At 53.2% G+C, this 230,686-nt stretch carries 179 protein-coding genes, 3 tRNA genes, 8 pseudogenes, 1 CRISPR repeat array and 2 riboswitches (1 of these 193 cut by a window edge); of the genes and pseudogenes, 110 read left to right on the top strand and 80 right to left on the bottom strand.

What is annotated here, in order from left to right:
• The 12 genes from E9531_RS05275 to E9531_RS05220 all read left to right on the top strand — a co-directional run.
• A protein-coding gene (locus E9531_RS05275) for an efflux transporter outer membrane subunit (RefSeq protein WP_244609991.1) crosses the window boundary here: on the top strand, window positions 1–1,103 show its 3' portion. The gene continues 388 nt to the left of window position 1, outside the view; the window shows 1,103 of its 1,491 coding nt (coding positions 389–1,491); the start codon falls outside the window, past its left edge; its stop codon occupies window positions 1,101–1,103.
• Window positions 1,104–1,308: 205 nt separating this feature from the next.
• Window positions 1,309–2,538, top strand: coding sequence for an HlyD/EmrA/EmrK family protein (locus tag E9531_RS05270; protein WP_136572697.1), 1,230 nt, complete (start codon window positions 1,309–1,311; stop codon window positions 2,536–2,538).
• Window positions 2,539–2,585: 47 nt separating this feature from the next.
• Window positions 2,586–4,208 (top strand): DHA2 family efflux MFS transporter permease subunit, encoded by a 1,623-nt coding sequence (locus E9531_RS05265; RefSeq protein ID WP_136572696.1) that lies wholly within the window; start codon window positions 2,586–2,588, stop codon window positions 4,206–4,208.
• A gap of 316 nt (window positions 4,209–4,524) precedes the next feature.
• The gene (locus E9531_RS05260; RefSeq protein ID WP_136572695.1) at window positions 4,525–6,756 is read left to right on the top strand and encodes an NADP-dependent isocitrate dehydrogenase; all 2,232 of its coding nucleotides are present in this window, start codon (window positions 4,525–4,527) and stop codon (window positions 6,754–6,756) included.
• Window positions 6,757–7,007: 251 nt separating this feature from the next.
• Window positions 7,008–9,548, top strand: a complete 2,541-nt coding sequence (locus tag E9531_RS05255; RefSeq protein ID WP_425293558.1) for an ABC transporter permease — start codon at window positions 7,008–7,010, stop codon at window positions 9,546–9,548.
• Between the two features lie 204 nt (window positions 9,549–9,752).
• Window positions 9,753–10,793, top strand: a complete 1,041-nt coding sequence (pstS, locus tag E9531_RS05250; RefSeq protein ID WP_136572693.1) for a phosphate ABC transporter substrate-binding protein PstS — start codon at window positions 9,753–9,755, stop codon at window positions 10,791–10,793.
• A gap of 300 nt (window positions 10,794–11,093) precedes the next feature.
• Complete coding sequence (gene pstC, locus E9531_RS05245) at window positions 11,094–12,068, top strand: phosphate ABC transporter permease subunit PstC (protein WP_244609996.1); 975 nt, start codon at window positions 11,094–11,096, stop codon at window positions 12,066–12,068.
• Complete coding sequence (gene pstA / locus E9531_RS05240; protein WP_136572692.1) at window positions 12,065–12,952, top strand: phosphate ABC transporter permease PstA; 888 nt, start codon at window positions 12,065–12,067, stop codon at window positions 12,950–12,952. The genes pstC and pstA overlap by 4 nt, the downstream gene beginning before the upstream one ends.
• Window positions 12,953–13,023: 71 nt before the next feature.
• On the top strand, window positions 13,024–13,794 hold the full coding sequence (gene pstB, locus E9531_RS05235) for a phosphate ABC transporter ATP-binding protein PstB (protein WP_425293561.1): 771 nt from the start codon (window positions 13,024–13,026) through the stop codon (window positions 13,792–13,794).
• A gap of 17 nt (window positions 13,795–13,811) precedes the next feature.
• Window positions 13,812–14,513: a phosphate signaling complex protein PhoU gene (gene phoU, locus E9531_RS05230; protein ID WP_136572690.1), complete on the top strand. Its 702-nt coding sequence runs from the start codon at window positions 13,812–13,814 to the stop codon at window positions 14,511–14,513.
• Between the two features lie 19 nt (window positions 14,514–14,532).
• Entirely contained in the window at window positions 14,533–15,246 is a 714-nt protein-coding gene (gene phoB, locus E9531_RS05225) for a phosphate regulon transcriptional regulator PhoB (protein WP_136572689.1), read from the top strand.
• Window positions 15,247–15,531: 285 nt separating this feature from the next.
• The gene (locus tag E9531_RS05220) at window positions 15,532–16,257 is read left to right on the top strand and encodes a uracil-DNA glycosylase (protein ID WP_136572688.1); all 726 of its coding nucleotides are present in this window, start codon (window positions 15,532–15,534) and stop codon (window positions 16,255–16,257) included.
• A gap of 91 nt (window positions 16,258–16,348) precedes the next feature.
• On the opposite strand, the gene trpA is transcribed toward E9531_RS05220, so the two are convergent.
• The 7 genes from trpA to E9531_RS05185 form a co-directional block, all read right to left on the bottom strand.
• A complete protein-coding gene (gene trpA, locus E9531_RS05215; protein ID WP_136572687.1) occupies window positions 16,349–17,185 on the bottom strand; it encodes a tryptophan synthase subunit alpha in 837 nt (278 codons plus the stop codon).
• Between the two features lie 11 nt (window positions 17,186–17,196).
• Complete coding sequence (gene trpB, locus E9531_RS05210; protein WP_136572686.1) at window positions 17,197–18,441, bottom strand: tryptophan synthase subunit beta; 1,245 nt, start codon at window positions 18,439–18,441, stop codon at window positions 17,197–17,199.
• Window positions 18,438–19,190, bottom strand: a complete 753-nt coding sequence (locus tag E9531_RS05205; protein WP_136572685.1) for a phosphoribosylanthranilate isomerase — start codon at window positions 19,188–19,190, stop codon at window positions 18,438–18,440. The genes trpB and E9531_RS05205 overlap by 4 nt, the downstream gene beginning before the upstream one ends.
• A gap of 17 nt (window positions 19,191–19,207) precedes the next feature.
• Window positions 19,208–20,065 (bottom strand): tRNA pseudouridine(38-40) synthase TruA, encoded by an 858-nt coding sequence (gene truA, locus E9531_RS05200; protein ID WP_136572684.1) that lies wholly within the window; start codon window positions 20,063–20,065, stop codon window positions 19,208–19,210.
• A gap of 171 nt (window positions 20,066–20,236) precedes the next feature.
• On the bottom strand, window positions 20,237–23,242 hold the full coding sequence (locus tag E9531_RS05195) for a FimV/HubP family polar landmark protein (protein ID WP_136572683.1): 3,006 nt from the start codon (window positions 23,240–23,242) through the stop codon (window positions 20,237–20,239).
• 325 nt (window positions 23,243–23,567) lie between these two features.
• On the bottom strand, window positions 23,568–24,545 hold the full coding sequence (locus tag E9531_RS05190; RefSeq protein ID WP_136572682.1) for a Bug family tripartite tricarboxylate transporter substrate binding protein: 978 nt from the start codon (window positions 24,543–24,545) through the stop codon (window positions 23,568–23,570).
• Window positions 24,546–24,644: 99 nt separating this feature from the next.
• On the bottom strand, window positions 24,645–25,694 hold the full coding sequence (locus tag E9531_RS05185) for a CDP-6-deoxy-delta-3,4-glucoseen reductase (RefSeq protein ID WP_136572681.1): 1,050 nt from the start codon (window positions 25,692–25,694) through the stop codon (window positions 24,645–24,647).
• A 200-nt stretch (window positions 25,695–25,894) separates the two neighbouring features.
• Here E9531_RS05185 and E9531_RS05180 point away from each other — a divergent pair, with 200 nt between their 5' ends.
• Window positions 25,895–26,923, top strand: a complete 1,029-nt coding sequence (locus E9531_RS05180; RefSeq protein ID WP_342210844.1) for an SDR family oxidoreductase — start codon at window positions 25,895–25,897, stop codon at window positions 26,921–26,923.
• Here E9531_RS05180 and E9531_RS05175 read toward each other — a convergent pair.
• Together E9531_RS05175 and E9531_RS05170 are read right to left on the bottom strand one after the other, a co-directional pair.
• The gene (locus E9531_RS05175; protein ID WP_136572680.1) at window positions 26,889–28,139 is read right to left on the bottom strand and encodes a patatin-like phospholipase family protein; all 1,251 of its coding nucleotides are present in this window, start codon (window positions 28,137–28,139) and stop codon (window positions 26,889–26,891) included. The genes E9531_RS05180 and E9531_RS05175 overlap by 35 nt on opposite strands.
• A 79-nt stretch (window positions 28,140–28,218) precedes the next feature.
• Window positions 28,219–28,848, bottom strand: a complete 630-nt coding sequence (locus E9531_RS05170) for a restriction endonuclease (protein WP_136572679.1) — start codon at window positions 28,846–28,848, stop codon at window positions 28,219–28,221.
• 231 nt (window positions 28,849–29,079) lie between these two features.
• On the opposite strand from E9531_RS05170, the gene apbC reads away from it, so the two are divergent.
• The gene (gene apbC, locus E9531_RS05165) at window positions 29,080–30,168 is read left to right on the top strand and encodes an iron-sulfur cluster carrier protein ApbC (protein WP_136572678.1); all 1,089 of its coding nucleotides are present in this window, start codon (window positions 29,080–29,082) and stop codon (window positions 30,166–30,168) included.
• Between the two features lie 117 nt (window positions 30,169–30,285).
• Window positions 30,286–30,930, top strand: a complete 645-nt coding sequence (locus E9531_RS05160) for a DUF2621 family protein (protein ID WP_136572677.1) — start codon at window positions 30,286–30,288, stop codon at window positions 30,928–30,930.
• A gap of 22 nt (window positions 30,931–30,952) precedes the next feature.
• Here E9531_RS05160 and E9531_RS05155 read toward each other — a convergent pair whose 3' ends face one another.
• Entirely contained in the window at window positions 30,953–32,065 is a 1,113-nt protein-coding gene (locus E9531_RS05155; RefSeq protein WP_136572676.1) for a substrate-binding domain-containing protein, read from the bottom strand.
• Window positions 32,066–32,313: 248 nt separating this feature from the next.
• Between E9531_RS05155 and E9531_RS05150 the strand changes: the two genes are divergently transcribed.
• The 3 genes from E9531_RS05150 (at window position 32,314) to E9531_RS05140 (ending at window position 36,853) form a co-directional block, all read left to right on the top strand.
• Entirely contained in the window at window positions 32,314–33,978 is a 1,665-nt protein-coding gene (locus E9531_RS05150; protein WP_136572675.1) for an OFA family MFS transporter, read from the top strand.
• A 113-nt stretch (window positions 33,979–34,091) separates the two neighbouring features.
• Window positions 34,092–36,494 (top strand): FdhF/YdeP family oxidoreductase, encoded by a 2,403-nt coding sequence (locus E9531_RS05145; RefSeq protein ID WP_136572674.1) that lies wholly within the window; start codon window positions 34,092–34,094, stop codon window positions 36,492–36,494.
• Window positions 36,495–36,511: 17 nt separating this feature from the next.
• The gene (locus E9531_RS05140; protein ID WP_244609990.1) at window positions 36,512–36,853 is read left to right on the top strand and encodes a hypothetical protein; all 342 of its coding nucleotides are present in this window, start codon (window positions 36,512–36,514) and stop codon (window positions 36,851–36,853) included.
• Between the two features lie 140 nt (window positions 36,854–36,993).
• Here E9531_RS05140 and E9531_RS05135 read toward each other — a convergent pair whose 3' ends face one another.
• The 5 genes from E9531_RS05135 to hemA form a co-directional block, all read right to left on the bottom strand.
• The gene (locus E9531_RS05135; RefSeq protein ID WP_136572673.1) at window positions 36,994–37,386 is read right to left on the bottom strand and encodes a VOC family protein; all 393 of its coding nucleotides are present in this window, start codon (window positions 37,384–37,386) and stop codon (window positions 36,994–36,996) included.
• A gap of 366 nt (window positions 37,387–37,752) precedes the next feature.
• On the bottom strand, window positions 37,753–40,752 hold the full coding sequence (locus E9531_RS05130; protein ID WP_136572672.1) for a putative bifunctional diguanylate cyclase/phosphodiesterase: 3,000 nt from the start codon (window positions 40,750–40,752) through the stop codon (window positions 37,753–37,755).
• A gap of 200 nt (window positions 40,753–40,952) precedes the next feature.
• On the bottom strand, window positions 40,953–41,810 hold the full coding sequence (gene prmC, locus E9531_RS05125; RefSeq protein WP_136572671.1) for a peptide chain release factor N(5)-glutamine methyltransferase: 858 nt from the start codon (window positions 41,808–41,810) through the stop codon (window positions 40,953–40,955).
• Window positions 41,811–41,872: 62 nt separating this feature from the next.
• Window positions 41,873–42,967 (bottom strand): peptide chain release factor 1, encoded by a 1,095-nt coding sequence (gene prfA, locus E9531_RS05120; RefSeq protein WP_136572670.1) that lies wholly within the window; start codon window positions 42,965–42,967, stop codon window positions 41,873–41,875.
• A 140-nt stretch (window positions 42,968–43,107) separates the two neighbouring features.
• The gene (gene hemA / locus E9531_RS05115) at window positions 43,108–44,415 is read right to left on the bottom strand and encodes a glutamyl-tRNA reductase (RefSeq protein ID WP_136572669.1); all 1,308 of its coding nucleotides are present in this window, start codon (window positions 44,413–44,415) and stop codon (window positions 43,108–43,110) included.
• A gap of 150 nt (window positions 44,416–44,565) precedes the next feature.
• On the opposite strand from hemA, the gene acpS reads away from it, so the two are divergent.
• Both acpS and nagZ read left to right on the top strand, forming a co-directional pair.
• On the top strand, window positions 44,566–44,997 hold the full coding sequence (gene acpS, locus E9531_RS05110) for a holo-ACP synthase (RefSeq protein WP_136572668.1): 432 nt from the start codon (window positions 44,566–44,568) through the stop codon (window positions 44,995–44,997).
• A 58-nt stretch (window positions 44,998–45,055) separates the two neighbouring features.
• Complete coding sequence (gene nagZ, locus E9531_RS05105) at window positions 45,056–46,201, top strand: beta-N-acetylhexosaminidase (RefSeq protein ID WP_244609989.1); 1,146 nt, start codon at window positions 45,056–45,058, stop codon at window positions 46,199–46,201.
• Between the two features lie 198 nt (window positions 46,202–46,399).
• On the opposite strand, the gene kdsB is transcribed toward nagZ, so the two are convergent.
• From kdsB to E9531_RS05060, 9 genes are all read right to left on the bottom strand, one after another.
• A complete protein-coding gene (kdsB, locus tag E9531_RS05100) occupies window positions 46,400–47,191 on the bottom strand; it encodes a 3-deoxy-manno-octulosonate cytidylyltransferase (RefSeq protein WP_136572667.1) in 792 nt (263 codons plus the stop codon).
• Entirely contained in the window at window positions 47,188–47,370 is a 183-nt protein-coding gene (locus E9531_RS05095) for a Trm112 family protein (RefSeq protein WP_136572666.1), read from the bottom strand. The genes kdsB and E9531_RS05095 overlap by 4 nt, the downstream gene beginning before the upstream one ends.
• 97 nt (window positions 47,371–47,467) lie before the next feature.
• Entirely contained in the window at window positions 47,468–47,839 is a 372-nt protein-coding gene (locus tag E9531_RS05090) for a hypothetical protein (RefSeq protein ID WP_136572665.1), read from the bottom strand.
• A 201-nt stretch (window positions 47,840–48,040) separates the two neighbouring features.
• Window positions 48,041–48,511, bottom strand: a complete 471-nt coding sequence (ybaK, locus tag E9531_RS05085; RefSeq protein ID WP_136572664.1) for a Cys-tRNA(Pro) deacylase — start codon at window positions 48,509–48,511, stop codon at window positions 48,041–48,043.
• A 42-nt stretch (window positions 48,512–48,553) separates the two neighbouring features.
• Window positions 48,554–49,621, bottom strand: coding sequence for a 6-phosphofructokinase (locus E9531_RS05080; RefSeq protein WP_136572739.1), 1,068 nt, complete (start codon window positions 49,619–49,621; stop codon window positions 48,554–48,556).
• A 112-nt stretch (window positions 49,622–49,733) separates the two neighbouring features.
• On the bottom strand, window positions 49,734–50,117 hold the full coding sequence (locus E9531_RS05075; protein WP_136572663.1) for an AzlD domain-containing protein: 384 nt from the start codon (window positions 50,115–50,117) through the stop codon (window positions 49,734–49,736).
• Window positions 50,114–50,845, bottom strand: a complete 732-nt coding sequence (locus tag E9531_RS05070) for an AzlC family ABC transporter permease (RefSeq protein ID WP_136572662.1) — start codon at window positions 50,843–50,845, stop codon at window positions 50,114–50,116. Before E9531_RS05070 ends, E9531_RS05075 begins: the two co-directional genes overlap by 4 nt.
• Window positions 50,846–50,953: 108 nt before the next feature.
• Window positions 50,954–51,029, bottom strand: a tRNA-His gene (locus E9531_RS05065).
• Between the two features lie 37 nt (window positions 51,030–51,066).
• The gene (locus E9531_RS05060; RefSeq protein WP_158291721.1) at window positions 51,067–52,983 is read right to left on the bottom strand and encodes a SurA N-terminal domain-containing protein; all 1,917 of its coding nucleotides are present in this window, start codon (window positions 52,981–52,983) and stop codon (window positions 51,067–51,069) included.
• A gap of 227 nt (window positions 52,984–53,210) precedes the next feature.
• Here E9531_RS05060 and dapF point away from each other — a divergent pair, with 227 nt between their 5' ends.
• From dapF to E9531_RS05045, 3 genes are read left to right on the top strand one after another with little or no spacing between them, the layout of a single operon-like run.
• A complete protein-coding gene (gene dapF / locus E9531_RS05055) occupies window positions 53,211–54,095 on the top strand; it encodes a diaminopimelate epimerase (protein ID WP_136572660.1) in 885 nt (294 codons plus the stop codon).
• Window positions 54,092–54,880 (top strand): DUF484 family protein, encoded by a 789-nt coding sequence (locus E9531_RS05050; protein WP_136572659.1) that lies wholly within the window; start codon window positions 54,092–54,094, stop codon window positions 54,878–54,880. The genes dapF and E9531_RS05050 overlap by 4 nt, the downstream gene beginning before the upstream one ends.
• A gap of 17 nt (window positions 54,881–54,897) precedes the next feature.
• Entirely contained in the window at window positions 54,898–55,941 is a 1,044-nt protein-coding gene (locus E9531_RS05045) for a tyrosine recombinase XerC (protein WP_136572658.1), read from the top strand.
• 48 nt (window positions 55,942–55,989) lie between these two features.
• Here the strand turns inward: E9531_RS05045 and E9531_RS05040 are convergent, their stop codons facing one another.
• Complete coding sequence (locus E9531_RS05040; protein WP_136572657.1) at window positions 55,990–56,961, bottom strand: LysR family transcriptional regulator; 972 nt, start codon at window positions 56,959–56,961, stop codon at window positions 55,990–55,992.
• A gap of 145 nt (window positions 56,962–57,106) precedes the next feature.
• Between E9531_RS05040 and E9531_RS05035 the strand changes: the two genes are divergently transcribed.
• Entirely contained in the window at window positions 57,107–58,618 is a 1,512-nt protein-coding gene (locus tag E9531_RS05035; protein ID WP_136572656.1) for a CoA-acylating methylmalonate-semialdehyde dehydrogenase, read from the top strand.
• Window positions 58,619–58,795: 177 nt separating this feature from the next.
• The gene (locus tag E9531_RS05030) at window positions 58,796–60,535 is read left to right on the top strand and encodes a GMC family oxidoreductase (RefSeq protein WP_244609988.1); all 1,740 of its coding nucleotides are present in this window, start codon (window positions 58,796–58,798) and stop codon (window positions 60,533–60,535) included.
• Here E9531_RS05030 and E9531_RS05025 read toward each other — a convergent pair.
• Window positions 60,532–62,052 (bottom strand): AMP nucleosidase, encoded by a 1,521-nt coding sequence (locus E9531_RS05025; protein ID WP_136572654.1) that lies wholly within the window; start codon window positions 62,050–62,052, stop codon window positions 60,532–60,534. The genes E9531_RS05030 and E9531_RS05025 overlap by 4 nt on opposite strands.
• A 420-nt stretch (window positions 62,053–62,472) precedes the next feature.
• Between E9531_RS05025 and lolA the strand changes: the two genes are divergently transcribed.
• Complete coding sequence (gene lolA / locus E9531_RS05020; protein WP_136572653.1) at window positions 62,473–63,111, top strand: outer membrane lipoprotein periplasmic chaperone LolA; 639 nt, start codon at window positions 62,473–62,475, stop codon at window positions 63,109–63,111.
• Window positions 63,112–63,195: 84 nt separating this feature from the next.
• Here the strand turns inward: lolA and smc are convergent, their stop codons facing one another.
• Entirely contained in the window at window positions 63,196–66,738 is a 3,543-nt protein-coding gene (smc, locus tag E9531_RS05015; RefSeq protein ID WP_136572652.1) for a chromosome segregation protein SMC, read from the bottom strand.
• 433 nt (window positions 66,739–67,171) lie between these two features.
• On the opposite strand from smc, the gene E9531_RS05010 reads away from it, so the two are divergent.
• Window positions 67,172–67,840, top strand: coding sequence for a DUF2501 domain-containing protein (locus tag E9531_RS05010; protein ID WP_136572651.1), 669 nt, complete (start codon window positions 67,172–67,174; stop codon window positions 67,838–67,840).
• A 199-nt stretch (window positions 67,841–68,039) separates the two neighbouring features.
• Entirely contained in the window at window positions 68,040–68,648 is a 609-nt protein-coding gene (locus E9531_RS05005; RefSeq protein ID WP_136572650.1) for an isochorismatase family protein, read from the top strand.
• A 90-nt stretch (window positions 68,649–68,738) separates the two neighbouring features.
• Here the strand turns inward: E9531_RS05005 and rdgB are convergent, their stop codons facing one another.
• The 4 genes from rdgB to E9531_RS04985 form a co-directional block, all read right to left on the bottom strand.
• Window positions 68,739–69,335 carry an RdgB/HAM1 family non-canonical purine NTP pyrophosphatase gene (rdgB, locus tag E9531_RS05000; RefSeq protein ID WP_136572649.1) on the bottom strand — a complete coding sequence of 199 codons (597 nt, stop codon included), beginning with the start codon at window positions 69,333–69,335 and terminating at the stop codon, window positions 68,739–68,741.
• 26 nt (window positions 69,336–69,361) lie between these two features.
• A complete protein-coding gene (gene rph, locus E9531_RS04995) occupies window positions 69,362–70,105 on the bottom strand; it encodes a ribonuclease PH (RefSeq protein WP_136572648.1) in 744 nt (247 codons plus the stop codon).
• A gap of 104 nt (window positions 70,106–70,209) precedes the next feature.
• Window positions 70,210–71,076: a PP2C family protein-serine/threonine phosphatase gene (locus E9531_RS04990; protein ID WP_136572647.1), complete on the bottom strand. Its 867-nt coding sequence runs from the start codon at window positions 71,074–71,076 to the stop codon at window positions 70,210–70,212.
• 42 nt (window positions 71,077–71,118) lie between these two features.
• Window positions 71,119–72,132 carry a serine/threonine protein kinase gene (locus E9531_RS04985; protein WP_136572646.1) on the bottom strand — a complete coding sequence of 338 codons (1,014 nt, stop codon included), beginning with the start codon at window positions 72,130–72,132 and terminating at the stop codon, window positions 71,119–71,121.
• 109 nt (window positions 72,133–72,241) lie between these two features.
• Between E9531_RS04985 and E9531_RS04980 the strand changes: the two genes are divergently transcribed.
• The 10 genes from E9531_RS04980 (at window position 72,242) to recO (ending at window position 82,576) form a co-directional block, all read left to right on the top strand.
• The gene (locus E9531_RS04980) at window positions 72,242–73,156 is read left to right on the top strand and encodes a YicC/YloC family endoribonuclease (RefSeq protein WP_136572645.1); all 915 of its coding nucleotides are present in this window, start codon (window positions 72,242–72,244) and stop codon (window positions 73,154–73,156) included.
• 39 nt (window positions 73,157–73,195) lie between these two features.
• Window positions 73,196–73,867 carry a guanylate kinase gene (gene gmk / locus E9531_RS04975; protein ID WP_136572738.1) on the top strand — a complete coding sequence of 224 codons (672 nt, stop codon included), beginning with the start codon at window positions 73,196–73,198 and terminating at the stop codon, window positions 73,865–73,867.
• Window positions 73,868–73,903: 36 nt separating this feature from the next.
• Window positions 73,904–74,107 (top strand): DNA-directed RNA polymerase subunit omega, encoded by a 204-nt coding sequence (gene rpoZ / locus E9531_RS04970; protein WP_136572644.1) that lies wholly within the window; start codon window positions 73,904–73,906, stop codon window positions 74,105–74,107.
• A 150-nt stretch (window positions 74,108–74,257) separates the two neighbouring features.
• A complete protein-coding gene (locus tag E9531_RS04965) occupies window positions 74,258–76,534 on the top strand; it encodes a RelA/SpoT family protein (protein WP_136572643.1) in 2,277 nt (758 codons plus the stop codon).
• Window positions 76,535–76,764: 230 nt separating this feature from the next.
• The gene (gene lepA / locus E9531_RS04960; RefSeq protein WP_136572642.1) at window positions 76,765–78,573 is read left to right on the top strand and encodes a translation elongation factor 4; all 1,809 of its coding nucleotides are present in this window, start codon (window positions 76,765–76,767) and stop codon (window positions 78,571–78,573) included.
• A 5-nt stretch (window positions 78,574–78,578) separates the two neighbouring features.
• Window positions 78,579–79,553 carry a signal peptidase I gene (lepB, locus tag E9531_RS04955; RefSeq protein WP_136572641.1) on the top strand — a complete coding sequence of 325 codons (975 nt, stop codon included), beginning with the start codon at window positions 78,579–78,581 and terminating at the stop codon, window positions 79,551–79,553.
• A 38-nt stretch (window positions 79,554–79,591) separates the two neighbouring features.
• On the top strand, window positions 79,592–79,981 hold the full coding sequence (locus E9531_RS04950) for a DUF4845 domain-containing protein (RefSeq protein WP_136572640.1): 390 nt from the start codon (window positions 79,592–79,594) through the stop codon (window positions 79,979–79,981).
• 101 nt (window positions 79,982–80,082) lie between these two features.
• Window positions 80,083–80,775 carry a ribonuclease III gene (gene rnc, locus E9531_RS04945; protein ID WP_425293560.1) on the top strand — a complete coding sequence of 231 codons (693 nt, stop codon included), beginning with the start codon at window positions 80,083–80,085 and terminating at the stop codon, window positions 80,773–80,775.
• A complete protein-coding gene (era, locus tag E9531_RS04940) occupies window positions 80,775–81,716 on the top strand; it encodes a GTPase Era (protein ID WP_136572639.1) in 942 nt (313 codons plus the stop codon). Before rnc ends, era begins: the two co-directional genes overlap by 1 nt.
• A gap of 35 nt (window positions 81,717–81,751) precedes the next feature.
• A complete protein-coding gene (recO, locus tag E9531_RS04935; RefSeq protein ID WP_342210843.1) occupies window positions 81,752–82,576 on the top strand; it encodes a DNA repair protein RecO in 825 nt (274 codons plus the stop codon).
• A 336-nt stretch (window positions 82,577–82,912) separates the two neighbouring features.
• Here the strand turns inward: recO and hemH are convergent, their stop codons facing one another.
• Together hemH and ychF are read right to left on the bottom strand one after the other, a co-directional pair.
• Complete coding sequence (hemH, locus tag E9531_RS04930; protein ID WP_136572736.1) at window positions 82,913–83,947, bottom strand: ferrochelatase; 1,035 nt, start codon at window positions 83,945–83,947, stop codon at window positions 82,913–82,915.
• Between the two features lie 112 nt (window positions 83,948–84,059).
• A complete protein-coding gene (gene ychF / locus E9531_RS04925) occupies window positions 84,060–85,154 on the bottom strand; it encodes a redox-regulated ATPase YchF (RefSeq protein ID WP_136572637.1) in 1,095 nt (364 codons plus the stop codon).
• Window positions 85,155–85,541: 387 nt separating this feature from the next.
• On the opposite strand from ychF, the gene E9531_RS04920 reads away from it, so the two are divergent.
• From E9531_RS04920 to E9531_RS04910, 3 genes are all read left to right on the top strand, one after another.
• A complete protein-coding gene (locus E9531_RS04920; RefSeq protein WP_136572636.1) occupies window positions 85,542–86,183 on the top strand; it encodes a TRAP transporter small permease subunit in 642 nt (213 codons plus the stop codon).
• A 23-nt stretch (window positions 86,184–86,206) separates the two neighbouring features.
• Complete coding sequence (locus E9531_RS04915; RefSeq protein WP_136572635.1) at window positions 86,207–88,009, top strand: TRAP transporter large permease; 1,803 nt, start codon at window positions 86,207–86,209, stop codon at window positions 88,007–88,009.
• Window positions 88,010–88,132: 123 nt separating this feature from the next.
• Window positions 88,133–88,633 (top strand): Fur family transcriptional regulator, encoded by a 501-nt coding sequence (locus E9531_RS04910; protein WP_136572634.1) that lies wholly within the window; start codon window positions 88,133–88,135, stop codon window positions 88,631–88,633.
• Window positions 88,634–88,692: 59 nt separating this feature from the next.
• On the opposite strand, the gene thiD is transcribed toward E9531_RS04910, so the two are convergent.
• From thiD to thiM, 3 genes are all read right to left on the bottom strand, one after another.
• Entirely contained in the window at window positions 88,693–89,559 is an 867-nt protein-coding gene (gene thiD / locus E9531_RS04905) for a bifunctional hydroxymethylpyrimidine kinase/phosphomethylpyrimidine kinase (protein ID WP_136572633.1), read from the bottom strand.
• A 79-nt stretch (window positions 89,560–89,638) separates the two neighbouring features.
• Complete coding sequence (gene thiE / locus E9531_RS04900) at window positions 89,639–90,301, bottom strand: thiamine phosphate synthase (protein WP_136572632.1); 663 nt, start codon at window positions 90,299–90,301, stop codon at window positions 89,639–89,641.
• A 67-nt stretch (window positions 90,302–90,368) separates the two neighbouring features.
• Window positions 90,369–91,247: a hydroxyethylthiazole kinase gene (thiM, locus tag E9531_RS04895; protein ID WP_136572631.1), complete on the bottom strand. Its 879-nt coding sequence runs from the start codon at window positions 91,245–91,247 to the stop codon at window positions 90,369–90,371.
• A riboswitch (TPP riboswitch) is annotated at window positions 91,239–91,369 on the bottom strand. (Overlaps the previous gene by 9 nt.)
• A 208-nt stretch (window positions 91,370–91,577) precedes the next feature.
• Here thiM and trxA point away from each other — a divergent pair.
• From trxA to E9531_RS04870, 5 genes are all read left to right on the top strand, one after another.
• Window positions 91,578–91,907 (top strand): thioredoxin TrxA, encoded by a 330-nt coding sequence (gene trxA, locus E9531_RS04890; protein WP_136572630.1) that lies wholly within the window; start codon window positions 91,578–91,580, stop codon window positions 91,905–91,907.
• A gap of 379 nt (window positions 91,908–92,286) precedes the next feature.
• Window positions 92,287–93,549, top strand: coding sequence for a transcription termination factor Rho (rho, locus tag E9531_RS04885; RefSeq protein WP_136572629.1), 1,263 nt, complete (start codon window positions 92,287–92,289; stop codon window positions 93,547–93,549).
• A gap of 224 nt (window positions 93,550–93,773) precedes the next feature.
• A complete protein-coding gene (locus E9531_RS04880) occupies window positions 93,774–94,928 on the top strand; it encodes an ATP phosphoribosyltransferase regulatory subunit (RefSeq protein ID WP_136572628.1) in 1,155 nt (384 codons plus the stop codon).
• 125 nt (window positions 94,929–95,053) lie between these two features.
• Window positions 95,054–96,478, top strand: coding sequence for an adenylosuccinate synthase (locus E9531_RS04875; RefSeq protein ID WP_136572627.1), 1,425 nt, complete (start codon window positions 95,054–95,056; stop codon window positions 96,476–96,478).
• A gap of 109 nt (window positions 96,479–96,587) precedes the next feature.
• A complete protein-coding gene (locus E9531_RS04870) occupies window positions 96,588–97,112 on the top strand; it encodes a phosphoribosyltransferase (RefSeq protein ID WP_136572626.1) in 525 nt (174 codons plus the stop codon).
• Window positions 97,113–97,185: 73 nt separating this feature from the next.
• Here E9531_RS04870 and E9531_RS04865 read toward each other — a convergent pair whose 3' ends face one another.
• Window positions 97,186–98,202, bottom strand: a complete 1,017-nt coding sequence (locus E9531_RS04865) for a YcjF family protein (RefSeq protein ID WP_136572625.1) — start codon at window positions 98,200–98,202, stop codon at window positions 97,186–97,188.
• Between the two features lie 232 nt (window positions 98,203–98,434).
• Between E9531_RS04865 and E9531_RS04860 the strand changes: the two genes are divergently transcribed.
• The 13 genes from E9531_RS04860 to E9531_RS04800 all read left to right on the top strand — a co-directional run bounded on the left by E9531_RS04860 (window position 98,435) and on the right by E9531_RS04800 (window position 113,257).
• Window positions 98,435–99,358 carry an ABC transporter substrate-binding protein gene (locus E9531_RS04860; RefSeq protein ID WP_136572624.1) on the top strand — a complete coding sequence of 308 codons (924 nt, stop codon included), beginning with the start codon at window positions 98,435–98,437 and terminating at the stop codon, window positions 99,356–99,358.
• Window positions 99,359–99,740: 382 nt separating this feature from the next.
• Window positions 99,741–100,421, top strand: coding sequence for a FadR/GntR family transcriptional regulator (locus E9531_RS04855; RefSeq protein WP_136572623.1), 681 nt, complete (start codon window positions 99,741–99,743; stop codon window positions 100,419–100,421).
• Between the two features lie 62 nt (window positions 100,422–100,483).
• Window positions 100,484–101,497, top strand: coding sequence for a zinc-binding alcohol dehydrogenase family protein (locus E9531_RS04850; RefSeq protein WP_211343371.1), 1,014 nt, complete (start codon window positions 100,484–100,486; stop codon window positions 101,495–101,497).
• 141 nt (window positions 101,498–101,638) lie between these two features.
• Entirely contained in the window at window positions 101,639–102,625 is a 987-nt protein-coding gene (locus tag E9531_RS04845; RefSeq protein WP_136572621.1) for a C4-dicarboxylate TRAP transporter substrate-binding protein, read from the top strand.
• A 98-nt stretch (window positions 102,626–102,723) separates the two neighbouring features.
• Window positions 102,724–103,200 (top strand): TRAP transporter small permease, encoded by a 477-nt coding sequence (locus tag E9531_RS04840; protein WP_136572620.1) that lies wholly within the window; start codon window positions 102,724–102,726, stop codon window positions 103,198–103,200.
• Window positions 103,197–104,468, top strand: coding sequence for a TRAP transporter large permease (locus E9531_RS04835; protein WP_136572619.1), 1,272 nt, complete (start codon window positions 103,197–103,199; stop codon window positions 104,466–104,468). Before E9531_RS04840 ends, E9531_RS04835 begins: the two co-directional genes overlap by 4 nt.
• 88 nt (window positions 104,469–104,556) lie before the next feature.
• Window positions 104,557–105,705 (top strand): mannitol dehydrogenase family protein, encoded by a 1,149-nt coding sequence (locus E9531_RS04830; RefSeq protein ID WP_136572618.1) that lies wholly within the window; start codon window positions 104,557–104,559, stop codon window positions 105,703–105,705.
• Window positions 105,706–105,733: 28 nt separating this feature from the next.
• Window positions 105,734–107,281, top strand: coding sequence for a UxaA family hydrolase (locus E9531_RS04825; protein WP_136572617.1), 1,548 nt, complete (start codon window positions 105,734–105,736; stop codon window positions 107,279–107,281).
• Between the two features lie 56 nt (window positions 107,282–107,337).
• Window positions 107,338–108,285, top strand: coding sequence for a sugar kinase (locus tag E9531_RS04820; protein ID WP_136572616.1), 948 nt, complete (start codon window positions 107,338–107,340; stop codon window positions 108,283–108,285).
• A gap of 70 nt (window positions 108,286–108,355) precedes the next feature.
• The gene (eda, locus tag E9531_RS04815; RefSeq protein WP_136572615.1) at window positions 108,356–109,000 is read left to right on the top strand and encodes a bifunctional 4-hydroxy-2-oxoglutarate aldolase/2-dehydro-3-deoxy-phosphogluconate aldolase; all 645 of its coding nucleotides are present in this window, start codon (window positions 108,356–108,358) and stop codon (window positions 108,998–109,000) included.
• Between the two features lie 146 nt (window positions 109,001–109,146).
• Window positions 109,147–110,346, top strand: coding sequence for an ABC transporter ATP-binding protein (locus E9531_RS04810; RefSeq protein WP_136572614.1), 1,200 nt, complete (start codon window positions 109,147–109,149; stop codon window positions 110,344–110,346).
• A gap of 134 nt (window positions 110,347–110,480) precedes the next feature.
• Entirely contained in the window at window positions 110,481–111,458 is a 978-nt protein-coding gene (locus tag E9531_RS04805) for an ABC transporter substrate-binding protein (RefSeq protein WP_136572613.1), read from the top strand.
• Between the two features lie 128 nt (window positions 111,459–111,586).
• The gene (locus E9531_RS04800; RefSeq protein ID WP_136572612.1) at window positions 111,587–113,257 is read left to right on the top strand and encodes an ABC transporter permease; all 1,671 of its coding nucleotides are present in this window, start codon (window positions 111,587–111,589) and stop codon (window positions 113,255–113,257) included.
• 219 nt (window positions 113,258–113,476) lie between these two features.
• Here E9531_RS04800 and E9531_RS04795 read toward each other — a convergent pair whose 3' ends face one another.
• The 3 genes from E9531_RS04795 to E9531_RS04785 are packed head-to-tail and all read right to left on the bottom strand — an operon-like array spanning window position 113,477 to window position 116,666.
• A complete protein-coding gene (locus E9531_RS04795) occupies window positions 113,477–114,454 on the bottom strand; it encodes a Bug family tripartite tricarboxylate transporter substrate binding protein (protein WP_136572611.1) in 978 nt (325 codons plus the stop codon).
• A gap of 35 nt (window positions 114,455–114,489) precedes the next feature.
• Window positions 114,490–115,461 carry a hydroxymethylglutaryl-CoA lyase gene (locus tag E9531_RS04790; protein ID WP_136572610.1) on the bottom strand — a complete coding sequence of 324 codons (972 nt, stop codon included), beginning with the start codon at window positions 115,459–115,461 and terminating at the stop codon, window positions 114,490–114,492.
• Window positions 115,458–116,666: a CaiB/BaiF CoA transferase family protein gene (locus tag E9531_RS04785; protein WP_136572609.1), complete on the bottom strand. Its 1,209-nt coding sequence runs from the start codon at window positions 116,664–116,666 to the stop codon at window positions 115,458–115,460. The genes E9531_RS04790 and E9531_RS04785 overlap by 4 nt, the downstream gene beginning before the upstream one ends.
• A 216-nt stretch (window positions 116,667–116,882) precedes the next feature.
• Here E9531_RS04785 and E9531_RS04780 point away from each other — a divergent pair, with 216 nt between their 5' ends.
• Window positions 116,883–117,767, top strand: a complete 885-nt coding sequence (locus E9531_RS04780; RefSeq protein WP_136572608.1) for a LysR family transcriptional regulator — start codon at window positions 116,883–116,885, stop codon at window positions 117,765–117,767.
• An 85-nt stretch (window positions 117,768–117,852) separates the two neighbouring features.
• Here the strand turns inward: E9531_RS04780 and E9531_RS04775 are convergent, their stop codons facing one another.
• Window positions 117,853–118,311, bottom strand: a complete 459-nt coding sequence (locus E9531_RS04775; RefSeq protein ID WP_136572607.1) for a CYTH domain-containing protein — start codon at window positions 118,309–118,311, stop codon at window positions 117,853–117,855.
• Window positions 118,312–118,826: 515 nt separating this feature from the next.
• Between E9531_RS04775 and E9531_RS04770 the strand changes: the two genes are divergently transcribed.
• The 4 genes from E9531_RS04770 to E9531_RS04755 all read left to right on the top strand — a co-directional run bounded on the left by E9531_RS04770 (window position 118,827) and on the right by E9531_RS04755 (window position 125,054).
• Window positions 118,827–119,663 (top strand): MetQ/NlpA family ABC transporter substrate-binding protein, encoded by an 837-nt coding sequence (locus E9531_RS04770; protein WP_136572606.1) that lies wholly within the window; start codon window positions 118,827–118,829, stop codon window positions 119,661–119,663.
• 272 nt (window positions 119,664–119,935) lie between these two features.
• Complete coding sequence (locus E9531_RS04765; protein ID WP_136572605.1) at window positions 119,936–120,925, top strand: ThuA domain-containing protein; 990 nt, start codon at window positions 119,936–119,938, stop codon at window positions 120,923–120,925.
• 257 nt (window positions 120,926–121,182) lie between these two features.
• On the top strand, window positions 121,183–123,345 hold the full coding sequence (locus E9531_RS04760; RefSeq protein ID WP_244609986.1) for an outer membrane protein assembly factor BamB family protein: 2,163 nt from the start codon (window positions 121,183–121,185) through the stop codon (window positions 123,343–123,345).
• A gap of 29 nt (window positions 123,346–123,374) precedes the next feature.
• A riboswitch (TPP riboswitch) is annotated at window positions 123,375–123,511 on the top strand.
• Between the two features lie 82 nt (window positions 123,512–123,593).
• Complete coding sequence (locus tag E9531_RS04755) at window positions 123,594–125,054, top strand: sodium:solute symporter family transporter (protein ID WP_136572603.1); 1,461 nt, start codon at window positions 123,594–123,596, stop codon at window positions 125,052–125,054.
• 104 nt (window positions 125,055–125,158) lie between these two features.
• On the opposite strand, the gene E9531_RS04750 is transcribed toward E9531_RS04755, so the two are convergent.
• A complete protein-coding gene (locus E9531_RS04750; protein ID WP_136572602.1) occupies window positions 125,159–125,563 on the bottom strand; it encodes a nuclear transport factor 2 family protein in 405 nt (134 codons plus the stop codon).
• A gap of 17 nt (window positions 125,564–125,580) precedes the next feature.
• Window positions 125,581–126,483 carry an MBL fold metallo-hydrolase gene (locus E9531_RS04745; RefSeq protein WP_136572601.1) on the bottom strand — a complete coding sequence of 301 codons (903 nt, stop codon included), beginning with the start codon at window positions 126,481–126,483 and terminating at the stop codon, window positions 125,581–125,583.
• A 407-nt stretch (window positions 126,484–126,890) separates the two neighbouring features.
• Between E9531_RS04745 and E9531_RS04740 the strand changes: the two genes are divergently transcribed.
• From E9531_RS04740 to purF, 6 genes are all read left to right on the top strand, one after another.
• Window positions 126,891–127,199, top strand: a complete 309-nt coding sequence (locus tag E9531_RS04740; protein WP_136572600.1) for a hypothetical protein — start codon at window positions 126,891–126,893, stop codon at window positions 127,197–127,199.
• A 200-nt stretch (window positions 127,200–127,399) separates the two neighbouring features.
• Window positions 127,400–130,381 (top strand): aconitate hydratase, encoded by a 2,982-nt coding sequence (locus E9531_RS04735; RefSeq protein ID WP_136572599.1) that lies wholly within the window; start codon window positions 127,400–127,402, stop codon window positions 130,379–130,381.
• 330 nt (window positions 130,382–130,711) lie between these two features.
• Window positions 130,712–132,037, top strand: coding sequence for a bifunctional tetrahydrofolate synthase/dihydrofolate synthase (folC, locus tag E9531_RS04730; protein WP_244609985.1), 1,326 nt, complete (start codon window positions 130,712–130,714; stop codon window positions 132,035–132,037).
• A 78-nt stretch (window positions 132,038–132,115) separates the two neighbouring features.
• Window positions 132,116–133,150 carry an SPOR domain-containing protein gene (locus E9531_RS04725; protein ID WP_136572597.1) on the top strand — a complete coding sequence of 345 codons (1,035 nt, stop codon included), beginning with the start codon at window positions 132,116–132,118 and terminating at the stop codon, window positions 133,148–133,150.
• Window positions 133,151–133,225: 75 nt separating this feature from the next.
• Window positions 133,226–133,774, top strand: coding sequence for a CvpA family protein (locus tag E9531_RS04720; protein ID WP_136572596.1), 549 nt, complete (start codon window positions 133,226–133,228; stop codon window positions 133,772–133,774).
• 167 nt (window positions 133,775–133,941) lie between these two features.
• Window positions 133,942–135,438 carry an amidophosphoribosyltransferase gene (purF, locus tag E9531_RS04715; RefSeq protein WP_136572595.1) on the top strand — a complete coding sequence of 499 codons (1,497 nt, stop codon included), beginning with the start codon at window positions 133,942–133,944 and terminating at the stop codon, window positions 135,436–135,438.
• Between the two features lie 264 nt (window positions 135,439–135,702).
• On the opposite strand, the pseudogene accD reads toward purF, so the two are convergent.
• The 4 genes and pseudogenes from accD to E9531_RS04695 form a co-directional block, all read right to left on the bottom strand.
• Window positions 135,703–136,563 (bottom strand): annotated as a pseudogene (gene accD, locus E9531_RS04710) (acetyl-CoA carboxylase, carboxyltransferase subunit beta); the annotation flags it as partial.
• A 145-nt stretch (window positions 136,564–136,708) separates the two neighbouring features.
• Window positions 136,709–136,903, bottom strand: coding sequence for a DNA gyrase inhibitor YacG (locus E9531_RS04705; RefSeq protein WP_136572593.1), 195 nt, complete (start codon window positions 136,901–136,903; stop codon window positions 136,709–136,711).
• 49 nt (window positions 136,904–136,952) lie between these two features.
• Entirely contained in the window at window positions 136,953–137,711 is a 759-nt protein-coding gene (gene zapD / locus E9531_RS04700) for a cell division protein ZapD (RefSeq protein ID WP_136572592.1), read from the bottom strand.
• Between the two features lie 282 nt (window positions 137,712–137,993).
• On the bottom strand, window positions 137,994–138,806 hold the full coding sequence (locus E9531_RS04695) for a PP2C family protein-serine/threonine phosphatase (RefSeq protein ID WP_136572591.1): 813 nt from the start codon (window positions 138,804–138,806) through the stop codon (window positions 137,994–137,996).
• 284 nt (window positions 138,807–139,090) lie between these two features.
• Between E9531_RS04695 and yoaA the strand changes: the two genes are divergently transcribed.
• Window positions 139,091–141,217, top strand: a complete 2,127-nt coding sequence (yoaA, locus tag E9531_RS04690) for a DNA repair helicase YoaA (RefSeq protein ID WP_244609984.1) — start codon at window positions 139,091–139,093, stop codon at window positions 141,215–141,217.
• 102 nt (window positions 141,218–141,319) lie between these two features.
• Here yoaA and E9531_RS04685 read toward each other — a convergent pair whose 3' ends face one another.
• Window positions 141,320–142,702 carry an anti-phage deoxyguanosine triphosphatase gene (locus E9531_RS04685; protein WP_136572590.1) on the bottom strand — a complete coding sequence of 461 codons (1,383 nt, stop codon included), beginning with the start codon at window positions 142,700–142,702 and terminating at the stop codon, window positions 141,320–141,322.
• A gap of 136 nt (window positions 142,703–142,838) precedes the next feature.
• Between E9531_RS04685 and E9531_RS04680 the strand changes: the two genes are divergently transcribed.
• From E9531_RS04680 to E9531_RS04670, 3 genes are read left to right on the top strand one after another with little or no spacing between them, the layout of a single operon-like run.
• Window positions 142,839–143,408, top strand: coding sequence for a DUF2946 family protein (locus E9531_RS04680; RefSeq protein ID WP_136572589.1), 570 nt, complete (start codon window positions 142,839–142,841; stop codon window positions 143,406–143,408).
• A gap of 28 nt (window positions 143,409–143,436) precedes the next feature.
• Complete coding sequence (locus tag E9531_RS04675; RefSeq protein ID WP_136572588.1) at window positions 143,437–143,727, top strand: YfhL family 4Fe-4S dicluster ferredoxin; 291 nt, start codon at window positions 143,437–143,439, stop codon at window positions 143,725–143,727.
• Entirely contained in the window at window positions 143,724–144,224 is a 501-nt protein-coding gene (locus E9531_RS04670; protein WP_136572587.1) for a glutathione peroxidase, read from the top strand. Before E9531_RS04675 ends, E9531_RS04670 begins: the two co-directional genes overlap by 4 nt.
• Window positions 144,225–144,285: 61 nt before the next feature.
• Here the strand turns inward: E9531_RS04670 and E9531_RS04665 are convergent, their stop codons facing one another.
• Complete coding sequence (locus E9531_RS04665) at window positions 144,286–145,305, bottom strand: PTS sugar transporter subunit IIC (protein WP_136572586.1); 1,020 nt, start codon at window positions 145,303–145,305, stop codon at window positions 144,286–144,288.
• A gap of 585 nt (window positions 145,306–145,890) precedes the next feature.
• Here E9531_RS04665 and E9531_RS04660 point away from each other — a divergent pair.
• From E9531_RS04660 to E9531_RS04640, 5 genes are all read left to right on the top strand, one after another.
• Window positions 145,891–147,045, top strand: a complete 1,155-nt coding sequence (locus tag E9531_RS04660) for an RNA ligase RtcB family protein (protein ID WP_136572585.1) — start codon at window positions 145,891–145,893, stop codon at window positions 147,043–147,045.
• Window positions 147,036–147,629: a peptide chain release factor H gene (prfH, locus tag E9531_RS04655; RefSeq protein WP_136572584.1), complete on the top strand. Its 594-nt coding sequence runs from the start codon at window positions 147,036–147,038 to the stop codon at window positions 147,627–147,629. Before E9531_RS04660 ends, prfH begins: the two co-directional genes overlap by 10 nt.
• Before the next feature lie 347 nt (window positions 147,630–147,976).
• Entirely contained in the window at window positions 147,977–149,008 is a 1,032-nt protein-coding gene (locus tag E9531_RS04650) for an ABC transporter substrate-binding protein (RefSeq protein WP_136572734.1), read from the top strand.
• Between the two features lie 2 nt (window positions 149,009–149,010).
• The gene (locus E9531_RS04645) at window positions 149,011–149,913 is read left to right on the top strand and encodes an ABC transporter ATP-binding protein (RefSeq protein ID WP_136572583.1); all 903 of its coding nucleotides are present in this window, start codon (window positions 149,011–149,013) and stop codon (window positions 149,911–149,913) included.
• Window positions 149,914–149,981: 68 nt separating this feature from the next.
• The gene (locus E9531_RS04640; protein ID WP_136572582.1) at window positions 149,982–150,857 is read left to right on the top strand and encodes an ABC transporter permease; all 876 of its coding nucleotides are present in this window, start codon (window positions 149,982–149,984) and stop codon (window positions 150,855–150,857) included.
• Between the two features lie 18 nt (window positions 150,858–150,875).
• On the opposite strand, the gene E9531_RS04635 is transcribed toward E9531_RS04640, so the two are convergent.
• Both E9531_RS04635 and trxB read right to left on the bottom strand, forming a co-directional pair.
• The gene (locus E9531_RS04635; protein ID WP_136572581.1) at window positions 150,876–151,994 is read right to left on the bottom strand and encodes an NAD(P)/FAD-dependent oxidoreductase; all 1,119 of its coding nucleotides are present in this window, start codon (window positions 151,992–151,994) and stop codon (window positions 150,876–150,878) included.
• 74 nt (window positions 151,995–152,068) lie between these two features.
• On the bottom strand, window positions 152,069–153,031 hold the full coding sequence (gene trxB, locus E9531_RS04630; RefSeq protein WP_136572580.1) for a thioredoxin-disulfide reductase: 963 nt from the start codon (window positions 153,029–153,031) through the stop codon (window positions 152,069–152,071).
• 286 nt (window positions 153,032–153,317) lie between these two features.
• Here trxB and E9531_RS17905 point away from each other — a divergent pair, with 286 nt between their 5' ends.
• The 4 genes from E9531_RS17905 to E9531_RS04610 all read left to right on the top strand — a co-directional run bounded on the left by E9531_RS17905 (window position 153,318) and on the right by E9531_RS04610 (window position 158,193).
• The gene (locus E9531_RS17905) at window positions 153,318–155,891 is read left to right on the top strand and encodes a DNA translocase FtsK (protein ID WP_158291720.1); all 2,574 of its coding nucleotides are present in this window, start codon (window positions 153,318–153,320) and stop codon (window positions 155,889–155,891) included.
• 58 nt (window positions 155,892–155,949) lie between these two features.
• Window positions 155,950–156,321, top strand: a complete 372-nt coding sequence (locus E9531_RS04620) for a thioredoxin domain-containing protein (RefSeq protein ID WP_136572578.1) — start codon at window positions 155,950–155,952, stop codon at window positions 156,319–156,321.
• A 149-nt stretch (window positions 156,322–156,470) separates the two neighbouring features.
• A complete protein-coding gene (gene ppnP / locus E9531_RS04615) occupies window positions 156,471–156,788 on the top strand; it encodes a pyrimidine/purine nucleoside phosphorylase (RefSeq protein ID WP_136572577.1) in 318 nt (105 codons plus the stop codon).
• A gap of 91 nt (window positions 156,789–156,879) precedes the next feature.
• A complete protein-coding gene (locus E9531_RS04610; protein ID WP_136572576.1) occupies window positions 156,880–158,193 on the top strand; it encodes a cryptochrome/photolyase family protein in 1,314 nt (437 codons plus the stop codon).
• A 98-nt stretch (window positions 158,194–158,291) separates the two neighbouring features.
• Here the strand turns inward: E9531_RS04610 and E9531_RS04605 are convergent, their stop codons facing one another.
• A complete protein-coding gene (locus tag E9531_RS04605; protein ID WP_136572575.1) occupies window positions 158,292–159,254 on the bottom strand; it encodes a helix-turn-helix transcriptional regulator in 963 nt (320 codons plus the stop codon).
• Between the two features lie 182 nt (window positions 159,255–159,436).
• Here E9531_RS04605 and E9531_RS04600 point away from each other — a divergent pair, with 182 nt between their 5' ends.
• The 5 genes from E9531_RS04600 (at window position 159,437) to trmL (ending at window position 165,590) form a co-directional block, all read left to right on the top strand.
• Window positions 159,437–159,814, top strand: coding sequence for a hypothetical protein (locus E9531_RS04600; protein ID WP_211343370.1), 378 nt, complete (start codon window positions 159,437–159,439; stop codon window positions 159,812–159,814).
• On the top strand, window positions 159,801–161,051 hold the full coding sequence (locus tag E9531_RS04595) for an MFS transporter (RefSeq protein WP_136572573.1): 1,251 nt from the start codon (window positions 159,801–159,803) through the stop codon (window positions 161,049–161,051). Before E9531_RS04600 ends, E9531_RS04595 begins: the two co-directional genes overlap by 14 nt.
• A 35-nt stretch (window positions 161,052–161,086) precedes the next feature.
• The gene (locus tag E9531_RS04590; protein ID WP_136572572.1) at window positions 161,087–163,354 is read left to right on the top strand and encodes a TonB-dependent receptor; all 2,268 of its coding nucleotides are present in this window, start codon (window positions 161,087–161,089) and stop codon (window positions 163,352–163,354) included.
• Between the two features lie 281 nt (window positions 163,355–163,635).
• Window positions 163,636–164,976, top strand: a complete 1,341-nt coding sequence (argG, locus tag E9531_RS04585) for an argininosuccinate synthase (RefSeq protein ID WP_136572571.1) — start codon at window positions 163,636–163,638, stop codon at window positions 164,974–164,976.
• 143 nt (window positions 164,977–165,119) lie between these two features.
• A complete protein-coding gene (gene trmL / locus E9531_RS04580; RefSeq protein ID WP_136572570.1) occupies window positions 165,120–165,590 on the top strand; it encodes a tRNA (uridine(34)/cytosine(34)/5-carboxymethylaminomethyluridine(34)-2'-O)-methyltransferase TrmL in 471 nt (156 codons plus the stop codon).
• Here trmL and E9531_RS04575 read toward each other — a convergent pair.
• From E9531_RS04575 to E9531_RS04560, 4 genes are all read right to left on the bottom strand, one after another.
• Window positions 165,563–166,210 (bottom strand): glutathione S-transferase, encoded by a 648-nt coding sequence (locus E9531_RS04575; protein WP_244609983.1) that lies wholly within the window; start codon window positions 166,208–166,210, stop codon window positions 165,563–165,565. The genes trmL and E9531_RS04575 overlap by 28 nt on opposite strands.
• Window positions 166,207–166,845 (bottom strand): endonuclease III, encoded by a 639-nt coding sequence (nth, locus tag E9531_RS04570; protein ID WP_136572569.1) that lies wholly within the window; start codon window positions 166,843–166,845, stop codon window positions 166,207–166,209. The genes E9531_RS04575 and nth overlap by 4 nt, the downstream gene beginning before the upstream one ends.
• 66 nt (window positions 166,846–166,911) lie before the next feature.
• Window positions 166,912–168,123, bottom strand: a complete 1,212-nt coding sequence (locus E9531_RS04565) for a CaiB/BaiF CoA transferase family protein (RefSeq protein WP_136572568.1) — start codon at window positions 168,121–168,123, stop codon at window positions 166,912–166,914.
• A 218-nt stretch (window positions 168,124–168,341) separates the two neighbouring features.
• The gene (locus E9531_RS04560) at window positions 168,342–168,785 is read right to left on the bottom strand and encodes a universal stress protein (protein ID WP_136572567.1); all 444 of its coding nucleotides are present in this window, start codon (window positions 168,783–168,785) and stop codon (window positions 168,342–168,344) included.
• 296 nt (window positions 168,786–169,081) lie between these two features.
• On the opposite strand from E9531_RS04560, the gene E9531_RS04555 reads away from it, so the two are divergent.
• A tRNA-Pro gene (locus E9531_RS04555) sits at window positions 169,082–169,158 on the top strand.
• A gap of 175 nt (window positions 169,159–169,333) precedes the next feature.
• Window positions 169,334–169,410 (top strand) — tRNA-Pro (locus E9531_RS04550).
• A 124-nt stretch (window positions 169,411–169,534) separates the two neighbouring features.
• On the opposite strand, the gene E9531_RS04545 is transcribed toward E9531_RS04550, so the two are convergent.
• From E9531_RS04545 to E9531_RS04510, 8 genes are all read right to left on the bottom strand, one after another.
• Entirely contained in the window at window positions 169,535–170,326 is a 792-nt protein-coding gene (locus tag E9531_RS04545; RefSeq protein ID WP_136572566.1) for a DsbC family protein, read from the bottom strand.
• Between the two features lie 135 nt (window positions 170,327–170,461).
• Window positions 170,462–171,715 carry an FAD-dependent monooxygenase gene (locus E9531_RS04540; protein WP_136572565.1) on the bottom strand — a complete coding sequence of 418 codons (1,254 nt, stop codon included), beginning with the start codon at window positions 171,713–171,715 and terminating at the stop codon, window positions 170,462–170,464.
• 107 nt (window positions 171,716–171,822) lie between these two features.
• Window positions 171,823–172,330: a CRISPR direct-repeat array (repeat unit 28 nt; unit sequence TTTCTGAGCTGCCTGTGCGGCAGGTCAC).
• A 130-nt stretch (window positions 172,331–172,460) separates the two neighbouring features.
• The gene (cas6f, locus tag E9531_RS04535; protein WP_136572564.1) at window positions 172,461–173,027 is read right to left on the bottom strand and encodes a type I-F CRISPR-associated endoribonuclease Cas6/Csy4; all 567 of its coding nucleotides are present in this window, start codon (window positions 173,025–173,027) and stop codon (window positions 172,461–172,463) included.
• An 18-nt stretch (window positions 173,028–173,045) separates the two neighbouring features.
• Window positions 173,046–173,543 carry a type I-F CRISPR-associated protein Csy3 gene (gene csy3, locus E9531_RS04530; RefSeq protein WP_136572563.1) on the bottom strand — a complete coding sequence of 166 codons (498 nt, stop codon included), beginning with the start codon at window positions 173,541–173,543 and terminating at the stop codon, window positions 173,046–173,048.
• Entirely contained in the window at window positions 173,515–174,099 is a 585-nt protein-coding gene (gene cas6f, locus E9531_RS04525; protein WP_158291719.1) for a type I-F CRISPR-associated endoribonuclease Cas6/Csy4, read from the bottom strand. Before cas6f (E9531_RS04525) ends, csy3 (E9531_RS04530) begins: the two co-directional genes overlap by 29 nt.
• Window positions 174,092–175,195, bottom strand: coding sequence for a type I-F CRISPR-associated protein Csy3 (csy3, locus tag E9531_RS04520; RefSeq protein WP_136572561.1), 1,104 nt, complete (start codon window positions 175,193–175,195; stop codon window positions 174,092–174,094). The genes cas6f (E9531_RS04525) and csy3 (E9531_RS04520) overlap by 8 nt, the downstream gene beginning before the upstream one ends.
• Window positions 175,196–175,206: 11 nt before the next feature.
• Window positions 175,207–176,244 (bottom strand): hypothetical protein, encoded by a 1,038-nt coding sequence (locus E9531_RS04515; RefSeq protein ID WP_136572560.1) that lies wholly within the window; start codon window positions 176,242–176,244, stop codon window positions 175,207–175,209.
• Window positions 176,245–176,246: 2 nt separating this feature from the next.
• Window positions 176,247–177,944, bottom strand: coding sequence for a hypothetical protein (locus tag E9531_RS04510; RefSeq protein ID WP_136572559.1), 1,698 nt, complete (start codon window positions 177,942–177,944; stop codon window positions 176,247–176,249).
• Window positions 177,945–178,081: 137 nt separating this feature from the next.
• Between E9531_RS04510 and E9531_RS04505 the strand changes: the two genes are divergently transcribed.
• Window positions 178,082–178,966: a WYL domain-containing protein gene (locus E9531_RS04505; protein ID WP_136572558.1), complete on the top strand. Its 885-nt coding sequence runs from the start codon at window positions 178,082–178,084 to the stop codon at window positions 178,964–178,966.
• The gene (locus E9531_RS04500; protein ID WP_136572557.1) at window positions 178,953–181,922 is read left to right on the top strand and encodes a P-loop NTPase family protein; all 2,970 of its coding nucleotides are present in this window, start codon (window positions 178,953–178,955) and stop codon (window positions 181,920–181,922) included. Before E9531_RS04505 ends, E9531_RS04500 begins: the two co-directional genes overlap by 14 nt.
• Window positions 181,923–181,985: 63 nt before the next feature.
• Here E9531_RS04500 and E9531_RS04495 read toward each other — a convergent pair.
• The 5 genes and pseudogenes from E9531_RS04495 to E9531_RS04475 form a co-directional block, all read right to left on the bottom strand.
• Window positions 181,986–182,156 (bottom strand): annotated as a pseudogene (locus E9531_RS04495) (type I-F CRISPR-associated endonuclease Cas1f); the annotation flags it as partial.
• A gap of 189 nt (window positions 182,157–182,345) precedes the next feature.
• Window positions 182,346–183,029 (bottom strand): DUF6348 family protein, encoded by a 684-nt coding sequence (locus E9531_RS04490; RefSeq protein ID WP_136572556.1) that lies wholly within the window; start codon window positions 183,027–183,029, stop codon window positions 182,346–182,348.
• Between the two features lie 88 nt (window positions 183,030–183,117).
• Window positions 183,118–183,822, bottom strand: coding sequence for an ABC transporter ATP-binding protein (locus E9531_RS04485; RefSeq protein WP_136572555.1), 705 nt, complete (start codon window positions 183,820–183,822; stop codon window positions 183,118–183,120).
• 110 nt (window positions 183,823–183,932) lie between these two features.
• Window positions 183,933–185,600, bottom strand: a pseudogene (locus E9531_RS04480) (ABC transporter permease); the annotation flags it as partial.
• Between the two features lie 334 nt (window positions 185,601–185,934).
• Complete coding sequence (locus E9531_RS04475) at window positions 185,935–186,975, bottom strand: Fe(3+) ABC transporter substrate-binding protein (RefSeq protein WP_136572553.1); 1,041 nt, start codon at window positions 186,973–186,975, stop codon at window positions 185,935–185,937.
• A gap of 205 nt (window positions 186,976–187,180) precedes the next feature.
• On the opposite strand from E9531_RS04475, the pseudogene E9531_RS04470 reads away from it, so the two are divergent.
• The 5 genes and pseudogenes from E9531_RS04470 to E9531_RS04450 all read left to right on the top strand — a co-directional run.
• A pseudogene (locus E9531_RS04470) lies at window positions 187,181–188,467 on the top strand (hypothetical protein); the annotation flags it as partial.
• Between the two features lie 254 nt (window positions 188,468–188,721).
• Window positions 188,722–189,504, top strand: coding sequence for a hypothetical protein (locus tag E9531_RS04465; protein ID WP_244609981.1), 783 nt, complete (start codon window positions 188,722–188,724; stop codon window positions 189,502–189,504).
• 3 nt (window positions 189,505–189,507) lie between these two features.
• A complete protein-coding gene (locus tag E9531_RS04460) occupies window positions 189,508–192,327 on the top strand; it encodes an ATP-binding protein (RefSeq protein WP_136572552.1) in 2,820 nt (939 codons plus the stop codon).
• A 538-nt stretch (window positions 192,328–192,865) separates the two neighbouring features.
• On the top strand, window positions 192,866–193,384 hold the full coding sequence (locus tag E9531_RS17450; RefSeq protein ID WP_158291718.1) for a Card1-like endonuclease domain-containing protein: 519 nt from the start codon (window positions 192,866–192,868) through the stop codon (window positions 193,382–193,384).
• Between the two features lie 54 nt (window positions 193,385–193,438).
• Window positions 193,439–194,306, top strand: a pseudogene (locus E9531_RS04450) (DMT family transporter).
• A gap of 56 nt (window positions 194,307–194,362) precedes the next feature.
• On the opposite strand, the gene E9531_RS04445 reads toward E9531_RS04450, so the two are convergent.
• The 3 genes from E9531_RS04445 to E9531_RS04435 all read right to left on the bottom strand — a co-directional run bounded on the left by E9531_RS04445 (window position 194,363) and on the right by E9531_RS04435 (window position 196,866).
• On the bottom strand, window positions 194,363–194,755 hold the full coding sequence (locus E9531_RS04445) for a diacylglycerol kinase (RefSeq protein ID WP_136572550.1): 393 nt from the start codon (window positions 194,753–194,755) through the stop codon (window positions 194,363–194,365).
• A gap of 124 nt (window positions 194,756–194,879) precedes the next feature.
• A complete protein-coding gene (locus E9531_RS04440; protein ID WP_244609980.1) occupies window positions 194,880–196,130 on the bottom strand; it encodes a sensor histidine kinase in 1,251 nt (416 codons plus the stop codon).
• 10 nt (window positions 196,131–196,140) lie between these two features.
• Window positions 196,141–196,866: a response regulator transcription factor gene (locus tag E9531_RS04435; RefSeq protein ID WP_136572549.1), complete on the bottom strand. Its 726-nt coding sequence runs from the start codon at window positions 196,864–196,866 to the stop codon at window positions 196,141–196,143.
• A 211-nt stretch (window positions 196,867–197,077) separates the two neighbouring features.
• Between E9531_RS04435 and E9531_RS04430 the strand changes: the two genes are divergently transcribed.
• The 4 genes from E9531_RS04430 (at window position 197,078) to E9531_RS04415 (ending at window position 203,209) form a co-directional block, all read left to right on the top strand.
• Window positions 197,078–199,624 carry a penicillin acylase family protein gene (locus E9531_RS04430; protein WP_244609979.1) on the top strand — a complete coding sequence of 849 codons (2,547 nt, stop codon included), beginning with the start codon at window positions 197,078–197,080 and terminating at the stop codon, window positions 199,622–199,624.
• 131 nt (window positions 199,625–199,755) lie between these two features.
• On the top strand, window positions 199,756–201,402 hold the full coding sequence (locus E9531_RS04425) for a phosphoethanolamine transferase (protein WP_136572547.1): 1,647 nt from the start codon (window positions 199,756–199,758) through the stop codon (window positions 201,400–201,402).
• A gap of 160 nt (window positions 201,403–201,562) precedes the next feature.
• A complete protein-coding gene (locus E9531_RS04420; RefSeq protein ID WP_136572546.1) occupies window positions 201,563–201,820 on the top strand; it encodes a hypothetical protein in 258 nt (85 codons plus the stop codon).
• Window positions 201,821–201,922: 102 nt separating this feature from the next.
• Window positions 201,923–203,209, top strand: a complete 1,287-nt coding sequence (locus E9531_RS04415; protein WP_136572545.1) for a hypothetical protein — start codon at window positions 201,923–201,925, stop codon at window positions 203,207–203,209.
• Window positions 203,210–203,324: 115 nt separating this feature from the next.
• Here E9531_RS04415 and E9531_RS04410 read toward each other — a convergent pair whose 3' ends face one another.
• The 5 genes from E9531_RS04410 to E9531_RS04390 form a co-directional block, all read right to left on the bottom strand.
• Window positions 203,325–204,800 (bottom strand): amino acid permease, encoded by a 1,476-nt coding sequence (locus E9531_RS04410; protein WP_136572544.1) that lies wholly within the window; start codon window positions 204,798–204,800, stop codon window positions 203,325–203,327.
• Window positions 204,801–205,194: 394 nt separating this feature from the next.
• On the bottom strand, window positions 205,195–212,931 hold the full coding sequence (locus E9531_RS04405) for an isopeptide-forming domain-containing fimbrial protein (RefSeq protein ID WP_136572543.1): 7,737 nt from the start codon (window positions 212,929–212,931) through the stop codon (window positions 205,195–205,197).
• Between the two features lie 483 nt (window positions 212,932–213,414).
• Window positions 213,415–214,944 carry a Ppx/GppA phosphatase family protein gene (locus E9531_RS04400; RefSeq protein WP_136572542.1) on the bottom strand — a complete coding sequence of 510 codons (1,530 nt, stop codon included), beginning with the start codon at window positions 214,942–214,944 and terminating at the stop codon, window positions 213,415–213,417.
• 101 nt (window positions 214,945–215,045) lie between these two features.
• Complete coding sequence (locus E9531_RS04395) at window positions 215,046–216,209, bottom strand: iron-containing alcohol dehydrogenase (protein ID WP_136572541.1); 1,164 nt, start codon at window positions 216,207–216,209, stop codon at window positions 215,046–215,048.
• A gap of 64 nt (window positions 216,210–216,273) precedes the next feature.
• Window positions 216,274–217,389 carry a PLP-dependent cysteine synthase family protein gene (locus E9531_RS04390; protein ID WP_136572731.1) on the bottom strand — a complete coding sequence of 372 codons (1,116 nt, stop codon included), beginning with the start codon at window positions 217,387–217,389 and terminating at the stop codon, window positions 216,274–216,276.
• Window positions 217,390–217,653: 264 nt separating this feature from the next.
• On the opposite strand from E9531_RS04390, the gene E9531_RS04385 reads away from it, so the two are divergent.
• Window positions 217,654–218,628, top strand: coding sequence for an alpha/beta hydrolase (locus tag E9531_RS04385; protein ID WP_244609978.1), 975 nt, complete (start codon window positions 217,654–217,656; stop codon window positions 218,626–218,628).
• Window positions 218,629–218,693: 65 nt separating this feature from the next.
• Here the strand turns inward: E9531_RS04385 and E9531_RS04380 are convergent, their stop codons facing one another.
• On the bottom strand, window positions 218,694–220,667 hold the full coding sequence (locus E9531_RS04380; protein WP_136572540.1) for a hypothetical protein: 1,974 nt from the start codon (window positions 220,665–220,667) through the stop codon (window positions 218,694–218,696).
• Window positions 220,668–220,986: 319 nt separating this feature from the next.
• Here E9531_RS04380 and E9531_RS04375 point away from each other — a divergent pair, with 319 nt between their 5' ends.
• The 3 genes from E9531_RS04375 to dtd all read left to right on the top strand — a co-directional run bounded on the left by E9531_RS04375 (window position 220,987) and on the right by dtd (window position 224,439).
• Complete coding sequence (locus E9531_RS04375; RefSeq protein WP_244609977.1) at window positions 220,987–222,714, top strand: M14 family metallopeptidase; 1,728 nt, start codon at window positions 220,987–220,989, stop codon at window positions 222,712–222,714.
• A gap of 180 nt (window positions 222,715–222,894) precedes the next feature.
• Window positions 222,895–223,905 (top strand): P1 family peptidase, encoded by a 1,011-nt coding sequence (locus tag E9531_RS04370; protein WP_136572729.1) that lies wholly within the window; start codon window positions 222,895–222,897, stop codon window positions 223,903–223,905.
• Between the two features lie 60 nt (window positions 223,906–223,965).
• Entirely contained in the window at window positions 223,966–224,439 is a 474-nt protein-coding gene (dtd, locus tag E9531_RS04365) for a D-aminoacyl-tRNA deacylase (protein WP_136572538.1), read from the top strand.
• A 277-nt stretch (window positions 224,440–224,716) separates the two neighbouring features.
• Here dtd and E9531_RS04360 read toward each other — a convergent pair whose 3' ends face one another.
• Window positions 224,717–225,133, bottom strand: a complete 417-nt coding sequence (locus E9531_RS04360) for a hypothetical protein (protein ID WP_425293559.1) — start codon at window positions 225,131–225,133, stop codon at window positions 224,717–224,719.
• A 540-nt stretch (window positions 225,134–225,673) separates the two neighbouring features.
• Between E9531_RS04360 and E9531_RS04355 the strand changes: the two genes are divergently transcribed.
• The 3 genes and pseudogenes from E9531_RS04355 to E9531_RS04345 form a co-directional block, all read left to right on the top strand.
• Window positions 225,674–226,894, top strand: a complete 1,221-nt coding sequence (locus tag E9531_RS04355) for a S1 family peptidase (protein ID WP_136572537.1) — start codon at window positions 225,674–225,676, stop codon at window positions 226,892–226,894.
• A 160-nt stretch (window positions 226,895–227,054) separates the two neighbouring features.
• On the top strand, window positions 227,055–228,026 hold the full coding sequence (locus E9531_RS04350; RefSeq protein WP_136572536.1) for an IS5 family transposase: 972 nt from the start codon (window positions 227,055–227,057) through the stop codon (window positions 228,024–228,026).
• 301 nt (window positions 228,027–228,327) lie between these two features.
• Window positions 228,328–228,540: pseudogene (locus E9531_RS04345) on the top strand (IS5/IS1182 family transposase); the annotation flags it as partial.
• Window positions 228,541–228,603: 63 nt separating this feature from the next.
• Here the strand turns inward: E9531_RS04345 and rraA are convergent.
• Window positions 228,604–229,131, bottom strand: a complete 528-nt coding sequence (rraA, locus tag E9531_RS04340; RefSeq protein WP_136572535.1) for a ribonuclease E activity regulator RraA — start codon at window positions 229,129–229,131, stop codon at window positions 228,604–228,606.
• A 208-nt stretch (window positions 229,132–229,339) separates the two neighbouring features.
• Between rraA and E9531_RS17970 the strand changes: the two are divergent.
• Window positions 229,340–230,082 (top strand): annotated as a pseudogene (locus tag E9531_RS17970) (IS5 family transposase).
• A gap of 476 nt (window positions 230,083–230,558) precedes the next feature.
• Window positions 230,559–230,686 (top strand): annotated as a pseudogene (locus E9531_RS04330) (IS5/IS1182 family transposase); the annotation flags it as partial.

Below are 230,686 nucleotides of genomic sequence, written 5' to 3'. Positions count from 1 at the left end.
AGCATTTCAATGAGCATGGGTTGTACCCCGCGCCTGTGGCTGGTGCGCAATACACCAATGCATCAGCACAGCTCAATGGCCGGTGGGAGTTGGATGTGTTTGGCCGCAATCGTGCAGCATTAGAAAGTGCTATTGGCGCGGCGCGTGCAGCGCAGGCCGATGCACAGGCCGCCAAGTTGCTATTAGCCACGCAGGTAGTGCAGGCATACATTGATATGGCCCGCGTGCAAGACCAATTGCTGGTTGCGCAGCGCACCTTGACACAACGGCAAGAGACGCTGCAATTGGTTAAACAGCGTTTTGATGCAGGGCTTGATACCACACTTGAGGTACGTCAAAGCGAAGGAGGCTTGCCAGAAGCGCGGCTACAGATCGAGCAATTGCATGAGCAGTTGAATTTGGCACGCAATGCGTTGGCGGCATTGACCGGCCAGCCGCAATTGGCTCAAAAGTTGGCTGAGCACCGGGCTCCAACATTGTCGCAATTGCAGTTGTTGGAGGTGCCGCAGACTTTGCCCGCAGAATTGCTGGGGCGGCGTGCGGATGTGGTTGCTGCGCGTTGGCGTGTGGAGTCGGCCTCAGGCGCGGTGGATGTCGCTAAAGCGGCGTTTTACCCCAATGTGAGCCTTACGGCCTTTTTGGGGTTGGCATCGTTAGATTTGGGGCAATGGATTAACACCGGCAGTCGTACCTGGGGTGTTGGGCCGGCGATCAGCTTGCCTATTTTTGAGGGGGGAAGCTTGCGCGCGAATCTGAAGAGCCAAACGGCCGACTATGACGAGGCCGTAGAGCGTTACAACCAGCAAGTGATTGCGGCAGTTAAAGAGGTGACGGACCAGTTGACATCGTTGACAGCCATCGCTCGCCAGCAGCGTGAGCAAAGTCAGGCTTTGGAGGCGACGGAAAGCGCCTACCAGATTGCGCGTGACCGATATGCCGCAGGCTTGGGCAATTACCTCAATGTGTTGACTGCAGAAAGTGCTGTATTGACGCAGCAGCGTTTGCGTGTGGAGTTGCAGTCACGGGCTTTGCAAACACGCGTTGCTTTGGCGCACGCTCTGGGCGGAGGGTTCCAGGCGGCAGAGATGGTGGATGGTGTCTGAATCAATCGCAGAGCCAGTGCGGGCACATGGGCCTGCGCGAACCACTTCTGCGGTTTCAGCCTCATAGGCTATGAACTCCTGCAATGGGACGGATTGCGTTCTTTTCGATATGGACATTGTTCTTGTGCGTTGATGATCTGCCAGTCCGTTCGCTGTTTTTCTTTTCTTCTCTGAATATGAGCCCGTTCAATACGGATGATCTTTTATGAATCAAGCAGCTACTTCTTCTGCAACTGCGGCGTCAGAAATCACGTCAAGAGCGGGCGCGCGTCGACGCCGTTTGCTGAGTTTTACGGCATTGGTGGTCATTGGCGCTTTGGTTTGGGGCGGCTATGAATGGGCGGTTGCTCGGCACTATGAAAGTACCGATAACGCCTATGTGCAGGGCAATATGGTGCAAATATCACCGCAAACAGCAGGTACTGTTCAAAGTATTTTTGCGGATGAAACGGATTTTGTGAAAGCAGGGCAGGTGCTAGTGGCGCTGGACCCTGCCGATGCGAATGTGGCACTGGAACAAGCCAAGGCCAGCTTGGCTCAAGCAGTGCGGAAAGTGCGCACCACGTATGTCAACAACGACTCATTGGCTGCGCAGGTGCGCTTGCGAGAAGCGCAAGTGGTGCAAGCGCGCAATGAATTGAGCCGAGCGCAAAGCGATTTGCAACGCCGCCAGTCACTCTCTGGAAACGGCGCTGTTTCTGGGGAAGAAATCAGCCACGCGAAGAGCCAAGTTGACGCTGCGCAAGCGGCGCTAACCGCCTCGCAAGCGGCTGTGGCCTCCGCACGGGAGCAACTCGCAGGCAACCGGTCGTTGACAGAAGGGGTGGATGTACAGCAGCACCCAGAAGTGCAAATGGCTGCTGCCAAATTGCGTGAGGCGTGGCTTGCGCGTCAGCGCACGGCCTTGCTGGCGCCTGTTGATGGGTATGTCGCTAAGCGTGTCGTGCAAGTGGGGCAACGTGTTGCGCCGGGTTTGCCATTGCTCACCGTGGTTCCTTTGCATGACTTGTGGGTGGATGCTAATTTCAAAGAAAACCAGTTGCGCAGTTTACGCATGGGCCAACCCGTGGAGTTGGTTGCTGACTTGTATGGCGATGCGGTCAAATTTGAAGGAACGATTGCAGGCTTAGGGGTTGGCACTGGCGCTGCTTTTTCATTGCTGCCGGCTCAGAACGCAACTGGTAATTGGATCAAGGTGGTGCAACGCGTGCCCGTGCGCATCGCATTGGATGAGGCGCAACTCAAAGAGCACCCTTTGCGCGTAGGGCTGTCAATGGATGCGCGTGTCAACGTCTCGCAGCAAGACGGAAAGCTGTTGGCCGATGTGCCGCGTACCAGCCCTGCAGCACAAACTGCTGTGTACCTGCAGCAAGAAGCAGGTGCTGATGCGGTCATCACTGAAGTGATTGCCAGTAACTTGGGCAAGGCTGGTTGAGTGCCGCCATCGTTTGACGCTGAGTAAAAACGCCGAAAAGGATTGCGATGGCTACGTTGACATCAGAGGAGCGCCAGGGGGGTGATTCTCTTAAAAATGAGCGCAGCGATGCTGCTGCGCCAGTGGCGTTACCGCCTTTAGAAGGGGCGGCCAGAATTTGGGGGACATTGGCCTTGTCCGCAGCGGTTTTCATGAATGTGCTTGATACCTCGATTGCCAATGTGTCGCTACCGGCGATTGCCGGGGACTTGGGGGTGAGCGCGAACCAGGGCACTTGGGTGATTACCAGTTTCGCGGTTGCCAATGCAATTGCGGTGCCATTGACTGGCTGGTTGTCGCAGCGTTTTGGGCAGGTGCGTTTGTTCATCATCAGCGTAGCCTTGTTTGTACTTTCCTCATGGTTGTGCGGCATGGCCCCGAACATGACGATGCTGATCGCGTTTCGGGTGCTGCAAGGCCTGGTCGCTGGGCCCATGATTCCGTTGTCGCAAGCCTTGTTGCTGTCCAGTTACCCACGGGCACTGGCGGGGTTGGCCATGGCCATGTGGTCCATGACGACGTTGATCGCGCCGGTCACGGGCCCCTTATTAGGGGGCTGGATCACCGATAACATGACTTGGCCTTGGATTTTTTATATCAATGTGCCTGTTGGTATTGCATCGGTCTTGGTCACATGGGCGATTTTCAGAGAGCGAGAAACGAAAACACGCAAACTTCCTATAGACAGTATTGGTTTGGCGCTGCTAGTGGTGTGGGTGGCGGCCATGCAGATCATGCTTGATATTGGCAAAGAGCATGATTGGTTCCAGTCGCCAACGGTGGTGGTTTGTGCCGTGGTGGCAGTCGTGGGCCTGATCTATTTTGTGATGTGGGAGCAGGGCGAGGAACATCCCATTGTGGACTTATCGCTCTTTAAAGTGCGCAATTTTTGGGCAGGCACCTTGGCCATTTCTGTTGGTTATGGGTTGTTTTTTGGCAATGTGGTGTTGCTGCCGTTGTGGTTGCAGCAATTCATGGGCTATACAGCCACCAACGCGGGCATGGTGATGGCTCCTGTCGGATTGTTGGCGTTGGTTCTCTCGCCGTTTGTGGGGAAAACTATTGGCCGGGTTGATCCGCGTTGGTATGCCACGTTTGCTTTTTTGATTTTCGCATTGGTTTTGTGGATGCGTTCGCGTTTTAATACTCAAGTGGATGTGGCAACCTTGATGATTCCAACAGTCATCCAAGGCGTGTCGATGGCATTCTTCTTCATCCCGCTGATTACCCTGACCATGTCTGGTTTGAGTCCTGAACGTATTCCGGCGGCATCAGGTTTGTCGAATTTTGTTCGAATCACGGCTGGGGCAGTGGGGACGTCTGTCTCTACCACCGTGTGGGAGCGCCGTGCCAGTTTGCACCATGCGCAATTGGTTGAGAACATTACGGACGGTAGCTTGCCGACGGAACTGTTCTTGAAAGGCGTTGGGGCATCAGGTCTTGACCCAACGCAAGCGCTGGCGCAGTTGGATCGGCTCGTGAACCAGCAAGCCTATATGCTGGCTGCCAACGATGTGTTTTATGCTTCGGCAGCCCTGTTTTTACTCTTGATTCCACTCGTATGGTTGGCTGATGGTCCGCAAAATGGTGCAGGGCAATCTGGGGCTGCGGCAGCTTCTGGCGCACATTGATGTGGCCCATTTTATGGTTGCTGGGGCCTTTTGTTTGATCTGGGGTATTCGAGAGTCATTACGCATGCATAACAGGGCCTTTTGGCCCTGTTATGCATTTAAAGGTGGCGTCAAATGCTGCACTGCACGATCATTTTCTTTGCGTTTCCCTTCGATCGGGGTAGGCCAAGTCTTGTATAAGACTTCAAAAACAGCGACAATCGCTGCTGCCGGTTTCCGCAATATGACATTGCGTTGCATATCGATGTAAAGCCTCCCATTAAAAGGGCTGAAGCCTGAGACAGCTCCATCCGAATACTTGCTAAAGAAAGCTCAGATGACCACTCAACCTACCATCATCTATACCCTGACTGACGAAGCGCCTCGCCTGGCGACAGCCTCGTTTCTGCCAATCGTGCGTGGCTTTGCCAGTGCAGCGGGCATCCATGTCGAAGAGAGCGATATTTCGCTGGCAGCGCGTATCTTGGGCGAGTTCCCTGACCACTTGACTGCTCAACAGCAAGTGCCAAACAACTTGGCGGAATTGGGCGCTTTGACGCTTCAGCCAGAAGCCAACATCATCAAGTTGCCGAACATCAGTGCTTCTGTTGGTCAGCTCAAGGCTGCTATTAAAGAACTGCAAGACAAAGGGTATGCGATCCCTGATTTTCCAGAAAATCCTGCCAGTGATGCGGAAAAAGAAATCAAGGCCCGTTACTCGAAGTGCTTGGGCTCTGCTGTGAACCCTGTATTGCGCGAAGGCAATTCAGACCGCCGCGCGCCTGCTGCAGTGAAAAACTATGCCAAGAAGCACCCCCATTCAATGGGCGAGTGGAAGCAATGGTCACAAACCCATGTTTCGCACATGCATGAAGGCGACTTCTACCATGGCGAAAAATCGTTGACGCTGGACAAAGCGCGTGATGTGAAGATGGAGTTGGTGACCAAGAGCGGTAAAACAGTGGTACTCAAGCCCAAGGTTGCTTTGCTCGATGGTGAAGTGATTGATTCCATGTTCATGAGCAAGAAAGCCCTGTGCGATTTTTATGAGCGTGAGATTGAAGATTGCAAGGAGGCAGGCATTCTGTTTTCCCTGCACGTGAAGGCCACGATGATGAAGGTTTCGCACCCCATCGTGTTTGGTCACTGTGTGAAAATTTTCTACAAAGAAGCTTTTGAAAAACACGCCAAACTGTTCGATGAATTGGGTGTGAACGTCAACAACGGCATGGCTGATTTGTACGCCAAGATTGCGACATTGCCCAACTCGTTGCGTGAAGAAATTGAACGTGATTTGCACAAATGCCAAGAAGATCGCCCTGCGCTGGCGATGGTCGATTCGGCCAAAGGCATCACCAACTTCCATTCACCAAACGATGTGATTGTGGATGCGTCCATGCCTGCGATGATTCGTGGTGGCGGCAAAATGTGGGGTGCAGACGGCAAGCCTTATGACTGCAAGGCTGTGATGCCTGAGTCGACTTTTGCCCGTATCTACCAGGAAATGATCAATTTCTGCAAGTGGCACGGCAATTTTGATCCCCGCACCATGGGGACCGTTCCGAACGTAGGTTTGATGGCTCAGAAGGCTGAAGAGTACGGCTCGCACGATAAGACATACGAAATCGCAGAAGCAGGCACGGCCAATATTGTTGACTTGGCCACTGGCGAAGTGCTGTTGACCCAGGAAGTGGAAGAGGGCGATATCTGGCGTATGTGCCAAGTCAAGGATGCACCAATTCGTGATTGGGTAAAACTGGCTGTGACACGTGCACGCAACTCCAATACGCCAGCAGTCTTTTGGTTGGATCCTTACCGCCCACACGAGGCAGAACTGATCAAGAAAGTTCAGAAATACCTCAAAGACTACGACACAACGGGCTTGGAGATTTACATCATGTCTCAAGTGCGTGCGATGCGTTATACGCTTGAGCGCGTAGCGCGTGGTCTGGACACCATCTCTGTGACCGGCAATATTTTGCGCGATTACCTGACAGATTTGTTCCCCATCATGGAGTTGGGCACGTCAGCCAAAATGTTGTCTGTGGTGCCGTTGATGAATGGCGGCGGTTTGTATGAAACCGGTGCAGGCGGCTCAGCCCCTAAACACGTGCAACAGTTGGTAGAAGAAAACCATTTGCGTTGGGACTCGCTGGGTGAGTTCCTGGCTTTGGCGGTGTCGTTTGAGGAACTGGGTATCAAAAACAGCAACGAGCGTGCGAAGCTGCTGGCGAAAACTTTGGACGAAGCTACAGGCAAGCTGCTCGATGAGAACAAATCGCCATCGCGCCGCACGGGTGAGTTAGACAACCGTGGCAGTCAGTTCTATATCGCGCTGTACTGGGCCCAAGCCTTGGCCGCTCAGTCTGAAGACAAAGAACTGGCCGCTAAGTTTGCTCCAGTTGCCAAGCAGCTTTCAGAAAATGAAGCCACTATTGTGAGCGAGCTCAAAGCTGTGCAAGGTAAAGCCGTGGATATTGGCGGCTATTTCCAGCCTGAAATCGCTAAGCTGGATCAAGTGATGCGCCCAAGCAGCACATTCAATGCTGCGATTGACGCCATTGCCTGAGTCGACAGCCAGGCATCTGCCTGGTTTTGCGCAGGCCTGAAATAAAGAGCCTGATAACGGTGCCGCATGTTTTAAACATGCGGCATTTTTTTGTTCTTTATTGGAAGGGAATGCAGCCATAGGTGCAAACGACTTTATTGACGTGACTCGGGCCTGAAAATCCCTTCATCCAGGGCGCCATAGTGGCAATGCCACAATGCATGCCATGTTCAACCTTGGCGCACTAAGCCATCATTATTTTTAAGATGCACATGTTTTTGTTGGGATGGAAAACACTGCGCCGTGATTTGAGGGCTGGTGAGCTGACGGTGTTGTTGCTGGCTGTGACATTGGCTGTTGCAGCTTTGACGGCTGTTGCATTTTTTGCTGACCGCCTGCAGTCTGGCTTGCAGCGCGATGCCAGGCAGTTGCTTGGTGGCGATGTGGTTGTTGCCAGTGACCATGGCATTTCTTCCTCCCTGCGAGAGCAAGCGACAACATTGGGGCTGAATACAGCGGTGACGGTGGTATTCCCTACGATGGCACGTGCAGATGATGCACAGGGAGGCAATAGCCGTTTGGTTTCGCTCAAAGCGGTTGAATCTGCTTACCCTTTGCGGGGTAGAGTTCAAACCAGTGGTGTTTGGGACAACCACTGGACGGTGGCACAACTGTCGCAGCACGGCGAAGCAACGTTTGGTGGGCCGGTTGCTGGCGAGGCATGGGTTGACCCTGCTTTACTGGCCGGTTTGGAAATACAGCTTGGTGATACGCTGCACCTTGGTGAAAAAGCATTCAAGGTCAGCCGCGTTATCACTAGTGAGGCGGATCGTGGCGCAGGTTTTTTGAGTTTTTCTCCCAGAGTGATGATTGCGTATGGTGCGCTGGCAGATACTCAATTGGTACAACCAGCGAGCCGTCTGAATTGGCGTTTACTGGTGGCAGGCGAAGATGCTGCTGTATTGAACACATTCGCCCAGCAGGTGCAATCGTTGATTGACCAAGGCGCTGAACGTGGCCTGCGTTTGATGACGCTAGAAAGTGGAAGCCCTCAGATGCAGAGGACTTTGGAGCGCGCGGAGTCGTTTTTGCGCTTGGTGGCATTGTTGGCCGCATTGCTCTGTGCTGTTGGCGTTGCCTTGGCTGCACGTTCTTTTGCTGCGCGCCATTTGGATGGTGCAGCCCTGTGGCGAGTGCTCGGCTTGAGCCAGCGCGCCATCATCGGTGCTTATTTGGTTGAGTTTTTAACCGCAGGCGTTGTGGCCAGTTTGTTTGGGGTACTGATTGGCTACGGTGTGCACGCCGTCTTTGTATCAATGCTGGCGGGTTTATTGCAAGTGCAGATGCCCGCGGCAGGGCTATGGCCCGTGGCTTTGGGCTTGGGAATGGGCTTGACCTTATTGTTGGCTTTTGGCCTTGCGCCAGTGCTGCAATTAGCGCAGGTGCCACCGCTGCGGGTGATGCGACGCGATGTTGGGCAACTGCGACCGGCATCACGCACTGTCGTTCTGGCCGGCTTGGCCGGTTTTGCTGTGTTGCTTTTTGCGGTGAGCGGTAATGCCCAACTGGGAGCTATTGCCGTTGGGGGATTTGCGGTTGCTGTACTGCTGTTTGCGGGACTGGCGGCGATTGCCATCCGTGTGTTGCGCAGGGCGGTGAACGAAGCGACAGCGCCACGCTGGTTGTTGCTGGCCACTAGACAAGTAGCTGCACGGCCAGTTTTTGCTGTCATTCAAATCAGCAGTTTGGCTGTTGGGCTACTGGCTTTGGTATTGCTGGTGTTGCTGCGCACTGATTTGATCGACAGTTGGCAGCAGGCGACCCCAGCAGATGCCAATAACCGCTTCGTCATCAATATTCAGCCAGACCAGGCTGATGCATTCCAAGATGCGTTGCGGCAATCGGGGGTGCATGAATACCAGTGGTATCCCATGATTCGTGGGCGATTAATCCGAATCAATGACCATGTGGTAAGTGTGACCGATTACGAGGACGAAGATGCCAAACGGCAAGTGGATCGGGAGTTCAATCTCAGCTTTGATGAAACCTTGCCCCAAGGCAATGCGATTGTGAAAGGGCAATGGGTAGCTGGCCAGTCTGATGGTTTGAGCATCGAGGAGGGCATTGCCCAGCGTTTGGGTATTGCATTGGATGACCGTTTGGAGTTTGATATTGGTGGTCTTCAACATACTGCCACGGTCACCTCAATTCGCAAGCTAGATTGGAGCAGCATGAACGCCAACTTTTTTGTGCTTTTCCCAGTCGCGGCGATGCCAGATTTACCTGTGACCTACCTTAGCGCGTATCGAGCTCCTGAAACACCAGGGTTTGACAATGCGCTGGTGCGTCAATTTCCCAATATCACCAATGTGGATCTGTCGGCCACGCTGCAGCAAATTCAACAGGTATTGGGACAGGTCAGTCGGGCGGTTGAGTTGCTGTTTGTTTTTGCTTTGGCTGCAGGTTTGGTGGTGTTGTTTGCTGCAGTGACGGCAACCCGTGAGGAGCGTGCGCGGGAGTACACCTTGATGCGTGCCATGGGCGCAGCAAGTGGTTTGTTGGCGCGTGTGCAACGTGCTGAGTTGGCTGGCGTAGGTGCCTTGGCAGGCTTACTGGCCGCATTTGCTGCCATAGCGATTGGATGGGCATTGGCGCGTTTTGTGTTTGATTTTGCTTGGGATTTTCCATGGTTAGCGCCATTGCTCAGTGCCATTGCAGGTGCTTTGCTGGCGTTACTGGCTGGCTGGTGGGGCTTGCGCGAAGTGTTAAGGCGCCCTGTATCTGAGAGCTTGCGCAGTCTGTCAGCTTCTTGACGGTAGATAGGTTGTAAGAGCCTATGTGAAGTTTTTTCGCAACTGCGAAAGGGCTTTGAAGCGGCGCTAAAGGTGCTCGCTGTGTTGCTCGCGAAATGCCATCCAGGTGTGATTTAAAAATGTCATATAGCCTGTCATATTGATGTCACAAAACATTCTTACATTCACGACTGTCTTACTTGACCAACCTGAAAGAGGATCTCGATGAACAAGTTTGTTTTCCGCGCAGTGGCAGCATCTGTTTTGGCTCTGACTGCAGCGTCATCCGTGATGGCGCAAGACGTCAACGGTGCCGGTGCCAGCTTCCCAGCTCCTTTGTATTCCAAGTGGGCTGCTGATTACCAAAAAGCCGCCAATGTCCGTATCAACTACCAATCCGTGGGCTCTGGCGCGGGTTTGCGTCAAATTGAAGCGAAAACCGTTGATTTCGGTGCTTCTGATGCCCCGCTGAAAGATGAAGCGCTGAAAGAAAAGGGCTTGATCCAGTTCCCAACCGTGGTAGGCGGTATTGTTCCAGTGGTGAACATCAAAGGCATTGAGCCTGGTCAATTGCGTTTGAGTGGTGAAGTGTTGGCCAAAATCTACTTGGGCAAAATCACCAACTGGGATGACGCGGCGATTAAAGCCATCAACCCAGGCGTGCAATTGCCAAGCGACTTGATCGCAGTGGTTCGCCGCGCTGATGGCTCTGGCACCACATTTGGCTTCACCAATTATTTGAGCCAAGTGAGCGAAGAGTGGAAAAAAGAAGTCGGTGAAGGTACTGCTGTGAAATGGCCTACAGGTGCCGGTGGCAAAGGCAACGAAGGCGTGGCCGCATTTGTTAGCCGTTTGCCTAGCTCCATCGGTTATGTGGAGTACGCTTATGCCAAGCAAAACAAAATTTCCTATGCGCAAATGCAGAACAAGGAAGGCCAGTTCGTGCACCCTAGCGAAGCTGCGTTTAAGTCCGCCGCTGCTGGTGCTGATTGGCAGAACACTTTCTACCAAATCTTGAACAACAAGCCTGGTGCTGAGTCTTGGCCTATCACCACCACCACCTACATCTTGGTGCACGCCAAACAAGACAATGCAGACAAAGCCGCTGCTACGCTGAAATTCTTTGACTGGGCATACAAAAACGGTGACAAGACAGCCGCAGATCTGGACTATGTGTCGTTGCCCGATAGCGTGAAAGAAATGATCCGCAAAGAGTGGAACGAAGACATCAAAGATGCTTCGGGTAACGCCATTAAGTGGAATTGAGATCACGCGAGGTGATGTTTGCCCAGGCGCGCCAATACCAGCACTGATTCAGTGTTTGGCCTGTTGAATTCTTAGGGCGCGTCTTGGCAAGGTAGAAATAAGCAAATTTTCAGAGTGAGGAGCTGGCCGCATTCATCACAATAGAGGTGTGCGGCCACCCGTTGGCTTCATGGCGCTTTACAGTGTCAACGTGAATACTCGGCAGCGTATGCCGGTGTTTTGTGATTATTCAAAGGAATTGTTGTGTCTGATGCCATGACTGTGCAATCCAGTATGAAAACGCCCAAACAGGCGACCCCCATGGTTGGAACAAATGGAGGGCGACAAGAGCCCCCAGAACGAAAAATCAATAAGCTGCCTGATCTTGTTTTTGGCTTTTTGGCCCAAGGTGCGGCAGTTTTGACGTTGGTGGTGCTGGTTGGCATCATGATTTCCTTGCTGCTTTCAGCTTGGCCAGCGATCAAAGAGTTTGGAATTGGATTTGTCTTCAATCCGGAGTGGGATCCGGTAATGGAAGATTTTGGCGGGTTGTCGATGATTTATGGCACCTTGGCCACTTCGGTGATTGCGCTGCTAATTGCAGTACCCGTGAGTTTTGGTATTGCCCTCTTTTTGACTGAGCTGGCTCCTCCTTGGCTCAAGCGCCCTTTGGGCACGGCGATTGAACTCTTGGCCGCAGTGCCTTCGATTGTGTACGGCATGTGGGGCTTGATGGTCTTTGGCCCTATCTTGGTGACGTACTTTCAGCAGCCTTTGCAGGCGATTTTTGGCAAGGTGCCAGTGATTGGCGCTTTGGTTAGCGGTGTCCCGATGGGGATTGGTGTGCTTCCTGCAGGCATCATTCTGGCCATTATGATCATCCCGTACATCGCTTCTGTGATGCGTGATGTGTTCGAGGTGACGCCACCTATGCTCAAAGAGTCTGCTTATGGCCTGGGCTCGACAACATGGGAAGTGATGTGGAAAGTGGTGCTGCCGTACACCAAAGCCGGTGTGGTTGGTGGCGTCATGCTTGGGCTTGGGCGCGCTTTAGGCGAAACGATGGCCGTGACTTTCGTGATTGGGAACGTGGCACAGTTGTCTACTTCGCTGTTTGACCCTGCCACCAGTATTACCGCAACGCTAGCCAACGAGTTTGCTGAAGCTGGCGAAGGTTTGCACCAGTCGTCGCTGTTTTACCTGGGGATGTTGCTGTTCTTCATTACTTTCGTTGTGTTGACGCTCTCGAAATTGATGTTGCTGCGTTTGCAGAAGAATGAAGGGAAAAAATCATGAGTCAGCAGGCTTATATCAAACCCTTCGTTCCCAAAGGGACTGAGGCAGATCGGCTCAAACTGTTTCAAAGTCGCAAACGTATCAATGCTGTGGCAATTACCTTGTCGCTGCTGGCAATGGCTTTTGGTGTGTTTTGGCTGCTGTGGATTCTGTGGGAAACCATTCGGTTGGGGATTGGTGGCTTGAGCGCCACGATCTTCACACAGTCGACGCCTGCGCCCAACGATGCAGGAGGTTTGGCCAACGCCTTGTACGGCTCTTTCATCATGGTGCTGTTGGCAACTTTTGTTGCAACGCCAATTGGCATTCTTGCAGGGATCAGCCTGGCAGAGTTCAACCCTAAAGGATGGTTGGCCTCGGTCACACGCTTTGTGAACGACATATTGTTGTCCGCACCCAGTATTGTGATTGGTCTGTTCGTCTACGCGATTGTGGTGACGCAGTTTAAGAGCTTTTCAGGCTATGCCGGTGTGGTCGCCTTGGCCTTGATCGTGGTGCCTGTGGTGCTGCGTACAACGGAAAACATGCTGATGTTGGTGCCCAACGGTTTGCGTGAAGCCGCCTACGCATTGGGTACACCTAAGTGGAAAGTGATCTCGATGGTGACATTGCGTGCTGCCAAGTCTGGTGTGATTACTGGCATCTTGCTGGCTGTGGCGCGTATTTCGGGTGAGACGGCGCCATTACTGTTCACGTCGCTGAATAACCAGTTCTGGAGTACAGACTTGTCGCAGCCGATGGCCAGCTTGCCGGTTGTGATTTTCCAATATGCCATGAGCCCATATGAAAACTGGCAAGAGCTGGCATGGGCAGGGGTGTTCATTATCACCATGGCTGTATTGGCTTTGAATATCTTGGCTCGTTTCTTTACACGTCAAAAATAACCAGTGTTTGGTCGGCTTGCATGGACGCGCAGCCGACCCACTCAAAAGGAATTGCATTTATGACTACGGCAATGATCAAACCGCAAGAGGCTGCCAAGATTGCAGTCAAGGATTTGAATTTCTATTACGGCAAGTTCCATGCGCTGAAAAACATTTCCATGGAAATTCCCGAGAAGAAAGTCACCGCATTTATTGGTCCATCTGGTTGCGGTAAGTCCACGCTGCTGCGTACCTTCAATCGCATGTTTGAGCTGTATCCCGAGCAGCGTGCGGAAGGGCAAATCATGCTTGATGGTAACAACTTGCTGTCGAAAAATCTTGATGTGGCTTTGGTGCGTGCCCGCGTTGGTATGGTCTTTCAAAAGCCGACACCATTTCCAATGTCGGTGTACGACAACGTTGCTTTTGGTGTGCGTTTGTTTGAAACACTGTCCAAATCTGAAATGGACGACCGTGTGGAAAGCGCGTTGCGCAAGGCAGCACTGTGGAATGAAGTCAAAGACAAGCTGCAGCAAAGCGGATCAGGCCTCTCTGGCGGTCAGCAGCAGCGCTTGTGTATTGCGCGTGGCATTGCGTTGATGCCTGAAGTTTTGCTCTTGGATGAGCCATGCTCCGCGCTGGATCCGCTGTCGACCAGCAAAATCGAAGAGCTGATTGAAGAGCTCAAGGACGAGTACACCGTTGTGATCGTGACGCACAACATGCAGCAGGCCGCGCGTTGCAGTGATTACACCGCTTATATGTACCTAGGTGATTTGATGGAGTTTGGACCAACGAAAGAGTTGTTCGTTAAACCCCAGCGCAAAGAAACTGAAGACTACATCACAGGCCGTTTTGGTTGATTTTTAAGAGGAATCTCATGACTGATCAACATTCATCGTCTCAGTTTGAAGCTGAACTCAATGCCATATCCTCCCATATCATGGAAATGGGGGGATTGGTAGAGTCTCAAATCAAATACGCTATTGATGCGCTGAGCCATCTGGATTTGCATGCTGTTGGCTTGATCTCTCGACTGGAAGAACGCGTTAATGCATTGGATGTGGAGTTGGATGCGGAAATCTCCACCATCATTGCTACGCGGCAACCCACAGCCAAAGACCTGCGTATGCTGTTGGCGATCTCCAAAGCAACCGCCAATTTGGAACGTATTGGAGATGAAGCCAACAAAATGGGGCGCATCATCAAAACGATTATTGAAAGCAGTGCACCGCGCAATTTGCCTATTCTGGATTTGAAGTATTCAGGTGAGTTGGCTGCGAACCAACTGCGCCGTGCCTTGGATGCCTTTGCGCGCCGAGATGTGAGTAATGTGGTGGACATCCTCAAGCAAGATGACTTGATCGACAGCGAGTTTGATGGGTACACCCGCAAACTGGTGACTTACATGATGGAAGACCCTCGTAAGATTTCCATCAGCATGGACTTGCTGTTTTTGGCCAAGTCGATTGAGCGCATTGGCGATCATTCCAAAAACTTGGCAGAACTGATTGTGTTTATGGTCAAAGGCAAAGACGTGCGCCACACTTCTGTGGAAAACGTTGAGTCTGCGTTGAAGTAAGTAAGGAGAGCAGGTAGCCATGAGTGGACCGCGCGTATTGGTGGTGGAAGACGAAGAGGGGATCAGTGAATTGATCTCTATCAACTTGCGCCACTACGGCTACGACCCTGTGTGCGTAGAAGATGGTGAGGCTGCCCAGCGCGAGCTCGATCACATCCTTCCTGATGTGATTTTGCTGGACTGGATGCTGCCTGGCCAAAGTGGCTTGGCCTTAGCGCGTAAATGGCGTAGCCAGTCGCGCACTAAAACCATTCCTATCCTGATGTTGACGGCGCGTGGTGATGAGCCCGATAAAGTGGCAGGCTTGGATGCTGGCGCGGACGACTATTTGACCAAGCCGTTTTCTATTCAAGAGTTACTAGCGCGTATACGTGCCGTTTTGCGCCGCCGTGCCCCAGAACAAGCTGGTGAAGCTGTGCAAATCGGTAGCCTGCATTTGGACACGTCTGCGCACCGTGTTTTACTTGGGGGCAATCCTTTGAAAATGGGCCCTACGGAATTTAAGTTGCTGAATTTCCTGATGCAGCATCCTGAGCGCGTGCACAGTCGTTCCTCATTGCTGGACAAGGTATGGGGCGACCATGTGTTCATCGAAGAGCGCACTGTCGATGTTCATATCAAGCGATTACGTGAGGCCTTAACTGATGCAGGCAGCATGGTCGAGACCGTGCGAGGGGTAGGCTACCGGTTTACGGCTAATCCCAGTGCGACAGCTACTGCTGCTGCTAAATAGCCGCTTGAATCGTTTTGTCAAAACCGCAGCAAAAAAAGCTGCGGTTTTTTTATATTTGCAGTCGCCTTAGCACGCTAAACTCATTCGGTTGACCCCTGCTGATCGGCGCTGTTTGAGTTCTCGCCCCCTAATTTGAGATTAAGAACCTGTTTACGATCTCAACACAGTCCGCAAGACTCAAAAAAAGAGGCACTGCAAGGCCCCTATTGCCGCGCATCGCATTCTTCTGGACTCTAACGCGGTCTGCGTGGAGATCCTAAACAACATTCTAAGAATACAAGGCCTATGTCTTTTGAATGCCAGTCATCCGTATTAGTGCAGCAACTGCAAAGTGCAGACCCTGTCGATTGGGGTGTTGCATCTGGTTGGATGCCCACAATTGATGCCTTTTTTGGTTCTGCTGTAGGCCGTGATTTACTTCACTTTCTTCAGCAACGTTTGGATGCGGGAGCCGTTATTTTTCCTCCCGAGCCTTTACGCGCCTTGGAGTTAACGCCACCAGAATCTGTGCGCGTTGTGATTTTGGGGCAAGACCCTTACCATGGCAGAGGGCAGGCTGAAGGCTTGGCTTTTTCGGTTGCACCAGGAGTGGCTTTGCCGCCATCGCTAAGGAATATCTTCAAAGAGATGCAGCGGGATTTAGGTACTGCACCCCCACCTTTTCCACAACCGGGCGGCAGTTTGGTGCATTGGGCGAAAAATGGTGTTTTGCTACTCAACACCTGCCTGACGGTTGAGGAGGGACAAGCAGCAAGCCATGCTGGCAAAGGTTGGGAAGTCCTGACTGATGCGCTGATCAGCCAAGTGGCACAAAGCGAGAAGCCCATTGTTTTCATGCTGTGGGGTGCCCATGCCCAGTCGAAACAAAAGCTTATTCCTACAGATCGTGGCCATGTGATCTTGCAGGCTAACCATCCGTCGCCATTGTCTGCGTTGCGACCTCCGCGCCCATTTATTGGTTGTGGTCATTTCAGCGCGGCTAAGGCTTTTCGAGAGCAACACGGTTATTAGGCGCGACTCCTGATCTTAATTGCGAGATGCGTCAACCACAAAAAGCGCCCTGATAGGCGCTTTAAATGATGGTGTAAGAGGTTGATGGCGTTTACTGCTTTTCGTCCATGGCTTGCCGCATTTGCTGAAGTAGCTGAGCAACGGCCTCTATTCCACTTTGACCAGGGTTGTCGCGCAGCAATTCAATCAAGCGGGAACCAATCACGACGGCATCTGCGTTGGCATCATGGGCAATGGCTTTTGCCGTTGTGGCATCGCGAATCCCAAAACCAACTCCTACAGGCAACTTGACGTGCGAGCGTATACGGGGAAGAGCCTGTGCTACTTGCTGCGTATCGAGTGCTTTGGAGCCTGTGACGCCTTTGAGTGATACGTAGTACACGTAGCCACTGGCAATAGCATTGATTTGTTCCATTCGCGCCTCAGTCGAGGTTGGAGCGAGCAGAAAAATCAGATCCATCTGGTGGGCACGTAGTTGCTGGTGAAGGGCTTGCGCTTCTTCTGGGGGATAGTCGACCACCAGCAAACCATCTACCCCGGCTATTGCCGCATCTCGCACAAAGGCTTCTTCGCCGCGCAATTGGTCGTAACGCTCGATAGGGTTGGCGTAGCCCATCAATACAACGGGAGTGGTTTGGTTGCTTTCACGAAACAAGCGAACATGTTCCAGCACCTGCACGAGGCCAATACCATTCGAGAGAGCGATGTCACTGGCTTTCTGTATGGTCGTGCCATCGGCTGATGGATCAGAGAAAGGTACACCCAGCTCAATGATGTCTGCGCCAGCAGCATGCATGGCATGCATCAATGCGGGCGTAGTGTCTTTAGTGGGATAGCCTGCTGTGACAAATGGAATCAGGGCTTTGCGGCCTTGGGCTTGTAATTGAGTAAAACAGTTGGCAATGCGATTGGTAGTGGTGTGTGTCATGGCCAAAGTCCTTATGCGTTGTTGCCCATTTTGGCAAACAGGCTGCCATCATCGAGACCAGCTACCGTACCAATATCCTTGTCGCCACGGCCTGAAAGATTGACCAATATGGATTGGTCCGCACGCATGGTTTTGGCCAGTTTCATGGCGTATGCGACTGCGTGGCTAGATTCCAGTGCCGGGATAATGCCTTCTGTGCGGCAGAGGTGGTGGAAAGCTTCCAGGGCCTCTGTATCTGTAATGCCTACGTACTGAGCTCGACCAATGTCTTTGAGCCATGCGTGCTCAGGACCTACACCTGGGTAATCGAGTCCGGCGCTGACGCTGTGCGTTTCAATGATTTGGCCATTGTCGTCTTGCATGATGTAGGTGCGGTTGCCATGCAAAACACCAGCGCTGCCACGTTGTAGCGATGCGGCGTGCTTGCCGGTGTCCAAGCCCAAACCTGCGGCTTCAACGCCAATCAGGCGTGTGCTCGCATGGTCAATGTAAGGGTGGAAGATGCCAATGGCATTACTGCCACCGCCAACACAGGCAACAACCGCATCAGGCTGTGTTTCAGCCAGTTTGAGTTGTTGACTCATTGCTGGAAATTGATCCAGGCACTCTTTGCCGATGACGCTTTGGAAGTCTCGCACCATCATAGGATAGGGGTGTGGACCTGCTACGGTGCCAATGATGTAGAACGTGTTGTCTACGTTGGCCACCCAATCGCGCATGGCTTCGTTGAGTGCATCTTTGAGCGTCTTGCTGCCTGACTCTACAGGAATCACTGTGGCGCCCAGCAGTTTCATGCGGTAGACATTGGGACTTTGGCGTTTGACATCCTCTGCGCCCATGTAGACCACACACTCCAAGCCGTAGCGAGCGCAAATGGTTGCCGTAGCAACACCGTGCTGACCCGCGCCAGTCTCTGCAATGATGCGCGGTTTTCCCATGCGCTTGGCCAGCATCGCCTGGCCGATCACATTGTTGATTTTGTGCGCGCCCGTATGGTTGAGGTCTTCTCGCTTGAGAAAAATTTGTGCTCCACCTATTTCGCGGCTCATGCGTGCAGCATGGTAAATGGGGGAGGGGCGACCCACATAGTGTTTGAGCTCATAAGCAAACTCGGCCAAGAAGGCTGGGTCGTTTTGGTATTGGGCGTAAGCCGTGCGCAATTGTTCTATAGCATGGGTGAGCGTTTCACTCACGAAGCTTCCGCCATAAGGGCCAAAATGGCCGTGTTGGTCTGGTTGTTGGTACTGTTGTGTCATTTCTCTTCCTTATTGGCTGGCGCGGAGGCTGGCACACGTGCTTGTGCATCAGCTTGCGCAACGGCAGCCATGAAACGGTGCATTTTTTCGGCATCTTTAATGCCTCTGAGTGGCTTGCCATCAGGGCCAGAGGTTTCGATGCCAGAGCTCACATCCACGGCCAGCGAGAGGCCGCGACTACGCAGCGCACGAATGCCATCGATCACATTTGATGGTGTGAGCCCACCACTTAAGACGAGGTGAGATGTGACGTTTGTTGGAAGAAGTGACCAATTGAATGCCTGTCCGCCGCCGCCATACCCTGATACATGGGCATCAAGCAAAATGGCTTGCGCTTGCGAGAATTGATGGGCGTATTCTACGAGATCAAAGGGTGCTTGCCCAGCTTGCGGCTCAAGTGGAATACGTGCTGCACGGACATACGGTTGTTGACCTTGATGGCTCAGTGCCCAGCATTGCTCTGGTGTTTCGTCCCCGTGAAACTGTAAAAGCGCCTGAGGCAGCAGGGTGAGGGCACTGTCGACTTGTGTTGCACTTGGGTTGACAAAGAGTAAAACCGGCGTGATATAGGGGGGGATGGATTGTGCTAAACGTTTTGCTTGTTCTGCACTGACATAGCGGGGGCTTGCCTCGTACAGCACAAAGCCAATTGCATCGGCACCTGCATTGACCGCAGCATTGACATCTTCTTGGCGTGTCAAACCGCAAAATTTAACGCGAGTTCTTGTGGTGTTAGGGCGATCAGTCATAGCTTTTATTGGTAATGTCAGCAGGCCGTAAAACTACTGGCCCCAGGGATGTAGTCAAACAGCGCTGAGCTTTGAGGTAGCTGCCAGTGTGCGTCGTAACGCGGACCAAGAAAATACAAGCCGTCTGGCGAAAAAGTTGGCGCAGCTGCATCTCGAGAACGCGCTTGTAATACATGGCGCATCCATTCAGGCGGCTGAGCGCCTTGCCCGACCATAATTAAACAGCCCATGATGTTGCGGATCATGTGGTGTAGAAAAGCATTGGCTTCAAATTCGAATCGCCAATAGCACGTGGGTATTGAACGTTCGCTTGAAGATGCCGGTGCGTGTCCCATGCGCATGGGGGTAGCGTTGATGTGAATGGCTGAAATGGTTTTGACCGGTGTGAGCGCTTGGCAGGCTGCTGCGCGAAACGACGTGAAATCATGTTCGCCAAGAAGTGTGTTTGCCGCTTCTTGCATGGCGTGAAGGTTCAATTCCGAAAACACCCAGCCAACCCGTGTCGCATCAATACTGGGCCGAACGGCAGACTGCAAAAGAACATAGGCATAGCGACGGCTACGGGCCTGATTGCGTGCATGGAAATCATCTGTCACTTGGCGTGCCCACTGCACAGCAATGTCGGTGGGGAGGTAGCGGTTGGTTCCTCTAACCCAGGAAATTTCTTCTCGCTCAACTGGGGCATCAAAATGTACCACTTGCCCCAATCCATGTACGCCAGTGTCTGTACGTCCTGCGCACAAAGTGGAGACTGGGTGGCCCGCAAATTGCGTAAGTGCCGCTTCCAGTCGGTCTTGGACTGTATGGCCATCAGGTTGACTTTGCCAACCGTGATAGCGTTGCCCGTTGTAGCTAATGCCAAGTGCAATACGCATAAAAAGGCCTGTGCAAGCGAGAAAAGGTGCAAGTGCTGCACCCTGAAAAACCAACGCCGAAGCAGAGGGCTTCGGCGTTAATAAGAAAAGCAATCCAGCATGGCCGCGGTCAAAAAGATGCCTACCCATGCCTACCAACTAACGTGGATGGGCTTTGATGAGTTGAAAATTCTAGCTTAAGTCCGCCAGTAATTTCTTTGCTTGACCCTGAAGTTCTGTGTCGCCTGCGAGTTTCACGACTTCCTCAGCCAAGGCTTTTGCGCCTTCACTGTCGCCTAATGCCAAGAACTCCTTGGCTAAAGCGAGTTTGGTGGCCAGTGGGTTGTCTGATGAGTAGTCCTGCAAATCCAAGCTAGCGAGTGTGCTGTCTCCAGATAACTGTGTCGTGCTGCTTGTTGTTGGCTTGTCATCAAAGGACTCGAAATCCAGACTGGAAAGATCAAGCTCAAGCGTTTTCGTCAAGTCATCGCTGCTGCTTGGTAAAGCGGTAGAGATATCGGTTGGCAAGGCAGATGGAATATCCAGCGAATTGGCAATGTCCGAAAAGTCGTCGAGTGCTTCAAGCGGCGCTGCTGCATGGGTGTCCTCGTCTGTTAACGTAGCCTGCGCTGCTGTGCGGGATTTGTCGTCCGCCGATGTGTCGTGCAACGTACCGCTTTGTGTAGGTTCAGCCAAGAAGTTTTCGAACTCTAATGAGTTGTCGCTGTTCGCAGGCAGCCCTGCCGGGCTGGTATGCAACTCTTCAACTTCACTTTTAGGAGCGGGGGTGTCCAGCTGTAAATCCAAGTCCAAATCTGCCAAGCTGGCCGCAGCGGATACGGTTCCAAGGCGGCTATCTAGTTTGCTATCTGAGTGCTTGCTAGAAGGGGAAATAGATGATTGCTGGAAGTCGAAATCCAGGCCAGATAATGGACCAAAACCAGAGAGGATACTGGAATCACCCCCTACCTTTGCCTCATTCAATGGGATATTTTCTGCAGACTCTTTGTACAGAGCATTGCTTGGGTCGAGGTTGCGTCCGAGTTCTGCAATCTTGCTCCATTCAATTCCACTTTGCTGAGTCAGACGCGCAATTTCTTGCGCTTTCGACTCGAATGAAAGGCGGTCTTGTCGGGATGCATATATTTCAGCCAAACGCACTTTGATTGCGGTGCGGGTGGGGTTTGTGACTTCGGCTTCTTTCAGAACCTCTTCTGCTTGCTGGTCGCGACCATAAGCCAGCAGTACGTCAGCTTCCAGTACCGGATCGCCTTCACCTGTAGCATCGATTTGGCTTGGCGAGTAGGACATCGACGATACACCGGTGGACATACCTGTCGTGTTGGATTTTGTTGAAACGTCTTCTTCGGATTGTTCTTTGCCTTGATCTACCTTGGCATTGTTGCTGTTGAAAAATGAATCAGGGATATTGCCGCTGTTTTCATAGACAACATCGCCCCCTTTACGACCTTTGCGGTAGCGGTAATAGCCCCAGCCAAGGAGCAGTGCCAACAGGCCACCACCTGCAGCAGGGAGCATGGGGTATTCGTCCAGGAAACTGTTTTCGACGGGAGCAGGAGCAGGAGCAGGAGCAGGAGCAGGAGCAGGAGCAGGAGCAGGAGCAGGAGCAGGAGCAGGAGCAGGAGCAGGAGCAGGAGCAGGAGCAGGAGCAGGAGCAGGAGCAGGAGCAGGAGCAGGAGGCTCAGACGCTACTGTTGCAGTGCTTTCCGTGGTGAGTTGAGGAGACGGCAGCGTGACAGGCGCTGCGGTTTCAACAGTTATTCCAGGGGAGGGCGGTTCCGTGTCTGCAGTGCTGTTAGGTGGCGTTGCAACAGGTGCTTGAGGTGAAGTATCGACGGTGCCTGTGGAAGGTGGCTGCTCAGCAGCTATGCTGCTGTCGGGTTTTGTCTGAGCTGTTTGTGCCGTTTTGTTTGCTTCCTTGAGCAGCTCTTCCATGCGGCGGGTATTGTCCTCAGCTTCCTTTTTACGTGCAGCATCTTCTTGGGCTTGCAGTTGTGCAGCGATGCGCGCTTCTTCCGCTTTTCTTGCTTCGTTGGCTTTTTGCGAAGTCAGCTCCAACTTGTCACTTTCATTGGCAGCTGTTGGTGCTGTAGGGGGTGTTGTCACCTTACCAGCGGAAGTGTCTGCCGCTTGCACAGCTACCGGTGCCGTTGGAACATTGCGTGCAACTTGGCCGCGGTACTGGTTGAAATCGCGCGTTTGCGCTGCAATTAGGCGGCGTGCTTCCTGTGCTGAGACGGATTGAACCTGATCAACTTCTGGAATATTCAATACGACCCCAGAACGCAGCAGGTTCACATTGCCATTAATGAATGCTTGAGGATTTGATCGCTGCAAGGCTAGCAACATTTGGTCAAGCGAGACGTTGGATGGTAGATGGCGTCTGGCAATTGAACCGGCTGTGTCACCTCTGCGTGTTGTGATGCTACCGACACTCGCTGACGCTGTTGCGCGAGAGACTTCTGTGCTTGCTGGACGAGATGCTGCGGGGGATGATGCTTTAGTCGCTGTCGCAGGTGTAGTTTTGTCTGTATTTTTTGTCGCTGGCCTTACCGTGCCGGAGACGGACTGGCCTTGGCTGCGCATCCATGCTGTTGCGCGTTGGTACACATCGGAGTCCATGCTGCTTTGGCCTGCGGCGGGCGAAACTACTGCGGGCACAGATGGAGGTGCAATTGGAGCCGCTGCGGCGCTTGTAATTGGCGCTTCAGGCGCTGTGGCTGATGCTTGGGATGGGCTGACTTGGGCTTGCGTAATTTTCGATGAGGGCGGATCAAGCAATAAGGCATAACTGCGGACAGTGTTGCCTCCATTCCATGATGTGTTGAGCACCAAATCAACAAATGGCTCGTTGACTGGCGCATGCGTGCTTAACTGCAGTATTGCACTCCCATCGGAGCGACGCTGCAGAGTCACTTGCAACTGCGTCATGATGGACGAGTAGTTGGCACCATGGGCATTAAAAACATCTGGTGATGCTGGATTAGCGCGCAGCGATTGTGCTTCATCTGCACTGAGGTTTGTCACTGGGATGACTGCGCGCAATGGCTCTCCCAGATTGGATTGCACGCGGATTTGTCCTAGTGTCAAAGCCGATGCATCAGACCATTGCAGACCTGCCGCTACAAGAATGGCTGCGGTGAGGGCAGAGTGTTTCCAGCGGTACGTATTTGCCATTTGCTTCTTTTATTAAATGTAAGAAATGTTGGTGTTATCGACTGAGTGAGCTAGTGTAACCGTCGTGAGGTTACCGATTTTCCTAGTCTTGAACATGCCCAGATATATCGGGCGACGATATCAGCAATGAAATAGCCTGACAAGGCTATTGAAGTTGATTTGCTGTTACGAATACAAACACCTTGCGGCCTGTTGCCTGATGGCAACGAATATCAGGATTAAGAGACAAATCATGGAGTTGGCATGGTCTATTAATAATATTTCTAATCAATCAATAACAATGCCAAATACGGTCACTAAGGACGGCATGTGAACGCCATTCTATTCAATCGACTTTGGCGCCTGTGGCTTTGACTATGGGTTCATAGCGTGCACGTTCTTGCGCCATGAATTGATCAAAGGCAGGGGCTTTGCTGATGACAGGCTCTGCGAGTAATGCTTTAAAGCTTTTTCTGATCGTTTCTGATTCTAGCGCAGCAGAGAAGGCCGCATTGAGTTGCTCAATGGTGCTTTTGGGGGTGCTGGCGGGAGCAACTAGGCCCCACCATGTATCAATAGTGAAGCCGGGCAATGTTTGTGCCATGCTAGGGACTCCGGGCAGGAAGTCGCTGGGTTGCTCTGTGGTGACGGCTAAGGCGATCAATTTACCTGCTCGAATGTTCGCCGCAGCTGCCGCTAAGTTGTCGAAGTTGAAGTCAACTTCTTTGGATAGCAATGCAAGCTGCGCAGGGTTGGCGCCGTTGTAGGGGATATGTACGGCTTGCACGTTGGCCATTTGCTTGAAAAGTTCACCAGCAAGGTGGCCAGCGCTGCCATTTCCGCCACTTCCATAGTTCAACTGGCCTTCGTGTTCGCGCCCGTATGCGATCAGGTCTTGCAGCGTGTGGATGTTCAGCTCTTTTGCGCGCTCGCTGTTCATAACCAGCACATTCGGGACCCGTGCAACAGGCGTTACGGCAGCGAAATCGGTATTGGGGTTATAAGGGGTGCTCGAATAGAGCCAAGGGTTGATGGCCATGGTGGCTACTGCGGCAATACCCAGTGTCTTGCCATCGGGTTTGGCACGGGCCACTTGTCCTATCCCAATATTTCCGCCTGCGCCAGGTCGGTTTTCCACAATCACGGTGCCTAATGTATCTTTCACTGACTCAGCCAGAATTCTGGCCGTGGTATCGAGTGGGCCACCTGGGCCATAGGGCACGACGATGGTGGTGACTGTGTCTGCATAAGCTGTGGTTGTGATGGTGCAGAGGCTGGCTATGCACAAGGCGGCTGTTGCAAGGGTTTGAATGGTTTTTTTCATACTGGGCATCCCTTCATCTTGATATGTATGATTTCGCGGTTATTTCGCTATTGGGTGTTTGCGTGTGTAAGGTCTGCATCTGCTTCGGTGGGGCGCCTGTTATGCCGCCAAGTCTGCCGCAGTGGTGAATGCGTCGGCGAAAAATTGCTCGGGAGGTAATCCGCGCAAGCTCGTGTATGCACGATGGGCACGATCGATCACGATAGGGGCGCCGCAGGCATACACTTGGTAGCCAGCAAGTGAGTCAAAATCTTCAAGAACAGCTTGGTGAACAAAGCCTGTTCGCCCTTGCCAAGCATCCTCTGGTTGTGCATCGGAGATGACTGGAATGTAGCGCAGCTGGGGCAAATCGTGCGCTTTTTCTTGTAGCCACGTGTCAAGGTACAAGTCATTTGGTCTGCGGCCTCCCCAGTAAAAATGGATAGGACGTGTGATTTGCCGGTGTGCTGCATGCTCAAGAATGGCTTTGATAGGCGCAAAACCTGTTCCTGAGGCCAATAAGATGATGGGTTTGTCGGTGTCTTCTCTCAGGTAGAAGCTACCAAAGGGCCCCTCAATACGCAAAATCTCCTTTTCTTTCATGCTGCCAAAGACATGATCGGTGAACAGTCCTCCGGGAAAGTGGCGAATGTGCAGCTCCAGCCTTGGGCTGATGGCCTGTTCGTGGGGCGCGATTGCCACAGAGTAAGCCCTGCGTGAGCCATCCTTGAGTAGGAACTCAACGTATTGACCTGCGTGGTATTGGAATGCTTCCATTGCAGGCAATTGCAATTGCACCTGCATCACGTCATGACTTACGCGGGTCAGACTGGTCACGCGGGTGGGCATTTTTCGTATGGGAAACGCATCAGCTAATGTGACTTGACGCGATTCAATCGTGACGGGCGTTAACGCTTTGGCTCGACAGGTCAGGATATAACCCTCTTGCAGCTCCTCTGCCGATAATGCTTTGCTGGCGTAAGACAACATGTGGGTTTCACCCTGCAGTTTCTTGCATTTGCAAGAACCGCATGCGCCATCTTTACACCCATAGGGCAGGCCCACGCCTTGTCTGATGGCAGCAGAGAGAATCAGTTCGTCAGGGGCAATGTCAAAAGAGCGCGAACTAGGGAGGACTGTGACGTTAAGGCGAGAGGTGGGGCTGGTCATTGTGAATGGGGGTGAAAGGTGCTTGCCAAGCAAGCAGTCTTGATCACTCGCAAAAAAACAAAGGCATTCCAATCATGTTGCAATAGCGCGTTCAGGGATGCAGCGTGCTGTGCACGCTAGGATTGCGCCTTTGGGATGCGTGGAGCAATAGGAGGTGTGTCACCGCTGTCGCTCATGCATGCCTCATACATACATGCTCCATGAATAGGAAACCCATTATTGTGCCGTCGATTACTTCGTTCGCCCAGCAACACCCTGTGCGGCGCTCCAGTGTCATGCCTTATGCAAGGGGCGTATACAAACTAGTACGCGGTACTGTTGGGGCGTTGCCTATGCGTTTTAGACGTGCGCGGATTTTAGTGGTGGGGTGTGGCGATGTGGCTTTGCGCGTGGTGCAGTTGGGGCAAAAGGCACCAAGAAGGATTTGGCGTGCATTGACCTCCAGCCCTGATCGTTTAGCGGATTTGCGCAGCAGTGGAATGACTCCATTGCGAGGGAATCTGGATCAACCCGACACATTACGGCGTTTGGCAGGCTTGGGCACACACATTGTGTATTGTGCACCACCTAGCCAACAAGGTGTTAGCGATGAGCGTATGCGGGCTTTGTTGCGAGCCGTGCAGCAGACTCAACAACGCATTCAAAGTGTGGCCTATGTGTCGACCTCTGGCGTGTATGGGGATTGCCAAGGGGAGTGGGTGACAGAGACCCGGCCTGTGGCGCCAGCGAATGCACGAGCAGTGCGGCGTGTAGACGCCGAGCGTCAAATACGCTATCTGGCATCTGATGGCGTGCGTGCAACGGTGCTGCGCGCACCGGGGATTTACGCACTCAACCGTCCTAATGGTTCACCTGCCACGCGGTTGATGAAGCAAGTGCCTGTGCTACGGCCAGAAGACGATGTATTTACCAACCATATCCATGCGGATGACTTGGCGCGGGCGTGCTGGCTGGCATTGTGGAGAGGCAAGACTGGGCGGGTATTTAACGCCAATGACGATACCGCGATGTTGATGGGCGATTATTTTGACTATTCAGCCCAGGTTTTAGGTTTACCTGCGCCGCCACGCATTAGTCGCAATGAGGCAGAGCACTGCTTTAGTGCATTGCAGATGAGTTTCTTGTCCGAGTCCCGGCGCTTGTCCAATCTCCGCATCAAACGTGAATTACGCATGCAGTGGCGCTATCCCACTATCAAGCAGGGGTTGAGTCCTGGGCGGCCGGTATAGCTTCAGGCCATTGCCATCCCAGAAACGCGCATATTTCTTGGGAGCGTTGCAAAGTGTCTTGCATGCCTAGTGCCATCAATGCTTGGGTAAAGGGGGCTTCGAACAGTAAATAACTTAACAAGGCTGATTGCCCCAGTTGTTTGGCATCTTGGTTGGTGCCTAGGGCGCCTAATAAAGCGCGGATGCTTGCGGGCAAGTGGTGCATGTGCTGCGCAGCGAGGTGGTCAATGTTTTGCGATGGAGTGATCACCAGTGACTCTATCGAATGTAGGCCGCTTTGTGCAATTTGTTCTGGTGACATCAGGCTTAACGTGTGGTTGATGCGCGTTAAGCGTTCAATGTCAGTGGCCAGGCCATCATGAAAAATGCTGGAAAGCGCGTGGCCTGCAATCTGTGCGAGTGACGGTGCTGCCACATAATCGGGAGTCGGAGCGGCAGATACTGGACTGGCGCGACTGGCTCCAATCACCAAAATACGCCTAGCACCTAGGTGAATGGCGGGTGCCATTGGGGCCGCATGGCGCATTGATCCGTCACCAAAAAATGCATCTCCTTCTGGCATAGCCACTGCTTGCGCTGGAAATACAAAAGGAATGGCTGCAGATGCCAGCAGGTGGTTGTAGTGCAGTTGTGTATGGGCTGCCAGGCGTTGTGTGCGCTGCCACGGTTGCGGTCTTGCCGCTGAATCGTAGAAAGTGATATGGCGTCCACTGGTATAGCTAAAGGCCGATACCGCGACAGAATGCAAGTGGCCAGATGCAATCAGCGCTGGTATGCGGTCAAGGTCAATATGTTGCTGGAGCAGGGATGCTAGCGGTGCGTTATCCAGTAAGGCTTGCGGTTGGGATCGTCCCCAACGGGCCAATGCCCACCCAAGGGATAGCAGACTCAGCCAACGTGCGCCAGTGCGGATGAGGCTCCAAGAGTCTGCGCGGTAAACCTGATCAACCGTTAGCGATGCCCATGTTTTTTCCAGTCTTGCGACTGCGGCTTCAAAGTCATCGGCTCCACTGGCCAAAGCGGCCAAATTGATTGCGCCTGCCGATGTTCCCACCAATATGCCAAAAGGAGAGGGCTTGAAAACGGCTGTTTGCTGCGCATGCAACAGTGCTATGCCTTTGAGAACCCCCACTTGATAGGCTGCACGTGCGCCTCCTCCGGAAAATACCAACGCCGTTTGGGCGGCATGCTGTTGGTATTGGCGTCGTGACGGCATAGCAAGTCTCCATACGTGGGTGGTGGCAATACCGTGGGAAGGACGGGCCAGATCGCCAAGGGACGTTACGCTTTTTTTGTTATTCGGCGTTTGGAGGGAGCTTGCCTAATAAGAAAAGCGATAGGGAATCACCAGACCAGACTTGGATGTTGTGTTCTCGCGCATAGCGTTGGGCTGGGGGGCTGAGTTCGCCCTCGACGGCAAAATATAAACCATGGTGGATGCCAGTGGCTTCCATCGCTTCTGCCAATTGTCGCAATGGCTCTAAACCATGTACTGCCGCTTTCCAGCGGCGCGCATAGACTAGGGTGTACTTGCCTTCTTGCGCGATGCGCCAGTCTGCGCCGGCATGTTCAGATGCTGTGGCATGAATGCCGAGAATGCGCCATGACTCCAATGAGTTTTTGGAAAAAGTGTCCCAATTCATTTGATTGGCCTGGGTCAACACGGCAGCTCGGCGTTCTTGGCTTGGCATATGCAGTTGGCGCCAACCAGCAACCAAGCCCACGAGTAAAAGCGGAAAGGTACTGACGATGGCGAAAAACACATATTCACGCGGGATAAAAGCCGCGAGCAATGCAGACAAGGCTATGGCCAGCATAATGCTGACCCACCACGGTGAACGTAGCAAAATACCAAAAATGGAATGGCGTGGAATCGAGAATTTCACAGCAATATGCGTTTCAAGAAATGGGAATGCGTGCTGCATTTTTAGTTGCAGTCAAACAGCATTTTCTGTTGATTTGAATGTGTAGATCGCAACCGCGTAATGCTTTTTTGGTGTTGTGCGTCATCACTGCATAAGAAGTGTCTTGGCATTCGGCAATATTAGGTTTGCTGATCTGTCTATGAATAGACATAGGCACGCAAACTCATGCATTGTAATGACGCGCTCCTTCTGCGTTCGATCTCCCTTTATTCAGGAAAGTACTATCTCAAAATGGCAGTGCAGGAACAGGCCCTGCTCGCAGCGCTGGCGAGTGTAAAAGATATTTATACCGGCGAAGATATTGTCGTAAGCAAACGCGTCCAAGGCCTTCAAATTGATGGTGACCACGTCACCTTGAAGGTGGTAATGCCGTATCCGGCAAAATCGCTGGAAGCAGGGCTTCGTGCTGCGATTGAAGCAGCGGCAAAGCAAGTTGGCGCAACAAATGTTGACATTTCGTTTGAATTGAAAGTCATCGCCCATGCGGTGCAGCAAGGAGTGCAGCTATTGCCTCAGGTGCGCAACATCATTGCGGTTGCCTCAGGCAAAGGGGGGGTAGGAAAAAGCACTACCGCAGTTAATCTGGCATTGGCCTTGGTGCAAGAAGGCGCTCGCGTGGGGATTTTGGATGCGGATATTTATGGTCCCAGCCAGCCGATGATGTTAGGTGTTCAGCAGCGTCCAGAAAGCGACGATGGCAAAACGATGCAGCCCGTGGAAAATCATGGCATCCAAGCTATGTCGATTGGCTTCTTGGTCAAGCAGGATGAGGCGATGGTATGGCGTGGCCCAATGGCGGTGCAGGCGCTGGAGCAAATGCTGAGGCAGACCAATTGGCATGACCTGGACTATTTGATCATCGACATGCCGCCTGGCACTGGTGATATTCAGCTGACTTTGAGCCAGCGCGTGCCTTTGACTGGAGCGGTGATTGTGAGCACCCCGCAAGACATTGCGCTATTAGATGCGCGTAAAGGCATTCGCATGTTCGAGAAGGTGGGTGTGCCGATTTTGGGAATGGTGGAAAACATGGCTGCGCACATTTGCAGCCAATGTGGCCACACCGAACATATTTTTGGTGAGGACGGTGGCAAGCGTTTGGCCACTGAAATTGGTATTGATTACCTCGGTGCCTTGCCTTTAGATATGCAAATTCGGCTTCAGGCCGATGGCGGTGCACCTACTGTAGTGGCCGATCCTGATGGCAAAGTGGCTCGCCTGTACCGTGGTATTGCGTTGCAAGTGGCCGCAAAGGTGGCCAAGCGCAGCAAAGATTACAGCCATAAGTTTCCCTCTATTACGATCAGCAAAGCGACCTGATTCACGCAACCACATGTCTGCAGTGCGCCCCTTTTGAGCTGAAGGGGCGCCGTTGTGTGAGTGTGCTCATGTTGCCGCTATGATGGTCAATCGCGTTTTTGATCAGGGGTACTCAGCATGTTTTTCGGAGTCAGCCATATTGTTATTCCCGTAACGCAGCTTGAGCGAGCTGTCGGCTTGTGGCGCGATGTGGCCGGATTTACCGAAGCCAAGCGTGGGGAAGGCTATGTGGACATCGATTCAGGCAATATGTTATTGAGGTTGTTGGCAGTGCCTGAGGTGGAGGCGAACGTCTCATTGCGATTGAGCGTAGGCGATGTGGCACAAACTTACCAAGCATTGCTGGCTGCAGGTGCACAGTCACGCTATGCACCGATGAAAACGCCTGAACTCGAGGAAATCGCCTGTGTGAGTGATGCAGATGGCCATTCCATTGTTTTGTGGCGTACCTTGACCGAAGATGAATGGGGTTTTGTCCCTGAATTGCCGAAAGAGCAAGGTCTTTGGCAACCTGAGGCTGAGGCATTGCTTAAACGCTTGCTTTTGCATGTGCCAGCTTTGTTTCGCATGTTGGCTAGGCGCAAAAGCACTCGTGTGATTGAGATGATTGCGGCTGAAGAGAAAAGTCCCGTTACGCGGGAGATCGTGATTAGAGGCTACATCACATCATCGGCCAAGGCCACACGATTTAGGTTGATTGCACCTTTACGTGCCGAAGGTATCAATCCTGATGATTACAAAGCAGATTTTGATTATGAATAGCGTCAAACCCCGTGCTTTGCATTCAGTTTTTGCCCACTTTTAAACCTTGTATCGCATTGTTTTTGAACGTGAAGCCGGGGAACGCTTGCTGCAGGCTGATAGCCTCACCCAGCCGCCACGGCGCGTAGCCATGAAAGCGGTTGACTTCTGCACTAAATAGCGGGTTGTGCAAGGCATTGAGCAAGGTTTGGTAGCCAGGTAGTGTGCGTGATGCCTCATGACACAGTAAGAAGTAGCGTTCGGTAGCCACAGGAATGAAGTCTAGCTGGAATTGCCTTGCCGCTGCTTCCAGACCAAACCCGACATCGGCCATGCCACTGGCCACATAGGCGGCAACGGCTGCGTGCGTGTATTCCCCTTGCTCATAACCGTGGATATGGTGCGGATCAATTTGTGCTTCTTGCAGCATACAGTCAAGCAGCAAGCGGGTGCTCGACTCACGTTGCCGGTTGATAAAACGCACTTGGGGGCGGGCGAGGTCCTGTATCTCATAAATTTTTAATGGATTCCCTGCTGCCACCATGAATCCTTGCCTGCGCGTGCAGACATTAATGAGAAAGTGTGCTTGCGAATCTAGCCATGGCGTGTAATGCTCAAGAACCTGTTGTTCGAAAATTCCCATTGGCACAGGAAAACCTGCCACATCACACAATAAATCATGCAACGACGAGACAGCTTGTACGCTGGTCACGTATTTGTGTTGCACTCGCTCGTCTTCTTGGCGCATTAATGCCAGCAGCTGGTTGATCGCCAATCCATAGCTGGCATGAATACGCAACAGTGCTGCATTGCTGGTGATGCGTTCGATTTCTGCGGCAAGTTCGGAGGCCAGCGAGTCGAGCGTAGGCGCTAAGCGGGCTTGGATACGGTGGTCGGCCCAAACCAGTTTTTCTCCTAAAGCGGTTAATTTGGAACCCTTGCCGCGTTCCATTAACAGTAGCGGTGCGCCGAAAAGCGATTCGCCCTCGCGAACCAATTGCCAAGCGTGCCGATAGGACGCACCCAATTGCTGGCAGGCGGTGGCCAGGCTTCCATGGCGATGCACTTGCGTGAGCAGCTCAATAACGCGTGAGGAAAGAGCGCGCCCATCCGGTTGCTCAATAGTCCATTGAGGCTTGATTGATACCTTGTGCAATCTCGGGGTCCTGTTGTTTTGGGCTGGTTGGGTTAAGAACGTTGTAAGGTCGGCTGAATTTAATATGCTTTTAAAAGCATATTAAATGTGTTTTGCTTAACAGTAATACTGGTTGTAACAAATCATATTTGAGTAAATATAGATTGTGTTTACATTCGCCGCACTCACGATTTACAAAATATGCGATTCACAGCATATGTAAATGATAGTTGTTTCAGCTATCAAGTCAATCCACCACAGAGGAGCACATGAACACAGCAACGCTGCCTATGGACAGCGCCGGACGTCCCGGCTTTTTGTCAAAAGAACGAATCATTGCCGGTCCCGGTTTTAACCGCTGGCTTGTCCCGCCTTGTGCCTTGGCCATCCATCTATGTATTGGTATGGCATACGGTTTTTCTGTTTTCTGGCTGCCTTTATCGCAAATGCTGCAAAAAGCTGGGGCTGGCGCTGCGTGCGGGCCAGAAGTGAGCTTCTTTCAGGAGCTTTTCACCACAAGTTGTGATTGGAAGGTATCGACCCTCGGCTGGATGTATACCCTGTTCTTTGTGTTCTTGGGGTTGTCTGCTGCTATTTGGGGGGGCTGGCTTGAACGCGTTGGGCCGCGCCGCGTGGGCATCATTGCCACGCTGTGCTGGTGTGGCGGTATGCTGTTTTCAGCCCTTGGCGTATATACGCATCAGTTCTGGATGATGATTCTGGGGTCAGGCGTCATCGGGGGGATTGGTTTGGGCTTAGGCTATATCTCGCCTGTGTCGACTTTGATCAAGTGGTTCCCTGATCGTCGCGGTATGGCGACAGGGATGGCCATCATGGGGTTTGGTGGTGGAGCCATGATCGGGTCCCCATTGGCCGTCGAGTTGCTGAAGATTTTCAGCACACCTACGGAGACAGGCGTATGGCAAACCTTTGTGGTTATGGCTCTGATTTATCTCGTATTCATGACTGGTGGCGCTTTGGGCTACCGTGTACCTCCAACGGGATGGAAGCCTGAGGGCTGGACTCCACCTGCAGCCAACAGCGGCAAGGCCATGATCACGCAGCGTCATGTGCACGTGAAAAAAGTATGGGGCATTCCGCAGTTCTGGTTGCTGTGGGTGGTGCTGTGCATGAACGTGTCTGCTGGTATTGGCGTGATTGGTATGGCTTCGCCAATGTTGCAGGAGGTGTTTGCTGGCAGCTTGATCGGTATCGAGAAAACCTTTGGTGAGCTGAGCGCACAAGAGCTGACCTCTATTGCGATCGTGGCCGGTGGCTTTACTGCGTTGCTGAGTCTTTTCAATATTGGTGGTCGTTTCTTCTGGGCCAGCATGTCCGATAAATTGGGCCGCAGGTTGACCTATTCGATCTTCTTTATTTTGGGTGGCTTGTTGTACTGGAGTATTCCTTCCAGTGCGTCGGCTGGCAGCACTTTATTGTTTGTGGGGGCCATTTGCATCATCTTGTCCATGTATGGAGGCGGTTTTGCCACGATTCCTGCGTACTTGGCTGACTTATTCGGAACCCAATTCGTGGGGGCTATCCATGGTCGTTTGCTGACTGCTTGGGCTACAGCAGGCATTCTGGGGCCGGTGGTCGTGAACTACATGCGCGAATACCAGCTTGGCATGGGGTTGCCACGTGCGCAGGTGTACAACCAAACCATGTATATCTTGGTGGGCATGTTGGTGATTGGTTTGATTGCCAATTTACTGGTTCGCCCGGTGGCCGATAAACACTTTATGACTGATGATGAGTTGGCTGCAGAGAAAAAAATTGCCAATGAGCGTGTTGCTGCAGCAGAAGTGACAGGTAGCGGCAGTGGTGGCGCTACACCTACGGGTGTGGTGGTGGCCGCTTGGTTGCTGGTTGGTATTCCTCTGCTGTGGGGAACGTATCGCACGCTGCTCAGTGCGGCGAAATTCTTCCATTGATGGTGTTCAGCACAGTGTAGTGAGCAATTGCAAGGTCGGGTGTGTTGATGCCAGGCCTTGCAGCGTGAAGTCGAACAACGCAGTCCGAGCCATACACAAGCAGGAGGCAAGCCATGGCACAGCAGCAAAAAATCCATTTCTATAAAAGCCCGGCTGGCGGTTGGGGCGCTTTAAAGAGCGTTTCACAAGCACTGATGCGGCAAGATATTCCGCTCAAAGGGGCAAAAACACTTTTGTCGGCGAACCAGCCTGATGGGTTTGATTGCCCCGGCTGTGCATGGCCAGATCGCAATCACGCGTCTACTTTTGAGTTTTGTGAGAATGGTGCCAAGGCCGTTGCCTCAGAAGCGACTGCAAGGCGTTTGACACCAGAGTTTTTAGCGCAATATACCGTTACGGAGCTGGCACAAAAAAGTGATTTTTGGTTGGAGGATCAAGGGCGTATCACGCATCCGATGGTGTATGACCAAGACAGTGATAAGTATGTGCCCATCAGTTGGGATGATGCTTTTGATTTGATGGCCCGACATTTGAATGCTTTGCCCGACCCGAATGAAGCGATTTTTTATACGTCAGGTCGTGCCAGCAACGAGGCCGCATTCCTTTACCAGTTGTTTGTGCGTGAGTACGGTACGAATAATTTTCCAGACTGCTCGAACATGTGCCATGAACCCAGCGGTTCGGCCATGCGTCCGCAGGTTGGGGTGGGCAAAGGCACAGTGACTTTGCATGATTTTGAGCTGACCGAGCTCATCATGATCTTCGGACAAAATCCGGGCACTAACCATCCTCGTATGCTGGGTGAGCTGCGTGAAGCGGCTAAGCGAGGCTGCAAAATCATTAGCTTCAACCCACTGCGTGAGCGCGGGTTGGAGAAGTTCCTTGATCCTCAGGACAAGGTGGCTATGGCTACAGGGCGTGGCACGCCGATCAGCAGTGGCTACTACCAACTCAAGCCCGGTGGCGATTTGGCTGTTGTTAAAGGCATCATGAAATATCTGGTGGAGCGCGAGGATGCAGGCGAGGCGGTGCTTGACCACGCTTTCATCCAAGAACACACAGTAGGCATTGATGTTTTGCTGGATGATGTGCGCGCAGAGTCGTGGGATTTGATAGTGACGGAATCTGGCCTGGCCAAGACCGATATTTTGGATATAGCCAAGCAGTACAAGGAAGCCAAGAGTGCTATTGTCTGCTGGGGGATGGGGATCACCCAGCAGCCACACTCTGTAGCGACCATTCAGATGATGCTGAACATGCTGATGTTGCGTGGCAATATTGGTCGTGACGGCGCAGGCCCTTGCCCTGTGCGCGGCCACAGCAATGTGCAGGGTGATCGCACAATGGGTATATGGGAAAAACCACCTGCGGCGCTACTTGACAAGTTGCGTGACGTATTTGGCTTTGAGCCTCCCCGTGAGCATGGGTATGACGTGGTATCAGCAATCCGAGCCATGCTTGAAGGCAAGGGTAAAGTATTTATTGCGCTGGGTGGGAACTTTGCTGCAGCCACGCCTGACAGTTATGAAACTTGGAAGGCGCTGCAAAACTGCGATCTAACCGTTCACATCACCACCAAGATGAACCGCAGCCATGTGGTGCATGGCAAAGAGGCCTTGATGTTGCCGTGTTTGGGGCGTACTGAAATCGATATGCAGGCCACAGGGCCGCAAGGTGTGACGGTGGAAGACTCCATGAGCATGGTGCATATTTCCACCGGAATGAACCCACCTGCGTCTGAGCACTTGTTGTCGGAGCCTGCCATCGTGGCGCGTTTGGCCCATGCCACCATTGGTCAACGTGGCCGCAATCGCAGCACGACCGATTGGTTGTGGCTGATTGAAGATTACAGCCGCATTCGTGACAAAATTGAAGCTGTGTTCGTGGACTTCAAGGACTTTAATCAGCGTGTTTCAGTGCCAGGTGGTTTTCACCTGCGCAATACGGCCCGTGAGCGAGTTTGGGCCACTGTGTCAAAAAAGGCGCAATTTATTGCACACCCTGTGCCTGTGGATACGCCTGTGCACCGTGCCCGTGCCAAGCACCACGATCAGATCGTGTTTGTGCTCAGTTCAACGCGTTCGCACGATCAGTACAACACCACTATTTATGGTATGGACGACCGCTATCGCGGAGTGTGGGGCCAGCGCAGGGTGGTTTTCATCAACCGAGAAGACCTCAAGGCGCTGGGGTTTAAGGATGGGCAATGGGTCGATATCCATACCGTTTGGGACGATGGCCAGCAGCGCCGTGCAGATCGTTTCAAACTGGTGGCTTACAACACCCCCCGTGGCAGCTTGGCGGCCTATTATCCAGAAACCAACCCCTTGGTTCCGCTGTCCGCCACGGAAAAGACATCGGGCATCCCTACCTCTAAAGCCATCCCAGTGATTTTGGCCTTGAGCGCGCGACAAGAGGCAGACGAAAGTACCGAAGAAATTGGTGATGCGCTGCTGGCGCGACAAGCGTTAGCCGCGCAGGCACCGGTGCAAGGCAGTCCAACATTGACGGTTTAAGTCGCATGCGTTTAGACATGGGGATAGACGCTTCACATGTGGTCAAGCCGCCTGCTCTGGATGCCACTGCGTTAGAGCAGTTGGCGCAGGCGCACGGTATTGATTCCTTGATGCTCGGTGTGCTGTATGCGTTATGGTTAGCACCTGAACAGGCTTGGGTTTCACTGCCTCGTCTGGTCAAGCACCTGCGCAGCAGTGCAAGTGCTCTGTTGCGTACGCTTGCACCGTTGAGTGTGGCACGGGTTCATGGCCAGCCAGGCATGGGCTGGCTGGAAGTGCGTAATGAAGGTTTGCGTTGGCAAACTCGCTTGACGGCAGAAGGGCGCATGCAGTGCGCCGGACTATTCGATATGCGCTGAAAATCGTAATCAGGCAGTTCGTCTTCAATAGCTGGTGGCAATGGTCGACCCTAACCCACTAAGACAGCAAACATGCTCTAAGCATGAGCAATGTACCAAGCCTTTTGTTGTCTTTGGTTGTGCGACTTTGCTTGCTGCTGTTATTTCGGGCGGTACACGGCGCAGAGTTTGTTGCCGTCCGGATCTCGGACATAGGACAAGTACATGGAGCCAGTGCTGCCTTCCCGCAGACCCGGTGGGCCTTCTATGGATGTGCCGCCATGTGCTACAGCAGTGTCGTGAAATGCTTGAACCTGCTCTGGCGACTGGCATTGAAAGCCAATGGTCGCACCATTAGCATAGGTTGCCGGTTCGTTGTTGATAGGCTGACTAATGCAGAAGGTGCCGCCGCCGTGGCGGTAAAACAAGCGCTGATGCCCGCTGGGTGCTTCATTGCGAAATGCTTGGCCTGCGCCTAGTAAACCAAGCAGGGCGTCGTAAAAAGTTTTTGAACGCTCGATGTCGTTAGTGCCGACCATGATGTGGCTGAACATTGTTGTCTCCTGAGGTGAATTCCAAGTCAATGAAGTAGGCCAATGTGATGCATGTATTTGAAGGGGCAAGCATCACATTGTGATCATAGTGGCTTCACGCCGCGTAAGCTGTAACGCAGGTGCCGTCGGCGCATTGACTGCGAAGGCACCCCAAATCCACTTACTGTTGCACCTCAAACGTTGTTGGGGCTGGCTTTGGGTGACATCCTCTTTCAGCTACGCCAGTTTTTTTAGCTTAATGCGTTCTGTTCGGAGATACATTGGGCCATGCAACATGTATCGCTCGAATGTAAATAGAGGTCCATGACTCGAAGTCTTTGTGCGTCGCAAGATTGCTTCTACGAACTCATGCCCCATTCTGTGTGCTCAGTTCGTTTGGACCAATAGTTTTTCTAAACTTTCGATAGGCTGCGGTTCACCAATGAAATAACCTTGCCAGAGGAAGCAGTCGCAGGTTTTGAGATAGTCAATTTGTGTTTGACTTTCAATGCCTTCGGCCACTACTTTCAGTCCCATGCTGTGGCCAAGGCTGACAATGGTGCGTACGATGCTGGCCCCGCTTGCATTGCTGTCAATATCGTGCAAGAAGCTGCGATCAATTTTTACCTCTGTTAAAGGTAAGCGCTGTAGGTAGCTGAGGGAGGAATAGCCCGTACCAAAATCGTCAAGCGAGAAGCTGACACCATAAGCGCGTAATTGGGTCATGCGTTCAATCGCATTTTCAATGTTTTCCAATAGCACGCCTTCAGTTAATTCAATAACCAATCGGTTTGCTGGCGCTCCGCTGCTGGTGATTGCCTGCAAAACGATGTCCACAAACTGGTCGTGCTTGAACTGCTTGGGACTGACGTTTACTGATAGTGTTAGATGGGCTGTTTCTGGGCGTTTGGCCCACTCTGCAAGTTGTTTGCATGCTTGACTCAAAACCCAATTGCCAAGTGGCAATATCAAATTGCTTTGTTCTGCTGTGGTGATGAATTTGTCTGGAGAGACGAAGCCGCTGCCGTGTCGCCAGCGTAGTAATACTTCAGCTCCAATGAGCTGCTGGCCATTGAACTGAGGCTGGAAGTAAAGAACGAATTCGCTCATTGTGATACCGGCTCGAATGTCTTCTTCAAGTGCGACACGGGCACGCACCGATGCTTGCATTTGGGGATCAAAGAAATGCGGCGTGTCCAGGCCTTTTTGTTTGGATTGGTACAGCGCGATATTGGTGCGACTGAGTAATTCTTCTGCCGACAATTCGACGCCATTAAATAATGTGGTGCCGAGGTAGATACCAGGGTAGATGCTGCGGCCATCAAAAATGAATGGTGTTTCAATCGCTTGGATGATTTTGTGGCCGATTTCTTCACAGCGGCGGATTGCATCATCTTCCGTGTAGGCGAGCGCACTGAGTAAGATCGCAAACTCACCTGTGTCGGTGCGTGCAACGGTTTGATCTTCGGATGTGATTTTTCGCAACCGCAATGCTGTTTCTTTCAATACAGCATCGGCCAAGATAGGGCCTTTGTCGTCGCGGATCGTGCGCAAATGATCGAGGTTGAGCAGCAGCAGAGCGCCATACCACTCATGGTGAGAGCTCGTGATGGTTGCTTGCTCTAAGCGATCAAGCAACAGACGTCTGTTTGGCAGCCCGGTGGTAATGTCATAAAACGCCAGTTGTCTGATGTCTTCTTCGGCTTTTTTGTGTGCTGTCAGATCAACCAAGGTCAATACCATTTGGTCGTCCAAAATAATGCCAGACAATTCAACAATGCGGCATGGCATGCTCTGGTCACTTTCGAGATTCAGCTCTAAGGCTTCAAGCATGCCGTTTCGTGCAATGGCAGCACTGACTTGTTGACCCCAATTATCTTGCACGCTAGCCCGTTGTTCTGCATCTGGTAAAGAGTGTGCCCACCACTGATCCAGTGTTTCAGGCGATGGGCCGTACCAATTCGAGTACTCCTTGAATCGAGCATTCATGAACACTATCTGCATTTGTGCATCGGTGATGCATAAGCCTACAGGTAATTGTTCAAAAATTTGTTCATTCTTCTGAATGCGGCGATGCAGTTGGTTTTGTAGCGTTTTAGGCTGGCTTTGATCAAGCAAGATGACGAGGTCACGCGCTGTCAAGGAGTGCTGTGCCACTTTTCCATTGGCGGGCTTGTAGCGCATGATAAGCAAGTCAACCCACACAGGATGCCCCAAACTGTGCTGAAGTCGCAGGTCAGAGATGCGTTCATATGAGTAGTCTTGGTCTTGCGATCGAAGAATTTCTGGTTGACTGAGTTTTTCTAGATCATCGGGGTGGGTAATAGAGGCGATAGTCAGGCGCTGCATCGCTTCTTGGCTATAGCCAAGCAATTGACTAAAGCGTGGTGAAAGGCTGTGAAAGTAGCCATCATTTCTGTCAATTTCAGCAGTGGGAACCAATGGATGTTTTACAAAGGCGAAGTAGCGCATCCATCCTTTGTAGGCGTAGTCTCGGTAGCGTAGACCTTGAAAGACCAACTCATTTTCGCGTAAGCGTTGCAAGAAAATCCAAGCAAGCAGAACAACCAAACCAGTAACAATCAGCCCCCACGGTAGGGCTTGCGAAATCGGATTGACAGCGACTATCGGTCCTGTCGGGGAAAAAATGAGCTCGATGCGTTGCCCAAGAATTTGCATGGCTATATGCAGTTGGTCGTTGTTCCAGCGCAATGATGGCTGCATGTCCGAGCTGGGACTGGCGGTATCGCCCACAAAGGCATGGACTTCGACCCCTTTGGTTTCGGCCAGTCTTTGCACTTCGCGCAACCAGTCGGAAAAACGTAAATCGACAGCAATGACAAGGCCAAACGTGCTGTCGTTTCTTGATTCGATATCGGCAGCTGGTAGTGCCACCAAGGTGATGCCTTGCGATTGCGTGAAGGCACGAACCTCGATGCCGCCGTGGTGATTGAGGAGTGCCTTTTTGATTTTTCCGCCAAGACCTGCATCTTGCTCAACAGCAATCATGCGCAAGATATGGGTGCTGGCAAACTCAGGGTTTGCGATGGCTGTATTCCACTGATCCACTAAGGAGCGGCCATCGTGCTCAGGGTCTCCTGTCAGACTGTTTTGCACATTGAACAGAAAGCGTCCGTACGCTTGCGCACTGGATTGCAATGCATATGCGAATTGCATGGCCTTCATTTCCTGCTGAGCCTGTTGGAGTAACTGCTCTCTGGCATTGTTACCTTGGTTGAGCATCAATAGCCCAGTTCCTAGGCAAGCCAACACAATCGCAGCGAATAGCCAGAAGCCCACTTGCTTTTTCAGAGGAGATGCAAATCCTTCAGGCTGTCCGATAACAGTCTGTGGTAAGCGTGCGTCTGAAGTGTGTGTGTGAATCAAGGCGTTGCGTCGTAAAGCAGTGCTATGGTTGCGCGATCGGAATTTTGGGCCTTGCAGGCCTGCATATGCACAATTTGCAGTTATAAAACTTCAGCTGAAATTTCAATTATATGCAGCATCAAGGTTAGACCAAATGGCTTGTTGAGTGCAGTGTAGGCACATAGGAGCAAGCGCAGAGCTACCTGAATACAGACTTGCTATCAGCCGTTATACAAGCCTGCACTGCAGCGAATATGACCTCCAAGATCATGACGTGTATCGATGGCAATAAAGCCTGCTTGGCGCAGAATTTTTGCTACTGAAGGAGCTTGGTTCCAGCCGTGTTCTAGTAAAAGATACCCTTGAGTTTTGAGATGTGCGACTGCTGCTTGGGAAATGCGGCGAATGTCGTCTAGGCCATCTTCTCCACTGACCAGTGCCTCCTGCGGTTCATGTTGGAGAGCGGCAAGATGAGGGTCGCTTGTCTCAATATACGGGGGGTTTGACACAATCATGTCAAATGGGGGAAGGTTTGCGTGCCGCACTGGAGCGAACCAGTCGCCTTGCAACCATTGAACAGGAAGGCCTAGACGTTGCCCATTGGCTTGCGCTACAGCCAAAGCTTTGCTGCTTTGGTCAATAGCCCAAACGAGCGCATCGGGGCGCTGTTTTTGAATGGCTAGCGCAATCGCGCCACTGCCTGTCCCTAAATCTAATACGCGTGGAGCGGTGATGGAGTGGATCTTCTCCAATGCCCATTCAACCAGAATTTCTGTGTCTGGGCGCGGGTCCAGTGTTGCTGAGTTGATGTGCAGTGGCAGTCCGAAGAATTCTTTACTCCCTGTGAGGTAGGCCACAGGCATTCCATCAGCACGTTGTGCGATGAGGGTTTGCCAGCGCAATTGCTGCTCTGGCGACAGCAATGCATCATCATGGCTGATCAGCCAGGCTCGTCCCTGATCCAATCGGCCTATAGCATGCAGCAGCAGCAGTTGTGCATCAATGCGTGCAAGCCCTGCTTGGTGGGCTTGTTGTAAGGCGTGGGCGATGCTGATGCTGGGAGGAGAGGTGAAAGACATGTCAGACAGAGCGCGTGTGTTTTTCGCTATTGGTGAACCGCATGATGATATGGTTGGGGTAATTATTGCGGCTGCAATTGTGCAATCAGCTCAGCCTCCCGTGCGCTTTGCAATGCATCCAGCACTTCTTGCATATCGCCTTCCATGATGGAAAGCAGTTTGTACAAGGTGAGGTTGATGCGGTGATCTGTCAGGCGACCTTGTGGAAAATTGTAGGTGCGGATGCGATCTGAGCGATCGCCACTACCAATCAGGCCTTTGCGCATGGCAGCATCTTTAGCCGCCTGCTCACTGCGTTCTTTTTCTTGTAATCTGGCCGCTAATACTTGCATGGCCTTGGCTTTGTTGCGATGCTGGCTGCGGTCGTCTTGGCATTCAGCAACCATTCCTGTCGGAAGGTGGGTAATACGCACTGCCGAATCGGTTTTATTGATGTGCTGTCCGCCAGCACCGCTGGCGCGGAAAGTGTCAATGCGCAATTCGGCAGGGTTAAGTTCAACGGCCGCAGTCGCTTCGTCGGGCTCAGGCAGAATGGCAATGGTGCAAGCACTAGTGTGAATTCGCCCTTGCGTTTCGGTTGCAGGAACGCGCTGCACGCGGTGCCCTCCAGATTCAAAACGCAGTTTGCCGTAAACATGCTCACCCTCGATGCGAATCACAACTTCTTTATAGCCGCCCAGTTCGCTTTCATTAGCACTGATGATTTCCACACGCCAGCCCACGGAATCAGCGTAACGGGTATACATGCGCAGTAAATCGCCGGCAAAGAGGGCAGACTCATCACCTCCGGTGCCGGCGCGAATTTCCAGAAATGCATTGCGAGCATCATCAGGATCTCGGGGCAGCAGCAGTCGTTGTAGCTCTGTTTCAAGGTCCTGCATTTGAGACAGCGCCAAGTCATGTTCCTCTTGGGCCATTTCTTTGATTTCGGCATCGCTTGCAGGGTCAGCCAACATGTCTTGTGCGGTTTGTAAATCCCCTGCGAGGGTTTGGTAACGCACATAACGTCCGGCAATTTGGGTGACTTCTGCATGCTCACTGGCTATGGCGCGGTATTGTTTCATGTCTGACATGATGTCCTCGCGCGAGAGCAGGAAGTTCAGCTCATTGAGGCGCTCGGCATAGCGCTCGAGCTGATGTCGCATATAGGTTTGCATAAACTCAATAGGAGGGGTGAACGGATGTTGGCGCAGCGCACAACATGTGCGCGCAATCAAACAGTTCAGAAAGAGGAGGGAGGACGCAGCAGCGTTTGCGCCACCTAGGTTTGCCCGAAGGGCGCGCAGAGGCAGCGACGCTAATGGTGCTTGGAGGAGACGGGGGACTCGCCGCGCAGGAACATGCGAGAGACCATTTGCGCAGTTTGCTGGCGCTCATTGGCATCGCCGTTGCGCAATTGCGTGACGGCCCCGTGCAGCAGTTTTTTAGACAGATTGTTGGCTAGAGCCTGCAGTACTTGCTCAGGGTCGTCGCCCCGTGCCAGCATTTTGCGTGCACGCGCCACTTCCATTTGGTTCCAGACTTGGGCTTGCTGATGCAGTTGCTGAATCAGCGGGACGGTCGCGCTCTGGCTGTTGCGCATCTCCATCCAGCGGATGAAGTGGGTTACTCCGGTGTCAATGATGGCTTCGGCCTGGGCTACAGCAGCTGCGCGTTGGGCTTTGCCACTTTGCACGACATTGGCCAAATCATCAACGGTGTAAAGATAAACGTTTTCCTGAGCTTTGACTTCTGGTTCGATGTCACGCGGTACAGCCAAGTCAACCATGAATATAGGTTTATTGCGCCGGCGTTTGAGGGCGCGCTCAACAGCGCCCAGTCCAATGATGGGGACGCTGCTGGCTGTGCATGAAACAACAATGTCAAATTCATGCAAGAGATCGGGCAAATCGCCAATACGCAATGTTTGTGCGCCCAGCTTGCTGGCCAGTTTTTCGCCACGATCGAGCGTACGGTTGGCCACAGCCATGCTATGCGGCTGTTGGGCGGCAAAGTGGGTACTGACCAACTCAATCATTTCGCCCGCACCAACGAACAAAACCTTGAGTTTGGTGAAGTCTTCAAACAACTGGCTCGCAAGTCGAACTGCGGCTGCAGCCATGCTGATGGAATGCTCGCCAATAGCGGTGCTTGAGCGAACTTCTTTGGCAACGGCAAAAGTGCGCTGAAACAACTGGTGCAAAGTCGTGCCTAAGGCACCGGCTTCTTCTGCGACACGCACAGCGTTCTTCATCTGGCCCAGAATTTGCGCTTCACCAAGCACCATTGAATCGAGACCGCTTGCGACGCGAAAGGCATGGCGAGCGGCCTTGTCTTCGTCCAGCGTGTAGGCGTACTGAGAGAGGTCTCGCGCAGACATTCCGCCATTACGTGCCAACCACTCTAACGAAGCCGATTGCAGTGGCGCAGGTGCGGCACAATAAATTTCTGTGCGGTTGCAAGTTGAAAGAATGGCTGTTTCTACCGGCCCGTTGGAGTTGGATGCAGATAGCGACTCCCGCAACCCTTGTAATGCGGGCGCGATTTGATCTACCGCATACGCAAAACGGCCCCGCAAATCCAGCGGGGCTGTGTGATGGTTGATACCGAGAGTCCAGACTGCCATGGCCTGTGATTATAGATTTGTGACTATTTGTTTGCTGTTCTTGAGTGATGTTCTCAAGATTTATTCATCGTGGGGCCTTGTCGCAATCAATGATGGCTCAAGACCTAGGCATCATGAAAAATGCACAGGCCTCTATCATAATGCTGAACCATGATTTACGGTATTGGTACGGATATTTGCGACATACGTCGGATAGCACAGTCGCTTGAGCGGCACGGTGAGCGTTTTGCCCAAAAGGTTCTGACGGATGCTGAGCTGGCCACTTGGCTGCGGCGCTCTGAGCGCTGGCCTGCGCGCGGCGTTAGTTTTGTGGCGACGCGTTTTGCGGTTAAAGAAGCGTTCAGCAAAGCCATTGGTTTAGGCATGCATATGCCTATGACGTGGCGCCATTGTGAAGTGGGGCACTGGCCCAGCGGGCAACCACGTATCATCACACATGGCCCCCTGACTCCTTGGTGTGAGGAGCGCAAGCTGCATTTTCACGTCACCTTATCTGATGAAAAAGAGTATGCCGTGGCATTCTGTATCGCTGAAGTACAAGGCGGTGCTGCCTCGCACGCTTCGTTGCCTCTTATGCGGTAATGAATGTGTGGATTGATCGCTTCTGCGTGGATTACGGTTGATGAATAGGATTGTGGATATGAGTAAAAAATCTCGCAAGAAAACCCTGCAACATATGCGTAACACGGCCTCGTTGCATGCTCCTTTGCTGATTGATATTGAGGGGCCGCAACTGCAATCTGTTGATCGAGAGCGTTTGGTGCATCCATTGGTTGGTGGATTGACTTTGTTTGCCCGCAATTGGGAAAACCGCAGGCAACTGGTGCAGCTTTGTGCTGATATCAAGGCTGTACGACCTGATTTACTGATTGCCGTAGACCAAGAGGGTGGGCGTGTTCAGCGTTTTCGTACTGACGGTTTTACGAATCTCCCGCCTATGCGTGCATTAGGGCAGATGTGGCAGCACGATGATACGAAGGGATTGCACCGTCATTTACCGGGCAGTGGTGCTATGGTAGCAATGAATGCAGCGACTGTCACTGGCTATGTGTTGGCCAGTGAGTTGCGCGCGTGCGGCGTGGACTTGACTTTTGCTCCCGTGGTGGATTTGGATTGGGGGGGCAGTACGGTCATTGGTGATCGGGCTTTGCACAGTGATGCACGTGTTGTGAGTGTTTTGGCTAAATCCCTCACGCAAGGGTTGTTGCAGGCAGGCATGGCGCATTGCGCCAAGCATTTCCCAGGACATGGTTTCGTGGTGGCTGATTCACATGTGGATATTCCCATTGATGCACGTAGTTTGACTGCAATTTTGCGCGACGATGCGGCACCGTACCAATGGTTGCGCGCCAGCCTTACCGCTGTCATGGTGGCCCACGTGGTCTATTCGAAAGTAGATCGCAGGCCTGCAGGATATTCTGCGCGTTGGCTGCAGGATGTTTTGCGTAACCAAGTGGGATTTGATGGCGCCGTTTTCAGTGATGATTTGAGCATGGAAGGCGGGCGAGTATTAGAAGGCAAGCCTGTCAGCACGACACAGGCAGGCGTTGCTGCACTGAACGCAGGCTGTGATTTGCTGCTTTTGTGCAACCAGAGTTTACATGGGGGTGCTGCATTGGATCAATGGATCGACGGCATGGCCGATGCGTTGAAGATAGGCCAGTGGCAACAAAATGCACACAGCGAACGCCGTCGTTTGGCAATGCTCCCTCAGACACCCCCTATGGCCTGGGATGACTTGATGCAGCATCCTGCATACTTACAAGCACTGGAGCAATTGCCCTAACCGTTCTTTAAATACGGGGAGTGACTGTGTCCCTCAGACACCTGACACTTATTAGAAGAATTGACTTGAGGGAGGTATTTTTTTGAGCTGTTCTAAAGCGGTGCTTGTAAAACGCACTGTTTTTTTATGTCGTGTGTGAGCTGTATGCGGTAGGTCGCGCATACACATACAGTTCGTGTTTTGTTCTTTGGAACATGTTCAGCATTGCGCCGCGTATGCTTGCACGCGGGCTAGGTCTTCTGGCGTGTCCACGCCTGCGGGTGGCGCTTGGTGTGCCAAATGCACGGCGATCGCGTAGCCGTGCCACAACACGCGGAGTTGTTCAAGCGATTCATTGCTTTCAGTAGGCGCTACAGATAGCTTAGGAAACTGCTTGAGAAAGCCTGCTCGATAGCTGTAAATGCCGATGTGGCGAAGCGGTCGGTGCAGGCGATTGCTGCCAGCGAACAGGTTTGACTGGCTTAACGGTTGAGGTATTGCATCGCGAAAATAAGGTACGGGCGCGCGGCTGAAGTACTGTGCTGTGCCTGCGGCATTGAGTACGACCTTGACCACATTCGGATTGAGAAAATCGACTTCATCCTCAATCGGGTGCGCTGCAGTTCCCATTACCGCATGGCTGTGCTGAGCCAATACATGGGCGGTTGCGTTGATAAGATCGGGTGGAATGAAGGGTTCGTCGCCTTGCACGTTCACGACGATGGCGTCATCGGCCAGCGCCAATTGCTCTGCGGCTTCTGCAAGACGGTCACTGCCACTGGGGTGGTCTGCGCGAGTGCGGGCACAAGCAATATGGTGCCGGTCACAAGCAGCATGAATGCGCGCATCGTCTGTAGCCACGATGACAGCGCTGGCTTGGCTTTGCTGGGCTTGCTTGGCCACGCGTACCACCATGGGCAAACCGCCAATATCTGCCAATGGCTTATTGGGTAAGCGGCTAGAACTCATACGTGCTGGAATGAGCACAGTGAACGGCGTTTGCTGGCTCATGCTAGGAGCTCTTGTTCCGTCAGAGGCCGTGCTTCGTTTTCCAGCAAGATTGGGATACCGTCGTGGATGGGGTAGGCCAAGCGTGCTGAGTGTGAGAGTAGCTCCTGGCGTTCACGGTCGTATGTCAAAGGCCCTTTGGTAACGGGGCAGACCAGAATCTCAAGTAGTTTGGTATCCATAAACGTAACTGAGTGAGTGCAAGCATGGCGGCGCTTGGTAGTGGGCCAGCTGCAGGTAGAGAAAGCGGATGGGCACGCGCAAGGTGCCCGTAAGCGTTTATTGTAGGGTGCGGGCAGGCTCAATTACGGTGGTCCTTTGCTCCTGGAAAATGCCGCCACCTAAAACACTGCCCTCAGTGCGGGTGTTTTGGCCACGTACACGATCCTCACAAGCCTGCCGCGCTTCTGGATTATTGATATGAACCTCGCAGCGGCGCAAAGCATTTTGGCCAAATTGTTGGCTGGGGTCTGTTGGCGCTTGGCGTTGCGTGGCCTCGCGCTCCCTTTCACAGGCTACTCTGTCTTGTAAGCCATCTAGGCAGGGGTCATTAGCGCTGGGGCTTTGTGCATAGGCGGCGCACAAACACGCACTCAATAGCGCCAATGCGGCTTGGCGTGCCATAGTCACATAATGGGAAATGCTTTGCATCGTTAGGCTCCTGTTCAAACCTTGCATATGCGCAATGTGGAAAAGGCGTATCAAACGCGAAGGCCGCATTGGCCTTACTGGTGACCGAAGCTATTTCGGGTTGCAGCCTTTTGGTACATATGGAGCGATTGTCGCACCTTATCAGGTGGGGGATTCAAGAGCTTTGTCTCTACATACTTTAAAGGGCGGCAGGCACCTTGCTCAAGACTTGCTGATGGGGGCGAAGGTTCCATCGCAAAGCGTTATCAAATCATGGGCGGTGAGTTCGATCTCAAGTCCGCGCCGACCAGCGCTGACATGGATGCTCGTGTACGCTTTCGCCGACTCATCGAGAAAAGTACGCAGTGGTTTTTTCTGTCCAAGCGGGCTGATGCCGCCCAATAAATAGCCGGTACTGCGTTGCGCAGCCTGCGGGTCTGCCATGTCGCATTTCTTGCAATGTGCGGCATGCGCAAGTGCTTTGAGGTCGAGTGATCCGCTGACTGGGACGATGCCGACCAGCAATTCACCCGTTTCAGTTTGTGCCAATAGCGTTTTGAATACGCGCTCAGGATCGAGCTGCAGCTTCTCTGCTGCTTCGAGTCCGTAGGAAGGCGCCTTACTGTCGTGTTCGTAACTGTGAATTGCGTGGGCTGTTCGAGTGCGCTTAAGCAGAAGAATGGCGGGGGTCATTGGTAGACGTTGGCATGAGGCCAATGAAAAGGATGGGGTGGGTTACAGCTCGGCCCCAAAAGAAACACCAATACTGCGCGCCGTGCGCACTAATGGGTGGTCTAGCGGAACATGGCGAATTTTTCCAGCCACCTCGTTCAGCGGCACGCTGCTGCATTGGTTATTCTGCAAAACTACCATGCGGCCAAAGGCTTGTTGCTTGACCATTTCTGCTGCCCACCAGCCAAATTGTGTAGACAGAACGCAGTCAAATGCCGTAGGTGAACCGCCGCGTTGCAAATGCCCTAGTTGCATGCTTCGCACTTCACAATCCAAGCGTTGTTGCAATTGCAGTCGAAGCGCATCGCCAACACCGCCAAGCCGGATGGGGTCGGGGCTGTGCGCGAGATGTTCTTTGATCACCATATCGCCCCCTTTGGGTTTGGCTCCTTCGGCGATGCAGATGAGTGTGTAGCCTTCATCGTGTTGCCGCTGGCGGCATAGGTTTGCCAGTGTTTCTGGATCGTAAGGCAGTTCAGGCAACACAATGGCGTGCGCGCCGCCCGCAATGCCGCCTTCAAGCGCAATCCAGCCCGCATAGCGGCCCATGGTTTCCAAAATCATGACGCGATCATGGCTTCGCGCAGTGGTTTCCAGGCGTTGCAAGCTGTCAGCCACTACCGCCACGGCGCTGTCAAAGCCAAACGTACGCTCGGTGTGCATCAAGTCGTTATCAATCGTCTTGGGCACCCCAACCACAGGCAGGCCCATTTGATGAATGCGATTGGCAATGGCCATCGTGCCGTCACCACCAATGACAACCAGTGCATCCAGTCCAAGTTCGCGGGCAAATGCAATCACTTCGCCTGAAACATCTGCACCTTGTGCGCCACTCCAGCGGAAAGGATTGGCACTGTTGTGTGCACCCAGAATGCTTCCACCCTCATGCAGAATCTGTGTTACTGATGCCTCTGTGAGTGGGCGGACCTTGCGGGCGATCAATCCATAAAAGCCTTTTTCAATTCCTGTGATCCGCGCTCTTGTGTGCTTCAAAAGGTTGAGTGTGACGGCGCGAACGACAGCGTTCAGACCAGGGCAATCGCCGCCGCCCGTAAGGATGCCAATATGCAAAGACGAAATAGGGTTCATGGAAAATAAAGGGGATGATGTGCCGTTTGGGCGCCTGCTCATGATCCGTTGTCATGATCGGTGGACGCGATTATCTGCGGCTTTGCCTCAGCTGTTAGGCAGGCGCCCCTGTCGCCATCCATTCAATCAGTAAGCCATAAACCACCGCGCCTGCCAAAGTCGGAATGGCGATGCCTTTCAAAAAGCGATGCAGCATGGCTGTGGTAAGGAGCCCTGCGGCCGTTGCAATGGCAACTGGCCACTGAATAGCGTGGTTTTGCACGGCAAGACCCCAAAGCGAAACTGTTAATAAAGCCGTCACAGCAGCAGGGCCGATGCCTGCAAGAAGCCATTGGAACCATTGCTGCCAAGCCCGGAGCTGTTCGGTGCGTTGCTGTGTGCGTTTGGTGCGCAGCGCATGGCGAAGGGGGAGCCAGCGAACAGCAAAGGTGCCAATACCACTGAGTACGATGATCCACCAGAGCGTATGTGTTGTCATAGTAGATCCTCGCAGGCGTTGCACTTGGTTTGGCGTTGTTGCAACCAAAGTGCATGGGCAGCGGCGCCGGCCACCATCGCAATGAGTAGCGCGTGGTAGCTCGGCAGCCACATCAGAAGGACAAGTGCACAGATGGCGGCCACTCCAATAGCGGCATGCCACTGTTTTGGCTGGCTTTCAAGCAAGAGTGTGAAAAACAAGGCTGGCAGTACAAAACGCAATGACTCGCGCAGCCACAGTGGCCATGAATGCAAGTCGCCTACTAGAAAAATGCCGGTTGCAGTTCCAGCAAGCCATGCCAAATATGCACCGCAGGCTAGTCCAAAATACCATTGTGTCCGATCTCCTGCAGCGATTGCACTGATTTTGCTTTGTGCTGTGGCAAAGACCTCATCGGTCAAGCCAAATGCTAATGCGGCAGTCGGGATGTCACTTTTTGCATGGGCGGGTGAGTCAGGCCAGCTCCGCGCCAACGAGGGGCCATAAAACAAGTGGCGTGCATTCATCAACCATACCGTGGGGATGCTGGCTGCCATACCTGCGCCGGAGGTTAGTAGGCTGATGAGTAAAAACTGGCTTGCCCCTGCATAGACTAGCAGTGATATAGCGAAGGCGACGATGGCTGGTAGACCTGCTTCAATGGCTGAAATGCCAAACGATAAGGCAACAGGAAAATAACCCGCAGCAATGGGTAGGCTTGCGCAGAGGCCTCGCAAAAAAGCCTTCATGGAGTTGCGCTACCAAGTAGTGCTCGTGTCAGGGGGCGAATATGCATCCAAGCTTTCTACTGACAAAAGAAAAGGCCCCGAAGGGCCTTAGTTCTTATGGAAATTCTTTGGGGTGGCTGATGGGACTCGAACCCACGACAACCAGGATCACAACCTGGGACTCTACCAACTGAGCTACAGCCACCGAAGAAAAACGAAATTATAGGGCATTTTTTGACGCTTTATGGCCTCGGCGCACGAATTTGTACTTTTAATTCTTGCTTCAGTACTTCATAGTAAGTTTCAGCTTCGGCTGCGGCCAACATTTGGCTTACTTGGGCTGTGTATGCATTACTCAAAAGTGTGCGCTGCTGCTCATCCACATCTTCTGCAAACAAGGGGGCAATGCTGCGGATATTGGCTACAAGATAGGTGCCATCAGCTTGCTCGAAACCCAACGCTTGCGGCAATTTATCAGCAGGCAATGTCAGGATGGCATCGATGTCACCAGCTGTCAGGCCTTGAGGTTGCTGGCGCGAAACGACAAGTGCTTCACTGTCGCTGGTATTCTGAAGATCGGCTTGCCAGGCTTTGAGAGCCTCTTCACCAGCTTGTTGCGCTAACTTGGCAGACTCTTGTGCCACGTACAGTGTTTTCACTTCCTCGCGAACTTGTTCAAGTGGCAGCACTTGTGCAGGGTGCTGCTGCACTACGCGTGCGGTGACGATTTGGTTGTTACCGATGTCAACTGCTTCAATGTTTTCTTTGTCCTGTGTTGCCCGATTATTGAACAAGGCTTCAAGGACAGCAGGATTTTTCAGTGCTTCAGGCGTATCTGCGCTTGACTCACGGGAAATGCCTTTGGCTGTCTGAATGGACAAGCCGAGCTCATCAGCGACCGGTTGGAGCGAGTCACGCTGTTCATGCGATAGATTACGCAAAAGGTCTGCCTGCTCAACAAACTGGCTGCGGGCCATATTGGTTTTCACATCTTTGGCCAAACGCTCATGCAATTCCTCATATGAGGGAATAGTTGCAGGTTTGGTATCCAGTAATTGAATGATGTGGTAGCCGTATTCAGTGGGAACTACATCACTGATTTGGTCTTTTTTCAGATTGAATACCGCGTTGTCAAAATCAGCCACCATGGCGCCACGGCTAAAGAAGCCCAAATCACCGCCGCTGTCTTTGCTGCCTGGATCATCTGATTCTGCTTTGGCAATAGATTCGAAACGACTGGAATCCTCACGCAATTGGGCCAGAGCCGCATCGGCCTTGGCGCGCACAGCATTGCGCTGCTCGTTGGACATGGATGCGTCGGTGGCAAACAAAATGTGACGGGCATGGCGCTGCTCTTGCGTTGTTGCATAGCTGCCTTTGTTGTTGTCATAGTAGCTACGTAACTCCTCTTCGTTGAGCTTGATCTTGTCCATTAGATGTTGAAGATCCAGCACAACATATTCCACATCCAGCTGTTCTGGGCGTTGAAAGCGGGATTGGTTGGCGCTGTAGAACGCTTGAAGCGCATCGTCGGTAACAGTAACCTTCGCAGCGTAGGCATCTGGCGTGAAGCGTTTCACCTGCAAATCGCGGCTTTGGAACAAGGCGTTGACTGCCGCGCTTGCTTGTTCTGGTGTCGTTACAGCAGTGGATTGTGGTATACCCAATACTTGTTGCATGGCCAACTGGTAACGCACATTGGCTTCATAACCCTCAGAAGTCAGACCATTTTGGCGCAGCAAATCACGGTAGCCTTCCATGTCTAAGCGACCATCAGCACCACGCAACGCAGCAATTTCAGGTTGTTTGACCAGATCGCGCGCCAGTTGGTTGTTACTAATAAGGTAATGGCGATCACGGATGACAGAGTTGAATACGGCGTCACGCACCAACCCTTCCAGTACAACATAGCGCTGCTGAGGCGAGTCCAACATAGCTGAGGTCAATTGCGGGTTGGCGATACGTGCATCATCTGCATAACTACGATGCCGTGCATCCCAATCATTTTGCGTAATTTCTTTACTGCCGACTTTTGCGACTACCGGGCTACGCTGCGTCAACATGGATGGATCCATCCCGACAAAGACGAAAGCAAAGATCACCAGTGGAAAGAACGCAATCATGACCACCTTGAGGTGCTTGCGAATGAAATCAAACATGCTTGCCTGCTTTAAATAGAAAGAGTAGTGCCTAGAAAAACGGGAAACTATACCGTATAACGCTTGTGCCACCTTGGTAGTAACACTTTGTGGCGCAGTGAATGCTGCGCAGGTGATGCGGTTTTTGAGGATTCGACAGTGAAGCGCCGTGCAAAGTCGCGTTGCTGCGCTAGCGTGAACTCCCCAATCGCCCTGCTTACAGAACGTATCCATGGAACAATACCGTTATGAAAATTCCATTTACCAAGATGCAAGGTGCTGGCAATGATTTTGTCGTCCTTGATGAAACACGAAACCATTGGAACTTGAGCGCTGCGCAATACCGTTGGCTGGCTGATCGCCACTTTGGTGTGGGTGCGGATCAGATATTGACAGTGCGTCCGGCGCCTGCAGCGTTGGCTGATTCGGTGGATTTCGAATACGTCATTCACAACGCCGATGGCGGTGAGGTTGAGCAGTGCGGCAATGGCGCACGTTGTTTTGCTCGTTATGTTTTTGACAAGCAACTCACCAATAAACACGCTATTCGGGTCAGCACACGGGCGGGGATTATTGCGCCGCAGTTGCAGTCTGATGGGCGGGTGACGGTGAACATGGGGCAGCCGCGCTGGGCACACGAGCAGGTGCCGTTTACGCCTGAAGGATTGAAACACGACGTGCTTGGGCAAGTGCAGCGTTGGTGGCTACCCTTGCCGGCAGAGGCTGGATCGGACGGGGCTTGGGTGGTGGCCGTGTCGATGGGCAATCCGCATGCGGTGCAGGTGGTGGATTCGGCCGCGCAAGCGCCAGTAGGGCAAATGGGGCCTTGGATTGAACACCATGCAAGCTTCCCGCAGCGCGTCAATGCTGGTTTTATGGAGGTGCAAAGCCGCACGTCCATCGCTTTGCGTGTGTACGAGCGCGGGGCAGGGGAAACCTTGGCTTGTGGCACAGGTGCTTGCGCGGCTGTTGTTAGTGGAATTGCCATGGGACTGTTGGATTCTCGCGTCAATGTGCATACCCGGGGCGGAGTGCTGACCATAGAATGGGCAGGTGCTCAGGCGCCTGTGATGATGACGGGGCCAGCGCAAACTGTCTTTGAAGGCTTCATTGAAATCCCCGAAACGCTATGACCAATTTGCCAGCCCATCAGGCGGGTCTGACCACTGAGGAAGACATCGCCAGTTATCTGATTAGTAACCCTGAGTTTTTTGAACGCTTTGCTGAAGTGTTGGGGACGGTGCAATTGGCCAGTCCGCACGGCGGTAAAACCGTGAGCCTGCATGAGCGGCAAACGAGCATGCTGCGCGAGAAAATCAAAGGCCTGGAAGCCACCATCGTGGAGATGATGGGCTATGGCTCTGAGAACATGCAAATCATCGAGAAAGCCCATGCTTGGACGCAAGCTATGCTCAAGGAGCGTGATCCGCAGCAATTGCCCACCGTGTTAACGGCGCAACTGCAAGTGCTTTTTGATGTGCCCAACGTGTATTTGAGACTTTGGGACTTGGATGCTGTTTTTACCCAGTTGCCCGAAGTGCAAATGGTGAGCGCAGAAAGCAAAGGCCATATTGCCGCATTAGCGGCTCCCTATTGCGGCCCGCGCGGCAGTGTTGAGGGCTTGAAAAGTTTGGCCGGGGATGGGGCAAATTTGGCGGATGTGCAATCCATTGCGATCTTGCCGCTGCGTGCCGGGGCGATTGACGAGAACCGCATTACCTTTGGCTATTTGCTGTTGACGTCTCCAGACAGCCATCGCTTCAAACATGAAATGGGTACGGATCTACTGGTGCGTCTGGCTACGCTGGCGAGTGCCTCCATGCAACGATTGTTGCCCAGTGAAACGATCGTTTGGCTCAAAGAGCAGGAGCGTTTGTCACGTCAGCAAGATGGCCAGGCAGAATTGCCTCTCGATTGAATTTGGAACACAAGCCTATGCCTGAGCGCGCGCCTTCGTTAGCTGCTAAAGAGCTCCATCCTGAAGGCTTGCCTGTACCGATTACAGATTATCTTGGGCATGTGCGCGTAGAGAAACGTTTGGCTGCACGCACTGTGGCGCTTTACACCGAAGATTTGCGTAAGCTCCAAGCTGCAGCAGAAGATGCCAAAGTGGATGTGCTGCAATTGCAGCCGTTTCATATACGCAGGCAGGTGGCGGTCATGCACAGCAACGGTCGCAGCGCACGTGGCATTGCCTTGATTTTGAGTGGTTGGCGTGGCTTCTTCCATTGGGCCGTTGTACAAGGGCTGGTGCAGAACAATCCTGTACTGGACATCAAAGCACCTAAAGCGGCGCGGCCTTTGCCTAAGGCACTGAGCACCGACGATGCCGTTCAGTTGGCCGCGTTCAGGCTTCTCCCTGATCAAATGCCTAATACGACTAATGGGGTTGAGCCTGCTTGGTTGGAACTGCGCGATGCTGCCATGACGGAGTTGTTATACAGCAGTGGCTTGCGCGTTGGTGAGTTACTGGGGTTGGATGTACGCGCCAGTGCTGCTGCAGAGCAGCAGGGGCGTGGTTGGGTGGATTGGCAGGCTGCTGAAGCCCATGTGATTGGGAAAGGACAAAAGCGCCGTTCGGTTCCGGTCGGAGGCCCAGCTATGGCTGCTTTGCAAGCTTGGTTGCAAGTGCGCGATGTAGCTGCACGTTGGCCAGATCAGGCCGCATTGTTTATCAGCAGCCGTGGGCAAAGAATGAGCCCGCAAAGTGCATGGGTGCGCTTGCGCCAGCGAAGCCAGCAAGCGGGTTTGCAAGCACCTGTGCATCCGCACATGTTGCGCCATTCTTTTGCCAGCCACGTGCTGCAGTCAAGCAGCGATTTACGCGCTGTACAAGAGTTGCTTGGCCATGCCAATATCGCCACGACGCAGGTCTACACGCGGCTGGATTTTCAGCACTTGGCCAAGGTGTATGACGCTGCGCATCCGCGTGCGCATTTACCTACGGATAAGAGCGGCGAACCTCCTGCGGCGGATTGACGTGCTGCGTTTGGTATATCCACTGGGAGATGTTTTGCCAAAGCGGCTTCACAGTGTGGCAAAGCCAGGCTTGAATGCATGCTGCAAATGGGCCACCAGGTGTTTTACGGCCAGTGGCACTTGGGGAGCCCAAGGTCTGATAGCGAAAATCTGGTTGCCAAAAAAGCCTTGCGATTGCCATTGCGGCAGCACTCGGTGGAGATGCCGCCCCTCTTGATGGTGAGCTTGCGCGCTGAAGTCAGGCAGCAAGGCAATCCCCAAACCGGCCAGCGCGGCTTCGCGCAGGACTTCACTGTTATTGGCTTTGAAGACGGCTTTTTTGATGGGGATGTGGCAATGCTCATCGATACGTTGGCGTTTACTGTGGCGGGTGAGCGTCCAGCTTTGCACTTCTGTGCGCCCGCGTAAATAGACCAAGCAATCGTGTTTTTCTAAGTCGTGTGGGTGTTTCGGTGAGCCGTAGCGCTGTAGATACTGTGGGCTGGCCACCAGAATCGCTTGGCTTGTGCACAAAGGCCATGCAACGGTGTTGTCTGGTGCTGCTTGGGTGTGGCGGATTGCCAAGTCAAAACCTTCTTGCACCAAGTTCGTTAAACGGTCGTTCAAATCAAGCTCAATACGAATATCAGGATAGGCCAGTGCAAAGCTGCTTAATGCGGGCATGAGGTGCTGGCGACCTAACGCCACGGGGGCGGTAAGCCGCACCAGTCCGCGTGGAGAGGCGGCCAAGTCTCGTACAGCGGCTAGGCTGTGTTCAATTTGCGAGAAGGCTGGGCGGGTCTCGTCGACCAACTGCTGGCCTGCCGCAGTCAATGCAACGGCGCGCGTTGAGCGCTGCACAAGAGGGATGCCCATTGTTCGCTCCAGTGCGGCAATGCGCTGGCTAACTGTGGCTTTCGATAGCCCTAAGCGTTGTGCTGCTTGCGTATAGCTGTGTGTTTCTCCAAGCACCATCAAAAGATGCAGGTCAGGCAAGATGGCTGATGCGCGCAGGGATGGTTGGGAAGAGTCGGATGCCATGGTGAATTTGATTGTTTGATTTTTTGAACAATGTAGTTGATTTTTTTGTCTTCTCAAACGCACTGCTCCGCTCTAGACTGCTCCACTATGCAAGAGGACTTGGCGCAGCCGGTTTTCTTTGTTCAAGATTTTTCAGGAGATATTGATGTCCAACACCATTGCCAACTGGATTGATGGCCGCAACACCCCCGCAACGAGCGGCCACCAGCAAAACGTATTTAACCCGGCAACCGGTGCGGTGACTGGGCAGGTGCAACTGGCCAGCCTCTCGGACGTGGATGCCGCAGTGGCGTCAGCCCAAAAGGCGTGGCCTGCATGGGCGCAATTGCCAGCGTTGCGGCGTGCACGCATTCTCAATCAATTTTTGGCGCTGCTCAACACGCACAAAGACACGCTGGCCCGCATGATTACGGCTGAACATGGCAAGGTATTTACCGATGCGCAAGGGGAGGTCACGCGAGGCATTGAGATTGTCGAGTTTGCCTGCGGCGCACCACACTTGCTCAAGTCCAACTTTACTGATCAGGTCTCGACGAACATTGACAACTGGACCTTGCGTCAACCACTCGGTGTGGTGGCCGGTGTCACACCATTTAACTTCCCTGTAATGGTGCCGATGTGGATGTTCCCCATGGCCTTGGCTGCAGGCAATACGTTTGTGCTCAAGCCAAGCCCAATTGATCCAAGCCCAAGTTTGTTCATCGCGGAGTTGCTCAAGCAAGCAGGCTTGCCCGATGGGGTCTTTAATGTGGTGCAAGGCGATAAGCTGGCGGTTGACCGCTTGTTGGAGCACCCTGATGTCAAGGCGGTGTCGTTTGTGGGATCAACCCCTATTGCCAATTATGTCTACGAAACGGGCGCGCGCCATGGCAAACGTGTACAGGCATTAGGGGGGGCTAAAAACCATTTGGTCGTGATGCCCGATGCCGATATGGATCAGGTTGTCGATGCCTTGATTGGTGCCGCTTATGGCTCTGCTGGCGAGCGTTGCATGGCCATCAGTGTTGCCGTTTTTGTGGGTGAAGGTACAGCAGAGAAAGTGCTGCCGCAATTGATAGAGCGAACCAAGGCGTTGAAGATTCGCAATGGCGAAGATCTGGATGCCGAAATGGGGCCCATTGTGACTGCGGTTGCGAAAAAACGCATCACTGACTATATCGAATTGGGGTTGGCCGAACATGCAAAACTGCTTGTTGATGGACGTGATTTTGATGGTGCAAAAGCTGGCACTGGTTGTGATGGCGGATTTTGGTTAGGTGGAACTTTGTTTGACCATGTCACGACAGACATGCGTATTTACAAAGAAGAAATTTTTGGCCCTGTACTGGCTTGCGTGCGCGTCAACGATTTTGCTGAGGCGGTGGACATAATCAATGCCCACGAATTTGGCAATGGGGTGAGTTGCTACACCCGCGATGGGCATATTGCCCGAGAGTTTGGTCGCCGCATTGAAGTGGGCATGGTGGGGATCAATGTCCCAATCCCTGTGCCTATGGCTTGGCATGGTTTTGGTGGTTGGAAGAAAAGCTTGTTTGGTGACATGCATGCATACGGAGAGGAGGGCATTCGCTTCTATACCCGTCAGAAAAGCATCATGCAACGCTGGCCTGAAGCCACAGCCAAAGGGGCTGAGTTTGCAATGCCCACGAGCAAATAAATCTTGCTTTCGCAGAAAATAGTGCCGCTCGGCAAGCGCAGACTAGTGTGCAGCATGCTCCGCTTGTTTGGGCATGCTGCCTGGTGATAATGTGAGCGCAGCAAAACAATAAAGCCTTCTTGCAACGCAAGCGGGCGGCAATACAAGCCCACTTGAATGGGTAGGAGACATCAATCCATGGCAGCGATTCCGTCCGCAGGTGCGAGCCTGCAGTTTGACTACATCATTATTGGTGCGGGCACGGCTGGTGCCTTATTGGCCAACCGCCTAAGCCGCAACGCGGCCAACCGGGTGTTACTGATTGAGGCGGGGCGCCGCGATGATTACCACTGGATTCATATTCCGGTTGGCTATTTGTATTGCATTGGTAATCCGCGCACGGACTGGCTATTCAATACGCAACCTGATCCGGGTTTGAATGGTCGGACCTTACGCTACCCGCGCGGCAAGACGCTGGGGGGGGGCTCCAGTATCAACGGCATGATTTACATGCGTGGGCAAGCCAGAGACTACGCCCAATGGGCGCATTTGACTGGGGATGATTCATGGCGGTGGACACAGGTATTGCAGCAGTTTCGTGCGCACGAATCGCATTACCGCTTGGATGCGGGCGCTGCTGGTTTTGAAACGGCAGAACAATTCCAAGCATTTGCAGCACTGCATGGGGGCGGCACACATAGCGATGCGCAGCAAGGGCGTGAATGGCGAGTGGAAAAGCAGCGCTTGCAATGGCCGATTCTCAATGCCTTTGCCCAAGCCTGCGTAGAGGCTGGGATTCCTGCAACAGAGGATTTCAATAGTGGCAACAACGAAGGCGTGAGCTACTTTGAAGTCAATCAGCGTAGCGGTTGGCGCTGGAATACGGCCAAAGCTTTTTTGCGCCCCATCCAAAATCGTAAAAATCTCACGATCTGGACCCAAAGCCAAGTGCAGCGCTTAATCATGCAAAAGCAATCCAATGGTACATGGCGTTGCATGGGGGCACAGGTTAATCAGCAAGGGCAAAGCCTCACGGTTCACGCGCACCGCGAGGTGGTGCTCAGTGCCGGTAGCATTGGTTCGCCCCATATTTTGCAGCTTTCAGGGATTGGTGCAGGCGCTTTATTGCACGATAAAGGGGTGGAGCCGCTGATCGAGTTACCTGGTGTGGGGGGCAACCTGCAAGACCATTTGCAAATCCGTTCGGTCTACACCATTCACGGTACACCGACGCTGAATACGCGTGCAAATTCACTCTGGGGCAAAGCCATGATTGGGCTGGAGTATGCCTTCAAGCGCACTGGGCCGATGAGCATGGCGCCGTCACAGTTGGGTGTTTTTACGCGTTCATCGCCCAGCTATAGCGCAGCCAATATCCAGTACCACGTGCAGCCTTTGAGCTTGGATGCATTTGGCCAGCCGTTGCATCGCTTTGACGCGTTTACCGCGAGTGTGTGCAACCTCAACCCCACATCGCGTGGGCATGTGCAACTGCAGTCGCCCGTGTTTACCGATGCGCCTGCGATTGCGCCAAACTATTTAAGTACGCCTGAAGATCGTCAGGTTGCGGCAGACAGTTTGCGTACCACCCGGCGTATTGTGGCGCAACCTGCATTGTCTGCATTTGGGCCGCAGGAGTACAAACCTGGCGTGCAATACCAGAGTGATGAAGAGTTAACGCGATTGGCAGGAGACATTGCCACGACGATTTTCCACCCGGTAGGCACCTGCAAGATGGGGCGTTCGGACGATGCGCTTGCGGTAGTGGACTCTCAAATGCGAGTGTTTGATGGCCAAGGGGCTCGGGTGCAAGGGCTGCGGGTGGTCGATGCCAGCATCATGCCCACCATTACCAGTGGTAACACCAACAGCCCTACCTTGATGATTGCGGAAAAAGCCGCGCAAGCCATCCTGGAAAGCGCAAAGATCGGCAATTAACGGAACGCCACATCCCCATAGCTGCGCAATTTTCGACTGTGTAGGCGCCGCGATTCCTGCTCTTGTAGTAGACCAATGGCTTTGATGCCAACTTGCAGGTGTTGCAACACACGGCCGCGGTAGAAGTGGTTGGCCATACCGGGGAGTTTCAACTCACCATGCAAGGGTTTGTCGCTCACGCACAGCAAAGTTCCATACGGGACACGAAAGCGAAACCCGTTGGCCGCGATGGTGGCGCTTTCCATATCGAGTGCAATGGCACGACCCTGGCGAAAACGGTGCAATACATGCGTATGCTCCAGCAATTCCCAATTGCGGTTATCGGTGCTGGCCACGGTGCCTGTTCGCATGATGCTTTTCACTTCTAAGCCGCTGACCCCGGCGACTTCGGCTACCGCTTTTTCCAGCGCCAGTTGTACTTCAGCCAACGCAGGAATGGGAACCCAGGTTGGCAGATCATCGTCAAGCACATGGTCGTCTCTGATATAGCCATGCGCAAGTACGTAGTCGCCCAACTGCTGGCTATTTTGCAAGCCTGCGCAGTGGCCCACCATCATCCAGACATGTGGGCGCATAACCGCAATATGGTCGGTGATATTTTTGGCGTTGGCGGGCCCTACGCCAATGTTGACCAATGAAATGCCTTGCTGGTCCTCTTTGACCAAGTGGTAGCCAGGCATTTGCGGCAGGCGCCCTGTATTTGCCCCAGCATGGCTGCTTGTATGCTGCAAGCCTTTGAGGTAGGGCAGGTCGCGGTGCTGGGGGCTGTACCCGGTACGCCATGTGATGCGATTGCCAGGTTCAACCAAGGCGATGTAAGGGCTATTGGTGTTGGCCATTTCCAGTTGGGCTGTACGCACAAACTCTTCGACATAAAACTGGTAATTGGTAAAGAGGACGTAGCTTTGAAAAAATTCTGCAGATGTGCCGCTGTAATGGCGCAGCCGCTGAAGAGACAGGTCAACCCGTTGGGCATTGAAGAGCGATAGCGGCTGCGCAGCATCAGATGCCGCCGCACTGGTGCCGTTGGCGATCGTGTCGTCAATGCGTGCTAAATCTGGCGCATCGAAATACATGTGCAGCAGTTGCTTGCGCTGAGAGCTTAAATCAGCATCGGCCAAGCCTTGCTCTAATGCTGCAAAGTGCACAGGAATAGGTTCCTGACTGAGGCCAACTTCCAGCGGCACTTGGTGGTGCCGGATCAGCAGTTCGAACTGCTCTAGATAGTAGGCGGCAAATAAGTCGGGGCGAGTCAGCGTGGCTTCGTATCGGCCAGGGCCTGCGACAAAGCCATAAGCCATGCGCGTATTGAAGGAAGCAAGGGCACTCTCTGCTGTGTCTGTCGGGGTGATGCGCACAAACGGGTAATACGCGCGCACGCGACCTGTATCTTTTCCTTGTAAAAACTGTGCCAACCCTTCTTGTAACGCTCGTGTTTGTTCTACGTACAGCTTTTCAATGGCGTCTAGTGCACTTTGTGCACTGTGGTGTTGTGTGGTCTGTAAGTGCTGGTTCATCAAAACGCAATCAGTGAAAAATGGGGGGGGCGCCGTATGGCTTGTGCGGTTGTGTTCCGCCCGCGTTGTCTGAGTTTTTCCGTGGTTTTATGGCAAATTAATGACAGGGGTGTGACTGACGATTATGGCCCTACATGCACGTGCCATGCAGTAAAGGCATTGCATTGGTTATAGGGGCGTAAAGCGGTGAACTTGTCAACGCCACGTGGTTCCTAGCGTTGGGTAAGAATGTATTCCGGCTCTCCATGCAGACCGCGTTGGAGTCGCAAAAGGATGCGATGCACGGCAACAGACGCCTTGCACTGCTTTTTTTGAGTCTTGCGCGACTGTGTAGAGAGCGAACACGTTCTAAGGAGCCACAAATTATTTCGCGTAATGTGGTGGGGCACAATGGGCACAGCATTTCAAACAGAGGTACAAATGAAAAGACTCGCATTGACATTGGCACTTTCCTTGGTTTCAACTTGGAGCATGGCTGATGGTCTACAGGCGCTGGATCAGTTTTTGTTGAACGTGAAGTCCGGTCAAGCAAACTTTACGCAAACGGTGACCGCTCCGGAAAAAAATGGTGAGCCAGGTCGGGTGACCAAGTCCAGTGGCACATTTTCTTTTGAGCGCCCAGGAAAATTCCGTTTTGATTACAGCAAGCCTTTCCCGCAAGAGATAGTGGGTGATGGCAAAACCTTGTGGGTGTATGACGAAGACTTGAACCAGGCGACCTCACGTGACCAACAGCATGCACTGAACAGCACTCCCGCAGCAATCATCTCTTCGGCTACTTCACGGGCAGTTCTGGAAAAAGACTTTGTGCTTCAGGCCGCACCGCCAGCCGATGGGCTGGAATGGGTTAGTGCCACACCCAAAGCCACTGATGGGCAGCTACGCAGTGTGCGCATGGGATTTAAGAATGGGGTATTGCAGGCGCTGCACATTGAAGACAATTTTGCACAGTTGTCGCAGTTGGAATTTCAGAACTTTGAAGCCAATAAAGCACTGGATGCATCACGCTTTCACTTCACCCCGCCTGCAGGTGCAGATGTCATTCGAGATGCGCAATAAGCGCATTAGGGACTATCAGCCAAGTGAGGGCTGATTATGCAAACAAAGCAAGGCGCGGTGATTGGCCTTGCTTTGTGTCCTAACCTAGACTTGATCTGCCATGTGCAGTGCCGCTTCCATGTCCACTGCCACAATGCGTGAGACACCCCGTTCCTGCATGGTCACCCCGATCAATTGTTCTGCCATTTCCATGGCGATTTTGTTGTGGCTGATGTAGAGAAACTGCGTATAGGCGCTCATCCGCTTGACCAATTTGGCATAGCGTTCGGTGTTGGCGTCATCCAGTGGCGCATCGACTTCGTCCAGCAAGCAAAATGGCGCTGGATTGAGCAGAAAAATCGCAAACACCAGAGCAATCGCGGTGAGGGCTTTTTCCCCACCTGATAGCAAATGAATGGTTTGGTTGCGTTTACCAGGAGGCTGTGCAATCACCTGTACGCCGGAGTCGAGAATCTCATCGCCAGTCATGACGAGTTTGGCTTGGCCGCCACCAAACAGTTCTGGGAACATTTCACCGAAATGGCTGTTGACGGTATCAAAGGTGTTTTGTAGCAATTCGCGCGTTTCCGCATCAATGGTGCGGATCGCCTCTTCTAAAGTCGCCATGGCCTCTTGCAGATCAGTGGCTTGTGCATCAAGGTAGATTTTTCGCTCAGACGCTTCACCAAGCTCCTGCAAGGCAGCGAGGTTGACAGGACCCAGTGCTTCCATTTGTCGCTGCATGCGGTCAATCTCACTTTGCAGCCCTTCCAGCTTGACTTTTCCCTCTTCAATACTTTTCGCAATGGCTGCTTTGTCGGCATCTGCGTCGGTGAGTAGTTCTTCAAACTGCTGCCAAGTTAATTGAGCGGCCTGTTCTTTGAGGCGCAATTCAGTAATGCGCTGCCGCAGCGGTTCTTGCCCACGCTCGCGCTGCATGCGCGCTTCATCGGCAGCACGTAACTGGCGGCCCATTTCGTCGTAGTGCTGGCGCGCTTGGTGCAGCGCGTCTTCCCGTTCGATTTTGATGGCTTGGGCTTCTTCTAGTCCATCAATGGCGGTGACTTCTGTGAAACGTTCCAATTCCAGTTGGGCATTTTCTAACTCGGTGGTCAATGCCTGCAATTGCTGTCCCGCCGTGGTGAGGTTGCGTTGCAACTCTTGCCTGCGGCTCTGGATGCTTTGCTGGCCAAATTGAGACTCTTGCAGCTGCCGCTCCAATTGCCGCAGCTGCTCACGTGCGTCGTTCAATTGGCGCTCGGCTTGTTCTGCGGCGTCTTCTTGTTCTACTTGTTGGGATTGGCTTTCTCCCAATTGCATATCCAACTCTTCAAAGCGCGCTTCTGCTTCCATATTGCGCTCTTCTAGCTCTTCGAGTGACTGCTGCAATTCATTCCAGTCATCGTCCAGCCGACTATTGGCAGCGCGGATTTTCTCAGCTTCTTGCGTGAGGCGCATGACCTCCATTTGCAGGCTGTGCGCCTGCTTTTGGGTGAGGTCGGCCGCATTGCGCTGTTGTTGCAGTGCAGTGGCTGCACTTTGGTAGGTCGCTTCAGCATGTGCCAATGTTCGGCGGGCTTGTTCGACGATGTCTGATTGTGCTGCGCTTTCTGTGTGCAGGCTTTCAATTTCTTGTGCGCGGGCCAGCAGGCCTGCTTGTTCGCTGTCTTCTGCATAAAAGCCCAAACTGTGTTGGGTAATGCAATGGCCTTGGGCCAGAAAAATCTGTTCGCCTGCTAAAAGCTGCTGGCGTGCTGCCAGTGCATCATCCAAGTGCCCGGCGCAGTAGCAACCATGCAACCAGTCTGCAATGACGGTGGACAAGCGTGGATCGTCTGATCGGATTTTTTTTGCCAGCGCAGGCAGACTTAATGCAGGGTTGCTGCCATGTGGCGCATTGGCTTGAGCACGGCTATCGCCTTCAGCATAAAAGACGAGTTTGGTTGGGGGGCGGCGATCTGCTTGGGCAAAGCCACGAATGCTGTCGAGCCGGGAAACGGGCAGGGCAGCCATGCGTTCGCGTAGTGCGGCTTCAACGGCTTGTTCCCAGCCGTTATCTACATGCAGGCGTTTCCACAGTTGGTCAAAATCAGCCAGCCCTTGCGCATTCAACCAAGGGGCCAATTTGCCATCAGCCTGGACTTTTTCTTGCAGTGCACGCAAGGCCTGTAGGCGTGCTTCCAAACTGGCAAGCTTGCCTGCAGAGGTTTGTACGGCATCTTGGGCTTGGCGGCGCTTGTCATCCAGTAGAGGGATGCTGTCTTCCAATTCAGCCAGAGCGGCATGCGCTATCTCGGCTTCTTCTCTGGCGCTTGCAAGGGCTTGCTGTTGCTGGGCAAGCTGGGCTTCATCGACCTGTTGTAGGCCTTTGCGCTCTTGTTCAATGCGATCCATGCGCGCTTGCGCTTGCTGTTTACGCTCACCAACGCCACGCTGCTCTGCTGCCAATACTTGCAATTGCTGCTGAATGTGCTGCGCTTGTTGGCGCACTTGTTCAGCTTCTTCGCGGGCTTGTCGCCAAGCTTGTTCGAATTGCGGTATTTGCTGTTGTTGCTCTTGCAGTTGCGCCGCGAGGATTTCTGTGCGTTCGAGAGCGCTGGCGTCGTCATTGTCCAGTGCAGCTAAACCTTCATTGGATTGGCTGCTACTGCCTTCCCATTGGGCAATTTGTTGTGTCAACGCTTGCAAACGTTGTTCAGCGCGCTGCTTACCCTCAAGCACGAAGCGAATTTCAGCCTCCAGTTTGCCTACTTCTGCGGACGCTTCATACAGGGCTCCTTGGGCGGCATTGACTTTTTCCCCTGCTGCATAGTGTTGCTCGCGAATATCTTCCATTTGTGCATTGGCCGTCTCCATATCGCCAGAATGCTTTTGCAGATCCTCCATGGCTTGTTGGCCTGCGGCTTGCGCATGAGCCAACTCTTTTTCTGCTTTGTCTTGCCGTAGCAGCCACAGCTGTTGCTGTGAGAGGCTTACTTGCGATTGGAGCTGGGTGTATTTTGAGGCGACTTCGGCCTGTGCTTCGAGCTTGCTGAGGTTATTGGTGAGTTCACGTAGGATATCGTCAATACGCGTGAGGTTCTCGCGGGTGTCTTTCAGGCGTGATTCGGTTTCTTTGCGGCGCTCTTTGTATTTGGAGACACCTGCAGCTTCTTCCAGAAAGAGACGCAACTCCTCAGGCTTGGACTCAATGATGCGGCTGATGGTGCCTTGCCCAATAATGGCGTAAGCGCGCGGCCCCAAACCTGTGCCCAGAAAGACATCCTGCACATCTTTGCGGCGCACCTGTTGGTTGTTGATGTAGTAGCTGCTGGCGCCTTCACGTGTCAAGATGCGCTTGACGGCAATTTCCCCATACTGGTTCCATTGCCCGCCAGCGCGATGGCTGGCATTGTCGAAAACCAATTCCACACTAGATCGGCTAGCGGGTTTGCGGTTATTGGTGCCGCTAAAGATCACATCTTGCATGGATTCACCACGCAATTCGCTGGCCTTGGATTCACCCAAGACCCAGCGCACGGCATCCATGATGTTCGATTTACCGCAGCCATTGGGGCCGACCACACCAACCATTTGTCCTGGCAGCATGAAGTTGGTTGGCTCAGCAAATGATTTAAAGCCAGCGAGTTTGATGGAGTTGAGGCGCACGGGTGAGAAGGGGACCGATAAGGCTAATGACTTTGTGCCCTTGCATGTTGCAGGGGCAATGACCAAGGCGAAAGAATAAAAGCACCCAATGGTAAAGGAAAAGCGCTCGCTGGCAACAAAGCCAATCAGTTTGCAAAGACCTTCGTGTCTTACCGCGCAAGCACAGCACTGTGGTGCCGCGGATCTGTAAATCGATGGCCAAGCAAAACATGATCTGTTAACTAAGGTTGCTGCTTTCTTGGCAAGGTATGCATCGTGTTCGTATCGTGGTCGGACATTGCGGGGATCTGTGTATTTTTGCGCTGTATCGTTGTTCTTTGGTGTGCTGCGTAACGTATAAACTCTCCCTTTCATTGTTACTTGTGCGGTGGTGTGCTTGTGAGCAACCTGCTGCAGTGCAAGGCGACAGAGCCACTATTAGGAGAATCAAAGTATGCGCTTCACACTGTTTCGTTCAATCGCCTCTCCCATTGCAGTAGCTGCGGCACTTGGAGTGTTGGCGGGATCTGCTATCGCACAGGAGGATCCGCTTGGTGCATTGATTGAACAAAAAACGTCGGATAAATCGGGGCAAATTGCAGTACCTGCGGCAACCGGCTCTTCTACATCACAGAGCATACAAAGCGCAACAAGTGCCACCAAGGCAGCGGCGCAAGCTTTTACCCCAGCAGATGCTGGAAGTGGCGCTGCTGCTGTTGGCACTGGTAGTTCGCTAGGAGGTCAGGCTGGTGGTGTTTTAGGCGCAGCGGCCGGGGCATTGGGGGCAGGAGGCGTAGGTGCTGAAGCCTTATCAGCCTTGAAACTGCCCAGTTTGTTTGGAGGTTCTGCAGGCAATGTGGCTGGCGTTTTGCAGTACTGTGTACAAAACAACTATTTGAACAAGGCAAAAGCCAATGTCAATAGCGTCAAAGATGGTCTGTTGAAAGTGGCTGGCTTGCAAGACAATCCGGCACCGCAGAGCAGCAACACCAACTATGCCAATGGTCTGGCAGGCCTGCTGTTTGGGGGCGAGGGCGAAACGTTTGACTTGAATAAGGTACAGAGCAATTTGAAGGAAAAAGCCTGCGATTACGTGCTTGAGCAAGCGCCTTCGCTGCTGTGACAGGCTGCATCTGGATACCGTATTGATTTACTTCTTCGTGTGATGAAAATGGGCCTTATGTTGCTGCTGAAGATGGTGGCGCAGGGTTCACTTGGGTATAAGATCGGCCTATTGAAATGAACGGCGAGAAGTGACGGCAGCATCGTTGGTTATGCTGCTTTCTTTTTGCATTACGCGTACGCACGAAGAGGACTATTCCATGTTGATAACGGCAGACCAAGCGCAATTGGTGTTGGTGGATTACCAAAGCAAGCTCATGCCTGCGATTTTTGAGGGCGAGAAAGTGTTGGCCAATGCCATGGTTTTGGCCCGTTTGGCGAAGCTCTTTGACGTGCCATGTTGGGGCACGGAGCAGAATCCTTCAGGATTGGGGCCCAACGACGCAGCGCTCAAAGCGCTGTGCCGCAACACTTTTGCGAAAATGCATTTCGGCGCTTGTGCAGAACCAGATTTGGTTGACGCCCTGCGTCCACCTGCCAAGCCATTGAGTGGCAATGCACGTAGCCTGCCCAAGCATTTGCAAAAGGCCAAGCAAAACAATGCGCCAGAGCGCGAGCAGATTGTGTTGGCCGGATGTGAGGCGCATGTTTGTTTGCTGCAAACAGCCTTGGGGTTATTGGAGCAAGAGTTTGAAGTGTGGGTGGTGACAGATGCCTGCAGTTCTCGTACCGAACGTAACCGTGATGCAGCCTTCGACCGCTTAGCAGGCGCGGGCGCAGAACTGGTGACTACGGAGATGGTGGCTTTTGAATGGTGTGAGAGTGCGGAAGATGCGCGTTTCAAAGAGATGCTGGCACTCATCAAGTAAAGCCTTAAGCAACCAAATTTAGCGTACAGCTACTGCTGCTGTACGTTACTCTCTGGGGCTACACCAAGCGACTTCTCATTGGTTTGCTATTTACCAGTATTGCTGGAGCAGTCGAGCCATTTCGCGAGAAGAGCGGCCGCGATGGCTGTATTGGTTTTTCGTCTCTTCAGGCAGTTGCGCAAAAGTCTGGCCCAGCTCAGGGACGATTAATACGGGGTCAAATCCAAAGCCATGACTGCCTTGCGGTTGCTTTGCAATGTGTACGTGCACTTTGCCGACAGCGATAAGCGGTTCAGGATCTTGAGGAGCGCGCACGCCTACCAAGGTGCTTACCATATAGGCATTGCGATTGTCCAAATGCTCCATCTGTTCCAGCAGGGCCTGGACATTGTGCGCGTCACTTTTAGGGTAACCAAACTGCGTGCTGTAGTATGCAGTTTGTACACCTGGAAGCCCTCCAAAAGCCTGAACACATAGCCCTGCATCGTCGGCGATGGCGGGTAAGCCTGTTTTTTCTGCGGCAAAACGTGCTTTGGCAAGCGCATTTTCAACGAAGGTGTTGTAGGGCTCTTCGGCTTCACCTTGAAATAAGCTGCCTTGTGGCACGAGATCAAAACCCAGCGGTGCAAACAGCACTTTGAGTTCAGCGAGCTTGCCTTGATTGTTGGATGCGAGAACTATTTTCATGGGGATAGCTTGCGCTCTCAGTTTGCTTAACGGTGCTTCAGTGCCTGGGTTTGTAGTGCGATCAATTGTGCAATGCCATCGCTTGCCAAGTCGAGCAGTGCATTCATCTGTGTGCGGCTAAATGGAGCGCCTTCGGCAGTGCCTTGAACTTCTACAAAATGGCCGCTGGCAGTCATTACCACATTCATGTCAGTATCGCAGGCGGAGTCTTCGGTGTATTCCAGATCAAGCAAGGCATGGCCCTGTACAACACCAACTGAAATGGCGGCAACTGCTTCACGGATCGGCGTTTCAGTGATGCTTTGGTTGTTCAGCAGCCAAGTTACTGCATCGTGTGCGGCAACATAAGCCCCTGTGATGGCGGCAGTACGGGTACCTCCATCGGCTTGCAGTACGTCGCAATCGAGGTGGATGGTGCGTTCGCCAAGTTTTTTGAGATCAAATACGGAGCGTAAAGAACGGCCAATCAATCGTTGGATTTCTTGTGTGCGTCCCGTTTGTTTACCTTTGGCCGCTTCGCGTGCGCCGCGTGTATGGGTTGCGCGTGGCAGCATGCCGTATTCGGCCGTGACCCAGCCTTCACCTGAACCTTTTTTATGAGGCGGCACGCGCTCCTCAACAGATGCGGTGCACAAAACCCGCGTATTGCCGAATGCAATCAGCACCGAGCCTTCTGCATGGATGGTGTAGTTGTGAATGATTTCAACGGGTCGCAGTGCTTGTGTGGAGCGCTCCTCGGAGCGGATGAATGGTGTGGTCATATTGTTCATGTCTGCAATAAATGAGAGGGCATGCGGCTTTGTTGGGCTGCAATCTCCAAGATACGTGACGCCTTGCTACATGCAGTGCTGCTCTATTGGTTTTTCCGCTTGCGTTAAGGTGCTTTTTTTCGCAAAGCCTTGTTGATGTCATTGAGGCTGCGCTCAATATCAGAGTCATCTAGCAAATCGCCAGAAATGGTGGATGTGAAGTCGTCTTCATACGCAAAGTCGTCTTCCACTTCAGCAGTTCGCCGCGCCTCTTCTTCCCATTCAATAGCAATGATGGTGATGTTATCGCTGTTTTTTCCAGCAGTTTGGAATGCGTGACCAACCAGCTGTGGGCCAGCATGGTTTACAGGCCCACGAGCAAAGCGAGCAACGATGTCATCGTCACTGAGAGGACCCCATAGGCCATCGGAGCACAGCAAAATGCGATCGCCTTTGCTCAGTGGCTCGCAGGGGCTGAGGTCGTATATGGGGCGTGTGGGTGAGCCTAGGCAAGTAAATAGTACGTTGCGGTTCATTTCGCCCATTTTTGTCAAAATGGATTCGCGTAATTCTGAGTAAGAGTGGTCGCGTGTGCGCGTCAATAGTGCGGACTGACGTGTCAGATACAGACGGGAATCGCCGCAGTGAATCCATTGAATTTGTCCATCTTGAATGACAGCCGCAACCAACGTGGTGCGGGGGGAGTCCGGCATTCCTTTGTCGATGGCGTAACGCAATATTTGCCTATGTGCAGTCAGTAGGCTTGATTCTAGAAAGTGGGGGATGTCATCTAGTGTTGGCTGTGCCTGCTTTTTAAAGAGAGCGGCCATGGTTTGCAAGGCAATTTGTGCTGCGGTCTCCCCTTCAGGGTGCCCTCCCATGCCATCTGCAAGAACAAACAGGGCAGATTCTTGTGTGTGGCAGTAACCCATGCGGTCTTCATTTCTGGCACGACCGCCTTGGTGACTGGTTTGGAATACGGAAAACTTCATGGCTTTTTGGGTAAGTAGAGCGCAAATAGCGAATGGGCGATTTTATTTTGAGTCTTTTTTATTGCCGCTTACCAATGAGTTGATTTGCATGCGCATTTTCTCAGCCATGCTCATTTTCGAATAGCGCAGCTCGGACTCGCGGGACAACTCTTTTTGTAGGGCAAAAACTGATTGAGGGCGCGCCAAAGGATCAAGGGCCATGCACCATTCCACCACTTGAATCAGGTTGTCAGAGTACACATTACGCACACGACTCAGTGACAGCGATAGACGATCTTTTTCGTTGCGTTGGGGAACGTCGTTGGGCGGAACGCCCAGCATACATGCATAAATGCAAGCCCCAATAGCGTAAATGTCTGTCCATGGGCCAAGAGCGCCGTCACGTTTATACATTTCAGGCGCGGCAAAACCAGGCGTGTACATGGGGCGCACGAAATTACCTTCTTTGGAGAGGACTTCTCGTGCAGCTCCAAAATCAATCAGTACGGCCTTGTCGTCATCGGTGACAAAAATGTTGGCTGGTTTGATATCCAAATGCAACATTTTGTGCTGATGCACGATGCGTAAGCCGCGAAGAATTTCATCGAACAAAGATCGAATAGTGGATTCACGAAACACTTTTCGACTATCTGGATTGCGCGCGGTCACAATAAATTCCTGCAAGGTGGCGCCCTCCAGGTGGTTCATGACCATGTAAACGGTTTCATTCTCGCGAAAAAAATTTAACACACTCACTACAGAGTCATGCGAGATTTGCGCGAGCGAGCGGCCCTCTTCAAAGAAACTTTTAAGTCCAAGCCGGTATAGAGACATTTTCTCTGGTGCCACTTGCGGGATGAGCTCCCCTGGGTCTCGTGTTACGAGTGATCCTGGTAAGTATTCTTTGATGGCAACAGGTTGACCGTTGGGGCCTACCGCAAAATAAACCACGCCAAAACCACCAGACGAAATGCGGTGCATTAGCCGATACTCACCAACCTTGGTGTTGGGGGGGAGCGGAGTTGGCTTTGCTTTGGCTGGTGCGGATGGCGTGTTTGCTGGTGGTTGTTGGGACATTGGGAAATGTCTCTGTAGAAGGTCGGTGCGGTCCGGACGGGCGATAATAGCGACGTTTGGGCCAAGGTCAATGGTGTTTACCTCGGCGCCTTTAAGGATTTTGTTACGTATGGCAGTTTACAGCATGACAGGCTATGCCTCAGGGCAGGGCGAATTGATTGATGGCGAAATCGAATCCGTGCTTGGATTGGAAATCCGAGCCGTCAATAGCCGCTTTTTGGATTTGACATTCAAGTTGTCAGACTCTCTTAAAGGGCTGGAACCTCATTTTCGGCAGGCATTGACGGAGCAACTTAGCCGCGGGAAGGTAGAGGTGCGTGCTTTTTTGCGCACATCCAAAGTGGCGAGCCAATCGGCTGTGGATGTCAGCGCGCTGCAGCACTTGCTTGGGCAGCAAGAGTTGATTCAGGCGTGGATGCCTCAAGCTCGGCCTTTATCTGTCGCTGAGGTCATTGCATTGCAGGGGGGCGGGCGTTCGGCTGAATCTGAAGACAGTGCCTTGGAGTGGGGTGATGCGGTGGCAGCGCAATTGCAGCAATGCATTGCTGAACTCAAAGAAGCACGCCAGACTGAAGGTGGGCGACTGAAGGCTGTTTTGGAAGAGTGTATTGGGGCTTTGCGTGTAGCCATTAGTAAGGCGACGCCTTTGGTTCCTGCTTTGGTTGAGCAGCAGAAAGCCAAATTCATGGAGCGTTGGCATGAGGTGCTGCAGGTTCCGGTTGAGGGTGGCGCAATTGATCAGCACATGCTGGAGCAGCGCGCTATTGCAGAGGTTACGGCGTATGCCATTCGGTTGGATGTGGCTGAGGAGTTGGCGCGACTCAATGCGCATTTGGATGAAGTGCAGAGTTTGCTTGATAAAGGCGGAGTGATCGGCAAGCGCCTTGATTTTCTGATGCAAGAGCTGCATCGCGAAGCCAATACATTGGGCAGTAAATCAGCCTCGCTTGAGCTTAGTCGTATCAGTATGGATATGAAGGTGCTTATTGAGCAGATGCGTGAGCAAGTTCAGAATATCGAGTAATGAGAGAAAGCGTAAGTTTCAATGGAAAACGAAAGCAATATGACGCAATCGCAAGTTGCCCAGCGTAGTGAAAATGTTGCAACCCAGGCGGACTACCCGGGAAGCCTTTTTGTGGTTGCAGCTCCCAGTGGGGCAGGAAAATCTAGCCTGGTTAAAGCGTTGCTGGAGCTTGATACGCGAGTGCATCCTACGGTCTCGCACACTACGCGGACTCCTCGAGGGCAGGAAAAGCATGGGCGTGAATACTTTTTTATCTCGAATGCAGAGTTCGATGCCATGGTTGGGAATCGCGCTTTTATTGAATGGGCGAATGTGCATGGTAACCGCTACGGTACTGCACAAAAAGCCGTTGAAGACCGTATTCTGCAGGGTGCGGATGTGGTTCTTGAAATTGATTTTCAAGGCGCCATGCAAATCAAAGAGGTGTTTGCAAATGCCGTTTTGATTTTTATTTTGCCCCCTAGCCTAGAAGAGTTGCGTTCTCGTCTTGAGCGGCGTGGTGAAGACAAGCCTGATGTGATTGAACTGCGCATGCGCAATGCTTGCGTTGAGATGGCGCAGGCAGAGAAGTTTGACTACGTTATAATCAACGAGGTTTTTGAGCGCGCTGTGTTTGACCTCAAGAGTGTGGTGCATTCACAGCGGCTGCGCTATCGGGCACAACAACGTGCTCGTGCTGATGTATTTAACGCGCTTGGCATCGATGCTTGAAGTGAGGCTTGGTGCAAGCAATTGAGAAAGTAGTTCATGGCTCGTATTACTGCTGAAGATAGCCTTCAGAATATTCCCAACCGGTTTCAATTGGTATTGGCGGCAACTTATCGTGCGCGCATGATCAATCAAGGTCATACGCCAAAAATTGAGACAGGCAATAAAGCAGCTGTGACTGCTTTGCGCGAAATTGCCGAGGGCAAAACGGGCGTGGAAATGCTGCGCAAGGTTCCGACCTGAATGATGTGATTGGATGGTGTTAGTACTCAGATGAGTGCGACATCAGTACACAGTGGCGAGTTCGCCAGTTGAATGAAGCACCCATTTTGGGTGTTTTGTTTTTTTCCAACAGGTTATGCGCACATTCGCTGCATTTGATACATTGTCATAATGAAATCGGCAGGTTTAACAAGCCCATACCCCACACAGCAGACCCCTGTATTTTTAGTACAAGGCGAGTCGGATGCGCTCACGCCTGAGCATCGCCTTTTAGTCAATCAAGCGTATGCGGACTTCTCGCGCATGATTGAATATTTGCCTGAGCATGACCAACAAAGAGTGCACACGGCGTTCGCTTTTGCAGAGCGTGCACACAGTGGCCAATACCGCAATAGTGGTGAGCCGTATATTACCCACCCGATTGCTGTTGCTGCTTTGTGTTCTCAGTGGCATCTCGATGCCCCAGCTTTGATGGCGGCGCTCATGCATGACGCTATGGAGGATTGTGGGGTCACCAGACAAGATATTGAGGGGCTGTTTGGCGATGATGTGGCGGAGCTGGTGGATGGCTTAACTAAGCTGGAAAAGTTGGAGTTCCATTCGCGAGAGGAGAACCAGGCGCAGTCTTTTCGAAAAATGCTGTTGGCAATGGCCAAGGATGTTCGGGTCATCCTTATTAAGTTGGCCGACAGAACGCATAACATGCGCACTTTGTCGGTTGCTCCGCGTAATAAGTGGGGGCGTATCTCGCGCGAAACGCTTGAGATTTATGCTCCTATCTCCAACCGTTTGGGGTTGAATGCGACCTATCGAGAGCTGCAGGAGTTGTCATTTCAGCATCTGCATCCTTGGCGTTACCAAACGCTTTCAAAAGCAGTTGAAAAGGTCAAGTCACGCAGGCGAGGCATGGCTGATCGCATTCAAGCCGAGTTGGAAAAGGCTTTTGCGCAGCGGCAGCTCAAAGTACGCCTTTTGGAGCGCGAGCAAACACTTTATAAAGTCTATTTGCAAATGACGAGCAAAGGACTGAGTTTTGCTAAGGTCAGTGATATTTTTGGTGTGCAGGTGCTGTGCGATAGTGTGACGGACTGCTACACAGGTTTGGGGGTCGTGCATCAAACATACAGACCGGTGCCTGGTTATTTCAAAGACTATATTGCGAGTCCTAAGCCCAATGGCTATCAATCCCTGCACACATCGCTTTTAGGTCCTTCTTCCGTTGAAGTTGAGGTTGAATTACGTACCGAAATGATGCACGTAGTGGCTGAAACTGGAATCGCGGCCCATTGGCTCTACCAGTCTAAGGGGCTCGACCGCATGCTGGCAGATAGTTTGAACGGCCGGTGGTTGGAGTCGATGCTTGAAATTGAGCACTCTTCTAACGATGCCTCTGACTTTTTGAGTGATGTGAAGGTGGATCTCCATCCGGAGTCTGTTTATGTCTTTACGCCTAAAAACCAGATTGTGACTTTGCCGATTGGCGCAACGGTGGTGGATTTCGCTTATGCGATCCATAGCAACGTGGGGGATCACATCGCTGCAGCACAAGTCAATGGCAGTGTGGTTTCTTTGCGTACTATTCTCAAGAATGGCGACACGATCGAGATATTGACTTCAGATGATGCGCGACCGCACCCGGGATGGCTTGAGTTTGTTAAAACGGGGCGAGCACGGTCAAGAATTCGCAACCAACTCAAGAATGCAGACCAGCAAGAAACCTTGGGCTTGGGGCATAAGCTGTTGAGCCAAGCTATGCGAGTTGCGGGCTATGCTGATTTGCCTGAGACTTCCGAATTTTCTCAAGCCGTGTGGCAGCAGTTGGCCGTGTTGCATCAGGGGAAGTCACGTGAGCAGATGCTTCAAGAAATTGGTCTTGGTCGAATGATCGCCAGCGAACTCGTGACCCAGATTGGGCAGTTGCTGCAAGGTATGGGGCTCAAGCCAGATGCGCTGGTGCTGTCCAAAGAGCGGTTGATGACTTCGGGCGGTGCGCCCGTTGTGCTGGCTGTCGGGGGCGCGGATGGTGCTCCGGTGCGCTACGCTGCGTGCTGCAGGCCCCTGCCTGGTGATGTGATTGTGGGCCTGTTGATCAGTGGTAAAGGGCTTGAGGTCCATCGCAAAGAGTGTTCGGTTGCTGCGCGTCGCTTGAAGAAAGATACCTCGACGGCTATGCCTGTGGAGTGGTCGGATGAGCCAGTGGGTGATTTCGAGGCGGCCATTCTTTTGAATTTGCGCAACTCCAAAGGCGCATTGGCTGAGGCGTCTGCTGTAATTGCGCAGTCAGAGGTCAATATTTTGCGCATCGATATGCTCGAAGAGGGGCGATTGGAGGCCATTGAGATTCGCATTACTGTTGCCCTCAAGGATGCAGAGCATCTCGAGCAACTTTTGAAGAGTCTGCGTCGCGTCAGAGCTGTTCAGCGTGTGGAGCGCTATTTGGCAGAATGACTTCGTAAGACTATCTCTTCTAATTCCCTGTAGCGAGCGCTGCAGGCGGAGCGCAAAACGCTAGAATCTCGCATCTGTACCAGCATCTCGCGCAGATGCAAGGTCACTTCTTTATTCAGTCAAGGTACTGAGCTCGTATACCTTGGCAAGGCTGGCTGCAATCAGATTTTTACGCATCGGTGGTATAGATGTGTTGTCTGTTTGTATAGCCCGTCCCATGTACTCTTTCCATGAACCATATTCGTAATTTTTCCATCATTGCCCATATTGACCATGGCAAGTCCACTTTGGCTGATCGTCTAATTGAGTACAGCGGCGGCTTGAGTAAGCGTGAAATGTCTGCGCAAGTGCTTGACTCTATGGACATTGAGAAAGAGCGCGGGATTACGATTAAGGCCCAAACGGCTGCGCTGCAGTACAAGGCCAAAGATGGCAAGGTCTATAACCTCAACCTGATTGATACTCCCGGTCATGTGGACTTTTCTTATGAGGTTTCGCGCTCCTTATCAGCCTGTGAAGGGGCTTTGTTGGTGGTCGATGCGTCGCAAGGGGTTGAGGCGCAAACTGTTGCTAACTGCTATACCGCACTAGATTTGGGTGTTGAGGTTTTGCCTGTGCTCAACAAGATGGACCTTCCTCAGGCAGATCCTGACCAAGCTAAAGCCGAAATTGAAGATGTGATCGGCATTGATGCTGCAGATGCCATTGCGGTGTCGGCCAAGACCGGTATGGGGATCGAGGACGTGCTCGAGCTGATCGTTCAGAAGGTTCCTGCGCCGACAGGCAATCCTGATGGGCCTTTGCGTGCCATGATCATCGACAGCTGGTTCGACTCTTATGTGGGCGTCGTGATGTTGGTGCGTGTCGTGGATGGGCAGCTGAAAAAGGGCGAACGCATTCGTATGATGGCCACAGGCGCCATCTATGAAGCAGGCAATTTAGGGGTGTTTACTCCCGCATCTTCTTCACGCGATGCGCTGCGTGCCGGAGAGGTTGGTTTCATCATTGCTGGTATCAAGGAGCTGAAGGCTGCCAAGGTTGGCGATACCATTACGCTTGAAAAGAAATTGCCTAATAACGCTGGCCCGGCTGAGAAAGCCTTACCAGGTTTTAAGGAAATTCAACCACAAGTTTTTGCTGGACTGTATCCGACAGAGGCCAATCAATATGATGCCTTGCGCGATGCAATGGAAAAGCTCCAACTCAATGATGCGGCGCTGCAGTTTGAACCTGAAGTGTCCCAAGCGCTGGGCTTTGGTTTTCGTTGCGGATTCTTGGGGTTGTTGCACATGGAGATTGTGCAGGAGCGCTTAGAGCGTGAGTTTGACCAGGATTTGATCACTACAGCACCGAGCGTTGTTTACGAGGTGGTAAAGGCTGGTGGTGAAGTGGTTCAGGTTGAAAACCCTTCCAAAATGCCTGATGTTGGCAAAGTGCAGGAAATTCGTGAGCCAATCGTGACCGTGCACATTTATATGCCGCAGGATTATGTAGGTGCAGTGATGACGCTATGCAATCAAAAGCGTGGCGTGCAGCTCAATATGGCTTATCACGGTCGCCAGGTGATGCTGACTTACGATATGCCATTGGCCGAAATCGTGTTGGATTTTTTTGATAAGCTCAAATCGGTCAGTCGTGGCTATGCCTCTATGGATTACGAATTCAAGGAGTATCGCCCTTCAGATGTAGTTAAAGTGGATATTTTGCTAAATGGTGAGCGGGTTGACGCGCTTTCCATCATTGTTCACCGCAGTCAGTCACAGTATCGTGGTCGGGCGGTGGTAGCAAAAATGCGAGAAGTTATAGATCGCCAGATGTTTGATGTGGCCATTCAAGCTGCGATTGGTGGGCACATCATTGCACGTGAGACGGTGAAAGCTATGCGCAAGAACGTGCTGGCAAAGTGTTATGGCGGTGATATTACGCGTAAACGTAAACTGCTTGAAAAGCAAAAAGCAGGCAAGAAGCGGATGAAACAAATTGGTTCGGTTGAAGTGCCCCAAGAGGCGTTCTTGGCTATCTTGCAAGTAGAGGATTGATCGTCGTGAAAGCTATTGCTGTTGTTACTGGCGCTTTGCTCGCCGCAGTTGTTGCATATTTGGCGCTATGGTTGAGTGGTCAGGTAGAAGGGGATTTCCCTTTGTTGCTCCTAGTCGCCACGATGGTCACTGGTATTTATTGGTTGGCTGAAAAACTGTATTTTTTGCCTAAGCGCAAACAAGCAGCAAGCCAACTGGCTGGACAGTTGCGTTCACGCCAACATTCGCTTGAGGCGCAAGGGCTGCAAAGTGATGAGGTAGACGTGGATACGGTGGTCAGACAGACGCTACGGCAGCCTTGGTGGTTGGATTGGACTGCGGGTCTTTTCCCGGTCATCGTCGTGGTGTTTGTGTTGCGCTCTTTTGCATATGAACCATTTCGCATCCCAAGCGGGTCAATGATTCCTACATTGCTGGTTGGTGATTTGATCTTGGTGAATAAATACACCTATGGGCTCCGAATGCCTGTATTCAATACGCGCTTGAGCCAAGGTCAGAAGCCTGCCCGTGGTGATGTGATGGTGTTCCGTTACCCGCCAAACCCCAAAATGGATTACATCAAACGCGTAATCGGTTTGCCGGGCGATATAGTGAGTTATCAGAACAAAAAACTGAGCATCAATGGTCAGGCGATCAATTCAGTAGCTCAGCCTGACTACTTTGATAAAGACTCGATGCGAGAGGCAAAGCAATTTGAAGAGACGATATCTGGACGCTCTTATAACGTTCTCAATATTGCACAAATGCCAGCCATGATCATGGGCGGTGATGCATTCCCGTTTCGTGAAAATTGTCAGTACACCATTGAAGGCGTGACCTGCAAGGTTCCTGACGGCCATTATTTTGTGATGGGGGACAACCGCGATAACTCGATGGACTCACGAGCCTGGGGATTTGTGCCTGAGGACAATATTGTTGGCAAAGCAGAAGTCGTTTGGATGAATTTGTCTGATTTTGGCCGAATTGGTAAGATAAAGTAATCGAATTGTTCTTCTGTATTTCACATTAAGAGGGTTTCATGGCTTTATCTGTTTCATCGCGTTCGCGCATTGCATCAGCGAATTCACAGCGCGGCATTTCATTCATTGGCGTATGCTTTTTAGCGATTGTTGTGGTGTTCGCAGGGTACGTTGTTTTCAAGTCTGTGCCTGTAGCTACTGAATATTTTGCAATCAAGCGTGCGTTGAAACAGGCCTCAAGTGGTACTACCGTGGAAGAGGTTCGTCAGGCTTTTGATCGGCAGGCCAATATTGATTATTTAGAGCAATATGACAATCCTGTGAAGGCACAAGATTTGACCATTCGAAAAGTCAATGATGTCGTTGTGGTAGATGTCGATTATGTGCGCGAGGTCGCTTTGTTTGGCCCTGCGTTTTTAACCTATAAGCTCAGTGCCAGTTCTCAATAGTTGAGGTGTTGGTATTTGCTTGCGTAGCTGCTTCATTTGGTTGGACGAATAGGCAGACGCTTATGGTGATACTTGTTTAATAGCAAAGTCTCGAATTGTTTATTTCTGATTCTGATCTTCAGGTGCTCAGTTCGCGCCTGAATTTTCCATTAGAGCAGGCTGGAAAACTGCGGCAAGCACTAACCCACAGAAGTTTTTCTGCTACCCACAATGAACGTTTAGAGTTCTTAGGGGATTCGGTTCTCAATCTGTGCATATCTGGATGGCTGATGCAGCGTTTGCCTGATGCCTCTGAGGGGGAGCTTTCACGCACGCGGGCCAATTTAGTCTGTGAGGCTTCTTTGCATCGTATTGCGCTTGAACTGGCTTTGCCTTCGTTACTTCTTCTCGGTGAAGGGGAGCGCAAAACTGGCGGTGCACAGCGTGCCTCAATTCTTGCAGATGCAGTGGAGGCGTTGATTGGCGTCGTGTATTTAGAGCAAGGCTTTGAAGCGGTACAACGTTTGGTGCTGCGTTTGTTTGGCACAGTTGATTTGTCTGCGACGGCTAAGGCCAAAGCCAAGGATCCCAAAACCAGTTTGCAAGAATGGTTACAAGGCAAGAAAATGGCTCTTCCACTCTACCATCTCGATGAAGTGCGGGGCGTTGAGCATCAGCAAGAATTTATCGTTTCTTGCAGTATTCCTGCACTGCAGTTGCAAGCCCAAGGTATAGGCACTTCGCGCAAAACTGCGGAGCGCATGGCTGCTGCTGCAGTATTGGATTTATTAATGAAAAAAGGAAAGAAAGCGTGATGGATGAATTGTCTAGCTCAGTTGAGAAAGACGCAGGTAATGAGCCTGCCCAGCGCTGCGGTTTGATTGCCATTGTGGGGCGCCCCAATGTGGGGAAATCCACCTTGATGAATGCACTTGTTGGGCAAAAAGTCAGTATTACTTCACGCAAGGCGCAAACTACGCGCCATCGGATTACAGGCATTCGAACCGAAGGTCAAACCCAGTTCGTATTTGTGGATACGCCTGGTTTTCAAACCAAGCATCAGTCCGCCTTAAACAAGTCCCTTAACAAGGCCGTTACGGGCTCGATCACCGATGTTGATCTGATTTTATTTGTGGTGGAGGCGGGTAATTTTTCGCTTAAGGATGCCCAAGTTTTATCGCTGTTTGAAGGGCGTATTCCTGCGATTTTGGTTGCCAATAAGCTCGATATGGTGCACCGCCGCTCTGAGTTGGCTCCTTGGTTGAAGAGCATGCATGAGCGGCATCATTTTGTGGAATTTGTGCCGATGACGGCTAAAAACCCTAAAGATGTCGCGCGTTTACTTGGTGTGTGCGAAGGCTATTTGCCAGAGCAAGAATGGTGGTATGACGAGGATGAGCTCACCGACAAGAGCGAGCGGTTTTTGGCTGCAGAGATGGTGCGGGAGAAGCTTTTTCGGCTCACTGGTGATGAACTTCCGTATACCTCCACCGTTGTGATTGATAAATTCAGTGAAGAGCCGGGTAAGACGGCCAGCCGGATGATTCGTATTGCCGCCAGCATTGTGGTCGAGCGTGAAGGCCACAAAGCCATGGTAATTGGTGAAAAGGGCGAGCGACTCAAACGTATTGGCACCGAAGCGCGGGTGGAACTTGAAAAACTGATGGATGCGAAAGTTTTTCTGGAGCTTTGGGTCAAAGTGCGCTCAGGTTGGGCGGATGATGCTACGCGTTTGCGCGCATACGGCTACGAATAATCGTTTTATGGTGTTGCTGTTCTTCCCTGTGCAATATGTGGTCTGGGCCTCAACGCGTGACCTCTAATATGCACAAGCAGACCGCAATACAGGGCCAATCTGCTCGAAAAACGAAAAGGGCCTCACAGCACCAAGCCTATGTGTTGCACCAATATCCTTACAGTGAGTCAAGCCTCATTTTAGAGCTTCTGACTAGGGAAAAGGGGCGGATTGTTGCTATTGCCAAAGGGGCGAAAAAGCCGACCTCTAACTTTAGATCGTTGTTGTTGCCCCTACAGCTTTTGCGTTTGGAATACACCTACACGGAAAGTGAGCTTGGGGAAATTGGCTCCATCCGTGGTGCTGAACGTGCAGGTGGGCCCGCTACACCAAAGGATGAGGCGTTGTTGGCAGGCATGTACCTCAATGAATTGTTGATGCGGATGCTGGTACGAGGTGAGCCGCATGCCGCCATTTTTGATTCCTACCATACGACACTGCATGTCCTTTCACATGCACCAGGAGCCGCGTTAGAGGCCGTGCTTCGCTCTTTCGAGTTAATCTTGCTGCGTCAATTGGGCATGTTGCCAGATTTATCACGCCAAACATTGGGGCACGACAATGTAGCGCCAGATCAGCGGTATGCCCTGATTCCTGAAATTGGACTGCACCACGTACGAGATGGTCGCCGCAGTTTGCTAGGGCAACAATGGATGGATATTCAGCATGCACTGCAAAGTGAGCAACCGCTGCCAGAGTGCATGCGTGCTCTTGGCATGAATGCGGTAGATTTAAAACCACAGTTGCGCGCAGCATTTGCCCATTATTTAGGGGGTGAACTGCAAACGCAGCGATTGATGCGGGGTTTGCGAAGCTTGTGAGAGGGCTGCTGTGTCAACAAGCATTTTGCATTTTGTGCGAAAGGGAATCGAGTGAATGACGGTTTTTGATTTCTTACTGCACTACGCCGCTTTCACAATTGCGCCATGGGTCATTGGATTGCTTTTTGTGACTCTAAGCCGTTTCATTTTCTGGGGTGCAAAGTGGCGTTGGACTTTTAGCCTTAATTGGCTGATCAGTGGCTTCGCTGCCATGTTGGTGCAATTGGTGGCACTACTTGTTTTTGCAGAGGATGGAACGGTTGTTGGATATGCCTGTTTGTGCGTTACCCTGGCCAGTTTGCAGTTGCTTTGTTTACGCCGTTGATGTGCTATTTTTTAGCGCAGCCATCCATTTAAATTGGTCACGACCAAATCTCGCAAAGCACTGATCCACTCAGGATGTTCATTCAAGCATGGGATGTAGCGGAATTCTTGCCCACCGTTCTCAATAAAGGCATCACGCACTTCCATATTGATCTCCTCCAATGTTTCGAGGCAATCAGCAGAGAAGCCGGGGCAAATGACATCCACCACACGTGTGCCTTGCTGGGCTAACCGTTCTAGTGTTGGTTGGGTATAGGGTTCAAGCCACTTGGCCTTGCCAAAGCGCGACTGAAATGTGACCAGATACTGGTTTTTTGGTAAGCCCAAGCGCTGCGCCAACAGTTCTGAGGTTTGAATGCACTGCGCTTGGTATGGATCACCCAACTCAACATTACGTGCAGGAATTCCGTGGTAACTCATGATGAGTTGATCGGGACGCCCATGTGTTTGCCAATGCTCTACTACGCGGCGCGCTAGCGCAGCGATATAGCCTTCAGCTTGCGCATACTCTTTCACTATTCGGAGGTCTGGTATGTCGCGTTTGCTTTGCGCCCATTGGTAGGCCAAATCGTATACGCTGGCTGTCGTGGTGCCGGAGTACTGGGGGTACATCGGCACAATGAGCATGCGTCGCATGCCTTGTTGATACCAAGCCTGCAACTGCTGTAGAAGAGACGGGGCACCATAGCGCATTCCAGTGGCGACCTCAACGCCTTGCACACCTGCTTCCTCTAGCCATCCACGCAATAAGGTTGCCTGTTTTTGCGTGTAGTGCAGCAGGGGGGATCCTCCATCCTTAAGCCAGATTTTCTGGTACTTTTGTGCTGACGCTTTTGGCCTGCGAGGCAATATCAAACCGTGAAGAATCGGTTTCCATAGCAGGCCAGGAATCTCAACAACGCGGGGGTCACTGAGAAACTCAGCCAAATACTGCCGAACGGCACTGGGGGTCGGTTCAGAAGGTGTGCCCAAATTACACAACACAATACCGACGTGGTCTGCTGCAGATGTTTTCGGATGATTTGATGTGTGTGCCATTTGGGTCATTTTTTTCACGCCGAAAAGGCCTTGTTTGCAGTGAACATCACAAGACGTGATTGATGGTCGAGCATTTTCAGATTTTTAGCCATCAATAGCCTTGGAGCAGCCATTCTGAATGTCAGACGTTGAACAAGAAATTCAGCACATCGCCATCTTTGACGATGTACTCTTTGCCTTCAGCGCGCATCTTTCCGGCTTCTTTGGCACCTTGCTCACCTTTGAATTGGATGAAATCATCAAATGCAATGGTTTGGGCGCGGATGAAACCACGCTCGAAGTCGCCGTGGATGACGCCTGCTGCCTGCGGAGCCGTTGCGCCTTTTTTTACAGTCCAGGCCCGGACTTCTTTTACGCCCGCAGTAAAGTATGTTTGCAAGCCAAGCAAGTCATACGCGGCGCGAATCAGGCGGTTCAAACCAGGTTCGGACTGACCAATTTCTTCCAGAAACAAGGCGCGATCTTCAGGCTCCATTCCGGCTAGCTCTGACTCAATTTTGGCAGAAATTGCCACAACAGGGGCACCTTGACTTGAAGCGTATTGCGCCAAACGGTCTAAGAATGGGTTGTTTTCAAAGCCATCTTCACTCACGTTGCCAACAAACATGGCCGGCTTGGCTGTGATGAGACTCAACGGCTTGAGAAGCAGGAGCTCGTCTTCTGAGAGACCCAGCGTGCGGATGGGTTTTGCATCATCCAGTGCAGGCTGTACTTTTTGCAAAACGGCTAGTATTTTTGCAGCTTCTTTATCTTGGCCAGATTTGGCCAATTTGCTATAGCGCACGATGGATTTCTCCACGGTGCCCATGTCAGCCAAGCAGAGCTCGGTTTGAATGACTTCGATATCGGCAATAGGGTCAACCTTGCCTGCAACATGGATGACGTTCGGGTCTTCAAAGCAGCGGACCACGTTGATGATCGCATTGGTCTCACGAATGTGGGCCAAAAACTGGTTGCCCAAGCCTTCGCCTTTGCTGGCACCGGCGACCAGACCCGCAATGTCGACAAACTCGACCACAGCAGGAAGGATGCGCTCAGGCTTGACGATTTCTGCGAGCTGTTGCAAACGTGGGTCAGGGACTTCGACTACGCCTTCATTTGGTTCAATCGTGCAGAAAGGGTAGTTTTCTGCTGCGATTCCTGCGTTGGTCAACGCGTTGAAAAGGGTGGATTTGCCGACGTTTGGCAAACCCACGATGCCGCATTGCAAGCTCATGGTAGTTTCCTTTGGACACGCCTGCGCTTTTAAGCATGCTTTCACCACTGGTGGGTATTGGGCATGCCGCACTCGGCAAGTGAAATGAATGATTATGTTGTTCTGTTTGATTTAGCGGATGTGCAATAACCAACAGCAACGTAGACAACCACATATTTTAAGCCAGCCCGAGAAGGGCAGGCACTCCTGCGGCATAGATAGTGCCGCAATTGTGCGGATTGCAGGCATTCTGGTTGCATGCCAGTCCTACGACGAAAAAATAACGCGACCTAGCATTCTCACTATGTCATTAAGGATGGCGTCTTCGTACAATCTGGCCTCTTCTTGAAGACACATATCGCATACCAGTGGTTTGTGAATTCCTAATAGCCACTATTTGGAGACACCATGCAGGCTCTAATTGCCCTATCAAGGGCTATCGATAAGCTCAACGCATTCATAGGTAAGTACGCAATATGGTTGATTCTCGCGTCGACATTGATCAGTGCGGTCAATGCTCTCGTGCGTAAAGTTTTCGGTGTCAGCTCCAATGGTTTTTTGGAAATCCAGTGGTATTTGTTTGCCTGGAGTTTTTTGCTGGCGGCTGGGTATACCTTGCTGCACCGCGAGCATGTGCGTATTGATGTGATCAACAGCAGGTTGTCTAAGAAAACGCAGGTGTGGATAGACATCGTTGGCTTTGGATTATTTTTGACACCACTGTGTCTTGTCATCATTTACTACACATGGCCGGTTTTGATGCAGATGTATGCATCTAAGGAAATGTCTGGGAATCCGGGGGGATTGATTCGATGGCCGGTATGGCTTTCTATTCCAATTGGTGTGGCTTTGCTGATGCTGCAAGGCTGGTCTGAGCTGATCAAGCGCATAGCCTTTTTGACTGGGCATGGTCCAGACCCTATGGGTAAGTTGGTGGATGTCAGTGCAGAGCAAGAGTTGGCTGAAGTGTTGCGCAAAGAGGCTCAAGAACGTGATGCCAAGATGTTGCAAGCGCAAGCAGCGTCAGAGAAAACTGTCCCCCAAGTTTGATGGGCATTACGGAGTCATACACCATGGAATTGATTGCTTCAAATTTCGCGCCCATCATGTTTGCTGGGCTGATTGTGTTTTTGCTGCTGGGTTTTCCTGTGGCCTTTAGTTTGGGCGCTTGCGGCTTATTGTTTGCCTTTCTTGGCATTGAAATGGGGGTTTTTCCAGCTTCTATCATTGCATGGCTTCCTCAGCGATTGATTGGGATTTTGGCGAATGACACGCTGTTGGCGGTTCCATTTTTCACCTTGATGGGACTGGTGATGGAGCGCAGCGGTATGGCCGAGGACCTGATTGAAACCGTGGGGCAAGTATTTGGCTCCATTCGTGGTGGATTGGCTTTGGCCGTGGTGTTTGTGGGGGCGATGCTTGCTGCTACTACTGGCGTTGTGGCTGCATCGGTTATTTCAATGGGTTTGATTTCCTTGCCCATCATGCTGCGCTACGGATACGACCGTAAGTTGGCCAGTGGCGTTATTGCCGCCTCAGGCACTTTGGCGCAAATTGTGCCGCCTTCGTTAGTTCTGATTTTGATGGCTGACCAATTGGGGCGCAGCGTAGGTGAGATGTACAAAGGTGCCATGATTCCTGCGATGATGCTGATTGGCTGCTATGTGGTTTGGATTGTCTTGCTCGCGATTTTTCGCCCTAACGCAGTGCCAGCTTTGCCACCAGAAGCGCGCATATATCGCGAAGACAATGGTAGTGCGGGTTACACCTCCCTCGTGGTGCTGATGACTTTGTCTGCAGTGGTATCCGTATTTTTGGCATCGCACATGGCAGATATTCATACATGGATCGAAGGGCGCGAAGTCACCAGTGTTGCCATGGATGAGAAAGTCGTCACAGCCATGTGCGGTGGTGCATTTGTTGCTTTTTTGATCGCCAGCTTGAACAGGTTGTTTGGGTTGACGTTGCTTTCGCGTTTGGCTGAGCGTGTGACGTTTGTGCTGATTCCGCCTTTGCTTCTTATTTTCCTGGTACTCGGCACGATTTTCTTGGGTATCGCAACACCAACGGAAGGTGGAGCGATGGGCGCTATGGCTGCCATCGTCATGGGATTTTTGCGCAAACGTTTGGATATGACGTTGTTTAAGCAGGCTTTGGCTTCGTCTACACGCCTGACAAGTTTTGTGATGTTTATTCTGATTGGAGCAACCACCTTCAGCATGGTGTTTCAGGCAGCAGATGGTCCTATTTGGGTTGAACATCTGCTGACATCGTTGCCTGGTGGGCAAATTGGTTTCTTGATATTGGTGAACGTATTGGTGTTTTTCTTGGCGTTCTTCCTTGATTATTTTGAACTGTCATTCATCGTGGTGCCGCTTTTGGGGCCTGTTGCGCATTCGCTGGGCATTGATTTGATCTGGTTCGGTGTGATTTTGGCGATGAATATGCAAACGTCATTCATGCACCCACCTTTTGGTTTCGCACTCTTCTTTCTGCGTTCTGTAGCGCCTGACAAGCAGTATGTCGACAAAGTGACGCACAAAGTGATTGAGCCCGTTACAACGATGCAAATCTATAAGGGGGCAATTCCTTTCTTGTGCATTCAGTTGGTTATGGTTGGCTCATTGATTGCGTTTCCTAATTTGGTCACAGGTAATTTGGATGTTGCTGTCGATGTGGATATGGATGCTGTTGGTGCCCAAATGCTTGACTCCCTCAGTGGTCAAGGTGGTTACGGGGAGGGGAACCCCTTTGAACAAGGTTATGGAGAAAGTGCTGAGGGTGCTGTTTCAGATCCTTTTGCCGCGCCTAGCAGTAGTGGCTATGGCTCTGATGATCCAAGTCAAGCGCTGCAAGATAGCTTGTCAGGTCAATAAGCAGACGACGTTGATTGATTTTCATGGAGGGCGGCCTTGGCCGCTCTTTTTTTATGTGCCCGTCGGGCTTATGTGTGCTGTCAATTGAAGGCATGGCATTCAGCTGATGGCACAATCAGGCACATGAATCGAGCGAAACACGATGGTAAACATTCACACCCGCATACCGGGCATGCTGAGCATTTTTGTGGGCACGCAGAGCCCTTGGATGGGCCGTTGCACGGTGAACGCTCAACGCGCCAGCGTGGGGCCATTCGAGAGGTGATGGCGCAAGAGGCGCGCCCTATGTCTCCTCCAGAAATTTTGGATGCAGCCAAGCTCCTTGTCCCGAAGTTGGGGATTGCTACTGTGTACCGCAATCTCAAGGCCATGGTGGAGGTAGGGGAGCTTTCACCAGTTCAGTTGCCAGGCAACAGGTTGTATTACGAGTTGGCCCATAAGGCGGAGCACCATCACCACCATTTCAGGTGTGAAACCTGCGAACGTGTATTTGATATTGACGGGTGCGACGATACGTTTTCGGCTTTGCTGCCAAAAGGCTTCACACTAAGCTCGCACGACCTCACGCTTTACGGTGTGTGTGACGCTTGTAGCGCAAAGCGTGAAGGCAAGAAAAAAAGGTGAACCCTTCACTGGCAAAGGGGGCGTAGTTAAGCCCTGCTTTTGTGCTGGGGATATATGTGTCAATGTGATTGGCCAGCGCGTTGCCACAAACTTGCAAAATGGTGAATAGGGCCATGTCCACGGCCAACGTGCAGGCTGTCAGCATGGCGGATGCTTTCAGTAAGCCACGATTTAGCCAGTGCAATGGCTTCTGCCCAGTTGTTGACCTGTGGGCGCAGCGTGGCCAATGCTGCTGAATAAGAGCAGCCGGTACCGTGGGTGTTTTTGGTGGCGATGCGATCGCCAGGAAACTCTTGCACGGTGCCATCAATGTTGATCAAAGCATCAGGCGCAAGGTGCCCACTTAAATGGCCGCCCTTGGCTAAAACGTGAGCTTGGTATTGGGCGGCTACAGCGCGAGCTTGTTCTAAGACTTCTTGCCAATTCTGAGCCTCGCTTGTTTGCGCCAGTACCGCCAATTCCGGCATGTTCGGGGTGATCAAGTCTGCTTTATGCAGCAATTGACGCAGCGCCGCTTCTGCTTGAGCGTTCAGAAGTCGGTCGCCGCTGGTGGCCACCATAACAGGGTCTAGTACGACAACTGGCGCGCGATTGATGTCAAGCCATTCAGAGATTGTTTCAATGATTTCGCTTGTGCCCAGCATGCCAATTTTGATGGCGTCTATTTGCACATCGTCACTGACGGAATCCAGCTGTTCTCGCAAGAATGAAACGGGTGGGGTGTGAATCGATCGCACACCTTTGGTGTTTTGCGCAACCAAAGCAGTAACTACGGCCATTCCGTACCCTCCATTAGCCGAAATGCTTTTTAAATCGGCATGAATACCTGCGCCACCCGTTGGGTCAGTGCCCGCAATGCTCAATACACGAGGTACGGAGGTAGTATGCGTGGGTGATGCTGAAGGAGTGGATGAAGTTAAAGGCATGGTGGGCGGCTGTGATGGTGGTTGGAGGGAGGATGATTTTGCGTGTTTGGGCAAAACTTCTGAGTGAGGCTGCGTATGCTTAGCCTGCTGTAGTTCGCCATTGCTGCGCCAATGCATGTGCTGCAGCGCCTGGGTCAGGTGCTTTGCATATGGCGCTGACCACAGCAGCCCCATTAAAGCCTGCTGCGCGCAGTGGCGGTAAATCACTGGCCGTAATGCCACCAATTGCCACAGCAGGTAAGTGGGTGTAGCTGCGCAGCTGCGCCATGGCTTCAAAGCCGCGACCGGCGGGCGCATTTTTTTTCGTTTGGGTGTCGTGCAATGGACCGATTCCAACGTAGTCGACGACCTGTGAGTTTTGTGCCTCAAGAAGTGTTTCTTCAGAGGCTGCGCTGACACCCAAAATAGCGTGTGGGCCAATCAGCTGTCGCACGGTCGTTGCGGGTAATTCTGTTTGGCCGATATGCATGCCCGCTACGTTGGCTTTTGCCAATTGGGCTGCGAGAAATATATCTACGCGATCATTGATGAGTAGAGGAATGTGTTTTGGCATGACCTTGGCAATCTCTAAAGTCATGGCCAGAAAATCTCTGGCACTGGCTTCTTTGTCACGAATTTGCACAAGGGTGACGCCTTGGTGAGCCGCTTGTTGGACAGTGTCGGTGACAGTTCTCCCACTGGCGACGCATTGCTGTGTGTCGGTTACAAGGTAGATTGAAAGGGTTGCTGGGTCAAAGTGCATATGTCATTGCGAAGGCTGTGTCGCTCTAAAGAACGATTCGTTGAACTGGGAGTCTGTAAACGACGAATTAGATGCTGATTTTTGCGTGTATGTGAATGTCGTGAGCAGACACTTGTGCAAGTCGATCGATGAAGTGCAAGGCAAAACTGCCCGGGCCTTGGGCCTGTGCAGCGGCTTGCTCGGCGGCAATCGTATAGGCGAGGATGGCTGCGCACGTGTATTCAAAATACGTGGATGGACTAGGGCTTGAGCCGAGATAAGCCGCCATCACACTACCAAGGGCGCAGCCGCCACCGGTAACTTTAGTTAGCAAGGCTGATCCATTGCCCAGTCGAATATGGCGGTGACCGTCGGTAACAAAGTCTTCTGGGCCAGAGATGGCCACTATGCCTTGTATGCGCAATGCGAGGGCAACTGCAGCTTGCTGGGCTTGTTCTACTGTATTGGTCGTGTCGACGCCACGGCCTCCGGCACTTTGACCGCTGACGGCCAAAATCTCAGATGCATTGCCACGCACGACATTCGGCTTGAAATCCAATAGTTGTTGCGCAAGAGCAGTTCTTACCGGCAAGATCCCTACTGCAACAGGATCAAGCACCCAAGGTGTTTGAGCGTGATGGGCAGCCTGAGCCGCTTCCAGTGCCGCTTGGGCTTGAGTAGGCGTGGGGGTGCCGAGGTTGATGAGCAAACCTGACGCGAGCGTGGCGAAAGGTCCTGCTTCTTGCGGAATATCCACCATGGCAGGCGCGGCGCCAATGGCCAGAAGAGCGTTTGCAGTGAAGTTGGTGACGACGCTATTGGTAATGACTTGAACCAAAGGCTGTTTCTTGCCTATTTGTTCGATGGCCGTGGCTGCGAGTGCGCGCAAGGCCGACTCCGATAAAGGTTGCTGTGCTTGCGATGACGTGAGACTGGTGTTGTTGGATGGTGGTGTGGCAGATGTCATGCGTGACAATCCCTCCGCTAGTACGAAATAGATCAGGTTCAACGGGTGTAATCTCAGCGCTGATGAGTACATTCAGTGGATTGCTCCATTGCGTAGTCGAAAGCGCACCCCGTGTCACGCGTTGAATGCTAGCAGAGAATATTTAGAATTTTGGGTAATGCGCAAATGGAGAAAATGCCTTGCGTGACAGCGTTGTATTGAAAGTTCTGTCAAAATTCAGCCTAGCTAACTGTATGTTGCCTCTTGTTATTCAAGAAGTGGTGTGCATCTATGTCAAACGCTGGCAGTTCTGCCGTTCTTTGATTTTGTCTGGATTGAGAGAGACGTTCCATGTCCAATGCTTTGATTTCCCATATCACCGATGACACCTTTGAAGCCGAGGTGCTGCAATCATCAACGCCCGTTTTGTTGGACTTCTGGGCAGAGTGGTGTGGCCCTTGCAAGCAAATTGCCCCTGTTCTGGATGAGTTGGCCGCTGCTTACCAAGGCAAGCTCTCCATCAAGAAAGTTAACGTAGATGAAAACCGCGAAGTACCCGCTAAATATGGTATTCGCGGCATTCCTACGCTGATTTTGTTCAAAGACGGACAGGTTGCTGCAACGAATGTGGGGGCTGGTAGCAAAGCGCAAATCCAAGCGTTCATTGATGGCGCACTCTGATATCGGACACGCTCATTCGTTAACCCGATGAGCTTACGATTTTCTTCTTCAGGGTAGCCGAAGCGGCTGTCGCCCAATTCGGCTGTGATGCATGCATAGATGTGCAAGTTCTGCAACGGTTGGGCATGTAAATGCATTTTTTTTGTTGGAACGGTGAACCTGATTCCAATCTGCTGTCATAATCAGCATATTCCATCCATTTCCCCAATGGGTGACCTCGTGTTCGATGTGTATGTTTAACGCAAACATCGCATCGCCAGTGCTAACGAACACAATCGGACGCAATCACCATCGCATCCCTTTTGCCTAATCTGGGCAAATAACTAATCTTTCTCGTTTCCTCCATCTTTTTTAATCTCCTTTTTCGGAGAAATAATTCATGCACTTGAATGAACTCAAGGCACTGCACGTGTCTGAAGTATTAAAGCAGGCTGAGGCCTTGGGTATTGAAAACACTGGCCGTATGCGCAAGCAAGAGCTGATGTTTGCCATTATCAAAAAACGCGCCAAGGAAGGCGAGCAGGTCTTTGCTGATGGCGTATTGGAAATCCTGCCAGATGGTTTTGGCTTCCTGCGCAGTCCTGACACTAGTTTTACAGCTAGCACGGATGACATCTACATTTCCCCAAGTCAGGTGCGCCGCTTCAACCTGCATACGGGAGACATGATTGAAGGCGAGGTGCGCACGCCCAAGGATGGTGAGCGCTATTTTGCATTGACCAAGCTTGATAAAGTCAATGGCGGCCCTCCAGAACAGAACAAGCATAAGGTGATGTTTGAGAACCTTACGCCGCTGTTTCCTAAGGAGCAAATGCGGCTTGAGCGCGATATCAAGAGCGAAGAGAACATCACAGGTCGTATCATCGATATTATTGCGCCGCTTGGCAAAGGTCAGCGTGCCTTGATTGTTGCGCCGCCTAAGAGTGGTAAGACCATGATGATGCAGCATATTGCGCATGCCATCACGGCCAATAATCCTGATGTGCACATGATGGTGTTGCTAGTTGATGAGCGTCCTGAAGAAGTGACGGAAATGCAGCGCACGGTTAAGGGGGAAATCATTGCGTCGACCTTTGATGAGCCAGCTGCGCGTCATGTCCATGTGGCTGAAATGGTGATTGAGCGTGCCAAGCGGTTGGTTGAGCTCAAAAAAGACGTGGTGATTTTGCTTGACTCCATTACCCGTCTGGCACGTGCATACAACAACGTTGTGCCGTCTTCCGGTAAGGTGCTTTCAGGCGGTGTGGACGCCAATGCTTTGCACCGTCCTAAGCGATTCTTTGGTGCTGCACGCAATGTGGAAGAGGGAGGCTCTCTGACCATTATTGCAACGGCTTTGGTCGATACGGGTAGCCGCATGGATGAGGTGATCTTTGAAGAGTTCAAAGGCACTGGCAACAGTGAAATCCATCTCAGCCGTCGTCTTTACGAGAAACGTGTGTTTCCCGCGATTGAGTTGTCCAAGAGTGGTACGCGCCGTGAAGAGTTGTTGCTGGCACCAGAAGTGCTGCAAAAAACACGTATCTTGCGCCAGTTCCTCTTCAATATGGACGAAATCGAGTCGATGGAGTTGATGCTCAAGAATATGCGCACCACCAAAAATAACCATGAGTTCTTTGACATGATGCGTCGTGGTGGCTAAGTGTGGTGTTCGCACTTGGTTTGCGATAAGCGACTTACTTTGAGTTGCATTACTTTTGAAAACGCTTGCTGAATGCAAGCGTTTTTTTATGTTCATTTTTTGCAGGGGTGGCAAGACTGTGCGGAGGGCGTGAAATACCAATTCGTACGCCTGTGTCATACAGTTTTGATAGAAGACTGGCCTGAGTCGGTAGAATACGGTTTTTAACAGCTGCGCCAATTGCCATGTCTGCCTGGGTTTTGCCCGACCATATTGCCGATGTTCTTCCTTCTGAAGCGCGCCACATAGAAGAGCTGCGGCGTAGTCTGCTGGACGTGGCGTCCACTTATGGCTACGAATTGGTCATCCCGCCGTTGATGGAGTACCTTGAATCCCTGCTGACCGGCACGGGTGAGGCGCTTGATCTGCAAACATTCAAAACGGTAGATCAAATTTCTGGTCGCACAGTAGGTATTCGTGCTGATAGCACGCAGCAAGTGGCTCGTATTGATGCGCATCTGCTCAACCGTGCTGGTGTAACGCGTTTGTGCTATTGCGGCGCAGCATTGCACACCAAACCTGAACGACCCTATGCTTCGCGTGAGCCTCTACAGTTCGGTGCAGAGATATACGGCCATGCAGGACTTGAGGCAGATCTTGAAGCGGTTGAGTTAGCGCTCGACTGCGTACACAAGGCCTCAGTAACAGGTCCTGTCGTTGTGATGGGCGATGTGCGCATTGCCCGTAGCTTGATGGGCGGTGTGATGACCGGCATGGATGCTTTGCGTGCTGTGCATATGGCTTTGGCTGCGAAAGACGCAAGTACATTGGCAGAGCTCACTAAGGATTTTCCTACATCTTCACGCGATGGCCTGATGGCGCTGCTGGAGTTGTATGGTGATGCCTCCGTGCTTGATGCTGCTCGCGAGCGTTTGGCTGCGTTTCCAGCTGCTTTGAAAGTTCTTGATGAACTGCAGTGGTTAGGTCAACAAGTGCAGGGGCGTGCGCAAGTGGCTTATGACTTGGCTGATTTGCGTGGATATGCATATTACAGCGGCATGCGCTTTTCCGTCTATGCCGACCGATGCAATGATGCGTTGGTGCGCGGTGGCCGTTACGATGAGGTGGGGGCCGCATATGGGCGCAACCGTCCTGCTGCAGGTTTTAGCCTGGATATCAAGCAGTTGGTGACTGTTGCCGCACAGCGTGCATTGCAAACAGCGATTCTTGCGCCATGGTCAGACGATTCAGCGTTACGTGATGTGATTCGTCAATTACGCGCCAGTGGCCAAGTGATTATTCAAACCTTGCCTGGCAGCGCCTCTGAGGCCGATGAGTTTCGTTGCAGTCAACGCCTTGTTTTAGTGCAAGGCCAATGGCAGCTGCAGGCTATTGCTTAATACGGGTTGACAGCCCTTTTGAGATACTGATCTGGTTGAGGTTTAGTGGAATGCGCCATGGCGTTCTCCGCTAAACATGGCCCTTTTGAGCAAGTTTTATTTGTACCGTGTTAACAGGAAACAGCATGAACACAACTGCAAACCCCGCTATCGCAACACAAGGCACCGCACGCCATGGTCGCAATGTGGTGGTGGTCGGCACCCAATGGGGTGACGAAGGCAAAGGCAAATTGGTCGATTGGCTCACCGAGAGCGCGCAAGGCGTGGTGCGCTTCCATGGTGGGCACAATGCTGGCCATACGCTGGTGATCAACGGCATCAAAACCGCTTTGCACTTGGTGCCAAGCGGCATTATGCGTGCCGGTGTGACTTGCTATATCGGTAACGGTGTAGTTGTGTCTGTGGCCAAGCTGATGGAAGAAGTCGCCGGGCTCGAAGCTGCTGGCGTGGTCGTGCGTGAGCGTTTGCGTGTGAGTGAAGCGTGCCCATTGATCTTGCCTCAGCATGCATATTTGGACATTGTGCGTGAGGCGTTCCGTGAGCGCAGTGGAAGCGAGAAAATTGGCACCACAGGCCGTGGTATTGGCCCCGCATACGAAGATAAAGTCGCTCGTCGTGCCTTGCGTGTGCAAGACCTGTTGCATCCAGAGCGTTTTGCTGCCAAGTTGAAAGACCAACTCGGCTTGTACAACCATATTCTGGTGGAGTATTTGCACTCCAACGAGTTGGAAACTCCAGAAACTCTGAAGCCGTTTGTGCAAGACGGTTTGTTGCAGTTTGAGCCGATTTTGGCTGAAGCTATGCGCCAAGCAGAATGGCTCAAGCCCATGATTGCTGACGTGTCAGTGGAATTGAATACTGCGCACCACCGTGGCGAGAACCTGTTGTTTGAAGGCGCTCAAGGCACTTTGCTGGATATTGACCATGGTACCTATCCTTTTGTCACTTCGTCGAACTGTGTCGCAGGCAATGCGGCTGCAGGTTCTGGCGTAGGCCCATCTCTATTGCATTACGTGCTCGGTATTACCAAAGCCTATTGCACCCGTGTGGGCAGTGGCCCATTCCCTACTGAGTTGGATTGGGAAACACCAGGAACGCCTGGCTACCATATGAGCACAGTCGGTGCAGAGAAGGGTGTGACTACAGGCCGTTCACGCCGTTGTGGCTGGTTTGATGCAGCTTTGCTCAAGCGTAGCGCTCAGGTCAACGGTTTGACTGGCTTGTGTATCACTAAATTGGACGTGCTGGACGGGCTGGATAAGCTTGAAATTTGTGTTGGCTACGAGTTGGATGGTCGCCGCATTGATATCTTGCCTTTGGGGGCCGATGACATTGCTGAGTGCAAGCCGATTTATGAAACCGTCGAGGGCTGGAGTGATTCGACTGTTGGTGTGACCGAGTACGACAAATTGCCTGCCAATGCGCGCAAGTATTTGGAGCGCATCGAGCAGGTTTGTGGGGTGCCCATTGCGGTTATTTCTACAAGTCCTGATCGTGACCACACAATTTTGCGCCATAAGCCGTTTGAATACCCTGTGACGTGCGCTTAAGCACGGCACTACTGCTGGCCTGCTTTGATTGTGATAAGCAGGCCTTTTTGCCTGACTGATCCACGACCTCCAGTCTTTCCCATCTAAAAACTACCGAGAGAGCACCACTATGTTGACTGAAGACGGCAAACACCTGTATGTCAGCTATCACGAATACAACAGCCTGATTGAGAAACTAGCGTTGCAAATTCACCGTTCAGGTTGGGAGTTTGACACCATCCTCTGCCTTGCACGTGGTGGGATGCGGCCTGGTGATATTTTGAGTCGCATCTTTAATAAGCCATTGGCGATCATGTCCACCAGTTCTTACCGCGCAGAAGCCGGCACGATCCAGGGGCATCTTGATTTGGCTAAATACATCACCACGCCAAAAGGTGAAGTCTCTGGTCGTGTTCTGTTGGTCGATGACTTGGCCGATACGGGTCATACTTTGGCAGCAGTGGTGAAAATGCTGCGCGAGAGCTATCCTCCCATTACCGAGTTGCGCACAGCAGTCATTTGGACTAAGGGTATTTCCACCTTCAAAGCCGAGTATTCGGTGGAAGAGCTTCCTACCAATCCATGGATTCATCAGCCTTTTGAGAACTACGACAGTACGCGTCCGGAAGATCTCGAAAAAAAATGGAGCATCTAATAGCCGTACTGGAATAACTCCAAGACAAAACAAAAGCGCCATAGGGCGCTTTTGTTTTGTCTGAGGTATTGATTCAAAATGCACTTGTTTGACCGCGCACCATTGACATGATGCTGCTTGCATTGAGTTGTTGGGCTTGCTCTCGCATTTGCGGTAAGTATTGTTGATGCAGTTGCCGCCCATCTTGAAGAACGTGGTTATAGGCATTTTTGAGTATTTGCGTGGAAATGGTGCGACCCCCAGCGTAATACTGATTGGCCACATGGCCGAGTGCGTAGGTCGATGCAAAGCTCATTCCTGAACTGACCGCTTGTTTGCCTAAACCGCCCAAAATTCCTTTACCCGCCTTGCCGAGCAATCCCCCTAAGAGTTTGCGACCGGCTTGCTCCAAATATTGGGACGTCATGCCTACGCCAATGGTAGCGAGAAAATCGCGGATGTGGCCGCGGTCCAAGTCATAGCCATAGCTCTGACCTATCTGGTAAACCAAACGCATTTGCAGTGGAATGATGGCCATGGTCGAAAGCGATTCAGGAAGCAATTCAATAGCACCGTTGACTATTGATGCGCGAAGAATTTTTTTATCTATGGCGGCCGTATCCAATGTGCTGTTGCGTGCAGCAGAGCTGTTTACCGGTAGCGTGAAATCTGGGTGTGGGGTGGCGTGCTCATGTGCTTCTGTTTCATGCGGGTTAGGCCATTGCATTGCTAATGGGGCACTCGCTAATGTTTCAGTCTGCATGTCGGTGGCTTGTGTAAATACACTATCGAGCGCCAGTGATTGGCGCAGATTCTGTAGAAATGCAGCCTCTTTCGGACTAGTCGAACCATCCGCATCGCACACGCATACGGCCATTTCGTATGCCAACTGTCGGCTTTCTTCTGATTGAAGTGCTCCCGCAGCTGCAGTTACATCAGTGCGTTTGAGCAAGACGTCTTGGTAGAGTGAGGGCAGGTTGATGTCGTCACTTGCGGCGAGCCCTTCGGCAATACGACGGATTTCTTCACGTTCGCGTGCATGTTTCTCACTGTCAGCATAAGCAGCAAGCAAGGCGATGGTCAAAATGGCGCGAACTTCGGATTGGGTCATGTCTTTGTACCTTGTGCAGTGTTGTCGGGAATGGTGCCGTCTGGTGATGCGACGTGTTCTGTGTGATAGCGATATCTGGTGTTGGTTTCGTGCAGGGGCAATTTTTTTCTTCGCCATCTTGAATGGCTGCGGATGCAGTGGATGGCCAGTATCCGTGACAATGTGCGGTTATGAATTGCTGCGCGATTGATTGTTCCACTGTGCCAACAGCCTTGATTTTGTTGGTTTTGCGATGTCTGGAGCTGTAGTGGATCAACGGTTAAAACGAATGCTGCCGCGGTTGAGTGTGCTTGCTCAAGGTGCATTGCTGTTTATGGCGTGGTTTTTTCCTCCGATGGTGGCGTATACCGGCGAGATTGAGCTGCTCGATGACAGATCGCAGCGAATCATTCTGCCCCTGCCAGCAAAGCGCATTGTGTCTTTGCTCCCGTCAGTGACTGAAACCATTTGCGCTTTAGAGGCATGTGATCGTTTGGTGGGGGTGGATCGGTATTCCAATTGGCCTGAAGCGGTTGAGCATCTCCCCAAAATTGGTGGGCTGGCAGATGCCAATATTGAAGCCATTGTGGCCCTCAGGCCCGATTTGGTGGTTATTCGTGCGCGTAACCGCGCTGCATCACGCCTGCAGGAGTTGGGGCTGCCAGTGCTGGCTTTGGATGCTCAAAGCCATGCCGATGTGCGACGGCATATGGAACTGGTAGCCCAGGCGCTCGGTCAAACAGGTCAAGGTGAAGTCCTTTGGCTGCAAGTCGATGCCCGCGTGAAAGCTTTGCGTCAGCAGGTTCCTTTTAACTGGCGGAACAAGCGTGTGTATTTGGAATTGCATAGTGGTAATGCTGCAGCAGGTGAGCAGTCTTTCATTGGCGAGATATTGACCCAGCTTGGTTTAAGCAATGTCGTGCAATCTAGTCTAGGGCTCTACCCCAAAGTGGCACCTGAGTTCGTTGTCCGTATCAGCCCGGACTTGCTCATCGTGGCAGATAACCCCTTGGTGCGTGCAGTGCAGCAGCGTCCGGGTTGGGACCATATCCCTGCGGTGCAGAAGCAGCATGTTTGTGTATTGCCTGCTGAGACGTATGACATTTTGATGCGTGCAGGGCCTCGCCTCGACTTGGCTGCGCGCCGCATTGTGCAGTGTGTTCAACGGCTTAAATAGCCGAGAGTCTTAGTCCTCATCGCAGGATTTCTTGATTCAGCGTTACTTCCTGCTCGCGTGATGGGCCTTTGATGGCCCATTGCTGTCTGGGGCGGCTATTACGTGATCGCAACGTGCAGTACCTGATGGGAAGATCGATGGTTGCTGAATTCACTCCGACATGGTTGATTGCAAGTTATTTATGCATTAAATGCTCTCTTTTTTTGACTATTGCATCCTTTTTCTCGTCTTTTAAAAAGGAGTCTCAGTAGATTGGATGCACTAGGAGTTTCACTGAAATGTTATTTTTATAGGGGTTAACACTAATTTAATGGTGCGTGAGATCGCATATAGTTCGTCACGTTTTAATTGTCCTATTGTTGGACCAAAGAATTTTGACTCTATGCGTACCTCTGCTGTTCAGCACGTTCTTGATATTCTGAAAAAGGAAATCCAGACGGCCTACAAGCCTGGCGACATCTTGCCCAACGAGCGAGAGTTGGCGGAACGCTTTGGCGTGGGCCGCAATACGGTAAGGGAGGCGGTGATCTTCCTGGAGGCGTACCAACTGGTCGAGAAAACGCAGCGCGGCGCGCGTGTGCGTGAGCCCAGTTTCGAGCCGATGTTTCACATTTTTGATGACTCGTTTGGAGCGTCGACCAAAACAACGCAGGATGTGCTCAACTTCCGCCGCATAGTCGAATTTGGGTGTTTGTCGGCCATCGTTGCACATGCCACTGAAGATGACTTTGCCGCCATGGATGCTGCCAATGACCGTATGGATGCGGCTTTGACAGTGCGTGAAGCCGCACAAGCAGACCACGATTTTCATGCAGCATTGCTGCATTCGGCGCGCAATGAAGTGTTCAGCCAGCTCTACAAGGTCATGTCGCAAACCTTGATTTACTACCTTGAGATTGGCAAAGCAAACTCGGCCCACAACGCGATTGCCAGCACGCAACACCGCGCCATTGTGCAGGCTTTGCGCGACCGTTCGGTCGCTGAGGCGCAAAGCGCATTGCGCGCGCATTTTATGCACAGCGAATGCGTGCGCGAGTCGGAAAGCGCTACGCTTCAAAAATGATTTTTCAGTGCACTGATGTGCACTCAACAACGAAACGGGCTTGTTGCCCCATTGGTGAAATGATGAAAGCTTTGCAAATCGAATCTGAAGGCGTCAGTGTTCTGCATGACATGCCAAAACCCACTCCTAAAGACGGCGAAGTGCTGGTGCGCGTGCGCCACGTGGGCTTGTGTGGGAGTGATCTTAATACCTTCAAGGGCTTGAATCCTTTGGTGCAGTTGCCCCGTGTGCCAGGGCACGAAATTGGTGGTGAAGTGGTGGAAGTTGGCGCTAATGTGCCTGCTGAATATGCATTGGGCAAGCGCGTGATCGTTATGCCTTACACCAACTGCGGGCAGTGTTCTTCTTGCCTCAAAGGCCGTTTGAATGCTTGTAAGTTCAACCGCACGCTGGGTGTGCAGCAAGAAGGCGGCTTGTCAGAATTCATCGCATTGCCTTATGGCAAGTTAATCATCAACGACACATTGGCACCACACCATTTGGCGTTGGTGGAGCCTTTGTCCGTGGGCTTTCATGCTGCTGCGCGTGGCAAGGTGGGCCAAGGGGACAAGGTCGTGGTGATCGGTTGCGGCATGATCGGCATGGGGGCTGTGGCTGGTGCGGCGCACTTTGGCGCGGAAGTCATCGCTTTGGACATGAGCGATGAAAAAATCAATTTGGCACTGGAGTTCGGTGCGAGCCATGCCGTGAATGCTGGGGCGGCTGATGTGCAAGAGCAAATTTTGGCGCTCACTGGCGGCCATGGCGCAGATGTGGTGATTGAGGCGGTTGGTTTGCCCGCAACATTCACCCAAGCAATCGATTTGGCCTGCTTTGCTGGCCGTGTGGTGTATGTCGGCTACGCCAAGCAACCGGTGTCTTACCAAACCCAGTTTTTCAACCTCAAGGAGTTGGATATTCATGGTTCGCGTAACGCGACGATGAAAGATTTTGAGGCTGTGATTGAGTTTCTGGAGCGCCGCCAAGACGCCGACAAATTCATCAGCAAAGTGTTCCCGCTGAGTCAGGCTGACCAAGCGCTGCCCTATTGGGATGCCGAGCGCGCTAGCACCTTAAAGGTGCTGATTGAGTGCTAAGCACGCGTGTGTTTGCGGCCTGCATGTGTAAATCATGTGGGCTGTTTTCTTGAGTGCGGGCAGGGCAGCTTAGCCATTGGTCTGTGCGAATAACCCGGTCGATACAAGTCGGCCTTTCACTGGAATGTTTGGAGACGAACGATGAAATTGACAACACTCTTCAAAACAGTGCTGGCAGCTGGCTGCCTGGCATTGGGCTTTTCAACCGCAGCTGTGGCGCAAAAGCCCGTGGCAATCAAGGTGGCCTATGAAAACCACCCTGGCGAGCCGCTCGATAAAGTCATGCGCCATTGGGCAGACTTGGTGAAAGACCGCAGCGAAGGCAAAGTGGTGTTTGAGCTCTACCCCAGCTCGCAGTTAGGCGCCAAGAACGACGTGATGGACCAGGCCATGATGGGCATGAATGTGATCACGTTGAGCGATGTGGCTTTCCTGGCGGACTACGAGCCTGATCTGGGTGTGCTGTTTGGTCCTTACCTGACCGATGATCCTGCGAAGTTGTTCAAGATTTACGAGAGTGACTGGTTCAAGGCCAAGGATGAAGCCTTGAAGAAAAAAGGCGTTCACTTGGTCATGACCAATTACCTCTATGGCGTGCGCCAATTGTTGGCGAAGAAGCCAGTTATGACGCCTGATGACCTCAAAGGCATGAAGGTGCGTGTGCCCAACAACGTGATGCAGATCAAGACCTTTGAAGCCATGGGCGCCACCCCTACACCGATGCCGTTGGGCGATGTATACCCGGCCCTGACACAAGGCATGATTGATGGCGTGGAGAACCCGTTGCCCGTGCTGTATGGTCAAAAATTGCATGAGCAGGCCAAGTACCTCTCCATGATCAGCTACATCACCAATACCTCTGTGTGGGTTGGCGGCGAAGCCTTCTTCAGCACACTGGATCCAGCTTTGGTCAAGATCATTCACGAAACAGGCTATGAAGCAGGCTTGTACAGCCAGAAAGTGGCCACAGAAGAAGATGCCAAGCTGATTGAGCAAATGAAAGCAGCTGGCGTTGAAGTGGTTTACCCCGATGTTGCGCCATTCCGTGAAAAAGCCTTGGCCGTGTACAAGCAGTTCCCTGAGTGGTCTCCAAACCTCTATGAAACCATTCAGCAACAGTTGAAGTAAAAAACACCGCATTGCTGAGCACGCGCAGACCGTCGAGAGGTGGCGCAGCGCGTGCATTCGCGTCGCAGGGCGCGCAGCATGCGCAGATGGAACTGCATATGAAGTATCTCGAAAAACTCGCCACCTTTCTGGCTGGCTTCACGCTGTTTGTGCTGGTCGCGATCACGATTGGTGGCGTGGTCATGCGCTACTTTTTCAACAGCCCATGGCACTGGACAGAAGAGATGTCTGGGCTGCTGATGGTTTGGATCGTCTTTTTGGGCATGGCTGTTGCCGAACGCCAGGAAACCAATTTGACGATTTCCTTCATCACCGATTCGCTCAAGCCCAAGTTGTCCGCACTGGTTAATTTGATCATGTGCGTACTCTCCGTTGTCTTGCTCGCGTACATGGCCTGGCTGGGCTACAAGCTGGCAGGTACTTCGCAGTTCCGTTTGACGCAAATTCTCAAAGTGTCCTGGTATTGGGTCTATCTTGCTGTGCCGCTTGGCGCAGGCTTAACCGTTTTGTTCACATTGCCTCAGATCAAGCGCCACGTGTGCACCTTGCTGGGTAAAGAAGGGAGTGCACCATGAGCTGGATGCTGATTCTGCCGATCATGTTCGCACTGATGTTGCTGAACATGCGCATTTACTTGGCCATGTTTGCGGCCATCATTATTTACTTCATATTCTTCAGCAATGTGCCTATGGGCATTGCTGTGCAACGTTTGGTGGCGCCAACGCAAAACAATTCGTTGCTGGCTATTCCGTTTTTTATTCTGCTGGGCACATTGCTCTCACACACTGGTGTGGCTGAGCGTATCTTGCGCTTGGCAGGCTTGTTGGTTGGCAAATTGCGCGGCGGTTTGGCCATGGCCAACGTGATGATGAGCACTTTGATGGGCGGTGTTAGCGCCTCCAACTTGGCGGATGCCGCGATGCTCTCGCGCATGATGGTGCCGGAGATGGAACGTGCGGGCTACAACCGTGCTTTCGCTGCGGCTGTTACCGGTTGCGGCTCTTTGGTCACGCCTATTATTCCACCGGGCATTGCCTTGATTATTTACGGTATGGTGGCGGACGTTTCCATTGGCAAAATGTTCATGGCAGGCATCTTGCCGGGCCTGCTTTGCTCCGCTTTATTGATGTTCACCATTTGGTTGATCTCTGTAAAGCGCGGCTATAAACCAGCATTGAAAACATGGCCAAAACCTAAAGAGTATGGCACTGCGCTGGTGCATGCATGGCCTGCTGTTTTTGTGCTGGTAGGTGTGGTCGGCGGTATCCGTGCCAACATTTTTACCCCGACAGAAGCGGGCGCAGCGGCTGTCATTTTGGTGCTGTTTATCGGGTTCTTCGTCTATCGCGAAATGAAAATTTCGCACGTGACATCGGCTTTGGCTGAAACGGCGCGCTCTACGGCGGCGGTCATGCTGGTCATCATGGCCAGCTCTGCTTTGGCTTGGATTTTTTCACTAGAACATGCCGGCATTGCGATGGCTGAGTGGATCACTGGCCTGACAACCAACAAGTACGTATTCCTGATGTTGGTGAATATTTTGCTGCTCACGGTCGGCATGTTCATCGAGGGAACGGCACTCATTATCGTGTTGGTGCCCTTGCTCAAGCCTGTGGCCATGCAAATGGGGATTGACCCAGTGCACTTTGGCTTGGTGATGATTTTGAACCTTTCCATCGGCACGCTCACACCGCCTGTGGGAACAGTGATGCTGTTGGTGTGCAACATCACCAACGTCAAGATGAACGACTTCTTGCGAGAAGGCTTTCCCTTGTTATTGGCCTTGTTGGTGGCCTTGCTGTTGGTGACGTTTATTCCTGCTCTTTCTTTGGCATTGACATAAGCGTTTGATGGCTTTTTCGCCCAGTCTGCCCGTCGGTCAGGCTGGGCGTGTTTGCGTTGATGTTCTGACCGATTGAATTGTTTTGTTTATGACCCAGCCTATTGTTCAGTTTGGTACTAGTCGCTTTTTGCTCGCGCATGCCGATTTGTTTGTTTCTGATGCGTTGCACCACCATTCTGGTGCTGGCAATGCGCTTGGCGGTATCACCATTGTGCAGACCACCAGCAGTTCTGCCAGCACTGCGCGTAGGGCGGCCTTGACTGCCGGAGGTGGGTATCCGGTTGTAATTCGTGGTTTAGAGCGTGGCCAGCCTGTTGACCGCACGGTGCAATGCACAGCCGTGCGCGAAGCTATGCAGGCTACCCAACTTGATGACTGGCAGCGTTTACGTGCGGATGTGGCCAGTGGCGCAGTGCAGCTGATTCTCTCCAATACCGCTGACAAGGGGTATCAGCTTGATGTGCAAGACAATGCCCAGGCATTGCAGACACACGCTTTAGCACCGAATAGCTACCCCGCGAAATTACTGGTGTTGCTGCATGGCCGCTGGAGTGAGAGTCCAACAGCACCGTTGACCTTCTTGCCCTGCGAATTGATAGAACGCAATGGTGACGTGCTGTGCCAAGTGGTTTGTGAATTGGCCCAGGCATGGCAATTGGAGTCGGCGTTTATCGAGTGGATTCAGACCCATTGTGTGTGGGCCAATTCCTTGGTGGACCGCATCGTGTCTGAAGCGATTGAACCCGTAGGCGCTGTGGCAGAGCCCTATGCGTTGTGGGCTATTGAAGCCAAAGACCGTTTGCAGCTGCCTTGCACACATCCCAGCATTGTGGTGACGGATGATTTAGACCATTACGAACAGCTGAAGTTGTTTTTGTTGAATGCGGCCCACACTTATTTGGCCGAGTGCTGGTTGAAAGGCCAACGCCGTGCGGATGAAACCGTGCGCGAAGCCATGCAAGATGCAGCCCTGCGCGCAGAGATTGAAGCGCTGTGGGCTGAAGAAATCGTGCCGGTATTTGGCAGCCAGGCAAGTGCTGGCTACGCACAGGCCGTTCAGTATGTGGCCGATGTGCGTGAACGTTTTGAAAACCCGTTCTTGAACCACCGCATTGCTGATATTGCCCAAAACCACGAACAAAAGAAATTACGCAGGTTGGCCCCTGTAGTTGCCAAAGCCCAAGAGCTGCAACTGAATCTGCCACAGTTGCGCCTGCGCGCTGCACTTGCTTCTTGATCAGTCTTTACAAGCGGTCCCCCACGCGATGACAACCACCTCCATCATTCAACCTCCATCCTCCATTCGTGCCATCCGTCTTGCACAGACAGACAACGTGGCCGTTGCCCGTGAGCCGCTCTCAGCAGGGCGCACGCTGGTGATCAATGGCATCAGCGTCACCTTGAGCAGTGACATTCCTGCAGGGCACAAATTTGCGTTGCTGCCCATTGCAGGGCAGGAAACCATCTTGAAATATGGCCAATCCATTGGCGTGGCCACGCAAGCGATTGCTCCCGGCGAGCACGTGCATGTGCACAACCTCGGCATGGTCGCTTCGCACCAGCAGCACCAAGTCGGCCAAGCTTATGTTCCTACGCACAAGGATTCCGAGCAACGCACGTTTGACGGTTATGTGCGGACCAATGGCCGCGTGGGGACACGCAACTACATCGGTGTCATCTCCAGCGTGAACTGTTCGGCCACAGTGTGCCGCCATATTGCAGATGGGTTCAATAGCCAGATCGCCCAGTACGAGAACGTCGACGGCGTGGTGGCCATTACCCACGGCTCTGGCTGTGGCATGGGGGGCAATGGTGAAGGTTTGGAGCTGCTGCAGCGCACGTTGCGCGGCTATGCAGAGCACCCCAACTTTGCCGGCATTGTCATCATTGGTTTGGGCTGTGAGGTCAATCAAATTGCCCCTTTGGTCGAAACCTTGGCGGCGCGAGAAAGTGGCATGTTCGCTACCTTGACCATCCAGGATGAAGGGGGCACCCGTGAGACGATTGCAGCAGGCAAAGCATTGGTCACCACAATGCTGGAGAAAGCCAATACACAGCGTCGCCAGCCTGTTGCGCTGGACCATTTGATGGTTGGCCTGCAATGCGGTGGCTCTGATGGTTATTCTGGCATCAGTGCCAATCCCGTTCTGGGCGCTGCCGTGGACTTGCTGGTGCGCCAGGGGGGCACCGCGATTTTGTCTGAAACACCGGAAATTTACGGAGCAGAGCATTTGCTGACGCACCGTGCCGTATCGCAAGACGTGGCCAATAAGCTGATGAAACGCCTGCAATGGTGGGAAAACTACGCTGCTATGCACGGAGGGGATTTGGACAATAACCCATCTCCAGGGAACAAAGCGGGTGGCATTACCACCATTTTGGAAAAATCTCTGGGCGCAGTCGCTAAAGCAGGTTCATCAGGCTTGATGGCAGTGTATGAATATGCTGAGCCTGTGCAAGCACATGGTTTGGTATTCATGGATACGCCTGGTTATGACCCGGTGTCAGCCACAGGGCAAGTTGCAGGCGGCGCTACGCTGATTTGCTTTACTACAGGGCGCGGCTCCACCTATGGCTGTAAGCCCACGCCTTCGTTGAAATTGGCCACCAATACGCCCATGTTCAAACGCATGGAGCTCGATATGGACTTCAATTGCGGCACGATCGTGGATGGCACCCAAACCATTGATGAAGCGGCACAAGTGCTGTTGCAATTGATGATTGATACCGCCTCTGGCAAGGCCAGCAAGAGCGAAGAAAATGGTTTGGGCGACAACGAATTTTTGCCTTGGCAGCTCGGCGCAGTGATGTGAAAGCCTTGCCGTGCCTGAACGTTTGAACATGCTTTTGTTGCGCGAAAACTGACTGTATGACACACCCTCAAATCACTTTGGATGTCTTGACCGTGGGCGAGCCTATGGCACTTTTCATGGCTACTGAAACCGGCCCTTTGCATGCGGTCGGGCAATTTGCTCGTGTTGCAGCAGGGGCTGAGTTGAATGTTGCCATCGGCTTATGCCGTTTGGAGGTGAGTGCGGGCTACATCACCCGCGTGGGGCAAGATTCATTTGGCGAATTCTTGCAAGCGGAGTTTGCTAAAGAAGGCATTGCCACTGACTATGTCCGTGTTGATGACCAGCACCGTACGGGTTTTATGCTGAAAACGCGCAGCGACGATGGCAGTGATCCGCAAATCGAATACTTCCGCGCCGGTTCTGCCGCAAGTTATTTAAGCGTGGAGGATTTGCCCTCCACATTCCCCGCTCGCCATTTGCATGTTACGGGCATTACGCCTGCACTTTCCGCATCGTCTAAAGCCTTGGTCTTGGCCTTGATACAGCAAGCCAGAACCGCTGGCGCACGCATTTCGTTTGATCCGAATTTGCGCCCACGTTTATGGCCTTCGCAAGTGGCCATGGTTGAGACGTTGAACCACATTGCTAGCTTGGCCGATGTGGTGTTGCCCGGTGTGGCAGAAGGGCAGATTTTGGTGGGCTCGTCAGAGCCTGAGCGCATCGCTGATTTCTATTTGCAAGCTGGCGCCAAGCAAGTCGTGGTCAAGCTTGGCCCTGAAGGGGCGTTCTATAAAGATGCAGATCAGTCAGGCGTTGCCGCTGGCGTATCCGTAGAGCGTGTAGTGGATACCGTGGGCGCAGGCGATGGGTTTGCCACTGGCGTAATCAGCGCTTTGGTCGAAGGATTGTCCTTGCCTGAGGCCGCTGCTCGTGGCAATGCGATTGGTGCTCGTGTGGTGCAGTTTCCGGGCGACTCCGATGGCCTGCCTACCCGTGCGCAGTTGGGGCTGGCCGCGCGCTGATGCGCATTCATTGGCCGTGTGCATGGGCCACATTGGCGCCATGGTTGATTTTTACTGTTGAGATTTTCTGATGACTACTACGACACTCACTGCGTTGGACGTTGTGCAAGATGCACCCGTCATTCCCGTTATTGTTTTGAATGACACGACGCACGCCGTTGCCTTGGCTAAAGCACTGGCAGCAGGGGGCATCCGCATGCTGGAGGTTACGCTGCGCAGCCCAGTGGCGTTGGATTGCATCCGTGCCATTGCTGCCGAAGTGCCTGAAGCCGTGGTGGGTGCCGGCACTGTGCGTTCCGCTGCTGATGCGCAAGCCGCCGTTGCGGCTGGTGCCCGTTTCTTGGTTAGCCCAGGCTATACCAGCGAACTCGGCCAAGCCTGCCAAACCTTGCAAGTGCCACTGTTGCCTGGCGTGGCCACTGCCAGTGAAATCATGCAGGCCACAGCGGATGGTTATAGCGTGCTCAAGTTTTTCCCCGCGTTGCAAAGTGGCGGTGTTCCTATGCTCAAAGCTTGGTTTGGGCCTTTTGGTGATGTGAAGTTCTGCCCTACAGGTGGAGTGTCACCAGACAACGCAGGGCAATTTCTGGCATTGCCCAACGTGGCTTGCGTTGGCGGCTCGTGGTTAGTACCGGCAGAGGCCTTGGCCAAGCAAGACTGGGCGGCTATTACGGCACTGGCACAAGCGGCCAGTCGGTTGGAGCGTGCTGTGTAAGCTCCAGTATCGTTTTTGTTGTGGTTTTCCAAGCCTGCACAGCCTATGGCGTGCAGGCTTTTTTGTTTTTGTATGGGCCAGAACTATTGGCTTGACGGATCGGGTGTCACGAAATTGCAATATGGTCGACGTAGCATGCAGCCACCATGCAAAACCCGCCCGTGTTCACTCCCAGCGCCACTTCGGCGTTTTCTTCTTCTCAAGACCACACTGCACCAGTGCAAGGCGCATCCATTGAGGTGCACGCTTTGCAGCGGCAATTTGGCAGCTTCCAAGCGTTGCGCCAGATTGATTTCACATTGCCTGCAGGGCGTGTACTGGCGTTGTTAGGCCCCTCGGGCTGCGGTAAGTCGACGCTGCTTAAATTGTTGGCCGGGCTCGATCGGCCCAGCAGTGGTTCTATCGCTTTTGCTGGCCGAGTCGTGGCAGATGCGGCTACTTTTGTGGCACCCCAGCAGCGCAAACTGGGGATGGTGTTTCAAGACTATGCGCTGTGGCCGCACATGAGCGTTGGGGGTAATGTGGGGTTTGCGCTGCGCATGCAAGGAGTGCGCGGGCATGCGCTGCAGGAACGGGTAGACCGTGTGCTGCAACAAGTCGGGCTTGCGGATATGGCCAGTCGCTCGCCGAGCGCATTGTCCGGTGGGCAGCAACAGCGTGTGGCCCTGGCTCGGGCGATTGTGGCGCAGCCTTCGGTGCTGTTGTTTGATGAGCCGCTTTCCAATCTCGATCGTGATTTGCGTGAGTCACTGTGTGGCGAAATGCGCCAGTTGCTGCGCGACATGGGGACTACAGCGGTGTATGTGACGCACGACCATGAAGAGGCTTGCCTGATTGCCGACGAGGTGGCTGTGATGTTTCAGGGGGAAATTGCGCAACGCTGCAGCCCTCAACAGTTATGGGGTGCGCCAGCGACAGTGCAGGTCGCCCGTTTTCTGAAATTGGGCGCCTTGTTGCCCGCGTGGAGCGATGGCCACACGATAGGTCTGGCCCAGCAGCACGATGTGCAGGTATTGGCGTCGTTGCCTGCTCAGCATATCAACCACACTGGTACGGTTCAGGCCGGTGTGCAGCGGATGATGGGGCATTTGTTGGTGCCTGATGATGCCGTCACCCTCAAACCTGCACCAACAGCAGAAGAAGTGCGGGCAGGGGTGTTGAGCGCGCAAGTCGTTGAGCAGCACTACACCAGCGGCCGTTACAAAACCCGCCTGCAGTTGTGCGGTGCAGATCAGGCGCATGACGTGCATGCCTGGACGCGTGAGCGATTGCCCGTGCGCGAGGGCCACGTTGCGCTGCAGCTGGATATGGCGCAACTGCGTTGGTTTGCCAGTCAGACCACATGAATTTTCTTTTGTAAGCCCTTTCTTTTTGCAAGCCACGCCGCAGGCGAGTGCTATGCATGCGTGTGAACGCCATAGGGGCGCTGCACGGTTTATTTTTTTCCAACCAACAGGTCTATAGGCCATCAGGAATGTTTATGCAAATCACCGTCTCCACGTTGACTGTTCTGGCGCGCGGCATGTTAGCCGCTGGTTTGTGCGCAGTAGCAGGCAGCAGCTTCGCTTTGACTGTCTATACCGCAGGTCCAGAAGGATTGATGAAAAAACTGGCAGCAGGGTATGAGGCACAAACCGGCGTGAAAGTCGACTACTTCCAAGGCACCACCGGTAAAGTGATGGCGCGCTTGGAGGCAGAGGCCGCCAACCCGCAGGCAGATGTGCTGATTTCTGCGTCATGGGACAGTGCCATGGATTTGGACAAGCGTGGCTGGTTGCTCGCGTACGAGAGTCCCAATGCGGCGCAAGTGCCTGCGCAATACAAGTCGGCCACTTATGTGGCACAGGGCTTATCTGCGTTGGCTATTGCATGGAATCCATCCAGCAATACACCACGACCAACTGATTGGTCAGACTTGGCCAAGGCGCCCTTCAGCAATCTGGTGAATATGCCCGATCCCGCCCAATCTGGCACCGCGCTGGAGTTGCTCTCCGGTCTGGAGGCAGCCAACGGCCCAGCGGCATGGACGTTGTTTGACGCACTGAAAGCCAATGGCATGAACTTGGCGGGCGCCAATGCGCAGGCTTTGAATCCGGTATTACAGGGCGCTAAAGCGGCTGTGTTTGGTGCAGTGGACTACATCACTTATGGCGCGCAAGCCAAGGGTGAAAAAGTGGACATCATTTTCCCTAGCAGTGGCACGGTGGTGGCGGCCCGCCCGATGATGGTGCTCAAGAGCAGCAAGAATCCCGATGACGCCAAGAAATTCATCGACTACGTGCTCTCCGATGAAGGGCAACAAGCGGTCGCTCAAACGTATCTGATCCCAGCACGCAGCGATGTGCAGGCCAAGCGCCCCAAACTGGCAGAAATCAAAGCATTGCCTGATGCCACTGAGGCTGAACGTGCTGGCCGCGAAGCCTTGCTCAAGCGCTTCTCGGAGTTGTTTGGGCGTTGATATCCTTGCGCTTGTTGCTAATAAGCGAATAAGCGCGTTGGAGTCGTTCTGAGACAAGACCTGCTGCGCTGCTGGCGCGTGGCAGGTCTTGGTGCAGTTTGAATGTGGTGTGCTCACGGTTTTGATTGATGCAGTCTTCTCGTTTTTTAGTCCCATTGTGTGGCGCCGTACTGGCTTTATTGGTGGGCATTCCACTGCTGTTCATCGTGTTGCAGGCCATTTTTCCGCATTTGGCCCAGGGCTCGCTGGCGGCGCCTTTGTCGCACCTGCAGGCAACCTTGGGCGATGCAGTGTTGCTCAAACTCACGGCAAATACCGTGGCGTTGGGTCTCGCAGTGGTGGTGGTATGCGCCTTAATTGGCGTGCCATTGGGCGTGCTGCGCGGTTTGTTTGATGTTCCTTTTGCGCGGTTTTGGGACGTGGTGCTGTTGGTGCCCTTCATGGTGCCGCCGTATATTGCTGCTATGGGGTGGATTTTGCTGCTGCAGCCGGGAGGCTACTTGCAGCAACTCACAGGCATACATATGGCGGGGCTGCTGTTTTCCTTTGCTGGCGTAGTACTGGTGATGGCGCTGAACCTGTTTTCTGCTGTGTATTTTGCGGTTTCGCGTGCGGTGCAAAGCAATGGTTCTCGCTTGGCAGAAGTGGCCAATATTTTTGGTGCCAGCCATTGGCAAGCATTCTGGCGGGTGGTTTTACCGTTGGTTTTACCCGCTTTGGCGGCCAGCTTGCTGTTGGTGTTTGCGTCCAGCATTGAAGAGTACGGAACGCCTGCAGTGTTGGCCTCGAATGCAGGTTTTTTTGTGCTGGTTACAGGAATTGAACAGCGTTTTTCCGATTGGCCTATTGACTTGCCAGGGGCAGCCATGCTGTCCATTGTCTTGATGGTATTGGCCTTGAGCGCATGGTTTGCCCAGCGTTGGGTCACCGCTGGGCGGGATTACGCAACCAACACAGGTAAGCCCAATGCGACATCGCCACGAACGCTTGGCGTGTGGCGCCTGCCAGTGTGTATTGTGTTTGCTGCGGTGACCTTGCTGGCCACTATGGCGCCTTTGTTTGCGGTAGCGGCAACGGCATTGACGGGGACGCTCTCGGGCGGGCTGCGTTGGGAAAACCTGTCGCTGCGGCATTTTGCAGGCTTATTTGAACAAGGCTCGCAAGCGCTGTCAGCGATGTCATTCAGTTTCAGCTTGGCTGCTGCTGCGGCCATCCTGACAGGCGTGTTAGGCACCTTGCTGGCCTATACCGTTTTGCGCACTCCAGGCCGAGCGGTGGCATGGCTGGATGGGGCGACGATGCTGCCCAATGCCATGCCTGGCATTGTGGTGGCTGTGGGGATGATTTTGGCTTGGAACCAGCCGTGGTTGCCTTTAACGCCTTACAACAGTTGGGTCATTTTGTTGATGGCTTATATGTGTTTGTTGCTGCCATACCCTTTGCGCTATGCCCATGCGGCCTTGCGCCAAATTGGCAGCAATCTGGAGGCCAGCGCTTTTGTGCATGGGGTTGGTTTCTCTCGCACGCTTTGGCACATCGTTTTGCCTTTGGTTGCGCCCGCAGTGGGGGCGGCCATGCTGCTGGTGTTTGCCATTGCTTCGCGGGAATTGGTCGCTTCCCTCTTGCTGGCGCCAACGGGCACACAAACCGTGTCGTTGTTCATTTGGCGCCAGTTTGACCAGGGCTCCATTGGTCAAGGCATGGCTATGAGCTTGATCACCATCGCCATGACGTGCATGTTGCTGGTGGCTGCCAATGGTTTGACCCGTTGGGCTAGATCGCGGGTGAATGCGTTTTAGAGCGACTAACACCACCCTTGATACGTCGAAAGCAAAACCGTGTCGTACTACTCGTACTGCCTGCAGTTTTGTGCCTAGTCTCAACCGCAAACCTTTGGTTTGCTGGGGTGTGTTAGCCGCTCTTAGTGTGCCGATGGGATTTATGCGGTGGATAACGGTATAAAAAAAACCTGCCTCGGTGCAAGGCAGGTTTGATGGTTTTTCGTGTTGCTACTGCATTTACTCGCTGCGGATGCCGGTGATTTTGACCATGTCGCCCCAGGCGGCATAGTCGGTGGCTACGCGTTGGCCAAAGGCGGCAGGCCCTTGGAAGTCGGCTGCAGCGCCTTGCTCGCTGGCGCTTTTGGCAAAGGCCGGATCGGCGGTGACTTTTTCGATTTCAGTCACCAACTTATCTACCACGGGCTGTGGCGTGCCTTTGGGAGCGAATACGCCAAACCAGGAGGTCGCATTCACGCCGGGGTAGCCTGCCTCAGCGGTGGTGGGCACATCGGGCAAGGCGGCCAGCCGGGTGGCGCCAGTCACCGCCAAAACTTTCAGGCGCTTGGCTTGGATGTGGGGAACAAAAGGTGGCGCAGTGCCAAAGGTCAGATCCACTTGGCTGCCCAACAAGTCTTGCAGGGCAGGGCCTGTGCCGCGGTAGGGCACGTGGGCCATCTGAATATGGGCCTGCTGCTCCAGTTGCACGCCAGTGACGTGTTGCAGTGAGCCGTTGCCTGAGGAGGCGTAGTTGAGTTTGCCGGGATTTTCTTTGGCATAGGCAATCAGCTCTGCCAGAGTATTCACGGGTAAATCACCACGCACCACGATGATTTGTGGGGCCGACAGCACATTGGCCACAGGCACAAAATCGTCTTGCTGCCATTGCTGCGTACTCACGACATGGGGCGAGATGACATGAAAGCCCGAATATTGCATCAGCAAGGTGTAGCCATCGGCGGTGGCACGTTTGACGACGTTGGCCGCAATGGCTCCATTGCCACCGGCTTTGTTGTCGACCACGACTGTTTGACCCAAGGCTGTTCCCAGCGGTTGGGACAGCATGCGCCCGGCAAGGTCGGTCGTGCCGCCAGCAGAGGCGGGAACGACCATGGTGATGGCTTTGTTGGGGTAATCGGTTTGGGCGTAGGTGGTGCTGGCCATCACGGCGAAGGTGGTGAGGGCTGCCGAGAGCAACAGGTTGCGGGAACGGATCATGCAATGTCTCCTTGAGTTTTTAACGAGAGGGGGGCTTACTTTTCAAGCGCGCGTTGGCGAATGTCTTCTAGGTTTTTTGGGGCGGGGTGCACCGTCCAGCTTGGGCCCGCCTTGACCAGTTGGCTTGGCAGTTCGTGGCCAATCAGTGCGGGCAGGCGTTGGGCAGTGGTCAGTAAAGCAGACAGGTCAATGCCTGTGGCGTAGCCCATCAGTTGCAAGGCATGTACGACCTCTTCGGTGCTGATGTTGCCGCTGGCGCCCGGTGCGTAGGGGCAGCCCCCCAAGCCGCCCAAGGCCGCATCGAAATGGCGCACCCCTGCATCGAGCCCCGCCAGAATATTGGCCAAGCCCATGCCGCGGGTGTTGTGAAAGTGCAGGGTGCATTCAGTTTCAGGCCAGCGAGCTCGGAAGGTGTTGGCCATGGCGTAGACCAAGCCGGGGTGCGCCATGCCGGTGGTGTCGCACAGGCTGATGCCTTGCACGCCCAGTGCGATAAAACGTTCGGCCCAATGCAGAGTCTGCTCCATGGGGACGTCTCCTTCCATGGGGCAGCCAAAGCTGCATGACAGCGACACATTGATGGGGGTGCAACTGCCCACTTGCGCAATGATGTGCTGCAGGGTGGCAAACGATTGTTCTTGCAACATCCGCAAGTTCGCCAGATTGTGCGTTTGCGTCACGGACATCACTAAATTCAACTCGTCGGCACCAGCCTCCAATGCACGCTCAGCCCCTTTGAGATTGGGGACCAGGGCGCTGTAAACGCAGTCAGCGTTCTTGGTAATGCCGGCAAACACGTCACTGGCATCGGCTAAAGACGGAATGGCCTTGGGTGAAACAAAGGCAGAGACTTCGATCTTCTTCAAGCCTGCTGCAGAGAGGGCATTGATGATGGCCACTTTCTCCTGCGTAGGTACAAACACAGGCTCAATTTGCAGGCCATCGCGCGGGCCCACTTCCTGGATATGCACTGCGCGGTCAGCGCCGTGCCAAAGCGATGAGGTCATTGCACCACTCCTTTGGCTTTGAGCGCTGCGAGCTGCTCGGCAGTGACGCCAATGTCGCGCAGGATGCTTTGCGTGTCGTCTCCCAGCTTAGGGGCGCTGGTGCGGATGGCTCCCGGCGTGGCCGAAAGTTTGGGCACGATGCCTGGCACCGTGAGGGTGTAGCCCTCGCGTGTGGTTTGCTGCAGCAGCATGTCGCGTGCTTGGTAATGCGGGTCTTCGACGATGTCTTTGGCGGTATACACCTTCCCTGCAGGCACACGCGCAGCCGTAAGCACTTGAAGCACCTCGGTAACGGTGCGTGAGCTAGTCCATTGGCCGATGGCACTATCGATATCCTGGACCCGTGCAACGCGGCCACTGTTGTGGGCAAGGTCGGGGTCTTCGCCAAGGTCTTCGCGGGCAATGGCCTTCATCAACCGTTTGAAAATGCTGTCGCCATTGCCCGCTACCAGCACCCAGCCATCGGTGCAAGGGTACGCGTTTGAAGGGGCGATGCCAGGCAATGCACTGCCTGCGGCTTCGCGAACGGCTCCAAAAGCGCTGTACTCGGGCACCAGGCTTTCCATGCAGTTGAAAACGGCTTCGTTCAGTGCTACATCAATCACTTGGCCTGGGCCACCATTGACTTTGTGGTGGTAAAGGGCAAGCAGTACACCAATCGTGCCGTGCAGTGCGGCGAGCGTATCGCCAATGGAGATGCCACAACGCACGGGCACGCGGCCGGGCTCACCGGTAAGCTGGCGCAAGCCCCCCATGGATTCACCAATCACCCCAAATCCGGGCAGGTCACGGTAAGGGCCCGTTTGCCCATAGCCGGAGATGCGCAGCATCACCAGCTTGGGGTTAATGGCCAGCAACTGTTCGGGGGCCATGCCCCAGCCTTCGAGCGTGCCGGGGCGGAAGTTCTCGATCAGCACGTCCGCTTCGGCAATCAATTGGCGGGCAAGGGCTTGGCCCTCTTCGGCGCGTAAATCCAGTGCGATGGAGCGTTTATTGCGTGACTGTACTTGCCACCATACAGAGGTGCCGTCTTTCATCATGCGCCAGTTGCGCAGTGGGTCGCCTGTCTCAGGTGGTTCGATTTTGATGATGTCGGCACCAAAATCGCCTAAGGTCTTACCGCAAAAAGGGCCTGCAATCAACTGCCCCATTTCCACTACCCGCAACCCTTGCAACACACTGCTGCGGGCTCCTTCATTGACCATATTGCTTGCTCCTGACGGTATTTGTCACGGCACACGGCTGCCTAAGCGATCAGGCTGGTGGTGTGCGCTATGTATGGGCGTCATCATCGCGGGAATGTGTTGGATGCCAAAGCGCTGTTGCATCAATATGCCATCGCGTTTTAGCATGGTGGATGCACTCTTAAGGGTTATTACTCATAAAATAGCGGGATTATTGTTTAATCAACGCGTTTTGCGATGAAGATTGATCCTATTTCTTTGCGTTTGTTTGTGGCTGCCATGGAAGAAAAAACCATTGCAGGTGCAGCGCAGCGGCAGTTCATTGCCGCTTCTGCGGCCAGTCGGCGTTTGGCTGAATTGGAGCAACATCTGCAGGTCAGCTTGTTTGCCCGCAGCAACAAGGGCATGACACCAACGCCTGCTGCCTATGCGCTACTGAGCTCGGCACGCACCGTGCTCAATGACCTCGACAGCATCGGCATGCAAATGCAGTCTTACCGCAGTGGCTCCCTTGGCCAGGTGCGTATTGCCGCCAATATTTCGGCCATCACCCAGTTTTTGCCCGCTGATCTGAAAAGTTTTTTGACTTTGCATCCAGGTGTGCAGGTGGAGTTGGATGAAAAAATCAGCTCGCAAGTGGCGCAATCGGTCATGTCGAATCAGGCAGATATCGGCATTCTCAATGCGGGCCAGTATGGTGAGGGACTGACTTTTTTGCCTTATCGGCGCGATGAATTGGTGCTGGTGGCGCCGCAAGACCACCCTTTGTGTGCGCAAGAGCGGGTGCGCATGGTACAGGCCTTGCAATACGATTTTGTGGGCGCGCACGTGGGCAGTGCCATCAATAACCAAATCCATTTAGCGGCCATGAGCATCAATATGCCACTGCGCATGCGTATCCATGTCACCAGCTTTGATGCGATGTGCATGATGGTGTCGGCAGGCCTTGGGGTGGGCATTTTGCCTAATGGCGCAGCGCGGGTGTATGTGAATGCATTAGGACTGCGCACGCTGGCGCTTGATGAAGCGTGGGCCAAGCGGCAGTTGATGCTGTGTTTGCGAGATGCGCCGGCACGCAGCAGTGCAACTGACTTGTTGATGGCGCATTTGACGCAGCGTTGAACGGATTAAGGCCGTGCTCTTATTCTGTCGAGCAACATGACACAGGAATTGCGGTGCTTGGAATGAAACCCGTGCACCATGGACTTCACCAGTGCGCGTAAGGCGATGTGGAAAGGTTGGCGTTGTAGTAGCGTGGATCGTGGGTGACTTCTTCGCCCAACCATTCTGGTTTGGCAAAAGACTCGTCTTCACTTTGCAGTTCAATCTCAGCGACAACCAGGCCTTGGTTCGCCCCTGCGAATACATCCACTTCCCATGTTTTGCCTTGGTATACCAGCGTATGGCGCACTTTGTCGATGACGCCGGCACCGCACAAGGCCAGCAAGGCCTGCGCATCGGCTAGTGGAATAGGGTATTCAAATTCCAGCCGTGTGGCCCCGTGCGTTGCGCCTTTGATGGTCAGGAATGCTTGCTCTGCGGCAATGCGTACCCGCACGGTGCGTTCTGGGGTGTGGCTGAGGTAGCCTTGCGAGAAGCGCACGCCAGGCGCGTTTCGAAAACCATCGCCTGTGACTAAAAATTTGCGCTCAATTTCAATTGCCATGAGGTGACTTTCATTCTGTTATCGGCATACGCCGCGGGGGCGATACTACATCGGGTGGTTTGGCTGAGGTGCTAAGAGCGACTAAAACAACCCTTGATACGTCGAAAGCAAAACCTTGTCGTACTACTCGTACTGCCTGCGGTTTTGCGTCTAGTCTCAACCGCAAACCTTTGGTTTGCTGGGTTGTGTTAGCCACTCTAAACGCTGCTTGTGTTTTGGCATGGAAGACATGGTTGCCTTAAATTTAAGCAAGGCACCTGCCTTCATAGGGCCATCCCAGTGAAGCTGACAACTTATCCACAGATTTTTCCACTTCCGCTGGGGATGAATGCATACGCGTAACGCTTTCATGGCTGTTGCAGTGCTTGCGTGGTTTTGCATGCGCCCTCTTTACAATGGCGCGCGGCAAGGCTGTGTGCTTTGCCGTGCGCCGTGTCGCCGCAGCCACCGCATCTGTTCGGACGCAGCCAGCAGCACATGACTACCAGAGACTTCGATTGGAAAGTGAGAAAAGTATGCGTTTGACAACCCTTGTGCGTTGGGGCATTTTGGCATTGGGCAGCAGTATGTTGGTTTTAAGTGCGCAGGCCCAAAATGCCGCTGAGAAAGAAAAGCCAGCAGCATTGAAATTGGGGGTGATTCCCGTAGCAGCCAACGCTGCAACCGAATTGGCTATTCAAAAGGCCAAGGAGCAGGGGCTTGAGGTTGAGCTGGTGGAGTTCAGTGATTGGGTCGTGCCCAATACCGCGGTGGTGGATGGCGCGGTGGATTTCAATTTTTTCCAGCATGAGCCGTTTATGAACCAGTTCAATCGCAATCAAGGGGCCAAGCTGGTCGCAATTGATTATGGTTATTCAACGACGATGGGCATTTATTCCAAGAAGCTCAAGCAAGGAGATGCTATCCCTGAGCGCGCCAAAATAGCGATCCCCTCTGACCCCGTGAACACTGCGCGAGCTTTGCTGCTGCTGCAAACAGCAGGCTTGATTGCCCTCAAACCCGGGGTAACCTCAGAAGCCACGCTGGACGATATTGTGCAAAACCCCAAGCACATTGACATCATCCAAATAGATGGCGCCCATTCCGCACGCTCATTTGATGATGTGACTGCTTCAGTGACGTACGCCGCTTTTGCCAAACAAGCCGGTATTGCTGAAACCGATGGATTGCTGTTTGACAATACCGACCCTGAAAACATCCGCCGCTACGCGATTCGCTTTGTGACGCTGCCGGAGCGGGCGAAAGATGCGCGTATTGGGCAGTTCATTCAGATTTACCAGAACACACCTGAAGTGCAGGCGATTCTGAAAAAACACTATGGCGCGTTGATTGATTTTGCATGGAAACAGTAAGGTCAGGCAGGTGAATGCACCTGCGTTATGCCACTGCTCAAGCCCTCGTTACAGAGGGCTTTTTTATGGCTTGGACTGGTGCTTGGGTGGGATGGTGCACTGCTTGTATTGGAATTTTCATAAGGGAAAAGGCCTGTTACAAATTATTATGGAAGGGAAATCCATTATGGAAACATTTTCCATTTAATCATTTGTTTTGCTACGATGCCGACTGTTGCCGTTGCGCCCTGCACGGTCCACACCGTTCCAACTTGAATCAGGAGACACCAGTTATGAAAGCATTTCGCAAGTTAAAGCCTTGGCTGCCCGCAGTCCTCATGGGAATGGCGCTGTATGGGTGTGGAGGCAGCGACAGCAATGGCGTTGATCCCACCACGCCAGGTGAGGAGCCCGGTCAAGAGGCTGAGCTCACTATTGACCCTTACTACAACGTATGCCGCGGTGTTGATGCGCGCTGCTACAACAATTGGGGCGCATTTGATTCGGTGGCTGATACGGTGCTGGTGTATTCGCGCACAGCGGGCCCGCGCCACGCTAACTTGGGTAGCCCGATGGGACCAGGGCTGAATCCGGAGATGAATGCAGACAACCGCATGCAGGCAGGGTTGGTGAGAATGCTCGAAGAAGCAGGCATCAAGGCCGATTGGACTGAAGATGTGTCCGTACTCTCGAGCCGTATCAACCGCTATAAAGCCGTGATTTTTGCCAGCAGCAATCGAGACACGCTGTGGGATGCCAGCGTCAATTCCAGTAACGATGCGTCCCGCACCGCATTGCGCAACTACATGCGCCGTGGTGGCGGTTTCGTGGGCTTGCACAACGCCTTTGGTGCGGAGTACAACTGGCCCTATTACGAAGGCTTGCTGGGCAATGCCAACTTCTACAACCATGGCCCTAACCGCAACGGTGATGTGCAAATCATTGCGCAAGATCCATCGACTGAAGGAATTGACGTGCGGTTTGCCTTTCAGGATGAGTGGTACAACCTGGCGCCATTTCCAACTAACGTGAAGTTTTTGGCGACCGTTGATACGGACACACTCAATCCTTTGACGGCTTCTCCACACCCAGGTCACCCAGGCTTTCATCCGGTGGCTTGGTGCCAGTACTACGACGGCGGACGTGCATGGCTGACCACATTGGGGCATAACTCCCATTCCTTTGATGCCAATTCGGAAGGCGTTGGTGCAGCGCAGTTCCAGAAACTGGTGATTCAAGGGGTTAAGTCTGCAATGGGCTTGACCGACTTCTGCACGCCTTAAGGCGGCACCAACGCTGGGCCGCGCAGGGCCAATCACGCCCCTGTGCACTGGTAGATACGGGGTCGTTTGGCCCTGTATCTCTACCGCATAGGCCTAGCAAACTGAATGCGCGCCTAGCCCTGCGGCTTTAGTGATGGCGTGCAGCAAAAGTACGCTGGCTTATCCCTTATGTCCTCTTCCTGACTCGCTTGGCGTTTGTCGGTCGTGCTGTCACGTGTGGACTCTTTGCGAATTCCCAAACTATGGAGACAAACCTTATGAAATACCCTGTTCACTTCAAACCCTTATTGCTTGCTGCCAGCATATGCAGCGCATTCGCTCTGACTGCATGCGGCAGTGATGCTGAGCACGGAACAGAAAAACCAAGCACTGGTGCGGTGGACTTGGCTGAATGCTGCACACCAGGCGATGCGAATTTCCCTAAAGTGGGGGGCAACCTGGGCAACCAAAATTACTCCACGCTTGCTGCGGTGACCAGTGCCAATGTGTCGCAATTGGGGGCCACGTGGTTGAATCGCATTGAGGGCGGTATCACGACTGGAACCAACCAAAGCACGCCAGTGGTGGTGGATGGGGTGATTTTTATTGAGTCAGCACTTGGTAATCTGATTGCAGTGGATGGCAAGACAGGGGTGACCAAGTGGCGTTGGGAGACCCCCCATGGCGTGATCACACGCCGTGGGGTTGCGGTAGCCAAAGACCTGGGCTTGGTGTACACCTTGGCGGGAGGCAACCGCTTGGTGGCGCTGGATATGGCCAGCGGGGCGGTCAAGTGGACCAAGCAATACCCTGGGCGTGATGAGGCAGGCTTTGTTGGTGGTGTTCAGAAGGTGGCTCTGGTGTACCACGACAAACGCTTGTATATCGGAACCAATGATGGCTCGCGCGGCGCGGCGTTTTCAGCCGATGCCGAAACCGGAGAAGTGTTGACAACGTTTTGGGGCGTGCCGGATATAGGTGAGCGTGGCGCTGATACTTGGGGTGATGCACCTATGGAAAAGCGCACGGGCGCAACGCCCTGGATTCATCCAGCGGTTGATCCTGAGCTTGGCATGGTGTATTGGACGTTTGGCAACGTGCGTGGAGGTTCCTCGCAAGATGGCTCCTCTCGCCCTGGCATGAACTTGTTTGCCAACTCCATCGTGGCGTTGGACTTGAAAACGGGCGAATACAAATGGCATTTCCAATCGGTTCACCACGACATTTGGGACATGGACAATGTGATGTCCCCCGTGTTGGCAGACGTGAAAATTGCGGGTGTAGACCGCAAAGTGGTCATTTATGGCAGCAAAACTGGCATGTTCTACATCCTTGATCGCAAAGATGGCAGCGCCCCTTTGGGCATCGATGAAGTGCCTGTTAAACAAGATGCACGCCAGGCGACCTGGCCAACGCAACCCATGCCACGCCAAGGTGCCTGGACGGAAACCTGTGTGGTCGATAGCCCTCTGGGCGGAGCAATTCCCGGCGCGCCCAACAGGGCCATCCCGAATTACAAGTTGGGCTGCCTGTTCGACCCGCATTGGGATGAACCGGTGCTCTCCTTCCCGGGCCATGGCGGTGGTGCGAATTGGGCTCACATGTCGTTCAGTCCAGACACCAGCCTGGTTTATACCGGCTACGGAAATGTTGGTGCGGCCCATTCATTGAGCGAGGCCAGCAATGGCTTGCGCCCACCGGGAACCTATATGACCGGGGGAGTCGTGGCGGTAGATGTCAAAACCAACATCGTCAAGTGGAATAAACCGCTGCCATATTCAGTGGCCCATGGCAATGGAATTTTGACGACGGCATCCAATTTACTGCTCATTGGCCAGCCAGATGGCAATTTACTGATCATGGATGCGCGAGACGGCAACGAACTCTGGCGCTTCCAGACGGGAGCTGCCATCAGCGCAAGCCCCATCACGTATGAGATTGATGGTGAGCAATACTTCGCCGCATATGCGGGCGGTACTTCCATTCCTTATGGGGACAGTGCGCCGCGTGGTGATTACTTGTGGGCGTTTAAAGTCGGCGGTCAATTGCCGCCAGCTGCAACACCTAAACCACCAGTTGTGCGGCGCCCGGTTTCAGGCAGTGCGGTTGATGGGGCTGCATTGCCAACACCCAATACGGTCTTTTTGGGGCGTGTGCAAAACCGTGACAACACACCGGGGGCAGAGGAATCCACCGCCGTCAATGCGATGACGCCAACTTGGATGCAAGTGCCGGTAAATACCACGGTCACCTTTACCAACCCAGAGGGCAATGCGAATATTCATTGCGCAAGCCAGTTCTTTGAAGGTGTGTTCAATTTCAAGCTGGCCCCGGGGGAATCTGCACAATACACATTTACACAGGCTGGTGAATACTTCTACAACGATTGCCATAGTCCTCGTCCAACCGGAAAAATTGTGGTCACCCAAGGCGCGAACTGACCGACTCACCTCGGTACCCCTATAATCGCAGCCGTTCCTAGGGGTGTCCTGTGACGTTGTCGTCCGTGGGCTGAGATGACGCTTAGTGCATTGTTGGTGCATTAAGCGGTAACCCTTCGAACCTGATCCGGGTCATGCCGGCGAAGGGAAGGAATCTGTAAGCGCGAATTGCGCCCATGCGTATGCACGCCATGTGCGCAGTTCATCTGCATGCACCTTTCCATGTTGTTTATTTGGAGACGTGTGCGATGCAGATTCATCCCCCCCTTAGTTTGCAATCCGGCCTTATCTGGCTGGTGCTGTTTGCTGCTGCTTTTGCACTGGCTGGCGTGTTCTATGCGCGGCGCCAGCGTGATGATTTGGAAACCTTCATTGTGGCGCGTGGCAGCCAAGGCTCCATTGCCACCACTGCTACGTTGATGGCTTCTGCATTAGGGGCGTGGATTTTGTTTTCACCACCGCAAGCGGCGACCTGGGGTGGTATTGCGGCTGTTGTTGGCTATGCCTTGGGATCGATGTCGCCGCGTTTGGCCATGATTCCTTTGGGGCAGCGCATGCGCGAACTGATTCCGCGCGGTCACTCGTTGACGGAATTTGTGATGGCCCGGTACGGCAAGCTCACCTATGGACTCACGCTGCTGATCATGCTTTTTTACATGTTCATTGCGATGACCGCAGAGATCACTGCCATGGCCTTGCTGATCACTTTGGTTGCACCAGTTCCGCTTTGGGTGACGGCTGCCATTGTGATGGGGTTTACCTTGATGTACACGGCCTATGGCGGTCTGCGGGCATCGATTTTTACCGATAAGGTTCAGATCGTGTTGATTGTGCCTTTGCTGTTGACTCTGATGGCCGTGGGATGGTGGGTAACTGGTGGTGTTGCCCCCGTAGTGGAGCGTCTGCAGCACACGGCGCCGCAATTGCTCGATTGGAGTAGTGTGACGGGCGTCAAGGCCGGGCTGACATTTTTTGTGGCTATTTTGCTGACGGAAATTTTCCACCAAGGCAATTGGCAACGGGTTTACGCTGCCCGCAACACCCGTGATATGCGGCGTGGTTTTTTACTTGGAGGGGTATTGGTGGGGCCATTCATTCTTGCCATGGGGTTGTTTGGCTTGGCTTTTATGGCATACACCCCTGAGGGCGATAGCTCTGTGGCCCTGTTTAATCTCATCATGCCGAGCCTGCCGGTATGGCTGGTGATTGCGTTAATTCCTTTGGGATTGGCGTTGGTGATGAGCAGTGCTGACACGGTCATCAGCGCTGTTTCAAGCATTGTGGCAGTTGACGTAGGCCGCTTGTACCCTCAAGTACCTACGGCAACTCTAATGCGGCTTGCGCGCTGGCTGATTGTGCTGCTGGCGATTCCAGTCATGGTGGTGGCAGCGCAAGGCTACAGCGTGCTTTACCTGTTTTTGCTGGCCGATTTGCTCTGCGCAGCAGCGGCGTTTCCTGTTTTCTTTGGCCTGTACAGCACTCGCCACGATGGTTTTGACGCGGCCTTGGCCGTGGTGTCTGGTTTGGCCGCAGGATTGTGGATGTTCCCAATGCCTGGAGCGCCAATGACCACTTTGCTTGAAGCATTTTTGCTTGCAGCTTTGGTCCCTGTGGCGGTGGTCGCGTTGCTGCAATTGGTACGCAGAAATCGCACTCCTTTTGTATTGGCCTCACTGGCATCGAGTGTCAGGCGATTGGATACCAAATAAGACTTGCCGTTGGCAATCAGCTATAGGCCTTGGCCGAAGGCGGCGGAGCACATGCGTAGCAGCGCGTATGACAGGAATTCATACGGGCTGCTCGATGAGACAGTTTACTGGGCTGTCAGGGCTTGTTGCACCATATGGCTGTCAACGTATTGCTCCATGCTGAGGATTTTCCCATCTTTGAGATGGTAGAGATGGGCAAAAGTAGCAGACATGTGTTTACCTGTCTTGCGGTAAGTGCCTGAATAAACGCCAAAAGCAGCGACACGATCACCGTCGGCCAAATAGGTGTGGACTTTGGCGTTGTAACCATCCCATTCAGTGCCAAGGCGCTGAAATACGCCTGCCACTATCTGTTCTGGTCCAACATATGTGCCGGCATAAGGGAAGCCTGCTGCCTCGGTCCAACGCGCCTCAGGCGCTAAAACGGCAAGCAAGTTTTTGCCGTTTTCTTCAGAGGTTCCTTCATAAGTGGCTTGAATGATGGCAAGGTTGCTGGGGGTGTTTGTCATGTCGCTCTCCTTGAGGGTCAACCCCATTGCATTTCGCCTTTTGCCACTTTGGCTCCAATTTGTAATGCCGGCGCCAAGCCTGCGTTGGGGTAACGCTTGTTCATGGCTGCGATCAGGGCATCTGCGTTCGGCGCTTTTTGCAGCTCTTCTTCAAAGGCCAGGAGATAGTCGCGGGTGTATCGAATGGCAGAGATGTCTAGTGAGCCGTCCAATTGAGTGTGGCCTGGTACGACCACCGAGGGATTGCGCGCTGCAATTGCTTCCAGATTTTTAATCCAGCCCGCGCGTGACGCAGGCGTTGGTGTATCGGCAGTCCAGACATGCAAGCCCGAGAAAATGAGTACACCACCAAACACGGCGTTGAGTGAGGGAACCCACAGATAACGGCGGTTGGCCAAGCCTTGCGCTTGTACGATCTCGATGGCATGGCCTTCCAATTGCAGCGCTGGGCCATCAAATGTTTCTGGGAAAACAATGTCTTGCAGTTGCTGTGGGCCATTGTCTTTGAGCTGTGGTGCCCATGTATCAATTTTTTTCTGTACGTTGGCTCGGATGGCCTTGATCGTGTCAGAGGCTGCAATCACCTTGGCTTGTGGGAATGCAGCATGGATTGGGCCCAGGCTGAAGTAGTAATCTGGGTCGCTTTGGCTGATGTAGATGGTTGTGAGTGTTTTTCCTGACGCTTTGATTGCATTAGCTACGGCAAGTCCATCGGAGAGAGAGAAGCCTCCGTCAATCAAAATGGCCTCTTGACTGCCAGAGAGCAAAACAGGGGCGCGAAAGAAGCCCTTTTCTCCCGCTGGAAAATGTGTCCATTGCAGTGCGGTGGTTGCTGTGGCTGGAACAGCGCTGCAGCCTGCCAAAGTAGTGGCGGCGCTGGCTGCAACGGCGGTTTGTACAAAATGTCGGCGAGTCATCATATGAATTCTCCTGAAGGATTTAAAGCAAAGAAATAAGCTGGCAAAACGTCTATGCAAAACACTTTTGTCACATGCTGGAAATCCATCAGGTGATTGCGTTTCTGTGCATGCTCAGAATGATAAGAATGCTTTATTGAGAGATAAATACATATGTAGTTGATGAATTGTTTGCTTATTAAATACTATTGAGTGCCTACATGCCGTGCATGCACGTGCTGGCGTGGTGTCAATCCTGTTAAGAAAGCAATTTAAAAGAACACCTCCTAAGATGCTTAGGGTTGGATGTTGCGTCTTACACTGCCGAGCCATGCAATGCCTTGGCCTTCTTTGGCGATAGGGGCGGATAACCCAAGGTGAATTTTTTGTGGGGCAGAGGCCAATGCACACAACACAAGATAGAAAACACAATGCCTAAAAAAATCTCTTTTGCCGGTTCTTCTTCATGGCGTTCGATGCTGTGTGCTCTTGGGATTGTGGTGCTGGCTGCTACTGCTGGCTTGGTGGCTGTTTTGTCGGTGGTCTTTCCTTTTGGTGCAATGCTGATCGGTTATTTTTTACCGCAATGGGTATTTATTAGCCCTTTTTGGGGATCTTTATCTTTTGGCATGAGTTTGCTGGTCATTGTCTCTGGCGCTGCGTTGGCTGCGCTGTTGATACGCATGGCATTGCTGTTGAGCAAACAAGCTGCATTTCAGGCTTTGGTGCGCCGGCGTTGACAGGTTGGTGTGTTGATGCCGCATGCGCTCACCGAGGGTGGCATGCGTAGTTTTGGTTGTTTTCCTTTGTGCGTGCTGGTTTTTGTGGGCGGCAGTAAGATAGATGCATCTGCTTTGATGCGTTGAGATCGCTTGTAGAAGATGGGATGGACGCATGGATGCAGACCCCACTGACTGAACTAGAAGCAAAGGACGCAGAGATGACCACATCCACTCGCCAGTCTCCACGCAAAAGTGCTTTGGCCAGCGCTGCCACTAAAACTCCACGCAAAGCAGCCAAAACAATCAAATCGGCCCCAGCACTGCCTGCCAGTACCAAAAAACGGTTCCGAACAGCTTCAGGCGTATCTGGCACTTACTATTCTTTGCCAGAGTTGGCCAAGACCTATCCGAATATCGAGCGTTTGCCGGTATCGATTCGCATCGTTCTTGAATCCGTGCTGCGCAACTACGATGGCCGCCGCATTACTGATGCACATATCAAGCAATTGGCCAATTGGAAGCCCAAAGCGAAACGCACAGAAGAAATCCCTTTCGTGTTGGCGCGTGTCGTGTTGCAGGATTTCACCGGTGTGCCATTGCTGGCTGATTTGGCGGCCATGCGCACTGCTGCGGCAAAGTTGGGAAAATCCCCTGAAAAAATTGAGCCCTTGGTGCCTGTCGATCTGGTAGTAGACCACTCCATCATGGTGGACTATTACGGCACAGAAAAAGCGTTGGATTTGAATATGAAGCTCGAATTCCAGCGCAACCAAGAACGCTACGCCTTTATGAAGTGGGGAATGCAGGCGTTCAATACCTTTGGGGTGGTGCCTCCGGGGTTTGGCATCGTTCACCAAGTGAATCTGGAGTATTTCGCCAGAGGCGTTCACCAAACCAAGGATGGTGTGTACTACCCCGATACCTTGGTGGGAACCGATAGCCACACGACGATGATCAATGGGATTGGTGTGGTTGGTTGGGGCGTTGGTGGTATTGAGGCCGAAGCGGCTATGTTGGGGCAACCCCTGTATTTTCTGACCCCCGATGTGGTTGGCTTTGAATTGACCGGTCGCTTGCGAGAAGGTGTAACAGCTACTGACTTGGTGTTGACGGTGACAGAAATTTTGCGACAACATAAAGTCGTGGGCAAATTCGTGGAGTTTTTTGGCGAGGGAACAGAAAGTTTGGCTGTACCTGACCGCGCCACGATCGGCAATATGGCCCCTGAGTACGGTGCCACTATGGGCTTCTTTCCGGTTGATGACAAGACGCTGGAATACTTTGAAGGCACAGGCCGCAGCCAAGAAGAGATTGACGCTTTTGCTGCGTACTTCAAGGCACAAAAGCTCTTTGGTATTCCCAAGTCTGGAGCGATAGATTATTCGCAAGTTGTGTCGCTGGATTTGGGTCGCGTTACACCTAGTCTTGCTGGCCCCAAACGACCCCAAGACCGCATTGAACTGGGTAACGTCAAAAGCACGTTCATTGACCTGTTCAGCAAACCGGTGGCTGAAAACGGCTTTAACCAAGATGCACAGATGCTGCGCGCGCGTTACTACTCCAGTGATGGCGTGGATGTGCAGGGCAAGCCAAGTATTGGTACACAAGAGAAGCCGGCAACCCTTGGCGCATCCAGAGAAAAGGCGGAAATGGTGGCTAATAAGCCAGCATTTGAAATGGCTGCGCAGCAAAGCAGTCTGCCTAGCCAGCCCGCGCGTGAAGGCGATGTCACACTGGGTAATGGCGATGTGCTGATTGCGGCCATCACCAGTTGCACGAATACCTCCAACCCAAGCGTGTTGCTGGCTGCAGGCCTGTTGGCCAAAAAGGCAGTGAAAAAAGGGTTGACCGTGCAGCCGCATATCAAGACATCGCTGGCGCCAGGCTCTCGTATTGTGACTGAATACCTAGAGAAAACAGGTTTGCTACCGTACTTGGCCAAATTAGGCTTTAATCTGGCAGGTTACGGCTGCACAACTTGCATTGGCAACGCGGGTGATTTGCGGCAAGAGTTCAATGACACAATTGTCAAAGACAACCTGGTGTGTGCTGCTGTGCTGTCGGGTAACCGCAATTTTGAGGCGCGTATTCACCCTAACATCAAAGCCAATTTTTTGGCCAGCCCCCCTTTGGTGGTGGCCTATGCAATTGCTGGAACGGTGCTGAAAGACTTGATGACCGAGCCTGTAGGGACGGATAAAAAGGGCCGTCCCGTGTATTTGGGGGATATCTGGCCCAGCAGCGAAGAGGTCTACCAACTGCTCAAGTACGCCATGAATGCCAAGGTTTTTCGGGCCAATTACAGCAAGATCCGAAAGGATCCGGGCAAGTTGTGGGAAAAAATCAAAGGCAGCAAGGGGGAAACTTACTCATGGCCAGAGAGCACTTATATCGCTGAGCCGCCATTTTTCGAGCAATTCACGCTGGAGCCTGAGGCCAGCAGCGCCACTAGCGAGTTGGGGCCTGTCGTACAGAAAGCGCACATCATGGCGCTGTTTGGCGACTCGATCACCACCGACCACATTTCGCCTGCAGGCTCTATCAAAGAGAGTTCACCCGCAGGGATTTGGCTCAAAGCCCATGGCGTGATGAAACAAGATTTCAACAGCTATGGCTCACGTCGTGGCAACCATGAAGTGATGATGCGAGGCACTTTTGCCAATGTACGCATCAAGAACTTGATGATTCCTGCCGCGGCTGATGGCTCGCGGGAAGAGGGTGGGGTGACCCTGTACCAAGGCGAAGGGGCCCAACAAGGTGCCAAACTGCCGATTTATGACGCAGCCATGCAATACATCGCAGCAGGTAAATCGACCGTGATTTTTGCCGGTGAGGAATACGGTACCGGATCAAGCCGCGACTGGGCGGCCAAAGGTACCCAGCTTTTGGGCATTAAAGCAGTCGTTGCACGCAGTTTTGAACGCATTCACCGCTCCAACTTGGTGGGTATGGGCGTGTTGCCGTTGCAATTCAAAGGCGATGAGTCGTGGCAGACATTGTTGCTCGATGGTTCTGAACAGGTGGATATTGTTGTGCATCCAGAACTCAAGCCGCAAAGCGACGCGGTGCTGACCATTACAAGAAAAAATGGGCAGACACTGCAGTGCACCGTCACCCTGCGTATTGATACGCCCATTGAGGTGGATTACTACCGAGCTGGCGGCATCTTGCCGTATGTCCTGCGTCAACTTCTTGCGTAAGTTGTTGGCGGGAAAGGTTCGGCAACAACATGCGGCTGTACGGGATGGCTCGCTCCATTCCGTACAGAAAAATTTGATCTGACTTTTTCAACGCTTTTAGACAAGCGCAGGGCAAGCAGTGGTCGTTGTCGGTTTCTTTTGGGATTTTTGCGTTCTTGGGCTTTATTTCTATTTGTGTAGGATTCGGTTCATTCTTTTGCGCACCAATGCATACGCGCTCAAACGGGCCGCTGCGGGGCTTTGCTGCTTGGGAGACAATAGCGCCTGTTCTCTGATCTACAGCTTGATATGTCTGAAACTCTTTGCCAAGCCCCAGCACATGGAGCCCCCTTGAATGAATGGCTTGCTTACTGCGAGCAAATTCACCCTAAAACGATAGAGTTAGGCTTGGAGCGAGTTGCTTTGGTGGCGCAGGCTTTGCAATTGCGCTTCGATTGTCCCGTCATCACTGTGGCAGGAACCAACGGAAAAGGCTCTACATGCGCCATGCTGGAGGCGATTGCACTGCAAAGCGGCTACAGAACAGGTGTGTATACCTCGCCGCATCTGGTTAGCTTTGAAGAGCGCTGCCGCATTGGCGGCGAAATCGTGTTTGCGCAAGATCTGGTGCCGCACTTTGAAGCAGTCGAACAGGCCCGCTTTTCAGCGGGGACTCAAGGCAAACCAGTTTCATTAAGCTATTTTGAATTCACTACCTTGGCCATTGCGCGCATCATGAGCCAAAGCAAGCTTGATGTGGCGATTTTGGAGGTGGGCTTGGGCGGACGGTTGGATGCGACCAATATTTTTGATGCTGATTGCGCGATCATTACCAGCATCGATATTGACCACACCGAATTTCTGGGGCCAGACCGTGAAACCATTGGGCGCGAAAAAGCGGGCATCATGCGTTCAGGTAAGCCCGTCGTGGTTTCTGATCCGATGCCACCTCAATCGGTGGTGCTGCATGCAGAGCAAATTGGGGCTGATTTGTGGCAGGCTGGTCGCGACTTCAACTATTCAGGTGATCGCCAGCAGTGGAACTGGGCAGGGCGCGGCAAACGTTTTCATGGCTTGGCCTATCCTGCATTGCGAGGTGCTAACCAACTGATCAATGCGGCAGGGGTTCTAGCTGCATTCCAAGCATTGCGGCAAGTACTGCCTGTTACGGCCCAAGCCATCCGACAGGGTTTTTCTTTGGTGGATGTTCCCGGGCGCTTTCAAATTGTGCCGGGGCAACCCAGTCTGGTGCTGGATGTAGCACACAATCCGCATTCGGTGGCTGCGCTGGCTGTTAATTTGGACGCCATGGGTTTTTTCCCTGTAACGCATGCTGTCTTTGGCGCCATGCATGACAAGGATCTGGCCGCTGTGATGCAGCGCATTGGTCCTTTGGTGGATCGATGGTACTTTACTGATTTGCCATTGCCACGAGCTGAAAAAGCATCAGACTTGGTTAAACGTTGGCAAGCCTTGCAAATGGTTGGGCAGCGCCCACGGGAGGTACCGGCTCAGGCTTTTGCTACGCCCAGTCAAGCATTGAAGGCGGCAGTTAAGGCGGCAGACCCTGCTGATAGAATTGTGGTCTTTGGCTCGTTTTATACGGTCGGTGGTGTGTTGAGCGAAGGGGTTCCTCGGTTGGACTCTCCCCATTGGCGGAACCAAAGCAGTGAATGAATGCCCTAAGGCTTCATGGCACAAGGCCCTAGCCTCTGGGCCACGTACTTGACTTGTTAGAAAGCATTTCGAACTGATATGGCATTGTTTGAACCTCGCAAGGCGGAGAAAGCTGAACAGGACGGCGGTAAGCGCGCGCGTCCTACTCGCCGTGCTGTTGATTCTGTTGATGATATGCGTCGCAGAGCGCGGCACCGCTTGATTGGCGCCTGTCTTTTGGTGCTTGCCGCTATTGTGGTATTTCCTATGCTCTTTGATACTGAGCCGAGGCCGTTGCCGGTCAATGCCCAAGTCAGTGTGGCAGGCAGAGATACGTCCCCGCCATTGAATGCTCCAGCACAAGTAGCGATGAACAGCCATGGGTTGTCAGATGGTGAAGAAGTGGTTGATACCCCTGCGGTGACGACGCCACAAACAACGCCTGCGGCAACCCAGAGCAGGACTACTGCCGTGCCTGCTGCCACTGCGACTGCCAACAGAGAGCCCTCTGCTGCAGCGCGACCAACACAAGAGGTTGCCAGCTTGGCTTCTCAGCGCGCGCAGGAGGCACGCACACAAGCGCAGCGTGCGCAGACTGAGGAGGCTAAGCCGACCGCTAAACCAGCCAATTCGACGACGACCAATGCAGCCACCACCAACAACACTGCTACGGCACAGGTGAAGCCGGCTGTAAAAACTGCGGAAACCAAACCAGTTGAGACCAAGCCTGTAGCAACCACTTCGACAGTGGCTGCCGCGACCACACCAGCTGCTGTGGTGCCTCCGCCTCCGCCAGCCAAACCTGTACCTGCTCGCTCAGCCAGTAGTGATGAGGCTGCTCGCGCAAAGGCATTGCTTGAGGGGCGACCTGTTGAGGCGACAACGGCAGCCAATCGCAGTGATGAGGGGCGCTTTATTGTGCAGATTGGCGCATTCTCTGATGAAGCGAAAGTACGCGAAATTCGGCAAAAGCTTGAAGGTGCTGGGCTGAAAACCTATACGCAGGTCATTCAAACTGGCTCAGGGCGTGCTACGCGTGTACGTGTTGGACCATTTGCCAACCGGGCAGAGGCTGACCGCGCAGCCGAACGGGTCAAGGCAGTAAGCCTGCCTGCTGCAATCATGTCCATGTAATAAGCCTGTCGTGATGCCAGTTTTCCCCCTGTTTTTTGCCTCTTGCACAGAGGTGTGCATGAAAGATGAGTCCCGATGACATTGAACGGGTTCGACTTGGCTTTTCTCATGCTGGCCTTTCTTTCGGTAGCTGTTGGTGCATGGCGTGGCTTTATTTTTGAAAGCATCAGCGTTCTAGGGTGGGTATTAGGGATCGCTGCTGCTATGGCTTTTGGGCCTGCAGTGGGGCAATGGATTCCAATGTCATCCTTGGCTGATGGTGTTCGGCGTGTGTTGGGGATGCTGGCTGTTTTGATTGTGGCGGTTTTTGTCTCATCGATGCTCGCTTCGCTGGGGCGCCAATCTGCAAAAAAACTCGGCATTCGTGCGGCAGACCGTTTGATTGGCGCACTGTTTGGCGTGGTTCGTATTGGCTTAGCAGGTGTGGTGGTGGCCGTGGTCGTGCATGCCCTGCAATGGGTCGCAGAGCCATGGTGGCAAGGTTCTGCCGTTGGGCCTGTACTTGATCGTGCTCGGCTTGAATTGGCCACAATGCTCCCCACTTGGAAGATTCTGCAAGAGCCTGAACCGATCAGTATTCCGCTTGCCCCTGTTTTGGAGTCATTGCCTCGCTCCCAGTCGTGATGGGGATGGACGTTGTGTGTCCGTTGGTCTTTCTTGCTATGAGTGGGCTGAATGGATGCTGGAGCCGTCCTTGTTTTGAATTCTTAAATACTTACATTGAACGTTGCGTGGCCTTTGACGGCTGCTGAGGCGTTCGCTCTATTTTTTGTCCCCAGGAGAAACACGCTATGTGTGGAATTGTCGGAGTCGTTAGTCGCAGTCCGGTCAATCAATTGATTTATGACGCGTTGTTGTTGTTGCAGCATCGCGGCCAAGATGCCACGGGCATTGTGACCCAGTTGGATCGTAAGTTCTTTATGCACAAAGCCAAGGGCATGGTGCGCGATGTGTTTCGCACGCGCAATATGCGCAGCCTGCCAGGCAATACTGGACTGGGCCAGGTGCGCTACCCGACAGCAGGGGATGCCAATAGCGAGGAGGAGGCGCAGCCGTTCTACGTCAATGCCCCATTCGGCATTGTGATGGTGCATAACGGCAACATCACCAATGCCAAGGCACTGCGTAAAGAGTTGTTTGGCACAGACCATCGCCACACCAACACAACCAGCGATTCGGAAGTGTTGCTCAACGTCTTGGCCCATGAGCTTGACCGTGTGACCGTGGGAAGCCAACTGACCCCAGAGACGGTGTTTGCTGCCGTAGCCGCTGTACACAAACGTGTCAGTGGCTCCTATGCAGTGATCGCCATGATTGCTGGCTATGGCATGCTGGCATTTCGTGATCCGTACGGTATTCGTCCGCTTTGTTTAAGTAAAAACTCGGATGATGGTTCCTACATGCTGGCTAGTGAATCTGTTGCGTTGGAAGGAACTGGATTCACGCTTGACCGCGACATCAAACCTGGTGAGGCCGTCTTCATCAATCTGGATGGGCAGGTCGCTAGTGCGATGTGTGTACCAGAAGGCCAAGCCAAGCATAGTCCATGTATCTTTGAATTCATCTATCTGGCCCGTCCAGACTCAGTTTTGGATGGTATCTCGGTCTATACCGCACGCTTGAATTTGGGAGAGACGCTGGCTAAACGGGTGCTTTCAGTGGTGCCTCCCAATGACATTGATGTGGTGATTCCGATTCCTGAATCCAGCCGCCCAAGCGCCATGCAACTGGCGCAATTGATTGGAAAACCCTACCGTGAAGGTTTCGTTAAAAACCGCTATGTGGGCCGCACGTTCATCATGCCTGGTCAAGGGGTACGCAAGAAATCCGTGCGCCAAAAGCTCAATGCCATTGCCAGTGAGTTCAAGGGGCGAAATGTATTGTTGGTGGATGATTCCATCGTGCGTGGCACAACCTCCAAAGAGATTGTTCAAATGGCGCGAGAAGTGGGCGCGAACAAGGTGTATTTAGCCAGCGCGGCGCCTCCTGTGCGTTACCCCAATGTGTATGGCATTGATATGCCAACTAAAGAAGAGTTGGTGGCGCATGACCGGGATGTGGAGCAAATCCGCCAATTGATTGGATGCGATGCATTGATTTACCAGGACGTTGATGCGATGAAACATGCCGTCGGATCGCTGAACCCTGCGCTGAAAGGATTTGACGCATCCTGTTTTGATGGTGTTTACGTCACAGGTGATGTGACGGCAGATTCGATCAGCCAACTCAATGAGGGGAGAAATCCCGTTTCAAAAGAAGATGCTGATGCTGACGGCACACTGGTTTGACTTGGTAGAGTACTGATGTTGTAATCCACAAAAAAACGCGCCTTCACAAGGCGCGTTTTTTTGTGGGCGATCAGTGTTGATCAGTACTAGTGCGTGCGCGCTTATACGCACGCTAAAGTATTACTCTGTTGCGTTGCGTGACGCGGGTTCGGCACTCTCTGCAGAGGCTTTCGAGGTGGTTTTGCTGTTGGCGCGCTCTTTTTTCTCTGCATCTGTAGTTTGTGAGCGAGGAGTCAAGGTGGCTATGCTCTCTGTGTGAGCCAGTGCCTTTTGGTGCGTCAAAATGGCCAAGTTCTGTGCAATTGTGCTGCGAAGGTTGCGACGATCAACAATCATGTCAATCGCACCTTTCTCTAACAGGAATTCGGCCCTCTGGAAGCCTTCTGGCAATTTCACGCGCACTGTGGATTCAATCACGCGAGGCCCAGCAAACCCGATCAATGCTTTCGGCTCAGCAATGACCAAATCCCCCATGAATGCAAAACTGGCACTTACCCCACCCATGGTGGGGTCCGTCAATACACTGATAAAAGGCAAGCGCTGCGCTGCGAATTGAGTCAGTACGGCATTGGTTTTGGCCATTTGCATGAGTGAGAGCAAGCCTTCTTGCATGCGCGCGCCACCGGTGGCTGTAAAACATATGAAGGGGACTTTTTTGTGCAGAGCGGCTTGGACTGCGCGTACAAAACGCTCGCCCACCACACTGCCCATACTACCGCCCATGAAGTCGAATTCAAAACATGCAACCACTACGGGCAATCCATGCAATTGGCCGCCCATGGCAATCAACGCATCGGTTTCGTTGGTGGATTTCCCCGCTTCTTTTAGGCGCTCAGGGTATTTACGGCTGTCTTTGAATTTCAGTGCGTCAACAGGCGTGACCTCTTGGCCGATCTCGTAACGGCCTTCAGGATCAAGAAATGCATTGAGACGCATGCGTGAACCAATGCGTTGGTGTGCGCCGCAATGTGGGCATACGTTTTGGTTTTTCTCAAGGTCAGCGCGGTAGAGCACGGTCTCACATACTGGGCATTTTGACCACAATCCTTCAGGAATCTGGTGGCGCGCAGTAGATTCGGCACTGCGAATCAGTCGGGATGGGATGATTTTGTCAAGCCAGGACATGCGTCAATCTATGGAGTTGTGCGGCAGGAATGACTGCTGCGAAATCGGAATGAAAGGCAAAAGCCGGTCAACGATTGTAGTCAATTTCGTTTGTGTCAGGCTTTTGCGCCAGTTTGGTATACACCAGAGCTCCGTTTTGCGATGGCTACACAAGCTCACTGCCATCGTCAGGGATTGGGGGTGCTGCTTGAATGCGGAACTCTTCGCTGGCCCATGCTCCCATATCAATCATTTTGCAGCGCTCGCTGCAAAACGGGCGCCAACGGTTCGATGGAGCGAACAGGCAGGGGGTGCCGCATTGGGGGCAGGCCACTGTTGGGGGGCTGGAAGGTTCAACCATGAAACCGGAGCTTGATGCTGTCTATAAATATTGTATTAGAGCGCTATGGTTACAAACCACAGATGGCGACTTCTAAGGACAGGTCTTTCTGCGTGGGGGAGGGTTTGCCTTCTAAGTTCGGCTCCATCATGCGAACGGAGACAAGCAACCGGTTGGCACTGATTTCTGGCGTGACGTCATCCCGCGGATCGACCCATAAACGCAGCAATTGAAAGCCGCGGGTAGCAGGTAGGTTTTGTTGGAACTGCCCGCGTGAGACGGCGACCCGATGGGCAGTGCCAGTGTCTCGGATGAGTTTGAGTAGCAAGAAGACGGTATCGGCAACAGGCGTGAGGCTATTGGCCCAAGTTTCCAGATCGCGCAACCTTGTCGCAGAAGGACGATGCTTCCAATGGTGGAACAAGGGCAGGTCAAAGTTGCAGATTCCGCCAGGAATGCCCATTCGGCTCCGAATGGTGTTGAGCCATTCGTTTTCAGCAATCAACTGACCTGGTTTGCCCGCCATGGTATTGAGGTTTTTCACGCAGTAATCAATGCGGCTGAAGATACGATCAAGAACGCCGTGGTCGATGTCTGGGTAGTCCTTGTAAATTTGCATGGCCGCACGCTGGCGCTCCAGATCTTTGAGCATGTCCGTTTTGAGGTCGGTCCTGCTGGCTACTTCAACCGCTTCAAAGATCGTCTGTAGGGCGTATTGGTGGTCGGTGACGTCGGAGCGGCTGAGCAGCTCCTGCAGACGCAAGAGCAAGTGTTCCAGACGCAAATAGGTCCGGATGCGCTCATTGAAAGGATATTCGTAAAGTATCACTGCTGCTGCGATCCTGCTGATGCCATGAAGGAAGTATCCATCCTCTCACCACTAATTGGGATGATGCTTGTGTGCTCAATTTAGTGAGTGAGCCAACAAAACCTGGGGGTGAGGTGAGGAACACTTGATGTGTGTTTTTCAACCTATTGATTTTTATTAAATTAATCAAAGGATGGAAAAGAGTTTTTAGATTTTAATACGCAACAATAGCAAGATGAAAGTTTCATCTCGTTCCGAGCATCTCAAGACGTTATCGCAAGTACGATGCGCTGCTTGAAAAGACTAAACGGTGAGGCCAGGATTGGCTGCTGTGTTATGGGGGGCTGCTGGCTCTTGCTGCATCAACGGTTCCAATTTGAAAATCACGATAGACAAATTGTCGCCTGTGCCGTTGGCCCTCTCTCGTGCTTTATTGACTAAAAACATAGAGGCTTCTTTGGCATTGAGCATTTGAATGGTTTGGCCCAATTCGGCTGGTGTGAAGTACGCCCAGAGCCCATCGCTGCAGGCGATAAAGGCATCACCTGCTTCAATCTTCATGATGGAGTGGATGGAGGCCGGAGGATCGACTTCGCTGCCAAGGCAGCCCATCAGCATATTGGAGTTGGGGTGCCCAATGGCTTCTTCCTCAGAAATTTCTCCGTTGTCAATCAACGACTGGACATAGGAGTGGTCCTTGGTGCGAAAGACCAATCGCCCCCACTGGTAGTGGTAGATGCGCGAATCGCCTGCATGCACCCAGTGGCACTGGCCTTGGGGGGTAATTAAAAACGCTGCGATGGTGCTGTGTGGTTCTTGCTCTGCGGAAATGGCTGTGAGTCGAATGACCAAGTGTGACTCTTTGATGATCCCTTGAAGAAACTGTTTAGGATCGTCTGTTTGCGGGTCAAAACGCTCCAACAACTGTTTGGCTGAAAGCAGCACCTGATCTGCAGCTTTACGTCCGCCACTTCGCCCGCCCATGCCATCGGCCACCACGGCCAGCACGCACTCTTTGTTTCTGGGATGCTGGAAAATAGCGACTTGATCTTGTTGGTATTGTCGGTCGCCCTTGTGAAGTCCTGTGGCGGCAGTGAGGCGGTAACTAGAGCTCATGGGCAGCAATCTATGAGAAAGATAATGGACAGCGAAACGGTATGATGGGCGATTATCGCTGTGTTGGCTACTACCGCTTGAACTTTAAGACACCGCTGATTCTTTGCTTTGATAGCGCTATCGAACAAAATTAAACAATTGTAAAAGCATGGCCTTGCATTGCATGGGGTGATGCGGATGCCGTTGAAGGTACTTATTTTCTTAATTCTTTTGCAATTGTTGGCGTGGCATTGCTGATGCTCCCTGCCTGAATTGATTTTTTACCGTGATGACCTTTTTTCCGTATGCAGCTGCGTGATTTGACCGCCTCGACCTTTTCTGAGCATGGTGCATTGGCTGCGTCAAACCCCCACTATCGCCCTCGCGCAGGCCAGATTCAAATGGCAACTGCTGTAGCGCAAACCCTTGAAGAGGGGGGCGCCTTGGTGGTTGAGGCTGGCACCGGGGTTGGGAAAACGTTTGCTTACTTGATTCCGGCTTTGCTCAGTGGTGAGCGCGTATTGGTCTCTACCGCCACAAAGGCGCTACAAGACCAGATTTACTTTCGTGACTTGCCTTTTTTGCGCAAAGCGCTGGGCATTTCGCTGGATGCGGCCTTACTCAAAGGGCGTAGCAGCTATCTGTGTCCTTATCGACTGGAGCTGGCGGAGTCTGAACTCGATGGCGCCAGCACGGCAGAGGTGCGCTGGGTAGGGCAAGTGCGTAAATGGTCTGCTACGACAGTGACCGGCGATATGAGCGAAATGCCAGGCTTTGTCGAGCGCTCACCCCATTTGCCCTTGGTCACATCCACCCGAGAGAACTGTCTTGGTGCGCAGTGCCCTAGTTTTACGCAGTGCTATGTTAACAAAGCCCGAAAAGAAGCCTTGGCGGCAGACTTGGTGGTCATTAACCACCATCTCTTTTTTGCGGATTTGCAGGTGCGAGAAAGTGGGATGGCTGAGTTGCTGCCCAGTGTGCGGGCGGTGGTGGTGGATGAGGCGCACCAATTCAACGAAACCGGCGTGAATTTTTTGGGAGAGCAATGGAGTAATTCTCAAGTGCTCGACTTTGCCAGAGAGGTGCTGCGCACCGGCAATAAATTGGCGCGAGGGTTGGGGGATTGGGCGCAGTTGGTGTTCAAGGTCGATGAGGCCTGTAAGCGCTGGATGCGCTGCCTTGGCGATGGCACCCATACGCGCATCAATTGGGGAGATGCAGCCCCAGAAGGCGCAGATGACAAAGAATGGCAAGAGTCATTGCAAGAACAAGCGCAGGCGTTAGAAGAGTTAGAGCAAGCCTTGCACAAGGTGGCCGCTTCTTCTCCAGAGCTGGCAAGGCTGGAAGAGCGTTGCCATATCCATGGGCAAAAAGCCCAGTTGTTTCAAACCAAGCCCAAAGCAGGGCGTGTGCGCTGGGTAGAGTTGGGCAGCGTCACTATTCGCATGGTAGAAAGCCCACTGGACATAGCCGCTGACATGCGGGCGCATTGGGGGTTAGCATCAACGCTGGAGGGGCAAGCTGAGGCAAGCCCTGCTGCAGCGCACCCGGCCCAGTCCAAGCGCACGACCGATGATGGAGCAAGCCATGCATGGATTTTCACCTCCGCCACCTTGGGGGCAGACCCGCAACTGAGCCATTTCACGCAGGCTTGTGGTTTGGATGGCGCGCAGGTGTTGCAGGTGCCCAGCCCGTTCAATTACACCAAGCAGTCTGTGTTGTATGTGCCTGCCGACATGCCAGATCCGAAAGAGGTTGCGCGCCACGGACAGGCGGTGGCCCTGCTTGCCGCTGAAGGCGCGCGCGCGTTGGGGGGACGAACGCTGGTGTTGACCACCACGCTCAAGGCTTTGCGGCTGATTGGCGATGCTTTGCGTGAGGCCTTGCTGGCGATTGACAGCGTGGAGGTCTTGATTCAGGGCGAGCAATCTAAACAACGACTGATGGAGAAGTTTCGTGCGCCCGAAACGCCGGGGAAAGGTTATGTATTGGTGGCCTCAGCTACGTTCTGGGAGGGGTTTGATGTGCCCGGCGACGCACTGCAATTGGTTGTGATCGATAAGCTGCCCTTTCCGCCGCCGCATGATCCCTTGATTCAGGCGCGCGCGCGCAAGTACGAAGAAGCGGGGCAAAGTTCCTTTGCGCGTTTGTTCGTGCCAGAGGCTGCGATTGCCTTGAAACAAGGCGCTGGTCGTTTGATTCGTACAGAAACGGACAAGGGTATTTTGGTCTTGTGTGATCCCCGTGTGGTGCAAAAAGGCTATGGCAAGCAACTGCTGGCGAATTTACCGCCTATGTCGCGCATGCGCAGTGCGGCTAATTTCAGCGAAGCAGTGGCCCGTTTGGCGGCCAGCAACGCAGCAACAGCAACGCCACGTGCTCAAAAGGCGGTTGCCGCTGTTTCTGGCGATGAGGCTTCCTTGACGGATTAAGGCGGGGTATGGCGCACTGGGCGGCTACGATAACCGCCGTGGTGATATTGCCACGGCCATTCGCAATGGTTGAAAAGTGAAGTAGTAGAGATGCCGCCCGCTTCAAGGGGCAAGGAAGGAGCCGACATTGGGCGCAAACAAGCGGCCGTAATGCCTAGAGGCGTCAAGGTCGGTCATACTGGCGACAAAATCACACACGGTGCGTGCTAGAGGTGCGCCTTGTGCAATTCGCTCTTGTTGTTCCATGGGGAGCAGTCTGTTGGGGTTGTCCATCAGCACATCCAGGAGTTGCATGACGATTTGCTGGCCTTTGAATTCCAGTTCTTGCATTTGTGGGCGCAAAATCACGTACTGCATCACAAAGTCTTTCAATAGCTTGAGCAACTGTTCTGCGCCAGGAGCCATTACTGCTTGCAAATTCAGCAAAGGCTCTTCGAATAGATGTCTTTCTTCAATGTGAATGCGCTCAATCAAGAAGCTGACGAGGCGGCTGATTGCATGTTTGCGAGGCTTGTCGCCACCAACAAATAAGTGGTTGTTGGCGAAGGCCAGTAGTGCGGCGCAATCGCTCTTGTGCTGTGCGTCAGACCATTGCAAAGTGTCTGCCTTGTCCATGATTTCTGCTTGCCATTGCGCTTGCGTGACCAGACGCAAAGCAATGGCGTCTTCCAGATCGTGCACGCCATAAGCAATATCGTCGGCTAGCTCCATGATCGAGGTGTCAAAGGCTTTATGCCGTGTTTTGCCATGCCGTTGCGGGCCATTTGAAAAATCAATATGTGTGAAGGTTTTGCGATCTGAAGACGAAAGAGGTGCCAAGATCCAATCCAAAACATCCGCTTCGTCATCATGAATGCATTTTGGGGGCTTGAACAAGGGTGTGCGTGTTGTCGGTCTGTTTGTTGTAGATGTCGGATAACGTGCAATGGCGTGGTGCAAGGCGGGGTATTTCAGCACGCCCAATAAGCAACGGCGTGTCAGGTCTAGTCCGTGCGATTGTGAATACTCTCCCAAACGCATGGCAATTCGCAGGGTTTGGCCATTGCCTTCAAAGCCACCATGCTCTTTCATGGTGGTGTTCAGTGCCGCTTCGCCGCCATGGCCGAAGGGTGGATGCCCTAAATCATGGGCTAAGCCTATCGCCTCTATCAGCATGGCTGAGGGGATCCATGCTGCCCATTGTGGTTGGGTGAGCAGTAACTGCGCGCAAATGCCTGAGCCTAGTTGCGCTACTTCAAGTGAGTGCGTCAGGCGGGTGCGGTAGAAGTCGCTTTCACCTAGATGGAGCACTTGTGTTTTGGACTGGAGTCTGCGAAAAGCAGCGCAATGGATGATGCGCGCTCGATCACGCTGGTATGGCGCATCACTTACACCTTGTGTCGAGCCTGCTTGAAAGCGCGGGCTGGTGTAGTCCTCATCGGTTTTACGCTTGCGCTCAGTCCAAATCGTATGGCGCGCGCTGTTGTCTTGTGCCGGTGGTGTCATGTTGGAGTGCCTAGAAGTGCTGCGCCAATGATTGTAGTGCGGCCTGAAGTGGCGGCTCTCAACGGCTTTTGGCAACCTGCTTGCTTAAAGAACAGACGCTTTGCAAAGCCTTTGTACTGTGGGCACAATGGCGGGCATGGATGAAATTGTCAAACAAGCCATGCTCAAGTGGCCCAATGTGCCAGCTTGTGCCGGTTGGCTGGGGTTGGATGCGCGTGGCCGCTGGTTTATGCGTGATGCGGCTGCGCAAGAGGCCGGGCCTTTTCCGCATTCCAAAGGGTCAGCACTGGAACACGAAGGTTTAGCGCAGTTTATTGGCCGCAACTACACCAATGACGCGCAAGGACGCTGGTATTTTCAAAATGGGCCGCAGCGTGTTTTTGTAGAGCTGGAGGTTGCCCCTTGGATTGTGCGTATCGATTCGGATGGCACATGGCGCACCCATACCGGACTTCATGTGCAATGTGTGCGCAGTTTGGAAGACGAATGCGGCAGGGTCTTTATCGAAACCGCTCAAGGGCTAGGTCTGCTGCACAGCTTGGATATGCTGGCCTTCAGCGATCAGTTGGACCTGCATCCTCAATGGGCGCCGCAACCTGTGGCGAGTGCGTCTTTGGCGCAGCGGTACGGTTTTGTGTTGAGTCCTCAAACGTTGGAGTTGGCCTCGTCTGCTGCCATCGTTTCGCCTGAACAGGGGGCAGCATGATGGCGCGACAAAGACGTGGAGATCAAGCATGGCGCTGATGATTACCGACGAGTGCATTAATTGCGATGTTTGCGAGCCTGAATGCCCCAACGATGCCATTTCCATGGGGGAGGACTACTACGTGATTGCGCCGCATCAATGTACAGAGTGTGTAGGGCACTTCGATACGCCGCAGTGCGTTGAAATTTGCCCGGTAGCTTGCATTCCGGTCAATCCTGAGTACATCGAATCAAAAGAAACACTTTGGCAAAAATTTGAACGCCTGCGCGCGCAGCAAGAGAGTCAAGCATCCGTTGCTGAGGCAGGCGTTGCACCATGACCGCAGCAGTGGCTACGGCATTTGATTTCACCGTAAGCGGTGCTGATGGCTCGCCGTACCCGTTGCGTGACCATGCAGGGCAGGTGTTGTTGATTGTGAATACAGCAACCCAATGCGGTTTTACCCCACAACTGAAGGCATTGGAACAATTAGCGAGCACTTACGCTGACGATGGCTTGGTGGTGTTGGGGTTCCCTTGTAACCAATTCCGCGCGCAAGAGCCCTTGAACGATGGTGCAATTGCAGCATTTTGCGCGTTGCACTATGGGGTGAGTTTTCCGTTGATGGCAAAAATTGATGTCAATGGCGCCCATGCTGACCCCCTGTTTCGTTGGTTGTGCCTGCAGAAAAGAAGTTGGCTTGGCCTGCCGAGGGTTCATTGGAATTTCACGAAATTTTTGGTGTCTCGCTCCGGCCAAGTCGTGGCGCGTTTTGCTCCCATGACAAGACCGGAAAAACTGACCTCAGCCATTGAAGCTGCGCTGGCGATGCGCTAGTTGGCTTGGTAATCTGTACCGCTGTTCGTGCGGCTGAATGAAATGGGTGTCTGCCAGTGGTTTAAATTTTGGCATCAATTTTCATATCGCCTGGGGCAATCCACCCGATGCGGCGCAATACGCTTGCGATACTGATGGCCAGCACCGCAGGCAATAAAAAATGCAATAGGCCAATGGCCAACCAGACCTCGCTGCCATTGCCCATGGCCGCCAATGTACCCACTTGACCGACGAAGCCACTGGTGCCCATGCCTGAGCCTGTTGGCACATTTTGCATGCCAAATACCAGTGTGGCGATAGGCCCCAGAATGGCTGCGGTCACAATTGGAGGGATCCAAATACGTGGGTTGCGCACGATGTTGGGCAATTGCAGCATGCTCGTGCCCAGTCCTTGACTGAGCAGGCCTGAAAAACCATTGTCACGAAAGCTCATGGCAGCAAAACCAATCATTTGTGCTGCGCACCCTACCGTGGCGGCACCGCCAGCCAGGCCACCCAGGTTCAGCGATATGGCCAATGCGGCACTAGAAGTGGGGCCCGTCAAAATCATGCCCATCACGACAGCCAAAATGACGCTCATCAAAAATGGTTGCAGCGTCATGGCCCACTGAATGGTATTGCCGGTGATGTGCAACACATTGCCGATGAATGGTGAAATCCATTGGGCCACTAAGAAGCCGCTCACTAGCGCGGTAGCGGGGGTCACGATGATATCTAAAGGGGTGGTTTTGCTGACCAGTTTGCTCATTTCACTGGCGACTGCGACGGCCACAAAACACCCCACGGGCCCTCCTAATTTCGCGCCGAGTGCCCCAATTGCAGCGCTGGCAAAAATCACAATAGGTGGCGCTTGCAGTCCGTACGCGACTGCGACGCCAATTGCAGCGCCCATGCTTTGCTGAGCCATCGTGCCTGCTTCAATGAGCCAAGGTTGCCCTGTCCAGCCGCCAACGGTTTTAAGAATCAAACCAATCACTAGCGAGCCAAATAACCCCAAGGTCATGTAGTTCAGCGCATCAATGCCATAGCGGCGAAGTGAAAACTCAATATTGCGCGATTGCAGAAAAGATCGGATTGACATGGGCGTGTTGAGAATGAATGTGCGGCAAGCAGGGCTAATGAAGGTTGCGCCTAAGTGGTCTGTGAATATTTTAATGCTCAAACTGAGTATTATTTTTTCAATTGTTCATTTTCATCGTGAATCGTGGTGATTTGCCTTTGTTTTGAAGAGTAAGAAATGGATTGGGTGGCCATCTTTGAAAGGCATTTTGTGTCTGCACGCCTGCGTGCACCTAGGTGTTGGCCGTGAGCAACAGATGTGTCCTGAAATGCTTGCCTGTGCCTCTGCGAGATTCCTAGAATGGCGCCCTCATGCGTTGCTGTGCAGCGCAAAACTCTTTATCCACCTAACCGCAAAGGAGCGAATCATGACCGATACGACTTATTCCTTTGCAGTCGTGCGCATCTGATTTTTTGACTCGACGCAGCACGCGTCGCAGCTTTTCAGCACACTGCCGGAATCATTGCTTGGCCTTTTGTTTGTGAACAAAGGCTGTGTTTTCGGCTGTCTGTTGAATGCCCTCCATCTGGAGTCTTTGAGTCTTGATATCTGCGTTTGACGGCTGCTTTACTCCGTTTTACGTTTTGATCGAATCAAAGGCCAACTATGGGCAATACCAATTCGGGCACCTATGTACGGGTGTTCGCCAATGACAGCGTCTGGATGGAAGACTCCGCTGTCGAACAACTTCAAACTACTGCGCGCAACCTGAGCGCGATTCGTGCAGCAGTCGGCTTGCCTGACCTGCACCCGGGGCGGGGCTATCCAGTAGGCGCTGCATTTTTTTCAATTAACCACTTTTACCCCGCCTTGGTAGGCGGCGATATTGGCTGTGGGATGCAATTGTTGGAAACCGACTTAGCGAGCCACAAAACATCGCCAAGCAAAATAGAGAAAGCATTGGGCAATATCGATTCCCCCTTGCCCGAACATTCCATTACGCCCGCAACTTATGGGCAATTGGAGCAGTTGGCGCAGCAGGCAGGGGACACCGATTTGCGCTATCTGCTCAGCATGCTGGGCACGATTGGCGGAGGCAATCATTTTGCAGAATGGCAGGCTGTGGATGCCATCTACGAGGAGGGGGTACTGAATAAAAAACAGCTGTATTTGCTGGTGCACAGCGGCTCACGGGGATTGGGAGGGGCTATTTTGCGGCAGCATGTAGAACGGTTTGGACATGCAGGTTTAGTGGCAGACAGCACTGCTGCCAAGGACTACCTTGACCAGCATGATGCTGCCATTGGCTTTGCGCAGCTCAACAGACAGCACATTGCCAGTCGTATGCTGCGTGCAGTACGGGCAACAGGGCGCTGCATGCTGGATGTGACGCACAACCATGTGGGCGTGCACCAATGGCAGGGGCAGCAAGGCTATCTCCACCGCAAAGGGGCAACGCCGTCAGACCAAGGGCTGGTGGTCATTCCAGGATCGCGTGGTGACTTCAGCTATGTGGTGCGCCCTGTTGCGAGCAGGCACGATGCACTCGATTCATTGGCGCATGGTGCAGGGCGCAAATGGGCTAGAAGCGATTGCAAAGGCCGGCTTAAACCGCGTTTTACGCTGGCAGCATTGCAGCAAACCCGCTTTGGTAGCACTGTGGTGTGTGCAGATAAAGATCTGATCTATGAAGAGGCGCCACAGGCGTATAAGGAAGTCGATGGTGTGGTGCAAACCCTGCTCGATTGCGGTTTGCTGCACTTGGTTGCACGGCTCAAACCTGTGCTCACATACAAGAAAGGGGCAATGGCATGCTGTTGATGCAATTGACTGCAGCCCACGGCCCGGCAGAGTGTGAGTACGCTGTACGGTTGACCTTGCAAGAGCTGCAGCGCGCTTGTGCACGGGATGGATTGCCATTGCTCGTGCTGGAATGCAATGCTTCTGCACATGGCTTTCAGTCCGTGCTGTTGCAGTCTGAACACCCGCAGGCTCAGGCTTGGTTTCAAGCATGGTTGGGCACGATCCAGTGGATTTTTACCAGTCCGATGCGCCCGCACCATCCCCGCAAGAACTGGTTTGTTGCGCTGCAGTTATGCCCACAGGTGGCGCAGCTTCCCTGTGATGGTGAGATTGTGTTCGCCACTTGCCGTGCATCTGGTAAAGGCGGGCAGCATGTGAATACGACGGACTCAGCAGTGCATGCCACCCATGTGCGATCTGGTATTTCTGTCAAGGTCATGACCGAGCGCAGTCAACATGCCAATAAGCGTTTGGCGCGCAGCTTGATCGCGATGAAGTTGGCGCAGAAGCAGGCCTGTGGTGAAGAGGATGCACGCAAGCAGCGCACGCAACAGCACTGGGCGGTCGAGCGTGGCAAGCCCGTGAAAATCTTTCGCGTTTGAAGAGGGATTGGCAAGGTCAGGGTGTAGTCCATGCAACTGGCCTTGCATGTTGCTGTGCAATGCTTTTAAACAATGAAAGGAAATAAAAAAATAATAAATAAGTATTTTTTGAAATAACGATATTTCCCTACAGTGCAAGCCAGTGAGCAAAAACTTGGATTTGGTGTCTGGAGCACATTCAGGCACCAACCAAATTTTGTGTGAATGGAGACTTGTGACTATGGCCTGTAAGGCAGAAGGAGATGGTTATGTTTCATGAGGGAGCACAGCGTACTGTAGGTGGTACGTCCAGTCGTGGTGTGGATTCGGTCGCGTATAGGGTGATTCATGGCAGCTTGCGCGAGAAAATGGCCCGTGCATGGGGCAAGCGCAAATCTCTTGCAGCCAGAACGGCCGCCTGGGTGGCTTTGGCAGCATTGATCGCACCCATTGGTGCGCACGCCAAAGAGGGCCAAATTCGTATTGCGCAGCAGTTCGGTATTGTGTATTTGTTGCTTAATGTGGCACAGGATCAGAAGCTGATTGAAAAGCACGGCAAGGCGCTTGGTGTGGATATTGATGTGGATTTTGTGCGTTTGTCGGGCGGCGCTGCCGTAAACGATGCCTTGCTATCGGGCGCCATTGATGTGGCTGGCGCAGGCGTTGGGCCTCTATTCACGATTTGGGACCGTACCCATGGCAAGCACAATGTCAAAGGTGTTGCTTCGCTGGGAAATTTCCCCTACTACTTAGTAAGTACAAACCCGGCCGTTAAAACGATTGCCGACTTTACCGACAAAGACCGTATTGCTTTGCCTGCTGTGACGGTGTCTGTGCAATCGCGCATTTTGCAACTGGCCTCCGCCAAGTTGTGGGGCGATGCGCAATTCAACCGGCTAGACAAGCTGCAGGTGCAACTGCCACATCCAGAAGCAACAGCAGCGCTGATCAGTGAGGGCACGGAAGTGAATGCGCATTTTGGTAACCCCCCTTTTTCTGAACAAATATTGGAAACCAACCCCAATGCGCATATCGTGCTCAATTCCTACGATGCGCTAGGTGGCCCGGCATCCGCAACGGTGTTGTACGCGACGGAGCGTTTCAGACAAGAAAGTCCTAAAACGTACCAAGCTTTTCTGGCTGCCCTGAACGAAGCGGCGCAGTACATCCAGGCCAATCCTGAGGGTGCGGTTGATACCTTCATCCGCGTCACGAACGCGAAAACAGATCGCAACTTGATCTTGCAAGTGGTCAACAACCCCCAAGTGCAATTCACCACTACACCGCACAATACCTTGCAGTTAGGGGAGTTCTTGCATCGTGTTGGTGCTATCAAGAACAAGCCTGAAACGTTGAAGGATTATTTCTTTGATGATGCCCATTTGGCTGGGGGGAGTTAAACGTGCGGGACAGCCCTATTGGAGGTGGCGGGGCTGCCCCTCCTGCACAGACTGCTGCCGTGCCACTATTGCAAGTAGCCGATGTGACTTTAGAGTACGACACGCCAACCCACGTGGTGCGGGCTACGCATGAAGTGGCTTTTGATGTGTATGCGGCTGACCGCTTGGTTGTTTTAGGGCCATCGGGCTGTGGCAAATCTACATTGATGAAAGCTATTGCAGGATTTATTCCGCCTACTGCCGGACAGATCCGGTTGGATGGCCAGTGCGTGACGCAGCCCGGCCCCGACCGAGTGGTGGTGTTTCAAGAGTTTGACCAGCTCGCGCCGTGGAAAACCGTTTTGCAAAACGTCACGTTCGCATTGCTGGCATCAAAGAAACTTCACAAAGCCCAAGCGCAGGAGCGAGCGTTGTACTACTTGAATAAGGTAGGGCTCTCTGGTTTTGTGCACGCGTATCCACATACGCTTTCTGGCGGCATGAAGCAAAGGGTGGCGATTGCAAGGGCACTGGCCATGCAGCCGCGCATTTTGCTGATGGATGAGCCATTTGCAGCACTTGATGCGTTGACCCGCCGCAAGATGCAGGAAGAGCTGCTGCAGCTATGGGATGAAGTGCGCTTCACTCTGGTGTTCATTACGCACTCGATTGAGGAGGCGATGGTTGTGGGCAACCGCATTGTGCTGCTTTCTCCGCACCCGGGGCGTGTGCGAGCGCAAGTCAATACCCATGCCTTTGGTTTGCATGATGCGGGAAGTGCGCCATTCCAACGCACAGCCAGACGCATACATCGCTTACTCTTTGAGGAGGATGCCCCAGATTCGGCGGACGCTGTGCCAGACGAGCACGACAACGTCTATTGGCTGCGCCCCAATGCCAAAGGCTATTTCAATATCTCAGTATGACCGTTCCGTCGTGTGCAAGGCGTGTGCGGTTTTATGCATGTTTTTTGCGGTTTAAGGAGAGCATCACGATGGCTGTTGAGAAGCTGCAACCACCGGTGCGGCCTGAATTTGAACGGGCACTAGAGCCATTTACGGTGGCTCCCGTTGTCCGCAGGCGAGCTTGGCATCAAACTTTATGGGCCTTGGGCTGGATACGCAAAAGTGCGATTTTGCTGGTGCTGGCTGCAGTGTGGGAGATTGCTGGCCGAGTTGCCAATAATGAACTGTTACTGCCTACTTTTGTGCAGACTGCACAGGCGCTGGGGCAAGGCTTGCGCAGCGGAGAACTCTTTGTCCGTGTGGGGGTCTCGCTACAGGTATTGGTGCAAGGGTATGCCTTGGGCGTTGCATTGGCATTGGCATTGACTTCACTTGCGGTGTCAAGCCAGTTCGGGCGTGACTTGTTGGCAACGCTCACATCCATGTTGAACCCTCTACCTGCAATTGCTTTGCTGCCTTTGGCTTTGTTGTGGTTCGGTTTAGGCAGCAAAAGTTTGATTTTTGTGCTGGTGCACTCGGTTCTGTGGCCTTTGGCTTTGAGTGCTTACACAGGCTTTCTTTCTGTGCCCAACACGTTGCGCATGGTGGGGCAAAACTATGGGCTGCGAGGGTTGCGGTATATCTTTCAAATTTTGGTGCCCGCTGCGTTACCTGCGATTTTGTCTGGTTTGCGCTTGGGCTGGGCCTTTGCATGGCGCACCCTGATTGCTGCAGAGCTGGTGTTTGGCAGTAGCTCGGGCGAGGGCGGTTTGGGCTGGTACATCTTTCAGAACCGCAATGAACTCTATACCGATCGGGTGTTTGCAGGTCTGGCAGTCGTGATTGTGTTGGGGTTGTTCGTTGAGACTTTGGTGTTCAATACACTCGAGTCTCTTACCGTCAAACGCTGGGGTATGCAAAAGTAAAAAAGCAAGGAACACGTGTTATTCCAAGCCAAGTGCTTGTACTGTCCGGTTGCCAATGGCCATGCAACTGGTTAACCCGGGCGATTCAATGCCAAACAAATGCACCAAGCCTGCTATGCCATGGGTTTGGGGGCCCTGAATGGCAAAATCAGGAGATGCCATTTTTGGGCCGCCAATGTTGGGGCGCATGCCGGCATAGCCCGGTTGCAAGCGGTCGATGGAGACGTCAGGCCAATAGGCTTGTATTGCTTGTGCGAAAGCTGCCGCATCTTCTTCCCGCACTTCCAGATCGTCAGCACGATCGCACCAATGCACGTCAGGGCCAAACTTGCCTTGTCCACCCAAGTCGAGCGTTAAATGCACGCCCAAGCCACCAATTTGCGGCACTGGGTAAATCAAGCGCTGAAATGGCGTCTTACCCGTTAGAGTGAAGTATTGGCCCTTGACGAAATAGGCCTGTGGAATGTGCTGCGCGTTCATTCCTTGCGTGCGGTGTGCCAAAGGAATGGCGCCATGCCCGGCAGCATTCACCACGAGTCCGGCCTCAAGTTCGTTGCCATCAAGGGTACGAATCAACAGCGGCGCTTGGGCATCGCGTAAGCGGGTGCTGGCGTCAATGGATGCAACCGCACAAACCAGTGCCACGACACCGCCTGCATTTTCTATATCGCCCTGCAAGTGGAGCATCAGGGCATGGCTATCGACAATACCTGTGCTGGGCGAGAGCAGGGCGCCATGGCACCGTATATGTGGCTCTAGGGCCAGTGCTTCCTGTTGGCTCAGGCGCTTTAAATCATGGACGCCGTTATTGCGGGCCCGTTCAGCAATGGTGTTGAGCTGCGCTTCTTGCGCAGGCTCGGTTGCGACAATCAATTTGCCCAGACGTTGGTAGGCAATACCGCGTTCTTCACAATAGGCGTACAGCAGTGCCTTGCCTTGAACGCACAGCTGAGCTTTTAGTGATCCTTGCGTGTAATAAATGCCGGCATGAATCACTTCACTGTTACGGGAACTGGTTTGTGTACCGATCGCAGTTTCTGCCTCTAGCACAATCACTTCGTGGCCGCGCAGGGCCAGTGCGCGCGCGACAGCCAAGCCGACAACACCGGCTCCAATGACAACGGTTGGGTAAGACATGGATGGTATTGGGCTTGTAGAAGGCCAGAAGTAGAAGCGTTGCCGCTTTTGTATGGAGAAGGAGAGCGCGTAATTTAGGCTTCGTTTTGCTCCAGGAAGCGCTGTGCATCAAGCGCAGCCATGCAACCTGTGCCCGCGCTGGTGATCGCTTGACGGTAGACGTGGTCTTGCACGTCGCCTGCAGCAAATACGCCAGGCACACTGGTTTGGGTGGCAAATCCGTTGAGCCCACTTTGGGTCACGATGTAGCCATCCTTGAGCTGGATTTGGTCTTGAAAAATTTCGGTATTGGGACTGTGGCCAATAGCAATGAATGTGCCGTGCAGCAACAGGTCTTCGGTTTGGTCAGTCTCCGTATTGCGAATACGAACACCAGTGACGCCACTGGCATCTCCAAGGACTTCATCCAACACGCTGTGCAGCTTCAATTCAATTTTGCCGGCCTGTACTTTGTCCATCAGTTTGTCGATCATGATCGGCTCGGCGCGAAATTTGTCGCGACGGTGAATCAGGGTGACTTTGCTGGCGATATTGGACAGGTACAGCGCTTCCTCGACTGCCGTATTGCCGCCACCAATCACGGCTACGGGTTTGTCGCGGTAGAAGAAACCATCGCACGTGGCACAGGCGGAAACGCCGCGGCCCATATACGTTTGCTCAGAAGGCAGTCCTAAATAGCGTGCAGACGCGCCAGTGGCAATGATGACACTGTCTGCGGTGAATGTGCCTGTATCGCCGTAGAGCGTGAAAGGGCGTTTGGAAAAGTCGACGCGGCTGATATGGTCGAAAATGATGCGGGTTTGAAAGCGCTCTGCGTGTTTGAGAAAACGCTCCATCAATTCAGGCCCCTGCACACCCAAAGGGTCTGCAGGCCAGTTATCCACTTCGGTGGTGGTGGTGAGTTGGCCGCCTTGCGCCATGCCGGTGATCAATACAGGGTCCAAATTGGCGCGCGCAGCATATACCGCAGCGGTGTAGCCAGCAGGGCCTGAACCCAGAATAAGAACTTTGGCGTGTAATGTGTTGGAAGTGCTCATGTTTTCGACCAAATTTTGCAAATGAAACGCAGCGAAGGCAGCTCTTTGCGATAATCTAAAGCTCACTGCGGTGAGATATGCTGCATAACAGCATTGTAGGGAGTTCGTTTCAACTGAGGGCGAAGCCGTGCAATACAACACCGCAACAAGGAAGGGCACAGATAAACGGCCTCTTTCACATTAATTTGCGCTACAGAGCCAGGGGTTTTGAGGCGCGGTCTGTTTGGTAATGCGATCTTCAGCTAATACTTTCAACTCTTCTTCTAATCATGCTGGGCAGGGGTTTTTGAGCCGTTTTGGCCAAGACGTTCTGTTGTTTGCAGCATTGATTCTGGGCGCAGCTTGGGTGGTTTCATTGTGGAGCTATGCCCCAGGAGATCCTGCGTGGTCGTCGTCAGGCCAAGCGCCGTTTCAGGGGCAGCCGCAAAATTGGCTGGGCCATATTGGCGCGTACTGGGCTGATATCAGTTATTTTTTGTTTGGCTACTCTGTTTGGGTCTTGGTTGCCGCGCTCGCTTTGTGCTGGTGGTGGGCTTTTCGCGCGTGGATGCGTGGCAAAACCAAAGCCCGTACAGATGGCCGCCTGATGATGCTCAAAGTCTGGGGACAGCGTTTTTGGTGGATGGCCAGCGTGCTTGTATTGCTGTGTGCCTGCGCTGTGCTGGAATGGACGCGGCTCTACCGTTTTGAAGTGCAACTGCCTGACCATTCTGGCGGCATCTTGGGCTATTGGGTTGCCCCATTGGCTGTCCGTTGGTTTGGCTATACCGGCTCAACCGTTGCTGCGATTGTTTTGGCGCTGTTGGCTTTTTCGTGGGTATTGGGCTTTTCCTGGGGACGCGTGGCAGAGCGCACGGGCGCTTGGATTGAAAAGTGGATTGACCGTGTTCGCTTGACTTGCGAGCGCATTCGTGATGCGCGTACAGGCAAAAGAGCACAGCGTGAGCGTGAAGAGCATGTGGCAAAAGAAGTCGTTCTGACCCGTGATGCCTTTCTCGATGAACCTGATGCTGAGCTAGATTTGCCCGAGAGCCGTTTACCGCCTATGCAGGAGCTGCCTCCTGAGCCTAGCATGAGTGCAAAAAAAGTTCGCGCTTCTGTGGACGTGTTCAGTAGCAGCCAAGACCCTACATTAGGCGATGTCGAACCATTCGATGAGCAGCCTGAGCCTGCGGTCTATAAAGACAACGGTGCTTTGCCTTGGGATGAGGAACCTGCACCGGGGAAAACCTACGCGACAACAACGGCTGAGGAGCGATTGGAGCCCATGTGGGATGACCCAAACCCTACGGCACCTAATGAAACGGCATTGATTACAACGCCGGTTAAGCGGCAGAAGCACCTCTTTGAAGATGCAAAGAGCGGTGCATTGCCCTCAGTCAACTTGCTTGATCCTGTCGCGCCGCGCCAAGAAACCGTGACCCCCGAGACGCTGGAGATGACCAGCCGCTTGATCGAGAAAAAACTCAAGGACTTTGGGGTCGAAGTGCGCGTGGTAGAAGCGCAGCCCGGTCCGGTGGTTACCCGTTATGAAATTGAGCCTGCCACTGGTGTGAAAGGGTCTCAAATCGTCAATTTGTCTAAGGATTTGGCGCGCTCGCTGTCGCTCATGTCGGTGCGGGTGATTGAGACAATTCCTGGCAAAAACTACATGGCGCTCGAACTGCCAAATGCGCGCCGGCAGTCCATTCAGCTCAAAGAAATTTTGGCCGCTGACGTGTACCAGGATGAGAAATCCAAGCTGGCTTTAGGTTTGGGTAAAGACATCATTGGCAATCCTGTGGTTGCGGATCTGGCCAAAATGCCGCATTGCTTGGTGGCAGGCACGACCGGTTCTGGTAAGTCGGTGGGGATCAATGCAATGATCCTTTCATTGCTGTTTAAGGCTGAACCCAGTGAAGTGCGCATGCTGATGATTGACCCGAAAATGCTGGAAATGTCTGTCTACGAAGGCATTCCGCATTTGCTGTGCCCAGTCGTCACTGACATGAAGCAGGCCGCGCACGGCTTGAACTGGTGTGTTGCCGAGATGGAACGGCGCTACAAGCTCATGAGCAAGATGGGCGTGCGCAATCTAGCCGGGTTCAATGCCAAAATTCAAGCTGCGCAAGAAGCTGGCGAGATCATTGGTAACCCCTTTAGCCTCACGCCGGAAGAGCCCGAACCACTGGAGCCCTTGCCGCATATCGTCATCGTCATCGATGAGTTGGCTGACTTGATGATGGTCGTGGGCAAAAAAATTGAAGAGTTGATTGCCCGTTTGGCACAAAAGGCGCGTGCCGCAGGCATTCACTTGATTTTGGCTACGCAGCGCCCCAGCGTGGATGTGATTACGGGGCTGATCAAGGCCAACGTGCCCACACGCATTGCATTTCAGGTGTCCAGCAAAATTGACAGCCGAACCATTCTTGACCAAATGGGCGCTGAAGCGTTGCTTGGCATGGGCGATATGCTGTACATGAAGGGCGGGACAGGATTGTCTGTGCGTGTGCATGGCGCGTTTGTGAGTGATGATGAAGTGCATCGTGTGGTGGAGTTCATCAAGCAAAGCATGGGCGAGGCCGAATACATTGATGGTGTGCTCGAAGGCGTGAGCAGCGAAAACGAGAGCGACTGGGCCGTAGATTTTGAAGGCACCCCTGCAGGCGGTGGTGGGGGCGAAAAAGACCCCATGTACGACCAGGCGGTGGAGGTTGTTCTCAAAGATCGCAAGACCAGTATTTCATACGTGCAACGCAAGCTTCGTATTGGCTATAACCGTTCCGCACGGTTGTTGGAAGACATGGAAAAAGCCGGTTTGGTAAGCCCTTTGACCAGTAATGGCCAGCGCGATATCTTGGTGCCAACGCGTGGGGAGTGACCGCGTTTGATTACTCTACTGATTGCCTCTACTGGCACCATGGCGAGACAGGTGTGCTATGCCCTTTGAAGCGCGTCCTTTGCGTCTCATTGGTTTGTGTGCGGCATGGTGTGGCGTGTGTCGAGAATTCCATCCTGCGTTTGAGCGTGTGCTTGCGCAGCAAGCCAGCAGCGCGTTGGCGCTGCAAGCACAATGGGTTGATGTGGAAGATCCAGCCATTTCCGATGCGTTGGGGGATGTGGATATTGAAACCTTTCCAACCGTGGCGATTGGTTGCGGTGAGCAGCTCTTGTTTTGGGGGGAAATCCTGCCAAGCGAAACTGTGCTGCGGCAGTTGCTTGAAAGACTTGATCCGCTGCAAGCTGGACGTGGAATGGATGTGTGCAAGCAGCAGGCATGGCAAGCCTTATGCCAATTGTTGTGGCCTTGACTGTGGCATGGATAAAGGGTCGAGTCTGTAGGCAGATTTTTTTTCTGCGGTTGTTCTGGTGATTTTGTTTGGGATGGCTTTGACGCTTGCCGCAAGACCATAGAATTGAGACTCTTTTCTATTTCTCTTTACTCTTTTGTTGGGCAGCCATGACTACTGAAACCCTGAATGCGCGTTCGATCACAACCAAGGCCAATGTGTACTTTGACGGTAAATGTGTTAGCCATAGCTTTGAAACGGCAGAGGGCGAGAAGAAGTCCGTTGGCGTCGTGCTCGCCTCAGAGTTGACATTTGGCACAGCGGCTCCTGAAATCATGGAGTGTGTTGGTGGCGCTTGCGAGTACCAATTGGAAGAGGGCGGCGCATGGCAGACATGCACTGCCGGGCAATCGTTCAAGGTGGCAGGCAATTCCAAGTTCAATATCCGCGTGGCTGAAGCGTTTCACTACATTTGCCACTACGGTTAAGCTTGGTTAGCGGTCGTTGTGGTGGTCCTTGCCATCGCATCGGCTCAGTGGCACCACCCATACGCGGCGATGGTGCGTAAAGGACGTTTGTATGCCAGCACATCGTACGGCTATTTTTTGGTTTCGGCGTGATCTGCGCTTGCATGACAACGCTGGGCTTTATGAGGCGCTAAAACAGTTCGATGCCGTAGTGCCTGTATTCGTTTTTGATACGGATATTTTGGAGAAATTGCCACGCTACGACCGGCGAGTCGATTTCATTGCCCAAGCCGTAAGCCATCTGGATACGCAATTGCGTGAGTTGGGCAGTGCCCTGCACATTGAGGTTGGGAGTCCTGTGTCGATTCTGCCTGCCTTGGCTTCGCGCTATGGTGCTGCGGCAGTGTTTGCCAATACTGACTATGAACCTGAAGCCTTGGCACGCGATGCGCATATCGAGCGTCAGTTGGTGCAGCAGGGCATATCGCTGCAGCGTTTCAAGGACCAGGTTATTTTTGAGAAGAGCGAAGTCGTCAAAGACGACGGCACGCCCTATACGGTTTTTACGCCTTATAGCCGTAAATGGAAAGCGCACTGCAATGCCTTTTTTCTCAAACCATACCCCACTGTGCAGTATGCGCAATGCTTAGCGGGTAGGGACAAGCTGCAATTAACAACCGTCAAGCCTGATGTGGCTGTGTTGGGGTTTAAGCCCACGGATATGGTTTTTACGCCGCCCAGCGTCTCTCGCACATGCTTGTCTGATTATGGAGCGCAACGTGATTTTCCTGCGGCTGACGCTACTTCGCGACTCGGTGTGCACTTACGGTTTGGCACAGGCAGCATCCGGGCTCTAGCGCAACAAGCGGCAGGCTTGAGTGACGTATTTTTAAATGAGCTGATTTGGCGCGATTTTTTCCAAATGCTGATTTGGCATTTCCCCAAAACAGTCGAGCATGCTTTCAAACCCGCATACGACGCTATTGTGTGGCGCAACAATGCTGCCGATTTTGAACGCTGGAAGCAAGGCCAAACGGGTTATCCGCTGGTCGATGCGGGCATGCGTGAGTTGCAAGCCACAGGCTTCATGCACAACCGCGTACGCATGGTGGTGGCCAGCTTCTTATGCAAACACCTTTTGATCGACTGGCGTTGGGGAGAGCGCTACTTTGCCGAGCATTTGCTTGACTACGAGTTGGCAGCGAATGTGGGCAATTGGCAATGGGCTGCTGGCTGCGGGGCTGATGCTGCACCGTATTTTCGGGTTTTCAATCCATCATTGCAGGCTCAGAAGTTTGACCCTGAAAGCCGCTACATCCGCAAGTGGGTGCCTGAATACGGCTCAGCCAGTTACCCCGCGCCAATGGTTGACCATGCGCAAGCCCGTGCGCGTTGTTTGGCTGTTTACCAGCAAGCAGTTAAATAAGCGCACAAAATTGCAATCAGCTTTCTGCGTTTCTTGGGATAGCAAACATCGCATGCTCAAGTTGACGATGTTTTGTGTAGCCTTTTAAGGCTTTGTAATCATGCGCGTGCTTTGGCCTGCATAGGGCTAAAGCCATAGCGCTGCTTAAATGCGGCGCAGAAACTGCTCAGGTGTGCGTATCCGGCCAGTTCTGCTGCACTTTCAATGGAAACGGCTTGCTGCTCAAGCGCCTGGTAGGCACGTTCTAGCCGAGTATGGCGCACATAAGCGGCAATTGTCATGCCAAAGCGTGTGCGGAAACCATTTTGCAAATCCACCGCATTGGTGCCCAGCTCGCGAGCCATGTCGCAGATTCGTAGGTGTTCTGCAGTTCCGCTGTCGAGCCAATCCTTCAAACGGTTGGCATGGCGTGCGCAGCGCTCGCTCACACGATTCGCAGGCTGAGAGTGGTCGACGTCTTGGAGTATCTCAGCAGCCATGTCCAGCGCAAAGCCTTCATAGTGCAACCGATCGACAAGGGTTGGTGTATGGGCAATACCTTGTTCAAGCAGATGGGCGCGCCGCAATAAATTGGGTGAGGGCTGCCAGAGTTTTCGCTGCCAGTGCTGTTTGGTAAATGACCTTAAGCGGTGATTGCATTGCTGGTCGTCATGGACGAACCGTTCCATCCAGGAGGAGGTAAAGCTCAAACACAGCTTAGTTTCACGCCGCCCCGCATGCCAATGCCGCAAAAACTGGTCAGCCTCGGTGAGGTTGACGACAAAGGCGCGTTGCTGCTGTTGTTTGGCTTGAAAGTGCATGCGGTCTTGTCCCAGGCTGACTTCAGCTTGGCCTTGCAGCAAGACCGCTGCCATGATGCCCGATTGGAGGATGTTGCTGCTGTTGCCACTGACCAGATCCTGACTCTGGCTGAGGTAAAGCACCAAGCCATTGTCTAAGACCTGCACACGTTGAGTGCCGCTGAGTACCGGCATATCAGGTTGGCAGTCATGGTCAAACACAACTTGCCCGCCAAGGGATTTCGCTTCAGCGGTGAGTTGTCCACACGTGTAAATGGGCATACCTGATTCCACAACAAAACTTTTTTTTCCAACAAAAGGATTTGTTTTTGCCTAATAAAAAAAGAAATTAGACATTATTCTCATTTCCATTACTTAATGTGTCGAAATGACCATAACCGCCTCACGTCCATGGGGCGCTATTTTGAATGGCGAGGCAGCAGGGTGCAACGATGGGTTTAAAGATGTTCGAAGTCGCATTGGTGGACGCGGTCTTCCATGGCGAGGTTGCGACTGCAGAAATTCGCGACTGGCTCAGCCATGTCGAGACGTTGCTTTTACGTCGGCAGGACTTTTTGTTCATGGCCAGCACGGCAGAGGGGGCGACTTTTTCAAAAGACTACCGTGCAGTGCAAGCGCAATGGTATAGACAGCACAAGGCCGCATTTCACCAGCATTGCCGTGGTCTGGTGCGCATTGCCCACTCAGCACAAGAGCAAGCGAGGCTGGATACACCTGCATTGCATGCCGCTTGGGGCGTTCCGTATGCCGTGGTGACAGACCGGGCTGGCGCTTACGAATGGCTGGTCCAACGTATGGAGTGTTTGCATGATCAAACTTGATGCTTATGCAGGTGCAGCGCCTGTTGTGCCTGTTAGCCGTTTGGTTGTGATTGTTGCGTTGTATTTAGCGCATGCTTTGCCTTTGTATTTCTACAGTGTGGCGCTGCCTGCGATCTTGCGCACTCAGGGTGTTGATCTGCGCTGGATTGGCATGCTGTCACTGCTATACATACCCTGGGCATTGAAGTTTTTGTGGGCACCGTACGTAGACCGTTGGCAGATCCCTGGCTTGGGGCGCAGACGAACCTGGTTGCTGATCAGCCAAGTTGCGATTGTGCTTGGCATTGCTACGTTGGCCGTCAGTGGTTTTGACTGGGGGTTGATGGCTTTTATTCTGATAGGACTGGCCATTTCCACTTTCGCAGCAACGCAAGATATCGCCATTGATGGCTACACCGTCGAAGCTTTGGAGCCCAGCCAACACCGCTTGGGCAGTATGGCCCAAAGCATGGGAATCGCATTGGGAAGCCTGCTCGCGGGTGCTGGCGTGCTGTGGATGGTCGATCGCTATGGCTGGGCACCTGCTTTATGGTCACTGGCTGCGCTTTGTGCTTTGACGATGTTGGCTGTCACTGGTATTCATGAGTCTGCCCCTGCAACGCGTAGCCAGCCTGCGCCCAGTTGGCTGCGCACATTGAAGCGCCCTTTGATTCGCCGGGTCTTGCTGATCATTGTTCTGTATCGGTTGGTGGAAGCGCCTGGCATGGCCATGCTCAATCCTTTGTTGGTTGACTATGGCTGGTCTTTGCCACAGATTGGTTTACTCATTTCGGTGCTGGGGGCGTCAGCGGGCATGTTGGCCGCAATGGCTGCGGCTCGCTCACTCAAAAATCAGGATGCAGAGAAGGCGCTTTGGCGCGCTGGATGGCTACGCACCTTGCTACATCTCTTGCTGGCAGCACTGTTGGCCACGCTATCGGGTGATGCCATCAAGTGGTCGCTAGGTCTCTGGGTCATCGCCGTGTTGGCTGTGCGTTATTTCGCCATGACGGCGCTCTATACCTTATTCATGCGTGTGTGCTCCAAAGCCCAAGCCGGTACTGATTTCACCGTGCTGGTGTGCTTTGAGTTACTGCTTTTTTTCGTGGGCGGTGCTGCTTCTGGTTTTCTGGCCAAGGCATTGGGCTTTGCGGGCTATTACGCCATGTTAGCTGCTGTGTCTGCGTTAGGACTGGTGCTGTGCCGTCACTGGCTTATCCACCTGAATGAACAACAAGAAGAACACCCCACGGATTGATGAACGTGTTCAATTCGCCCAACTTGGAGTCTCTTATGCAATTTCCCCCGTTCAAGCGCCACTTGCTGTTTGCGCTGACTGTATCAACCCTGGCTTCACACGCCTTCTCGCAAGGTGTACCAGCCTCGCAGGTTGACGAGCAACAACTGCCTGAAGTGACCGTGATGGCAACCCGCACAGCCAAAACCATTGCGCAGATGGCTGGCGCGGTCTACACGATTGACCGCGAAAAAATCGCCGAGCAAGCCGGGCCAGGGCGCAGCACGGCAGATGTGCTTGGCCAATTGGTGCCATCGCTGGCGCCTGCTACGGGCACCAGCAGCAATTACGGTATGAGTATGCGCGGCCGCACGGTACAGTTCATGATTGATGGTGTGCCATTGACAGGATCTCGCGATGGCTCTAGGCAACTCAACAGCATCAACCCATCGATGATTGAGCGGATTGAGGTCATTTCCGGCGCCACCAGCTTGTATGGTGCGGGTGCCACTGGCGGCATTATCAATATCATCACCCGTGGTGCAAACCAGAAACCGCTGGCTTTTGAGAGCGAGGTGGGGGTGGGGAGTGGTAAGCGCCTGAACAGCGATGCGCTGCGTTGGCAAGTTGCCCAGCGTGCTTCATTCAAACGCGAAGGCTTGAGCGGCTCATTGGGCCTGAGTATGGCGCAGCAAGGCGAGTCGCAAGACTCTAATGGGCGCCGCATTGGCCCCGAAATTGCTCAGACGGATCGGCAAGACACGCGCACTCTGGGCATCAATGCCCGCCTGACTTGGGACTTGGATGCAGACCAACAGCTCACGGCAGGTCTGCATTACTACAACGACCGACAAGACAGTGACTATGGGCCTGACTATGGCCCTAATTTGGCAGTGTTGTTTAACCCCAGCTATGAACCTAGCCGTGAGGCTTTGCCCGGTTTGCAGCTCGATGCACAGCCGCGCACCCGACATACGGGCGTGAATCTGCAATACCGCAATCAAAATTTCCTGGATGGACAAGAGCTGACCCTGGAGAGCTATTACCGTGGTGAAGTGGGGCGCTGGTTTCCTTCTGTTTCGGCAGTACCGCATGCAGCCTTACCCAATGGCTTTTCGTATGTTGCCATGCAGTCGAATACGGACATCGACCTGTGGGGGCTGCGCAGCGCTTTGCATAAAGACTTAGACGTAGCTGGCCGCGCACTGGCATTGACCTATGGCGTCGACTACGAACAAGAGCGCGACGGCCAAAGCGGGCAAAGCTACAACATCAACGCCTTCATTGCCAGCAACGGGTTGAACTACCAGCCAGCACAAACATATGCCATGGGGCCTGATGTTCGTGTGATGAACCTGGGCTTGTTTGTGCAAGGGGACTATCCACTGACGGAGCGTCTCAGCGTGCAGGCAGGGGTGCGGCACCAACGGATCCGCAATCGTGTCGCAGATTCCACACCGTATACAGAAGCCATTGCAGCTAGCCAGGTCGCGGGTTACCAACCGAAAGTATTGGAGGGCGGTAGTGTGAGCCATTCTCGCACGGTGTTCAATGCCGGTTTGGTCTATGACCTCAGCGATGCGCAGCAACTGTTTTTTAACTTCTCGCAAGGGTTCAGCCTTCCAGATACACAACGCATGCTGCGCGATGTGCCGGCCAACTTTGTTGTTAACAGCACCAATGTGGATCCGTTGCAAGTCAATAGCTATGAGCTGGGCTGGCGCACACAGGGTATGGGGGGCGTGGATGCTGGCGTCACGGGCTTTTACAACACGTCGGACAAAGTGGTGCAATTCAATCGCGACTACAGTGTCACGATGGCCGATACCGACGAACGTATCTGGGGGCTGGAGGGCAATCTGAACTACGCCATGAAGAATGGCTGGTCGACTGGGGGGACTCTGGCACTCACCCGTGGCCAGTACCAGGACGCAGCAGGGAATTGGAAGGAACTCAACGCCTTCAGAGTGTCGCCACTCAAAGCCACGGCCTATGTAGGCTGGCAGTCTGCAGAGGGGATCGCATTGAAGTTGCAGGCTTTGGCAGTCGGGAGCACAGACAGAGCTTGGCGTGATGCGCAAACTGCTTCAGTCAGTCCGAGCATTCGCGCCAATCCGGCTGCGCGTATCGACAGTTACACCATTTTTGATTTGGTTGGTCAAGCGCCTCTTGGGGGTGGCAAGCTGACATTTGGTGTATACAACTTGGCCAATCGCAACTACCACACGGTGTATGGACAGCAAGCTGCAGCTACGTATGGCAAGCTGTCTAATTTGCGCGCACCTGGCCGAACATTTGCTGTTGGCTATTCGGTGGCGTATTGAAATCTGTCTGACGCAAGACAATCGTGTGCGGTGTGGAGTTTTGCACCGCGCCTGCCCGTATGCCACTCTAGGTACTATACGGGGTCAGCAGTAACAGTCAAGCCAAAGCAGCCAGTCTGGTGCTTAAGGCATGTACAGCCTGCATTGAAAGCCCAACGTGCCGCACATTGCCGTAAAATCATCAGGTTTTACGCGCGCAGTTGGTGTACCAAGCATTTTTGGCGCTTGTGTGCGGCGTTTGTTTGTTGATCTTCTTTCAGAATCTACCCAGTTAGGCTGTCATGTCCAATACCATTTTGCAATCCATTCCAGCTGGCCAAAAGGTCGGTATCGCTTTCTCTGGTGGTCTCGATACCAGCGCGGCTTTGTTGTGGATGAAGCAAAAAGGCGCTTTCCCCTACGCGTACACGGCCAACCTTGGCCAGCCTGATGAAACCGATTACGACGCGATTCCTCAGAAAGCCAAAGCCTATGGCGCAGAAGTGGCTCGTTTAATTGATTGCCGTAAACAATTGGTGCATGAAGGCATTGCCGCCATTCAAACTGGGGCGTTCCATATCAGCACGGGCGGCATCACCTATTTCAACACCACTCCTCTGGGGCGCGCCGTGACTGGCACGATGCTGGTGGCAGCCATGAAGGAAGATGACGTTAATATCTGGGGTGACGGTTCCACCTTCAAAGGTAATGACATCGAACGTTTTTACCGCTATGGTTTGTTGACCAACCCAGCCTTGAAGATTTACAAGCCTTGGCTCGACCAAACCTTTATTGATGAGTTGGGTGGCCGCAAGGAAATGAGCGAGTTCCTGATTGCCAATGGCTTTGACTACAAGATGTCGACAGAAAAAGCCTACAGCACAGATTCCAATTTGCTGGGGGCAACGCATGAAGCCAAGGATCTGGAGTTTTTGAACTCAGGCATCCGCATTGTGCAACCAATTATGGGCGTGGCGTTCTGGAAGCCTGAAGTGGAAGTCAAGGCCGAAGAAATCACCATCCGCTTTGAAGAGGGGGTTCCTGTTGCGCTCAATGGCAAGACCTTTGCCAACAGCGTGGAGCTGTTTTTGGAAGCCAATCGCATCGGTGGCCGCCACGGTTTGGGCATGAGCGATCAGATCGAAAACCGTATCATTGAAGCCAAGAGCCGTGGTATTTACGAGGCCCCAGGTATGGCACTGCTGCATGCAGCGTATGAGCGGTTGGTAACTGGTATTCATAACGAAGACACGATTGAGCAATACCGCATCAACGGTATCAAGCTTGGCCGTTTGTTGTACCAAGGCCGCTGGTTTGACCCACAAGCCATCATGCTGCGTGAAACTGCCGAGCGTTGGGTGGCGCGTGCGGTGACTGGTGAGGTGACATTGGAGCTGCGCCGTGGCAATGATTACTCCATTCTCAATACCGATTCGCCGAACTTGACCTACGCGCCAGAGCGCCTGTCGATGGAAAAAGTAGAGGATGCGCCTTTCAGCCCTGCTGACCGCATTGGCCAATTGACGATGCGCAATCTGGACATCGTGGATACCCGTGCAAAACTGGGTATTTATGCTGACAGCGGTTTACTGCTTACCAGTAAGGACGGTGCTGTACCACTGTTGGGCGGCAAAGGCGAATAAGCCATACACAGCGTTTGCCTACATGCTTGATGTAGGTAGCGCTTTCTTTGATAGACGCTGAAAGCGCCTGCCAAACCGGTGGGCGCTTTGTTTTTGATTGCAGCAAGATGGCGCCTGCATCTTGCCTGGCTAGGGAATTTGCCATGTTTCATATTGTTCTGGTCCACCCTGAAATTCCTCCCAATACCGGCAACATCATTCGCTTGGCGGCCAACACGGGTTGCCAATTGCATTTGATTGAACCGTTGGGCTTCTCGATGGAAGACCGTTATATGCGCCGCGCTGGTTTGGATTACCACGAATACGCCAGAACGCTGCGCTACAGCAGTTGGCAAGTGTTTTTGGAGACGCAGCAGCCCGACCCGAAACGCCTGTTTGCCATGACCACCAAGGGCAGCCACAACTTGTTTGAGGTCGCATTCAAACCGGGTGATTGGTTGGTGTTTGGTGCAGAAACACAGGGGTTGCCAGAGGCGGTGCGAGAACAGTTTCCATTACCGCAGCGCCTGCGTTTGCCCATGCGTGAAGGCCAGCGCAGTCTGAATCTGTCCAACTCTGTGGCTGTTACGGTATTTGAGGCATGGCGTCAAAACGGCTTTCCAGACGGGCTTTGAGGCTTTTGCATGACGCAGGCAAATAGCGGCAAATTCAGCCAATGCGTGCGCCATTGTTGTAAATGGGGGAGGGCTTGGGCATCCCACCATGCGGTATCAATGGCAGCGAATTGGCGTACAAAAGGAAACATTGCTACATCGGCCAAGCTGCTTTGTGTGCCAAACAAAAATGCATGGTTTTGCAAGCGTTTCTCCCATTGGACGAGCCATTGCAAGGCTCTCGCACGCGAGTCATCTAGGCTGACATCAGGATAGCGATCCGGGTATTTGCAGCGGTCCAACAAAGGCTTGAAGTTCTTATCTAAATCACCAATGGCCTCTAGCATGTGAGAGAGACTGCCAATACTCGGCATCAACCATTGCTGCGGGTCATGCTGGTGAAGCGCCCAGAGCATGATATTCAGGCTTTCATCAATTACCTCGCCGCTGGGCAGTATTAAGACTGGCACTGTACCTTTGGGTGATGCGCGTAGCAGCGCTGCGGGCTTGTCGCGCAAAACGACTTCAATCGGTTGGTATGCCTGTTGTGCTGCAGCTAGCGCTAAACGGGCACGCATGGCGTACGGGCAGCGGCGGAAGGTGTACAGAACTGGTAAATCGCTTTGAGGCATCACTGTCATGGCTTTTGTGTCTTGGGTTTGAAATCGCACCAAGGGCTGACGCGGCATTCCCGGCAGCGTGGTTTGCGGGCCTGACATACATAGCGGCCCAACAAAATCAACCAGTGGTGCGCATGCACTGCATATGTTTGTGGCACGCGTTTGAGTAGTTTGAGCTCTACTTCAAGCGGGTTTTTGCCTGGTGCCAAGCCGGTACGGTTACTGACGCGGAAGATATGCGTGTCCACGGCCATAGTGGGTTCGCCAAAGGCAACATTGAGCACTACGTTGGCTGTTTTGCGCCCAACGCCCGGCAGTTGTTCCAACGCCTCGCGTGTGCGGGGAATGTCTCCACCGTACTGCTCTACAAGCATTTGGCAGGTCGCCATCAGGTTTTTCGCTTTGCTGCGATACAGACCAATCGTCTTGATGTGCTCTTCCAAGCCTTCAAGACCTAAATCCAAAATAGCTTGTGGGGTGCCTGCGATGGGAAAGAGCTTTCTTGTGGCTTTGTTTACCCCCACATCAGTGGCTTGGGCGGAAAGCAGTACGGCAGCGAGTAATTGAAAATGGCTGCCATATTCCAGTTCAGTCACTGGGTGAGGGTTGGCCGCCTGAAGTTCGGCGAAAAACAAAGGAATGTCGGTTTTTTTCATCGTATCGGTATGTCTGTTGGCATCAAGCGTGGCCAGGGGGGCTTTGCACCTTACGCCCAGCTAGTGTCAGCAAATGCTTTGCCCTTTGCGCAAGGCAGTGATTTGGTCCGTTTCAAAGCCCAACTGTTGCAAGATTGCTTCGGTTTGCTCACCCAGTTTAGGTGGGTTGCGGTAAGTGCGCAGGCGCTGGCCGTCCATGCGAATAGGCAGCAATGCGGCATCTACTGTTTGCCCGGCTTGTGCACCATCAACCAAGGTAATAGGCTCTAGCCCTTGTGTGGCTAATAAATGAGGGTCTTCAAACAATTGCTCTGGCCGCATGATGCGCGCGTATGGCAGGCCATTGGCTTCAAATAGTGTTGCAATCGAGTCAGCCGTGTACGCTTGTAAACGTGCGCGCAACTCAGGCAGCAAACTTGGGCGTTGGCGCACGCGCTCGTTATTGCTTTGCAATTCAGCTTTGGCTGCCAAGTCCGTCCACTGGAATACCGTGCACAGTGTTTTCCAGTGTGCATCGCTGACGGCTGCGAGGAAAATTTGCTCCCCCTCTGCAACGGTGAAAATGTCGTAAATCGCCCAAGGTGAAATGCGCTCAGGCATGGGGTTAGCTGCTTGCCCTGTGATCTGGTATTGCAGCATATGCTGGCCAACCAAAAAAACATTGTTTTCGAATAAGGCAGCATCAATTTCTTGTCCGCATTGGGTTTGATTGCGTTGCATTAAAGCGGCCAAAGCAGCAATAGCGCCAAACATGCCTCCCATGATGTCGTTCACGCTCGAGCCAGCGCGCAGCGGGTCACCAGGGCGGCCTGTCATATAGGCTAGCCCGCCCATCATTTGCACCACTTCATCCAGTGCTGTGCGGTGTTCGTATGGGCCGGGTAGAAAACCAGTGAGGTTGACGTAAATCAAGCGAGGATTGAGCCGTTGCAAATTCGTGTAATCCAAGCCAAATTTACCTAAAACGCCAGGCTTGAAGTTGTGCAATACCACATCAGCGGTGGCGCACAACTTGAGTGCAACATTCAAACCTTCATCGTCTTTGAGGTTGATGCCGATACTTTGCTTATTCCGATTGAACATCGGAAAAAAACCGGCCCCTGCGCCCAACAAGGTACGTGTACTGTCACCAGCAATGGGCTCAACCTTGATTACCTCTGCACCTAAGTCGGCCAAAATCATTCCGCATGCAGGCCCCATCACCATGTGGGTGAACTCAATAACACGAATGCCAGCCAATGGCTTGGCGGGGGAGACGGGCGATGCAGAGGTGTTCATAATCAATAGCAAAGGTCAATAACAGGGCGAAAAAAAGCCCATCAGAGATGGGCGATCATATCGGCGATCTGAACACAGGCCAGATCAGTGCGCATGGATTCGATGCAAGTGATGCGTGTGCTTTTCAATGGATGGGGCTTGCTCCACAATCGGATGAACCCCAAAGCGATCACTTCTAAGCCAGCGGCATCAAAGCAATAGCAACCCTGCTGGCTGACTTAGCGCAGAACCAACACTGGCGCTTTTGCACCGGTGAGCACATGCTGGGTTTCACTGCCGAGCAACAAACGGGCAAAGCCTTTGCGGCCATGGGAAGCCATCACAATCAGGTCAATGTCATCTGCTGCCGCAGCTTGCAAAATCAGGTCAGAAACACTGTCGCCACTCAAGACTTTGACGTCGGTTGCAACACCGCGGCTCTGTCCCTCTTGCTGCACTTTTTCCATCGCTTTTTGAGCTTCTTCACGCCATTGGCGCTCGCTGTTTTCAGCAAACTCGCGGTTGGTTGCAGCACTGCCTTCCATATAGGTGACAGGATAGCTTGGAGTGACGGTCAGGATGGTCACGCGGGCGCCGGCCAATTTGGCCAGATCCAAGCCATGGGTAATCGCTTTTTGAGACAGTTCGCCACCATCAGTGGGAATCAAAATGTGCTTGTACATAGCTGCTCCTTGTATTACGAGAGTTGAATAATAGTTGTTCACTGGCTGGCACCTCGTTCGTCTCCAATCGGATGGTGCGTGCTTGTTGTCTTTGAGTATACGTTTGTGTGTTAGTTAATTGTTATTTCTTGAGGGAATCACTCAGTGCACCCAACGTTTTGTTGTGAAAGCGTGTAGCCGACACTTTTGCATTGCGCGGTTGATGTACATTTTTCATTGACTTTGTCTTGGAGAAGAAATTTTGTGCGATTTTGCTCAATACGCTTTTAAAAGCGTAGTAGAATTCCATCTTTAGTCGGAGCGTAGCGCAGCCTGGTAGCGCATCTGCTTTGGGAGCAGAGGGTCGCGAGTTCGAATCCCGCCGCTCCGACCAAAATTTCAAAATGGCTTATGTATTGCATAAGCCATTTTTCATTCAGATAGTGCGGCGTGGCTGGCATACGGCCTGTATGTTGCGTCCAACCTTTGTGTTGGATTGAAATAAAAAAGCCAAAGTTTAGTTGTTTGAATTTTTGTGGTTTAAAACATAGTACAATTTTGTTTTTAGTCGGAGCGTAGCGCAGCCTGGTAGCGCATCTGCTTTGGGAGCAGAGGGTCGCGAGTTCGAATCCCGCCGCTCCGACCAATAATTGAGAAGCCTGTTGAAGTAATTCAACAGGCTTTTTTATTTTTCATATTCAAAGATGAAAAATGCCAGCATAAGCTGGCATTGGTATGTAGATCAAGGTATTTTGTCAGCGCATATTGATTCACGAAGATTTTTTTGCTGCAGCAATCTCTTTGAGCTTTTGCTCAACCTGTTGCGCAGGGATCGCGCCGGGAATGCGTGAATTGTCTTCAAACACAATGGTTGGTGTGCCTGTAATTTTGTATTGGCGACCAAAAGCCAAATTGCGTTGCAGCGGCTCGAGCTTGTCACATGTAGCTTGCGCAGGAGGTGTTTTCCCTTCCAGCATCCAGGCATTCCATGTCTCTTCTGGTTTCTTTGCGCACCAGATATCACGTGACTTTTCAAAAGAATCTGGACTCAAAATAGGATAGAGAAACACATGCACTGTGACGTTGTCGACGTTGAGCATATCTTTCTCAAAACGCTTGCAATAACCGCAGTTGGGATCTTCGAATATAGCCAGTTGGCGACTGCCATCACCACGAACAATCGTGAACGCATCTTCAAAAGGCAGCGCTGAGAAGTCCACTGCAGTGAGGACTTTCATTCGGTCTTCAGTGAGATTGCGCATAGCTTTTGTATCGTACAACTCACCTTGAATCAGAAAGTCGCCAGTCGCATTGGTATAGAACACATCGGTGCCAATACGCACTTCATACAAACCATCCATGGGGGTTGCGCTCACTTCCTCGATGCTCTTCATCTGTGGAATACGTTCTCCCAAAGTCGTGCGAATGGCAGCCTCTTGAGGCACATTCGCTTTCGGCGCATTTTGCGCTTGAGCGGGTGAGGCTGTCCACAAGCAAAGGGCCAAGCTTGCGGCCAGGCCATACAGCACATGTTTTTTAATCGCCGTTATTGTGTGAATCATGGATATAAAACTCTATCGGTAGTGATGCGCGTGGGTGAATCCTTGCGCTAAAAAAGAAAGGCCATGTGCTGCATTGGCAATGACGCCTGTGCGGCATGCTGCAAAGTAACCAGTAGGCATTGACCTTAGTCGATGTTAAAGGTTCATTGCTTGGCGCATGACCCAGTGCTTGAATGGGCCACTGGCCGAGAAGCTTCGCATCCCCCAATTGCGAAGCGTTTGCAACCAAGGTTGTTCTTGCCAAAATAACCATTGCAAGCCATCAGTTGCTGTGGCGTAAGTTTGTAATGCGGTTTTACGCTCGCGTTCGTATTGGCGCAGCAGGCGCAAATCGTTGACTGCACGCCATGCTGGCCGTTGCAGCAAAGCTGAGCTTAACGCCTCAACATCAGCCAGACCTAAATTCAGGCCAGATCCCGCAAGGGGATGCACTGTATGTGCGGCATCACCCACCAGAACCCAGGCCGCAGAACTGTTCATCGGTATTCCTGCTAGGCTGCTTGGCACAGGCATGGCGCCACACCACTGCTGGGCCTGGCTGAGTTTGAGCGGCCAGCGTGCACGTGGCCCGATGACTTGCAATGGGGGGGAGGGCTCTGCCTGAAAGAGGGGAGACACTACGCCTTTAACCCCTTTGCCATGGTTCGTGATCTGCTCTAACTCGTGCGTAAAGTCTTCGTCGCTAAGGGTCAAGAGACGATCTGCATTCTCAAAACTTGTGGACCATATTACGGCAAACGTGTTGCCAGAATCGCCATCAAGCGGCAGTAATGCAACGATGTGTGGACCCTTGAACCATTGTTGTGCTTGGCCATTGTGCGGGAAGGGGGCTTTGATTCGCGTGGCAATAGCATGTTGTGGGTAGTCGTAGTAATGGTGACCAATACCAAGACCATCACGACTACTGGAGTGCTTGCCTTCGCAGATTGCCGTGAGTGGCGCTGCAACTGGAGCTCGCACAATTTCCACCGAACTTTGAAAACGTAATGCGGCAGCAAGAATGTCCTCTAGGGCTGGAACATCCACGATCCATGCCAAAGGATCGCTATGGTCTTGCGCATGATTTGGCTCAGTCTGCTGGTTGTTATTAAGTGTTGCTGCGGAGGCCGGCGCTTCAAATAGCACTGAACCGTTCGTATCGCCATGCACCTGCATGCGGCGTACAGCCGTAATGGCAGAGCCTTCAGGCCAGCAACGCAAGCTCTCGAGTAAGCGCTTTGACGCATGGTTGAGCGCATATGCGCGAATATCCCGTTCGACAATGCGCGGAGTAGGGCGCACAGAATCAACCAATGCTACACGCAGCTTCGCTTGCCCCAGTGTAAGCGCCAGCGCCCGCCCCACAATACCAGCACCACGAATGCAAACATCAAAATCAGTTTTTGCCATAGCGATGCATTGTAGAGGAGGAGGTGATCCACAGAAGAAAGGGAGAATTCTTTATTCGGCTTGTGCGACAGGTCACGACAACGCCATGCCTGCGATGTTTTGCACGCTTTCTGAGCTGCCTGTGCGGCAGGTCACCCTTTGGACTCCACCTCGTCGGCTCTTGATCCTTTCTGAGCTGCCTGTGCGGCAGGTCACATCAAGGCAAAGTTCTCATTCAATCTGGGCAATTTCTGAGCTGCCTGTGCGGCAGGTCACACAGGTCTTCACCTCATCATCGGGATTACCGGTTTCTGAGCTGCCTGTGCGGCAGGTCACAGAATCCAGACGATGAAGGCCGTTGCCGTGATTTTCTGAGCTGCCTGTGCGGCAGGTCACTGGGCACGCGGTGCCAGTGCTACACGCAGCAATTTCTGAGCTGCCTGTGCGGCAGGTCACGGCGGCATGACCAACCGCGAATTGCTGGAGCTTTTCTGAGCTGCCTGTGCGGCAGGTCACCTAGCCCAGCATTTTTGAAAGGGGGCGGAAGATTTCTGAGCTGCCTGTGCGGCAGGTCACCAGCGCCGATTAATCTAATTGGCTTGCGATTTTTTCTGAGCTGCCTGTGCGGCAGGTCACTAGATTCTAAATCGTCCAATCCATTGATTTTTAAAGAACAAGTCCAAACACAAAGCAAAACACCCAAATTTTTGAGTGTTCGCTAAGTGATTGATTTTTCTAGGTGCTTAGATGGCGCCAGAAAAAAGGGTCAGAACCACGGAATGGTGGCGGTAGTGCTCAAGCCGTAGGCGTTGAACTGACCCAGCACAGATGCTGATACGGGCTCGCTCAATGCCAAAAACAGTTGAAACGGCTGGCTTGTGCTGCTGCTGCGCAGGTGCACATAGGGCAGATCAGGCTGGCGCTCCACGCTGCTGGGGATGGCCTGTTCTGCTTGCTCCGCCGTTTCGCCTTTGCACTTGATGCGGCGGCGGCGCAGGCGCTCCACGTTGGTTTTGAACTGCCGGCGCGTGAAGTGCCGGTGTTCAGCCGTCGCTGGCACCGCAGCCACTGCGCTCAGTTGCGTGTGGTCGCGCATGCCACGCAGCCAGTCGGTGTTGAGCAAAGTTTGCAACGAGGCTTGCGGCCCCAGCAAGCGCAGCACCTGCCCCAAACCGCGCGGCTGCAACTGGTAATGCGGAAAGGCAATGGCAATGTCGTTGCTGCCTTGCGCCACCAAGGCGCGGTGCAGCTTGGCCACCAGCGCGCTGAGCAAGTGCGCGGGGCTGAACTCCGGGTCCGGCAGCAGTTGAATGTCGATGTAATGGGTGGTCATGGTTCCACTTTCATGGCATCAATTGCCTGCATCGCCAAACACGCCACCGCGAATCAGCACGGCGATGACGAAGTGCTGTTGCTCCAGCGCAGGCACTTTATCTTTCAGAATCCAATCGTCCAGCAGGTTGTAGAAGTCATGTTTTTGCTTAGGCTGGCGGTACGCCTTGCCTTGCGTGGTGACGGAGCCGTAGGGCTCCACCGCAATCGGCCCCAACTCGCCCGCACCTTCGTACCAATCGTCCACGGTGCGGATGGCGTTGCCCAGCTTTTGCGAGTGAATGGCTGCTACGCCTGCCACTTCGTACAAGGTTTTGCTCTTGTCGCCGCGGCCACGCTCCAAAATCAACTCTTGCGATGGGAACACTTCTTGCCCATTGCCCACGCGCACATAAGCGGTGATTTGCAGCAGCACATGTTCTTCACCGGCCAAGCCTTTGGCGATGAGTGCGGCTAAGGCATCGCGGTCGGCTGTTGCGCTGCCAGTATCAAAGTTGCGCAGCGGAACTTGCAGCACAAGGAAACCAAGGAACGGTTGCGCCTTGTTGGCTCAGCCCATAAGCAGAGAAACCGCCTGGAGTGGCTGTGGCGATAGCTTCCTGCTGCAAATAGAGGCTTAGCCTTTGCCCAGTGCTGCTGCTTTTAATGATGAGATACGGCAGTTTGCTGTAGAACCTAGGCTGGTCTGGTATGCGTGCAGTAGCTTCCTCCAATGAAAGGCCATGCCTGCGCATCGCACGCTGGCGCATGTTGTGCGCAGATTTGCGCTGTACGCGCATCACGCGGACGTGCCGGGCTCCATCAGGAACCGCTGCAATGGCACCGATGCTGGTCCATAGAGCCAGGTTCTGACGCCAATCAGCCCCCACAAAACGCGTCAGGTCGGCTGCACTGCCATGCATGCGGAGCACGTCGCCAGGCGTGAGTTGCATGTTAGGGAAGCTTACTCCCATACGGCCTTGCCCATGTGCAGCGAGCCAGACGTGCACTTTGCTGAAAAGCTGGGCCATCAACGTATTGGTCTGCAGCTCGCTGCTTGGATGAACTTGGATGTCAAGGTAGTGGTCAATCATCGCCGCTTTCCTTCTTGCCATCGCTGAATACACCACCGCGAATGAAGACTGCCAAGACAAACATGGCATCGGCCGTCAACGGCTCTTGGCTGGGGTAGGCATGGAGTTGCTCGGTCAGTGCCGGGATTTGAGGTCGAAGGTCGAAAAAGCTTTTTCCTTGGTTGACCTCGCGGAAGAACCGATTGGCCGATAGGCTCGCCCCGTTGGGTTCGATCGCGATGGGCTGCGTAGCGCCTTCGGCGTACCAAGTATCAATCGTGCGAATGGCATTGCCGATCTTTTGATCGCGGATGGCGGCAATGCCTGTGGGAAAGCTGTCGCTGAAGGTGCGGGGATCCTGGTTGTCGGCCAAGCGTGCCATTTCAGTCGCTGAAAGCGCATTGAGCTTGTAGAGCGGACGCGCGAAACCTTTGGGTTTGCCACTGACGTACACCTGCGATGGATAGATTTCAAAAGCGCCAGCGGTTGCAAACAACACTTTGGCTGTAATGCGAATACCAGTGCCTGCGCTGGGTTCTGACACAAAGCCTTGCTGCAGCCAGCTGGCAAGGGTGCGCTCTTCATCGCAGTAGTCACCAAAGCCGCTTGCAGCGAGTTGGAAGGCTTTGTCACCCGAAATGGCAACGGTTTTCCCGTTGCTTTGTGCGCTGATTTCCAGTTTGTGTGCCAGCTCCAGATTGCGCCACAGGAACGAGCCGGTCAAGATACGGCGCGCATAGCGGCGGCACAGCTCGAGCAGTTCTTCGCTGGTTTCCGCGCGGAGGAGGAAGGCGTCAATCTGGCGCCTGACTTCGTCGTTGTCGCATGCCGTGACCAGACGCCGAATCGGTGTGGGTTGCAAGGAGAAATCGACGGCCACGCCTTGCGCGTTGACTGCTGTCTTGGCGCTTTCGGTGGTTTGGATGTTGCTGACATCAGCTTTGCCTTTGGCAACGTTTTGTGTGCCGCGAATGCCATGACGCATGACCGGGATTGGCGTTAATACGCCATCTTGGCCGATGCTGGTGAAAGGGGCATCGGAAACATTGATGCCGCGCATCACCGACAGGACTTTGACGTCTGAAGATGGGTCTTTGGATTTTTTAGATGTGGCCATGCTGATGCTCCTTAGCGTTGCTGAATCAAAAAGGTGGTCTGGTCGGCACTCCAGCCGTGCTGCCAAAAAAGCAGGGTGTTACGCGCTGGAAGTTCTGAAGAGTTTGAAGCCGAGTCGGCTTGCTCGTTTGCGCTGATGGCCTCTTGGGTGGTGTTTAGATCGCCTTCGAGCGCTTCGGTTGGCGTATCGCTGATCGCATCTCCGTCATCCCATTCGCTCCAGTCGAAATCTTCTTGCGCATCCTCAAGGTCGTCTGCATCCGCTTGCTCAACCGATGCGTCGGCAAACTTCAAACGGTTGATGTGTACCAGCTCGATCAGGCCCATGACGGACTCAGCAAAGGCGTGCCCTTGCACAGCAACGTGTGGTGGCTTGCGCATGCCGCGTCTTTCGGCAACCGCAGTGATTAGGTGATAACCCACCGTGGCAGGCATCACGTAGCCACTGCTGTGGCGGTGCAGGAATACATGCGCAGGCTCTTCGCCACGGTCTAGCGCTTCTTGCGCCCGCCACGCCGCATCTGCCACCACATAGCCTGAACCGATGGCGCCCAGCAACTCGGTATAGGTGTCTGCCAGCGTGACCTTAGGCAGGCTTTGAAAGGTGCCACCGGCAAACCGCATGATGCTGAGTTGGTCGGCGATGTCTTTCTCTGTCACATCGGCTTCACCAAAATCCAAGGCGAGGGAAAAGCAGCCATTGGCCGTGGCGTGCATCTGATATGCCATGGCAGAGGGCGTGCGTGATGTGCTGGCGTACCCGCCGCCATTGCTGGATCGATCCACGTAAAAGGCTGTGGCACCTCGTTTGTTGCTGAGCAGTCGCTGATGCTTTTGTTTTCCAGATGCCGTTTTCCCCGCCGGCAGGTTTTCTGTTTCCACTTGAGCGTGATGCACGATGAGCGCTGTGCCGCGCACGGGCTTAGCTAAGCGCGCGCCAATGGCGTGCCCCAACATGACTGCCGCATGAATCGGCACGGGGGTGATGATGTCTTTGGACTGCAGCGCGTTGAAATGCGCGACATGAAAGTGAGAGAGCAAAGCAAACACGGTCAAACCTCCTGACTGATGCCGCGATGGACAATCGCACGCGCGATGGCTGCGGGCGCCCAGCGCATGAAGCGGCGCTTGTCGGCGATGGATAGGCCGATGCGCATGTCTTCTTTATCCTTGCCTCTGACTTTGATCCGTTCCACGGCCGCGTAAAGCTGCAGGGCCAAGATCGATGCCACCCGGCGCAAGGGTGGTGCGGTGATCGCGATGTCGCCGCTCGCACCGGCAAGGAGGTAGTGCGTCAACGTGGGCTGCTTGTCGATGTCTTGCAGTACCACTTTGAGACGATCTGGCGTTGAATCCGCCAGCGCTTCGGCGCATTGCCCGCGCGTTTGTTCGAGTGTTTCAGCCAGCAGCGGCAGTAACTCTAGATAGAAGCTGCGCTCCCGTTCTATGGCCTTGAGTGCGGTATTGCCCAGTACGCGAACACTCGCGTCGTCTTGTGCTGCGCTGACGTAGCACGCCATCAAGCGAGTTCCCCACCCCTTGGGTAATCGAACAGCAAACCCCTTGTGGAGGATGCGAGCCAAGGTGCTGTGTGCCACGTCCAGCGTGGGGGCGTTGAACAAGATGGCTCTGTTGGGTAGGTTTCCGAGTTCGCTGTACTTTGGGTCTTGCTCGTACGCTTTGTCGACTTTGCGTAAAGCTGTGAAGTTGTTAATGGCAGTGGTGGAGAAGCCATAGCGGACGTCTTCACCAAACGATTGACGGACACGGACGGCATCATTGCCTTCTAACACCGTTAGCCACGGCTGCCAGTGGCTGTGCAGGTAGGCAGACAAGCCCATCGAATGCAATGGCGTGATCGAGATGTAGCCGTCCTGCGCCAGCGGAAGTAGTGTTTGAGGCAGGCGCGAGTCAATAAACGCAGTGCCCGTCTCGTGCCCGGTGGCATACATATCGGCCGCAACTTCACGCACCAGTTTGGCCGTAGGCTCTTCATCCGCACTTAAGGGCGCATTCAGCGTGTCCATGCAAAAACCGGTTCGACCGGTGTTGTCGTTGACCGTTTGGTCCAGCCAGAGGAGTTCTCCGTGCTCCAAGAGCATGCCGGCGGTGAGGTAGGGGCCGAGACTGCGTTCGGTTGGGCTGAGTACGATGCCCACCGATTGGGCTTGGGTATGGGTTGGCTTGGATGTGAAATGCCCCAGTGTGCGCAGTGCCGCTTCAATGGTGGTTCTTTGGCCTTGCTGTCCCTCAGCCGTACTTGCCCAACCGCTTAGCTCTAGCACGATGGCTTTGTTGTCAAGCGGGTCCGCCTTCAGCGATTGAGCAGTCTGGATAAAGTCATTTTTGTCTTTGGACAGCGAACGCACGATGGGCTTCGTCGCGGCGGCATCCCACACAATATTGGCAAATGCATTTCTGACGGCGAGTTGCAACGACGCCTGCCAAGCCTCGGGTTCTGTTCCCTCGAGTTTTGTTTGCACTAGCGTCATTAGCAGTTTTTTTCGCGTGGCTTTGATAACCTCCCACGCATCCATGATGCGCTCCAGCGCCGCTTTAGCAGCACCCAATACCAGTGCCTTGTCGGGGTTTGCCTGTTCTTTGTCCTCGTCGGGAAGCGCCGCAAAGTTCACACGATCGGACTCGTAGTTGTTCAGTAGCACTTCGATTTGGTCTGCGGGCAATAGCGGCAACCATGCTTGGATCAATTCCAAGCTGCTGTCAGCTGGCTGCAATGGGTTCTGTAACATCTATGCTCCTGTCTCTCTGAAAGCTTGGTTGTCATTTTGAAATGTGATTGATACAATTTCAATCAATTTTTTACGAAATTTCCATTCCTTTTTTAATAAATAAAGAAAAACCAAAATTGAATGATCAAATTTATGGTTTGAATACTCGATCTTTGTTCATCTTGCGCCGCGCATGCTTGGTTGGGCGAGTAAAGCGGGCCGATGTAACGGCAACGTTCGATGTATCGGGCACGACTGCTAAGCTGGACATGGAGGCCGCTGCCGCCCATTGGCCGAGCTATCTGGTCTTTACTCCATCACATGGGGTGACACCCATACCGTTTGCCGCGCCGCCTTTGGAGACCAGTAGCTCAGTACTGATGGATTTGATGCAACAGGGCGCGCCGGCGCACGCCATGGGACTGACCCAATATGAGCCCGTCATCGCCTACGCGACTCCGCGCTATGTGTACCAAGGGGCCGTGGATCGGCCCATGGCCATGCATCTCATCAGGGCTTGTTTGACAAGGCAGGTCATGGACATTGACTACGTGGGGATGCGCCGGGGTGAAGAACGCCGAGTCCGCACGGTGTTGCCACTCGGGCTGGAGTTGCTGGGTCAGCAGTGGCGGCTCATTGCCTGCGATGTCGATGCAAAGCAACGTGTGCTGGGCAGTGAGCAAAAGGCATTTGTGCTGGCTCGCATAGGCAATGCACAAGCGCACATGGCGCTGCATGGCAAAACCTTGAAAACCAGCACAGGGCAGCGGGTGGATGCGCGGGCATTGTGTATAGACCGACAGGAGCGTACCTACCAGGTATGGCCCAATCGGCAACTCACGACAGACCAACTCGAAGCTATCGTCCGGGAATTCGCGCTGGAGCGAAGAAACGATGCCCACGTGATTCGTATGCCTGAGCGCAATGCCGTGGAGTTTCGGCGTGATCATTGCACCAAGCAGATTTTTGCTACTCACGCCGATCCGCTTGCGGACTATGTCTCCCCCATCTTCGAGGATATTCAGCCGTATGCAATCCGATAAACGCGCCGTAACGCCCATAGAGCTTGCCGTGCGCGCTTTGACGGGGGCCGCAGGCTTCCTGCACGACGTAGGCAAACTGTCCCTGCAGTTCCAACATAAGCTCAAGGAAGTAAAGATTGAACGCGATGGCATCAGCCATGAATGGATTTCGGCATGGATATGCCAGCGCATGTTGCGCGCTCAGCGTTTCGACATTGCGTCATTCGAGCAGGCATGGAACGACTGGGAGCGTGCAGAAGACGGCGTGGAAGCGATCCTTAGAAATGACTTGGCGTGGTGCCCCTTTGAACAGATTGCGGACTTTGATTCGGCGTTGCTGATGGTGATCGCCACGCACCACCGCTTGTTTTCTCGAGATTCCCGGCCAGAGACCAAAAAGGGTACGTGCAAGAAAGCGAAACCCACGCGCCCTGAACTAGCAGTGTCATCGCCACCTCAAAACCACGTCGATGCAGACACCTCGCGAAACCAGCGCTGGGAATGTACCGACTGGAAGTCGGACGCCGTCAACTGCCAGCGCTGGGAGCATGTCTTGCGATTGGCGCAGGTCCAATGCTTGAGCGGGGCGGGTGCGTCACACGATCAAGCTTTCTGGCACAAAGCGGCGTTGATGGCACGAGCCGCGTTGATCTTGGCGGATCATCATGTTTCTTCAGAGGTGTTTGCCGATGTTGAAGCTTCAGCCAGCTATACCACCGAGCAGATCTATGCCAACACCACGCAGTCAGGAGGTGGTAGCCGGCGCAACCAGCCCCTGAGCTGGCATTTGGAGCAAGTGGGCGTGCGTGCCATGGCCTACGCACGCGCCTTCGAAACAACTGATTTACCTGCCCTTAGCGGTGCTTCGCGTGAGCGGCTGAACGCAGGCGATTTGCGCTCGCCTACGCGATTTGCTTGGCAAGGTGCAGCCTGTGAGTTTGTCGCGCAGATTCGGGATAGCACTCCCGGTCGGCACGCATTTCTGATCTTTAACGTGGCGGGAACAGGTTCGGGTAAGACCCGCGCCAGCATGCGCGTTTTGGAAGCCTGCCAACCCGTAGATAAGCCTGTGCGAGTGACGGCAGGCTTCAACCTGAAAAGCCTAACGCTGCAAACCGCCAGCACCTATCGCCATGAGTTGGGCTTGGGTGCCGATGAATGCGCCTGCGTGATCGGTGATCCTCTGGCCCGCGCGCTGCATGCGTACGAGCAGATCAATGACGATACGACGGCAACGCCCGAGCAGTTCATGGCCAGCGGTTGCGACAGTGCCGAGTTTCTCGCCGCATTGCCCGATTGGCTGCAGCAATGGCAAACGCGTTCGCACGATCAAAGTATGGCGACCTTGATTGCTGCCCCCATTCTGGTAGCAACCATGGACTACCTGGTAGCCGCAGGAGAGCCTAACCGCCAAGCCCATCACGCCCATGCGTTGCTGCGCATTGCGCACAGCGACTTGCTGATTGATGAAGCCGATTCTTACGATCCGCATGCACTTGTGGCGGTGCTGCGTCTGGTGCAACTCGCAGCGGCGTTCGGCCGCAACGTGTTAGTGGCCTCTGCCACTTTGTCGCCGGTGCTGGCAGAGGCGATTGAAATGGCATGGCAAAGCGGGCGCCAAATGCTGCACAGCCATGAGCCCAGTGGCGCAATGGGGCATACCGTTTTGGTGTCCAACCATGGCGCGGAGCGTGGCAGCCAAGCTGAGTGGTCAGACCGAAGTCAATCGTTTATGGATTGGTACCGGCAGCAGATGGCGCAAGCGTACTTACGACCTCAACCGATTCATCGACTTGCAAAGATTCTTCCAATTGAGCAATTTAAATTGCTAACCAAAACAGTTCTAGGTGGAGCTCAACGTGCGCATAAATCGCATCACTGGTTAGCCAAACACCCTAGCTATAGCAAGACCGTGCGCGTCTCCATTGGATTGGTGCGCATGGCCAACGTCGATCCATTGATGCATTTGGCAAACGCCCTTGCAGAAGCTTCGGCAAAAGCACCGCCGAGCTTGCAAATCAAGGTGTGCGCATATCACGCCAGAGAAATTGCCATGCGCCGTGCCCTGAAGGAGCAAACACTGGATGCACTGCTCAAACGGCATGGCGATCGCGATCTGGCTGATGATGCTGCGATCCAAGTCCAGCTCAAGGAGCTGTCCGAAGAGATTAAAGACTTGGTGCTGATCGTCCTAGCCTCTCCTGTGGAGGAGATTGGGCGCGACCATGATTTTGATTGGGCCATCGCCGAGCTCTCTAGCTCACACGCCTTGATTCAACTGGCTGGGCGTGTAAACCGGCACCGTTTGGTTGCTGTTGAACAGCCCAACGTTTTTGTGCTCGAAAAAAACATTAAAGCCCTCCGAGACAAGCGCATGTGCTTTACCAAACCCGGATTGCAACTCCAAGATAAAAATGCGGCTGACGATGTTCCTCTGACCCACACCAACAGCAGCGCACGCCATCTGCTTGCGCCTATCAACGGGCCAGTTCTGAATGAGGGTTTTGCCATTGACGCTGGGCTAGTATTCGATCCAAGTCGCCGTTGTCATTTCGCGCAAGAAGATGACCGTGCCATTGCGCATCTGCTAAGTGATGCTCGACCATTCCTGTTGGATGACAGCAGTCATTGGGCATGCGATTGGTTCTACAAAGCGTTTCAGTTGCGCGAACCAGACGCCCAAACACTTTGGAGGGTTGCGTCCTTAGTGAATGGAAAACTTAGACTCGAACAGTACGAGCCTACACGCTCTGGCTCTGCTTGGATCGCCAAGGACGGCTCTGCACATGAGACGCGACCGAACTTTGAGGTAGCCACGTGGCTATGCCCATCCGTTGACAGTGCCGAACACGATTTTGCAACCCTGTTGCAAGCATTTCCTTCACGCGAACAAGGCAAGCTCCTCGAGCTTGGGCGACAAGTTTCTGTGAGGAAGGAGAGACCTCCTACGATAACTTGGGCAGGGGCTTGCATGTAGAGTGGGGTGTTAAGAAATTGTAGGCGATCTGATTATTCATCAGCACACTGGCTTTGGCTAATTGCTGGTGGTGTTGGCAATGGGAATGTTCCAATACAGTTGGCGTTTGCCCGCGTCCGTCACATACTCCACGCGCCCGCCGTTGACGAGTACGCGGCAGTGCTCCAAGTAGTAGATGTTGGCCCGCTTGGAATGCAGGATGGTTTTGAGGTCTGAGGCGCCAATGTCTTGCATGGCACCTTTGTATCACACTGTCACAGATTGTTATTTGAACCGCGAGCGATTCTTAGTGCATAGGTGACGTGGTCGTATTCTGCACGAGCGAGCTCAATATCTTTTCACAGGCACTAAGCGATGGTTGGTGGCCAAAATAACACCGTGTAAGGCAGCTTTGCTGCAGGTCGTGCTGTTCGCGCAATGTGCTTAGTTGGCCCCGCGTGGTATGGCCAGCATGAAGTGGCGCAGCGCTGCAAAGGGTGCTTGTTTGGGCCACTCCACTGTTTGCAGCAGTGCTGCGCCTTCTTCCCAAGGTTGGTTGTCCAGCAGGACTTCAATGGCCTGTACTTCGTTGGCGCTGGTGCACAGGTAAATGCGCAACCAGTGGGCGTTAGGGGCTGTTTGGGTGAGCAGGGCTTTGAGCTCGTCGAAGATATCCAGATACGTATCGAGCAGCGGCTCGCCTTCGCCTTGCGGTTGTAAGGCGCCTAAAAACACTTGCCACTGTGCGCTACCGTTCTCTGCAGGGCCTGTCCACACTTCTGTTTCAGCTTGGCCTTCTTCACACTGGTGGCTGGTCAAGGCTTCAATGATGGGGTGAAAGCTGCCTTGCAAGAGGCGAGAAAAGGCGTAGCGCACGGCATCCTCATGCGTGGTGCCAAAGCCCGCGTAGGTTTCCACAATGGGCGCTTCGCCCAATACGGTGGCATGCACTTGCAGCTCCAGCACCACCATGCGGGCTTGGCCAATATCGGGCTTTTCGTAGACCTGCACTTGCATGTGAGCGGCACGCTGGTCCACCTCTAACCATGCGCCTGCGGGATTGAAGCTGAGTTGGTGGGCTTCTAATGCTGCTTGCAAATACTGGGTGGCGAGTTCGTTCAAGGTCATGGGAGTGGTGCGCTCAATCGCGCGCTAACAAATCAAGGCGCGATTGTGCCGCAAGATGCATAGCGGCCACAGGCAAATGCCTAGAGCGTTAGCCTATGTCAAGAATGGGTTGATTGCGCTGCCAGACGGTGGCTTGCCCTGGCTGCATAAAGCCAATGTGCTGTGCCATGATGTGCGCCTCGCGTTGGTTGTGGGTCACCAACATCGCGGTTTGACCGGCTTGGCGCAGGATGTCTTTGACCTCTTGGGCAAGGTGTTCGCGCAGATCCGTGTCGAGGTTGGAGAAGGGCTCGTCCAATAGCAGCAAAGCGGGCGAGGGCGCTAAAGCCCGTGCCAGTGCCACGCGTTGCTGCTGCCCGCCAGAGAGTTCATGTGGCCATGCGTTGGCCGAATCTGGCAGACCCACCAATTCCAGCATGTGTGCGACACGCGCTTGGCGCGCCGGTTTGACTAGGTGGCTGAGGCCAAACGCGATGTTGTTGGCCACGCTCAGGTGCGGAAATAGGGCGTAGTCTTGGAACATCATGCCTACTTGGCGACGTTCTGGCGGTAGGCTGTATTGAGGGCTGGACAATGCTTGCCCATTCAAACGAATAAGGCCGGCACGCAAAGGCTCGAACCCCGCAATGGCACGCAGCAACGTGGATTTGCCACATCCCGATGCGCCCAGCAAGCAGGCAATATGCCCCTGCGGCAGTTGCAGGGAAAAGTCGTTGACGACCATGCGCAAGCCCTGTGGCGTCTCATACCCAAGGCTGACGTGTTCCAGTTCAAGAAAAGCAGGGTTGGTCATGATGGCTGCGCGGGTTTTGGTGAGGGAGGTGCTGTAGTGGCGGTTGTGGTGACGGTTGCCGCGCGTGTGGCTGGCGCGCTGTTGCGATGGCGATTCGAATCAACATCCAAGCCAATATCCAAGCGTGTGCGTGCCAGCAATATCACCGGCAGTAAACCGGCTAGTACGATGGCCAGCGCCGCAATGGCACCTTCTTCATACGTGCCACGTGCGGCTTCCGCATACAAGCGTGTGGCGAGGGTTTCTACATTCATGGGGCGCAGCAGCAAGGTGGCTGGCAACTCTTTCATTGCGTCAACAAATACCAGTAATGCGCTGGCTGCCAATGCCGGTTTGAGCAAGGGTAGATGCACGCGGCGCAGTGTACCGCTGGAAGTTTGGCCTAAGAGGCGCGAGGCTTGCTCTAACGAGGGAGGAATGCGCGTCAGTCCCGCTTCAATTCCACCGATGCTGATGGCCAGAAAACGCAGCGTATAGGCCAAAATGAGCGCGGCCATGCTGCCCATCACCCACAGCGATGGTTGTTGCAATATCCAAGAGAGACTTTGGTCAAACAAGGCCATTGGGGTGAGCAAACCAATCGCCAAGATAGTGCCGGGGATGGCATAACCCAGACTGCCCAAACGTGTGCAGGCCAATGCTAGGCGGCTGCGTTGACCATGGATATTCAGGCGCGATTGCCATGCCAGCAACAAACCCAACAGCAAAGCGACCAGCGTGGCACAACTGGCAAGCAGCACCGTCTGCCATAGGCTCGTCCACATCGCAGCAGAGATATGGCCTGCTTGCTCCACCCGCTTGATGGAGGCTGAGACGAGGTAGGCCGCAGGCGCCACAAAGCCCAGCAGCACCGGCAAGCTACCTAGGGCAAAAGCCACACCTGCACGCCAACCACGCAAACGTTTGGGTTGCATGGGGCGCATGCGCTGCGTGATGGCAAAGCGTTGGCGCTGGCGGGCGCGCCGCTCTAACCAGACCAAGCCGATGACGATCAACAGCATGAACAAAGCCAACTGCGCCGCAGCGCCCAGATCAGAGCGCGTCACCCATGTGTTGTAGACGGCCACCGTCATGGTGCGCACGCCTAAAAATTCAGACGCGCCAATGTCGTTCAAAGTCTCCAGCAGCGCCAATGCCAAACCAATGGCAATGCCGGGGCGCGCCATGGGCAAGGCAACGCGCCAGAACGCACCTGCGGCGCTGCAGCCCAAGGTGCGTGCGGCTTCCAGCAAACTGGCCGCTTGGCTCATGAACATGAAGCGCGTGCTCAAATACACATACGGGTACAGCACCAAGCCCAGCAACAGCACCGCACCGGGCAGCGAGCGGATATCGGGCAAGCGAAATTCACGCGGGCTGCTGTAACCCAATAGTTCACGAATCAGGTTTTGCACGGGGCCGATAGGGTGCATCAAATCCAGATAGGCGAACGCCATCACATAACTGGGGATGGCCAAAGGCAGCAACAAGGCCCACACCAAAATACCGCGCCCGGTAAACGCGTAAGCAGTGACCAGCCAAGCGCTGGCGGTGCCAATGAGTGTGACGACCACACCAACACCCAGCAGCAACCACAAGGTGTTTTGGGCGGTAACGGGCAGCACATGGCGGATCAGATGTGCCCAGTGCGAGATATCGGCACCGAGTGCATGCCACGCTAAGCTGATGATGGGCGCGATGACGATCAGCGCAATCAACGCGCAACCCAGCCACGCAGGCCATGATGCGATGCGCGAGAGAAACGGGTGTGGAGTGTTTGGGGCGGCGGGAGCCGTCATGGTGGTGATGTGGGGAAATGCCGCTAAAAAGCTGGCGAATGGTGGTTGTTATAGTTAATGAAGCCAGTGCCCTGCGCCTGTTGCTGATGCTGGCTTATAAAGGTGAAGCATGCAGAAAATATCACCGTTCTGGCTGAACCCTTTGACTTCGCTCAGGAGAACCTGGTCGAAGCCTTTGGCTTTGAATGCCTGCCCTTCGACAAGCTCAGGGAGAACGGAGTTAAGCGGTGACTCTGAAAAAAGTTTGATCAAGCGATAAAAAAACACATGGGGCAACTGTTTGCACAGCGCCCCACTTATCGCGTGGTGATGATCAACGTCGTACCGCTGGTGCTTAGTTATCAAAGCCGACTTTATCGACCAACTCGCTGGCTTGCTTGCGGTATTTGGCAATCTCGGTCAGCGGCAGCGGGTCCACCTTCAACACACCAAAGGACTCGGTCACCGGGTGCAGCTTCACGCCTTCGCGAATCGGATATTCGTAGTTGGCGTTGGCATACAGATCTTGCGCGGGCACAGAAACCAGATACTCCAGCAGCTTCACGGCGTTGTCTTTATTCGGCGCGCTTTTGGCGACCGATGCTCCTGTGATGTTTACGTGTGTGCCGCCACTTTTAGCAAAAGTAGGGCGTACGACTTGAATCGCGTCACCCCATTTGCGGTTGTCGGTGCCCGGTTCCGCCGTTTTCATCCGGCCCACGTAGTAGTTGTTGGCAATGCCAATGTCGCAAATGCCACCCAGAATATCGCGCGCCACATCGCGGTCGCCGCCGGTGGCTTTGCGGGCCAAGTTGGCTTTCACGCCTTGCAGCCATTTTTCAGTGGCTTCTGCGCCATCATGCGCAATCATGGAGGCGATTAACGCCGTGTTGTATGGATGCTGGCCAGCGCGAATGCAGACTTTGCCTTTCCATTTTGGGTCGGCCACGTCTTCGTAAGTGAAGGTGGGCAGGTTCAGGTCTCTGTCGGCGTACAGCACACGGTCGCGCAGCGATAGGCTGAACCAATCGTTATTGGCGCTGCGCAGGTTGGCAGGCAAAACGGTGGTCAGTGTTTCTGACTGGATGGGCTGGGTCACGCCCGCATCCACTAAATCCAGCAGGTTGCCAATGTCCACCACCATGAACACATCGGCAGGGGAGTTGCTGCCTTCGGCTTTCACGCGTTCCAGCAAACCATCTTTGACGAACACGGTATTCACCTTGATACCGCTGTCCTTCTCAAAAGCCTGCAGGATGGGCTCAATCAATGCCGGTTCGCGGGTCGTGTAGAGGTTCAATTCCCCCGCAGCAAAAGCGGCGGTTGAGCTGATCCCCGCAGCGGCAGCCAGGAACAGGGCTGAGAGGGTTTTGACGCGAAAGCTTGGTGCTTGCATGGTGTGTTGTCTCCAATGGTTAAGAAATGATGCAAGGCATTATGGCCATGTGCTGGCTTTTATTGTGAGTAATTCCCATTTGTGTTTTAAGTGATTGTTTATGCTTATTTTTCGTTGGATGGCGTAAAGCAGGGGCAGCGCCGATTTCATTGTGTGGGGTGAGTGAGTTGTTCCATCGCCTTGCGCCTGTGCATAATGCGGCGCGATGGAACCGCTCAATTTAGAAAAATTCGAAGACGAGGGTGGCAGCTTTGAGGCGTATTTTCGTGCGCCTGAATTGGCGGCAGAAGCCCCTTTGGCTTGGGCACTCGGCCAGCGGCTGGAAGTGCTGGATGCGCTGCGCAGCTTGTTCTCGGGCCCGCGCCATGTGGTGCAGTTGCGCTTGTGGTGTTTTTTGGAATTGGCCAGTACCCCAAAAGGGCGCTTGGATCGTGAGGATCTGAGCCATTTGTTCCACACTTTGCTGCCGCAAGCGCTGGACAACGTGCTCAAGCGCCTGCGCGATGCCAATTTGCTGGTGTGGGATGCCACGCAGCAAGACTACGCGCTGTCTGATTTGGCGCGGCAGGTGCACAGTTTGTTGGCGCCGCTGACCCAGACCGCAACGCAAGACGACGAACTCTCTGGCTTGCTGATGCAGGTCACCGGCGCACAAGCGCTGGGCTTGGTCGATGCCTCACAACTGCAGCACTTGCACGCGCAATTGGCGCGTTTGCACGATGATTTTGCCGATGCGATTGCTAGTGGTTCTGAAGCACGTTTGCGCCAAGCGCAGCCGCGTTTTGAACGCGCTTTGGCCTTGGTCGACCGTGCAGGCCAAGCCCTGACCGCACTGATCCGCACCGATACCGACGATGTGCGCTTAGAGCGCGAAGCACGTGCATTGGGCCATGCACAAGCGAACCTGCTCTCGATGGCCAGCCAGTTCAACCGCGCCATGCAGCAAGCCGATCGCCAGCGCGTGACCTTGGGCAGCACGGGCGTGACCAGCTCCGACGTGCGCGAATGGCTGCGCGACCATGAAGGCATGCATACGCTGCTGGATGGCGCATTGTCTGCCGCAGTGCAGCCGTGGTTCGTTAGCCAGCACGATTTATTGGACGTGGCCGAAGCCGAGTTTGAGCGCGACCGCCCGGACCCGGCGCGCTCCACCGAATTGCCGCCACCGCATGCCGCCAGCGATGGCGAGTTGGAAGTGCCCAGCATGCCCGAGGAATTGCACGGCCTCATAGGCATGCTGGCGAAATGGCACCGCTACGATGAACGCGATGGCCAAAGCCCCGCGCGCGCCGTGCAAGATGCCGTGCTAGAGGGACGCTTTGCCCAAGCGGCCTACCGCATGCAGTTGCTGCCGCTGCTGGGCGACCCGCAGGCGCAAACCCTCAAAGGGCAAACCGGTGAGTTGGCGCGCTCGGGCTGGCGCGCGCAAATGGCACCACGCGTGGTGCCGGTCGATCACCGCACGGTGATGGCAATGAGCGAGGGGCGTTTGATTTCCGACGCCTACGAAGAGGCACACCCAGACGAAGCGCCATACGGCTTTAGCGATGGCGAAATCCATTTAGAGGCTTTGCCATTAGAAGGCGATGCACCGCGCAAAAAACGCCAACGCAAAGCGGCTGCAACTGTGGCTGCGGCCGTGCCTGAATCCGCGCCCGCACCTGAATCCGCATCGACACCGGCAACCACTCCTATGCCAACACCCGAGCAGGCCGTGCCCAACGAGCCGCCTGCAGGAGCAACCGAATGAACACAACCGACGAAGCCGCCTTGTTGGCGGCGCAATTGCTGGCCAAACGCTGGTTGCCGCGCCAGCACCCGGGCATTAAGCGCGCCTTGATCGATGCCGATTTATGGCTGGCGCTGGAGCAGCGTTTGGCCGGTGTCGGCCTGCGCTTGGTGGATAACATCCACGCCGATCACGTCAGCGTCGCGCTGGTGCGCAGCGCCGAATCGGCCGTGTTTGGCGAAACAGGTTTGAGCAGCCACAACAATTTCGACTTGCCCCGCGATGGCGTATCGTTGCTGGTTGTGCTGTGGGCGTTGATCGTGCTGCCAAAGCGCGAGCGCCAAGCCGCCCGCGACAGCGAAGCCGCCAACAACGAGCAAAACGAGATGTTCGCTGCTGACCGCCCCATGCCCAAAGCGGCCAACGTCAGCCCGGTGATTTCCTACAAATCTTTACTGGCGGATTTTGGGGCGCAACTGGGCAAGAAAACCCGTTTGGACACCAACCTCAAACGCTTGGAGAACCACGGCTTCATCGTGCGCCGTGGCGATGACATTGCCGAAGGCCCGCTGTTGGATTTGCTGCTGGACTACGACGTGATGGCACCGCGCATTCTGGAAGGCACGCTGGGCGATGTGCTCCATCGCGCGAAAGCGGCAGAGCTGGAAGCGGCGCACGAAACGCCAACCGAAGAACACGGTGATGCACAAGCAAAAGTACAAGACAAGGTGCAAGAAGATGTGAACGATGCGCAAGCCGACAACGCATCCCCGCAACCGACGACCGGAGAGGAAGGCTAAACCATGTTCCACCTTCAATCCATTGAACTGCTGCACTGGGATTATTGCCAGCGCCTGACGCTGCCGCTGGACGGCTCCATCATCACCATTGCGGGTCCCAATGGCTCGGGCAAGACCACCTTGCTCGATGCCATGCGCACCTTACTAGGGTTGGAGTGCTCGGGCAACCGCAGCTTCAAAACCTACGCGCGCCACGCCAATGCCGATTCGTCTTGGCTGCGCGCCGTGGTGGACAACCGCCCGCGCACGCGCCAAAGCTCCAACCGGCCATTTGCGCGCAGCTTGCTGTATGCCGATCAGGTCACGCTGGTGTGCCGCATTCAACGCAATGGCGGCGATTGGCAGCGCCGCTACTGCATGGTCGATGGCGATGTGCCGATTGAGGCCTTGTTGCAACTGCCCGAGAAAGATTGGCTGGGCATTGAGCACTGGCGCAAGCGTTTGGAAACCGCGGGCTTGTCGCGCGCGATTGCCCGCGTGCTGGCGCTGGAGCAGGGGCAGACCGACCGCCTGTGCGAATACTCGCCCAAAGAATTGCTGCGTTTGGTGTTTGACGTGTTTGGTGACCAAGAGGTGCTGGACCGCTACGAAGAAGCGCGCCGCCACCAGCAAGAGGTAGCGCAAGAAGTCGAAACCGCAAAAAGAGAACTCGTGCATGGTGAGGCGCAGCTGGCGCATGTGGAAGCGCGCCTGAACCTGTACCGCCAATACCAAGCCAAGCTGCGCGAGCGGGAAAAACTGCACACCGAAGTCATCCCCGTGCTGGAATGGTGCGACGCACGCGATGCGCTGACCGGCCAGATGAAAGAGCTGCACCGCCAGCGGGTGGAGCACGCCCACAGCCTGCAACGCCAGCGCGAAGACCGGCAACTGCTGTTGCAACTGGCGCAGGAGGTCGATCAAGCAGGCGTGCAATTAGCACAGGTGGAGCTGCAGCGCAAGCAGGCGCAAGATGCCTTGACTGAAGCACGCGGCCATGAAACGCCGGTGGAAGCATTGGTCAAACAAGCCGATGAATTGCGTGAGCTGGCCAAAGTGGAAAGCGATGCCGAGCAACTGATGCAACGCATTGACGCGCTGGAAGTCGACAAGCAAAAGCACGATGGCGAATGGCATTCGCGCAAAGAAGCCCGTGCGGCAGCACAGGCTGCGTTGGACAAAATGAAAAACGAGCGCGGCGCCCCGCGTGCCGACGATGCGGCGCGATTCAGTCAAGTGCTGCGCCGCCACAACATCGCCCACCACTTTGTGGCCGATGCGATTGAGATTACGGACAACCACTGGCGCGCCGCTGCCGAAGGCGTGCTGCGCGGTGCGCGCTGGGTGGCGGTGCTGGAAGATGCCGCCGATGAAGCCAAAGCCAGTGAGCTGGCCGAGAAAGAACGCTATCGCCACTACTTGGTCAGCGATGCAGTTGATGCCGATCCGCAAAGTGCCCCGAAAGACAGCTTACTGGCCGTGCTCAAATGCAGCGCTACCTTGCCCGCTTGGCTGCGCAAAACTTTGGCGCAAGTGCGCCGTGTGGAGAACACGCAAGAAGGGTTTGCCAAAGGTGGCGAGTGGATCACCCCAGAGGCCTATTGGCGCGATGGCCGTGGCGGGCGCAGCGTGTGGGTCAGCCCCGAGCAGCACCAGTTTGGCGCCGCCGCATTGGCGGCGCGGCGCGAATCCATCGAAGCGCGCTTGGCAGAGCTGGATGCGCAATTGCAGCAGATTGCTTTGCAGCAGCGCGAAACGGAACGCCAACTCAAAGCAGCCAAAGACGCCACGCAAGGCCACCGCGCCGCCGAAGAATTGGCCAAGCGTGCTGACGAGTTTGAGCAAGCGCGCCAGCAACTGGTGCAACTCAAAGAAGCACGCATCACTGCAGCCCAACGCTGGAGCGAACTGGACGAACGCTACAAGCAATGCAGCGATCAGCAGCGCAGCGCCCAAGCCCGTTACCGCGATACGCAACTGCGCCTGCAAGACAGTGAGTCGGCCGCTAGCCGCTTCGCCCGCGAGTGGCAAAGCAAGCGCGATGAGGCAAGCACCCGCTGCGCCCAGTCGCAGAAAAAGCGCCGTCAGTTCCCCGTCCGTTGGATTGCCAGCGACACCATCGCCCAGCTGCGCCAGCAATTTACCAACGCCACGCAAGCGCGCTTGCGCAGCGATGCCATTGAGCAAGAACTGGAGCATGGCGAATGGGAGACGGATGCCATCGTTGAAGAGCGCCACACCTTGATGGTCGCCCAAGTGGGCAGCCAGAAAGGCCAATTGGCGCAGCGCGAGGCCAGCAACGAATCGGCCAGCATCGCGGTGGATAACGCGCGCGAGCGCTACATCGACGTGCTGCGCTCCACCGTGCGGCGCTACCGCAAAAACATTGTGGAATTGGGCGAGCTGGCCGGTGTGGTCGTCAACGCCGACACCCCGCATCTGGAGAATGACGACGTCGCGCTGCGCCAAGCCGAACTGAAGGTCAGCTTCAACTTCGACGGCAAAGGCCAAATTGGCTTGAACGATGGCGAAGCCTCCGGCGGGCAGCAGGTCATCAAATCGCTGATCCTGCTGGTGGGTTTGCTTAAGGATGAAGAATCGTCCGGCGGCTTTGTCTTCATTGACGAACCCTTCGCCCACTTGGACGTGCGCAACATCCAGCTGGTTGGCCACTTTCTCAAATCCACCCGCGCGCAATACGTGCTCACCACGCCGATTACGCACAATGTGGAAGTGTTTGAGCCGGCCGACATCACCTTGGTCACCGCGAAAAAGCAAAAAGACCAGCGCTGGGCACCGCCGATTGGCGTGCTGCAGCGCAGGCTTGAAACTTCCGGTTATTGACGCCTTAAAATTTGTATCTTTTTTGTGACGCGGATCACTTATGTCTATTTATCGCTGTAACAGTTGTGGGTTCATTGCAGAAGTGGTGCCTATCGATGGGAGCGCAACACACTGTGGCCGCTGTGCTAAGCCCGTGACTGTTTACGGGACGGTTTTTTTTATCGAAAGAATCTTGCAGCGGTATGCAGAGTCTTTGCGAGAGGTGAAAAAACTTAAAGATACGCTGGCCAATTTTGATCAGCAGAGTGGTTCAGATGGTGAGCCTAGATCAACAGCGACGAAAGACAATTCGCCCGAGGCTGCTGCTCTGGATCACACATTCCTGCCCACAGAAGAGCAGCACTTTCCTCTTCATCTTTGGTTTAAGTCACGCCAATTTGATGTGCGCTTTCAATACGACAACGTGGACTTAAGTGGCTACTTTGATGAGGCTGCAAATCAGATCGTCGAGCATGAGCATTTGCTGGCAGATGTGATTGGAAAAATTGGATGGAGTTACCGAAAAAACCATTCAGGCATCAATATCGACTTGAACAAAATGGCGCAAAAAGATGTGGGCGCCATCACTAAAATTTGTCGTTCCTGGTATGACGGTGCACTCCTCTCCAAGTATTTTTATCAAAAGAACGAGAAGGTCTTGCGCTTAGGTTTGCAAACCGCAACGCCCGCGAGACTGTTTTTCACTGGTGGCTGGCTGGAGTGGTTTGCTCTGAGTACCGTTTTGAAACTACAAGACACCTTTCAAAAAACGCCGATTTCGGTCGCAAGAGGAGCGAAAGTACAGTTCCCAAACGAGGATTTGTTTGAGCTGGATGTGGTGGCGTTGTTTGAAAAACAGTTGTTTGTCATTGAATGCAAAAGCGGGGAGTTTCGCAGTGAAATCAATCGGTTGAGCCGTTTGCAAAAAAGGCTTGGACTGGATGGCCGATTTTTTGTGATTTGCTCGCCGCAATTAGATGAAGCTCAGGCCAAAAGCATGACGGCGATGTATGGAATCAGCTTTGTGAATTTGCAAATGTTGGCGCCCCACATTCAACGAACCTTAGCAGCAGGTTAAACAAACGATTCCTGTTAAGGCTCCGTTCTTCACTCTCCTTAAAGTCGTATTGAAATGAACTCTTCACGCTCCGCCCTCTGGAGCGCGCACATTGCGGCTGTGCTGTTTGGCTTGGTCGGTATTTTGGCGGCGATGATCTCCGCCACCCCTTGGGTGATTACCGCTGGGCGCTCGGGCTTTGCCGTGCTCGCCTTAGCCGCGTTTTCGCTGGTGCTGCGGCAATCGCTGTGGGGCAGTTTGCATGCGCGTGGCTTGGTGATCTTGGCATTCACTGGTGCGTTGCTGGCGGCGCATTGGGTGACGTTTTTTTTATGCCGTGAAAGTCGGTGGAGTAGCCGTTGCCACTTTGGGCTTTGCCAGCTTTCCGGCGTTCATCGCCATTTTTGATCGCTTGATTTTCAAAGAAAGACTGGGCTTGCGAGAGTCTCTGCTGCTGGGTTTGGTCACGCTGGGATTGATCTTGGTGACGCCTTCTTTTGACATGAAGGACCATGGCACTCTGGGCCTGCTGTGGGGATTGGCTTCAGGTTTGTCGTTTGCGGTGCTGGCCATGATCAACCGTCGCACCCACACTGGCGCAGGCCCCATGCAAGCGGCGTTTTGGCAAAACTTGGTCGTCTTTGCGCTGATGCTGCCCTTTGCCGCCTTGTCCACTGGCACTCTGCAACTCAGCGCACACGAATGGTTATTCCTCGGGCTCTTGGGCGTGTTTTGCACGGGTCTTTCGCAGTTTCTCTTCGTCAAGAGTTTGCAAGGCATGAGCGCCCGCAGCGTGGGCATGATCATCGCGCTGGAGCCGGTGTACGCCATTGCCTTCGCATGGTGGTGGTTTGCCGAGCAGCCCACGGTTCGCATGCTGTGCGGCGCGGCCTTGATCATTTTGGCGACGGTGGTGTCCGGCTTGGTTAAGCGTAAAGACTAAAACTCATTGCTAGGGAAAATCTGGCAAACGCTACTAAGTGAAAGTTGAAAGCGCTTTTACCCAAGCAATATAAGGGACCAGACGGTTGCCACCATCAGCAAGGCGATTGTTTGGGCTGTGCTGCCCATATCTTTAGCATTCTTTGATAGTGGGTGCAGCTCCAGTGAAATGCGGTCTATTGCTGCTTCGATAGCAGAGTTGATGAGCTCGACGATCAAGCTAATGAAGCAGACTGTCAGCATCAGCGCTTTTTCAATAGGAGAGAGGGGAAGCAGGATGGCCAAGGGCATTAATAAGCCATGCAATACCAAAAGCTGTCGAAACGCGGCTTCGTTTCGCATCGCGGTTAAAAAACCGTCGCGGGAATAGATTAAGGTGTGGAAGAGCCGCGATAAACCTGTTTTACTGTGCTGGTACTTACCAGAGGTGCTTGTTGGAGTGGTTGGCATAAGAGTCGAGCGAATGCAATAGGAAGCTACCAGTATGCGCAAGACCTTGTGAAGAATTTGTTAAGAGTGCGGCTCACTTGCCGCAGCGGAAATTGGTATGCAGGAGCCCGCTGGCTAAGGCGCATCATCGCGCCGCAGAGGCATTGCCTCGGGTTTGCAATGTGAAGCAGCAGCCGTTCTCGGAGCTGTCGACCGACATTTCCCATCCGAGATGCTCGACGATGCGTTGCACGATGGACAGCCCCAGCCCTTCGCCATGCAACGCTCGGCTATGGGAAAAGCGTTCAAATTGGTGAGGATTGATGCTGGCAGGCAAGCCTGGTCCGGTGTCTGAAATCACGAGAGTTTCGTCTCGCACGGTGACACGCACTTCGCCTTCGCTGGTGTATTGACAGGCATTGCGCAGCAGGTTCCAAATCACGCTGCGGGCGAGTTCTGCGTTGGTTTGAACGATGGCGTTGTGCGGAACGTCTACATGGAGGGTCACCGGTTTATTCTCCAGCCAAGGCTGGCAGCGATGCATGCATTCTTCAATAACCGGGCGCCATGCCATGTCCGCCACTGAGAGGGTGGCAGGGTCGCGTGAGAGCAGCAGCAGGCATGTCAATTGGCGCTGCATTTCCTGTGTGGTGCGAACAATCCGCTCGGCACTGGGAATAAGCGGGCTATTTGGTGGAAGTTGAACGGCAATTGTCTCTGCGGCACCTCCAATGATGGCGAGTGGGGTTCTGAGTTCGTGGCTCGCGTCACCCACAAAACACCGCTCACGATGCAAAAAATGCTCCAACTCCTCACTGTGCTGTGCGAACGCGCGTGCCAATACACCGATTTCATCTTGTTCGTTTAAAAACGGAAAAGGCTTTTGTTTTTGGGCGACGGCTTCGGCCAATCGTTTGATGGGCGTAGTCACCCGAGCGGAAGTGTGCCTGCCAATCCAAAAGGCGCATAGCAAGCACAGCAAAATCACAAAAGGCGCGAACCCATCGATCAGAAACTCAAGGTAAACATAGCCCTCGCTTGCATGCAGCAAGTAGTAGCGTTGGTCTTGTACATCAAATACTTGCAGGTATTGCCCGTTGGGCTGCGTGATGCGGTGGTAACCAGGCAGGAAGTGACGCAGGGCATCGGGGACGGTTACCGCATCATAGAGCTGGCTGCCTGACGATAGGGGAGGGGGAACGCCTTTGATGAGGGCAGCCTCCACCTGAGCTGCTTCGCTGCGCAAGTTTTTAGAGGCCACGTATGCCCTGAGCTCGTCGTAATCCAACTGTTCAGCGATGACCAAAAATCCCATGACAGTTGCCATCAGCAACACAAATGTCAGTGTGATGCGCGTTTTTAGCGACATCTGTTGCAAGGTCGATTTCATGACCATGGAGTGGAACTCACGGCTGGTTGTTAGAGATACTGCCGCCGGCTGGCACCGCACCGTTTTCGGGTGTGATCAGCCGCCAGCCAATGCCATGAACCGTTTCTATTAGCGCGGGCATGAAATTTTTGTCCACTTGTTGGCGCAGATCATGGATGTGGGTGCGCAGTGCGCCGCTTTCTGGCGGTTCATCTCCCCAAATCGCGTATTCCATTTCCTGCTTCTTAACGGTTGATGGCGCAGCGCGCATCAACAGGAGTAGCAAATGATGAGTGGTCGGAGTTAGGTTGATGGTGTGCCCCTGTCGCCATGCCTGTGGAGTGCGCGTGTTCACTTTCAAATCTACCCATTGCAAGGTGCCTTGGACCTGTCGCCCTTGGGCGCGACGCACCAGAGCTTGGATACGCGCATGAAGTTCTTTGAGGGAGAACGGTTTGATCAAATAGTCATCTGCGCCAAGTGAGAGCCCTTGTATGCGATCCTCTACAGGATCGCGTGCGGTCAGCATCAAAACGGGGACAGGGTTTTGAAACGATTCGCGCAGCTGCTGGCACAGGCTCATGCCATCCAGCCGCGGCAGCATCAGGTCCAGCAAGATTGCGTCGTAGTCGTTTTGCACGGCCATGCGCAAGCCGGTCTCCCCATCGCGTGCATCGTCGAGCACGTAGCCCAGCGGCTCGAAAAAACCGTACAGGTTGGCGACCAACTCGGGATTGTCTTCAATGATGAGCAGACGTGTCATAGGTGCGGGCATCTTAACAACTTCTTGACATGCCTTTTTCGATACTTCGGGCGACTTGCCAATCGCCTTGCGCTTGTGTCAAAGGATGCGGAGGAAGGCGTCGCCCTCTCAACCCTCGGGGAGAGACGGAGATGCCCTCGTAAACCGCATGCAATGGCTCTTGTCGGGCGGCGAGGCTCCCTTCTATTTCAAGCCTAAGAGGTTATCGCCGATGCACATTTTTTCTTCACATCCCTCCTGCCAAGGAGCGCACGACCACGAGGCACACAGCCCAAGTGCAGCTTCGGCTAAGTCACACGCTAACAAATCTGCGTGCTTTCGTAGAAATTCCTCTGTCGGCTGGATGGGGTTAGTGGTTGGCACTTTGGCCTTAGTCGCGTGTGGCAGTGGCAACGTAGGATCGGATACACCCGGCGAAGAATCTGAGGTGCTTGAAGCACAGGTTCGACGTACGAGTTTTGGTATTCCGCACGTCAAAGCGCAGAACTGGCAAGGCCTAGGCTATGGCGTTGGGTACGCGCAAGCAGCCGACAACCTCTGCACCATTGCCAATGGGATGTTGACCTATCGCGGCGAACGTTCGCGCTTTTTTGGAGCGCAAGCGTTGCCACCTGCCGATAGCACGATTGGCGATCCGAGCAATTTAGAGTCGGATTTTTACCATCGCCATGTGCTTGGCGATGCCCGAATCGATGCCTTGAAAAGCGCGCAGTCGCAGGAGTTGCGTGCACTGGTGCGCGGTTACACGATCGGTTTCAACCGATATGTGGTCGATATCAAGGCCGGCAATGCCAAAGGGCATGAGGCTTGTGCATCTGAGCCCTGGGTGCGGGCTCTGGACGAAGATGATGTCTGGCGACGAATGCATGCCTTTACCCTCGCTGGTGGGTATGCGTATTTGGTATCTGCGATTGCTCGTGCTCAGCCGCCTGAGGCAGAAAGCCAGCGTATTGCCACTGCACCCGTCGCGAACGAATCCCTCCCACAGCGGCAAGCCAAACAAACCGCTGTAGATAGTAAACCGTTGCACTTCGGTGGCCATGCCGGCATTGGCAGCAACGCGTATGCATTTGGCGGCGAGGCGACAGGCACCTCTTCTGGCTTGCTGTTTGGAAACCCGCACTGGTACTGGCGTGGCCCTGATCGTTTCTACCAGCAACAGATGACGCTGGATGGGCAAATCGATGTCAGTGGGGTTGCCGTTCTCGGGCAACCCGTCATGCTGATTGGTTTTAACAACCAAGTGGCCTGGAGCCATACCGTATCAACAGCGCGTCGATTTGGTTTGTACCAATACACGCCAGACCCGCAAAACCCTGCTGCCGTTTTGATTGACGGGAAATCCATCCCACTGGAAGCAACGCCCATCGCCGTTGAGGTGCTTCAAGGCACGGGCGAGCGTGTACCTGTGACGCGAACGCTATATCGCTCAGCGCAGGGACCCATGATTGATCTGGGAGAGATGGATGCTTCGCTGGGATGGAGCCAACAAATGGCGTTTGCGATCCGTGACGTCAATGAGGACAACTACCGCAGTTACCAGAATTGGTTGGATTGGGCACGCGCCGACTCGCTGAAGGCTTTTATCGCTGCCCAAGTGCAACACACGGCGATGCCCTGGGTGAACACCATTGCGGCCGCTCGTGGTGATGCCCAAGTGTGGTACGCCGACATGGGGAACATACCCAACGTCAGCGAGGAGACCCTGAGCTTGTGCCGAACACCGATTGGCGAGGCGTTGGCAGAGGCACTTCCGGCTGTGCCGGTGCTCAACGGGTCGCAAAGCGAATGCCAATGGCAAACCGACCCGGACTCGGTGCAAGCGGGTTCTATAGGCGCCTCTCGATTGCCGGCAATGCGAGAGGGTCGATACGTCGCCAACATGAATGATAGTTTCTGGTTGACCAACCCCGAGCGTCCACTAGAAGGTTATCCGGCCATCGTGGGATTTGAACAAGAGGAGCAAAGTTTGCGCACCCGTCTTGGCCATACCATGGTGCGAGAGCGTCTTGAAGGGGCGGATGGCTACGGCGGACGTTTGGTCACCTCTGCCGTCTTGCAGCAGTTGGTATTGAACAACCGCAATTTTTCGGCGGAATTATTGCTCCCCGACGTATTGGCGCAAGTGTGCGATTCACCCAGCGATTTGGTGTTTGCCTGCGAAGTGCTTGGCGCTTGGGATGGACGAGGCGAAGCGGACTCACGCGGCGCGATTTTGTGGCAGGCGATGTGGGCACATTTAGACTTAGAGGATGCCGATTTCGAGCTCTTCGCCGAGCCGTTTGACCCAGCTCGCCCCATTGATACACCAAGCGGTTTGAATGCCGATGCGGTGGATACCATCCGCGCTGCTTTGCGCCAAGCCGTCGAGGTACTGAACCATGCCGGCATTCCATTAAATGCCGCCAAAGGCGAATTGCTTTTTAGCGAGCGTGGGGGGGAGCGCACAGCTTTGTATGGAGGTTGCGACAACGAAGGGTATTTCACGATTCTGTGTTCACAAACCCCTCTGGAGAGTGGCAGCCAAAGCGTGGATGAGGACGCGCATGGCAATAGCTACATGCAGATTGTCGACTTCAATGAGGCCAACGTGCAAGCCTTCACGATGCTGAGTTTTTCACAGTCGGACGATCCCGCCTCGCCACATGCGAGCGATTACACCCGAGCTTACGCCGCAAAGCTATGGCACCGGGTTCCATTTGCTGAAGCCGATATCTTGGCCGATCCGCAACTGAGCGTTATCTCACTGCGCCAGTAACAGCTAACAGCTCTCCCGCTGCCAGTGGCGGGGCTTTGTGAGATGGCCGCGCGTCAAACCGATACCGTAAACGATTCACTGGGATTGGTTTGCGGTTCGACGCGCGCAGTATTCGTTTAGGAAATTTTCGCGTGTTTCAACGTATTGCTTCCGTGCGCCTGCATCCCGTGCACTTGACCTGGATTGCCGCCGCCTATTTCGCCACTATTGGCAATATCCCCCTATGGCAAACGCTGTGCTCGCATGTGGAGGTAGACAGTCTTCGCAGCTTGTTGTTTCTGATGAGCTTGCCTGTTTTCCTGTTCTGCCTTATCAATTTGCTGCTCACACCGTTCATGTTGGTTCCCTATGTGCGCAAGCCGTTGCTCGCCATGCTGGTGCTCATTAGTGCTGGCTGCAGCTATTTCATGCTTAGCTACAACGTGTTGATTGATCGCAGCATGGTGCAGAATTTTTTTGAAACCAATCAAGCGGAGATGGCATCGTATTTTTCAATGCCGTTGTTATTGAGCATCTTCGCTTTGGGGGTGGTGCCTGCGACACTCATGCTTTTACCGCAGAGACCAAGAACGGAGCGGTTTGGAAAAACCGTGTGGCGTTGGGCTGCTCATATTCTGGTTACGTGCATTCTTTTGACGGGTGTGACGGTGACTTTTTACAAGGATTATGCTTCGCTGATAAGAAATAATCTGATAGTGAAAGACCAAATGCTGCCATTCAATTTCGTGCGTAACACGAATGGCTACTTGAAGCGAAAAGCCAGCGCCAAAATCCAACCACTGCGACGGGTGGCAGAAGATGCGGTACGGCCTGAAGCATCGACTCACACGCGCCCTAAACTGGTGATCTTGGTCATTGGAGAAACCGCGCGAGCACAAAATTTTCAACTCAACGGCTATTCCCGCCCCACCAATCCCACATTGACGTTGCGCACGGATATCGTCAATTTTCACAACGTCGCCTCTTGCGGCACTGCAACCGCCATTTCGGTGCCGTGCATGTTCTCTCGCATGACCCGCGCTCAATACGACGAGGTTCGCGCAGCGACGGAAGAAAACCTTCTGGATATTTTGCAGCGCACAGGCGTACACATTCTGTGGCGCAACAACAATAACGGCGGTTGTAAAAAACAATGCGATCGTGTCGCCTTCGAGGATATGCCCAAGCTTCAAGTGCCCACTTTGTGCGTGAATCCAGACGGCACTTGCTACGACGATGTATTGCTGCACCGGCTGAGCGAACGCGTCGAATCCATCGAGGGAGATGCATTGATTGTTCTCCACCAAATAGGCAGTCACGGGCCCACTTACTTTGAGCGATATCCGAAAGAAGCTAAAACTTTTTCTCCAACCTGCAATAGCAACCAAATTCATAAGTGCAGCCAAGAGGCACTGATCAACACGTACGACAATTCGTTGATCTACACGGATCAAATGCTCAGCAAAACCATTGAATTTTTGCAGCGCTATTCGGCCGATCGTGATGTAGGCATGATTTACCTATCCGATCACGGAGAGTCTCTTGGCGAGCGCGGCATGTATTTGCATGGCACACCGTACCTGATTGCACCTAAAGAGCAAACGCAAGTTCCTATGCTGATGTGGCTTTCTCCGACTTTGCTCAGCAATGCGCGCCTCAATTCGGGGTGCTTGAAAAGCCATGCGGAAGACAAAGCTTACAGCCACGACAACTTGTACCACTCTATGCTGGGATTGTTTGAGGTAACTACCCATGTGTACGACAGCCGGTTGGACTGGTTTGCCGAGTGCCGCGCATGAACGTCTTTGCCGCAGCCATGGGCTAGTTTGACTAAGGGTGCTGCAAACGAATAGCTCATCGCGTATGGTTTTAGTGCGGTAAGCACCAAGGTGCTATGGATTTTTTCAAAGAGAAAAATTGGTTTTTTATTCTTCTAGCAAGATTTTTAAGGAGCATTCGATGTCGAAAATTACCATTCAAAAATATGTGTCCGGGACGTTGGGGCAATGCTTGTATGTACCAGCAACGTTGGTGAAAATGGCGGTGGTCGTGCTGCCCGAATCGGCGATCCGGGAGTTGAAAAATAACGGCATTGACATACCGGCTATGCTGCATGCTCTGAAAACTGGGCAGGCGTACGCGTCGACGATGGAGGTGATAGAGGACGGCGTTGCCAAAACGGTTTCTATTGCTTTGGAGGCCACCTCATCCTCCTAAATCGTTTTGGGCAAATATTTTTGTGACGCTGGTGTCGGCTTCGATTTGGCCAATCCCCTCGGGTTGGGCAGTTTGAATACGACCCGAATGGATCGAAGCACCATGAATCCTCCTTCAACTCTGCAAATTGAAAGCACGAAACGCAACAAGCGCAAACGTTGGCTGGATGCGCCTGCCCCTCAACGGCTTTGGCTGATCTTGCAAGAAGATCTGCAACTGCTGGTGGCATGGTGCAAGGACGATGCCCTCACGCGCAAGCGGCAATCGCTGCTGGCATTGGCTGGCGCAACGGGCATTGAACATGCGGAGGCGCTGTGCGAGCGTTTGCTTCGTGAAGGGTGGGTGGAGCGAAAAGAAAGTCTGATTGGTGGGGTTTGGCAATGGGATGCCATTGTTTGGCGTGATTTGCCAACCTTGAAGCAATTGCTTGGTTTGAGCAGCAAAGAGCAGCGCCAGAATGCACGCTCACAAGTGCTAGCAGTGCACCGTGCCCAAGTGCTGGCTTTCAAAGATCAGGTGAGTGCAGAGCTGTTGAAAATGGCAGAGCAGGCATTGGAAACCGTTGGCGCAACCGCTATTGCTTTTGATGTGTTGGAGCGCAGGTTGAATTTGCTGGTTGCTGTGTTGCGATGGCATAGACAAGGAGCGCAGGGTTCGCGCCGTGATTTTTCCTTGTTCGCAACGCAAGCCCAAACCATCAATACCACCAAGGCGATCAGCACGGCAGATTGGTTATGGCTAGAGCATGTTTTTCCATTGCAGGCGTTGGGAGTCAATTCTTTTATGCCGCTGTGGTGGATGGGCGGTCAAGCGTGCTTGCATTGGCCGTCTGAGATGACTAGCAATGCACAAAGCCTGTCGCTCGGAATGTTGGCATTCGCCAGTTTGCCTACGGCCGATATTCGACGTGCAATGCAACTGCAAACCAGCGCCAGTTATTGGTGGTTGATTGAGAACCGGGCCAGTTTTGAGCGGCAATGCATGCTGCGGGCACAGGCCGATCCATTTGCGGGTGAGTACTTTGCAGACGGCATGCCGCTTTTGGTGTTTATGCCTGGGCGTGTTTCAACTGATTGGCAGGCGACTATGCGCCATTTGCTAAAGCTGGCTCCTTTGCCCTTGAGGATCAGCGTTGACCTTGATCCAGCGGGGCTAGAGATGGCACACCACATCTCCCCATTGTGGATTGAGCGCGGGCTCAATTGGCAGTGCAAGCATATGGATGCAGTGATGCTGCAAACTGCTAAACAGCATTGGCCACTCAATGCGTATGATCTCGCAGTGATTGAGCGGCTTGAAAATAATGTGCAAGTTCCTGATGTTCTAAAAACATTAGGCCAAGCTATGCGTGCGTCAGGACGTAAGTTGGAACAAGAGGGGTGGTTGTAAGCCTTTGGAGTTGTCAGTGCAGGGCCTGTTTAGGCGCATAGGCTATGCGGACTTGCTGTGCTTCATGTCCAATTTGTCATGCATGCATGACAGGCGCTGCGGGCTGAGGTTGCAACTACCGCGCCCCACTGATATCCATTTGTGCGAGCGACACCATGCGTGAGCCTTTGATCAATTTGTAGCCCCACCAAATAGCGAGAAACAAAGGAATACCAATGTAGGTGGCGATCACGCCGCTCCAGTCAATGGTGTCAGCCAGAAAAGCTTCGTAGTTTTGTCCTAGAGTGATGACCAAACATAGCGTGAATGCAAAGACTGGGCCAATCGGGAAGGCCGCTGCGCGATAGGGCAATCGATGGGTGTCAAACCCTTGCACTACGCACGCGCGACGAAAGCGGTAGTGGCTAATGGCAATGCCTAGCCAGGCGATAAAGCCGCACATGCCTGAAAGGTTAAGCAGCCATATATAGACGGATTCGGGACTGAATACATTGGTAAAAAAGCACAGAGCAGCCACCACCGTCGTGGCGATCAGGGCCATAACCGGCACGCCCCGCGCATTCACGCGGGCAAATAGTTTTGGGGCCATACCTTGCTGGGCCAATGCATACAGCATGCGGGTAGAGGCATACATGCCTGAGTTGCCGGCAGAGAGCACAGAGGTCAGTACCACTGCATTCATCACAGCGGCAGCGCCTAACAGGCCTGCACGCTCAAAAACAAGAGTGAACGGGCTGACACTGATGTCACCCAGGTCGTTGCGCAGCAATTTCGGGTCTGTGTAAGGCACCAGCAGCCCGATGATCAAAATGGCAAAGACATAAAACAGCAGGATGCGCCAAAACACTTTGCGCACGGCGCGCGGCACATTCCTGGCTGGATCTTCTGATTCGCCAGCGGCAATGCCGATCAGTTCTGTGCCTTGGAACGAGAAGCCCACGATCATGGCCACGCCAATCAGCGCAGCGAAACCGCCAGCAAAAGGCGCATCGCCAGTGGTGAAGTGGGCGAGGTTGCCCCAGAGTCCCTCTGGTGCCCCTCCGGTGATGATGCCAAACACCATGAGTAAGCCAATGCCAATGAATACCAGTACGGTAGTGACTTTGATGGCGGCAAACCAAAATTCCGATTCACCAAACCCTTTGGCGCTTAAGGCATTGAGGCCAAACATCAAAGCCAGAAACAGTGCGCTCCAGAGCAATCCGTTGATTTCGGGAAACCAGTAGGCCATGACCAACTGGGCGGCGACCAAGTCCACCGCAATGGTCACGGCCCAGTTGTACCAATAGTTCCATCCCAAGGCGAAGCCGAAACCTTCGTCAACGTATTTGGCGCCGTAGGTGGCAAAGGAGCCTGATACGGGTAGGTGTGATGCCATCTCCCCTAAGCTGGTCATCAAGAAATAGACCATCAGGCCCACGATGACGTAGGCCAGCAAGGCACCGCCCGGGCCCGCTTGTGAGATGGTGGCGCCTGAGGCCACAAACAGCCCAGTGCCAATGGAGCCGCCAATGGCAATCATTGACATGTGGCGTGCTTTGAGGGAACGGTGCAGACCACCGTTTTTGGGTGTTGTTGGGGTTTCGCTCATAGGCGTTTTTTCATACAGAAAGATTGACATCAGCACGTTTTTCTAGCTGGTGAGAGCAAACAGGGGTGTTATGCGTTCTGTCAATCTTTGATTGTGGAGGGCATAGCGACAACGCTGTAAAGCTCTGTTGCGCTGACATTTCTTGAGGGCATTTGTACTGTGAATCTGAAATGGCGCGTTGGTTGGCGCTATTGGTGTGGCCCATTAAGGCGTGCCGAGAGTACAGGAAATCAGCATTTTTTAGTAAGCACCAGCGTGCATTGTGCCTTAGCGCGGTGCTGGATTTTTGCGATGTGTATTGGTTGTACGGTGTATGGAGCTGTAAAAAAAACAGCCCCGACAGAAGAGCCTGTCGGGGCTGATTGCATGGTGCTCCGCTAGTGCGGTCCGTTATTTATCGGCGAATGCTGCTTCTGCCAATGGGGCTGCAATAGCAGCCTGCTGCCAATACCATCAGGACCATGGCTAGCAATGCCCAAGGAGCATTGGTGGGCACAGGTTCTGCGTACTTGACGATCGGTGTGGTGGCCGAACTCTCTTGCGGTACAGGACTTTGTGTGGTCACGACGCTGGCTACGTTCACCAAGGGTTCACCAAGGTTGAAGTCATCAGCTGTGACGGTGTAGCCGATGGTGTATGTCCAAGTTTCACCAATATCCAAGATGCCGTTGGCGTTGATGGATTCTTGCGGGCCGACCAGCTGCGGTGTTCCGTCACTACTATCAGGCAAGGTGTCTGTTACCACTACATTCGTGTGGCTGATGTTGCCGGTGTTTTCGACTGTGATGGTGTAGCCCAGCTCAACGTTGGGCGTACGCACAGGGTTCACACCGCTGGTTTGCACTTTGGTGATACGCAACGCCGTGTCAATCACTACAGGTGTTGTTTCCGTGCTGGAGTTATTAGACGGATCAAGATCTGGGCCATTGTTATGGTCATCGTCGATGGTCACGGTATTGGCTATGTCAGTCACATCAAGCGGCAATGGATTGTCAAGGCGCACAGCAAATTCCACGCTGTCTGGTTTCTGCACTTCAATGGAGCTTTGTAACGCCAATGTACAGACTTGACCTGCGCCACCACCGTTGGCACACACCCAGTTACTGTCCGATTGGCTCGGTTCAAAACTGGTGTTTTCAGGCACCGTTTCAGTAAGTACTACGCCAGTGGCCCCACGGTTGCCCTGATTGCCGTAATCAATTCGGTATACGGCTACAGCGCCTGGTGTCAGCGTGGTGGCGCTGGTGCTTTTGTGAATGTACAGGTCTGGGCCTGTTCCGCTACCCAATGGAACATCCCAATTATCTGAGTTGTCGGTGGAGTCGCTATCGACCTGCAGAGGATCTGTGCTGGTCGTGCTAATCGTTGCAGTATTGGCAATCAGCGTAGTGCCTGCTGGTACGGTGCTGTCCACATTGACTGCGAACGTGACTTGACCTTGCCCATATGGCGTTGCAAAACCACCCGCTACAGCACCAAGTGTCAGCGTACAAGTGGCACCAGCTTCGTCTGCATTCGTACAAGCCCAGTTCGGATCGGAGGCGGCTGAATTAAACCTTGTATGGGCAGGTACTGTTTCCGTGAGGATTACGTCCACTGCGTCGCGGTCACCTACGTTGGCGTACTCCAAGGTATAAACCAGCGAGGCCCCCGTTTCGATTTGCTGCGGACCTGATTTGCGTACTTGCAAATTAGGCTGGGCTGCAATCGCAACGATGGTCGGATCGTTTGGTGTAGCAGTCGTGCTGGGGTCATCACTCAAGGTGTTGGGTTGCTCAGTGGAGCGCACAACCGCTTGGTTTTGCACCGCAGTCACTGTGGCCCCCAGTGGGCGTGGCACTTTGGCGTTGAATGTGATGGTTGCGCTAGCGTTGGCAGCAATGCTGCCTAACTGGACCTCAATAGTGCTGGCATCCGTTGCATTGCCAGTAGTCACGGTGCCTTGTGATGCCGAGACAGAGCCTGCAACCAAAGTCAGATTGGCATCAGCCAATGAATCGGTGACGAGCACATTGGTGGCGGCGCCTTGGCCTTTGTTGCTCACGGTCAGTGTGTACTCGAGGGTATCACCAGCTTCAGCATTGGTTTTGCCTCCGGGTATTGTGGCCACTTTGCTCATGCTCAAGACGGGTACGGGCAAGCTGGCAACAGCCTCTTCGTCACCATAGGTACGTTGGTGCTTGGGGTCGCTAGGCGTACCAGGCACAGAGGTGGGCGCCTTGAGGTCAATGTGGTTCATGACTGGGTTGTTCACCGCAGGCATCTTCATTTGTACATCGAAAGTGGCTGTGATGGACTCGCCTGGCAACAACGCCTTGGCTTCAGAGCCTGCTGCGCGTCGCAAGACTACGGTTTTCTCATTTGCCTGTGGTCCTTCAACGATGGAGATCGCATATCCATCAGGTTTATCACGCAGTTCAATGGTGTCGAGCAACCAGTCCTGTGCAGACAGGGTGTCTTCAACTGTAAAGGCGTATGCAGGGCCTGTGCCTGTGTTGTCGGCCTTCATGGTCACAGTCACTACACCGCTGGCGCTTGCTGTGGTGCTATAGACCATGGTTTTGTTCAAGCCAAGGGTAGGCTCTACCAAAGCCACTTCGGCTTCAGCCGTGAGTGATTGGCCATCAGGGGTTCCATCATCAAAATGCAATGTGGCATTGTTTTTCAAAATGGTGCCATCTTTATTCTCCGGGGTGTCAAGCACTACACCGATGACTTCGATGACGATCAGGCCTTCAGAGTCGGGTTCGCTGTAATCATTCTCAATCGTGCCCAGTTGAATTTCCACGTTGCTTCCATCGTTGGCCTTGGTGATGGCCGGGGCAGGCGTCAAACGGATGGCCTTGCCCTGACTCAATACACGTGCACTGATGATCTGCATCGCTAAGTCGCCATTGGCGTTGCGTGGCATTTCGTCTTTGAGTACCGCACTTAAAGTAGTTCCTTTTGGTGGCAGAACTGTCAGGTAATAGGTGGCCGTTTCACCAATGGCCAGATCTTCCATGCCTGGTTGGTGGCTGCTGCGGCGTGTGTCAGGCAGGCTGGTTTCGACCACTTCTTTGATCAAGGCTGCCGGGCCGTTGATCAGGAAGCGGCTTGACGCATCATCTGATTGGCTGTAGTTGTTGGTTGGGTCCGTGCTTGGGTCGGCCAGGCTGTTCCAACCGATGGATGCGGTATTGGTATAGGCATGCCCTGCGAGCGCACTGTTGACGACACGTGTGCGGTAAACAATGGTGCAGCTTTCGCCCAATGCCAACGTGCTCAAATCAAAGTCAATCAATCGGTTGTCGCTGGCGTCTGGCGTGCCCGTGATGGTGTGGGTACCGCACGATGTGGATGTAGCATCCAAGCCGATCCACTCCAGTGCGTCAGGCAGCGTGTCCTTCACGGCAATAGACTGTGCGCTCGCTGATGAGTTTGCTCTATGACTGATGGTGATCTGGTAGTGCACTTCCTCGCCTGCCTCAAGAAGCGGCAGGGTATTGGCTGCGGCTGATGGGGCGACGATGGTTTTGCTGACTTCCAATTCAGGATGCACAACGCGCACATGGGCGCTAGCGCTGATTTCAATTGGTGCCGCATTGGGGTCATTGACATTGCTGAATGTCAATACGGCCTGGTTGGTTTGGTTGTTGCCTGGCGTAGCGCCTAGGTTTGTAGAGCTGTTTTTGACTACGGCAACGACTTCAAACTCGATTTGAGAGGCGGCTGTTTCCAGATTGGGGCCAGGCGGGTTTTCAATAGTGCCCAGATCCCAACTGATGGTGTTGCCATTCACGACGCCTTCTGTACCCACCGCAGGCAGGTTGGCCCCAGTCAAATTGCTTCCAATACTCACAATCCGGCTTGATATAACACCTAAGTCAACGGTGGCGGGCAAGACGTCCTTGAACGAGGCCGACGGGGTAGTCCCTGCAGGCAGGGAAGCCACCATGCGGTAGGTTACCTGTTCCCCGGTCGTGAGCAAGACATTGGGGGTTTCGACCGTCGAAGCTTCGCTGGTTGATAAGACCTGTTTGGTCACACCTGGCGAGCTAACCGTGATCGTCTGGCTATTGCTTTCGTTGTATTTGCGGTTCTGACCGCCGTTTTCAGGAGCGGTAGGATCGGTCAGAGAGTTCCAGTCAATATGGGCCGTATTGGTTACCTTACGCCCCGTTTCAATCGTGTCGATTAAACGGGCCTGGTAGCTAATTGTGATGGGGGCATTTGGCCTAGAACTCAAGGGCAGGGCGGCAAACGTGACCTCCATCGTATTGCTGGTGGATGTTAATGCGGTTGGTGCAGGGCCTGAGAGCACCTTCAGGCTATTGGGTTCGAAAACCAATTGGCTTGGCAGTTCGTCCTTAAAAACCAACATGGTGGCATCGGCCGTTGATGCGGACGTATGGGCAACGGTAACGGTGTATGTGAACAAATCACCAGCCACACCAACCTGTTTGTCAGCTTCTTTGCTGATGCGCAGTTGGGGTTCCACTACAGTGATTGTGGCGTGTCGCGTTGCTGGTTGGGTGCCACCATATGTCGCGGAGACTGTATTGGTAATTTCTCTGCCATTTGTGTTGGTAGGAATGTCCTGCAAGCGCGCCTGTACTTCTACCGTGATCGCATTAGCCATAGGGTCAGTGTTGCCTGTTTCTGCTGGGAGGCGACTGACCACTGAACCAAAATCCAATTCAACTTCGTGTTTTGAGGGAGAGATGACCTCTTGTGGATTTGGCGTGCCAACAGTCAAGTTGGCGCCTATGGACTTCACGCTGGCAGAGAGAATCTGCATCGAGCCAACATCGGAAAAGACATCCTTGAGCTTCATTGACGGGGTTGTTCCGTAGGGAACCTGCGCCACGATGGTGTAAGTCGCTGTTTCACCAATGGCCATGTTGCTTCCCGTGGTGTGCTCTTCTGAAGAGCTAGAGACGGTTTTTGTCAGGTCTACAGGGGTAACCTTCAGGTCGGCGAAGGGGGTTTGCGTGTATAAACGCTCGCCGTCTGGTGCGTCGGTGGCGCCTGGCGTAGCTGAAACCCCATTGGCAGGGCCACTGCCTTTCGGGCCAGGAAGGCTGGTCCAATGGGTTTGGGCTGTGTTGCGCACAGTAGTGCCGGGCGCAATGTTTTGCGGCAATTTGGCTTTGAAGGTCAATTGCGCAGTTTGGCTTGCTTGCAGTACAGGAACTAAACCTTCAAAAGACGCCCCAGGTGTTATCGGGTCTGCAATGTCTTGCACAGGCCCGCTTGGTAAATGCAACTTGATTGTTCCGGGGACCAATTCAAGCTCAGGAGGGACTTTGTCGCTTAGCACCACATCAAATGCCGTTGCTCGCCCTGCGGAATTGGTGACTTTAATCGTATAGGTCACCTCATCACCGGCTTGGCGGCTGCTATTCGGTGCGATTGTTTTCTCTGCAGTAACTCCAGGCTCTCGTATGGTGATTGGGGCATTATTTGAATCGCGCGCTGTACCACCATTGATGCTGGCGGAAAACAGATTTTGGCGTTCATTGCCATTGCTATTTGCCGATGCATTATTCGTATTTTTGTTGAGTACCAAGGCATCAAATTCGACCCACAAAGTTTGGTCGGTTGCATCTTGTGTGGTGTCTGGCATTGCCATACCAGTACCGCCAAACGTGAATGTCAGCGTTTGCCCACTTACGGTCGGGGCGATTGATTGGCCCGTTGCGCTGTTAAAGCCCCATTGCGCTGTGCCGGGTTGGAATTTCAGGCCTCCATGCAAGGCATCTGCCAGCACCAAGGTATTCATGGTACTACGGGGGACATGGACCTCTAAACGGTAACGCACCACTTCACCGATGGCGACATCGGTTCCGCCCGTATGGGCCTCTGATGTTGCTTTGATGGATTTTGTCAAAACAAGGTTGGCAATCCTCAGACTGGCCGAATCTTTTACGTTAGGGTAGTCTGGTGCGGTGGTGCTATCGACCGATTTGTACAGAACAGAGGCGTTGTTGGTAACGACTGCATCAGGGCTGACGCTGTCTGCAATGGTACAGGTGTAAAGTAAATCAACGGAAGCGTTAGCTGCCAGGCTGGTTGGTACAGATGGTGTTGGCCCACCACAATTAGTTAAACCGGCAACCTGAGCCCAGTCGTCCGTGAGGCGAATCTGGTATGCGGTGCTGCCACCCGTATTGGCCATGGTGATTTTGTAGTTCACGGTATTGCCAGCTTCCCAGCCTGTATTGCCGGGGGCATTGGTAATGGTTTTATCCAACGTCAGCAACGGTGCGCGTGCGGTTACACCCACTTGGTCTGGTTTGAGTTCCAGTTCGCTCAGATCTTTTGTGTTCTCGGTACTGGCCTGGAACAAATTGGTTAAGTGCAGTTCATCGGCAAAAGGGGAACTGGTAACTTTTGCGTCAATCTCGACTACGATGGTCGAGGCTGTTTGCGATGTGATTTGAGGCCAGGTCAAACGCAGTGAATTCGTGGCTGCATCCGGTGTGATGGTTGGGGCAGGGCTGCCAGCGGGTTGAGAGATGACTTTGACGTCGTTGGCAATAGAAATATCAGCGACACGGAATACGGGCAAGGGCAAGTAGTCGGTCATGACGACATCTTTAGTCGAACCGGCTGCAATGTCCATTTTCAATCGGTATGTGACGGTGTCTCCCGGCAAAAAACCACTGGGTTTTGGGTTTGTGACTGTTTTGCTGATGGTCACAGGCGTCACCATCACGGAAGCGGCACTGTCTTCATTGCAAGAAACAGCTGATCCAGGATTGGTTAGCGCGTAGGTTGAACTCAGGCGGTTTTCCAGAGTGTCATTGGCCAGCACGGGTTGACCATTGCTGTAATACTGGGCTACTTTGGCTCTATAGGTCAAAGTGAAGGCTTGGCCTTTGGGCAGAGTTTTACTGCTCAGGTCAAACGAAATGGTACGGGTGCTTGGGTTGTAACTGACTTCAGCTTCGGCATCGTTTTGGAGTGTTTCAATGTATTCCAACCCATCGTCCAGGATGTCGGTGATGATCAGACCTGTTGCATCGCTGTAGTCTGTGACTTGGCCGTTGATGGTGTAAGTCAACTCTTGGCCAGGATTTACCTGTGTGGTACTTGCTGATTTCTGCAGCGCTACATGTTTGCCGGTCAGCAAACGGGCATCGGCATTTTGTTGTGGCAGGGACTGGCTGCGGAAGGCTCCATCCAAAGTTGCGCGATTTTCAACAGAGGTTGTTGTGCACTGGGCAATCGCTTCAGGCTGGATGAGGTGGCCGGTAATGCGCACTTGTATATCATCGGTGGCACTGGTGCCTGTGACCTGGCCTGGGCAGGAGACAGTCAGTGTTCCTCCTGGTGTTGATGAGCTCGGGGTTGCCGTAATGCTGCAATTGCCGCCACCGGTGATGGCATGCTCGACGTATTGGAATGAGCTGGGCAATACATCGCTGAATGTGATGCCACTGACGGCCGCACCGTTGGCAATGTTGGCGGTCAGAATATAGTCGAAGTCCCAGCTTGGGCCTGGGGTGCGTTCATTTTCTGGTGCGGAATGGCTCTTGGTGAGCACCATGACTGAAGGCACGACTTGCGCCGTCGCCACATCACCTGTGATTGGTGTGTTGCCAGTGGCCTCATCCCCATAGCGGTAGATTGGCGTGTGTTCGATTGTGAGTGGGACGCCTAACAGTGCATCGCTTGCGATCGTGCCGCAGACCTGCATTTCCAAATCGGGTCCACCCGCCACGACTGAGCCAACGGGGTAGACAATGCGGTATACCGTCGAGCCGTTTGCGACATCAAAGTCTTGACCAGACCAAGGATCGACGACATGGCCTACGGGCGTATTGTTTGGGCTGATGCTCTGTAAATTCACAGGAGCTGCTGCCTGCTCAAAAATGCTGGCGCTGTCCAGCGTCAGCCCCTTGGGCACTTCTACCAATACATAAGGGCCATACCCTGTGTCCGCGCCACCCTGATTGTTAATCGTGGTGTTGTAACAAAAGGACTCACCAAGAAGCTGGCTTCCTGGCTGAGTTTCTATGTCGAAAACGGGTTTTGGAGCGGTTTGTGCTATCGCACTACTGGCGCTGGCCATCATAGCCGTACCAATCAGTGCAAGAGCCCATGATTTGACCGCGCCCCTAGCTGGAGAAGAAATCAGTCGCATATAACTCAACAGTAAGAACAATACAGAAAAAATAAAAATGTGCCCTATTGCGATCTCAATGTGTGCCTAGATCGCAACCGAGCAAACTTTCGTATTGTTGCAAATTTGTATGTGTTGCGATGTGATGGAGTTTGTAAATCGCTACCTTAACGTCGGGCTCTGGGCTTGACATTGGTAATCAATCTGCAATGCATACGTTGATGGAAGATACGTGGTTTGTGATTATTAATTAATTGTTACTTTTTGATTTTTTTTAATTGAAATACTGTGATAAACAATTGATTTGTTTGGTGTGTTTACTTTTTTTTGTATGTAAGGTGCGAATGCAATTCAATCTTAATGTTTCACTGCGCCATATTGCAGCTTCGGTCTTTAGCATGGCTTTGTCTTATATAAAAAGCTAATTCGCCGCGCTGAAGTAAGAAAAGTTCTATTTAGCGTAAAATAAAAAATGTAAATTATTGTTCTGTGCTATGGTTTTTGTTAACTTATTGTTTCTCTTTTTAAGAATTTTTTAATTGTTAGCCGGAGTGGAATCGACATTTTTTCCCATGCAAGGGCTTCTTCTTGCAAAAGATAGAAAGACTGTGGGTGTTGGCTCACCCATTGTTCTTCGACTGAGCTGGTGACTGTTCCATCTTTCTGAAATTTCCAACCCAGCGCCTCTAGCTGCGGATCTTTGCGGGCATTGCACAATAAGACCGCTAGGCGCAAGCACAGCAATTGGCGGGCATAGACGGGGTCTGCATGCAGTGCATTAGCCACTTTTTTGAGTTTGCCGCGATGCCCCATGATCAGATGGGCCAGGCGCTCGCGTTCAGAGGGCAGAAAGCCAGGGCAATCGCCGTAGTGAAGGATATAAGCGCCATGGTGGTGAAAGCGCTCGTACGCAATGCTCACGCCAATCTCGTGCAATTGACCTGCCCAACGAAGCACTTGTAAATCGTCTTCAGACCATTGGTGTTGCGGGTTTAAGGCATCCCATATCGCTTTGGCGACGTTAGCAATGCGGTCGCCTTGCTCGCGGTCATAGCCAAAGCGTTGAATCAGGCTGGCGACAGAATTCTGTCGGATGTCGCGGCGTTTGGCATCGTGGTCATCGCGTTGAATGAGGTCCAGTAGCGCACCTTGGCGCAGCGCTCCTTCTGAGATGTGCATGCGTTCAATTTGGAACATGTGCATCAGTGACAGCAAGATGGTGATGCCGCCACCAATGACTGGTTTGCGGTCCTCGCGCAATCCTTCAAAGTTCAGGTTGTCGACGTGCTGCGCCTCAATCAGCATGGCCTTGAGGCGCTCAACGCCTTCGCGGGTGATGACTTGCTTTTCACCGCCGAGCTGGCTGAGCACTTGCGCTACGGCGCCCATGGTGCCTGAGGCTCCATAGACGTGGTTGCGCGGGTAGGGGTCAAAGCGGCCTAAATGCTCTTCAATAATGGCGTTGGCAGCCACTTCTGCTTTAGTAAATGTTTTGGCTGTCAGTTTGCCTTCACCAAAAAAACGCTGCGACCAAGACACACTGCCAAACGGCAGCGATACAGCTTCAAGCGACATTTGCCCTGTGCCAGCAATGATCTCTGTAGAGCGGCCACCAATGTCAATGACCAGCCGTTGCTCTTGGACGTTCAAGGGCAACAAGTAGGTAACGCCTTGGTAAATGAGTCGGGCTTCTTCTTGGCCGGAGATCACCTCAATAGGGTGCCCCAGCAACTGCTGCCCCTTGTCAATGAAGGTTTGGCGGTTTCTGGCTTCACGCAGTGTTTGTGTGGCCAGCGCACTGACCTGCGCCGGACGAAAGTCGCGCAAGCGTTCGCCAAAGCGGGCCAAGCATTGCCATCCCCGCTCCATCGCCTCTTCGGAAAGGTGGCTATCGGCATCAAGTCCACCACCTTGGCGCACGGTTTCTTTCAGATACTCCACCCGCTGCAGGTGGCCGTTGTGCATGATGCTGATTTCAAGGCGAAAGCTGTTGGACCCGAGGTCCACGGCCGCTAAACGTTCACCGTCTTTCATGTGTCGTGGGCAATCAATGTGAGTAAGACGGTGATTGTAGGAGCTTGCATGGCTGGTGCAGCAAAAAGCCTGCTTAGGACTTTTTTTGCTCAAGCCATCAACTACATCGACTCTTCCAGCATGCGATGGTAATCGGCAGGGCTGGCGATGATAGGGTTGGTTGCGTGGCAATGGTCACGTAATGCGCGCTCAATGATCAGCGCAAAATCTGTTTCTACGATGCCCATTTGGGCCAGTCCTTTGGGCATGCCCAGTTCATGGTTGCGCATTTGCACGGCATTGGCCAATTGGGCTGCAGCTGTTTCTGCCGTAGATGCAGGCGCAAGCGTGACGCCCATGGCATGGGCCATGCGCTGCATCCGTTGTTCATCGCGGATATTGGGCGCTTGGGCGTTAAAACGCAGTACTGCAGGCAAAAAAACGGCATTCAAAGTGCCGTGGTGCAGTTGAGGATTGATGCCGCCCAAACTGTGGCTGAGGGAATGTACGCACCCCAGCCCTTTTTGAAAGGCCATGGCGCCCTGCATGCTGGCAGCCATCAGGTTCAAGCGGGCTTGGCGGTTGTCGCCGTGGTGGGTCGCTTCTGCGATATGGCTCCAGCCCCGGGTAAGGCCATCAAGCGCAATGCCATCGGCTGGGGGATTGAAGGCTGCTGCCATGAATGTTTCCATGCAATGGGCAATGGCGTCCATGCCTGTGGCTGCGGTCAAACCGGCAGGAAGGCCCAACGTGAGATCGGGATCACAAATGGCCGATTTGGGCACCAAATGCCAGGAATGAAAGCCAAGTTTGCGACCATCGTCGACGATCAGGATGGCACCGCGCGCAACTTCACTGCCCGTGCCACTGGTGGTGGGGACAGCAATGATGGGGGCGACGTTGGCTGTGATTTTGGCCGATCCACCCTCAATCGTGGCGTAGGTTTTGAGCGGGCCTTCGTGGCTGACAGCAATAGCCACACCTTTGGCGCAGTCGATGGAGGAGCCGCCTCCAACGGCGATCAGTCCGTCACAGTGGTGTGTACGGTACATCGCAGTGGCGGCGCGGACGGCTGCTTCTGTGGGGTTGGATGGTGTTTGGTCAAAAACGGTAACCGGCATGTCCTTGAGTTGCTGCTGAACTTGGCGCACGATGCCTGCGGCTACCACGCCAGCATCGGTCACGATCAGGGGGCGAGCGATGCCAATGCGGTCGCATTCGGTAGCCAATTGCGCGATGGCGCCAAAGTCAAACTGAATTTGCGTGACGTAATTGATGAAAGCCATGTTTGTCTCCTTGTTGTGTGTATTTGTTTTGTTGTGCTGGTGTACGCATTTGGGCTATGGAGTTTTAGTAATCACGCAGCATTGAGAGAAACTGTTCTTTACGCTCCGTGCATTGCACCAAGTTCAGCCCCAGTTGTTGGCTGAGCCAGTCGCTGTCGTAGTACGTGTTGAGGTAGCGTTCACCCGAGTCGCACAAGAGCGACAGAATCGAGCCTGTTTGTTGCTGCACTTGCATTTGCTGGGCCAAGCGCAGCATTGCGACAAAATTGGTGCCTGTGGATGGACCCACACGGCGCCCAAGTAGGGCGCTGAGTGCCTGCATGGCGGCAATGGACTCCACGTCACAGACTTGCTCCATCGCATCAACCAAACTTGGAATGAAGCTTGCCTCAACGCGGGGTCTGCCAATGCCTTCTATACGTGAGCCAGGCGCGGTCAGGGTCGTGTCGCCTGTTTGGTGGTAGACGCTAAATACAGAGCCCTGTGGATCGGCCACGCACAAACGGGTGGCGTATTGCTGGTAGCGCACGTAGCGGCCAATCGTTGCACTGGTACCGCCTGTGCCAGCTCCCACCACAATCCAGGCTGGAATAGGTGCACGCTCGCGCTGCATTTGCGCAAACATGCTTTGGGCAATGTTGTTGTTGCCACGCCAATCAGTGGCGCGTTCGGCGTAAGTGAATTGGTCCATGTAATGCCCACTTGTTTCAGCTGCAATGCGGCGTGCTGCGTCATACACTTGGGCGGCGTTATCTACAAAGTGGCAACGCCCACCATAAAACTCAATGAGTTGAATTTTTTCTGAGGACGTGCTGCGCGGCATGACTGCGACAAAAGGCAAGCCCAGCAAGCGCGCGAAGTAAGCTTCGCTGACGGCGGTTGAGCCGCTGGAGGCTTCAACAATGGTCGATGTGCGGTCAATCCAGCCATTGCACAAGGCATACAAGAAAAGCGAGCGTGCCAAGCGGTGCTTCAAGCTCCCTGTGGGGTGGGTGGACTCGTCTTTCAGGTACAGGTCAATTCTGGCTTGCGCCAGTCGGGGGGCTGGCAGTGCAATCAAATGCGTATCTGCACTGCGTTGGTAATCGGCTTCAATGCGCCCAATGGCATCGTACAACCACGTCGTATTGCTGGTTTGCTGAGGCGCCTGCGATGGTGGCGGGGCGGAAGTTGCTTGCATCGTAGGGTGAAGTGCAGTCATGGCTTGGTCTGTTGGTGTGTATCTTCGCGTGCTATGCCGTTATTGGCTGTCGCCTTGGTTGAGTCCGCTGTCATGGCCATTTGCTCGGCATGATGCGAAACCGTTTTGCTGGCTGTGGCTGCAGGCCAGTGCATTGAGCGCTACAGTATGCGGCGCAGACCGCTAGCGTATCGAATTCGGTACTGCTAAAAGCGGTGGTGCACGCGCCAGTTGATTTCAATTGCATCCTATAAATTGCCTGTGATGACAGACCTAACCCAAGAGGCTTGGTGGCCTACTTTAACAGCCCCAATGCGTGCCATTATCAACGGCATGCAGCGGGCAGGACACGCTCCTTTTCATACCTTGACTCCGCAGCAAGCACGGCTGGGGTACCAGCTAGGCGCCCAAGTGCTGGAAGTGGATATGCCCGCAAACGTGGCACATCGAGAGGACGTGATTACTGCCCGCGACGGAGCATTTTTGCCCATGCGCCTGTACTGGACAGGAAACCAGCCTGATGAGGTGCAGCAGCGCCCAACGCTGTTGTATCTGCATGGTGGCGGTTTCACTATAGGAGGGATCGGCACGCATGATGTGTTGTGCGGGCGTATGGCGGCCAATACGGGGGCAATGGTGGTTTCATTGGATTACCGTTTGGCGCCGGAATACCGGTTTCCGACTGCAGTACATGACAGTTGGGACGCTTTGCTGTGGCTAGCCAACCAAGGTGTTGGTTGGGGCGTGGATAGGAGCCGCTTGGCAGTGGCTGGCGACAGCGCCGGTGGCACATTGGCGGCTGTGGTGGCGTTGATGGCACGCGATGCAGGACTGCATTTACGGGCCCAATGTTTGATTTACCCTGGCACCTGTGCGCATCAGGACACCCCTTCGCATGCACGCTTTGCCAGAGGGCCTGTGTTGACTGAGCCCTTGATTACGTGGTTTTTTGCGCAGTACATCGATCGCAAAGATCGGGAAGATTGGCGCTTTGCCCCGCTGCTGGCGCCAACGCTGGAAGGGGCCGCCCCTGCATTGCTCGTGCTGGCTGAATGCGACCCTTTGGTCGACGAAGGCGTGGCCTATGCGGACCGTTTGCGTATGGAGCGCGTCCCAGTTGCGTTAGAGCTCTATCGGGGTGTGGCGCATGAGTTCCTCAAAATGGGCAGGGCATTGCCTGAAGCTGCCCAAGCACACCAAGCTATTGCTGATTTCCTCAAGGCGCAACTGATGGTCTGATTGGCAGGCGTTAAGGGTTCAGACGTGTGTGGGCAGGTCATTTCAGGGAGGTTTTAGGCCGAGCCTCACTGTAGGTGGATGTGGTATTGGTATTCCAGCCCCTGGTCACTGATAAGCAAGGAATCCCCAACGGTTTTGAACAGGCGAACCCAGTCCCAGAACAACTGCATGGATGCCTGCGCTGCTTGTTGCTCTTGCGTCTGACTTTCCTGAGCCTGCAACGTTTGCGCAGGTGCAGTTTGTGCCGCAGGATTGGCCGTGTTGTTGGCTTCCTCGTTGCGTGAAGCCTGCAATTTACGCTCGTATTCTTCATACGCATGCTGCATGATGGGCTGCAACACATCGGCAAACAAGGTGCCGCTGTAGCGTGAAAATGTTAAAGGGCTATTGCCGCTGGTGTGCTGCTGAAGCAGATGTTCCAATTCGGATTTGGCAGAAACACCCAATGCCACGCCGACTGCTTGTTCGGACATGCCAACCCAAACGGGTAAGTTTGCTGTATTCCATTGGCCTTCAGGCAATGTGATCTGCTGTGGGGCCATGCCTGGCTGTACATTCAGTTTTCCCAGTTCAGGTATGGCCATTGATAAATAGGCAAACAGGGCTCTGGGGTTGGGGCTTGCGGCGAGCAATACACCTTCAGGGATCGGTGTGTCGTCTTGCATGGTCAGGCCGGTAGCCCGCATGTACATTCCCGTTGCCGTGTTGCCCGCGGCGTACAGCGGGGCCAGTACCTGAATCGATTTCGGGCTTTGAACCAATTGATTCAACGGTTCAAACCACTCGCACTCCCACGGTTGGGCCTGAATACGTTGAATGTATTTTTGCACGATATTGGCCAACTGATCGAGCCGCAGACTCACTCCTACCTCCATGAGATTGGGCGCGGCATCCCAGCCCGGCAGGGGAGCTTGCAAACGTTGCAAATCTTGGCGAATTTCTGGGGTCAACGCGAGCGCTAGTTTGGCATGGAGTTGCTTCGCATCCACTTGTGTTGTGCCTGCAACCACTTCAGGCATATGCGATGCAAGCAGTGTTATCTCGCGCTGGCATGCCGCAGAAAGCGGCGTTTTCAGCAAGGATCGGTCATGCGGCGATTCTGGCTGGGGCGATTGCGGTGCCGCAGGAATGCCGAGTAAGGGCAGCAGGCGAGACGTGTCTAGCCAAAATGTGCCATAAGGAGACAATGAATGCCGGGTATTGACCTGTTGCAAGGTTTGGGCGTCCCAAATGGATCGTTTGGGCTTTTGTTGTCCGAGCAGCAATGGCAAAGGGGTGTCGTCATTTACGGACTGCAAGGTGATGATGGCGTAATGGTCGTTGATGGCGAAAACTACATCCAGCGCTTTTTCAGTGTTGGGTGCCGCAGGCACAGGCAAGTTGGGGATGTTGTCCAAGTCGGGAATCGCGTCTAGGTTTGGCCACTGCTCTAACTCCTCACTGCGTTGTTTCAATGCCTCTACCTTTTCTGCGAGGTTGTCCGGTTGTAGGCTCGACAGCGGAACACGCCAGTACGTTGTGCCGTCAAGCGTTTGCGGAGTGAACACTTGATTGGTGCTTTTTTCCCATTTGGCGATGAATGTGCGCAGCTTTTCCGGTTCCTTCAAGCTGATGCGCAGCACAGGGTGCAAATCAACTTCATACAGGGCGTAGTAGGTTGGCGAGTTAAAACCCAAGCCAGCCATGCCTTGTGTACTCAAAGTGTCATTCACGTAATCCAGAAATACTACGGAGGAATTCTCTGGTTCTTCTTGTAGCCAGCTTTTGCGAAGAATGGGGTACCACTGTGTCCAGATCGCTTTTAGGGGTTGTGTGGCTGTTTGTGAGAAGACCTGTGCTTGCTCAGAAGGTGGCGCAAGGTTGGCGGCAACATATAAACTCTGCTCGGGTGCAAACGCAAGTGGGTGCTCTGGCGCATTGGCGGCGCAGCCCATTAGTACACTAACCGACGCAGCGATTGCCAAATGGCAGCGCCACACGCTTGCTGTGTGGTGGCGAAAACGATTGAAGACGCCAGTTGTCTTTGGTTTTGCTTGCATCGGACCCTCTTTCTTGTTCATTGGTTGTGGCTGCCATGTGCATCAATGTTGAGCGGCATTCTATGGTCAAGCCTGCGTGTTTTGATGCAAAGGCTGACTTGCTTATACATCTTGAATTATTTGCCCAGACGATTGCGGCCTGCTGCATTTGGCATGCGCGTTCACACACTCATGGAAGTCGTTTTTGGCAGTGGAAACCGCAGCAAGATATGGTATGGTCTGTTTCGCTCTGGGCAAGCCCATTGGCTGGAATCCATGCCCAGCACCCATGAGGGTGAATAATGAACAATGCCAGTACGGAGAGAGTCGGAACATGTCCATGATGACGCATGAAAAAAATACCGCCAAAGGGTTGAGATTTGGTGCTGTGGCATTGGCAGCGATGCTGCTGGCTGCATGCTCGACGACACCATTGCCACCTTGGCCTGGAGGCGATAAAGCCAGCGCAACGCCAACCAAACGCTTACCGCCAGGGGCAAGCACTGTTGAGCTTGGGGTGGTTGGCCAGTCCGATTACAGCAGTGCTGTTGCTGCACGTTTTCCTGATCCTGAAGTACGTTATGCCACGCCAGGGCTGCAAGAGGGGCGAAGCACCTACAGCTCTAACGAAGAAATTCGTGCGTATCTGCGTGATGCAGCCGCATCTGCGCCAACTGGCGTAACCGCACAGCTGCAGTCCATTGGACAAAGCCAGCAGGGCGCCGATATCCATGCGCTTTTTATCGCAAAAGGGCCAGGGGCCAGCCCTTCAGATTTTGCCAATTCAGGCAAACCGACGGTGCTGTTTGTAGGCCAGCAGCATGGTGATGAGCCGGCTGGCAGTGAGGCATTGCTTGTTGCAGCTCGCCAACTCCTTGGCGGCCCTTTGAGTGATACGTTGAATGCGATCAATGTGATTGTCTTGCCACGTGCAAACCCCGATGGCGCGGCTGCCGACACCCGCACATTGGCCAATCAGATAGACCTCAACCGCGACCACCTGTTGTTGCGCACCCCCGAGGCCCGTGCCTTGGCACGTTTGGTGCGCGATTACAGACCTTCAGTGATTGTTGACAACCACGAGTACACCGTTGCCGGACGCTTTCAAAGCAAGTTCCAGGGCGTTCAGGCATACGACGCAATGCTGCAGTTTGCCAATACACCGAATATCGGTGAGTTTGTGGTCAAGGCGTCCAATGAGTGGTTTACAGAGCCTGTTTTTGCTGCATTAAAAGCCGACAAGCTAACTGCACAGTGGTACTACACCACGTCCACCGATCCACAAGACCTCACTCTGGCGATGGGAGGGATTCGTCCGGATACCGGGCGCAACGTGAATGGGCTCAAGAATGCGGTGAGCTTGCTCATTGAAACACGCGGCATTGGCATTGGCCGCACGCACATTCAGCGCCGCGTACACACCCATGTGGTGGCGATTGGCAAGGTGTTGGAACAAGCGGCAGCGCGAGCCAGTCATCTCAAGCAGGTGCAGGCGTTTGTCGCGCGCGATGCAGCCTCACAAGCATGTCAGGGCACATTGGTGATTGATGCAGCACAAACGCAGCAGCAACGCGATATCACCATGTTGGACCCCAATACCGGTGCTGATGTGGTTCGTAATTTGCCATGGAAATCGTCCTTGCAAATTAGACCAACGCTGGAAAGAAAACGCCCTTGCGGGTATTTGCTTGCAGGGAGTGAGAGCGACGCCGTATCGCGTTTGCAAATGATGGGGGTGTCCGTGTTGCGCGTGGCTGAAGCCGGTTCTTTGCAGGTCGATCAATACACTGAAACTTCGCGTGAAGAGGGCACAAGGCAGGATGTGCGTGGTGCCATTGGTGGCGAGAAGCCTGTTACGCGGGTGAAGGTGCAGCTGACACCGCAGCGGGTGGATGTGCCATCAGGCAGTTTTTACGTTCCAATGGGCCAACCTTTAGCTAATCTGGCTGCTGCAGCGCTGGAACCAGACACACAGAACAGCTATTTCGCCAATGGCATTCAGCATGACTTGGGCAACGTGGTACGCGTCACTGAGCCGCCAGCTTTGGTGTTTGAAGAGGTTGAATAAGCCTTAACTGCGGTTTTTGCCGTGCATCGCATCTTTTTAGACTTCAACGTGGTCTGCGTGAAATCTTAAACACGTTCTTAAAGGCTGCGCCCATCTGCGCAGCCTTTTTTCTGTAGTCATTTTCTTTTTTAAAATTGCATGTCTAAGCGCATTCACGCCTTTGATCGACGGCTTCACGAAATGAGTTGTTTGAGCGATGTGGCCGGTTTACGGATTGGCCATGCCAATATGCAAGCTAGGGCTACGGGGTGTTCAGTGGTGCTTGTTCCTGATGGGGCATGTGCCGCTGTTGATGTGCGTGGTGCGGCTCCCGGAACGCGTGAGACCGACCTGCTGACCCCGGGTAATCTGGTTGAGCATGTGCATGCGATTGCGTTGTGCGGCGGTAGTGCGTTTGGTTTGGATGCTGCTTCAGGCGTGGTGCATTGGTTAGAAGAGCGTGGCTTTGGTTTGCAGACCGGACCTTCCTTGGTGCCTATTGTTCCGGCTGCTGTTTTGTTCGATTTGTTGCTTGGCGACGCACGCATTCGGCCCGATGCGCAGTGTGGCTATGCCGCTTGCGAGGCGGCGATGCAAAACACCGTTGCAGGGCCTGTGCAGCAAGGGAATGTCGGGGCAGGCAGCGGCGCGGTGGTGGGAAAGATTTTTGGCCTTGAGCGGGCGATGCGTGGCGGTATTGGTTCTGCATCCGTGACGGTGGGCGGTGCGACCGTAGGGGCATTGGTGGCCTGCAATGCGGTTGGTGATGTGAGGCACCCTTATAGCGGCCAAGTGCTGGCAGGAGCGCGCGTTGCGGAAGGGGTCCAAGAGATGCTTGATGCGCACGCTGCGTTGCTGGATGGCGCGCAGCCCCAATCCGTGTTGGCTGGAACCAATACGACCATCGGTGTGATTGCGACGAACATCGATCTGGATAAGCCGCGTTTGCAGCGCTTGGCTTTGGCTGGGCATGACGGTTTGGCCCGCACGATTACTCCAGTGCACACGATGAGTGACGGCGATACCTTGTTTGCTTTATCTACAAGGCAGCAGTCGGATGCCCCTTCTATGCTGCTGTTGGCTGCGATGGCAAGTGAGGCTGTAGCTTTGGCCATCGTGCGTGCAGTGCTGCATGCTCACCCCTATCAAGATGCGGTGATCACGATTCCGTCTGCGCATTGGAGCCAGATGAATAGTTGCGTTTCGGGCTGAAAAGCGGTATGCGGCTGGTTACCAAGTGATCAAGATATTAAAAAGAAAGAGTACGAACGAATGCAGGCTTTGATTCAGCGTGTGCGTGAGGCACGTGTGCAGGTTGCAGATCAAATGGTTGGCGCAATTGGCCAGGGGTTAGTGGTGTTGCTGTGCGCTGAGCAAGGCGACACTCACGCAGTAGCGGACAAGCTACTCGATAAAATTCTGAAGCTCAGGATATTCAGTGACGACTCAGGCCGTATGAATTGGAGTGTGCAAGATGTTCAGGGAGGCTTATTGCTGGTGAGTCAATTTACGTTGGCTGCAGAACTCAAAAGCGGCAATCGTCCCAGTTTTTCAGCCGCTGCTGACCCTGATCTGGCGCGTGCGTTGTACGACTATGTTGTTGCGCAGGCCAAATCCAAGCATGCAGAGGTTGCCACTGGCATTTTTGCTGCTGATATGCAGGTGTCACTTATCAATGATGGCCCTGTGACCATCCCGCTTCATATGAACACTGTGCACACCAACGGTGGAAAAAGGTGTGGATAAGTTGTAGCCTGCCTTGGGATCGCCCTATGACGTAGGGTGCCTTGCTTAAAAAATGGGCATGAGTTTTTAATCTCGTTTCTGCGTAAACGTCTTAGCGTTTTTTTACGATCTCGACGCAGATCGAGTTGGAGCTCAAAAGAATGCGATGCATGACAAAAAATGCAGTTGGGCTATCGAGCCGACGAGGCTTTTTAACACAGCAATGCGTTTTTTGAGGTCACCCTAAGGGTAGGGCAGGTGCAGGGTAGACAAGGTGTGGGTGCCAGCAATCAATCCTTCAGCATTGCCCTTGTACTTTGCAGGCAGGAACAACGCGCCCTGTTGCATCGCGCCACTGTTTGTCGTTCTCTGCATTTTGTTTCAGCATCGGTTCCATCGTAGGGGTGTTGTGCTGCGATGGTGGTGCAGAAGGCGTAATCGTGGATTGCGTGGGGTCGTATAAAACCGTGCTCGAGCCTATGCCAGCACCTACGCGGGCATTGCTGCCTCCAATGCGGGTGCTGGCGCCAACGCCTGCAGAGCCACTGACTTGCCCTTTTTGATTCACGCCAACACCCACGCCAACAGGGCCAGCACCAGCGCCAACCCCAAGGGAGACCCCCGCATTGCTGGCTCCTACTCCGATTGATACGGGGCCAACTGGCACGCTTACACCTGCGTAAGGGGATGCACAGCCTGCGATACCGAAAATCATGCAACAGCCAATCAAAACCAATGGCAAAGTGTGCTTGATCATGTGGCGCATATTTAATGAACTGGGTGAGACGTGCATAGCGGGGAGGGTGACTGGGTCTTCAGATCGTGTCAATGGATGGCGCTTCCGCACGGACTATTTGTGGAGCCGTAGGGCTTTGTTGCATAAATCCGTAAGTCATTGATTTTGTTGGGTTGATTTTATTTTTCATTGTGAAAAATTTATTGATATCAATAAGTTAAGATTTATTTGTGCAACAAAGCCGCGCGACAGGGCTGCAACTGCATGTTCTTATCCAGCCAGACCCAGGGCGCCTCTGGTTTTCAATGAGGCGTTGTATTCTTTCCAGTTCGTGGTGCTGTAGGTTCTTTGCCCCAAGTCGATTCACTCATTCTGCAATCCTATCGCTCAGCTGTGAACATTTGTGGAAAACGCCCAATAAAGCTATTCTCGATCGAAAAGATTCTTGTGTCTTGTAATTTAATTTTGCTAGACTCTGTGGAACGCAGCTTTACTTTTTTAATAAGAAATGGAGTTTTTATGTGGAGAGTTTTATTGGTTTTTATTTTATTTTCATCGCCGTTAATGGCTCAGGAGGTTGAGTTTGTAGATTCAATGGAAAAAGCGATAAAAATTGCAGGATTAGAGGAAAAGGTAAGTAAAGATAATTTGAAGGCTATTGATGAAATGCAATCGAATTCTAATTATTTATTAGAGCAACTTGGAGATGCTTATGCGGGAGATTGGATTGAGTATGATGAAAATAATAATGCCTATCAAGTTATTGCCATCGCGGGCATGGTCTTGCCAAAAAATATCAGTGTAAATTATAATGTAAAATATATTTTAGTGGAAAAAAGTGCTTCTTATTTAAGAAATTTACAGCAAGATATTTCAAATATTGTTGAGGCGAATGATTTTTTCTATAAAGGTGAAATTAAATCGTTTGGGGTGGATTTTATTGAAAACAAAATTTCGATTGAAGTAAGTCGAGATGCTTTGAGTGAAGTTGAGAATTATTTGCGAAATTCCGGCATAGATTTGGACTATGTTTACTTTACGATTCAAGATGGTGATTACCATTTATATGGTGAAATTTATGGTGGAACAAAGATAGTCTCATCAAAAAAGGGCAATCTTACTGTTTATAGGTGTACGGCTGGTTTTAATGCTTCCATTGATATATATCCAGTCGTTTTGACGGCTGGTCATTGTGCTAATGTGCCTGGATTGGATGAAGTTTTTTTTTTTGATATTGAAGGAAATGCATCTGGGTCATTTAAAGGTGATTTAATTGGTGGTTATTTTGAAAATAAAACATCGAATGGAATTGATGCTGTATTGTTTGGTAATGCGAATTTTTTGCATGTACAATTTCCAAAGATTTATACTAGTTACGTTACCTTAGCGAACGTAAAAGCTCCTGTGAAATCATCGCTTGGTACTTCTGTTTGCTCCTTTGGAAGGGTTACTGGCTGGAGATGTGGAAATATTACAGGTGTTGATAGACAGATCCTTACAAACAATACATGGTACACAATGAATACGGCTAGATTTTGTGGTGCTGTGGGTGATTCTGGCGGGCCTGTTGTTAATGCTAATAATAATGCAGAAGGCATTTTTTCTGGTGCTGTTTCAAATGGAAGCTATGTCTCTAACTGTGGCCCGTCTGTTGGAGGTGGTTCGCAGACGATAGTAGTTTACACTAGCATTTCTAAAATAATTAATTTGATTCCTGGGTTGGTTATTAAAACTCAATAATCGAAAATTAATATTTTATGATAATAAGATAGAAGTTTTTGAAACACTCTTAAAAAAAGCCCATATCTCGGGCTTTTTTGCGTAATTTGTGTTTCACATCCCTTGGGAAACTCTGCAAAAGGTCACCTGCAGCCGCTGTGTCTGTGCGATATTTCGATCTATGAAACAAACAAGCCTTGGAAGTGGATTTGAGCTGAGCAGCAAGAGAACCCGCAAGCGTGAGTTTCTTGAAGAAATGGAGCGAGTGGTTCCCTGGGCTGAGCTGGTGGCACTGGTCCAAGCCCATCAAAGCCCCAAGGGTCATGGCAGGCCCAGCTTTGCCATCGAAACCATGCTGCGCATCCACTTTCTGCAGCAATGGTTCAACCTTTCCGATCCAGCCATGGAGGAGGCGCTGTATGACACGCCCCTTTTCACCGACTTTGCACAGCTCGATGCGGGCATGAGCCGCTTGCCCGATGAGAGCACCATCGTGCGCTTTCGCCACCAGCTCGAAGCCAACAATCTTGGGCTGCGGATTTTGGCAACAGTCAACGCCATTCTCAAAGAGAAAAATCTACTGCTGCAGCGCGGCACGGTGGTTGACGCCACACTGATAGCCGCGCCCAGCTCCACCAAGAACAAAGAAGGTCAACGAGACCCGGAGATGCATCAAAGCAAAAAGGGCAATCAGTGGTACTTTGGAATGAAGTGCCACATCGGCGTTGATGCTGAATCTGGCCTAGTGCACAGCGTGATCGCAACCGCAGGCAATGTCTCAGACATCTCCCAAGCCTACCAACTCTTGCATGGCAAAGAGGTGCACGGCATTGGTGACAGTGGCTACCAAGGCGTGGACAAGCGCGATGAGTGCAAGGCCAGCAAAGTCACCTGGCATGTGGCCATGCGCAAGGGCAAACGAAAAGCCATCGACACCCAAACGCAGTTGGGTCAGATGATTGAGGGCTACCAAAAGATACTCGCCAGTGTTCGTGCCAAAGTCGAGCACGCGTTCCGCATCATCAAGCAGCAGTTTGGCTTTACCAAGGTGAGATACCGGGGCATATCCAAGAATGACAACAAGCTGCAGACGATGTTTGCGCTGGCCAACTTATGGATGGTGCGGCGAGCTTTGCCGCAGCTTCAGGCATGAGTGCGTCTGCGATGCGACCCAGTAGGGCCAAATGCCGCAAATGCGGCATTTGGAGGGGCAGATTTGCGCAAATGGGCTTCACAACAAGTGGCATTGATCATTGCTGTGTTGATTTTGAGGCTTTTGCAGAACTTCCCTTGGGGTTGGTTGAATCGCTATTGCAACTGGTAGGCTTAAACTGGCCAGCGTCTGATTTCAGTACCGCCTGCCAACAGAGACAGATCACACCCATCATTCCACCGCGCAAGAGAGCACGATTGCGTCAAGGTACAGTCTTTACCCTCGCAACCAAGCAGTCATGGCATGCAGACGATTGGGACGAGCGATATGGAAGGACTGGAGCGGCTACCACCGCCGGTCCCTGATGGAGACGAAGATGTATTGCTTCAAGAGGCTTGGAGAGAAGGTGATGGCACGCACGTTTGAGAAGCAAGTCACTGAATTGAATGTGCGTGCATCTATTCTTAATCGGTTCACCGAGCTTGGCCGCCCTAACACGGTGGCTGTGGGATAGCTGCGTCTGGGGTCAGGGGGGGCACACTAAATTTGATTTGCGCAACAAAGCCGAGCCGTAGTATTAAGTGTTCAAGTTGGTGTGCAGAGGTTGATCGCTGACTACGATGCCATCGGCATCGGCATACAACCAATCTCCCGGCTTTATTGGAACGCCTTGAATGATGACCGGCAGATCTTTGTTGCCGGGTGTTTGGCGATCAGTCGGTAGTGGGGTGAGTGCCAACGCGCAAATTCCCACCTGCGCCAGTTGTAGTTCTGCAAAGTCTCTTACCGCACCATCAACCACAATACCTGCCCAGCCGTTTTTTGCGGCCGAATCGGCAATATTGCCCCCAACCAATGCGCGTCGTAATGAGCTGCCGCCATCAACCACCAAAACGGCGCCATGTCCAGGCGCCTCCAATGCAGCTTTGACAGGGGTGTTGTCCTCAAAACATTTGACGGTTTTTACTGGCCCAAAGAATGAGCGATTGGCTCCGTAATGTTGAAATACGGGAGGCAAGACGCGAAAGCGCGCTTGTTGCAGAGGCTCCGCCTTGAATTCATCGCCGAAATCACATGTACTGAAAAGCGGATTTGTGTTTGCCATAGCCTTCCTTGTCATGGGTTGGTAAAACCATTGCTCAAGTCACACAATCAACAGGAGACGCAGACTAACGAGCCGAAGGTGTCAGCGTAACACGCTTGTATACAAGGTATGTCGCCGACGCTTGATAGCTTTTAAGAATATGTTCACGATCTTTTCACTTCCTGATAATTCAGGGAGTGAAAAGACAAAAGTACGCTAGTGATCACAGATTGAGGCAGATTTGCGCGGGGTGCGGCGCATAACCAAACCGACGCGCTTAGACCTGTACAACGTATTGTGTGCTGTTTCGTTTTTCCTGCGTACGGGGTGCTAGTGACGTTTTTTGCCCAGAGATTTTCCCAAATGGCAAAGCGTCTATGCATATTGGAGTCGCTGGAGTGAGTCCGACGGGGACGGGGTTGGCGTGCTTGAGCGAGCATTTAAAAATTAGGTAAGCGCTGCCCGACTCAAACTGGCGTGCAGCGAATTCAGCACGTTCTTGATCGTTTATGCTCCGAGTGTAAAGAGCGCTGACACAGCAGGTTTCAAAGACTATAACGCGAGAGAAAATCTTAGGTATCAGGCGACATATTGCAGTAGATACGCAAGGCTTGCCTCATGCAGTGGTCATCACAACGATCAATGTAACTGGCTGCAAAGGTGAGTTGCATGCCTTTGAGCGCTGCAAACAATCGTTTAGTAGTGCTGAGGCCGTGCTGGCCGACGTGGGTTATAGATGAGCTCCATTTCCCCAAGGTATCAAAATATCTCGGGAGTAGACCTTGCGGTGCACATAGCCAAGCTTGATGAACCGCACACCTTCAAGGTGTTGCCCCGGCGCTGGGTGGTGGAGCGTAACTTTGCTCGATTAGAAAAGAACAGAAGCTTGTGGAAGAACTGCGAGCATTGGCGGAACCCAGCTTGCGGTTCGTTCACTTGGCCTTTTTTACTTTGCACATCAGGAGAACGTAAATACGTTCTCAGAAAATGCGTGCGAAAGAGGTGCTGTGCGGCGACAGAAGAGGGGGGGTGTCTGCTTCGCGGCCCTGAGCCGTCAGCCTGAACCGGAGGGTCAGGTGGGTTTGGTCAATCTGACGTTGGGTTCATCTGACGCGAGACGATCACGCTCATCAGATGATGTTCCAAACCCGAGCTCAATGAGCATTGGTTCAAGGAAATATAAAGCCCAGGGGGGAAGCAGACGATTGATATTTTAATGCTTTTTTGCATTCACCGCAGTGGAGCTGGGGTTGCTAAAGATCAATTGATTGCTTTTGCAACCCAGACATTCAGAATGTCGTAATCTAGGAAGTGACTGCAGCACCTCCAGCTAAGCCACTGACAAAAGATGATTCCGCACCATGCAAAAAGCCCTTTTCTGCTTTTGAAAAACACCCCTAAAAAGCTTTGTTGCACAAATGCCGGAAGTTGAGCGGTAGGATTGCAGCATGAGTGAATCAACCTGGGGCAAGAAAGCCTACCGCACCACAAACTGGAAAGAATACAACTCCTCATTGAAAGCCAGAGGCAGCCTGACGGTATGGCTGGACAAAGAGATGCAGTGGCTCGCTCCTGC

This window comes from Lampropedia puyangensis (assembly GCF_004833285.1).
GTDB lineage: Bacteria > Pseudomonadota > Gammaproteobacteria > Burkholderiales > Burkholderiaceae_C > Lampropedia > Lampropedia puyangensis.
The sequence above is the reverse complement of the archived record's forward strand: the minus strand, read 5'-3'. Positions and strand labels throughout refer to the sequence as shown.

Coding starts and splice junctions, on each gene's coding strand:
- E9531_RS04845 (WP_136572621.1), top strand. CDS start 101,639: ATGAAATTGACAACACTCTTCAAAACAGTGCTGGCAGCTGGCTGCCTG.
- E9531_RS04980 (WP_136572645.1), top strand. CDS start 72,242: ATGGCAGTTTACAGCATGACAGGCTATGCCTCAGGGCAGGGCGAATTG.
- E9531_RS05185 (WP_136572681.1), bottom strand. CDS start 25,694: ATGACCAGCCCCACCTCTCGCCTTAACGTCACAGTCCTCCCTAGTTCG.
- prfA (WP_136572670.1), bottom strand. CDS start 42,967: ATGCAAACCTATATGCGACATCAGCTCGAGCGCTATGCCGAGCGCCTC.
- hemA (WP_136572669.1), bottom strand. CDS start 44,415: ATGGCAGTCTGGACTCTCGGTATCAACCATCACACAGCCCCGCTGGAT.
- E9531_RS04420 (WP_136572546.1), top strand. CDS start 201,563: ATGTCGAAAATTACCATTCAAAAATATGTGTCCGGGACGTTGGGGCAA.
- E9531_RS04380 (WP_136572540.1), bottom strand. CDS start 220,667: ATGCAAGCAAAACCAAAGACAACTGGCGTCTTCAATCGTTTTCGCCAC.
- yoaA (WP_244609984.1), top strand. CDS start 139,091: ATGCAGCTGCGTGATTTGACCGCCTCGACCTTTTCTGAGCATGGTGCA.
- E9531_RS04575 (WP_244609983.1), bottom strand. CDS start 166,210: ATGACAGTGATGCCTCAAAGCGATTTACCAGTTCTGTACACCTTCCGC.
- E9531_RS05265 (WP_136572696.1), top strand. CDS start 2,586: ATGGCTACGTTGACATCAGAGGAGCGCCAGGGGGGTGATTCTCTTAAA.
- E9531_RS04445 (WP_136572550.1), bottom strand. CDS start 194,755: ATGCCAACCACTCCAACAAGCACCTCTGGTAAGTACCAGCACAGTAAA.
- E9531_RS05030 (WP_244609988.1), top strand. CDS start 58,796: ATGGCAGCGATTCCGTCCGCAGGTGCGAGCCTGCAGTTTGACTACATC.
- phoB (WP_136572689.1), top strand. CDS start 14,533: ATGAGTGGACCGCGCGTATTGGTGGTGGAAGACGAAGAGGGGATCAGT.
- E9531_RS05010 (WP_136572651.1), top strand. CDS start 67,172: ATGCGCTTCACACTGTTTCGTTCAATCGCCTCTCCCATTGCAGTAGCT.
- E9531_RS05095 (WP_136572666.1), bottom strand. CDS start 47,370: ATGGATACCAAACTACTTGAGATTCTGGTCTGCCCCGTTACCAAAGGG.
- E9531_RS04565 (WP_136572568.1), bottom strand. CDS start 168,123: ATGAACACCTCTGCATCGCCCGTCTCCCCCGCCAAGCCATTGGCTGGC.
- E9531_RS04410 (WP_136572544.1), bottom strand. CDS start 204,800: ATGAGCGAAACCCCAACAACACCCAAAAACGGTGGTCTGCACCGTTCC.
- thiD (WP_136572633.1), bottom strand. CDS start 89,559: ATGCCTTTAACTTCATCCACTCCTTCAGCATCACCCACGCATACTACC.
- recO (WP_342210843.1), top strand. CDS start 81,752: ATGTGGTCTGGGCCTCAACGCGTGACCTCTAATATGCACAAGCAGACC.
- pstB (WP_425293561.1), top strand. CDS start 13,024: ATGATCAAACCGCAAGAGGCTGCCAAGATTGCAGTCAAGGATTTGAAT.
- E9531_RS05270 (WP_136572697.1), top strand. CDS start 1,309: ATGAATCAAGCAGCTACTTCTTCTGCAACTGCGGCGTCAGAAATCACG.
- E9531_RS04435 (WP_136572549.1), bottom strand. CDS start 196,866: ATGACACGTCTGCTCATCATTGAAGACAATCCCGAGTTGGTCGCCAAC.
- trxB (WP_136572580.1), bottom strand. CDS start 153,031: ATGAGCACTTCCAACACATTACACGCCAAAGTTCTTATTCTGGGTTCA.
- E9531_RS04415 (WP_136572545.1), top strand. CDS start 201,923: ATGAATCCTCCTTCAACTCTGCAAATTGAAAGCACGAAACGCAACAAG.
- E9531_RS04740 (WP_136572600.1), top strand. CDS start 126,891: ATGCCTAAAAAAATCTCTTTTGCCGGTTCTTCTTCATGGCGTTCGATG.
- E9531_RS04360 (WP_425293559.1), bottom strand. CDS start 225,133: ATGATTTTCGGTATCGCAGGCTGTGCATCCCCTTACGCAGGTGTAAGC.
- E9531_RS04685 (WP_136572590.1), bottom strand. CDS start 142,702: ATGACACCACCGGCACAAGACAACAGCGCGCGCCATACGATTTGGACT.
- E9531_RS04990 (WP_136572647.1), bottom strand. CDS start 71,076: ATGAAGTTTTCCGTATTCCAAACCAGTCACCAAGGCGGTCGTGCCAGA.
- trxA (WP_136572630.1), top strand. CDS start 91,578: ATGTCCAATGCTTTGATTTCCCATATCACCGATGACACCTTTGAAGCC.
- E9531_RS04865 (WP_136572625.1), bottom strand. CDS start 98,202: ATGACCCAATCCGAAGTTCGCGCCATTTTGACCATCGCCTTGCTTGCT.
- pstC (WP_244609996.1), top strand. CDS start 11,094: ATGGTTGGAACAAATGGAGGGCGACAAGAGCCCCCAGAACGAAAAATC.
- era (WP_136572639.1), top strand. CDS start 80,775: ATGGATGAATTGTCTAGCTCAGTTGAGAAAGACGCAGGTAATGAGCCT.
- E9531_RS04855 (WP_136572623.1), top strand. CDS start 99,741: ATGCGTACCTCTGCTGTTCAGCACGTTCTTGATATTCTGAAAAAGGAA.
- E9531_RS04605 (WP_136572575.1), bottom strand. CDS start 159,254: ATGCCCATTTACACGTGTGGACAACTCACCGCTGAAGCGAAATCCCTT.
- E9531_RS04735 (WP_136572599.1), top strand. CDS start 127,400: ATGACCACATCCACTCGCCAGTCTCCACGCAAAAGTGCTTTGGCCAGC.
- E9531_RS04650 (WP_136572734.1), top strand. CDS start 147,977: ATGGCCCGTGCATGGGGCAAGCGCAAATCTCTTGCAGCCAGAACGGCC.
- thiE (WP_136572632.1), bottom strand. CDS start 90,301: ATGCACTTTGACCCAGCAACCCTTTCAATCTACCTTGTAACCGACACA.
- E9531_RS04490 (WP_136572556.1), bottom strand. CDS start 183,029: ATGACCTTGAACGAACTCGCCACCCAGTATTTGCAAGCAGCATTAGAA.
- E9531_RS04620 (WP_136572578.1), top strand. CDS start 155,950: ATGCCCTTTGAAGCGCGTCCTTTGCGTCTCATTGGTTTGTGTGCGGCA.
- E9531_RS04880 (WP_136572628.1), top strand. CDS start 93,774: ATGTCTGCCTGGGTTTTGCCCGACCATATTGCCGATGTTCTTCCTTCT.
- E9531_RS04635 (WP_136572581.1), bottom strand. CDS start 151,994: ATGTCTTACCCAACCGTTGTCATTGGAGCCGGTGTTGTCGGCTTGGCT.
- E9531_RS04665 (WP_136572586.1), bottom strand. CDS start 145,305: ATGTCAATCCGATCTTTTCTGCAATCGCGCAATATTGAGTTTTCACTT.
- csy3 (WP_136572561.1), bottom strand. CDS start 175,195: ATGGCCACATCTAAAAAATCCAAAGACCCATCTTCAGACGTCAAAGTC.
- prmC (WP_136572671.1), bottom strand. CDS start 41,810: ATGTCTTTCACCTCTCCTCCCAGCATCAGCATCGCCCACGCCTTACAA.
- E9531_RS04705 (WP_136572593.1), bottom strand. CDS start 136,903: ATGGTTGAACCTTCCAGCCCCCCAACAGTGGCCTGCCCCCAATGCGGC.
- hemH (WP_136572736.1), bottom strand. CDS start 83,947: ATGACCCAAATGGCACACACATCAAATCATCCGAAAACATCTGCAGCA.
- cas6f (WP_136572564.1), bottom strand. CDS start 173,027: ATGACCACCCATTACATCGACATTCAACTGCTGCCGGACCCGGAGTTC.
- E9531_RS04640 (WP_136572582.1), top strand. CDS start 149,982: ATGGCTGTTGAGAAGCTGCAACCACCGGTGCGGCCTGAATTTGAACGG.
- rdgB (WP_136572649.1), bottom strand. CDS start 69,335: ATGAAAATAGTTCTCGCATCCAACAATCAAGGCAAGCTCGCTGAACTC.
- E9531_RS04795 (WP_136572611.1), bottom strand. CDS start 114,454: ATGATCCGTTCCCGCAACCTGTTGCTCTCGGCAGCCCTCACCACCTTC.
- prfH (WP_136572584.1), top strand. CDS start 147,036: ATGCTGTTGATGCAATTGACTGCAGCCCACGGCCCGGCAGAGTGTGAG.
- E9531_RS05255 (WP_425293558.1), top strand. CDS start 7,008: ATGTTTTTGTTGGGATGGAAAACACTGCGCCGTGATTTGAGGGCTGGT.
- E9531_RS04430 (WP_244609979.1), top strand. CDS start 197,078: ATGCACATTTTTTCTTCACATCCCTCCTGCCAAGGAGCGCACGACCAC.
- E9531_RS04475 (WP_136572553.1), bottom strand. CDS start 186,975: ATGCAAGCACCAAGCTTTCGCGTCAAAACCCTCTCAGCCCTGTTCCTG.
- E9531_RS05180 (WP_342210844.1), top strand. CDS start 25,895: ATGAATAGGAAACCCATTATTGTGCCGTCGATTACTTCGTTCGCCCAG.
- E9531_RS04915 (WP_136572635.1), top strand. CDS start 86,207: ATGGAATTGATTGCTTCAAATTTCGCGCCCATCATGTTTGCTGGGCTG.
- E9531_RS04805 (WP_136572613.1), top strand. CDS start 110,481: ATGCAAATCACCGTCTCCACGTTGACTGTTCTGGCGCGCGGCATGTTA.
- E9531_RS04875 (WP_136572627.1), top strand. CDS start 95,054: ATGAACACAACTGCAAACCCCGCTATCGCAACACAAGGCACCGCACGC.
- E9531_RS05145 (WP_136572674.1), top strand. CDS start 34,092: ATGGCACAGCAGCAAAAAATCCATTTCTATAAAAGCCCGGCTGGCGGT.
- E9531_RS04390 (WP_136572731.1), bottom strand. CDS start 217,389: ATGCAAGCAACTTCCGCCCCGCCACCATCGCAGGCGCCTCAGCAAACC.
- E9531_RS04375 (WP_244609977.1), top strand. CDS start 220,987: ATGATGACGCATGAAAAAAATACCGCCAAAGGGTTGAGATTTGGTGCT.
- E9531_RS04385 (WP_244609978.1), top strand. CDS start 217,654: ATGACAGACCTAACCCAAGAGGCTTGGTGGCCTACTTTAACAGCCCCA.
- E9531_RS04725 (WP_136572597.1), top strand. CDS start 132,116: ATGGCATTGTTTGAACCTCGCAAGGCGGAGAAAGCTGAACAGGACGGC.
- trpB (WP_136572686.1), bottom strand. CDS start 18,441: ATGACACAACAGTACCAACAACCAGACCAACACGGCCATTTTGGCCCT.
- acpS (WP_136572668.1), top strand. CDS start 44,566: ATGATTTACGGTATTGGTACGGATATTTGCGACATACGTCGGATAGCA.
- E9531_RS05195 (WP_136572683.1), bottom strand. CDS start 23,242: ATGGCAAATACGTACCGCTGGAAACACTCTGCCCTCACCGCAGCCATT.
- E9531_RS04675 (WP_136572588.1), top strand. CDS start 143,437: ATGGCGCTGATGATTACCGACGAGTGCATTAATTGCGATGTTTGCGAG.
- apbC (WP_136572678.1), top strand. CDS start 29,080: ATGGCAGTGCAGGAACAGGCCCTGCTCGCAGCGCTGGCGAGTGTAAAA.
- rpoZ (WP_136572644.1), top strand. CDS start 73,904: ATGGCTCGTATTACTGCTGAAGATAGCCTTCAGAATATTCCCAACCGG.
- E9531_RS04965 (WP_136572643.1), top strand. CDS start 74,258: ATGAAATCGGCAGGTTTAACAAGCCCATACCCCACACAGCAGACCCCT.
- E9531_RS04355 (WP_136572537.1), top strand. CDS start 225,674: ATGTGGAGAGTTTTATTGGTTTTTATTTTATTTTCATCGCCGTTAATG.
- E9531_RS04460 (WP_136572552.1), top strand. CDS start 189,508: ATGTTCCACCTTCAATCCATTGAACTGCTGCACTGGGATTATTGCCAG.
- argG (WP_136572571.1), top strand. CDS start 163,636: ATGTCCAATACCATTTTGCAATCCATTCCAGCTGGCCAAAAGGTCGGT.
- E9531_RS04810 (WP_136572614.1), top strand. CDS start 109,147: ATGCAAAACCCGCCCGTGTTCACTCCCAGCGCCACTTCGGCGTTTTCT.
- E9531_RS05190 (WP_136572682.1), bottom strand. CDS start 24,545: ATGAAAAAAACCATTCAAACCCTTGCAACAGCCGCCTTGTGCATAGCC.
- E9531_RS04695 (WP_136572591.1), bottom strand. CDS start 138,806: ATGAGCTCTAGTTACCGCCTCACTGCCGCCACAGGACTTCACAAGGGC.
- E9531_RS04830 (WP_136572618.1), top strand. CDS start 104,557: ATGACCCAGCCTATTGTTCAGTTTGGTACTAGTCGCTTTTTGCTCGCG.
- E9531_RS04755 (WP_136572603.1), top strand. CDS start 123,594: ATGCAGATTCATCCCCCCCTTAGTTTGCAATCCGGCCTTATCTGGCTG.
- E9531_RS04770 (WP_136572606.1), top strand. CDS start 118,827: ATGCGTTTGACAACCCTTGTGCGTTGGGGCATTTTGGCATTGGGCAGC.
- E9531_RS04775 (WP_136572607.1), bottom strand. CDS start 118,311: ATGGCAATTGAAATTGAGCGCAAATTTTTAGTCACAGGCGATGGTTTT.
- E9531_RS04485 (WP_136572555.1), bottom strand. CDS start 183,822: ATGACCAACCCTGCTTTTCTTGAACTGGAACACGTCAGCCTTGGGTAT.
- E9531_RS05050 (WP_136572659.1), top strand. CDS start 54,092: ATGACCAATTTGCCAGCCCATCAGGCGGGTCTGACCACTGAGGAAGAC.
- E9531_RS04500 (WP_136572557.1), top strand. CDS start 178,953: ATGCAATCCGATAAACGCGCCGTAACGCCCATAGAGCTTGCCGTGCGC.
- rph (WP_136572648.1), bottom strand. CDS start 70,105: ATGAACAATATGACCACACCATTCATCCGCTCCGAGGAGCGCTCCACA.
- E9531_RS04870 (WP_136572626.1), top strand. CDS start 96,588: ATGTTGACTGAAGACGGCAAACACCTGTATGTCAGCTATCACGAATAC.
- dapF (WP_136572660.1), top strand. CDS start 53,211: ATGAAAATTCCATTTACCAAGATGCAAGGTGCTGGCAATGATTTTGTC.
- E9531_RS04465 (WP_244609981.1), top strand. CDS start 188,722: ATGAACACAACCGACGAAGCCGCCTTGTTGGCGGCGCAATTGCTGGCC.
- trmL (WP_136572570.1), top strand. CDS start 165,120: ATGTTTCATATTGTTCTGGTCCACCCTGAAATTCCTCCCAATACCGGC.
- E9531_RS05040 (WP_136572657.1), bottom strand. CDS start 56,961: ATGGCATCCGACTCTTCCCAACCATCCCTGCGCGCATCAGCCATCTTG.
- E9531_RS04850 (WP_211343371.1), top strand. CDS start 100,484: ATGAAAGCTTTGCAAATCGAATCTGAAGGCGTCAGTGTTCTGCATGAC.
- E9531_RS04370 (WP_136572729.1), top strand. CDS start 222,895: ATGAGTTGTTTGAGCGATGTGGCCGGTTTACGGATTGGCCATGCCAAT.
- E9531_RS05070 (WP_136572662.1), bottom strand. CDS start 50,845: ATGAAGGCTTTTTTGCGAGGCCTCTGCGCAAGCCTACCCATTGCTGCG.
- E9531_RS05060 (WP_158291721.1), bottom strand. CDS start 52,983: ATGTTTGATTTCATTCGCAAGCACCTCAAGGTGGTCATGATTGCGTTC.
- rraA (WP_136572535.1), bottom strand. CDS start 229,131: ATGGCAAACACAAATCCGCTTTTCAGTACATGTGATTTCGGCGATGAA.
- ychF (WP_136572637.1), bottom strand. CDS start 85,154: ATGAGCTTGCAATGCGGCATCGTGGGTTTGCCAAACGTCGGCAAATCC.
- E9531_RS04510 (WP_136572559.1), bottom strand. CDS start 177,944: ATGTTACAGAACCCATTGCAGCCAGCTGACAGCAGCTTGGAATTGATC.
- E9531_RS04780 (WP_136572608.1), top strand. CDS start 116,883: ATGAAGATTGATCCTATTTCTTTGCGTTTGTTTGTGGCTGCCATGGAA.
- E9531_RS04595 (WP_136572573.1), top strand. CDS start 159,801: ATGATCAAACTTGATGCTTATGCAGGTGCAGCGCCTGTTGTGCCTGTT.
- E9531_RS04820 (WP_136572616.1), top strand. CDS start 107,338: ATGACACACCCTCAAATCACTTTGGATGTCTTGACCGTGGGCGAGCCT.
- E9531_RS04760 (WP_244609986.1), top strand. CDS start 121,183: ATGAAATACCCTGTTCACTTCAAACCCTTATTGCTTGCTGCCAGCATA.
- E9531_RS05260 (WP_136572695.1), top strand. CDS start 4,525: ATGACCACTCAACCTACCATCATCTATACCCTGACTGACGAAGCGCCT.
- cas6f (WP_158291719.1), bottom strand. CDS start 174,099: ATGATTGACCACTACCTTGACATCCAAGTTCATCCAAGCAGCGAGCTG.
- E9531_RS05205 (WP_136572685.1), bottom strand. CDS start 19,190: ATGACTGATCGCCCTAACACCACAAGAACTCGCGTTAAATTTTGCGGT.
- E9531_RS04985 (WP_136572646.1), bottom strand. CDS start 72,132: ATGTCCCAACAACCACCAGCAAACACGCCATCCGCACCAGCCAAAGCA.
- trpA (WP_136572687.1), bottom strand. CDS start 17,185: ATGACACACACCACTACCAATCGCATTGCCAACTGTTTTACTCAATTA.
- E9531_RS04785 (WP_136572609.1), bottom strand. CDS start 116,666: ATGGTCAATGAAGGAGCCCGCAGCAGTGTGTTGCAAGGGTTGCGGGTA.
- E9531_RS04600 (WP_211343370.1), top strand. CDS start 159,437: ATGTTCGAAGTCGCATTGGTGGACGCGGTCTTCCATGGCGAGGTTGCG.
- phoU (WP_136572690.1), top strand. CDS start 13,812: ATGACTGATCAACATTCATCGTCTCAGTTTGAAGCTGAACTCAATGCC.
- dtd (WP_136572538.1), top strand. CDS start 223,966: ATGCAGGCTTTGATTCAGCGTGTGCGTGAGGCACGTGTGCAGGTTGCA.
- E9531_RS05170 (WP_136572679.1), bottom strand. CDS start 28,848: ATGCAGCACGCATTCCCATTTCTTGAAACGCATATTGCTGTGAAATTC.
- lepA (WP_136572642.1), top strand. CDS start 76,765: ATGAACCATATTCGTAATTTTTCCATCATTGCCCATATTGACCATGGC.
- nth (WP_136572569.1), bottom strand. CDS start 166,845: ATGAAAAAAACCGACATTCCTTTGTTTTTCGCCGAACTTCAGGCGGCC.
- E9531_RS04860 (WP_136572624.1), top strand. CDS start 98,435: ATGTCTGGAGCTGTAGTGGATCAACGGTTAAAACGAATGCTGCCGCGG.
- E9531_RS04405 (WP_136572543.1), bottom strand. CDS start 212,931: ATGCGACTGATTTCTTCTCCAGCTAGGGGCGCGGTCAAATCATGGGCT.
- E9531_RS05160 (WP_136572677.1), top strand. CDS start 30,286: ATGTTTTTCGGAGTCAGCCATATTGTTATTCCCGTAACGCAGCTTGAG.
- E9531_RS04350 (WP_136572536.1), top strand. CDS start 227,055: ATGAAACAAACAAGCCTTGGAAGTGGATTTGAGCTGAGCAGCAAGAGA.
- E9531_RS04745 (WP_136572601.1), bottom strand. CDS start 126,483: ATGATGACTCGCCGACATTTTGTACAAACCGCCGTTGCAGCCAGCGCC.
- ppnP (WP_136572577.1), top strand. CDS start 156,471: ATGACTACTGAAACCCTGAATGCGCGTTCGATCACAACCAAGGCCAAT.
- thiM (WP_136572631.1), bottom strand. CDS start 91,247: ATGACATCTGCCACACCACCATCCAACAACACCAGTCTCACGTCATCG.
- lolA (WP_136572653.1), top strand. CDS start 62,473: ATGAAAAGACTCGCATTGACATTGGCACTTTCCTTGGTTTCAACTTGG.
- E9531_RS05090 (WP_136572665.1), bottom strand. CDS start 47,839: ATGCAAAGCATTTCCCATTATGTGACTATGGCACGCCAAGCCGCATTG.
- E9531_RS05135 (WP_136572673.1), bottom strand. CDS start 37,386: ATGTTCAGCCACATCATGGTCGGCACTAACGACATCGAGCGTTCAAAA.
- E9531_RS05035 (WP_136572656.1), top strand. CDS start 57,107: ATGTCCAACACCATTGCCAACTGGATTGATGGCCGCAACACCCCCGCA.
- E9531_RS04840 (WP_136572620.1), top strand. CDS start 102,724: ATGAAGTATCTCGAAAAACTCGCCACCTTTCTGGCTGGCTTCACGCTG.
- E9531_RS05075 (WP_136572663.1), bottom strand. CDS start 50,117: ATGACAACACATACGCTCTGGTGGATCATCGTACTCAGTGGTATTGGC.
- E9531_RS04610 (WP_136572576.1), top strand. CDS start 156,880: ATGCCAGCACATCGTACGGCTATTTTTTGGTTTCGGCGTGATCTGCGC.
- E9531_RS04545 (WP_136572566.1), bottom strand. CDS start 170,326: ATGATTCACACAATAACGGCGATTAAAAAACATGTGCTGTATGGCCTG.
- E9531_RS05005 (WP_136572650.1), top strand. CDS start 68,040: ATGTTGATAACGGCAGACCAAGCGCAATTGGTGTTGGTGGATTACCAA.
- eda (WP_136572615.1), top strand. CDS start 108,356: ATGACTACTACGACACTCACTGCGTTGGACGTTGTGCAAGATGCACCC.
- E9531_RS05025 (WP_136572654.1), bottom strand. CDS start 62,052: ATGAACCAGCACTTACAGACCACACAACACCACAGTGCACAAAGTGCA.
- E9531_RS04720 (WP_136572596.1), top strand. CDS start 133,226: ATGACATTGAACGGGTTCGACTTGGCTTTTCTCATGCTGGCCTTTCTT.
- E9531_RS04440 (WP_244609980.1), bottom strand. CDS start 196,130: ATGGTCATGAAATCGACCTTGCAACAGATGTCGCTAAAAACGCGCATC.
- purF (WP_136572595.1), top strand. CDS start 133,942: ATGTGTGGAATTGTCGGAGTCGTTAGTCGCAGTCCGGTCAATCAATTG.
- ybaK (WP_136572664.1), bottom strand. CDS start 48,511: ATGACCCCCGCCATTCTTCTGCTTAAGCGCACTCGAACAGCCCACGCA.
- E9531_RS04835 (WP_136572619.1), top strand. CDS start 103,197: ATGAGCTGGATGCTGATTCTGCCGATCATGTTCGCACTGATGTTGCTG.
- E9531_RS04395 (WP_136572541.1), bottom strand. CDS start 216,209: ATGGCTTTCATCAATTACGTCACGCAAATTCAGTTTGACTTTGGCGCC.
- E9531_RS04560 (WP_136572567.1), bottom strand. CDS start 168,785: ATGTACAAGCACATTTTGATTCCCACTGATGGTGGCGAACTGTCTCAA.
- pstA (WP_136572692.1), top strand. CDS start 12,065: ATGAGTCAGCAGGCTTATATCAAACCCTTCGTTCCCAAAGGGACTGAG.
- E9531_RS04825 (WP_136572617.1), top strand. CDS start 105,734: ATGACAACCACCTCCATCATTCAACCTCCATCCTCCATTCGTGCCATC.
- E9531_RS04680 (WP_136572589.1), top strand. CDS start 142,839: ATGGATGAAATTGTCAAACAAGCCATGCTCAAGTGGCCCAATGTGCCA.
- E9531_RS05045 (WP_136572658.1), top strand. CDS start 54,898: ATGCCTGAGCGCGCGCCTTCGTTAGCTGCTAAAGAGCTCCATCCTGAA.
- nagZ (WP_244609989.1), top strand. CDS start 45,056: ATGAGTAAAAAATCTCGCAAGAAAACCCTGCAACATATGCGTAACACG.
- E9531_RS04590 (WP_136572572.1), top strand. CDS start 161,087: ATGCAATTTCCCCCGTTCAAGCGCCACTTGCTGTTTGCGCTGACTGTA.
- E9531_RS04660 (WP_136572585.1), top strand. CDS start 145,891: ATGGGCAATACCAATTCGGGCACCTATGTACGGGTGTTCGCCAATGAC.
- pstS (WP_136572693.1), top strand. CDS start 9,753: ATGAACAAGTTTGTTTTCCGCGCAGTGGCAGCATCTGTTTTGGCTCTG.
- E9531_RS04765 (WP_136572605.1), top strand. CDS start 119,936: ATGAAAGCATTTCGCAAGTTAAAGCCTTGGCTGCCCGCAGTCCTCATG.
- E9531_RS05220 (WP_136572688.1), top strand. CDS start 15,532: ATGTCTTTTGAATGCCAGTCATCCGTATTAGTGCAGCAACTGCAAAGT.
- E9531_RS04750 (WP_136572602.1), bottom strand. CDS start 125,563: ATGACAAACACCCCCAGCAACCTTGCCATCATTCAAGCCACTTATGAA.
- E9531_RS04910 (WP_136572634.1), top strand. CDS start 88,133: ATGAATCGAGCGAAACACGATGGTAAACATTCACACCCGCATACCGGG.
- E9531_RS04400 (WP_136572542.1), bottom strand. CDS start 214,944: ATGAAAGACGGTGAACGTTTAGCGGCCGTGGACCTCGGGTCCAACAGC.
- gmk (WP_136572738.1), top strand. CDS start 73,196: ATGACGCAATCGCAAGTTGCCCAGCGTAGTGAAAATGTTGCAACCCAG.
- E9531_RS05175 (WP_136572680.1), bottom strand. CDS start 28,139: ATGCCGTCACGACGCCAATACCAACAGCATGCCGCCCAAACGGCGTTG.
- rho (WP_136572629.1), top strand. CDS start 92,287: ATGCACTTGAATGAACTCAAGGCACTGCACGTGTCTGAAGTATTAAAG.
- E9531_RS04540 (WP_136572565.1), bottom strand. CDS start 171,715: ATGGCAAAAACTGATTTTGATGTTTGCATTCGTGGTGCTGGTATTGTG.
- E9531_RS04800 (WP_136572612.1), top strand. CDS start 111,587: ATGCAGTCTTCTCGTTTTTTAGTCCCATTGTGTGGCGCCGTACTGGCT.
- E9531_RS04670 (WP_136572587.1), top strand. CDS start 143,724: ATGACCGCAGCAGTGGCTACGGCATTTGATTTCACCGTAAGCGGTGCT.
- E9531_RS04790 (WP_136572610.1), bottom strand. CDS start 115,461: ATGACCTCATCGCTTTGGCACGGCGCTGACCGCGCAGTGCATATCCAG.
- E9531_RS17450 (WP_158291718.1), top strand. CDS start 192,866: ATGGCGCAAAAAGATGTGGGCGCCATCACTAAAATTTGTCGTTCCTGG.
- kdsB (WP_136572667.1), bottom strand. CDS start 47,191: ATGAGCCAGCAAACGCCGTTCACTGTGCTCATTCCAGCACGTATGAGT.
- truA (WP_136572684.1), bottom strand. CDS start 20,065: ATGCGTATTGCACTTGGCATTAGCTACAACGGGCAACGCTATCACGGT.
- E9531_RS04950 (WP_136572640.1), top strand. CDS start 79,592: ATGGCTTTATCTGTTTCATCGCGTTCGCGCATTGCATCAGCGAATTCA.
- E9531_RS04920 (WP_136572636.1), top strand. CDS start 85,542: ATGCAGGCTCTAATTGCCCTATCAAGGGCTATCGATAAGCTCAACGCA.
- E9531_RS05140 (WP_244609990.1), top strand. CDS start 36,512: ATGGGGATAGACGCTTCACATGTGGTCAAGCCGCCTGCTCTGGATGCC.
- E9531_RS05150 (WP_136572675.1), top strand. CDS start 32,314: ATGAACACAGCAACGCTGCCTATGGACAGCGCCGGACGTCCCGGCTTT.